Annotated in this window: 218 protein-coding genes, 1 tRNA gene, 1 pseudogene and 3 riboswitches (2 of these 223 cut by a window edge); of the genes and pseudogenes, 111 read left to right on the forward strand and 109 right to left on the reverse strand. The window is 67.7% G+C overall.

Features of this window, described 5'->3' with window-relative positions:
- Positions 1 to 155, reverse strand: the start of a protein-coding gene (gene rsmI, locus QTI45_RS07065; RefSeq protein ID WP_286371024.1) for a 16S rRNA (cytidine(1402)-2'-O)-methyltransferase. 799 nt of this gene lie to the left of the window's left edge; 155 of the gene's 954 nt are visible here — the first part of the coding sequence; its start codon is at positions 153 to 155; its stop codon lies off the left edge, out of view.
- Between rsmI and QTI45_RS07070 the strand changes: the two genes are divergently transcribed.
- Complete coding sequence (locus QTI45_RS07070; RefSeq protein ID WP_286653884.1) at positions 155 to 553, forward strand: YraN family protein; 399 nt, start codon at positions 155 to 157, stop codon at positions 551 to 553. The two genes, rsmI and QTI45_RS07070, sit on opposite strands and share 1 nt — an antisense overlap.
- A 64-nt stretch (positions 554 to 617) precedes the next feature.
- The gene (locus tag QTI45_RS07075) at positions 618 to 1253 is read left to right on the forward strand and encodes an SIS domain-containing protein (RefSeq protein ID WP_286371026.1); all 636 of its coding nucleotides are present in this window, start codon (positions 618 to 620) and stop codon (positions 1251 to 1253) included.
- Positions 1254 to 1266: 13 nt separating this feature from the next.
- On the opposite strand, the gene QTI45_RS07080 is transcribed toward QTI45_RS07075, so the two are convergent.
- Positions 1267 to 2742 carry a patatin-like phospholipase family protein gene (locus QTI45_RS07080; protein WP_286371027.1) on the reverse strand — a complete coding sequence of 492 codons (1476 nt, stop codon included), beginning with the start codon at positions 2740 to 2742 and terminating at the stop codon, positions 1267 to 1269.
- Between the two features lie 197 nt (positions 2743 to 2939).
- On the opposite strand from QTI45_RS07080, the gene QTI45_RS07085 reads away from it, so the two are divergent.
- Positions 2940 to 3737 carry a BON domain-containing protein gene (locus tag QTI45_RS07085; protein WP_444813255.1) on the forward strand — a complete coding sequence of 266 codons (798 nt, stop codon included), beginning with the start codon at positions 2940 to 2942 and terminating at the stop codon, positions 3735 to 3737.
- 9 nt (positions 3738 to 3746) lie between these two features.
- On the opposite strand, the gene QTI45_RS07090 is transcribed toward QTI45_RS07085, so the two are convergent.
- The 3 genes from QTI45_RS07090 to QTI45_RS07100 form a co-directional block, all read right to left on the reverse strand.
- The gene (locus tag QTI45_RS07090; protein ID WP_286371028.1) at positions 3747 to 4667 is read right to left on the reverse strand and encodes an NAD(P)-dependent oxidoreductase; all 921 of its coding nucleotides are present in this window, start codon (positions 4665 to 4667) and stop codon (positions 3747 to 3749) included.
- Between the two features lie 291 nt (positions 4668 to 4958).
- Complete coding sequence (locus QTI45_RS07095) at positions 4959 to 6095, reverse strand: PilT/PilU family type 4a pilus ATPase (RefSeq protein WP_286653885.1); 1137 nt, start codon at positions 6093 to 6095, stop codon at positions 4959 to 4961.
- Between the two features lie 34 nt (positions 6096 to 6129).
- Positions 6130 to 7173 carry a type IV pilus twitching motility protein PilT gene (locus QTI45_RS07100; RefSeq protein ID WP_286371030.1) on the reverse strand — a complete coding sequence of 348 codons (1044 nt, stop codon included), beginning with the start codon at positions 7171 to 7173 and terminating at the stop codon, positions 6130 to 6132.
- 39 nt (positions 7174 to 7212) lie between these two features.
- Between QTI45_RS07100 and QTI45_RS07105 the strand changes: the two genes are divergently transcribed.
- The gene (locus QTI45_RS07105) at positions 7213 to 7899 is read left to right on the forward strand and encodes a YggS family pyridoxal phosphate-dependent enzyme (protein WP_286653886.1); all 687 of its coding nucleotides are present in this window, start codon (positions 7213 to 7215) and stop codon (positions 7897 to 7899) included.
- Positions 7900 to 7967: 68 nt separating this feature from the next.
- Here the strand turns inward: QTI45_RS07105 and QTI45_RS07110 are convergent, their stop codons facing one another.
- The 4 genes from QTI45_RS07110 to QTI45_RS07125 all read right to left on the reverse strand — a co-directional run bounded on the left by QTI45_RS07110 (position 7968) and on the right by QTI45_RS07125 (position 9696).
- Positions 7968 to 8249: a helix-turn-helix domain-containing protein gene (locus QTI45_RS07110; RefSeq protein ID WP_286653887.1), complete on the reverse strand. Its 282-nt coding sequence runs from the start codon at positions 8247 to 8249 to the stop codon at positions 7968 to 7970.
- Positions 8250 to 8307: 58 nt separating this feature from the next.
- The gene (locus QTI45_RS07115; RefSeq protein ID WP_286653888.1) at positions 8308 to 8646 is read right to left on the reverse strand and encodes a type II toxin-antitoxin system RelE/ParE family toxin; all 339 of its coding nucleotides are present in this window, start codon (positions 8644 to 8646) and stop codon (positions 8308 to 8310) included.
- Positions 8647 to 8754: 108 nt separating this feature from the next.
- The gene (locus QTI45_RS07120; protein WP_286653889.1) at positions 8755 to 8973 is read right to left on the reverse strand and encodes a tautomerase family protein; all 219 of its coding nucleotides are present in this window, start codon (positions 8971 to 8973) and stop codon (positions 8755 to 8757) included.
- Positions 8974 to 8979: 6 nt separating this feature from the next.
- Positions 8980 to 9696: an SDR family NAD(P)-dependent oxidoreductase gene (locus QTI45_RS07125; protein ID WP_286653890.1), complete on the reverse strand. Its 717-nt coding sequence runs from the start codon at positions 9694 to 9696 to the stop codon at positions 8980 to 8982.
- Between the two features lie 125 nt (positions 9697 to 9821).
- Between QTI45_RS07125 and QTI45_RS07130 the strand changes: the two genes are divergently transcribed.
- Entirely contained in the window at positions 9822 to 10739 is a 918-nt protein-coding gene (locus tag QTI45_RS07130) for a LysR family transcriptional regulator (protein ID WP_286653891.1), read from the forward strand.
- On the opposite strand, the gene QTI45_RS07135 is transcribed toward QTI45_RS07130, so the two are convergent.
- On the reverse strand, positions 10736 to 11218 hold the full coding sequence (locus QTI45_RS07135) for an Lrp/AsnC ligand binding domain-containing protein (RefSeq protein WP_286371035.1): 483 nt from the start codon (positions 11216 to 11218) through the stop codon (positions 10736 to 10738). The genes QTI45_RS07130 and QTI45_RS07135 overlap by 4 nt on opposite strands.
- A gap of 91 nt (positions 11219 to 11309) precedes the next feature.
- Between QTI45_RS07135 and QTI45_RS07140 the strand changes: the two genes are divergently transcribed.
- The 4 genes from QTI45_RS07140 to QTI45_RS07155 all read left to right on the forward strand — a co-directional run bounded on the left by QTI45_RS07140 (position 11310) and on the right by QTI45_RS07155 (position 17000).
- Positions 11310 to 14264, forward strand: a complete 2955-nt coding sequence (locus QTI45_RS07140) for an L-glutamate gamma-semialdehyde dehydrogenase (protein ID WP_286653892.1) — start codon at positions 11310 to 11312, stop codon at positions 14262 to 14264.
- Positions 14265 to 14348: 84 nt separating this feature from the next.
- A complete protein-coding gene (locus QTI45_RS07145; RefSeq protein ID WP_286371037.1) occupies positions 14349 to 15623 on the forward strand; it encodes a Glu/Leu/Phe/Val family dehydrogenase in 1275 nt (424 codons plus the stop codon).
- Between the two features lie 5 nt (positions 15624 to 15628).
- On the forward strand, positions 15629 to 16246 hold the full coding sequence (locus QTI45_RS07150; protein WP_444813264.1) for a nucleoside/nucleotide kinase family protein: 618 nt from the start codon (positions 15629 to 15631) through the stop codon (positions 16244 to 16246).
- Positions 16247 to 16343: 97 nt separating this feature from the next.
- Positions 16344 to 17000 (forward strand): DUF2242 domain-containing protein, encoded by a 657-nt coding sequence (locus tag QTI45_RS07155; protein ID WP_444813256.1) that lies wholly within the window; start codon positions 16344 to 16346, stop codon positions 16998 to 17000.
- A gap of 6 nt (positions 17001 to 17006) precedes the next feature.
- Here QTI45_RS07155 and QTI45_RS07160 read toward each other — a convergent pair whose 3' ends face one another.
- From QTI45_RS07160 to QTI45_RS07180, 5 genes are all read right to left on the reverse strand, one after another.
- Positions 17007 to 17357, reverse strand: coding sequence for a response regulator (locus tag QTI45_RS07160; RefSeq protein WP_286371040.1), 351 nt, complete (start codon positions 17355 to 17357; stop codon positions 17007 to 17009).
- 154 nt (positions 17358 to 17511) lie between these two features.
- Positions 17512 to 17733: a hypothetical protein gene (locus tag QTI45_RS07165; protein WP_286653895.1), complete on the reverse strand. Its 222-nt coding sequence runs from the start codon at positions 17731 to 17733 to the stop codon at positions 17512 to 17514.
- 113 nt (positions 17734 to 17846) lie between these two features.
- Positions 17847 to 18758 (reverse strand): arginase, encoded by a 912-nt coding sequence (rocF, locus tag QTI45_RS07170; protein ID WP_286371042.1) that lies wholly within the window; start codon positions 18756 to 18758, stop codon positions 17847 to 17849.
- Between the two features lie 84 nt (positions 18759 to 18842).
- The gene (locus QTI45_RS07175; protein WP_286653896.1) at positions 18843 to 20090 is read right to left on the reverse strand and encodes a branched-chain amino acid ABC transporter substrate-binding protein; all 1248 of its coding nucleotides are present in this window, start codon (positions 20088 to 20090) and stop codon (positions 18843 to 18845) included.
- Between the two features lie 40 nt (positions 20091 to 20130).
- On the reverse strand, positions 20131 to 20823 hold the full coding sequence (locus QTI45_RS07180; RefSeq protein WP_286371044.1) for a TetR/AcrR family transcriptional regulator: 693 nt from the start codon (positions 20821 to 20823) through the stop codon (positions 20131 to 20133).
- Between the two features lie 75 nt (positions 20824 to 20898).
- On the opposite strand from QTI45_RS07180, the gene QTI45_RS07185 reads away from it, so the two are divergent.
- The 4 genes from QTI45_RS07185 to QTI45_RS07200 all read left to right on the forward strand — a co-directional run bounded on the left by QTI45_RS07185 (position 20899) and on the right by QTI45_RS07200 (position 27113).
- Positions 20899 to 22539: an AMP-binding protein gene (locus QTI45_RS07185; RefSeq protein ID WP_286653897.1), complete on the forward strand. Its 1641-nt coding sequence runs from the start codon at positions 20899 to 20901 to the stop codon at positions 22537 to 22539.
- 4 nt (positions 22540 to 22543) lie between these two features.
- Complete coding sequence (locus tag QTI45_RS07190) at positions 22544 to 25843, forward strand: carboxyl transferase domain-containing protein (RefSeq protein WP_286653898.1); 3300 nt, start codon at positions 22544 to 22546, stop codon at positions 25841 to 25843.
- A gap of 46 nt (positions 25844 to 25889) precedes the next feature.
- Positions 25890 to 26624 carry an SGNH/GDSL hydrolase family protein gene (locus QTI45_RS07195; RefSeq protein WP_286653899.1) on the forward strand — a complete coding sequence of 245 codons (735 nt, stop codon included), beginning with the start codon at positions 25890 to 25892 and terminating at the stop codon, positions 26622 to 26624.
- A gap of 114 nt (positions 26625 to 26738) precedes the next feature.
- Entirely contained in the window at positions 26739 to 27113 is a 375-nt protein-coding gene (locus tag QTI45_RS07200) for a YXWGXW repeat-containing protein (RefSeq protein WP_286653900.1), read from the forward strand.
- Here QTI45_RS07200 and QTI45_RS07205 read toward each other — a convergent pair.
- The 3 genes from QTI45_RS07205 to purU are packed head-to-tail and all read right to left on the reverse strand — an operon-like array spanning position 27110 to position 29051.
- Positions 27110 to 27835, reverse strand: coding sequence for an LrgB family protein (locus QTI45_RS07205; RefSeq protein ID WP_286371049.1), 726 nt, complete (start codon positions 27833 to 27835; stop codon positions 27110 to 27112). The two genes, QTI45_RS07200 and QTI45_RS07205, sit on opposite strands and share 4 nt — an antisense overlap.
- A gap of 4 nt (positions 27836 to 27839) precedes the next feature.
- The gene (locus tag QTI45_RS07210) at positions 27840 to 28187 is read right to left on the reverse strand and encodes a CidA/LrgA family protein (protein ID WP_286371050.1); all 348 of its coding nucleotides are present in this window, start codon (positions 28185 to 28187) and stop codon (positions 27840 to 27842) included.
- Between the two features lie 18 nt (positions 28188 to 28205).
- Complete coding sequence (purU, locus tag QTI45_RS07215; RefSeq protein ID WP_286371051.1) at positions 28206 to 29051, reverse strand: formyltetrahydrofolate deformylase; 846 nt, start codon at positions 29049 to 29051, stop codon at positions 28206 to 28208.
- A 92-nt stretch (positions 29052 to 29143) separates the two neighbouring features.
- Here purU and aptA point away from each other — a divergent pair, with 92 nt between their 5' ends.
- On the forward strand, positions 29144 to 30478 hold the full coding sequence (gene aptA / locus QTI45_RS07220) for an omega-aminotransferase AptA (protein WP_286371052.1): 1335 nt from the start codon (positions 29144 to 29146) through the stop codon (positions 30476 to 30478).
- On the opposite strand, the gene QTI45_RS07225 is transcribed toward aptA, so the two are convergent.
- Positions 30462 to 31289 (reverse strand): ChaN family lipoprotein, encoded by an 828-nt coding sequence (locus QTI45_RS07225; RefSeq protein ID WP_286371053.1) that lies wholly within the window; start codon positions 31287 to 31289, stop codon positions 30462 to 30464. The genes aptA and QTI45_RS07225 overlap by 17 nt on opposite strands.
- Positions 31290 to 31315: 26 nt before the next feature.
- Entirely contained in the window at positions 31316 to 32227 is a 912-nt protein-coding gene (locus tag QTI45_RS07230; RefSeq protein WP_286371054.1) for a LysR family transcriptional regulator, read from the reverse strand.
- Positions 32228 to 32352: 125 nt separating this feature from the next.
- On the opposite strand from QTI45_RS07230, the gene QTI45_RS07235 reads away from it, so the two are divergent.
- On the forward strand, positions 32353 to 33345 hold the full coding sequence (locus QTI45_RS07235; RefSeq protein ID WP_286371055.1) for a Bug family tripartite tricarboxylate transporter substrate binding protein: 993 nt from the start codon (positions 32353 to 32355) through the stop codon (positions 33343 to 33345).
- Positions 33346 to 34461: a M14 family metallopeptidase gene (locus QTI45_RS07240; protein ID WP_286371056.1), complete on the forward strand. Its 1116-nt coding sequence runs from the start codon at positions 33346 to 33348 to the stop codon at positions 34459 to 34461.
- A 48-nt stretch (positions 34462 to 34509) separates the two neighbouring features.
- On the opposite strand, the gene QTI45_RS07245 is transcribed toward QTI45_RS07240, so the two are convergent.
- Positions 34510 to 34788 carry a BTH_I0359 family protein gene (locus QTI45_RS07245; RefSeq protein ID WP_286371057.1) on the reverse strand — a complete coding sequence of 93 codons (279 nt, stop codon included), beginning with the start codon at positions 34786 to 34788 and terminating at the stop codon, positions 34510 to 34512.
- 116 nt (positions 34789 to 34904) lie between these two features.
- Positions 34905 to 36065: a DUF3108 domain-containing protein gene (locus tag QTI45_RS07250; protein ID WP_286653901.1), complete on the reverse strand. Its 1161-nt coding sequence runs from the start codon at positions 36063 to 36065 to the stop codon at positions 34905 to 34907.
- 98 nt (positions 36066 to 36163) lie between these two features.
- Between QTI45_RS07250 and QTI45_RS07255 the strand changes: the two genes are divergently transcribed.
- Complete coding sequence (locus tag QTI45_RS07255; protein WP_286371059.1) at positions 36164 to 37171, forward strand: fumarylacetoacetate hydrolase family protein; 1008 nt, start codon at positions 36164 to 36166, stop codon at positions 37169 to 37171.
- An 8-nt stretch (positions 37172 to 37179) separates the two neighbouring features.
- Here QTI45_RS07255 and QTI45_RS07260 read toward each other — a convergent pair whose 3' ends face one another.
- Positions 37180 to 37956 (reverse strand): helix-turn-helix domain-containing protein, encoded by a 777-nt coding sequence (locus QTI45_RS07260; protein ID WP_286371060.1) that lies wholly within the window; start codon positions 37954 to 37956, stop codon positions 37180 to 37182.
- Positions 37957 to 38030: 74 nt separating this feature from the next.
- Between QTI45_RS07260 and QTI45_RS07265 the strand changes: the two genes are divergently transcribed.
- From QTI45_RS07265 to QTI45_RS07275, 3 genes are read left to right on the forward strand one after another with little or no spacing between them, the layout of a single operon-like run.
- On the forward strand, positions 38031 to 39779 hold the full coding sequence (locus QTI45_RS07265) for an FAD-dependent monooxygenase (RefSeq protein WP_286371061.1): 1749 nt from the start codon (positions 38031 to 38033) through the stop codon (positions 39777 to 39779).
- The gene (locus QTI45_RS07270; RefSeq protein ID WP_286371062.1) at positions 39776 to 39979 is read left to right on the forward strand and encodes a hypothetical protein; all 204 of its coding nucleotides are present in this window, start codon (positions 39776 to 39778) and stop codon (positions 39977 to 39979) included. Before QTI45_RS07265 ends, QTI45_RS07270 begins: the two co-directional genes overlap by 4 nt.
- A 39-nt stretch (positions 39980 to 40018) precedes the next feature.
- Entirely contained in the window at positions 40019 to 40999 is a 981-nt protein-coding gene (locus tag QTI45_RS07275) for a Bug family tripartite tricarboxylate transporter substrate binding protein (RefSeq protein ID WP_286653902.1), read from the forward strand.
- 98 nt (positions 41000 to 41097) lie between these two features.
- Here QTI45_RS07275 and QTI45_RS07280 read toward each other — a convergent pair whose 3' ends face one another.
- Both QTI45_RS07280 and QTI45_RS07285 read right to left on the reverse strand, forming a co-directional pair.
- Complete coding sequence (locus QTI45_RS07280) at positions 41098 to 42288, reverse strand: toxin-antitoxin system YwqK family antitoxin (protein WP_286371064.1); 1191 nt, start codon at positions 42286 to 42288, stop codon at positions 41098 to 41100.
- Positions 42285 to 42695 carry a VOC family protein gene (locus tag QTI45_RS07285; RefSeq protein WP_286371065.1) on the reverse strand — a complete coding sequence of 137 codons (411 nt, stop codon included), beginning with the start codon at positions 42693 to 42695 and terminating at the stop codon, positions 42285 to 42287. The genes QTI45_RS07280 and QTI45_RS07285 overlap by 4 nt, the downstream gene beginning before the upstream one ends.
- 136 nt (positions 42696 to 42831) lie before the next feature.
- Between QTI45_RS07285 and QTI45_RS07290 the strand changes: the two genes are divergently transcribed.
- Complete coding sequence (locus tag QTI45_RS07290) at positions 42832 to 43539, forward strand: PhaM family polyhydroxyalkanoate granule multifunctional regulatory protein (protein WP_286371066.1); 708 nt, start codon at positions 42832 to 42834, stop codon at positions 43537 to 43539.
- An 11-nt stretch (positions 43540 to 43550) separates the two neighbouring features.
- Positions 43551 to 44819 (forward strand): FIST signal transduction protein, encoded by a 1269-nt coding sequence (locus QTI45_RS07295; protein ID WP_286371067.1) that lies wholly within the window; start codon positions 43551 to 43553, stop codon positions 44817 to 44819.
- A 116-nt stretch (positions 44820 to 44935) separates the two neighbouring features.
- Here the strand turns inward: QTI45_RS07295 and QTI45_RS07300 are convergent, their stop codons facing one another.
- The 3 genes from QTI45_RS07300 to QTI45_RS07310 form a co-directional block, all read right to left on the reverse strand.
- Positions 44936 to 46237, reverse strand: coding sequence for a D-amino acid dehydrogenase (locus QTI45_RS07300; protein WP_286371068.1), 1302 nt, complete (start codon positions 46235 to 46237; stop codon positions 44936 to 44938).
- 89 nt (positions 46238 to 46326) lie between these two features.
- A riboswitch (glycine riboswitch) is annotated at positions 46327 to 46434 on the reverse strand.
- A riboswitch (glycine riboswitch) is annotated at positions 46435 to 46536 on the reverse strand.
- 27 nt (positions 46537 to 46563) lie between these two features.
- On the reverse strand, positions 46564 to 47796 hold the full coding sequence (locus tag QTI45_RS07305; protein ID WP_286371069.1) for an FAD-dependent oxidoreductase: 1233 nt from the start codon (positions 47794 to 47796) through the stop codon (positions 46564 to 46566).
- A gap of 79 nt (positions 47797 to 47875) precedes the next feature.
- A riboswitch (glycine riboswitch) is annotated at positions 47876 to 47983 on the reverse strand.
- A 138-nt stretch (positions 47984 to 48121) separates the two neighbouring features.
- A complete protein-coding gene (locus QTI45_RS07310; RefSeq protein ID WP_286371070.1) occupies positions 48122 to 48856 on the reverse strand; it encodes a helix-turn-helix domain-containing protein in 735 nt (244 codons plus the stop codon).
- 126 nt (positions 48857 to 48982) lie between these two features.
- Between QTI45_RS07310 and QTI45_RS07315 the strand changes: the two genes are divergently transcribed.
- The 6 genes and pseudogenes from QTI45_RS07315 (at position 48983) to QTI45_RS07340 (ending at position 54065) form a co-directional block, all read left to right on the forward strand.
- The gene (locus QTI45_RS07315; RefSeq protein WP_286371071.1) at positions 48983 to 49828 is read left to right on the forward strand and encodes a hypothetical protein; all 846 of its coding nucleotides are present in this window, start codon (positions 48983 to 48985) and stop codon (positions 49826 to 49828) included.
- Between the two features lie 38 nt (positions 49829 to 49866).
- Positions 49867 to 51819, forward strand: coding sequence for an MFS transporter (locus QTI45_RS07320; protein WP_286371072.1), 1953 nt, complete (start codon positions 49867 to 49869; stop codon positions 51817 to 51819).
- Positions 51820 to 51829: 10 nt separating this feature from the next.
- The gene (locus QTI45_RS07325; protein WP_286371073.1) at positions 51830 to 52483 is read left to right on the forward strand and encodes a phosphatase PAP2 family protein; all 654 of its coding nucleotides are present in this window, start codon (positions 51830 to 51832) and stop codon (positions 52481 to 52483) included.
- A 108-nt stretch (positions 52484 to 52591) separates the two neighbouring features.
- A complete protein-coding gene (locus QTI45_RS07330) occupies positions 52592 to 52750 on the forward strand; it encodes a hypothetical protein (protein ID WP_286371074.1) in 159 nt (52 codons plus the stop codon).
- Positions 52747 to 53064, forward strand: coding sequence for a hypothetical protein (locus QTI45_RS07335; RefSeq protein ID WP_286654320.1), 318 nt, complete (start codon positions 52747 to 52749; stop codon positions 53062 to 53064). The genes QTI45_RS07330 and QTI45_RS07335 overlap by 4 nt, the downstream gene beginning before the upstream one ends.
- A pseudogene (locus QTI45_RS07340) lies at positions 52970 to 54065 on the forward strand (serine endopeptidase). The gene QTI45_RS07335 and the pseudogene QTI45_RS07340 overlap by 95 nt, the downstream one beginning before the upstream one ends.
- Here QTI45_RS07340 and QTI45_RS07345 read toward each other — a convergent pair.
- Complete coding sequence (locus tag QTI45_RS07345) at positions 54038 to 54817, reverse strand: SDR family NAD(P)-dependent oxidoreductase (RefSeq protein ID WP_286371076.1); 780 nt, start codon at positions 54815 to 54817, stop codon at positions 54038 to 54040. The pseudogene QTI45_RS07340 and the gene QTI45_RS07345 sit on opposite strands and share 28 nt — an antisense overlap.
- Positions 54818 to 54905: 88 nt before the next feature.
- On the opposite strand from QTI45_RS07345, the gene QTI45_RS07350 reads away from it, so the two are divergent.
- A complete protein-coding gene (locus QTI45_RS07350) occupies positions 54906 to 55841 on the forward strand; it encodes an aldose 1-epimerase (RefSeq protein ID WP_286653903.1) in 936 nt (311 codons plus the stop codon).
- Here QTI45_RS07350 and tgt read toward each other — a convergent pair.
- From tgt to queA, 3 genes are read right to left on the reverse strand one after another with little or no spacing between them, the layout of a single operon-like run.
- Positions 55838 to 57028 carry a tRNA guanosine(34) transglycosylase Tgt gene (tgt, locus tag QTI45_RS07355; RefSeq protein ID WP_286653904.1) on the reverse strand — a complete coding sequence of 397 codons (1191 nt, stop codon included), beginning with the start codon at positions 57026 to 57028 and terminating at the stop codon, positions 55838 to 55840. The two genes, QTI45_RS07350 and tgt, sit on opposite strands and share 4 nt — an antisense overlap.
- Entirely contained in the window at positions 57025 to 58260 is a 1236-nt protein-coding gene (locus QTI45_RS07360; RefSeq protein WP_286653905.1) for a PQQ-dependent sugar dehydrogenase, read from the reverse strand. The genes tgt and QTI45_RS07360 overlap by 4 nt, the downstream gene beginning before the upstream one ends.
- Positions 58257 to 59300: a tRNA preQ1(34) S-adenosylmethionine ribosyltransferase-isomerase QueA gene (queA, locus tag QTI45_RS07365; RefSeq protein WP_286653906.1), complete on the reverse strand. Its 1044-nt coding sequence runs from the start codon at positions 59298 to 59300 to the stop codon at positions 58257 to 58259. Before queA ends, QTI45_RS07360 begins: the two co-directional genes overlap by 4 nt.
- A 79-nt stretch (positions 59301 to 59379) precedes the next feature.
- Between queA and recG the strand changes: the two genes are divergently transcribed.
- The 4 genes from recG to ubiA all read left to right on the forward strand — a co-directional run bounded on the left by recG (position 59380) and on the right by ubiA (position 64159).
- Positions 59380 to 61530, forward strand: coding sequence for an ATP-dependent DNA helicase RecG (gene recG, locus QTI45_RS07370; RefSeq protein ID WP_286653907.1), 2151 nt, complete (start codon positions 59380 to 59382; stop codon positions 61528 to 61530).
- A gap of 46 nt (positions 61531 to 61576) precedes the next feature.
- On the forward strand, positions 61577 to 62542 hold the full coding sequence (locus QTI45_RS07375; RefSeq protein ID WP_286371082.1) for a LysR substrate-binding domain-containing protein: 966 nt from the start codon (positions 61577 to 61579) through the stop codon (positions 62540 to 62542).
- Between the two features lie 122 nt (positions 62543 to 62664).
- Positions 62665 to 63258, forward strand: a complete 594-nt coding sequence (locus QTI45_RS07380; protein WP_286371083.1) for a Dps family protein — start codon at positions 62665 to 62667, stop codon at positions 63256 to 63258.
- A 28-nt stretch (positions 63259 to 63286) separates the two neighbouring features.
- Positions 63287 to 64159 carry a 4-hydroxybenzoate octaprenyltransferase gene (gene ubiA / locus QTI45_RS07385; RefSeq protein WP_286653908.1) on the forward strand — a complete coding sequence of 291 codons (873 nt, stop codon included), beginning with the start codon at positions 63287 to 63289 and terminating at the stop codon, positions 64157 to 64159.
- A gap of 9 nt (positions 64160 to 64168) precedes the next feature.
- Here the strand turns inward: ubiA and proC are convergent, their stop codons facing one another.
- Both proC and QTI45_RS07395 read right to left on the reverse strand, forming a co-directional pair.
- The gene (proC, locus tag QTI45_RS07390; RefSeq protein WP_286371084.1) at positions 64169 to 65026 is read right to left on the reverse strand and encodes a pyrroline-5-carboxylate reductase; all 858 of its coding nucleotides are present in this window, start codon (positions 65024 to 65026) and stop codon (positions 64169 to 64171) included.
- Complete coding sequence (locus QTI45_RS07395) at positions 65023 to 66180, reverse strand: esterase-like activity of phytase family protein (protein ID WP_286653909.1); 1158 nt, start codon at positions 66178 to 66180, stop codon at positions 65023 to 65025. Before QTI45_RS07395 ends, proC begins: the two co-directional genes overlap by 4 nt.
- Before the next feature lie 241 nt (positions 66181 to 66421).
- On the opposite strand from QTI45_RS07395, the gene rplN reads away from it, so the two are divergent.
- The 18 genes from rplN to QTI45_RS07485 all read left to right on the forward strand — a co-directional run bounded on the left by rplN (position 66422) and on the right by QTI45_RS07485 (position 75307).
- A complete protein-coding gene (rplN, locus tag QTI45_RS07400) occupies positions 66422 to 66790 on the forward strand; it encodes a 50S ribosomal protein L14 (protein WP_068674584.1) in 369 nt (122 codons plus the stop codon).
- A 13-nt stretch (positions 66791 to 66803) separates the two neighbouring features.
- On the forward strand, positions 66804 to 67121 hold the full coding sequence (rplX, locus tag QTI45_RS07405; RefSeq protein ID WP_286371086.1) for a 50S ribosomal protein L24: 318 nt from the start codon (positions 66804 to 66806) through the stop codon (positions 67119 to 67121).
- Between the two features lie 11 nt (positions 67122 to 67132).
- Positions 67133 to 67672 carry a 50S ribosomal protein L5 gene (gene rplE / locus QTI45_RS07410; protein WP_286371087.1) on the forward strand — a complete coding sequence of 180 codons (540 nt, stop codon included), beginning with the start codon at positions 67133 to 67135 and terminating at the stop codon, positions 67670 to 67672.
- A gap of 8 nt (positions 67673 to 67680) precedes the next feature.
- On the forward strand, positions 67681 to 67986 hold the full coding sequence (gene rpsN / locus QTI45_RS07415) for a 30S ribosomal protein S14 (RefSeq protein WP_286371088.1): 306 nt from the start codon (positions 67681 to 67683) through the stop codon (positions 67984 to 67986).
- 20 nt (positions 67987 to 68006) lie between these two features.
- Entirely contained in the window at positions 68007 to 68402 is a 396-nt protein-coding gene (rpsH, locus tag QTI45_RS07420) for a 30S ribosomal protein S8 (RefSeq protein WP_286371089.1), read from the forward strand.
- 24 nt (positions 68403 to 68426) lie between these two features.
- Entirely contained in the window at positions 68427 to 68960 is a 534-nt protein-coding gene (gene rplF / locus QTI45_RS07425) for a 50S ribosomal protein L6 (protein ID WP_286371090.1), read from the forward strand.
- Between the two features lie 14 nt (positions 68961 to 68974).
- Positions 68975 to 69340: a 50S ribosomal protein L18 gene (rplR, locus tag QTI45_RS07430; protein ID WP_286371184.1), complete on the forward strand. Its 366-nt coding sequence runs from the start codon at positions 68975 to 68977 to the stop codon at positions 69338 to 69340.
- An 18-nt stretch (positions 69341 to 69358) separates the two neighbouring features.
- Entirely contained in the window at positions 69359 to 69877 is a 519-nt protein-coding gene (gene rpsE, locus QTI45_RS07435; protein ID WP_028250822.1) for a 30S ribosomal protein S5, read from the forward strand.
- Positions 69878 to 69888: 11 nt separating this feature from the next.
- Positions 69889 to 70071: a 50S ribosomal protein L30 gene (gene rpmD / locus QTI45_RS07440; RefSeq protein ID WP_286371091.1), complete on the forward strand. Its 183-nt coding sequence runs from the start codon at positions 69889 to 69891 to the stop codon at positions 70069 to 70071.
- 21 nt (positions 70072 to 70092) lie between these two features.
- Complete coding sequence (rplO, locus tag QTI45_RS07445) at positions 70093 to 70524, forward strand: 50S ribosomal protein L15 (protein ID WP_286371092.1); 432 nt, start codon at positions 70093 to 70095, stop codon at positions 70522 to 70524.
- A 25-nt stretch (positions 70525 to 70549) separates the two neighbouring features.
- Positions 70550 to 71860 (forward strand): preprotein translocase subunit SecY, encoded by a 1311-nt coding sequence (gene secY / locus QTI45_RS07450; protein ID WP_286371093.1) that lies wholly within the window; start codon positions 70550 to 70552, stop codon positions 71858 to 71860.
- A gap of 76 nt (positions 71861 to 71936) precedes the next feature.
- On the forward strand, positions 71937 to 72050 hold the full coding sequence (rpmJ, locus tag QTI45_RS07455; RefSeq protein ID WP_038201958.1) for a 50S ribosomal protein L36: 114 nt from the start codon (positions 71937 to 71939) through the stop codon (positions 72048 to 72050).
- Positions 72051 to 72074: 24 nt separating this feature from the next.
- Positions 72075 to 72440, forward strand: coding sequence for a 30S ribosomal protein S13 (gene rpsM, locus QTI45_RS07460; protein WP_286371094.1), 366 nt, complete (start codon positions 72075 to 72077; stop codon positions 72438 to 72440).
- A 9-nt stretch (positions 72441 to 72449) separates the two neighbouring features.
- Positions 72450 to 72854 (forward strand): 30S ribosomal protein S11, encoded by a 405-nt coding sequence (gene rpsK, locus QTI45_RS07465; RefSeq protein WP_009124825.1) that lies wholly within the window; start codon positions 72450 to 72452, stop codon positions 72852 to 72854.
- A gap of 132 nt (positions 72855 to 72986) precedes the next feature.
- Positions 72987 to 73610: a 30S ribosomal protein S4 gene (gene rpsD / locus QTI45_RS07470; RefSeq protein ID WP_286371095.1), complete on the forward strand. Its 624-nt coding sequence runs from the start codon at positions 72987 to 72989 to the stop codon at positions 73608 to 73610.
- Positions 73611 to 73733: 123 nt separating this feature from the next.
- Positions 73734 to 74723 (forward strand): DNA-directed RNA polymerase subunit alpha, encoded by a 990-nt coding sequence (locus QTI45_RS07475; protein ID WP_093382585.1) that lies wholly within the window; start codon positions 73734 to 73736, stop codon positions 74721 to 74723.
- A gap of 87 nt (positions 74724 to 74810) precedes the next feature.
- Complete coding sequence (gene rplQ, locus QTI45_RS07480) at positions 74811 to 75212, forward strand: 50S ribosomal protein L17 (RefSeq protein WP_286371096.1); 402 nt, start codon at positions 74811 to 74813, stop codon at positions 75210 to 75212.
- Between the two features lie 18 nt (positions 75213 to 75230).
- A tRNA-Met gene (locus QTI45_RS07485) sits at positions 75231 to 75307 on the forward strand.
- Between the two features lie 157 nt (positions 75308 to 75464).
- On the opposite strand, the gene QTI45_RS07490 is transcribed toward QTI45_RS07485, so the two are convergent.
- The 6 genes from QTI45_RS07490 to QTI45_RS07515 are packed head-to-tail and all read right to left on the reverse strand — an operon-like array spanning position 75465 to position 82359.
- A complete protein-coding gene (locus QTI45_RS07490; RefSeq protein ID WP_286653910.1) occupies positions 75465 to 75860 on the reverse strand; it encodes a RidA family protein in 396 nt (131 codons plus the stop codon).
- Complete coding sequence (locus QTI45_RS07495) at positions 75857 to 77476, reverse strand: AMP-binding protein (RefSeq protein ID WP_286653911.1); 1620 nt, start codon at positions 77474 to 77476, stop codon at positions 75857 to 75859. Before QTI45_RS07495 ends, QTI45_RS07490 begins: the two co-directional genes overlap by 4 nt.
- On the reverse strand, positions 77473 to 78666 hold the full coding sequence (locus tag QTI45_RS07500; protein WP_286653912.1) for an acyl-CoA dehydrogenase family protein: 1194 nt from the start codon (positions 78664 to 78666) through the stop codon (positions 77473 to 77475). The genes QTI45_RS07495 and QTI45_RS07500 overlap by 4 nt, the downstream gene beginning before the upstream one ends.
- A gap of 5 nt (positions 78667 to 78671) precedes the next feature.
- Positions 78672 to 79526 carry an enoyl-CoA hydratase family protein gene (locus QTI45_RS07505; protein ID WP_286653913.1) on the reverse strand — a complete coding sequence of 285 codons (855 nt, stop codon included), beginning with the start codon at positions 79524 to 79526 and terminating at the stop codon, positions 78672 to 78674.
- Complete coding sequence (locus QTI45_RS07510; protein ID WP_286653914.1) at positions 79523 to 79999, reverse strand: MarR family winged helix-turn-helix transcriptional regulator; 477 nt, start codon at positions 79997 to 79999, stop codon at positions 79523 to 79525. The genes QTI45_RS07505 and QTI45_RS07510 overlap by 4 nt, the downstream gene beginning before the upstream one ends.
- Positions 80000 to 80001: 2 nt before the next feature.
- Positions 80002 to 82359, reverse strand: coding sequence for a bifunctional salicylyl-CoA 5-hydroxylase/oxidoreductase (locus QTI45_RS07515; protein ID WP_286653915.1), 2358 nt, complete (start codon positions 82357 to 82359; stop codon positions 80002 to 80004).
- 105 nt (positions 82360 to 82464) lie between these two features.
- Here QTI45_RS07515 and QTI45_RS07520 point away from each other — a divergent pair, with 105 nt between their 5' ends.
- Positions 82465 to 83736 carry a class I SAM-dependent methyltransferase gene (locus tag QTI45_RS07520; protein ID WP_286653916.1) on the forward strand — a complete coding sequence of 424 codons (1272 nt, stop codon included), beginning with the start codon at positions 82465 to 82467 and terminating at the stop codon, positions 83734 to 83736.
- A gap of 11 nt (positions 83737 to 83747) precedes the next feature.
- Entirely contained in the window at positions 83748 to 84071 is a 324-nt protein-coding gene (locus QTI45_RS07525; protein ID WP_286371104.1) for a DUF1840 domain-containing protein, read from the forward strand.
- A gap of 137 nt (positions 84072 to 84208) precedes the next feature.
- Here the strand turns inward: QTI45_RS07525 and QTI45_RS07530 are convergent, their stop codons facing one another.
- Positions 84209 to 85225: a Bug family tripartite tricarboxylate transporter substrate binding protein gene (locus tag QTI45_RS07530; protein ID WP_286653917.1), complete on the reverse strand. Its 1017-nt coding sequence runs from the start codon at positions 85223 to 85225 to the stop codon at positions 84209 to 84211.
- A gap of 78 nt (positions 85226 to 85303) precedes the next feature.
- The gene (locus tag QTI45_RS07535) at positions 85304 to 86227 is read right to left on the reverse strand and encodes a LysR family transcriptional regulator (RefSeq protein ID WP_286653918.1); all 924 of its coding nucleotides are present in this window, start codon (positions 86225 to 86227) and stop codon (positions 85304 to 85306) included.
- A gap of 108 nt (positions 86228 to 86335) precedes the next feature.
- Between QTI45_RS07535 and QTI45_RS07540 the strand changes: the two genes are divergently transcribed.
- The gene (locus QTI45_RS07540; RefSeq protein ID WP_286371107.1) at positions 86336 to 87097 is read left to right on the forward strand and encodes an SDR family oxidoreductase; all 762 of its coding nucleotides are present in this window, start codon (positions 86336 to 86338) and stop codon (positions 87095 to 87097) included.
- Here QTI45_RS07540 and QTI45_RS07545 read toward each other — a convergent pair.
- The 3 genes from QTI45_RS07545 to QTI45_RS07555 are packed head-to-tail and all read right to left on the reverse strand — an operon-like array spanning position 87089 to position 89617.
- Positions 87089 to 87556: a MarR family winged helix-turn-helix transcriptional regulator gene (locus QTI45_RS07545; RefSeq protein ID WP_286653919.1), complete on the reverse strand. Its 468-nt coding sequence runs from the start codon at positions 87554 to 87556 to the stop codon at positions 87089 to 87091. The genes QTI45_RS07540 and QTI45_RS07545 overlap by 9 nt on opposite strands.
- 58 nt (positions 87557 to 87614) lie before the next feature.
- Positions 87615 to 88601, reverse strand: coding sequence for an alpha-ketoacid dehydrogenase subunit beta (locus QTI45_RS07550; RefSeq protein ID WP_286653920.1), 987 nt, complete (start codon positions 88599 to 88601; stop codon positions 87615 to 87617).
- On the reverse strand, positions 88598 to 89617 hold the full coding sequence (locus QTI45_RS07555) for a thiamine pyrophosphate-dependent dehydrogenase E1 component subunit alpha (protein WP_286371110.1): 1020 nt from the start codon (positions 89615 to 89617) through the stop codon (positions 88598 to 88600). The genes QTI45_RS07550 and QTI45_RS07555 overlap by 4 nt, the downstream gene beginning before the upstream one ends.
- Positions 89618 to 89798: 181 nt before the next feature.
- Between QTI45_RS07555 and xylF the strand changes: the two genes are divergently transcribed.
- From xylF to QTI45_RS07575, 4 genes are all read left to right on the forward strand, one after another.
- Positions 89799 to 90830, forward strand: coding sequence for a D-xylose ABC transporter substrate-binding protein (gene xylF / locus QTI45_RS07560; protein WP_286371111.1), 1032 nt, complete (start codon positions 89799 to 89801; stop codon positions 90828 to 90830).
- Positions 90831 to 90942: 112 nt separating this feature from the next.
- Positions 90943 to 92130 (forward strand): sugar ABC transporter permease, encoded by a 1188-nt coding sequence (locus tag QTI45_RS07565; RefSeq protein WP_286371112.1) that lies wholly within the window; start codon positions 90943 to 90945, stop codon positions 92128 to 92130.
- Entirely contained in the window at positions 92131 to 92904 is a 774-nt protein-coding gene (locus QTI45_RS07570; protein ID WP_286371113.1) for an ATP-binding cassette domain-containing protein, read from the forward strand.
- Positions 92901 to 94049 carry an ROK family transcriptional regulator gene (locus QTI45_RS07575; RefSeq protein ID WP_286653921.1) on the forward strand — a complete coding sequence of 383 codons (1149 nt, stop codon included), beginning with the start codon at positions 92901 to 92903 and terminating at the stop codon, positions 94047 to 94049. The genes QTI45_RS07570 and QTI45_RS07575 overlap by 4 nt, the downstream gene beginning before the upstream one ends.
- Before the next feature lie 41 nt (positions 94050 to 94090).
- Here the strand turns inward: QTI45_RS07575 and QTI45_RS07580 are convergent, their stop codons facing one another.
- From QTI45_RS07580 to QTI45_RS07590, 3 genes are all read right to left on the reverse strand, one after another.
- Positions 94091 to 94276, reverse strand: a complete 186-nt coding sequence (locus QTI45_RS07580) for a hypothetical protein (protein WP_286371115.1) — start codon at positions 94274 to 94276, stop codon at positions 94091 to 94093.
- A gap of 124 nt (positions 94277 to 94400) precedes the next feature.
- Positions 94401 to 94670: a hypothetical protein gene (locus QTI45_RS07585; RefSeq protein WP_286371116.1), complete on the reverse strand. Its 270-nt coding sequence runs from the start codon at positions 94668 to 94670 to the stop codon at positions 94401 to 94403.
- Between the two features lie 51 nt (positions 94671 to 94721).
- On the reverse strand, positions 94722 to 95966 hold the full coding sequence (locus tag QTI45_RS07590) for a helix-turn-helix domain-containing protein (protein WP_506555404.1): 1245 nt from the start codon (positions 95964 to 95966) through the stop codon (positions 94722 to 94724).
- Between the two features lie 133 nt (positions 95967 to 96099).
- Between QTI45_RS07590 and QTI45_RS07595 the strand changes: the two genes are divergently transcribed.
- Positions 96100 to 98208, forward strand: coding sequence for a PQQ-dependent dehydrogenase, methanol/ethanol family (locus tag QTI45_RS07595; RefSeq protein ID WP_286653922.1), 2109 nt, complete (start codon positions 96100 to 96102; stop codon positions 98206 to 98208).
- Positions 98209 to 98489: 281 nt separating this feature from the next.
- Here QTI45_RS07595 and QTI45_RS07600 read toward each other — a convergent pair whose 3' ends face one another.
- Positions 98490 to 99467, reverse strand: a complete 978-nt coding sequence (locus tag QTI45_RS07600; protein WP_286371118.1) for a tripartite tricarboxylate transporter substrate-binding protein — start codon at positions 99465 to 99467, stop codon at positions 98490 to 98492.
- A 185-nt stretch (positions 99468 to 99652) separates the two neighbouring features.
- Between QTI45_RS07600 and QTI45_RS07605 the strand changes: the two genes are divergently transcribed.
- From QTI45_RS07605 to QTI45_RS07615, 3 genes are all read left to right on the forward strand, one after another.
- Positions 99653 to 101113 carry an NAD-dependent succinate-semialdehyde dehydrogenase gene (locus tag QTI45_RS07605; protein ID WP_286653923.1) on the forward strand — a complete coding sequence of 487 codons (1461 nt, stop codon included), beginning with the start codon at positions 99653 to 99655 and terminating at the stop codon, positions 101111 to 101113.
- A 4-nt stretch (positions 101114 to 101117) separates the two neighbouring features.
- A complete protein-coding gene (locus tag QTI45_RS07610; RefSeq protein ID WP_286653924.1) occupies positions 101118 to 101861 on the forward strand; it encodes an SIR2 family NAD-dependent protein deacylase in 744 nt (247 codons plus the stop codon).
- Positions 101862 to 101942: 81 nt separating this feature from the next.
- Positions 101943 to 102374 (forward strand): CBS domain-containing protein, encoded by a 432-nt coding sequence (locus QTI45_RS07615; protein ID WP_286371121.1) that lies wholly within the window; start codon positions 101943 to 101945, stop codon positions 102372 to 102374.
- Positions 102375 to 102490: 116 nt separating this feature from the next.
- Here QTI45_RS07615 and QTI45_RS07620 read toward each other — a convergent pair whose 3' ends face one another.
- From QTI45_RS07620 to QTI45_RS07660, 9 genes are all read right to left on the reverse strand, one after another.
- Positions 102491 to 103825 (reverse strand): cytosine deaminase, encoded by a 1335-nt coding sequence (locus QTI45_RS07620; RefSeq protein ID WP_286653925.1) that lies wholly within the window; start codon positions 103823 to 103825, stop codon positions 102491 to 102493.
- A 70-nt stretch (positions 103826 to 103895) separates the two neighbouring features.
- Positions 103896 to 105191: an acetyl-CoA hydrolase/transferase family protein gene (locus QTI45_RS07625; RefSeq protein ID WP_286653926.1), complete on the reverse strand. Its 1296-nt coding sequence runs from the start codon at positions 105189 to 105191 to the stop codon at positions 103896 to 103898.
- Positions 105192 to 105345: 154 nt separating this feature from the next.
- Complete coding sequence (locus tag QTI45_RS07630; RefSeq protein WP_286653927.1) at positions 105346 to 106593, reverse strand: phenylacetate--CoA ligase family protein; 1248 nt, start codon at positions 106591 to 106593, stop codon at positions 105346 to 105348.
- Complete coding sequence (locus tag QTI45_RS07635; RefSeq protein WP_286371125.1) at positions 106590 to 107402, reverse strand: ABC transporter ATP-binding protein; 813 nt, start codon at positions 107400 to 107402, stop codon at positions 106590 to 106592. The genes QTI45_RS07630 and QTI45_RS07635 overlap by 4 nt, the downstream gene beginning before the upstream one ends.
- 12 nt (positions 107403 to 107414) lie before the next feature.
- Positions 107415 to 108743: an ABC transporter substrate-binding protein gene (locus QTI45_RS07640; protein WP_286653928.1), complete on the reverse strand. Its 1329-nt coding sequence runs from the start codon at positions 108741 to 108743 to the stop codon at positions 107415 to 107417.
- Between the two features lie 40 nt (positions 108744 to 108783).
- Positions 108784 to 109848, reverse strand: a complete 1065-nt coding sequence (locus tag QTI45_RS07645) for a branched-chain amino acid ABC transporter permease (RefSeq protein ID WP_286653929.1) — start codon at positions 109846 to 109848, stop codon at positions 108784 to 108786.
- A 16-nt stretch (positions 109849 to 109864) separates the two neighbouring features.
- Positions 109865 to 110794: a branched-chain amino acid ABC transporter permease gene (locus tag QTI45_RS07650; protein ID WP_286653930.1), complete on the reverse strand. Its 930-nt coding sequence runs from the start codon at positions 110792 to 110794 to the stop codon at positions 109865 to 109867.
- Position 110795: 1 nt separating this feature from the next.
- Positions 110796 to 111581 carry an ABC transporter ATP-binding protein gene (locus QTI45_RS07655; protein WP_286653931.1) on the reverse strand — a complete coding sequence of 262 codons (786 nt, stop codon included), beginning with the start codon at positions 111579 to 111581 and terminating at the stop codon, positions 110796 to 110798.
- A complete protein-coding gene (locus QTI45_RS07660) occupies positions 111578 to 113533 on the reverse strand; it encodes an AMP-dependent synthetase/ligase (protein WP_286653932.1) in 1956 nt (651 codons plus the stop codon). Before QTI45_RS07660 ends, QTI45_RS07655 begins: the two co-directional genes overlap by 4 nt.
- An 84-nt stretch (positions 113534 to 113617) precedes the next feature.
- Between QTI45_RS07660 and QTI45_RS07665 the strand changes: the two genes are divergently transcribed.
- Both QTI45_RS07665 and QTI45_RS07670 read left to right on the forward strand, forming a co-directional pair.
- Positions 113618 to 114358 carry a Crp/Fnr family transcriptional regulator gene (locus QTI45_RS07665; protein ID WP_286653933.1) on the forward strand — a complete coding sequence of 247 codons (741 nt, stop codon included), beginning with the start codon at positions 113618 to 113620 and terminating at the stop codon, positions 114356 to 114358.
- A 67-nt stretch (positions 114359 to 114425) separates the two neighbouring features.
- Positions 114426 to 115412 (forward strand): helix-turn-helix transcriptional regulator, encoded by a 987-nt coding sequence (locus tag QTI45_RS07670; protein WP_286653934.1) that lies wholly within the window; start codon positions 114426 to 114428, stop codon positions 115410 to 115412.
- On the opposite strand, the gene QTI45_RS07675 is transcribed toward QTI45_RS07670, so the two are convergent.
- Positions 115409 to 116041 carry an SOS response-associated peptidase family protein gene (locus QTI45_RS07675; RefSeq protein ID WP_286653935.1) on the reverse strand — a complete coding sequence of 211 codons (633 nt, stop codon included), beginning with the start codon at positions 116039 to 116041 and terminating at the stop codon, positions 115409 to 115411. The genes QTI45_RS07670 and QTI45_RS07675 overlap by 4 nt on opposite strands.
- A gap of 118 nt (positions 116042 to 116159) precedes the next feature.
- On the opposite strand from QTI45_RS07675, the gene QTI45_RS07680 reads away from it, so the two are divergent.
- Complete coding sequence (locus tag QTI45_RS07680; protein ID WP_286371134.1) at positions 116160 to 116918, forward strand: SDR family NAD(P)-dependent oxidoreductase; 759 nt, start codon at positions 116160 to 116162, stop codon at positions 116916 to 116918.
- A gap of 138 nt (positions 116919 to 117056) precedes the next feature.
- On the opposite strand, the gene QTI45_RS07685 is transcribed toward QTI45_RS07680, so the two are convergent.
- Both QTI45_RS07685 and QTI45_RS07690 read right to left on the reverse strand, forming a co-directional pair.
- The gene (locus QTI45_RS07685; protein WP_286371135.1) at positions 117057 to 118019 is read right to left on the reverse strand and encodes a Bug family tripartite tricarboxylate transporter substrate binding protein; all 963 of its coding nucleotides are present in this window, start codon (positions 118017 to 118019) and stop codon (positions 117057 to 117059) included.
- Between the two features lie 137 nt (positions 118020 to 118156).
- The gene (locus QTI45_RS07690) at positions 118157 to 118369 is read right to left on the reverse strand and encodes a hypothetical protein (protein ID WP_286653936.1); all 213 of its coding nucleotides are present in this window, start codon (positions 118367 to 118369) and stop codon (positions 118157 to 118159) included.
- 170 nt (positions 118370 to 118539) lie between these two features.
- Here QTI45_RS07690 and QTI45_RS07695 point away from each other — a divergent pair, with 170 nt between their 5' ends.
- The 7 genes from QTI45_RS07695 (at position 118540) to QTI45_RS07725 (ending at position 125594) form a co-directional block, all read left to right on the forward strand.
- On the forward strand, positions 118540 to 119307 hold the full coding sequence (locus QTI45_RS07695) for a pseudouridine synthase (RefSeq protein ID WP_286371137.1): 768 nt from the start codon (positions 118540 to 118542) through the stop codon (positions 119305 to 119307).
- Positions 119308 to 119397: 90 nt separating this feature from the next.
- Positions 119398 to 120057 carry a response regulator gene (locus QTI45_RS07700; RefSeq protein WP_286371138.1) on the forward strand — a complete coding sequence of 220 codons (660 nt, stop codon included), beginning with the start codon at positions 119398 to 119400 and terminating at the stop codon, positions 120055 to 120057.
- A complete protein-coding gene (locus tag QTI45_RS07705; RefSeq protein ID WP_286653937.1) occupies positions 120054 to 121406 on the forward strand; it encodes a sensor histidine kinase in 1353 nt (450 codons plus the stop codon). The genes QTI45_RS07700 and QTI45_RS07705 overlap by 4 nt, the downstream gene beginning before the upstream one ends.
- Before the next feature lie 111 nt (positions 121407 to 121517).
- Complete coding sequence (locus QTI45_RS07710; protein WP_286653938.1) at positions 121518 to 121853, forward strand: hypothetical protein; 336 nt, start codon at positions 121518 to 121520, stop codon at positions 121851 to 121853.
- A 58-nt stretch (positions 121854 to 121911) separates the two neighbouring features.
- Positions 121912 to 122946 carry an ABC transporter substrate-binding protein gene (locus QTI45_RS07715; RefSeq protein WP_286653939.1) on the forward strand — a complete coding sequence of 345 codons (1035 nt, stop codon included), beginning with the start codon at positions 121912 to 121914 and terminating at the stop codon, positions 122944 to 122946.
- A 117-nt stretch (positions 122947 to 123063) separates the two neighbouring features.
- Positions 123064 to 125106 (forward strand): molecular chaperone HtpG, encoded by a 2043-nt coding sequence (gene htpG, locus QTI45_RS07720; RefSeq protein ID WP_286371142.1) that lies wholly within the window; start codon positions 123064 to 123066, stop codon positions 125104 to 125106.
- Positions 125107 to 125129: 23 nt separating this feature from the next.
- Positions 125130 to 125594, forward strand: coding sequence for an EVE domain-containing protein (locus QTI45_RS07725; protein ID WP_286653940.1), 465 nt, complete (start codon positions 125130 to 125132; stop codon positions 125592 to 125594).
- Here the strand turns inward: QTI45_RS07725 and dmeF are convergent.
- Positions 125572 to 126567: a CDF family Co(II)/Ni(II) efflux transporter DmeF gene (gene dmeF / locus QTI45_RS07730; RefSeq protein WP_286653941.1), complete on the reverse strand. Its 996-nt coding sequence runs from the start codon at positions 126565 to 126567 to the stop codon at positions 125572 to 125574. The genes QTI45_RS07725 and dmeF overlap by 23 nt on opposite strands.
- Before the next feature lie 41 nt (positions 126568 to 126608).
- On the opposite strand from dmeF, the gene QTI45_RS07735 reads away from it, so the two are divergent.
- Entirely contained in the window at positions 126609 to 126881 is a 273-nt protein-coding gene (locus QTI45_RS07735; protein ID WP_286653942.1) for a metal/formaldehyde-sensitive transcriptional repressor, read from the forward strand.
- 10 nt (positions 126882 to 126891) lie between these two features.
- On the opposite strand, the gene QTI45_RS07740 is transcribed toward QTI45_RS07735, so the two are convergent.
- From QTI45_RS07740 to QTI45_RS07750, 3 genes are read right to left on the reverse strand one after another with little or no spacing between them, the layout of a single operon-like run.
- The gene (locus tag QTI45_RS07740) at positions 126892 to 128013 is read right to left on the reverse strand and encodes a CaiB/BaiF CoA transferase family protein (protein WP_286653943.1); all 1122 of its coding nucleotides are present in this window, start codon (positions 128011 to 128013) and stop codon (positions 126892 to 126894) included.
- Between the two features lie 16 nt (positions 128014 to 128029).
- Complete coding sequence (locus QTI45_RS07745; protein WP_286653944.1) at positions 128030 to 129016, reverse strand: Bug family tripartite tricarboxylate transporter substrate binding protein; 987 nt, start codon at positions 129014 to 129016, stop codon at positions 128030 to 128032.
- Between the two features lie 33 nt (positions 129017 to 129049).
- The gene (locus QTI45_RS07750; RefSeq protein WP_286653945.1) at positions 129050 to 130762 is read right to left on the reverse strand and encodes an acyl-CoA dehydrogenase family protein; all 1713 of its coding nucleotides are present in this window, start codon (positions 130760 to 130762) and stop codon (positions 129050 to 129052) included.
- A gap of 106 nt (positions 130763 to 130868) precedes the next feature.
- On the opposite strand from QTI45_RS07750, the gene QTI45_RS07755 reads away from it, so the two are divergent.
- Positions 130869 to 131768, forward strand: coding sequence for a LysR family transcriptional regulator (locus QTI45_RS07755; RefSeq protein ID WP_286653946.1), 900 nt, complete (start codon positions 130869 to 130871; stop codon positions 131766 to 131768).
- Here QTI45_RS07755 and QTI45_RS07760 read toward each other — a convergent pair.
- On the reverse strand, positions 131759 to 132808 hold the full coding sequence (locus tag QTI45_RS07760; RefSeq protein WP_286653947.1) for a serine/threonine protein kinase: 1050 nt from the start codon (positions 132806 to 132808) through the stop codon (positions 131759 to 131761). The two genes, QTI45_RS07755 and QTI45_RS07760, sit on opposite strands and share 10 nt — an antisense overlap.
- Positions 132809 to 133021: 213 nt before the next feature.
- On the opposite strand from QTI45_RS07760, the gene QTI45_RS07765 reads away from it, so the two are divergent.
- Together QTI45_RS07765 and QTI45_RS07770 are read left to right on the forward strand one after the other, a co-directional pair.
- Positions 133022 to 133744, forward strand: a complete 723-nt coding sequence (locus QTI45_RS07765) for a cytochrome c oxidase assembly protein (RefSeq protein WP_286653948.1) — start codon at positions 133022 to 133024, stop codon at positions 133742 to 133744.
- Complete coding sequence (locus QTI45_RS07770) at positions 133741 to 134253, forward strand: HemJ family protein (RefSeq protein ID WP_286653949.1); 513 nt, start codon at positions 133741 to 133743, stop codon at positions 134251 to 134253. The genes QTI45_RS07765 and QTI45_RS07770 overlap by 4 nt, the downstream gene beginning before the upstream one ends.
- Here QTI45_RS07770 and QTI45_RS07775 read toward each other — a convergent pair.
- Positions 134217 to 134726: a DUF2231 domain-containing protein gene (locus tag QTI45_RS07775; protein ID WP_286371153.1), complete on the reverse strand. Its 510-nt coding sequence runs from the start codon at positions 134724 to 134726 to the stop codon at positions 134217 to 134219. The two genes, QTI45_RS07770 and QTI45_RS07775, sit on opposite strands and share 37 nt — an antisense overlap.
- A 33-nt stretch (positions 134727 to 134759) precedes the next feature.
- On the opposite strand from QTI45_RS07775, the gene coxB reads away from it, so the two are divergent.
- From coxB to QTI45_RS07795, 4 genes are read left to right on the forward strand one after another with little or no spacing between them, the layout of a single operon-like run.
- Complete coding sequence (coxB, locus tag QTI45_RS07780; protein WP_286653950.1) at positions 134760 to 135470, forward strand: cytochrome c oxidase subunit II; 711 nt, start codon at positions 134760 to 134762, stop codon at positions 135468 to 135470.
- Positions 135467 to 138007 (forward strand): cytochrome c oxidase subunit I, encoded by a 2541-nt coding sequence (ctaD, locus tag QTI45_RS07785; protein ID WP_286653951.1) that lies wholly within the window; start codon positions 135467 to 135469, stop codon positions 138005 to 138007. Before coxB ends, ctaD begins: the two co-directional genes overlap by 4 nt.
- Positions 138004 to 138345, forward strand: coding sequence for a hypothetical protein (locus QTI45_RS07790; protein ID WP_286371156.1), 342 nt, complete (start codon positions 138004 to 138006; stop codon positions 138343 to 138345). Before ctaD ends, QTI45_RS07790 begins: the two co-directional genes overlap by 4 nt.
- Positions 138346 to 138380: 35 nt before the next feature.
- The gene (locus QTI45_RS07795) at positions 138381 to 139712 is read left to right on the forward strand and encodes a ferredoxin reductase family protein (protein WP_286653952.1); all 1332 of its coding nucleotides are present in this window, start codon (positions 138381 to 138383) and stop codon (positions 139710 to 139712) included.
- Positions 139713 to 139858: 146 nt separating this feature from the next.
- Here the strand turns inward: QTI45_RS07795 and QTI45_RS07800 are convergent, their stop codons facing one another.
- The 12 genes from QTI45_RS07800 to QTI45_RS07855 all read right to left on the reverse strand — a co-directional run bounded on the left by QTI45_RS07800 (position 139859) and on the right by QTI45_RS07855 (position 150774).
- A complete protein-coding gene (locus tag QTI45_RS07800) occupies positions 139859 to 140791 on the reverse strand; it encodes a 2-hydroxyacid dehydrogenase (RefSeq protein ID WP_286654308.1) in 933 nt (310 codons plus the stop codon).
- Positions 140792 to 140870: 79 nt separating this feature from the next.
- Positions 140871 to 141206, reverse strand: a complete 336-nt coding sequence (locus tag QTI45_RS07805) for an NIPSNAP family protein (protein ID WP_286371158.1) — start codon at positions 141204 to 141206, stop codon at positions 140871 to 140873.
- Positions 141207 to 141214: 8 nt separating this feature from the next.
- Positions 141215 to 142201 carry a tripartite tricarboxylate transporter substrate-binding protein gene (locus QTI45_RS07810; RefSeq protein ID WP_286653953.1) on the reverse strand — a complete coding sequence of 329 codons (987 nt, stop codon included), beginning with the start codon at positions 142199 to 142201 and terminating at the stop codon, positions 141215 to 141217.
- A 79-nt stretch (positions 142202 to 142280) separates the two neighbouring features.
- Entirely contained in the window at positions 142281 to 143066 is a 786-nt protein-coding gene (locus QTI45_RS07815; protein ID WP_286653954.1) for a hydroxypyruvate isomerase family protein, read from the reverse strand.
- Between the two features lie 16 nt (positions 143067 to 143082).
- Positions 143083 to 143979, reverse strand: coding sequence for an NAD(P)-dependent oxidoreductase (locus QTI45_RS07820; protein WP_286653955.1), 897 nt, complete (start codon positions 143977 to 143979; stop codon positions 143083 to 143085).
- A gap of 92 nt (positions 143980 to 144071) precedes the next feature.
- Positions 144072 to 145784 carry a dihydroxy-acid dehydratase gene (gene ilvD, locus QTI45_RS07825; protein WP_286653956.1) on the reverse strand — a complete coding sequence of 571 codons (1713 nt, stop codon included), beginning with the start codon at positions 145782 to 145784 and terminating at the stop codon, positions 144072 to 144074.
- A 55-nt stretch (positions 145785 to 145839) separates the two neighbouring features.
- A complete protein-coding gene (locus tag QTI45_RS07830; RefSeq protein WP_286653957.1) occupies positions 145840 to 146589 on the reverse strand; it encodes a GntR family transcriptional regulator in 750 nt (249 codons plus the stop codon).
- A gap of 184 nt (positions 146590 to 146773) precedes the next feature.
- On the reverse strand, positions 146774 to 147880 hold the full coding sequence (locus QTI45_RS07835; protein ID WP_286653958.1) for a DUF2855 family protein: 1107 nt from the start codon (positions 147878 to 147880) through the stop codon (positions 146774 to 146776).
- 119 nt (positions 147881 to 147999) lie between these two features.
- Positions 148000 to 148425 (reverse strand): organic hydroperoxide resistance protein, encoded by a 426-nt coding sequence (locus tag QTI45_RS07840; protein ID WP_286506612.1) that lies wholly within the window; start codon positions 148423 to 148425, stop codon positions 148000 to 148002.
- Between the two features lie 46 nt (positions 148426 to 148471).
- Positions 148472 to 148927 (reverse strand): MarR family winged helix-turn-helix transcriptional regulator, encoded by a 456-nt coding sequence (locus QTI45_RS07845; protein ID WP_286371166.1) that lies wholly within the window; start codon positions 148925 to 148927, stop codon positions 148472 to 148474.
- A 102-nt stretch (positions 148928 to 149029) separates the two neighbouring features.
- A complete protein-coding gene (locus QTI45_RS07850; protein WP_286371167.1) occupies positions 149030 to 149845 on the reverse strand; it encodes a crotonase/enoyl-CoA hydratase family protein in 816 nt (271 codons plus the stop codon).
- An 80-nt stretch (positions 149846 to 149925) separates the two neighbouring features.
- Positions 149926 to 150774 (reverse strand): 3-hydroxybutyryl-CoA dehydrogenase, encoded by an 849-nt coding sequence (locus QTI45_RS07855; RefSeq protein WP_286653959.1) that lies wholly within the window; start codon positions 150772 to 150774, stop codon positions 149926 to 149928.
- A 176-nt stretch (positions 150775 to 150950) separates the two neighbouring features.
- On the opposite strand from QTI45_RS07855, the gene purT reads away from it, so the two are divergent.
- From purT to QTI45_RS07900, 9 genes are all read left to right on the forward strand, one after another.
- Positions 150951 to 152153 (forward strand): formate-dependent phosphoribosylglycinamide formyltransferase, encoded by a 1203-nt coding sequence (gene purT, locus QTI45_RS07860; protein WP_286653960.1) that lies wholly within the window; start codon positions 150951 to 150953, stop codon positions 152151 to 152153.
- A gap of 25 nt (positions 152154 to 152178) precedes the next feature.
- A complete protein-coding gene (lipP1, locus tag QTI45_RS07865; RefSeq protein ID WP_286653961.1) occupies positions 152179 to 153120 on the forward strand; it encodes a LipP1 family hormone-sensitive lipase in 942 nt (313 codons plus the stop codon).
- Positions 153121 to 153285: 165 nt separating this feature from the next.
- Positions 153286 to 154029: a helix-turn-helix domain-containing protein gene (locus tag QTI45_RS07870; RefSeq protein ID WP_286653962.1), complete on the forward strand. Its 744-nt coding sequence runs from the start codon at positions 153286 to 153288 to the stop codon at positions 154027 to 154029.
- Between the two features lie 102 nt (positions 154030 to 154131).
- Positions 154132 to 155007 carry a branched-chain amino acid ABC transporter permease gene (locus QTI45_RS07875; RefSeq protein WP_286371172.1) on the forward strand — a complete coding sequence of 292 codons (876 nt, stop codon included), beginning with the start codon at positions 154132 to 154134 and terminating at the stop codon, positions 155005 to 155007.
- 16 nt (positions 155008 to 155023) lie between these two features.
- On the forward strand, positions 155024 to 156100 hold the full coding sequence (locus QTI45_RS07880; protein WP_286653963.1) for a branched-chain amino acid ABC transporter permease: 1077 nt from the start codon (positions 155024 to 155026) through the stop codon (positions 156098 to 156100).
- On the forward strand, positions 156097 to 156912 hold the full coding sequence (locus QTI45_RS07885; RefSeq protein WP_286371174.1) for an ABC transporter ATP-binding protein: 816 nt from the start codon (positions 156097 to 156099) through the stop codon (positions 156910 to 156912). The genes QTI45_RS07880 and QTI45_RS07885 overlap by 4 nt, the downstream gene beginning before the upstream one ends.
- Positions 156913 to 157246: 334 nt before the next feature.
- Positions 157247 to 158020 carry an ABC transporter ATP-binding protein gene (locus tag QTI45_RS07890; protein ID WP_286653964.1) on the forward strand — a complete coding sequence of 258 codons (774 nt, stop codon included), beginning with the start codon at positions 157247 to 157249 and terminating at the stop codon, positions 158018 to 158020.
- Complete coding sequence (locus tag QTI45_RS07895; protein ID WP_444813257.1) at positions 158017 to 159900, forward strand: AMP-dependent synthetase/ligase; 1884 nt, start codon at positions 158017 to 158019, stop codon at positions 159898 to 159900. The genes QTI45_RS07890 and QTI45_RS07895 overlap by 4 nt, the downstream gene beginning before the upstream one ends.
- 35 nt (positions 159901 to 159935) lie before the next feature.
- Positions 159936 to 161108 (forward strand): ABC transporter substrate-binding protein, encoded by a 1173-nt coding sequence (locus QTI45_RS07900; protein ID WP_286372773.1) that lies wholly within the window; start codon positions 159936 to 159938, stop codon positions 161106 to 161108.
- Between the two features lie 159 nt (positions 161109 to 161267).
- Here the strand turns inward: QTI45_RS07900 and QTI45_RS07905 are convergent, their stop codons facing one another.
- From QTI45_RS07905 to QTI45_RS07920, 4 genes are all read right to left on the reverse strand, one after another.
- Positions 161268 to 162779, reverse strand: a complete 1512-nt coding sequence (locus QTI45_RS07905) for a tripartite tricarboxylate transporter permease (RefSeq protein ID WP_286372774.1) — start codon at positions 162777 to 162779, stop codon at positions 161268 to 161270.
- Positions 162780 to 162792: 13 nt separating this feature from the next.
- Entirely contained in the window at positions 162793 to 163281 is a 489-nt protein-coding gene (locus QTI45_RS07910) for a tripartite tricarboxylate transporter TctB family protein (protein ID WP_286372775.1), read from the reverse strand.
- 152 nt (positions 163282 to 163433) lie between these two features.
- Positions 163434 to 163841, reverse strand: a complete 408-nt coding sequence (rbp, locus tag QTI45_RS07915) for an RNA-binding regulator (RefSeq protein WP_286372776.1) — start codon at positions 163839 to 163841, stop codon at positions 163434 to 163436.
- Between the two features lie 221 nt (positions 163842 to 164062).
- Positions 164063 to 164284: a DUF3820 family protein gene (locus QTI45_RS07920; RefSeq protein ID WP_286372777.1), complete on the reverse strand. Its 222-nt coding sequence runs from the start codon at positions 164282 to 164284 to the stop codon at positions 164063 to 164065.
- 78 nt (positions 164285 to 164362) lie between these two features.
- Here QTI45_RS07920 and QTI45_RS07925 point away from each other — a divergent pair, with 78 nt between their 5' ends.
- The gene (locus QTI45_RS07925) at positions 164363 to 165628 is read left to right on the forward strand and encodes a DEAD/DEAH box helicase (RefSeq protein WP_286653965.1); all 1266 of its coding nucleotides are present in this window, start codon (positions 164363 to 164365) and stop codon (positions 165626 to 165628) included.
- Positions 165629 to 165646: 18 nt separating this feature from the next.
- Here the strand turns inward: QTI45_RS07925 and QTI45_RS07930 are convergent, their stop codons facing one another.
- From QTI45_RS07930 to QTI45_RS07950, 5 genes are all read right to left on the reverse strand, one after another.
- Entirely contained in the window at positions 165647 to 166807 is a 1161-nt protein-coding gene (locus QTI45_RS07930) for an acyl-CoA dehydrogenase family protein (protein ID WP_286372779.1), read from the reverse strand.
- Positions 166808 to 166938: 131 nt separating this feature from the next.
- Positions 166939 to 168576: a Vgb family protein gene (locus QTI45_RS07935; protein ID WP_286653966.1), complete on the reverse strand. Its 1638-nt coding sequence runs from the start codon at positions 168574 to 168576 to the stop codon at positions 166939 to 166941.
- Between the two features lie 83 nt (positions 168577 to 168659).
- On the reverse strand, positions 168660 to 169502 hold the full coding sequence (locus QTI45_RS07940) for an ABC transporter permease (RefSeq protein ID WP_286653967.1): 843 nt from the start codon (positions 169500 to 169502) through the stop codon (positions 168660 to 168662).
- Positions 169503 to 170429 (reverse strand): ATP-binding cassette domain-containing protein, encoded by a 927-nt coding sequence (locus QTI45_RS07945; RefSeq protein WP_286372782.1) that lies wholly within the window; start codon positions 170427 to 170429, stop codon positions 169503 to 169505.
- A 35-nt stretch (positions 170430 to 170464) separates the two neighbouring features.
- Positions 170465 to 171355, reverse strand: coding sequence for a LysR family transcriptional regulator (locus QTI45_RS07950; protein WP_286653968.1), 891 nt, complete (start codon positions 171353 to 171355; stop codon positions 170465 to 170467).
- Positions 171356 to 171463: 108 nt separating this feature from the next.
- On the opposite strand from QTI45_RS07950, the gene QTI45_RS07955 reads away from it, so the two are divergent.
- Both QTI45_RS07955 and QTI45_RS07960 read left to right on the forward strand, forming a co-directional pair.
- Positions 171464 to 172108 (forward strand): glutathione S-transferase family protein, encoded by a 645-nt coding sequence (locus QTI45_RS07955; protein ID WP_286653969.1) that lies wholly within the window; start codon positions 171464 to 171466, stop codon positions 172106 to 172108.
- Entirely contained in the window at positions 172105 to 173130 is a 1026-nt protein-coding gene (locus QTI45_RS07960; RefSeq protein ID WP_286653970.1) for a pyridoxamine 5'-phosphate oxidase family protein, read from the forward strand. The genes QTI45_RS07955 and QTI45_RS07960 overlap by 4 nt, the downstream gene beginning before the upstream one ends.
- Here QTI45_RS07960 and QTI45_RS07965 read toward each other — a convergent pair.
- Positions 173088 to 174239: a cytochrome P450 gene (locus tag QTI45_RS07965; protein ID WP_286653971.1), complete on the reverse strand. Its 1152-nt coding sequence runs from the start codon at positions 174237 to 174239 to the stop codon at positions 173088 to 173090. The genes QTI45_RS07960 and QTI45_RS07965 overlap by 43 nt on opposite strands.
- A gap of 51 nt (positions 174240 to 174290) precedes the next feature.
- Here QTI45_RS07965 and QTI45_RS07970 point away from each other — a divergent pair, with 51 nt between their 5' ends.
- The gene (locus QTI45_RS07970; protein ID WP_286653972.1) at positions 174291 to 174983 is read left to right on the forward strand and encodes an ArsR/SmtB family transcription factor; all 693 of its coding nucleotides are present in this window, start codon (positions 174291 to 174293) and stop codon (positions 174981 to 174983) included.
- 7 nt (positions 174984 to 174990) lie between these two features.
- Here QTI45_RS07970 and QTI45_RS07975 read toward each other — a convergent pair whose 3' ends face one another.
- From QTI45_RS07975 to QTI45_RS08010, 8 genes are all read right to left on the reverse strand, one after another.
- Complete coding sequence (locus tag QTI45_RS07975; protein WP_286372788.1) at positions 174991 to 176508, reverse strand: AMP nucleosidase; 1518 nt, start codon at positions 176506 to 176508, stop codon at positions 174991 to 174993.
- Positions 176509 to 176522: 14 nt separating this feature from the next.
- On the reverse strand, positions 176523 to 177878 hold the full coding sequence (gorA, locus tag QTI45_RS07980; protein ID WP_286653973.1) for a glutathione-disulfide reductase: 1356 nt from the start codon (positions 177876 to 177878) through the stop codon (positions 176523 to 176525).
- A gap of 55 nt (positions 177879 to 177933) precedes the next feature.
- A complete protein-coding gene (locus QTI45_RS07985; RefSeq protein ID WP_286653974.1) occupies positions 177934 to 179922 on the reverse strand; it encodes a DUF6600 domain-containing protein in 1989 nt (662 codons plus the stop codon).
- A gap of 140 nt (positions 179923 to 180062) precedes the next feature.
- On the reverse strand, positions 180063 to 181190 hold the full coding sequence (locus QTI45_RS07990; protein WP_286653975.1) for an extracellular catalytic domain type 1 short-chain-length polyhydroxyalkanoate depolymerase: 1128 nt from the start codon (positions 181188 to 181190) through the stop codon (positions 180063 to 180065).
- 34 nt (positions 181191 to 181224) lie between these two features.
- Positions 181225 to 181650 carry a ribbon-helix-helix domain-containing protein gene (locus QTI45_RS07995; protein ID WP_286653976.1) on the reverse strand — a complete coding sequence of 142 codons (426 nt, stop codon included), beginning with the start codon at positions 181648 to 181650 and terminating at the stop codon, positions 181225 to 181227.
- Positions 181651 to 181709: 59 nt separating this feature from the next.
- Positions 181710 to 183560, reverse strand: coding sequence for a TRAP transporter large permease (locus QTI45_RS08000; protein WP_286653977.1), 1851 nt, complete (start codon positions 183558 to 183560; stop codon positions 181710 to 181712).
- Positions 183557 to 184213: a TRAP transporter small permease subunit gene (locus tag QTI45_RS08005; protein WP_286372794.1), complete on the reverse strand. Its 657-nt coding sequence runs from the start codon at positions 184211 to 184213 to the stop codon at positions 183557 to 183559. The genes QTI45_RS08000 and QTI45_RS08005 overlap by 4 nt, the downstream gene beginning before the upstream one ends.
- A gap of 91 nt (positions 184214 to 184304) precedes the next feature.
- Entirely contained in the window at positions 184305 to 185420 is a 1116-nt protein-coding gene (locus QTI45_RS08010; RefSeq protein WP_286372795.1) for a TRAP transporter substrate-binding protein, read from the reverse strand.
- Between the two features lie 180 nt (positions 185421 to 185600).
- Here QTI45_RS08010 and QTI45_RS08015 point away from each other — a divergent pair, with 180 nt between their 5' ends.
- Positions 185601 to 186065, forward strand: a complete 465-nt coding sequence (locus QTI45_RS08015; protein WP_286653978.1) for a rhodanese-like domain-containing protein — start codon at positions 185601 to 185603, stop codon at positions 186063 to 186065.
- A 134-nt stretch (positions 186066 to 186199) separates the two neighbouring features.
- On the opposite strand, the gene lysM is transcribed toward QTI45_RS08015, so the two are convergent.
- The gene (gene lysM, locus QTI45_RS08020; protein ID WP_286372797.1) at positions 186200 to 186661 is read right to left on the reverse strand and encodes a peptidoglycan-binding protein LysM; all 462 of its coding nucleotides are present in this window, start codon (positions 186659 to 186661) and stop codon (positions 186200 to 186202) included.
- Positions 186662 to 186781: 120 nt separating this feature from the next.
- Between lysM and QTI45_RS08025 the strand changes: the two genes are divergently transcribed.
- The gene (locus QTI45_RS08025; RefSeq protein ID WP_286372798.1) at positions 186782 to 187555 is read left to right on the forward strand and encodes a type III pantothenate kinase; all 774 of its coding nucleotides are present in this window, start codon (positions 186782 to 186784) and stop codon (positions 187553 to 187555) included.
- Between the two features lie 311 nt (positions 187556 to 187866).
- Here QTI45_RS08025 and QTI45_RS08030 read toward each other — a convergent pair whose 3' ends face one another.
- Together QTI45_RS08030 and argE are read right to left on the reverse strand one after the other, a co-directional pair.
- Positions 187867 to 189090, reverse strand: a complete 1224-nt coding sequence (locus QTI45_RS08030) for a DUF445 domain-containing protein (protein WP_286653979.1) — start codon at positions 189088 to 189090, stop codon at positions 187867 to 187869.
- Positions 189091 to 189262: 172 nt separating this feature from the next.
- On the reverse strand, positions 189263 to 190471 hold the full coding sequence (gene argE / locus QTI45_RS08035) for an acetylornithine deacetylase (RefSeq protein ID WP_286653980.1): 1209 nt from the start codon (positions 190469 to 190471) through the stop codon (positions 189263 to 189265).
- 93 nt (positions 190472 to 190564) lie between these two features.
- On the opposite strand from argE, the gene QTI45_RS08040 reads away from it, so the two are divergent.
- Together QTI45_RS08040 and QTI45_RS08045 are read left to right on the forward strand one after the other, a co-directional pair.
- Positions 190565 to 191779: a M20 aminoacylase family protein gene (locus QTI45_RS08040; protein ID WP_286372801.1), complete on the forward strand. Its 1215-nt coding sequence runs from the start codon at positions 190565 to 190567 to the stop codon at positions 191777 to 191779.
- The gene (locus QTI45_RS08045; RefSeq protein ID WP_286653981.1) at positions 191776 to 192879 is read left to right on the forward strand and encodes a M14 family metallopeptidase; all 1104 of its coding nucleotides are present in this window, start codon (positions 191776 to 191778) and stop codon (positions 192877 to 192879) included. The genes QTI45_RS08040 and QTI45_RS08045 overlap by 4 nt, the downstream gene beginning before the upstream one ends.
- Here the strand turns inward: QTI45_RS08045 and QTI45_RS08050 are convergent.
- Positions 192876 to 194285: a glycosyltransferase family 87 protein gene (locus QTI45_RS08050; RefSeq protein ID WP_286653982.1), complete on the reverse strand. Its 1410-nt coding sequence runs from the start codon at positions 194283 to 194285 to the stop codon at positions 192876 to 192878. The two genes, QTI45_RS08045 and QTI45_RS08050, sit on opposite strands and share 4 nt — an antisense overlap.
- A 177-nt stretch (positions 194286 to 194462) precedes the next feature.
- A complete protein-coding gene (locus QTI45_RS08055) occupies positions 194463 to 195587 on the reverse strand; it encodes an ABC transporter substrate-binding protein (protein WP_286653983.1) in 1125 nt (374 codons plus the stop codon).
- A 73-nt stretch (positions 195588 to 195660) separates the two neighbouring features.
- Between QTI45_RS08055 and QTI45_RS08060 the strand changes: the two genes are divergently transcribed.
- A complete protein-coding gene (locus QTI45_RS08060; RefSeq protein WP_286653984.1) occupies positions 195661 to 197721 on the forward strand; it encodes a molybdopterin-containing oxidoreductase family protein in 2061 nt (686 codons plus the stop codon).
- Positions 197718 to 198824 (forward strand): aminopeptidase, encoded by a 1107-nt coding sequence (locus QTI45_RS08065; protein ID WP_286653985.1) that lies wholly within the window; start codon positions 197718 to 197720, stop codon positions 198822 to 198824. Before QTI45_RS08060 ends, QTI45_RS08065 begins: the two co-directional genes overlap by 4 nt.
- 6 nt (positions 198825 to 198830) lie before the next feature.
- Here QTI45_RS08065 and QTI45_RS08070 read toward each other — a convergent pair whose 3' ends face one another.
- The 3 genes from QTI45_RS08070 to QTI45_RS08080 all read right to left on the reverse strand — a co-directional run bounded on the left by QTI45_RS08070 (position 198831) and on the right by QTI45_RS08080 (position 200667).
- Complete coding sequence (locus tag QTI45_RS08070; RefSeq protein ID WP_286372807.1) at positions 198831 to 199085, reverse strand: acyl-CoA-binding protein; 255 nt, start codon at positions 199083 to 199085, stop codon at positions 198831 to 198833.
- Between the two features lie 62 nt (positions 199086 to 199147).
- Positions 199148 to 199978, reverse strand: coding sequence for a tetratricopeptide repeat protein (locus QTI45_RS08075; protein ID WP_286653986.1), 831 nt, complete (start codon positions 199976 to 199978; stop codon positions 199148 to 199150).
- Positions 199979 to 199992: 14 nt separating this feature from the next.
- Positions 199993 to 200667, reverse strand: coding sequence for a TetR/AcrR family transcriptional regulator (locus QTI45_RS08080; RefSeq protein ID WP_286372809.1), 675 nt, complete (start codon positions 200665 to 200667; stop codon positions 199993 to 199995).
- A 1077-nt stretch (positions 200668 to 201744) separates the two neighbouring features.
- Between QTI45_RS08080 and QTI45_RS08085 the strand changes: the two genes are divergently transcribed.
- Positions 201745 to 202725 (forward strand): site-specific integrase, encoded by a 981-nt coding sequence (locus QTI45_RS08085; RefSeq protein WP_286653987.1) that lies wholly within the window; start codon positions 201745 to 201747, stop codon positions 202723 to 202725.
- Between the two features lie 308 nt (positions 202726 to 203033).
- Here QTI45_RS08085 and QTI45_RS08090 read toward each other — a convergent pair whose 3' ends face one another.
- Positions 203034 to 203507: a phasin family protein gene (locus QTI45_RS08090; protein ID WP_286653988.1), complete on the reverse strand. Its 474-nt coding sequence runs from the start codon at positions 203505 to 203507 to the stop codon at positions 203034 to 203036.
- Positions 203508 to 203670: 163 nt separating this feature from the next.
- Between QTI45_RS08090 and rfbB the strand changes: the two genes are divergently transcribed.
- The 11 genes from rfbB to QTI45_RS08140 all read left to right on the forward strand — a co-directional run bounded on the left by rfbB (position 203671) and on the right by QTI45_RS08140 (position 215084).
- A complete protein-coding gene (gene rfbB, locus QTI45_RS08095; protein ID WP_286653989.1) occupies positions 203671 to 204750 on the forward strand; it encodes a dTDP-glucose 4,6-dehydratase in 1080 nt (359 codons plus the stop codon).
- Positions 204747 to 205637 carry a dTDP-4-dehydrorhamnose reductase gene (gene rfbD, locus QTI45_RS08100; RefSeq protein WP_286653990.1) on the forward strand — a complete coding sequence of 297 codons (891 nt, stop codon included), beginning with the start codon at positions 204747 to 204749 and terminating at the stop codon, positions 205635 to 205637. The genes rfbB and rfbD overlap by 4 nt, the downstream gene beginning before the upstream one ends.
- Positions 205638 to 205652: 15 nt before the next feature.
- On the forward strand, positions 205653 to 206540 hold the full coding sequence (rfbA, locus tag QTI45_RS08105) for a glucose-1-phosphate thymidylyltransferase RfbA (protein WP_286653991.1): 888 nt from the start codon (positions 205653 to 205655) through the stop codon (positions 206538 to 206540).
- Positions 206537 to 207085 (forward strand): dTDP-4-dehydrorhamnose 3,5-epimerase, encoded by a 549-nt coding sequence (gene rfbC, locus QTI45_RS08110; protein ID WP_286653992.1) that lies wholly within the window; start codon positions 206537 to 206539, stop codon positions 207083 to 207085. The genes rfbA and rfbC overlap by 4 nt, the downstream gene beginning before the upstream one ends.
- A 107-nt stretch (positions 207086 to 207192) precedes the next feature.
- Positions 207193 to 208734, forward strand: coding sequence for a glucosyltransferase domain-containing protein (locus QTI45_RS08115; RefSeq protein WP_286653993.1), 1542 nt, complete (start codon positions 207193 to 207195; stop codon positions 208732 to 208734).
- A 123-nt stretch (positions 208735 to 208857) separates the two neighbouring features.
- A complete protein-coding gene (locus QTI45_RS08120; protein ID WP_286653994.1) occupies positions 208858 to 209826 on the forward strand; it encodes a glycosyltransferase in 969 nt (322 codons plus the stop codon).
- On the forward strand, positions 209826 to 210782 hold the full coding sequence (locus QTI45_RS08125) for an NAD-dependent epimerase/dehydratase family protein (RefSeq protein ID WP_286653995.1): 957 nt from the start codon (positions 209826 to 209828) through the stop codon (positions 210780 to 210782). Before QTI45_RS08120 ends, QTI45_RS08125 begins: the two co-directional genes overlap by 1 nt.
- Positions 210783 to 210790: 8 nt before the next feature.
- Positions 210791 to 211189 carry a GtrA family protein gene (locus tag QTI45_RS35325; RefSeq protein WP_353621287.1) on the forward strand — a complete coding sequence of 133 codons (399 nt, stop codon included), beginning with the start codon at positions 210791 to 210793 and terminating at the stop codon, positions 211187 to 211189.
- Positions 211190 to 211330: 141 nt separating this feature from the next.
- Positions 211331 to 213157 (forward strand): glycosyltransferase family 4 protein, encoded by a 1827-nt coding sequence (locus tag QTI45_RS08130; RefSeq protein WP_286653996.1) that lies wholly within the window; start codon positions 211331 to 211333, stop codon positions 213155 to 213157.
- Between the two features lie 5 nt (positions 213158 to 213162).
- The gene (locus QTI45_RS08135; protein WP_286653997.1) at positions 213163 to 213885 is read left to right on the forward strand and encodes a glycosyltransferase family 2 protein; all 723 of its coding nucleotides are present in this window, start codon (positions 213163 to 213165) and stop codon (positions 213883 to 213885) included.
- Between the two features lie 47 nt (positions 213886 to 213932).
- Entirely contained in the window at positions 213933 to 215084 is a 1152-nt protein-coding gene (locus tag QTI45_RS08140) for a class I SAM-dependent methyltransferase (protein WP_286653998.1), read from the forward strand.
- Positions 215085 to 215574: 490 nt separating this feature from the next.
- On the opposite strand, the gene QTI45_RS08145 is transcribed toward QTI45_RS08140, so the two are convergent.
- From QTI45_RS08145 to gmd, 3 genes are all read right to left on the reverse strand, one after another.
- Positions 215575 to 216456 (reverse strand): glycosyltransferase family A protein, encoded by an 882-nt coding sequence (locus QTI45_RS08145; RefSeq protein ID WP_286653999.1) that lies wholly within the window; start codon positions 216454 to 216456, stop codon positions 215575 to 215577.
- Positions 216453 to 220490: a rhamnan synthesis F family protein gene (locus QTI45_RS08150; RefSeq protein WP_286654000.1), complete on the reverse strand. Its 4038-nt coding sequence runs from the start codon at positions 220488 to 220490 to the stop codon at positions 216453 to 216455. The genes QTI45_RS08145 and QTI45_RS08150 overlap by 4 nt, the downstream gene beginning before the upstream one ends.
- A gap of 238 nt (positions 220491 to 220728) precedes the next feature.
- Positions 220729 to 221499: the 3' portion of a GDP-mannose 4,6-dehydratase gene (gmd, locus tag QTI45_RS08155; RefSeq protein WP_286654001.1), read on the reverse strand. 267 nt of this gene lie beyond the right edge of the window; only the last 771 of its 1038 coding nucleotides appear in the window; the start codon falls outside the window, past its right edge — the gene reads right to left on this strand; its stop codon occupies positions 220729 to 220731.

Here is a 221499-nt window from a genome sequence, read left to right on the forward strand (position 1 = left end):
TGCAGGACGTGCAGCGCGCGCAGCGTGATGTCCGCCAGATTGCCGATCGGTGTCGCGACCACGTAGAGCGTGGCCTGCGGATAATGCTGCGAACCCGCGGCATCGCGGGCGGCGAGCAGGGCGGCGCCGAACGAGGCGGGAGCGATGGAAGTCAATGGCTTATCTCCAGAACAAGGCAGCAGGGCGGGCATCGCTGGCGACGACCAAGCAGCGTGGTGACGCGGCCGAGGACGCCGCACTCGAGCACCTGCAGGCGGCCGGCCTCGGGCTGGTCGCGCGCAATTATCGAACCCCGGGGCGCGGCGGCGGCGAGATCGACCTGATCATGCGCGATCCGCGCGACGGCACGCTGGTCTTCGTCGAGGTCCGGGGCCGTTCCAGTGCGACGCACGGCGGCGCCGGCGGCAGCATCACCGGCGTGAAGCAGCGCCGCATCATCTTCGCGGCGCGGCACTACATCAGCCGCCTGCGCGTGCTGCCGCCATGCCGCTTCGATGTCGTGCTGGTCGAGGAGCGCATCGACTGGATCGCGGGCGCTTTCGACGCCGGCTGAGCGGGCGCTCCTCACGTTTTGTTTCAGTCGCTCCGCGTGGACCCGCAGTTATCATCCGGGCCAAATGCTAGAGCAACGGATTCAGCAGCACTTCATCGACAGTGCGGACCTCAAATACCAGGCCGGGCCCTTGCTCGGCAAGCCCATCTCGCAAGCCATGCAGGCCCTGCTGGCCTGCGTCACCAGCGGCGGCAAGATCCTCGCCTGCGGCTCCGGCGTGTCCGGTCTGCTGGCCGCCCAGTTCGCGGCCCAGTTCGTCGGCCGCTTCGAACGCGACCGTCCCGAACTGGCTGCGATCGCGCTGCCCGGCGATCCCGCCGATCCTGCCGCCGACACGGCCGAAGCCCTGGGCGCCGATCGCTTCGCGCGCCAGGTGCGCGCGCTCGGCCAGGCCGGCGACGTACTGCTGGCGCTGAGCGTCAGCGGCCAGTCGGCCGCCGTGCTGGCCGCCGTCGAGGCCGCGCATGCGCGCGACATGACGGTGGTGGCGCTGCTCGGCAATGCCGCTCCCTCGGGCAGCAGCACCGGCGGCGCGGTGGGGCGCGCGCTGCGCGAGACCGACGTCCAGGTCTGCGTGCCGCACGAGCGCGCGGCGCGCATCCACGAGGTCCACCTGCTGGCGCTTCACTGCCTGTGCGACGGCGTCGATGCGCAACTGCTCGGCGACCAGGACAGCGACTCCTCCCTGCTGGCCGCCTGAATCCGGGCGCAGGCTACTGCGCCGCGGCAGCGCCCTTGGCCGGCGCGCCGCCGATGCGCTGGAGCAGTTCGCGATAGGCCGGCGATTCGCGCAGCAGCCGGCCGCCCAATGCGCGCAGCCGGTCGACTTCGTCTTCCGACAGCACGAAGCTGGTCGGCAGGTCCATGAAGTAGCGCCGCTCCTTCGGGTCCTCGATGGCATCGAAGCTGACGTCGATGGCGTCGAAGCGCAGCTTCGGCACCGAGGCCTCGGCCTCGGCGCGCGACTTGCCCGAGAGCCGGAGCTCGGCGACTTCGAGCTCGCGCTTGTCGGCCCAGCGCTGCGCGATGTCCTTCAGCAGTTCGACCGACTCGTAGGAGAAGTGGTCGATCGGCACGCTCGACGATTGCAGCAGCTGCGAGAGGATGCCGGGCGCGCGCGCCCGCCGGTCCCAGTCGGTGGCCGGCGCCGAGCGCGAGTTGACCACCACGACCACGATGCGCTGGATCGACGACAGCCCCACTTCGCGCTGGAAGTTCGGACTGGCTTCGAGCTCCTCGAGCGCCTCGAGCAGGCCGCGCAGGCCCAGGTTGTCGGACACGCCGCCATCGACCACGTGCAGGTACGGCCGGTTCCTGCTGTCCTCGAAGCTCTGGATGTCGCGGTAGCGCAGCAACGCCCGGCCGGCGGGGCGCTCGGGGCCGCCGGGCTTGGTGACGTCCTGCACCCAGGCCGGCATGGTGGCGCCGCAGTTGCCGCCGTAGTTGTAGTAGGTGACCGGCGACAGCACGGCGGGCACGGCCGAGGAGGTGGCTGCGGCCCGGGCCAGGCGCACCGTGCCGAGGTCGGAGCACAGCAGGTCGAAGTGGTCCTGCGAGAACGGGAAGCGGGCCCCGGTCGACAGGTCGGTGCCGGTGACCGCGGTCACGGGGGTCGGCTGCTTGAGCAGGTCGGCGAAGGTGGCGCCGTTGAAGAGGATCTCGTCGTAGTAGTCGGCCGCCAGCTCCGAGCGGCCGTAGAGGCCGCTGCCGAGGTTGAACCAGTTGAGCGGATTGAGCGCGCGCCGGGTCAGCGTGCCCTGGACGTCGCGCTTCAGGAATCGCGGCTCGTACTCGGTGAACAGGCGGTCGCCGTAGAGCGCGTAGGCGAGCGCGGTGAAGCTGCCGCCCGAAACGCCGGCGATCGCATCGACCTCGGCCAGCAGGTTGCGCTGCACGCCCTGCACCACGATGTCGGTGCGCCGCAGCTCCTCGAGCACCCCATAGGAAAACGCCGCCGCGCGCGTGCCGCCGCCCGAGAAGGTGAGCAGAAAGATCGTCTGCGGGTCGTTCTTGACGCCTTCGTGCGTGCGCTTGAGCAGACGGTTGACGCGATAGCCGTTGTCCAGGTCCACCTTCGCGATGGGCGGGTTCACCGGGGCCAGCGCATTGCAGCCGGCCAGCAGCATCGCCATCGCCAGGGAGCCGGCCATCCGGCGCAGGACCGGCGATCGGGCGATCAAGTGATTCACGTTGAGTTCCTTGCTGGATCGGGTGGTCGTCGATGCCGGCCACAACCCATGCAACATGTGCGCCATCGACCGCAGCAAATTGTAGGCAAGGGCCGCGACACGCCGTGGCGGCCGGCATCGATGACAGGCGGTAACGGGAGGGCGAAAACCCTGGGCTAAACTCGCCGCGCACACAACGCACAGGAAGGCCCGCACCCATGAAGACCACATCCACTCAACGCATCGCGATGGCTCTGACTGCAGGCGCCGTACTGGTTGCCGGCCTCACAGCCTGCGTGCCGCTGGTGGTGGGCGGGGCGGCGGCGGCCGGTGTCGGCATGGTGGCGACCGATCGCCGCAGCTCGGGCGCGCAGGTCGACGACCAGGCGATCGAGCTGCGCGCCGGTGCCCGCGTGCGCGAGATCGCCAACGACCAGATGTACGTGAGCGTGACCAGCTTCAACCGCCAGGTGCTGCTGACCGGCACGGTCGGCAGCGAGGCCGACAAGCGCCGCGTCGAAGACGTGGTGAAGCGGGTCGACAACGTGCGCTCCGTGGTCAACGAGCTGGTGGTCGGGCCGCCGACCAGCTTCCAGGAGCGCTCCAACGACACCTTCATCACCGGCAAGGTCAAGGCCTCGCTGCTCGATGCCAAGGACATCTTCGCCAATTCGTTCAAGGTCGTGACCGAGCGCGGCACGGTCTACCTGCTGGGCATCGCGACCCGCCGCGAGACCGATCGCGCAACCGATATCGCGCGTGGCGTCTCGGGCGTCACGAAGGTGGTGCGCGTGGTCGAGATCGTCAGCGAAGCGGAGTTGCAGAACCAGCTGCAGCAGCAACAGCAACAGCAGCAGCCCCAGGGCCAGCCGGGCGGCACCGGCGCACCCGCGGGCAGCAGCGCACCGGCCTCGCGCTCGAACGTGCCGCTGCCGCCGATGGAGCCGCTGCCCCCGCTGCCGTCGTCCTCGACGCCACCGGCCAGCGGCGGCGTCACGACCTCGCCGGTGCGCTGAAGCGAAGCCCTACTTCAATCTAGTGATCAGGCTGGAAGTGTCCCAGCGCTTGCCGCCGGCCTGCTGCACGTCGGCATAGAACTGGTCGACCAGCGCGGTCACCGGCAGCCGGGCGCCGTTGCGCTTGGCCTCGTCGAGCACCAGGCCGAGGTCCTTGCGCATCCAGTCGACCGCGAAGCCGTAGTCGAACTTGCCTTCGATCATGGTCTTGCCGCGGTTGTCCATCTGCCAGCTCTGGGCGGCACCCTTGCCGATCACGGCCAGCACCTCGTTCATGTCGAGCCCGGCGCGCTGGCCGAAGGCGATGGCCTCCGACAGGCCCTGCACCAGCCCGGCGATCGCGATCTGGTTGACCATCTTGGCGAGCTGGCCGGCGCCGCTCTCGCCGAGCAGGGTGACGGCGCGCGCGAAGGCGGCGATCACCGGCTTGACCTTGTCGAAGGTGGCCGAGTCGCCGCCGCACATCACGGTCAGCGCGCCGTTCTGGGCGCCGGCCTGGCCGCCGGAGACCGGGGCGTCGATGAACTGCAGGCCGCGTTCCAGCGCGGCCTTCGACAGTTCGCGCGCCACATCGGCCGAGGCCGTCGTGTGGTCGACGAACACCGCGCCGGGGGCCATGCCCGCGAAGGCGCCGTTCTCGCCGAGCACCACGGAGCGCAGGTCGTCGTCGTTGCCGACGCAGCAGAACACGATGTCGGCATTGGATGCGGCGCCGCGCGGCGTGGCCGAGTGGCTGACCGAGGCCGGGGCCTGCGGCTTGAATTCGGCTTCCCAGTCATTGGACTTGCCGGCGCTGCGGTTGTAGACCGTGACGTGGTGGCCGGCCAGCGCGAGATGGCCGGCCATGGGGTAGCCCATCACGCCAAGGCCGAGGAAGGCGACCTTCTGCGAAGGGATGGAATCGTAGGTTTTGGGGTTGAGGCTGCTCATATGGGGGGGTACTTTAGCTCGCCCCCAGGTTGCCCGGCACTTCGTGTCCGGGCGCCCACCCCCTGCCGGGGGCAACACCAGCGGCCCGGCGAAGCCGGTTCCGCGGTGTTTCACCAACGGGCTTGGCTGCGCCGGCCGGTGAATGCAGGCGCGGTGGTTGTTCTTCGGCGGCGCGCAGCGCTCGCCCGTTGGTGGGCAGTCGCGGAACCGGCTTTGCCGGGCCGCTGACTGCGCCCCCGGCAGGGGGTGGGCGGGCTACACGCAGTGAGCCCAACCTGGGGGCGAGTCAATTCACACGATCGCGAAGTGCTCGGTGCCCGCCGAGAGGTCGGTGGTGCGCGCGCGCTGGCTGTTGAGCTTGATCTGCAGCCGCAGGTCGTTGGCCGAGTCGGCGTTGCGGATCGCGTCGTCGAAGCTGATCGCGTTGCCCTCGAAGAGGTCGAACAGCGCCTGGTCGAAGGTCTGCATGCCCAGGTTGCGGCTCTTCTTCATGATCTCCTTGATCTCGCCGACCTCGCCCTTGAAGATCATGTCGGCGATCAGCGGCGTGTTCAGCAGGATCTCGACCGCGGCGATGCGGCCGTGGCCGTCCTCGGTCGGGATCAGCCGCTGCGAGACCAGCGAGCGCAGGTTCAGCGACAGGTCCATCAGCAGCTGGGCGCGGCGCTCCTCGGGGAAGAAGTTGATGATCCGGTCGAGCGCCTGGTTGGCGCTGTTGGCGTGCAGGGTGGCCATGCACAGGTGGCCGGTCTCGGCGAAGGCCACCGCGTGCTCCATCGTCTCGCGGTCGCGGATCTCGCCCATCAGGATCACGTCGGGCGCCTGGCGCAGCGTGTTCTTGAGCGCCGCCTCCCAGCTGTCGGTGTCGATGCCGACCTCGCGCTGCGTCACCACGCAGTTCTTGTGCGGGTGCACGAACTCGACCGGGTCCTCGACCGTCACGATGTGGCCGTAGGAGTTCTCGTTGCGCCAGTCGATCATCGCCGCCAGCGTGGTCGACTTGCCCGAGCCCGTGGCGCCGACCAGGATGGTCAGGCCGCGCTTGGTCATCGACACGTCCTTGAGCACCTGCGGCATGCCGAGGCCGTCGATGGTCGGCAGCTTGGCCGGGATGGTCCGCAGCACCATGCCGACCTTGCCCTGCTGCACGAAGGCATTGACGCGGAAGCGGCCGATGCCGGTCGGCGAGATCGCGAAGTTGCACTCCTTGGTGCGCTCGAACTCGGCCGTCTGGCGGTCGTTCATGACCGAGCGCGTGAGCGCCAGCGTGTGCTGCGCGCCGAGGGCCTGGGCCGACACCTTGGTGACCTTGCCGTCGACCTTGATCGCCGGCGGGAAGTCGGCCGTGATGAACAGGTCGCTGCCGTTGCGGCTCACCATGAGCTTCAGCAGGTCGTTGATGAACTGGCTGGCTTGATCGCGTTCCATGACGGTACTCCGGTGCGGCTGGGCAAGGGCTGGGTCAGCCGGGGAAATTCTCGGGGATCTTGGCCTTTCCGCGCGCTTCGGCGGCGGAAATGACACTGCGCCGCACCAGGTCGGTGAGGTTCTGGTCGAGCGTCTGCATGCCCTGGCCGCTGCCGGTCTGGATCGACGAATACATCTGCGCCACCTTGCCCTCGCGGATCAGGTTGCGGATGGCGGGCGTGCCCAGCATGATCTCGTGCGCCGCCACGCGGCCCTGGCCGTCCTTGGTCTTGCACAGGGTTTGCGAGATCACGGCCTGCAGCGACTCCGACAGCATGGCGCGGATCATTTCCTTTTCTTCGCCGGGGAAGACGTCGATGATCCGGTCGATGGTCTTGGCCGCCGACGAGGTGTGCAGGGTGCCGAACACCAGGTGGCCGGTCTCGGCCGCGGTCATCGCCAGGCGGATGGTTTCGAGATCGCGCATTTCGCCGACCAGGATCGCGTCCGGGTCCTCGCGCAGCGCCGAGCGCAGCGCATTGGCGAACGACAGCGTCATCGGCCCGACCTCGCGCTGGTTGATCAGGCACTTCTTGGAATCGTGGACGAATTCGATCGGGTCCTCGACCGTGAGGATGTGGCCGTACTCGGTTTCGTTCAGGTAGTTGATCATCGCCGCCAGCGTGGTCGACTTGCCGGAACCGGTCGGGCCGGTGACCAGCACCAGGCCGCGCGGCTTGAGCGCCAGATCGCCGAAAATCTTCGGCGCGTTGAGCTGCTCGAGCGTGAGGATCTTCGACGGAATGGTCCGGAAAACCGCCGCCGCGCCGCGCGACTGGTTGAAGGCGTTGACGCGGAAGCGCGCCAGGCCGTCGATCTCGAACGAGAAGTCGACCTCCAGGAACTCTTCGTAGTGCTTGCGGTGCGTGTCGCTCATGATGTCGTACACCATGGCGTGCACGGCCTTGTGATCGAGCGCGTCGACATTGATGCGGCGCACGTCGCCGTGGACCCGGATCATGGGCGGCAGCCCGGCCGAGAGATGCAGGTCGGACGCCTTGTTCTTGACGCTGAAGGCGAGCAGTTGGGTAATGTCCACGCAGTTCCTCGGTGACGTTTTGATACGACTTTGAAGATTATGACGATGATTGGCGACAAGCTCCAGCAAGTTCGGACCCGGATCGTGACGGCTTGCACGGCCGCCGGACGCGATCCGGCGAGCGTGCGCTTGCTCGCGGTGTCCAAGACTTTCGACGCCGCGGCGGTGCGTGCGGCGCATGCGGCCGGCCAGCGGGCCTTCGGCGAGAACTATGTCCAGGAAGGCGTGGCCAAGATCGAAGCCCTGGCCGATCTGCGCGCAGAGCTCGAATGGCACTGCATCGGCCCCCTGCAGAGCAACAAGACGCGGGTGGTGGCCGAGCATTTCGACTGGGTGCACAGCATCGATCGGCTGAAGATCGCCGAGCGGCTGGCCGAGCAGCGGCCGACCGGCCTGCCGCCGCTCCAGGTCTGCCTGCAGGTCAATGTGGATGGCGGCGCGAACAAGTCCGGCGTGGCGCCGGAAGATGCGCTGGCACTGGCGCAGGCCGTGGCGGCTTTGCCACGTTTGCGGCTGCGCGGGCTGATGGCGATCCCGGAACCAGCGCCGGATTTCGAGTCGCAGCGGGCGCTTTTCCTGCGGGCGGCTGCGGTTTTCGAGCAGATCCGGGCGGCCGGCATCGAACTCGACACCCTGTCGCTGGGCATGTCGGCCGATCTCGAGGCTGCGGTCGCGGCGGGCAGCACGATGGTCCGCGTGGGCACGGCGATCTTCGGCCAGCGCTGACACCCCTTCCAGTCAGGATGCTCACCGTTTCTGTTTGAAGCGGCGCAAAGCAGCAGGTTTCGAGAAACTCAGGCGGCTTCGACCACTCGCATTTCGACGTGAAGCCCGGCAGCCGTGGCCATGTTCACCAGCGCATCGAGGCCGAACAGGTTGATCTTGCCGCGCATCAGGTCGGAGACACGCGGCTGAGTCACACCCAAGAGTTTGGCGGCCTGCGCTTGGCTCATTTCAGTACGGAGCAGGTGGTTTTTCAGCGCGGTCAGCAGGACGGAACGCAGCTTCATGTTTTCCGCTTCTTCCGGGGTGTCCTCGATGGCATCCCAGACGCTGGCGAAACGTTGCTTGCTCATCAGATGACCTCCGTGCTGCGCACAGCAATGCGAGCGCCTTCGGGCGGCCGGGCGGCGCTCATAGGCCCAACTCTTTCACCAGCTCGCGGTACCGCTTGGCGGCCAAGTCCACATCGGCCTTGCTGGTCTTTGCGGTCTTCTTCTGAAAGCAGTGAAGCACGTAAATGGCATCCGCGAACTTGGCAACGTAGATGACCCGAAACGCTCCGGCTGAATCCTGAATCCGGATTTCCTTCACGCCCCGGCCCACGTTGTTCATGGGCTTCCAGTCGTCCGGCTCCTCGCCGTTTTGCACTTGGTCGAGTTGATGGCCCGCTTCGCGCTTGACCGAGAGCGGAAAGGCGCGAAGGTCATCGAGTGAACTGCCCCGGAACTCGACGGGCTTCGGACTGGTCATTTCGGATCATACAAAATTTTGTATGTTCTTGGCAAACCCAGGCCTTGGTCCGGGAGGTAGGGGGCGGGGCAGACGGACCGGGCAGGCATCTCGCTTCGGTTCGCATCTTCACCTGCTCCGAGCCGCGGCTTGCGCGCGGCGCCACTCGGCAACCGGTTGCCCGCCCACCCCCCAGTTGTCCAGATCCACTTCGTCGATCACGACGAAGGTGGTGGCCGGGTCCTTGTCGAGCACGCGCACCATCAGCTCGGTGGCGCCGGCGATCAGCTGCTTCTTCTGTTCCTGGGTCACGCCTTCGCGCGTGATCTCGATCCTGATGTAGGGCATGGCGGATCACCAGTGGCCGGCGGCCTGCCCGCCGTCGACGTGAAGGATCTCGCCGGTCACGAACTTCGCGTTCTCGAGGAACAGCACCGCGTCGACGATCTCTTCCGTTTCGCCCATCCGGCCCAGCGGATGCAGGCCGCTGAGCGCCGCATGGGTCTCCGGCGGATGCATCGGCGTCTTGACGATGCCGGGCGAGACCGCGTTCACGCGGATGCCGCGCGATGCGTACTCGATGGCCAGCGACTTGGTGGCGGCGTTCAGGCCGCCCTTGGTCAGCGACGCGAGAACCGACGGCACGCCGTTGATCGGCTGGTCGGCCAGGCTGGTCGTGATCTGGACGATGTGGCCCGAGCCCTGGGCTTCCATCCGCTGCACGGCCAGCTGGCTGACGTGGAAGAAGCTGGCGAGGTTGGTGCCGATGTTCGCCGCCCAGTCCTCGCTGGTGAACTGGGTGAATGGCTTGGCCGTGAAGATGCCGGCGTTGTTGACCAGCGTGTCGATGCGGCCGAAGCGCTCCACGCCCTGGCTGAAGATCCGCTCTGCCGTCGCGCGCTCGGCGACGTCGCCTGCAACCGCCAGGATGTCCGGATCGCTGCTGGCGCCGATCGAACGGGAGTTGGCAACGACCCTGAAACCAGCCTTGCGGTAGGCCTGGACGAGCGCGGCACCGATGCCGCTGGAGGCGCCTGTGATGACGGCGACCTTGGAAACGTTGGAGGTCATGGAGAAGGTCCTTTTGAAGTGGAGCCTCGACTTTATTGATGTTCTTTTGTTTGATAAATCATGTGTAAAACACATCTATAAATACATGGTGTAATGAATAAGGCAAGTCAACGAAGCGAGAAGCCATGAATCGACAATTCGACGACGTGATGCTGGGCAGCATCGAACTGTTCTGCCTGGCCGCCGAGCAAGGCAGCTTCACGGCCGCGGCCGCGGCCGCTTCGGTGACGCCGGCGGCCGTCAGTCGTTCGGTCTCGCGGCTGGAGGAGCGGCTGGGCGTGCGGCTCTTCACGCGGACGACCCGGCAGATGCGGCTGACCGAGGCTGGGCGCGGCTATTTCGAGCAGTGCCGGCAAGCCCTGAACCAGCTGGTCGAGGCCGAGCGGGAGGCCTCCGGCCACCAGCTCGCGCCGTCCGGCCTGGTGCGCATCAGCGCGCCGACCACCTACGGCCACTACCGTCTGCTGCCGCTGTTGCCGGCCTTTCGCGAGCGCTTTCCGGCCGTGAAGGTCGAGGTCAACGTCAGCAACCGCAACATCGACTTCGCGGAAGAGGGCTACGACCTGGCGATACGGGCCCGGGCGACCGCCGACTCGACCCTGGTTTCGCGCCTGCTGGAAGACACGCCGCTGGTCGTCGTCGCCTCGCCCGACTATCTGCGGCGCCGCGGAACGCCCGTGACCCTCGACGAACTGCAGGCCCACGAGTGCATCCAGTTCGAGCTGCCCAGCAGCGGACGCGCCATTCCGTGGTTGTTCCGGCGCGACGGGCAGGAACTCGAGCTGCAGACCGCCGGCGGTTATGCGTGTTCGGACGATGTGACCGCCGGCGCCACCCTGGCGCGCCACGGCGCCGGCGTGTTCCAGGCCTATCGCTTCGTGGTCGAGGAGGACCTGCGCGCCGGCCGGCTGGTCGAACTGCTGCGGGATTTCGGCGGCCGTTCGCGGCCGCACAGCCTGCTGTATCCGCACCGGCGCTTCGTGCCGCTGCGGGTGCGCGTGTTCGTCGACTACCTGCTCGGCGAACGTCCGGCGGCGGCCTAGCCCGGCAGCGGAATCCGCGCGCTGCTCTTCACCTCCTCCATCACCGCGTAGGTGCGCGTCTCCCGCACCCCGGGCAGCTGCCACAGCACCGTGCCGGCGAAGTCGCGGTAGGCCGTCATGTCGGCCATGCGGGTCTTGAGCAGGTAGTCGAAGCCGCCAGCGACCATGTGGCACTCCATGATCTCGTCGCGCACCTGCACCGCGGCCTTGAAGGCATCGAAGACGTTGGGCGTGGTGCGGTCGAGCAGCACCTCGACGAAGACCGTGAAGCCGCGGCCCAGCTTGTGCGGATCGAGCCGGGCCTCGTAGCCGAGGATGAAGCCGTCGCGCGCGAGGCGCTGCACCCGCGCCAGCACGGCGGTAGGCGACAGCGCCACGGCCTCGGCCAGCTTGAGGTTCGAGATTCGGCCGTCTTCCTGAAGAACCTTCAGGATTTTCATGTCGATGCGGTCGAGATCGGCGGTTGATTCGTTTGTCATTAGCGAATTATCCGGTCGACAGATGAATTTTGGTGAATAACTCAGCAGCGGAAGGCGGAGCATCGCTGCCATCGACCACCGGAGTTTCGCCATGCGCCTGCCCAGCCCCTACCGCCCCGAAGCCGACATCGTCTCGCACCGCCTCGCCTCGCTGAAGGGCGCCCTCGACTGGGCGGCCATCGTGCCCCTGGCCACGCCCTGGGTGCGCGCCGTGCGCCACAGTCCGCCGCCGTTCTGGGCCATGGAGAGCTTGCTGCGCGAATACCCGATCTCGAGCGCCGAGGGCCTGGCGCTGATGCGGCTGGCCGAGGCGCTGCTGCGGGTGCCCGACGCCGAGACCGCGATCGCGCTGACCGCCGACCAGCTGGGCCGCGCCAATTTCGAGAGCAGCGCCGACTCGACCCTGGCGCGGCTGTCGTCCTCGGCGATCGCGCTGTCGAAGAAGTTCCTGCCCGACCAGGAGGCCGAGCCGGGCCTGATGGCCAGGCTGGGCGCCCGCACCGTGGTCGCCGCGACCCTGCGCGCGGTGCAGCTGCTGGGCCGCCAGTTCGTGCTCGGCCAGACCATCGAGGAGGGAATGGCCGAGGCCCGGTCGGCCCACAGGAAACATTCGGCGCTGCGCTTCAGCTACGACATGCTGGGCGAGGGCGCGCGCACCGACGCCGATGCGCTGCGCTACCTCGACAGCTACGTCAACGCGATCCATTCGATCGCCGCCGGCGCCGACCGCGCCGCATCGCCCGAGCAGAACGACGGCATCTCGATCAAGCTCAGCGCGCTGCATCCGCGCTACGAGGACGCGCAGCACGAGCGCGTGATGCGCGAGCTGGTGCCGCGCGTGTGGCAGCTGTGCCTGCTCGCCGCCGACGCCAATCTCAACCTCACGATCGACGCCGAGGAGGTCGATCGGCTCGAACTCTCGCTCGAGGTCTTCGAAGCGCTGGCCGAGAAGGTGGCAGCCGAGAGGCCGCAGTGGCGCGGCTTCGGCCTCGCGATGCAGGCCTACCAGACGCGCGCGCTGGAGCTGATCGAACACGTCGCCGGCATCGGCCGCAGACACGGGCTGCGGCTGATGTGCCGGCTGGTCAAGGGCGCCTACTGGGACGCCGAGATCAAGCGCGCCCAGGAACTCGGCCTGCCGCACTACCCGGTCTTCACGCACAAGCACCACACCGACCTCAGCTACCTGGCCTGCGCGCGGGCGTTGCTGGCGGCGCCGGATGCGATCTACCCGCAGTTCGCGACCCACAACGCGGGCACGATCGCGGCCATCCTGCGGATGGCGGGCAGCGTGCCGTTCGAATTGCAGCGGCTGCACGGAATGGGCGAGGGGATCTACCGCGAGGGCATGAAGAGCACCAGCGTGCCGGTGCGCGTCTACGCCCCGGTCGGCCGCCACAAGGACCTGCTGGCCTACCTGGTGCGCCGATTGCTCGAGAACGGCGCCAACTCGTCTTTCGTGAACCAGCTCGGCGACGAATCCGTCGGCATGGACGAACTGCTGGTGTCGCCGCTGTGGCTCGACCGCCATGCCTCGCTGCCGCTGCCGCCCGAGCTCTACGGGCCGCCACCGGCGCGGCGCAACAGCAGCGGCGTCGACCTGACGGTCGAGGCGATGCGCGCGCCGCTGCTGGCGGCCCACGCGGCCACCGCGGTGCCGGCGGTGCCGGAATTCGACGCCCAGCGCGCCGAAGCGGCGGTCGCCGCCTCGGCCACGGCCTGCCGCACCTGGACCCGCACGCCGGTCGGCCTGCGCGCGGCCACGTTGCGCCATGCGGCCGACGCGCTGCAGGCCGAACTGCCGCGCTTCTGTGCCCTGCTGGTCAAGGAGGCCTTCAAGACCTGGGGCGACGCGGTGGCCGAAGTGCGCGAGGCGGTCGACTTCCTGCGCTACTACGCCGACGAGGCCGAGCGGCTGATGCAGCCGGTGGCGCTGCCCGGGCCGACCGGCGAGAGCAACGAGCTGCGCCTGACCGGCCGCGGCCCCTGGGTCTGCATCAGCCCCTGGAATTTCCCGCTGGCGATCTTCCTGGGCCAGGTGGCGGCGGCACTGGCGACCGGCAACACGGTGCTGGCCAAGCCGGCCGAGCAGACGCCGGCGGTCGCGCTGGAGGCGGTGCGCCTGCTGCATGCCGCCGGCGTGCCGGCGGATGCTCTGCAACTGCTGCACGGGCCGGGCGAGACCGTCGGCGCCGCGCTGGTCGCGGCGCCCGGCGTGGCCGGCGTGGTGTTCACCGGCTCGACCCAGGTGGCGAAGATCATCCATCGCGCGCTGGCGGCCAAGGACGGCGCTATCGTGCCGCTGATCGCCGAGACCGGCGGCATCAACGCGATGCTGGTCGACTCCAGCGCGCTGCCCGAGCAGGTGGTCGACGCGGTGGTGCAAAGCGCCTTCCGCTCGGCCGGCCAGCGCTGCTCGGCGCTGCGCCTGCTGCTGCTGCACGAGGCGATCGCCGAGCCGGTGATCGAGATGATCCGGGGCGCGGCCAGCGAACTGTGCGCCGGCGACCCGGCCCTGCTGGCCACCGATGTCGGCCCGGTGATCGACTGCGAGGCCTTCGAGAACATCCAGCGGCATCTGCGGCGGCTGGATTCGGAGGCCACGGTGCTGTTCGCGCCCGGGGCGGCGGCGCCGGCGGCCGACAACCTGATTCCGCCCCACGCCTACGAGGTGCCGGCCATCGACCGCGTGACGGCCGAGATCTTCGGCCCGGTGCTGCAGGTGGTGCGTTGGTCGGGCGAGCCGCAGGCCGTGATCGAGGCGGTCAACCGGCTGGGCTTCGGGCTTACGCTGGGCATCCAGACCCGCATCGACAGCCGGGCCCTGGCGCTGGCGGCGCGCGCCCACGTGGGCAACGTCTACGTCAACCGCAACATCATCGGCGCCGTCGTCGGCGTCCAGCCTTTCGGTGGCGAGGGCCTCAGCGGCACCGGTCCGAAGGCCGGCGGCCCGCACTACCTGCTTCGCTTCTGCGCGGAGCAGACGCTCACCATCAACACCACCGCCGCCGGCGGCAACGCGGCCCTGCTTGCCGCCATCGCATAACCGCCAAAGCAACGCGCATAGGCATGGCGCGACGGCCGCACCAGGACTATCGTGGCGCCTGTCCGTTCAACACCAAGGATCGCCATGAGCTCCGAACTCTCCTACGTCCACCCGACCGCCAACAGCCCGTGGGGCACCTACCTGTCCCAAGTGGATCGCGTCGTCCCCTACCTCGGTGGACTGGCCCGCTGGGCCGAGACCCTCAAGCGCCCGAAGCGGGCGCTGATCGTCGACGTGCCGATCGAGATGGACGACGGCTCGATCGCCCACTTCGAGGGCTACCGGGTGCAGCACAACATGTCGCGCGGCCCGGGCAAGGGCGGCGTGCGCTTCCACCCCGACGTCACGCTCGAGGAAGTGATGGCGCTGTCGGCCTGGATGACGGTCAAGACGGCCGCGGTCAACCTGCCCTACGGCGGCGCCAAGGGCGGCATCCGGGTCGACCCGAAGAAGCTGTCGCTGAAGGAGCTGGAAAAGGTCACGCGCCGCTACACCAGCGAGATCGGCATCATCATCGGCCCGCACACCGACATCCCGGCCCCCGACGTCAACACCAACGCCCAGATCATGGCCTGGATGATGGACACCTACTCGATGAACGTCGGCGGCACCGCCACCGGCGTCGTCACCGGCAAGCCGCTGCACCTGGGCGGCTCGCTGGGCCGGGTCAAGGCCACCGGCCGCGGCGTCTTCGTGACCGGCCGCGAGGCGGCGCGCCGGCTCGGGCTCGACCTGCGCGGCGCCCGCATCGCGGTGCAGGGCTTCGGCAACGTGGGCTCGGTGGCGGCCGAGCTGTTCGCCGAGGCCGGCGCAAAAATCGTCGCGGTGCAGGACCACACCGGCACCATCCTCAACGAGAACGGGCTCGACCTCGCAGGGCTGGTGCCGGCCTCGCGCACGCCGGGCGGCGCCGTGAGCTTCAAGGGCGGCGACGTGGTGCCCAACGAGCAGTTCTGGGACGTCGCCTGCGACATCCTGATCCCGGCCGCGCTCGAAGGCCAGATCACGGCCGAACGGGCCCAGAAGACCAAGGCCAAGCTGGTGCTAGAGGGCGCCAACGGCCCCACGGTGCCGACCGCCGACGACATCCTGGCCGAACGCGGCGTGCTGGTGGTGCCCGACGTGATCTGCAACGCCGGCGGCGTGACGGTCAGCTACTTCGAGTGGGTGCAGGACTTCTCGTCCTTCTTCTGGGACGAGGACGAGATCAACGTGCGCCTGGACCGCATCATGATGAACGCGCTCAACAACATCTGGGACACCGCCGACAAGCACAAGATCACGCTGCGCACCGCCACCTACGCGGTGGCCTGCGAGCGGATCCTGATGGCTCGCCAGGAGCGCGGCCTGTACCCGTGATCCGGCTGCCCGCCGCCGACCTGGCGCGTGTCGAGTCGCTGCTGGCCCGTGGCGGGCGGCGGCTGCTCGGGCTGGTCGGCGCGCCGGGTTCCGGCAAGTCGACCGTGGCGCAGGCGCTGCTCGAGGCCTTTCCCGATCGCGCCCAGGTGGTGCCGATGGATGGCTTCCACCTGGCCGGCACCGAACTCGAGCGGCTGGGCCGGGCCGATCGCAAGGGCGCGCCCGACACCTTCGACAGCGCCGGCTACGTGGCGCTGCTGCATCGCCTTCGGACCCAGCCGGCCGGCGAGGTCGTCTATGCGCCCGAGTTCCGCCGCGAGATCGAGGAGCCGGTCGCCGGCGCGATCGCGGTGCGGCCCGACACCCCGCTGGTCATCACCGAAGGCAACTACCTGCTGCTGGACGACGGCCACTGGGCCGGTGCGGCACCGCTGCTCGACGAGGTCTGGTACGTGGAGGTCGACGACACGCTGCGCCTGGAGCGCCTGCTGAGCCGGCACCAGCAGTTCGGCCGCAGCCGCGAGGCGGCGCTGGCCTGGGTGGCGCGGACCGACGAGCCCAATGCGCGGCGGATCGCCGCCACGCGCGGCCGGGCGCATCACCTGCTGCGCCTGGACGCCTGAACCGGGGAACGCCGGCGCATCCCTGATGTCAAAGCTGGGCCGCGCCCCCGCGGCTTGCTAGCATTCCGCCTCCGCTTCCGCCACCCAGATGCACTCCATGCGCCTTCCGTCCTGCCGCGCAGTTGCCACCGTGCTGCTGCTCTCGTCCCTGCTCGCCGGCTGCAGCCTGACCGCGCCGCGCCGCGTGTCCTACGAGCCGGAAGAGTTCGATTCCACCACCACCCACACGCGCAGCTATGCCGCCAACGAGGCCCAGACCTGCGAGGCGGCGCGGCGCGCCCTTCTGAGCCAGGGCTACATGGTGACCGCGGCCAATGCCGACCTGGTGACCGGCCGCAAGAGCTTCCAGCCGGCCGCCGAGGTGCACGTGGAGGTGGAGTTCAGGGTCGTCTGCGCGCGCGAGGGCAATGGCCGCGACGGCGCCCGCAGCACCATCGCCTTCGCCAGCGCGCTGCAGGATCGCTACGGCATCAAGAAGGTCAACAACTCGGCCACCGTCGGCGTCGGCGCGATCGGCTCGCTGTCGCTGCCCTTCAGCTCCAGCGACGATGCGCTGGTCAAGGTGGCGAGCGAAACCCTGACCGACGAGCGCTTCTACGACCGCTTCTTCTCGCTGATCGACCGTTTCCTGCCGGCCTCGGCCGAGGGCAAGCCGGCCGAAGCCAAGCCGGCCGAGGCCTCGCCGGTGGTCACGCCCCGGCCGCTGATCGAGGCGCCGCTGACGCCGGTGCCGCTGTCGCCTTCGCGCGGCTGAGCGGCTTCAGGCGGGCAGTCCGGAGCGGGTCCGGGCCAGGGCGGCTTCGAGTTGTTCGACGCTGAAGGGCTTCTGCAGCCACACCGCATTCGGGATCGGCGTCGGCGGTGCCGGCCGCCCGGTGGCGAAGATGACGTCGAGCTTGTCGAGCCGGTGGCGGGTGCGGAGGATGTCGGCCAGGTCCAGGCCGGACAACGCGGGCAGGCCGACGTCGGTCATCAGGACGTCGAAGGCCTTGTCATAGAAGCGGTCCTTGGCGCTCTCGGCGCTGCGCACCCCGGTCGCCCAGTGCCCCAGCAGCTGCAGCATCTCGACCGTGGCCGCCAAGGTGTCGGCATCGTCTTCCACCACGAGCACGCGCAGGCCTCTGGCGTGTTCCTCTGTCGTTGGTCCGTTGATTGGCATCGTCGTGTCTTGGGCTGGGAGCACGACTCTAGCGGCGCCCAGGCCGCGCGTCCTTCCGCGAACTCGCCTTTACGCGTAGGAAAGCGGCTCGAAGCGCGCCCTGCCCTCAGAGTGCGACCGCACGGGCCGCGTAGGCCGGCAGGCCGTTCAGTCCGCAGAGGCGCTGGAGCACGCCGTAGCCCTGTGCCAGGGCCGCCGAGTAGGTCGCGAACGAACGCTCGGCGCGGTGCAGGGGCTCGAAGCGGCCGTCGCGCCGGACGTCTTCGTGGATCACCCAGAAATACGATCCATCCGCCGGTTGCTCCACCAGCAGTCCAATCTTGCGCACGCCCATCTTGCTTCTCGGTATCAAAAAAGAATACTTAAGAATGTAGTTCCAGGGTGCGGATTCGCCGCGGGAGAAAAGTCACGGAGCGCCGCTTTTTGCGGCGGCGCATCGCCTCAGCGCACCAGCGTCGACTTGCCGAACAGGCTTTCGATCAGTTCGACCGCGATTTCCGCGGTCCGGTTGCGCACGTCGAGCGCCGGGTTGAGCTCGACCACGTCGAGCGAGCCCAGTCGCCCGGTATCGGCGATCATTTCCATGCACAGCTGCATCTCGCGCCAGGTCGGGCCGCCGCGCACGCCGGTGCCGACGCCCGGCGCGTAGTCCGGGTCGAGGCAGTCGAGGTCGAAGCTCACGTGCAGGTGGGTGTCGTCGTCGACGTCCTGCAGCGCCTCGGTCATCGTGGTGCGCATGCCGTGCTCGTCGATGTGGCGCATGTCGAAGACGCCGAGGCCGAGCGAGCGGATCGCCGACTTCTCCTCGGCATCGACGCTGCGGATGCCGAGGAAGCGGATCGCGTCGTGCGCCAGCGCGGCCGGCTCGCCGCTCCAGCCGGTGAGTGCCGCCGGCCCATGGCCCAGCAGGCACGAGACCGGCATGCCGTGCATGTTGCCGCTCGGGCTGGTGGTCTCGGTGTTGACGTCGGTATGGGCGTCGAGCCACAGCACCCGCAGCTTCTGCCGCCGCTGACGCACGTGGCGTGCGATCGCGCTGATCGAGCCGACCGCGATGCAGTGGTCGCCGCCCAGCAGCACCGGGAGCTGGCCGGCTTCCAGCGCCTGGTCGACCGCGTCATGGACCAGCCGGTTCCAGGCGATCACTTCGGGCAGGTGGTGCAGCCCTTCGGCCGGCACCTCCCAGGGCGTGCCCGGGCCAGCCAGGTTGCCGCCGTCGACGACCTCGAAGCCCAGCCCGGCCAGCGTGTTGGCGAGCCCCGCCACCCGCAAGGCGTCGGGGCCCATGCCGGCGCCTCGGGTGCTGGCGCCGATGTCGGTCGGCGCGCCGATCAGTCGAAGGGTGCGGGTCATGCGCGGCTCTCCTGTTGCACGGATCAGCCGCTACGGTAGCGCACGCCCATGACAAAGAGCAACCCGAACGAAGTTCCGGCGGGCTCAGGGGCGCTGCATCTTGCAGTCGGTGCCTTGCGCGAGTTCGTTGCCGCTGTAGATCGCATCGGTGCGGAAGCCGTAGTTGGTGCCTTCCCAGCCGACCTTGACCGCCTTGCCGTCGACCGGCGCGATCGTGTTGACCACCTGCGGCAGCAGCAGCTGGTGGTCTTCGGCGCGCATGCGCACCGGGCCGACCACCGACTCGAAGCTCAGGTCTTCCATCGCCAGCGCCACCTTGGCGGTGTCGGTGCTGCCGGCCTTGTTGATCGCTGCGGCCAGCAGCCGTGGCGTCATCTCGATGCGGGGCGCCAGGAAGTCCTTGCCGGTCCTGGCCTTGTAGCTCTTGGCGAGGGCGTCGACCTTGGGCGAATCGGCCTGGCCCGGATGCCACTCGGCGACCCAGGTGAGCTGGCCGAGCCTGGCCTGCGACACGGCCAGCACCGTGCCCGGCACCGAGCCCGCGCTGTGGTTGTAGTAGTGCAGGTCGTATCCGGCATCGCCCGCCGCCTTGAGCAGCAGGGTCATGTCCTGGCCCCAGTTGCCGGTGATCACCGAATCGGCGCCCGACTGCTTGATGTTGGCGAGATAGGGTGCGAAATCCTTGACGCGGCCGATCGGGTGCAGCGTCTCGCCGACGAACTGGACGTCGGGGCGCGCCAGTCCGACCAGCTGGCGGCCGTAGCCGGCCCATTGCTTGCCATGCGCGTAGTCCTGGTTCAACAGGTAGACCTTCTTGACCTCGGGCGTCTTCTTGATGGTGTTGGCGATCGCCTTCATCTTCATCGCGGTGTTGGCGTCGGTCTGGAAGTGCCAGAAGCTGCAGGACTTGCCCGTGAGCTCGGGGTCGATCGAGGAATGGTTGAGCACCAGCAGCTCCTTGCCGGGATTGCGCTGGTTCCAGCGGTTGACCGCCTGCACCAGCGCGCTCACCACCGAGGAGCCCGAGCCGCCCGTGACGATGGCGCGCGCCCCCTGGTCGATGGCCGCCTGCAGCGCGCTCTGGCTCTCCTGCGCCGACAGCTTGCTGTCGAACTGCAGCAGCTGCAGCCTGGTACCCCCGAGCACGCCGCCCTTGGCGTTGATGTCCTCGATCGCGTACTGCGTGTGCGTGAGCATCAGCTCGCCGACATTGGCGAAGGGGCCGGAGAGCGGATCGATGTAGGCGATCTTGTAGGTCTGCTGGGCGTGGGTGGCGCCGGCGGCGAACAGCACCGCGGCCGCGACGGGCGCGAGCAGGCAGGGGAACTTCATGGACGGTCTCCGTGGTTTGGAAGAGGGGAAGGCGCTTCTGTCAGGGCGCGCGCTCGCGCAGCCCGAGCACTCGCCATGCGAGCCGGCTGAGCTCGGCCGCCACCTCGTCGGGCGAGAGCCGGCCGTCGGGCCGGTACCAGCTGTAGAGGAAGCCGGGCAGGCTGAGCGCCGCGAAGGCGGTGATCTTGGTTTCGCCGAAGTCGAGGTCGCCGTCGCTGCGGGCCTGCTCCAGCAGTGGGAAGAGCTGGTCGTAGAAGTGATGGGCCAGCTTCTTCTGCGCCGCGATGTACTCCGGCCGGTAGACCTGCGGCTCCTTGTAGGCGAAGAAGGCGCAGGGGTGGTGCGCCACCGTCGCGCGGATCAAGCGCTCGATGCCTTCCTTGACCTTGTCGACCGCGCGGCGCGGGTCGCCGGCGGCGAAGTCCATGGCGGTGAAGCAGTCGACCGCGGGCCGCCAGGAGAGGGTTTCGAAGATCTCCTGCTTGTCGCGGAAGTAGTAGTAGACGAAGGGCTTCGTGACGTCGAGCGCGCGCACGATCTGCGCCATCGTGGTGTTGGCGTAGCCCTGCGCGGCGAACAGCTGCGCCGCCGCCTGCAGGATGCGCTCGCGCTGCACGTCGGTGCCGGCCGTGGCGGCGCGCTGCCGGCCGGTGCCCTGCGGCAGGTCGATGCGGGGAGAAGACGCATCCTCGCGCCCAGAGGGTTTGTGCGGTGTCGCCGAAGTTATACCCATGGGTAGGATCTTGGTGCACCATGCCGGCATTGGCAAGCGCCCGAGTTCTATCGATAACCCTGAGAGACTGACGCCATGGAGACAAGCACCGTCCGCGATCTTCGCGATCTTCGCGAGCTTCCCGACCGCCCGCAGCAGCCGCTGCACGAGTACCTGCGCCGGCACGCCCGCGAACGCGCGGACAAGCCGGCCTGCCTCTGGTACGGCCACGCCCTGAGCTACGCCGAGCTCGACGCCGCCAGCGACGCCTTCGCGGCCCGGCTGCAGGCCCTCGGCGTGAAGAAGGGCCAGCCCGTCGTGCTGTTCCTCAACAACTGCCCGCAGTACCTGGTGGCGCACTTCGGCATCCAGAAGATCGGCGCCATCGTCTGCCCGAGCGGGCCGCTCAACAAGGAGCACGAGCTGGCCTATCAGCTCGGCGACCTGCAGGCGCGCGTGATCGTCGCTGCCTCGTCGCTGCTGCCGGTGGTCGACAAGGTGCGTGCGCAGAGCGCGCTCGCGCATGTGTTCGTGGTGCACTACGCCGACCTGCTGCCGGCGGCGCCGGCGCTCGAGCTGCCTGCCGAACTGGCCGCGGCACAGCGCGAGCCGCGGGAAGTTCCCGCGGGCTGCGAGGACTTCCTGGCGGCGACGAGGAGCGGCGAGCGTCCGGCACCGGTCGACTTGTCGCTGGACGACGTGGCGCTGATGACGTACACCTCGGGCACCACGGGCCTGCCCAAGGGCGCGATGCTGAGCTACGGCAACGCACTCTTCAAGACCCGCGCGGCGGCCGACTGCAACGGCGTCACCGACAGCGACGTGCTGTTGTCGATCGCGCCGCTCTATCACATCGCGGGCATGCTGATGGGCGTCAACGTGCCGGTGCTCACGGGCGCCACCTCGGTGCTGCTGCATCGCTTCGATCCGCGCGCGGCGCTGCAGGCGATCGACCGCCACGCGGTCAGCTGGTGGTACAGCATCGCGCCGATGAACGTCGCCTGCATGCAGGTGCCGGACATCGCGGGCTTCGATCTCTCTAGCCTTCGCATGAACCCGGTCACCAGTTTCGGCATCGCCTTCACCGAGCCGCTGGCGCAGCAGTGGCGTGGCTTCGCGGCCCATTGCAGTTCCTTCGAGGCCGCCTACGGCCTCAGCGAAACCCACACCTGCGACACCTACACGCCGCACCATGCGCCCCGCTGGGGAACGCAGGGCATCGCGGTGCCGGGCGTCACCATCCGCATCGTCGACAGCGACACCGGCGAGGACAAGGCGGCAGGCGAAGTCGGCGAGATCGTGCTGCGCAGCGCGGGCTCGTTCAAGGGCTACTGGAACAAGCCCGAAGCCACCGCCGCGACCCTGCGCGACGGCTGGGTCCACACCGGCGACATGGGCAAGGTCGATGCCGACGGCTACCTCAGCTTCATCGGCCGCTTCAAGGAGATGATCAAGGTCTCGGGCTACAGCGTGTTTCCCGAGGAAGTCGAGACCATCCTGATCAAGCATCCGGCCGTGGCGCAGGCCGCGGTCATCGCCCGGCCCGACGCCGAGAAGGGCGAGGTGGTGAAGGCCTTCATCGTGCGCAAGCCCGGCGCCGAACTCGACGCCGACGCGCTGATCGCCTGGTCGCGCGACAACATGGCGAGCTACAAGGCGCCGCGCGCCGTGAGCTTCATCGACGCGCTGCCGACCACCGGTGCCGGCAAGGTGCTTCGCCGACTGCTGAAAGACTGATCCGATGCCGAAGAAAGTGTTGATTGCCAACCGCGGCGAGATCGCCGTGCGGCTGGTGCGCGCGCTGCGCGACCTGGGGCTGGCGAGCGTTGCGGTGCATGCGCGGGACGATGCCGCGGCGCTGCACGTGCAACTGGCCGACAGCGCGGTGGCGCTCGATGCGACCGGCCCCTCGGCCTACCTCGACGGTGCCGCGCTGGTCGCGATCGCTCGCGCAGAGGGCTGCGATGCGGTGCACCCGGGCTATGGCTTCCTGAGCGAGCGGGCCGATTTCGCGCAGGCCTGCGCCGACGCCGGCCTGCGCTTCATCGGCCCGACGCCAGAGCAGCTCGCGCTGTTCGGCGACAAGGCGCGCGCGCGGGCATTGGCCGAGCAATGCGGCGTGCCGGTGATGCCGGGCAGCGCCGGCGCGGTGAGCCTGGCCGAGGCGCAGGCCTTCTTCGCCGCGCAGCAGGCCGATGGCGCGGGCGTGATGGTCAAGGCGATCGGCGGCGGCGGCGGCCGCGGCATGCGCGCGGTGCTGAACGCGGCCGACCTGCCCGAAGCGCATGCACGCTGCACCTCCGAGGCCAAGGCGGCCTTCGGTGTCGACGGCGTCTACGTCGAACGCCTGATGCGCAATGCGCGCCACATCGAGGTGCAGGTGCTGGGCGACGGCCACGCGGTGGCCAGCCTCGGCGAGCGCGAGTGCACGCTGCAGCGGCGCTTCCAGAAGCTGGTCGAGATCGCGCCCAGCCCCTCGCTGCCCGAGGCCTTGCGGCTGCAGGTCACGCAGGCGGCGCTGCGCATGGCTCGCGCGGTCGGCTACCAGAGCCTGGGCACCTTCGAATTCCTGGTCGACGAGCGCTCGACGACACTGCCCTTCGTCTTCATCGAGGCCAATCCGCGGCTGCAGGTCGAGCACACGGTGACCGAGGCGGTCACCGACCTCGACCTGGTGCAGCTGCAGATCGCGGTCGCCGACGGCCAGACGCTGGCTGACCTCGCGATCGATGCCGATCGCAGCGCGCCGCAGCGCGGCTTCGCGGTCCAGTGGCGCATCAACGCCGAGACCCTCGATGCCGACGGCCAGGCCCGGCCGTCCGGCGGCACGCTGGCGCGCTTCGACCTGCCGGCCGGGCCCGGCGTGCGCGTCGACACCCATGGCTACGCCGGCCTCGCACCGTCTCCGCACTACGACACGCTGCTGGCCAAGCTGATCGTCCATTCGTCCTCGTCACGCTTCGCCGACGCAGTGCGGCGCTCGCAGCGCGCGCTCGAAGAGTGCCGCGTCGAGGGGATCGCAACCAATCTCCCATTGCTGCGGGCAATCGCCGAGCGGCCCGAGTTCGCGACCCAGGCGGTGCACACGCGTTTCGTCGAGGCGCATCTGGCGGACCTGCTGGCCGCCGCGTCGCGCATCGATGCGGCCGACGCCAGGGCAGCGCGTGGCCTGCCGGTGCCTGCAGGTGCGGCTTCGCCGCAGGACGAAGACGACGCCCAGGTGGTCAAGGCGCCGATGCCGGCGAAGCTGGTGCAGTTCGAGGTCGATGTCGGCGACCTGGTGCCGGCGGGCGCGCAGCTGGGCGTGCTCGAGGCCATGAAGATGGAGCATCTGCTGCATGCGCCTTTTGCCGGCCGGGTCGTGGCGCTGCTGGCGGCGCCGGGCGACTACCTGGTCGAAGGCCAGTCGCTGGTGCGGCTCGAGGCCGTCGATGCCCAGGCGGTCGAAGCCGAGGCCGAGTCCGCGCACGACCTCGACCGGATCCGTCCCGACCTGCAGAAGGTCATCGACCGCCACGCGCCGACGCTCGATGCGAACCGCGCCGCCGCCGTGGCCAAGCGCCAGGCCCAGGGCGGCCGCACCGCGCGCGCCAACATCGCCGACCTTTGCGACCAGGCCGACGATGCGGGCAACTTCACCGAATACGGCGCGCTCGCGATCGCCGCCCAGACCCGCCGCCGCACGCTCGAGGACCTGATCGCCAACACGCCGGCCGACGGCATGGTGACCGGCATCGGCAGCATCAATGCGAAGCAGTTCGGCGCCGAGAAATCGCGCGCCGTGGTCATGTCCTACGACTACACGGTGCTCGCCGGCACGCAGGGCATGCGCAACCACCACAAGACCGACCGCATGCTGGGCATCGCGCACCAGCTGCGCCTGCCGGTGGTGCTGTTCGCCGAGGGCGGCGGCGGCCGGCCGGGCGACACCGACATGCCCATCGTGGCCGGCCTCAACAACCACACCTTCAGCCAGTTCGCGGCGCTGTCGGGCAAGGTGCCGGTGGTCGGCATCGTGCACGGGCGCTGCTTCGCGGGCAATGCGGCGCTGCTCGGCTGCGCCGACGTGATCATCGCGACCGAGGCCAGCAACATCGGCATGAGCGGTCCGGCCATGATCGAGGGCGGGGGCCTGGGCAGCTTCGCGCCCGAGCAGATCGGCCCCAGCAGCGTGCAGTCGCGCAACGGCGTGATCGACATCCTGGTCAAGGACGAAGCCGAAGCCGTGGCCGCGGCCAAGCAGTACCTCTCGTACTTCCAGGGGGCCACCAGCGAGTGGCATTGCGCCGACCCGCGCGCGCTGCGGCATGCGGTGCCCGAGAACCGCCTGCGCGTCTACGACGTGCGCGCCGCGATGCGCGGCGTCGCCGACACCGGTTCGCTGCTCGAGCTGCGCGCCGGCTTCGGTGCCGGCATCGTGACCGCGCTGGCCCGCATCGAGGGCAAGCCGGTCGGCCTGCTGGCCAACAATCCGCACCATCTCGGCGGCGCGATCGACGTCGAGGCGGCCGACAAGGCGGCGCGCTTCATGCAGCTGTGCAATGCGCACGGCCTGCCGCTGGTGGCGCTGTGCGACACGCCCGGCTTCATGGTCGGGCCCGAGATCGAGGCGCAGGCGCAGGTTCGTCATGTGTGCCGCATGTTCATGGTGGCATCGCACCTGCGCGTGCCGTACTTCGCGGTGGTGCTGCGCAAGGGCTACGGCCTGGGCGCGCAGGCCATGACGGCCGGCGGCTTCGACGCGCCGGTGTTCACCGTGGCCTGGCCGACCGGCGAGTTCGGGGCCATGGGCCTCGAAGGCGCGGTGCGGCTCGGCTTCCGCAAGGAGCTCGAGGCCGCCGCCGAGGGCGCCGAGCGCGACGCGCTGTTCAAGAAGCTGGTGGCGCAGCAGTACGCCAACGGCGAGGCGATCCACATGGCGCAGACGCTCGAGATCGATGCCGTCATCGATCCCGCCGACACGCGCGCCTGGCTGGTGCGCGGGCTGGCCTCGGCATCGGCCCCGCGGGAGCCGGCGCTGGCCTACGTCGATACCTGGTGAAGGGCGGGCGCGCGGCCGGCGGCGAGCTCCGTACACTGCGCTTCGCATGATGCTTTCCCGTCGCCGCGCCGCGCTCCTTGTCGGCTCCCTCGTCCTGGGCGCGAACGCGCCGGCCCCGGCGTGGGCGGCCGATGGCGGCGTGGTGGTGACCTTCGGCGATTCGATCACGGAGGGCGCCGGAGCGACCGAGGACAACGGACGACCGGTGCGCTACCCCGACCGGCTGGCGGCACGGCTGCGCGCCCAGCCCGGCCAGGCGCCGGTCACGGTCGTCAATGCCGGCCTTTCGGGCAACCGCCTGCTGGCCGATGGCGTCGGCCTCAAGGGCATCGCCCGCTTCGGGCGCGACGTGCTGGCGCTCCCTGGCGTCACGCACGTGGTGATCATGATCGGCATCAACGACATCGGCTTCAGCATGCCCGAAGGCGCGGCCGGTCCGATCCGCGGACAGCCGGCGGCCGAGGAGATCACCGCCGGCCTTCAGCTGCTGATCCGGCAGGCGCAGGAGCGCGGCATCAAGGTGCTGCTCGGCACGCTGCCGCCGTTCAAGGGCGCGAGCTACTGGAGCAAGGAGAAGGAGTCCCGCCGCGATGCAGTGAACCGCTGGATTCGCAGCCGCCGCAATGTGGCGGCCGTGGTGGACTTCGATGCGGCGATGCGCAATCCCGCCGATCCGCAGGCCTTGAACCCGCTGCACGACAGCGGCGATCACCTTCACCCGGGCAACGCGGGCTACGCCGCGATGGCGGACGCGATCGACCTGCGGACACTGCGCAAATAGCCTTGAAGCCGCAGCCACGCGGGTCACAGCTCTACACAACACTTCGCTTGCCGCTTACAGGAAATTGACATGGCGCAGGGAGGATGAAGGCTCCAACAACTCGAAGGAGTCCTCATGAAGAAACTTGCAGTCAGCCTTGCCGTCGGTGCCGCCTCGCTGTTGTCGCTCGGCGCCGCCGTGGTTCCGGCGAACGCGCAGGCGCAGCCGGGCGTCGTGGTCCGCGTGGCACCGCCGCCTCCGCGTCCAGAACACGTGCCGCCGCCGCGCAAGGGCTACGTGTGGGCACCGGGCCACTACGAGTGGAACGGCCACCGCTATGTGTGGAACAAGGGAACCTACATGCGGGCGCGCAACGGCTATGCCTATCGCGCTCCGCAATGGGACGAGCGCGATGGCCGCTGGGAGTACCAGCGCGGTGGCTGGGACCGTGACCGCGACGGCGTGCCGAACGCGCACGACCGCCGGCCGGACAATCCGAACCGCAGCTAGAACAGCTTGAAGACCAGCGGCATCAGCAGGGCGGCGAGCACGACCTGCATGCCGAGCGCCAGCCCGGCATAGGCGCCGGCGTCGGCGTTCACGTGCAGGGCACGTGCCGCGCCGATGCCGTGGGCGGCCGTACCGAGGCCGAAGCCGCGGGCCGCGAAGCCCGTGGCATCGGTGCCGATGCGCAGCGCGTCGAAGAGGTACTTGCCCGACAGCGCGCCGATCATTCCGGTGAGCACGGCGAACACGGCCGACAGCGCCGGGATGCCGCCGATCTTTTCGGAGATGCCCATCGCCACCGGCGCAGTGACCGACTTGGGTGCCAGCGAGAGCACGACGTCGTGCGGCAGGCCAAAGGCCCAGCCCAGTGCCACCGCGGAGCCGCCTGCAGCCGCGCCGCCGAGCAGCGAGGCCATCAGCAAGCGGCCGAAGCGGGCCCGCAGTTCGGCGCGCCGCTGCCACAGCGGCCAAGCCAGCGCGACCACCGCCGGGCCGAGCAGGAAATGGATGAATTGCGCGCCGGCGAAGTAGGTCGGGTAGTCGACCCGGGTGGCCAGCAGGCCGCCCGCCAGCACCACCACCGACCACAGCACCGGATTGGCCCAGGGCGCGCCGCCGGCGCGGGTGTAGGCGGCGTTCGCCAGCAGGTACACGACCAGGGTCGCGGTCAGCCCGAACAGCGGCGTCGCCGACAGGTAGATCCACAGCTCGACGAAACGCGGCATGCGGCTAGGCCTTCTTGCGGCGGTCGGGCCAGTAGAGCACCAGCGCGGTCACCGCGAGGCCGATCCAGGTCGACAGCGCGATCACCACCAGCATGCGCCCGCCGTACTGGCCGAGCAGCGCGAGGTGCGTCATGACGCCGACGCCGACCGGCACGAACAGCAGCGACAGGTGCGCCAGCAGGAAGCTCGCGCATTCGGCGACCGGTTCGCGCACCACCGCGAAGCGCAGTCCCGCGAGCATCAGCATCATGCCGAGCACCGGACCCGGCAGCGGCAGCGACAGGCCACGCGAGAGCAGTTCGCCGATCGACTGGAACACCAGCAGCCAGGCCATGCCGCGCAGACCGTTCATGGCAGGCTCAGACTCCCGTCACTTGAAGACCACGGTCCGGTGGCCGTTGAGCAGCACCCGGTGCTCGCTGTGCCACTTGACGGCCCGCGCCAGCACCTGGCTCTCGGTGTCGCGGCCGCGCGCGGTCAGCGCCTCGACGGTGTCGGTGTGGTCGGCTCGCTCCACGTCCTGCTCGATGATCGGGCCTTCGTCGAGGTCGGCCGTCACGTAGTGGGCGGTGGCGCCGATCAGCTTCACACCGCGGTCATGGGCTTGGTAGTAGGGCTTGGCGCCCTTGAAGCTCGGCAGGAACGAGTGATGGATGTTGATCGCCCGGCCGGCCAGCTTGCCGCACAGGTCGTTGCTCAGGATCTGCATGTAGCGCGCCAGCACCACCAGCTGGGCGCCTTCGGCCTCGATGATCTCGAGCTGCTTCGCCTCGCCCTGCGCCTTGGTCGCGGCGGTCACCGGGATGTGGTGGAAGGGCACGTTGTAGCTCGCCGCCAGCTGGTAGAAGTCGCGGTGGTTCGAGATGATGGCGCGCACGTCGATCGCCAGCAGGCCGCTCTTCCAGCGGAACAGCAGGTCGTTGAGACAGTGGCCTTCCTTGCTGACCAGGATCACGGTCTTCATCGGTTCGGCCGCGGGGTGCAGCTTCCAGCGCATGCCGAACTCGGTGGCCAGGGCGGCGATCTGCTCGCGCAGGACGCTCTCCCCCTGCTCGCAGGCGAAGCGCACGCGCATGAAGAAAAGCCCGGTGTCGTGGTCGTTGTACTGCGCCGCTTCTTCGATGTTGCCGCCGCGCTCGAGCAGGAAACCGGAGACGGCATGCACGATGCCCGTGCGGTCGGGGCAGGAGAGGGTGAGGATGTACGCGGGGTTCATAAGGGCGCACATTGTCGCAGGGGCCGACGGCAGGCCGCGGCTGGTGCCAAAATGCCCCGTTCCCGACAGTCCGACCTCTCAGGAGTGAATACATGGCCTTCAACGACTTCAACATGGACAACCAGTGGTTGCCCTTCACGCCCAACCGTTCGTTCAAGAAGGACCCGCGGGTCTTCGTGGCGGCCGACGGCATGGAGTTCACCACTCACGACGGCCGCAAGGTGATCGACGGCATCTCGTCGCTGTGGTGCGTGGGTGCGGGCCACAACCGAAAGCCGATCAACGAGGCGATCAAGAAGCAGCTCGACACGCTCGACTACGCCACGGCGTTCCAGGTCAGCAACGACCGCGCCTTCCAGGCCGCCGAGATGATCGCCGCGATGGCGCCCGGCGACCTCAACAAGGTGCTGTTCTGCAATTCGGGCAGCGAAGCCGCCGACACCTCGATGAAGGTCGCGCTGGCCTACCACCGCGCCCGCGGCGAAGGGCACCGCAACCTCTTCATCGGCCGCGAGAAGGGCTACCACGGCGTCGGCTTCGGCGGCATGTCGGTGGGCGGCATCCCGGGCAACCGCAAGGTGTTCGGCTCGGCCTTCCTGCCGCGCGTGGACCACATGCGCTTCATCCACGACCCGGTGAACCACGCCTACGTCCACAACCAGGAGCCGGTCTGGGCCGAAGACCCGCTGGCCGACCTCGAGCAGCGCATCCTGCCGCTGCACGACCCGAGCAACGTGGCGGCGATCATCGTCGAGCCGGTCGCCGGCTCGGCGGGCTGGTACCTGCCGCCCAAGGGCTATCTGCAGAAGCTGCGCGAGATCTGCGACAAGCACGGCATCCTGCTGATCTTCGACGAGGTGATCACCGGCTTCGGCCGCATGGGCACCAATTTCGCGTCCGACTTCTATGGCGTGGTGCCGGACATGCTGAACTTCGCCAAGTGCGTGACCAACGGCGTGATTCCGCTCGGCGGCGTGATCTGCCGCGACAAGCTCTACGACGAGATGATGAAGACCTCGGCGCCCGAGCACGTGGTGGAGTTCTTCCACGGCTACACCTACTCGGGCCACCCGGTGGCCTGCGCGGCGGCGGTCGCCACGCTCGACCTGTTCAAGCAGGAGCAGCTGTTTGCCCGCGCCGGCGAGATGAGCAAGGTGCTTGGCGACGCCTTCCACGGCACCTTCAAGGGCCTGCCGAACGTGATCGGCATCCGCAGCCTGGGCCTGGCCGCCGCGGTCGAGCTGGCGCCGATCGCCGGCTCACCGGGCAAGCGGGCCTACGACATCTTCGTGGACTGCTATCACAAGGGCGCGCTGGTGCGCCCGGCCGGCGACGTGATCGTGATCGCGCCGCCCTACATCGTCGAGAAGTCGCACATCGACACGCTGGTCAACACGCTGGCGGATTCGATCAGGAAGCACGCCTGACGCCGGCGCAATAGTCCTTCTCGGGCAGCGCCGGGGTCGGCCAGACGGCGTCGAAGCTGCCGGGGGCGCTGTCGGCGGCCGAGCCTGCCTGCATCCGCACCGCCTTCGCCGAGACATCGGTCGGCAGGTGCTGGGGCACGCCGAGCAGCTTGTTGCTGTGGCCGGCGCCGCTGACCAGCAGCACGGTCTTGCCAGGCGCCTTCGCCTTGACGACGGCCTGCGCCATCGCCCGGTCGCGCGCGACCTGGATCCGCGTCATCGGGACGATCTGCGATTCGGGCAGCAGGTTGCAGTGGCCGCTGCGCACCGCCTCCTGCTGGGCGGCCCGGGCGGCGTCCGACAGCTGGGCATCGAGCGAGACATCGGCCATCGCATCCCGCATGTGGGCGCGTTTCAGGTTGGCGCCGACCACCGGCACCCCCGCGCGCACCGCGGCCATCACCACCGGCCCGTAGGCGGCCCAGGGCCAACCCTTGTCGTTCCAGCTGAGGGCGGTCTGCACCTGGGCCTCGGTCGCATCGACCGGCAGATGGGCGGTGCTGTTGCCCTCTTCCGCCATCTCGAGCGCCACGGCGGCGAGCTTGCCGCGTTGGGCCAGCGCCTCGACGGTTTCGCGTTCGATCTGCTGGTGTTCGGCGGCGTCGTGCTGTTCGCCCAGCAGCAGGGCGTCGGTCGGCAGCAGCGCAGCCGCCCGGCGCGAGATCGGCGCGTCGGTGGGCGCCGGCGTGGTGCAGGCGGCGAGCATCGCGGCGAGCGCCAGCGCGAGGCAGGAAAGGTGTCGTGCTTGGGCGGGAATCCGTTTCGAGAGCATCCGCGGATGCTAACCCGCGCGTTGCCTCAGGCCTCGGCGCGGCGCATGCCGGCCGGCAGCGGCTGGGCCCGCAGGCAGGAGATCAGGCATTGGGCGGTCGGGGTCAGGCGGGCGTTGCGCAAGGTCACGATGCTGATCCGAGCCGGGGGGATGGGCTCCCGCAGCGAGAGCGCCACCACGCCGCGCGGCGTCAGCTCCTGCTCGATCAATGCCGCGGACAGCAAGGCGAAGGCATCCATGCGCGTCAGCAGGTGCATGGCGATCGCGAAGGACTCGCATTCGAGCATGCGTGCCGGCGCCGGCTGGCCGTGCGAGGCGAACAGCTGCGCGACGAAGTCCTGGTCGGGCGCGTAGCCGGGCGCCACCCACAGGTGTTCGTTGAGCTCGCGGATCGAGCCGGCGGCGGCGAACGGGTGCTGCCGCCTGGCCGCGACCATCAAGGACATGTCGAACAGCGGCTGCTGGTGGAAGGCGGTGCCCAGGCTGCCCGAGAGGGTGTTGACGACCATGAAGTCGAGCGTGCCGTCCTGCAGCTTGCGCAGCGCCAGCGGCACCGGGTCTTCGTTGATGCTGACGCGGGCGCGGGGCATCTGCCGCTGAAAGCTCTCCAGCGCCGGCGGCAGCAGGGTCAGGCCGACGGTGGAGGTCAGCGCCACCGCCACCCGCCCGTTGGCGCCCTCCTTCATGAACTGCAGCTCCTCGCGGGTGCGGCGCATTTCCTCGACCAGCAGGCTGGCGCGCACCTGGAAGGCGAGGCCCGCCTCGGTCAGTTCCACGCCGCTGATGCTGCGCCTCAGCAGGGGCACGTCGAGGTCGCGCTCGAGCTCGCGCATGGTGCGCGTGACCGCCGGCTGCGACACGAACAAGGCGCGTGCGGCGGCATGGATGCTGCGGTGTTCCGCCACCGCCAGGAAAGTGCGCAGTTGCTGGGGCTTCATCGGGCTGGCATCGGCGATGGGATAACGAAAGCTGATCTTTGAGCCAAAGATTTTGTCTTTTCCGAATCGGGTGGCTTTTATAGCATCCATGGGCTGCCGCACCCCGCACTCCCGAAGGACCCCCCGTGAACCTCAAGAAGACGCTCTCGATCTGCCTGGCCTCCCTGTTTCTGGCCGTCGGCGCCAGGGCCGCAGATCCCTACCCCTCGAAGCCGGTGAACCTCATGGTTCCCTATCCCGCCGGCGGTTCGTCGGACGTGATCGCCCGCGTGATCCACACGCCGCTGTCCAGGCTGCTGGGCCAGCCGGTATTGGTGGAGAACCTGGGCGGGGCCGGAGGCGCCATCGGCGCGCAGAAGGTGCTCAATGCGCCGAGCGACGGCTACTACCTGTTCCAGGGTTCTTCCAACGAGACCATCCTGGTGCCGCTGGCGAATGCGGCCATCAAGTACAAGAGCGACGACTTCCGCCTGATCCAGATGATCGGGGTGGCGCCGATGGTGCTGATGGCCCGCAAGGACCTGCCCGCCAACGACATGGACGAGTTCATCGCGCTGGCCCGCAGCGCCTCCCCCACCAAGCCGCTGACCTTCGGCAGCGTGGGCTACGGCTCGCTCTATCACATGCTCGGCGAACATCTGGCCGAGCGGCTGGGCGCCACCATGACGCACGTGCCCTACAAGGGCGGCGCGCCGCTGATGCAGGACTTGGGCGCGGGAACCATCGACTTCATGCTGGCGCCGATCCAGCAGCAACTGATCGGCATGACCGAATCGGGCCGCCTGAAGATCATCGGAACGCTGGCGCCATCCGGCAAGACCGAGGTGCCGATGCTCAAGAACTTCCCCAGCGTGAACGACAGCAAGGGCCTCAAGGATTTCAGCTTCCACCTCTGGCATGGCTATTTCGTTCGCAAGGACACGCCCGAAGAGGTGGTGCAGCGGCTGCACGCGGCGCTTAACACCGTGCTGGCCGATCCGGCGGTGCGCAGCCAGCTCGAAGCGCAGGGCCTCATGATGGCGCCGGCCACGACCCTGGCCGAGGCTTCGCGCGGCTATGCCGCCGAGGCGGGCCGGCTGCGCGCCATCGCGAAGTCGATCAAGCTCGAGGCGAAGTAGATGAGTGCGCCGACCGCCCTGGCCGCGTCCGTGGAGCGCTGCTTTTCTGCCAGCTACGCGCAGGCGCGCGAGCGCTTCCTGGCCGCGGCGACAGCCTGCCGGGCAGAGCTTCGATCCTTCGGGCTGGAAGTCCGCGGCGCCGAGGGCGAGGCACTGGCCACCGACGTCGCCCTGATCGGCGCCGAGGGTGCCAAGGCGGTGCTGATCCTGAGTTCGGCCACCCACGGCGTCGAGGGCTTCTGCGGCTCGGCGTGCCAGCTGGCCTTGATGGTCGATGCCGATCTGCTGGCGCGCGCGGCCCGCTCCGGGGTCGCGCTGCTGTTGATCCATGCAATCAATCCGTACGGCTTCTCCTGGATCAGCCGGACCAACGAGGACAACATCGACCTGAACCGGAACGCCCAGGATTTCGGCGGCGCGCTGCCGGCCAATCCCGGCTACGCGGAACTGCATGCGCTGCTGCTGCCGGCCGCCTGGCCCCCGGACGAAGCCAATCGCCACGCCGTGGCCGACCACATTGCCCGGCACGGCGCCTTGGGCTATCGCGATGCCGTCTCCAAGGGGCAGTACACGCACCCCGACGGCCTGTTCTTCGGCGGCGGCGCGCGCACTGCATCGCTGCGCACCCTGGAACAGGTGCTGCGAACGCAGGCGGCCGCCTTTGCCGAGATCGGGTGGATCGACGTCCATACGGGGCTCGGGCCCTGGGGCCACGGCGAGAAGATCTTCGCCGGCCGGCGCGACGCCGAGGAGGTCGCGCGTGCCAGGCGCTGGTGGGGTGCCGATGTCGCGGTGCCGTTTGCCGGCACGTCAACCTCGGCAGACATCACCGGCCATCTGGCCTCGACCATCTATGCCGCCTGTCCTGATGCACGGCGCACTCTCATGGCGCTCGAGTTCGGCACCGTGCCGTTCGAAGAAATGGTCGACGCCTTGCGCGGCGAGGCCTGGCTGCGCCAGCATCCCGAAGCGCCGCCGGCACTGGCCGGAGCGATCCGGCAAACCATTCGAGATGCCTTCTATTGCGACCAGCCTGCCTGGCAGGGCATGGTTCTGGGGCAGAGCCGGCTGGCGATCCTGCAGGCCCTGCTCGGGCTCGCCGGCCCGGCGGACTGACGCGCCGGGCGCAAGCTTGAATGCGCGTCCTGCTCCCCGGGCGCGCGCTCAGTGGACCAGGACCGGAGTGTGCGCCAACTCGGCGTAGCCTTCCAGCGTGTCCTCGACCTCTTCCTGGGTCGGGGTATTGAGCTGCCAAGCCGCGATCTGCTGCTGGAACAGTTCCGCCCAGGAGCCGTCGAGGTAGACCTCCTTGCCCGAGCGCTTGTCCACGATCTCGAAGCCGTGGCGCGCCAGCACCGGCAGGTGGGGCGCCGCGGGCGCCTCGCCTTCGGTCGGCTGCACGTGCACGACGACGAAGGAGTCGGAGTCGTAGAGCATTTGCATGTCGGGTCCTGTGAGGATGTCGATGGCATTCATGGTGCTTAGATAGCAATCAACGCGCCAGTTTCAATATGCAGCGTTGCCTTGTAGGCACGCGCCTGTTTCAGAGCGTGTCTTTGTCACGGATTGGCGGTCCGCAACGCGTTCTGATTGCGCAACTGGAGGTCGATGAAGTCGCCGTTGGTCTGGGTCTGGCGGATTCGCACCGGCAGCCAGCCCAGCGCGGGCGCCAGCCACAGCTCGATCTTGTCGTCGAAGGGCTTGCGCGGATTGCGCGTGAGCTTGCGGGCCTGGAACTGGCCTGCCGGCACCGCCAGTTCCTCTTCGCCCTCGACGTTGAAGGTCCAGATCTCGGCGTCGCGCGGGCCCACCGTCTGCACCGCGATCACCGCGCCGGTCGGGTAATGCGCCGGATCGCCGGCCAGCAGGGCCCCGAGCTGCAGCACCACGCTGAGCCGGTCCTGTGCACCGGCCAGCAGCATCACGCTCGGCACATTGCTGCTGAACACGACCTGCCCCTTGTCGCGGTCGAAATGGGAGGCGACCTCGGTCCTGCGGGTGTCGGAGAAGCGCAGCGGCTCGATGCCGGTCGGACCGATGCGGCCCGTGCTGTGCTGGCTGCGCAGGGTCTTGAAAAGGAAGGTCCAGGCCAGCTTCAGGTCGTACTGGCTGCCGTCCTGCAGCCAGACCAGCTCGCCGAACACGCCCTGCAGCGGCTGCGCCCCCTGCTGCGCCGTGGCGGCGAAGCCGAGGCGCACCGAGCCTGGCACCTGCAGCGTCGCGGGGCCGGGGATGGCGCCCGCGGTGTCGCTGCCGGCGGCAGCACCCGCGTTCGAGGACGATGCGCCCGAGGCTGCCGAGCCGTCGGAGGCGCTGGCCGCGGGCTCGGGGGTGGTCGCGTCGCCGGCGTCGATGCCGGCCTGGGCGATGAGGTCGTTCGGCGGGCTCTCGGTCGGCATCGCGTGCTCGGTGGCGGGCTCCGGCGTCGGCGCGACCGCGGGGCGAGGGCGCGGCGCGGGGCGCGGCCGGACCGGCCGGGGCGGCGGCGGCGCCTGGGCCACGGGCGCTGCGGCGGGCGGTTCCGGCTGCGGCGCCGGCGCGATGACGATGCTGCGCGTGATGAAGGTCTGGGCCAGCGGCGAAGGCCGCGGGCCCGAGCCCGGCGGCGTCAGCCCGAGCAGGGCCAGATGGGCCAGTGCCACGAGCGCGGTCAGCAGCGCCAGCCCGCGCCAGGGCACGCGCGGAGCGTCGAGGGCATCGGGGAGGGCAGCGGTCGGCATCGAGGATGGAGCGGGCGACGGCCCGGAGGTTCACCTCGGTACACTGCCGCCCGTCCAACCAGTTTAGTAGCGATGCCGCGCCGGCATCCGCCGCCACCATGAAACTTGCCACCCTCAAAGACGGTTCGCGCGACGGCCAGCTCGTCGTCGTCTCGCGCGACCTCGCCAGCGCCCACTACGCCACCGGCATCGCCAGCCGCATGCAGCAGGTGCTCGACGACTGGGGCTTCATGAGCCCGCAGCTGCAGGACCTCTACGCTGCGCTGAATGCCGGACGGGCCCGCCATGCCTTCCCCTTCGATCCGGCGCAGTGCATGGCGCCGTTGCCGCGCGCCTACCAGTGGGCCGACGGCTCGGCCTACCTGAACCATGTCGAGCTGGTGCGCAAGGCGCGCAACGCCGAGGTGCCCGAGAGCTTCTACACCGACCCGCTGATGTACCAGGGCGGCAGCGACGACTTCATCGGCCCCTGCGATCCGGTGGTGGTCGCCAGCGAGGCCTTCGGCATCGACTTCGAGGCCGAGATCGCGGTGGTGACAGGCGATGTGCGGATGGGCGCCACGCCGGCGCAGGCGCTGGACGGCGTCCGGCTCCTGATGCTGGCCAACGACGTCAGCCTGCGCAACCTGATCCCGGCCGAGCTGGCCAAGGGCTTCGGCTTCTTCCAGAGCAAGCCCGCCACCGCCTTCAGCCCGGTGGCCGTGACGCCGGACGAGCTCGGCGGGGCCTGGCAGGGCGGCCGCGTGCACCTGCAGCTGCAAAGCACCTGGAACGGGCGCAAGGTCGGGATGTGCGACGCCGGCGAGGAGATGACCTTCCATTTCGGCGAGCTGATCGCGCACATCGCCAAGACCCGCAACGTGCGCGCCGGCAGCATCGTCGGCAGCGGCACCGTGAGCAACAAGGGGGTCGAGAAGAAGGGCGGCATGGACTGGCCGAAGGGCTACAGCTGCATCGCCGAGAAGCGCTGCATCGAGACGATCCAGGACGGCCAGCCCAGCACCGAGTTCATGAAGTTCGGCGACACCATCCGCATCGAGATGAAGGATCGCGAAGGACATTCGGTGTTCGGCGCGATCGACCAGGAAGTGGTGGCGTCGAGCTGAGGCGCGCCTCAGGCGCGGGCACCGCGCAGCAGGTCCTTCAGGCTGCGGATGCCGAGCCTGCGGAACGCCCGGTACTGGTGCGTGCGCACCGTCGTGAGTTCGACGCCGATCTCGCGCGCAGCCTCCTTGGCGGTCTTGCCTGCCAGCAGGTGGCCGACCACCTCGCGCTCGCGCAGGCTCAGGCCGAGCAGGCGCGAGGCCAGTGCCGGCTCCGCAGCCTCGCGGGCGGCGACCGCGCTGCGGCCATGGGCGGTGGTCGCGTCGGCCAGCAACGCGGCGTGGGCTTCGAGCAGCGTGAAATCCGCGCTGCCGAAATCCGGCTGCGCCAGGCTGCGATAGAAGCTCACCGCGGCCCGCTGGCCGCTCGGCAGCAGCAGCAGCACCGATGCGCGTTCCCGGATCCCCACATCGCCGTAGCAGGCGGCGCGGTAGACCGGGTCTTCGACTTCCTCGGCGCGATGGTGGCCGAGCCAGAGTTGCGGCCGCTTCGGCAGCTTGCGGCCCGCCAGCCAGGCCATGTGCGGATCGAGCCGGTCGAAGCGCTCGGCGACGTAGCGTTCGGCGGTGCGCTCGGCCGTGTTGCCGTAGCTGCTGGCCGCCGAGATGGTCTCGATGCGGCCGTTGGCGCCGGCCGCGAACACGGTGCAGAAAGTCACGGGCAGCACCCGGTGCATGGCCGCCAGGTAGCTCGCGGCCAGGTGCGCCGTGCCGATGCCGGCCAGCACGCTGCCGACCACGGGCGCGGCCAGGGCCCCCTCGTTGGCACGGACGGGCCAGCGCTTCATTTCGATCCTGGGGTTATCACTTCGTACGAAGTTATGACATTGGCGTGGCGGGCGCATCCGGACAATCCCGTTCCATGAACACCGCTGCCGCGAATCCCCCTGCCGCCCGGCCCGGCGACGCCGCCACCGGCCCGCTGCCGCCGGTCACGGCCGAACTGCCGCCCTCGGTCGGCGCCTTCCACTACACGCGCTTCGCGCCCTGGCTGCCGCCGCTGGAGCAGGGCGTCGAGCCGGGCCGCCATCCGGTCGTGATCGCGGGCGGCGGACCGGTGGGCATGTCGCTCGCGCTGGGGCTCGCCAACCATGGCGTGCGCAGCGTGATCCTCGAGGCCGACGACACGGTCTGCGTCGGCAGCCGCGCCGCCTGCATCTCGCGCCGCAGCCTCGAGATCGTGGAGCGCCTCGGCGCGCTGCCGGCCTTCCTGGCCAAGGGCCTGCCCTGGACCGGCGGGCGCAGCTTCTACAAGACCGAGGAGGTGTTCCGCTTCGAGATGGCGCACGACGAGCGGCAGAAGCTGCCGCCGATGATCAACCTCGAGCAGTACTACATCGAGCAGTACCTGCTGGACGAGATCGTCCGCCGCAACGCCGCGGCGCCGGGCCTGATCGACATCCGCTGGGGCAGCACGCTGACCGGCTTCACGCAAGAGGCCGACGGCCTGCTGCTGTCGGCACGCAATGCGCTCGGCGACTATGCGCTGCGCGGCCAGTGGCTGGCGGCCTGCGACGGCGGCCAGAGCTTCGTGCGCAAGGCGCTCGGCCTCGACCTGGTCGGCACCGGCTACGAAGGCCGCTACGTGATCATCGACATCGAGCTGCACAGCGGGCATCCGACCGAGCGCCGGGCCTGGTTCGATCCGCCGTGGAACCCTGGCTCGACGGTGCTGATGCACAAGCAGCCCGACGACATCTGGCGCATTGACTACCAGCTGCGCGCCGGCCAGAGCACCGAGGAGGCGCTGCAGCCCGCGGCGGTGCAGGAATTCGTGCAGCGGCATCTCGATGCGATCGGCGAGGGCCACCTGCCCTGGCACACGGTCTGGACCTCGGTCTACCGCGCCGGCGCGATGACGCTCGAAAGCTATCGCCACGGCCGGGTCGTGTTCGCCGGCAACGCGGCGCATGCGATGCCGATCTTCGGCGTGCGCGGACTCAACTCGGGCTTCGACGACGCCGACAACCTGGCTTGGAAGCTGGCGCTGGTGGCGCGCGGCGTGTCCGATGCGTCGCTGCTCGACAGCTATTCGCAGGAGCGCATCGCGGCCTTCCACGTCAACGCCGAGAACGCGATGCGCAGCACCGAGTTCATGTCGCCGCCCTCGCGCGGCTTCGACCTGCTGCGCGAGGCGGCGCTGTCGCTCGCGGGCGCGCACCGCGGCATTGCCAATCTGATCAACCCGCGCCAGACGCAGGCCGTGGGCTATGCCGGTTCGATGCTGTCGAGCAGCGGCGATGCGCTTGCGGCCGGGCCCCTTCCCGGCGAGGCGATGCCCGAGCAGCAGCTGGCCGACGGCTCGCATCTCACGGGCCGGCTCGGGCCGGTGTTCACCGTGCTGCTGCTGAACCTCCCGCCGGCCGACGACGCGCTGCGGGCCGAACTCTCGCAGGCGCAGGAGGGGCCGTTGCCGGTCGCGCTGTGCGAGCTGTCGCCGGCCGATGCCGAGCCGACGGTGTTCGCTGCGCTCGGCGCCGCACAGGGTGCCGTCTACCTGCTGCGTCCCGACGGCCATGTGGCGGCGCGCTGGCGCCGGCCGCCGCCGGGGGCGCTGCCGCGGGCCCTCGCCCGCGCCGCCGCACTGACGACCACCAAGGAGTCCGCATGAACGCCCTGCAACCCGAGGCCCGCGACCGCGTCTATGCCGAATGCGCCCGCGCCATCAGCGAGGCCGGACCCGAGCGGGAATCGCTGTTCCTGGCCCGGCTCGCCTTGCTGCTTTTCGAGCAGGTGGGCGACGAGACCCGCTGCCGCGACGCGCTCGCGCAAGCCCTGGATGGCTTGCCGGTGCCGTCGCTGTCGGCCTGAGCATTTACATTTGCAGACATACATCACAGGAGACTTTCCATGGATCGCAGAACCCTGCTCACCACCCTCGCTGCCACCGCGGCCGCCGCCGCAGCAGCACCGTGGGCGCGCGCCCAGGGCGCCTTCCCCGACCAGCTGATCAAGTGGGTGGTGCCGTACCCGGCCGGCGGCGGCACCGACGTCATCGCCCGCACCCTGGCCGAGGCCATGCGCCAGACGCTGGGCCAGCAGATCGTGACCGACAACCGGCCCGGCGCCTCGACCAACATCGGCGCCGAACTGGTCGCCAAGTCCAAGCCCGACGGCTACACCATCATGTCGGCCGACAACGCGCTGCTGGCCTTCAACGAGCACCTGTTCAGCAAGCTGCCGTTCAACCCCGAGAAGGACTTCAGCTACATCGGCGCGATCGGCAAGTTCCCGCTGGCGCTGGTCGTGCACCCGGACTTTCCGGCGCAGGACTTCAAGGCCTTCCTGGCCTACGTGAAGGCCAATCCGGGCAAGGTCAACTACGCCTCGCCGGGCAACGGCTCGCCGCACCACCTGGCGATGGAGATGTTCAAGGTCCGCACCGGGACCTTCATCACCCACATCCCCTACCGCGGTGCGGCGCCGGCGATGGCCGACGTCATGGGCGGCCAGGTGCCGGCGATGTTCCTCGACCTGGCCTCGGGCCTGTCGATCATGCAGGGCAAGAAGGTGCGCGTGCTGGCCATCGGCTCGGGCAGCCGCTCGAAGCTGCTGCCGGACGTGCCGACGCTGGCCGAAGTCGGCGTGATGAATTCCGAGGTGTTCGCCTTCCAGGGCATCGTCGGACCGGCCGGCATTCCGGCGCCGATCATCGCGCGGCTCAATGGCGATCTCAACCGCGCCTTCACGACGCCGGCGGTGCAGAAGCGCTTCAGCGACTTCGGCATGGAGGCGATGCCGGGGACTCCGGCTCAGTTCGCGGCGCTGTCGCGGGCGGAGTCGCTGCGGTGGGGGCCGATCATCAAGGCGACGGGGATCAAGCTGGATTGAACTTGCTTCGATCGGTTGCTTCTGATCAAGTTGCCTTCTGATCAGTTGAGGACAGAGCAAAAACTGCTGCGCAGTTTCTTGGTCTGTCCCGCAAGGTATCAAGGTTTCGCAAACGCCTTGCGCGAGCCGTCCTCGAAGACTTCGTCGTCGCGCTCCAGCTTGCCGGCGGGGTCCCAGCTGCGCTCGCGCGTGACGCGGCCCCGGTCGTCGTAGGTCGATTCGGCGATCACCAGGCCGTTGTCGCCGAAGCGCTGGTGGACGCCGGTCGGCATCTGGCTGAGCCGGTCGTTCGCCAGGTAGCGGCCGACCGCGGCCTTCTGGCCGTTGTCGTGGTACTCGGTGACCTCGATCAAGCGCTGGTTGCCGCCGATGCCATAGACCGACTTGCTGCGCGGCTGGCCGTTCTGGTAGAAGCTTTCGTCGCTCAGCGGCACGCCGGCCGGATTCCAGCGCTGCTCGCGCACCAGCGTGCCGCGCTCGGAGAACTCCTGCTCGCGCTGCTTGACCGCGCTGCGCTCGCCGACCAGCGAGACCACCTCGCGGCGCTTGATGCCTTCGGACGAGAAGCGCCGCTCGATGCGCTGGTTGCCGACCACCTCGTCCTGGGCCGCGGGCTTGCCGTTGTCGTAGAGGTCTTCGCTGCGCACCCGCTTGCCCGCCACATACGACAGGCGCGAGCGCAGTGTTCCCTTGGCGTCGAACAGTTCCACGTTCGAGGCGCCGCCGCCGAAGCCGCAGAGACGGGCGTCGTCGACCACCGGCGCCAGCACCGGCTTGTCGCCGCAGCGCAGCGCCGAGAGCTGCCCGCGGTCATTGAACTCGACCGAGGCGCGCTCGCCCGCCGCATCGGCGACGAAAGTGACGCGGCGCACGGATCCGTTCGGATAGAAGGTGCGAATCAGGCCCATCTCGTGGCCGTCCTCGTAGATCGCCTCGCGCAGGACCTGGCCGGAGGGCGAGAACTCGCGCGCCCGGCCCTCCATGTTGCCGCGCGCGTTCACGCTGTGCTCCTTCGCGAGCTTGCCGTTTTCGTAGAACCGGACCAGGCCCATGAAGGTGCCGCTCTGGATCTGCTGCTCGCGCACGAGCAGGCCGCTGTCCCGGTCCTTGCACCGCATCAGGCCGGTCTTGCCGGCGGTGGTGCCTGCGTTGGCCGGATTCACGGCCTGGCCATTGAGCTCGCAGTCCTGCACCGCGTGCGCGGCGGCGCAGGCGAGCAGCAGCGCAGCCGCCGCCCCGACGGCGCGCGGGCGCGTCGGTCTCGGGGTTGGCGCTGCGGCAGGGGTCATGCGTCGTAGACGGTGTCGAGCGACCGGAAGCCCTTGGCCTCGATCGGATTGCCGAAGGGGTCGCAGAAGAACATGGTCCATTGCTCGCCGGGCTGGCCTTCGAAGCGCAGCTGCGGCTTCAGCACGAAGTCCATGCCCGAGGCCTCGAGCCGGGCGGCGAGGGCCTTCCAGGCGGGCAGCTCGAGCACGATGCCGAAGTGCGGCATCGGCACCATGACGTTGCCCACGCGGCCGGTGCGCGACGTGGCGAAGGGCTCGCCGAGGTGCAGCGAGATCTGGTGGCCGAAGAAGTCGAAGTCGACCCAGGTGTCGGTGCTGCGGCCTTCGACGCAACCGAGCACGCCGCCGTAGAAGCGCCGGGCTTCATCGAGATCGCGGACGTGGAAGGCGAGATGGAAGATGGACATGTGTCATTCTGTGTCGAGTGGGTCATTGTCCACAACCCGGACCGCGATGGCGAGTGCTGGATGCGTTCACTGGCCCAAAACCCGGGATCCTTGGAGTAAGCTGGCCGGACAAGAACCACCACATCCGGAGCACTCCATGAGCGACGCCAACAAGCCTTTCGCCTTCAGTCAGTTCGTTCCGGGCTTCGACTTCCTCAAGAACCTGGCTGGCGCCAGCGCCTCGCCCAGCGCCGTGCCGGGCCTGCCGAGCCTGTCGAGCTGGGTGGCGCCGACGCTCAGCGTCGAGGAGGTCGACAAGCGCATCCAGGAGCTCAAGACCGTGCAGTACTGGCTCGAGCAGAACGGCCACGCACTGAAAGCGACGATCCAGGCGCTCGAAGTCCAGAAGATGACGCTGTCGACGCTGCGCGGCATGAACGTCCGCATGGAGGACCTGGCGAGCGCCTTCACGCGGCCGCCGGCGCCGGAGCCCGCATCCCGCGCCGAGCCGCCGGCTCCCGCCGCCGAGCCCGAACCCGAAGCGGAGCCGGAGGCCGAAGCGGCACCGGCGCGCAAGCGCGCCAAGGCGGCGGACGGCTCGGGGGCCGACGGGGCCGGTGTCGTCGATCCCCTGCAGTGGTGGGGGGCGCTCACGCAGCAGTTCCAGCAGATCGCCAGTTCGGCGCTGCAGGACGCCTCCCAGATCAAGGTGCCGACCATGGCGGACGCGGCCGCGATGGGCGCGGGACCGACGTCGGGAAAGAGCGCGGCCAGGCCGGCCGCCGCCGCCCCGAAGAAGGCCGCGCCGGCCCGCGGCGCCGCCGCTGCCAAGCGGCCCGCGTCGGCGCGCAAGCGCGCGAGTTGAAAGCCGGGCCCATGAAACTCTTTCCTTCGGGGCATGCCACCCATCCGCAGTGGCGCATGGCCGCAGGGCTGGTGCTGGCGCAGTTGCGGGCCCAGATGGCGCTGCCCGACTACGCCCACTCGCCGACGCTGGGCCTGCTCTACATCACCGACCACTACGGGGCCGATGCCCAGGAGATCCTCGATCACCTGGGCGCCGAGTTGCCCGAGATCACCGACTGGACCGGCACCGTCGGCGTCGGCGTGGCCGCCAACAACGCCGAGTACTTCGACGAGCCGGCGCTCAGCGTGATGCTGTGCGCGCTGCCCAGCGACCAGTACCGCGTGTTTTCCGGCGTGGCGCCGCTCGCCAGTTCCGAGATGAGCGGCTTCGCCGCCCACACGGCGCTGGTGCATGCCGACCCGCGCACCCCCGAACTTGGCGAACTGATCGCCGAAATGGCGGAGCGCACCGACACCGGCTACCTGTTCGGCGGCCTGTCCTCCGGCCGGGTCGGCTCGCTGCAGTTCGCGATCGGCGGCAACGGCAACATCCGGGGGCATGGCGCCGTGGGCGGCGTGTTCTCGGGCGGCCTGTCGGGCGTGGTGTTCGGCGACGGCGTGCGGCTGGTCTCGCGCGTGACCCAGGGCTGCCAGCCGGTGTCGCGCGAGCGCGAGATCACGCGGGCCGACGGCAATCTGCTGCTGGAACTCGATGGCGAGCCCGCGCTCGACGTGCTGCTGGCCGACCTGCGGGTTTCGCTCGACGCGCCCGAGCAGGCCATCGAAGCGGTGCGTGCCACGCTGGTCGGCCTGGTCGAGGCCGGCAGCGACGGTGTCCGGCGCACCGGCGACCTGGGGGCCGACGTGCGGGTGCGCCACATCATCGGCCTCGACCCGACGCGTCGCGGCGTGGCGATCGCGGATGTGGCCGAAACCGGGATGCGCATGAGCTTCTGCCGCCGCAGCGTGCAGACCGCGCGTGCCGACCTGATGCGCGTCTGCGCCGAGATCCGCGAGGAACTCGAGCCGCAGGAACAGACGCTCGCGACCGCGCGCGAGATCGCCGCCGGCGAGGCCGAGGCAGCGCCGCATCCGGCGCGCCGCATCGCGGGCGCGATCTACGTGAGCTGCTCGGGGCGCGGCGGGCCGCACTTCGGCGCCCCGGGCGCCGAACTGCAGATCGTGCGGCATGCGCTCGGCGACGTCCCGCTGGTCGGCTTCTTCGCCGCCGGCGAGATCGCCCGCAATCACCTCTACGGCTATACAGGCGTGCTGACGGTGTTCACCAGCAACGACTGAAGGCCCCCACGCTCCCCCACTGCGTGTGGGTCGCTGCCCCCCGAGGGGGCCGCAGGCCGCCTTGGGGCGGCCCGGCGCCGGCCTGGGCGCCCACGCTCCCGCGCCGGCCTGAGCGCTCAGGCCGGCTGCAGGGCCGGGGACGGCCCCGAGCGGGTGCCGGTGAAGGCGAAGTCGACTTCCGGCGCCAGCCCGCTGACGATGCGCGCGATCGACTTGCCCGAGCCGCAGGCATGGGTCCAGCCCAGCGTGCCGTGGCCCGTGTTCAGGAACATGTTGGGAAGCCGGGTGCCGCCGATCAGCGGCACGTTGCTCGGCGTCGCCGGGCGCAGGCCGGTCCAGAACTGCGCGCCGGAGGCATCGCCGGCTCCGGGGAACAGTTCCTCGACGCGCCGCACGATCGCCTCGCATCGCACCGCGTTCAGGTCGCGGTCGTAGCCGTTGAGCTCGGCCGTGCCGGCGATGCGCAGGCGATCGCCCGTGGCCGAGGTGTAGCGCGAGAACACCAGCTTGAATTCGTCGTCGGTCAGCGAGACCTGGTGCGCCTTCGAGGCGTCCTTGACCGGCATCGTCACCGAGTAGCCCTTGGCCGGATAGATCGGCAGCCGGATGCCCAGCGGCGCCGCGAGCAGCGGGCTCATCGAGCCCATCGCGAGCACATAGGCGTCGCCCCGAACGCGCTGGAAGCGGCCTTCGCTGTCGGTCGCCTCGACGTGGTCGATGCGGCCGCCGGCTTCGCGCAGGGCGGTCACGGTATGGCCCATGAGGAAGCGGACGCCCGCTGCCTCGGCGAGCCCGGCCAGCCCGCGTGCGAAGCGGTTGGCATCGCCCGACTCGTCCTCGGCCGTGTAGGTCGCGCCGGCCAGCTTGGGGCGGATGTGCGACAGCGCGGGCTCGAGCCTCACCGCCTCGTCGGCCGAGATCACCTGCCGGTCGCAGCCCAGCGCGCGCATCTGCTCGGCCGGCGCCAGCGCGGCGTCGAACTCCTTCTGCGTCGTGTAGAAGTGCAGGATGCCCTGGGTGCGCTGGTCGTAGTCGATCCCGGTGTCGCGCCGCAGCTGCTGCAGCGTGTCGCGGCTGTAGGTGCCCAGGCGCACGATCTGCTCGATGTTGTGGCGGGTGCGCGCCGGCGTGCATTCGCGCAGGAACTGCAGGCCCCAGAGCCACTGGCGCATGTCGGCGCGAATGCGGAACAGCAGGGGTGCATCCTCCCTGCCGAGCCACTGCAGCACCTTGAGCGGCGCCCCCGGATTGGCCCATGGCTCGGCATGGCTGACCGAGATCTGGCCGCCGTTGGCGAAGCTGGTTTCTGCCGCCGGCGTGGCCTGGCGGTCGACCACGGTCACTTCGTGGCCGAGTTGCTGGAGGTAGTAGGCCGAGGTCACGCCGAGCAGGCCGGCGCCAAGAACGATCACGCGCATATCGAGAACCCTTGATGGTTGCAGCGCTCGAACGCGAGGAAAACGGATTGCTGTCGGAAACGAAAGCAACCGGACCGCGCGTCCAAGTTGCCGCTCCCCCTGTCCTCGGTACCTGAGAGATTCACCCGCTGCGCCCGCAACGGGTTTGCTCCTTCGGTGCACCACGCTTGGCGTGGTGGCTCTCCAGACGGCTTTGACAGTGAACTGCAGTACGAGCCCATCGCGTGGGCCGACCTGAGCGTTTATGGGAGTTTGCGCCTTCGGTGGGGCCCGTGGGCCCGCTCTCCTGCAGTGGGCGGATTGTAGTGGGCTTGCGCCTTCCCGCGCTAGGGGCGGCGGAACGCGAAGTCGAGTTCGGGCCGGAGGCCGCTGACGATGCGCGCGATCGACTTGCCCGCGCCGCAGGCGTGGACCCAGGTGCGCGTGCCGGGTGCCGTGTTCAGGAACAGGTTCGGCAGCCGGGTCTTGCCGATCATCGGCAGCCGGTTGGTGCTGGACGCCTGCATCGCGGTGTCGAAGCTGGCGCGCGCGGCGTCGGCGACGCCAGGCAGCAGCATCTCGGTGCGGCGCACGATCGCCCGGAAGCGGTCCGAGTCGGGTTCGGCTTCCTCGTCGAGCCCGGCCTGCACGATGGCCTGGACCCGCAGCTGGTCGCCGGACGGCGATTCGATCCGCGTGATGCGCAGCTTGCCCTGGCGGTCGCGCAACGGGATGCGCGGTGCCAGCGCGGGGTTCAGCAGCGGCATCGTGACGATGTATTCGCGCACGAAGCGCAGCGGCATGTCGATGCCCAGGTCTTCGGCGTGCGGCACGCTCGATGCGCCCAGCGCCAGCACGTAGGCCTGTCCGCGCAGGGTGGTCGGCTGGCCGGCGGCATCGAGCAGTTCGACATGGTCGATGCGGCCGTCCCGCTCCTTGAGTGCGACCACGGTGTGGCGGGTCATGAAGCGCACGCCGGCGGCGCGGCAGAGGAACACCAGGCTGGCGGCGAACTGCGCGGGATCGCGCGCCGGGTCCTCCAGCGCGTAGGTCGCACCGGCCAGCCTGCTGCGCATCGCCTTCAGCGCCGGTTCGACGACGAGCGCTTCATCGGCCGACAGCAGCCGTTCCTCGCAGCCGAGCGAGGACCAGTGCGTGGCGCCGGCGATCCGGACGCGAAAGGCGTCGGCATCGGTGTAGAGGTTCAAGAGGCCGGTCGAACGGCTGCCGTGGGAGACGCCGGCTTCCTCGCGCAGGGCGCGCGCGCTCTTGCGGCTGTAGGCGGCCAGGCGCACCAGATGGTCGAGCGGATCGCGCTTGGGCGGCGTGCCGACGGCCCGGTCCATGAGCCGCGAGAGGCCGCGGCGGATGCCGTCGCACAGACGGGACAGCTTCTTGCCGCGCCGCGGCGCAGCGCCCGCGGCACGCAGCGCATGCGGGCTGGCGGTGGTCGCCATCCCGCGGGCCTTGGCTGCCGGCGTGGCATGCCGGTCGACCACGGTCACCTCGTGGCCGAGCTGCTGAAGATAGTAGGCCGAAGTCACGCCGAGCAAGCCGGCGCCAAGTACAACCACGCGCATGTCCGAATCCTTTTGGGAGGGCATGAACGGCGGGCGTTAGCGCTCACTGTAGGAAGCGGCAAGACCCGGGGTTCAGACTGCCGCTCCCCCTGTCTCTGTTACCTGAGAGTTTCACCACCTGGCCACGGGCCACAGGTTTGCTCCTTCGGTGCACCACTTGGCGTGGTGACTCTCCAGTCGGCGATTGATCGAATTGAGGCAGTATTCGAACCGCGATTGCGGCGGTTCACCTGAGCGTTCATGGGAGATTGCGCCATCGGTGGGACGCTTGCGTCCGCTTTTCTGCGAGGGCGAATTTTATCGAAGAAACCGGTTTCTGTGTGTTTCAGGCCCTGCGCAGGCGGGTGAACAGCTCGAACTCCCAGTTCCGCATGCCCAGCAGCAGGGTGTAGCCCTCGCGCTCCTTGGGGGTCAGCTTCTGGTCCGTCTGGTGCTGCTGGGCGAAATCCTGCGCCACTCGCTGCAGCCGGTCCAGGAAGGCCGGCGCCAGCGATTTGCTGATCGAGCCGTGCACCAGCAGCAGGCCCTCGGCCGGGCCGTCGAAGCCGCCGCGGTAGTAGTCGAGCACCACGTTCTCGCGGAAGAAATCCATCACCGGGCCGTGCGGCCGCCAGCGGAAGGTCTTGGCCAGCTTGAGACGGTAGCGATTCAGCGGCCGCAGCTCGATGATGCCGATCCGGTCCAGCTGTGCCAGGTAGCCGATGCATTCGGCTTCGGTGATGCGGTAGGCGCCGACGATCTGCTCCAGCGTCCACTGGCTCAGCACGCAGATCGCCAGCAGCAGCAGCTTCTTGTCCTTCACCACCGCCTTCTCCTGCTCGAGCGTGAGCTCCTTGAGCAGCGGCTGCGCGTCCGCCACCCGGCGCGCCAGTTCGGCGAAGTCGATCTTCAGCGCCCGGCAGATGGCGTCGACCCGGGTCAGCGGCATGTCTCCCTTGGCCAGCATCCGCTTGACGCTGGACTCGGCCATGTCGAGCGACCTGGCCAGGTCGGCATAGGTCATGTGGGCGGACTTGAGTTCGTTCTTGAGGGCGTTGACCAGGTCGACAGTGGTACTCATGGCGGGAGGGAGTATTGCGGATTGATACCGGAGGTGGTGAAAAAGTGCTCCGTATCGATTCTCGATGCCGTCCGACGGGTTGACAACCTAGATTCCACTTCCTCGAGCCACCCACCGGAGCCTGCCATGTCCTCCCTGCCGCCCCTTTCCCGTCGCGAACGCTCCCTGCTGGCGCTGGCCGCGCTGCTGGTCGGCGCGGCGGTCCTCGGCCCGTCGGTGCCTGCGCCCGCGCTGGGGGGTGCTCCTTTCGCCGATGGTCAGCCGTGGCGGGCGCTGCCGAATGCGATGGACGTGCTCAGCAACCTGCCGTTCGCGGTGCTGGGCATCTGGGGCCTGCGCACCCTGCGCCGGCTGGACCGGGCCCACGAACAGCTGCAGGATGCGGCGCCGCTGCCGCAGGCCGAGGTGCAGCCCCCGGTCAACGCGCTCGACTGCGCCTGGATGTTCTTCGCCGGCCTGGTCCTCACTGCGCTCGGCTCGGCCTTCTACCACCTGCAGCCGGACGACCTGCGGCTCGCGGCGGACCGGGCCGGCATGGCGGTGGCCTTCGCGGGACTGGTCGGCTTCGCGGTCTGCGAACGGGTCAGCGCCCGCGCCGGCTGGCCGGCCGCCTGGTTCACCTTCGGCGGCGGCTTGCTGGCGGCGGCGGTCTGTCATGTCAGCGGCAATGCCTTGCCCTGGGCGTTGCTGCAGCTGGGCGGCATGGCGCTGGTGCTGGCACTGGCGCTGACCCGGCCGGTGGCCGGCGCCATCGGCCTCAAGCTTGGCTGGGTGCTGTTCTTCTACGCGCTGGCCAAGCTGTTCGAGCTGGCCGACCATGCGATCTATGCGGCCACGCACCAGCTGCTGTCGGGCCACAGCCTCAAGCACCTGACCGCCGCGCTGGCGGCGCTCCCGGTGCTGCACGCGCTGCAGGCCATGGGCCGGCAGACGCTGCGGCACAATCCGCACGCTGCTGTGTTGACCGCCTGAGACCTGGCGGGACCAGGCATTCCGGCCCCCCCCTTCGAATGACACCCACCACCGAAGCCGCATCCGCCAGCCCGTCCGAGGGGCCCGCCCACACCAACCAGTTCGCACTGCTCGGGCAGCGTCGCTTCGCGCCCTTCTTCTGGACCCAGTTCGCCGGCGCGGCCAACGACAACCTGTTCAAGTTCGCCTTCACGGTGATGGTCACCTACCAGCTGCAGCTGGTCTGGATGCCGCCGGCGATGGCGGGACTGGCGATCGGCGCGCTGTTCATCCTGCCCTTCCTGCTGTTCTCGGCCACCGCCGGCCAGCTCACCGACAAGCACGACAAGACGAAGATGATCCGCTTCGTCAAGAACCTCGAGATCGCGATCATGGCGATCGCCGCCTGGGGCTTCATACGGGCCGACGCCGTGGTGCTGCTGGCCTGCGTGTTCCTCATGGGGCTGCACTCGACCCTGTTCGGCCCGGTGAAGTTCGCCTACCTGCCGCAGGTGCTGGCGCCGCGCGAGCTCACCGGCGGCAACGGCATGGTCGAGATGGGCACTTTCGTGGCCATCCTGCTCGGCCAGGTCGCCGGCGGCCTGCTGGTCGCCCTGCCGCAGGTCGGCCACGCCAGCGTCGCCGTCGCCTGCCTGCTGCTGGCGCTGGGCGGCCGTGCGATGGCGCAGGCGATCCCGCCGGCCCCGGCCACCGACCCGGGCCTGGCGATGAACTGGAACCCGGTCAGCGAGACCTGGCGCAACCTCAAGCTCGCGCACGGCAATCTGGTGGTGTTCCGCTCGCTGCTGGGCATCTCCTGGATGTGGTTCTTCGGCGCGGTCTTCCTGGCCCAGTTCCCGAGTTTCGCGAAGGATGTGCTGCACGGCGACGAGCAGGTCGCCTCGCTGCTGCTGGTGGTGTTCTCGGTCGGCATCGGCGCCGGCTCGCTGCTGTGCGAGACGCTGAGCCGGCGCCAGGTCGAGATCGGCCTGGTGCCGCTGGGCGCGATCGGCATGAGCGTGTTCGCCGTCGACCTGTACTTCGCCTCGCGCGGGCTGCCGGCCGCAGCGCAGATGGGGCTCGGCGCCTTCACGGCCCAGCCCGCGCACTGGCGCGTGATGGCCGACCTGGGCCTGCTGTCGCTGTTCGCCGGGCTCTACAGCGTGCCGATGTACGCGCTGATCCAGCTGCGCAGCCGGCCCACCCACCGGGCCCGTATCATCGCGGCCAACAACATCCTGAACGCGCTCTTCATGATCGCCAGCTCGGTCATCGCCGGGGCGCTGCTGAAGGCCGGCTTCACGATTCCGCAGATCTTCCTCATCACCGGCATCGCCAACGCGGTGGTCGCCTTCTACATCTTCATGCTGGTTCCCGAATACCTGCTTCGCTTCCTGGCCTGGGTGCTCTCGCACTTCGTCTACCGCTTCGACATCCGGGGTCAGGAGCACATTCCGGCCGAGGGGCCGGCGGTGCTGGTCTGCAACCACGTGAGCTTCGTCGACGCGGTGCTGCTGATGGCCGCCAGCCCGCGACCGATCCGCTTCATCATGGACCACCGGATCTTCCGCGTGCCGGTGCTCGGCGCGCTGTTCCGGCTCGCCAAGGCGATCCCGATCGCGCCGCAGAAGGAAGACCCGGCCGCCTACGAGCAGGCCTTCGCCGACGCGGTGCAAGTGCTGCGCGAAGGCGATCTGCTCGCCATCTTCCCGGAGGGTGCGATCACGCGCGACGGCAGCCTGCAACCGTTCAAGGGCGGCGTCATGAAGATCCTCGAAGGCGCGCGGGCCGAGGGGGTCGAGCCGCCGGTGATCCCGATGGCGCTGACCAATCTCTGGGGCTCGTTCTTCAGCCGGATCGAGGCGCGTGACGGCCAGAACGTCGCCATGGTGCGGCCGTTCCGGCGCGGCTTCTTCAGCCGCGTCGGGCTGCGCGTCGGCAGCGCGATGCCTGGCGCCGAGGTCCGGCCCGAAACCCTGCAGCGGCGCGTGAGCGTGCTTCTCGGCACCTGACGCCCGCCCGATGCCCGGCCCCCACGAATTCCTGCACGCGATCACCTGGCTCGGTGACAGCGGCTTCCTGTTGCCCGCCGCCCTCTGGATCACGGTCTGGCTCGGCATCCGCAGCCCCACCCGCCCGCTGGCGCTGCTGTGGATCCTGCTGTTCGGCTTCGGCGGCGGGCTGATCGCGACCTCGAAGATCGCCTTCCTGGGCTGGGGCATCGGCAGCGCCAGGCTCGACTTCACGGGCTTCAGTGGCCACACGGCGATCGCGGCCAGCGTCTGGCCGGTCGCCTGCTGGCTGGCGGTCTCGCGCTGGGAGCATCCCGTGCGGGTCGCGGCGGCGGTCTTCGGATGGCTGCTCGCCGCCTTCATCGGGCTGACCCGGCTGGCGCTCGACGCCCATTCGGTGTCGGAGGTGGTCGCCGGCTATGCGCTGGGCGTCGCGGTCAGCGGCATCTTCCTCTGGTGGCAGCATCGACTGCCGCACCCCCGCATCAGCTGGACGCTGGTGCTGCTGAGCCTGGCGACCCCGGTGCTGTTCCTCAAGCCCGGCACGCCGGCGCCGACCCAGGGGCTGCTCGAAAGGATCGCGGTGCGGCTGGCCGGGATCGAGCAGCCTTTCACGCGCGCCGATCTGCTGGCGGGGCGTCGGACACCGCTGGGTATCAAGTAACGATACCGGCGGCGCACGGTATCGCCACCGTGCCATTAATGCATCCCGGGCGGCGAGGGCGCGGACCATGATCCGCGCACTTTTTCACACCCTGGCGGAGAGGACCCCATGAAGCAGTACCTGCTCACTTTCCTGGTCGCGGCCTGCGCGGCCTGCACCCACATCGTCGCGCCGGCCAAGGCCCCGGCGCAGGGCGACGCCCTCGCCACCTCGTCGATGCTGCCGGCCATGGGGCGGGTCCTGCCGCAGGGCGGAAATCCGTGGTGAGCCGTCAGTCCACCAATTTCGGTCCCTACGAGCACGAGTACCGCCAGCGGGTGTCGCGTCCGCAGCACCTCGCGAAGCTGGGGCTGCAGGCCGCGGCGATGGCCGCGACCGTGATCGTGGCCGGCGTGTTCGTGTTCCCGATGGACCCGGATGCGCGGCAGGCCATCGTCCAGAATCAGCCCGCAGGGATCGTCCCGTCGTCAACAGAGGAAGAATGCAATGAGCAAGGCACTGCGCCTGTCCGAAAAGTGGTTTCGCCGCGGCCTCTGGGTGGTGGCGATTGTGTTCGCCAGCTTCCTGGTCGGGCTCGGTAGCACGAGTCGGCGACCTGCCCCAGGTCGAGCACCGGCTCGAACTCGACGACTTCATCGACCGCGCGGCGGCCGACCCGCTGCGCGACACGGTGCGCGAGGCCGAGCGCAGCGAGCAGCAGGCCGCGCGCGAGCGCGAGCAGGCGGATCTCAAGCTGGTCACGGCGCAGCAGGCCAGCCGGGCGGCGCGCGAGACCTTCGGCAACTGGCTCGCCACCCGCCGCGCCACCGCCCAGCCCGACCAGGACACCGAGCTGATCGCCCGCACCCGGGCGCTCGACGCGCTGAAGTCGAAGGAGGACGAGGCCGAGCGCAACGTGGTGGCGCAGCGGCAGATCGCGCTCGACGGCCGGCAGTCGCGGCAGCGGGCCCAGCAGCAGCTCGCGGTGCTCGAGGAGGCGGCGCGCAAGAAGCTCGAAGCCGAGAACCGCAAGGTCGAGCTGCGCGTCTTCCTGTACCGGCTGGCGCTCACGCTGCCGCTGCTGGTGATCGCCGGCTGGCTGTTCGCGAAGAAGCGCAAGAGCAGCTGGTGGCCCTTCGTGTGGGGCTTCATCTACTTCGCGCTGTTCGCCTTCTTCGTCGAACTGGTGCCCTACCTGCCGAGCTACGGCGGCTACGTGCGCTACGTGGTGGGCATCGTGGTGACCGTGCTGGTCGGGCGCTACGCGATCCTGGCGCTCAACCGCTACCTGGCGCGGCAGAAGCTCGCGGAGGCGCAACCCGAGACGGTGCGGCGCAACGAGCTGAGCTACGACACGGCCTTGGCGCGGCTGGCCAAGAGCGTGTGTCCGGGCTGCGAGCGTCCGGTGGACCTCAAGAACACCGAGATCGACTTCTGCCCGCACTGCGGCATCGGCCTGTTCGACCATTGCCGGGCCTGCGATGCGCGCAAGAGCGCCTTCGCCAAGTTCTGCCACGCCTGCGGCACGGCGGCGGAAGCGGCGGGCACGCCTCCCGCACCGTTGCCCGGCCCGCTTCAGGTCCAGCCGGCGTCCACCACGTAGTCCTGGGCGGTGCACATCTTCGAATCGTCGGCGGCGAGGAACAGCGCCATGCTGGCGATGTCCTCGGCCATCACACGGCCCGGCAGGCACTGGGCGGCGTCGATCTCGGCGGCCGATTCGGGCTTGACCCACAGGCGCAGCTGGCGCTCGGTCATGACCCAGCCCGGCACGATCGAGTTGACCCGGATGCGGGCCTTGCCGAGGTCGCGCGCCAGCGAGCGCGTGAGTCCGCGCGCGGCCGACTTGCAGGCCTGGTAGACCGGGTAGCCGGCGCCCTTGATCATCCAGCTGATCGAGCCGAAGTTGATGATCGAGCCGCCGCCGAGCCCGCGCATGTCGTCGGCCACCGCCTGGGCAGCGAAGAACTGGTGCTTGAAGTTGACCGCCACCAGGCGATCGAAATCTTCGCTCGTGACGTCGGCCATCTGGTGGCGGCGGTCGTTGGCGGCATTGTTGAGCAGCACCTGGATCGGCCCGAAGTGCGCCCGCACCGCGGCGATCGCGGCGCCCAGCGCGGCCACATCGGTGACATCGCAGACCTGGAACAGCGGCGCGTTGCTGCCGCCCAGCTGCTGCGCCAGCGCGCTGCCGGCGGCGGCGTCGAGGTCGCAGAAGCCGACCCGCGCGCCCTGCGCATGGAAGGCGCGCACCAGGCTCTCGCCGATGCCGGAGGCGCCGCCGGAAATGAAGACGGTGCGCCCGGCCAGCGACGGGTAGATGGCGGAGGGGGCAGGGGAGGTCGATGAGGTCATGCGCAAATTCTGACCGCCACCCGTGCCGCTCGCCACCCGTGTGAACGAGAATGCCCGCGTTCGCAACCGCTGACGGGATGCCCATCGCATGAATCACGACGAGACAGACGCAGCCGGCTCCGGTGGCCTGGTCGAACTCGCAGCCGGCCGGTTGCGGCTGCTGCTGGCGCCGCAGGTGGGTGGCGCCATCGCGGCCCTGCACGAGCAGCGCGGCGGCGAGCGGCTCGACTGGCTGCGGCCGGCCTCCGCGCAGGATGTGGCGCGCGGCGATCCCTTCGCGATGGGCAGCTTTCCTTTGCTGCCCTGGTGCAACCGCATCCGTGACAGCCGTGCGCGCTTCGCGGGCCGCGACATCGCGATCGCCGCCACGCACCCGGCACGGCCGTCGGGCAAGCACGCGCTGCACGGCCTCGGGTGGCTGCGGCCCTGGCAGGTGGCCGAGGCCGGACCGGCCCATGCCCGGCTCACGCTGGCCTTCGAGGCCGACGATCAATGGCCCTGGGCCTTCGAGGCCTCGCAGCGCTTCGAACTCGATCCGGCGGGGCTTCGCTGCACGCTGGCGCTGACCAACCGCGACACGGCGCCGATGCCCGCCGGCATCGGCCATCACCCGTACTTTGCGCACCGTCCCGGCACGCGGCTGCGCAGCGCGACCGCGGCCATGTGGCGTTCCGATGCCGAAGTGATGCCGGTGGCCCTGGAGCCGACCGCCGAAGTGGCGCGGCTGCGCGAGGGCGTGCTGCTGTCGGAACTCGACCTCGACAACAACTTCGCGGGCTGGCAGCGCGAGGCCCGCATCGAGTGGCCCGATGTGGCTCGCACGCTGGTGCTGGCGGCCGAAGCGCCGCTGGATTTCTTCGTCCTCTACTGTCCGCGCGGCGGCGGGCATTTCTGCGCCGAGCCGGTGAGCCAGTGCACCGATGCGATCCATCTCGCGGGCCGCCACGGGACGGAGGAGATCGGCGGCGCGGTGCTGGCGCCGGGCGAGACGCTGGCGGGGTCCTGGACCTTGCGCTCGGCCTAGATGCCGCGCGCCCGGTCCGCCTTGAAGCGGGCGCGGAATTCGGCGAAGGAGCCGGCGTCGAGCGCCTCGCGGATCTCGCGCATCAGGTTCAGGTAGTAGTGCAGGTTGTGGATGGTGGTCAGCATCGGCCCCAGCATCTCGCCGCAGCGGTCGAGGTGGTGCAGGTAGGCGCGGCTGAAGCCGTCGCGCCCGCCCGCCTCCCACGACACGCCCGAGGCGCCGGCGCAGGCATGGCAGGTACAGCTGGCATCGATGGGCTGCGGGTCGCTCTTGTGGCGGGCGTTGCGCATCTTGAGGTCGCCGTAGCGCGAGAACAGGGTGCCGTTGCGCGCATTGCGGGTCGGCATCACGCAGTCGAACATGTCGACGCCCTGCGCCACGCCTTCGACCAGGTCTTCCGGCGTGCCCACACCCATCAGGTAGCGCGGCTTGTGGGCCGGCAGCAGGTGCGGCGTGTGGGCCATGATGCGCAGCATTTCGTCCTTGGGTTCGCCGACGCTGACGCCGCCGATCGCATAGCCCGGGAAATCCATCTCGACCAGTCTGGCGAGCGATTCCTCGCGCAGGTTCTCGAACATGCCCCCCTGCACGATGCCGAACAGCGCGTTCGGGTTCTCGAGCCGGTCGAACTCCGACTGGCAGCGGCGCGCCCAGCGCAGGCTCAGCTCCATCGACTGGCGGGCTTCGGCCTCGGTCGTCACGTGGCCGTCGACGTCGTAGGGCGTGCATTCGTCGAACTGCATCACGATGTCGCTGTTGAGGATGGTCTGGATCTGCATCGAGACCTCGGGCGTGAGGAACAGCTTGTCGCCGTTGACCGGCGACGCGAAGCGGACGCCTTCCTCGCTGATCTTGCGCATCGCGCCGAGCGACCAGACCTGGAAGCCGCCCGAGTCGGTGAGGATCGGCTTGTCCCATTTCTCGAACTGGTGCAGGCCGCCGAAGGCCGACATGACGTCGAGGCCGGGCCGCATCCACAGGTGGAAGGTATTGCCGAGGATGATCTGTGCGCCCATCTCGTGCAGGCTGCGTGGCATCACGCCCTTGACCGTGCCGTAGGTGCCCACGGGCATGAAGATCGGGGTCTGCACCACGCCATGGTTGAGCGTCAGGGTGCCGCGGCGCGCGTGGCTCTGCGGATCGGTGGCGAGGAGTTCGAATTGCAGGCGAGGCAGTGTGGTGGTCATTTCTTGGGTCTTGCAGAAGCGGCGGCGGAGCCGTCGGAGATCAGCATGAGAACGGTGCGGTTGAAGTCTTCGACCACCAGCATCCGGCCCTGGCGGTCGACGGTCAACCCGGTCGGGCGGCCCAGCGGCCGCACGCCGGGCTGGGCGGTCCAGCCGGCGAGCCAGTCGATCGGGCGGCCCGATGGCATTCCCTTGGCGTCCAGCTTGTAGCCGACCACGCGGTGGCCCGCGGGCCGATGGCCGCGCCAGGCGACCAGCAGCTGGCCGGCGAAGCGGCTGCCGGCAGGCCCGAGCTGCATCTGCAGCGGTGCGACGTGCGCGGGCCAGAGCATCCAGGGCGCCTCGGTGCGGCTGCAGTCGAAGCGTGCCTCGTAGCCGCGGGCCGGCTGGCGGCGGCCCACGCAGTAGGGCCATCCGTAGTGGCGGCCGGCCTGGAGTCGATTGAGCTCCTCGGGCGGCTGGTCGGCCGGGTCGTAGTCGATCGAGTTCTCGCCCTGCAGCACCGTGCCCTTGGCCGGCCCGTCGGCCAGCACTGCCAGTGCGGCCGAATTGCGCAGCCCGGTGGCGAAGGGCCTGAAGGCCTGCAGCCCGAATCCGTCGCCGCCGAAGCTGGCCTCGTAGACCGCGGCGCGCGGCATCGGGCCGGCGCCGTCGGGGCAGGGCAGCGGGTAGGGCTTGGCGCCGTCGCGGCAGTCGTCCGATTCCGAGCCCATGTTCACGTACATCCGGCCGTCCGGACCGAAGGCGAGTTCCTTCAGCGGATGCCTGCCGTCCTGGGGCAGGTCGCCGATCAGCCTCTCGCGCTGCGGCAGGCCCCCGGCCGCGGGGACCGGGGTCCGCCAGATGCTGCCGGCTTCGCCGACGTAGATCTTTCCGTCCGGGCCCAGGGCCAGGCCGAGCGGGCGGTCGAGTTGCTCGGCGAGCACCGTGAAGCGCGCGCGGCGCGGCAGCGGGCCGTCCGCAGGGAGCGTCATCTCGAGCAGGCGGCCCTTGCGCGGCTCCCAGGAGCCCATGTCGACGACCCAGTAGCGTCCGGGCGCGACCTCGAGCACGCGCCGCGGTGCGCGCAGGCCTTCGTTCTCGTCGGCGAGCAGCGCGACGCAAGTGCCGGCCGGGCTGCGGATGTCAAGCCGCGCGTAGTCCCCGCATCGGCCTTGCGGGGTGTAGCCGCGCGCCGCCGCGGCGAGCGGCAGCAGCAGCGTCGCCAGCGCCAGCCAGCACAGGTTCTTCATGGCCGCACCCGCTCCAGCAGCATGGCGTCGCCGTAGCTGAAGAAGCGGTAGCGTTCGCGGATCGCGTGGGCGTAGAGCGCCATCACGCGCTCGTAGCCGGCGAAGGCGCTGACCAGCATCATCAGCGTGCTCTTGGGCAGGTGGAAGTTGGTGACCAGCAGGTCGACATGCGCGAACTCGAAGCCCGGCGTGATGAAGATCCGGGTGTCGCCGCTGGCCTCGCCGCTGCGGGCCCAGCTCTCGAGCGTGCGCACGGTGGTGGTGCCGACCGCGACCACCCGGCCGCCGCGGGCCTTGCACTCGGCGATGGCGCGCTGCGTGGCCTGCGGCACGTCGTAGCGCTCCGCGTGCATCGCGTGTTCGGCGATGTTCTCGGTCTTCACGGGCTGGAAGGTGCCGGCGCCCACGTGCAGCGTGACGCTGGCGCGCTGGACCCCGCGGGCGTCGAGCTCGGACAGCAGCGCGGCGTCGAAATGCAGGGCCGCGGTGGGCGCCGCGACCGCGCCGGGCACGCGCGCGAACACCGTCTGGTAGCGGCTCTCGTCGGCGGCCGAATCGGCGTGCGTGATGTAGGGCGGCAGCGGCACGTGGCCGCAGCGCTCCATCAGCGCGTAGGGGTCCTCGCCCGCCGGGCCGTCGAAACGAAAGCGGAACAGGGCGCCGTCCTCCTCGGGCCAGCGGCCCAGCAGCGTGGCCGTGAAGCCGCCCGTCATGGCCAGCGTGGTGCCGACGGGCGGCTTCTTGCTGACTTTCATGTGGGCCACGACCTCGGCGCCCTGGAGCACCCGCTCGACCAGCAGTTCGAGCTTGCCGCCGGTGGGCTTCTCGCCGAAAAGCCGGGCCTTGACCACCCGCGTGTCGTTGAACACCAGCAGGTCGCCGCTGCGCAGCAGCGAAGGCAGCTGGTTGAAGATGCGGTCGACCGGCGCCGGGCCGGTGCCGTCGAGCAGGCGCGAGGCGCTGCGCTCGGCGGCGGGATGCTGGGCCACCAGTTCGGGCGGCAGATTGAAATCGAAATCGGAAAGCGTGAAGGCGCGCATGGTGCTTGAGGGCCGGACGGGCCCGTGCCAAGGAGGCATGGGAAAGAGGGAGCGGCGAAGAGCCGGGCAGAATTGTCCCATGCCCGCCGCGTCCAAGTCCCCACCAGCAGAAAAGCCCGTTGCCGCACCCGCGCCCGGCACCGGCCTCAGCGCGGTGCAGAGGGCGCTGCGCAAGCTCGGCCTGCTGCGCGACATCGACTTCGCGCTCTACCTGCCGATGCGCTACGAGGACGAGACCCGCATCGTGCGGCTGGCGGACGTGCGCGACGGCGAGATGGCGCAGATCGAGGCGGTCGTGACCGAGAGCGAGGTCGTGTTCCGCCCGCGGCGCCAGCTGATCGTGACCGTGGACGACGGCAGCGACACCTGCCAGCTGCGCTTCTTCAATTTCTATCCCTCGCAGCACAAGCAGCTCGCGGTCGGCGCCCGGGTGCGCGTGCGCGGCGAGGTGCGCGGCGGCTTCATCGGGCGGCAGATGATGCATCCGGCCGTCAAGGCCGCGGGCACCCAGCTTCCCGAGGCGCTGACGCCGGTCTATTCGACCATCGCGGGCCTGGCCCAGCCGGTGCTGCGGCGCGAGGTCCGCAGCGGCCTGGCGCGGGCGGTGCTCGACGAGACCCTGCCCGCGGGCGCCGCGCCGCCCGGCGCCTGGGACCTTCGAAGCGCGCTGAGCTTCCTGCACTATCCCGCGCCCGACGTCTCGATGGCGACGCTGGAGGATCACAGCCATCCGGCCTGGCAGCGGCTCAAGGCCGACGAGCTGCTGGCGCAGCAGCTGTCGCAGTTGCAGGCGCGGCGTGCGCGGGCGGCGCAGCAGGCGCCGGTGCTGGGCGCCGCGCCTGCGGGTGCATCGCTGCACAGCGAGCTGCTGGCCGCGCTGCCCTTCGCATTGACCGGTGCGCAGCAGCGCGTGGGCGACGAGATCACGCGTGACCTGGCGCGCGCGCTGCCGATGCATCGGCTGCTGCAGGGCGACGTCGGCTCCGGCAAGACCGTGGTGGCGGCGCTGGCTGCGGCGCGCTGCATCGACGCCGGCCACCAGTGCGCGCTGATGGCGCCGACCGAAATCCTCGCGGCCCAGCACTTCGGCAAGCTGGTCGGCTGGCTTGATCCGCTGCTGGCCGAGCGGGGCTTGCGCGTCGCCTGGCTCACCGGCAGCCAGAAGAAGAAGGAGCGCGACCAGATGTCGGCCGCGGTCGAGAGCGGCGAGGCGGCGCTGGTGATCGGCACCCACGCCGTGATCTCCGAGAAGGTGCATTTCAGGAGGCTCGCGCTGGCGATCATCGACGAGCAGCACCGCTTCGGCGTCGCCCAGCGGCTGGCCTTGCGCGGCAAGGCGGTCGGCCGCAATGGCGACCCTGAGGCCGGCTTGGGGCGGCCCGGCGCCGGACTCGAACCGCATCTGCTGATGATGAGCGCGACGCCGATCCCGCGCACGCTGGCCATGAGCTACTACGCCGACCTCGATGTCTCCACGCTCGACGAGCTGCCGCCGGGCCGCACGCCGATCGTTACCAAGCTGGTGGCCGAGCACCGCCGCGACGAGGTCATCGACCGGATCCAGGCCCAGCTGCAGCAGGGGCGGCAGGTCTACTGGGTCTGCCCGCTGATCGAGGAGAGCGAGGCGGTCGACCTGCGCAACGCCACCGAGACCCGCGATGAACTGGCGGACGCGCTCGGCGAACAGGTCGGCGTCGGCCTGCTGCATTCGCGCATGCCGACCGCGGAGAAGCAGGCGGTCATGGAGAGCTTCACCGCCAACAGGCTGCAGGTGCTGGTCAGCACCACGGTGATCGAGGTCGGGGTCGACGTGCCCAATGCCTCGCTGATGGTGATCGAGCATGCCGAGCGCTTCGGGCTCTCGCAGCTGCACCAGCTGCGAGGCCGGGTCGGCCGCGGCGCCGCGGCCTCGGCCTGCGTGCTGCTGTACGCGCCCAACGAAGGCGGCCGCGTGGGCGAGACCGCGCGCGCGCGGCTCAAGGCCATGGCCGAGACCGCCGACGGCTTCGAGATCGCGCGCCGCGACCTCGAGATCCGCGGTCCGGGCGAATTCCTCGGGGCGCGCCAGTCGGGTGCGCCGCTGCTGCGCTTCGCCGACCTCAGCACCGACCTCGTGCTGCTCGACTGGGCCCGGGAGCTGGCGCCGCGGATGCTCGACCGGCATCCAGGACTCGCCGCCAGGCACGTGGACCGATGGCTAGGAAGCAAGGCCGAGTACCTCAAGGCCTGACCGAAGGGCGGGGCAAGCCGGGGGCGAGCAATAATTGACGAAAGCTATGACCCTGACCGAACTCAAATACATCGTCGCAGTTGCCCGCGAGCGGCATTTCGGCAAGGCTGCCGAGGCCTGCTACGTCTCGCAGCCCACGCTGTCGGTGGCGATCAAGAAGCTCGAGGACGAGCTCGAGGTGAAGCTTTTCGAGCGCAGCGCGGGCGAAGTCACGGTGACGCCGCTGGGCGAACAGATCGTCCAGCAGGCGCAGAGCGTGCTCGACCAGGCCGCGAGCATCAAGGAGATCGCCAAGCGCGGCAAGGACCCGCTGTCGGGCCCGCTGAACCTCGGCGTGATCTACACCATCGGCCCCTACCTGCTGCCCGACCTGGTGCGCCAGATCATCACCCGCACGCCGCAGATGCCGCTGGTGCTGCAGGAGAACTTCACTGCCAAGCTGCTCGAGATGCTGCGCGCCGGAGAGATCGACTGCGCGATCATGGCCGAGCCCTTTCCCGACACCGGCCTCGCGATGGCCGGGCTCTACGACGAGCCCTTCATGGCCGCGCTGCCGGCGCACCATCCGCTGGCCGACCGCGAGTCCGTGACCTCCGACGAACTCAAGAAGGAAACCATGCTGCTGCTCGGCACCGGCCACTGCTTTCGCGACCACGTGCTCGAGGTGTGCCCCGAGTTCGCGCGTTTCTCGAGCAACGCCGAAGGCATCCGCAAGAGCTTCGAGGGCTCCTCGCTCGAGACCATCAAGCACATGGTGGCCTCGGGCATGGGCGTGACGCTGGTGCCGCGGCTGTCGGTGCCGGCCGAGGCGCTCAAGCCGCGCGGCAAGGGCCGCAAGGAGCCCGAGCAGATCGTGCGCTACCTGCCGGTGCGCGACACCCACGGCGGCGAGCCGCCGACGCGCCGCGTGGTGCTGGCCTGGCGCCGCAGCTTCACGCGCTACGAGGCGATCGCCGCGCTGCGCAACGCGATCTACGCCTGCGAATTGCCGGGCGTCAAGAGGCTTTCGTGAAGCTTTGCGGGACAGACCAAAAACTGCGCCAGCAGTTTTTGCTCTGTCCTCAACTGTCTGGAAGCTTGCGCTAGAGTGCGGCTCTGTCCTCGTCAACTCTTCTGTAGAAAGAACCTGTCGCCATGGCCAAAGTCATCAAGAAGCCGAAGTCGCCCGCCACCCCCGCACCGGCATCCTCCGCCGGCAAGGTGCCCAAGAAGGGCGGAGTCAAGGTGGCCGAGGAGTCCGGCAGCCGCAACGCGCCGATCATCAACATCGGCATCGATCGCCAGGATCGGGCCGCCATCGCCGAAGGCCTGAGCCGCGTGCTGGCCGACACCTACACCCTCTACCTGACCACGCACAACTTCCACTGGAACGTGACCGGTCCGCACTTCAACTCGCTGCACGCGATGTTCATGACCCAGTACACCGAGCTGTGGGGCTCGACCGACGTGATCGCCGAGCGCATCCGCGCGCTGGGCCACTACGCCCCGGGTTCCTACTCCGAGTTCAGCAAGATCGCGACCGTGCCCGACGTGCCGCAGACGCCGCCCAAGGCCATGGAGATGGTGCGCATCCTGGTCAAGGGACACGAGACCGTCTCGCGCATCGCGCGCGAGTTCATCCCGGTCGCCGAAGAAGCCGGCGACGACCCCACCGCCGACATGCTCACCGCGCGCTGCACCGTGCACGACCAGACCGCCTGGATGCTGCGCTCGCTGCTCGAGGAGTGATTCGCGCAACCTGGCTCGCAGCGTGTCGATGACGATGACGTCCGGGCGTTCGCGGATCTCGCTGTGGCTCGATCTGATCCGCTGGAACCGGCCAGCCGGCTGGCTGCTGCTGCTGTGGCCGACCCTGGGTGCGCTGTGGTTCGCTGCCGGCGGCTGGCCCGGCTGGCACCTGCTGGCGGTGTTCGTGCTCGGCACCATCCTGATGCGCAGCGCGGGCTGCTGCATCAACGATGTCGCCGACCGCGAGTTCGACCGCCACGTCAAGCGCACCGCGCAGCGGCCGGTCACGAGCGGCGCGATCTCCGTCAAGGAGGCGCTGGCGGTCGGCGCGGTGCTCGCCCTGTGCGCCTTCGCGCTGGTGCTCACCACCAACCGGGTGACCGTGTGGTGGTCGTTCGTCGCGCTGGCCGTCACGCTGGTGTATCCCTACGCGAAGCGCTTCGTGTCGATTCCGCAGGCGGTGCTCGGCATCGCCTTCAGCTTCGGCATTCCGATGGCCTTTGCCGCCGTCCGCGCCGAGGTGCCCGCACTGGCCTGGTGGCTGCTGGCAGGCAACCTGTTCTGGGTGCTGGCCTACGACACCGAATACGCGATGGTCGACCGCGACGACGATCTGCGCATCGGCATGAAGACCTCGGCGATCACCTTCGGGCGTTTCGACGTCGCGATCGTGATGGCGTGCTACGCGATGTTCCTCGTCGTCTGGACCGCGGTCGGCGCGGGCCTGGGGCTGGGCCCGGTGTTCTACCTGGCGATCGCCGCGGCGGCAGCGCAGGCCCTGTGGCACTGGCGCCTGATCCGCGACCGCAGCCGCGAAGGCTGCTTCAAGGCCTTCCGCCTCAACCACTGGCTTGGCTTCACGGTGTTCGCCGGTGTCGCCGCGGGCTACGCCTTCGGCTGAACCGGCGGATCAGCCCTTGCCGAACTCGGCGCCCAGCTCGCCGGCGCGCAGGTGGGCGGCCCGGATCGCGGCCTTGAACTTGGCGGCGACGTCCGCCTTCTGCATCGACGTGATCGCCGCGTAGGTAGTGCCGCCCTTGGACGTCACGCGCTCGCGCAGCACCGACGGCGGCTCGCTGGCGCTGGCGGCCAGGGCCGTGGCGCCCGAGAAGGTGCCGACGGCGAGCTGGTGGGCCTGCTCGGGCGTCAGGCCCAGCTCGATGCCGGCCTCGGTCATGGCCTCGATGAAATAGAAGACATAGGCGGGGCCGGAGCCGGAGACTGCCGTGACCGCGTCGAGCGCTGCCTCGGCATCGACCCAGAGCAGCTCGCCGGTGGCGGCCAGCACCTGCTCCACGCGCTTGCGGCCGGTGGCATCGACGGCATCGCGCGCGAACAGCCCGGTCATGCCCTGGCCGACCAATGCCGGGGTGTTGGGCATGGCGCGCACCACGCGTTCGGTGCCGAGCCAGCGGGCGATGCTGTCGGACGGGATGCCCGCGGCGACGCTCAGGTGCAGGGCGTCGGGCGCCAGTCCGCGCACCGGTTTCGCGGCCTCGGCGAAGCTCTGCGGCTTGACGGCCCAGACCACCACTTCGCAGCGCGCGAGAGCCGGGCCGGCCTCGGCCTGGGCGAGGATGCCGAAGTCGCGCGCCAGCCGTTCGCGGGCCTCGGCGAAAGGTTCGACCACCTCGAAGGTGGCGGCCGGCGTGTCCTGGCGGATGAGGCCGCCGATGACCGCGCTGGCCATGTTGCCGCCGCCGATGAAGGCGATCGGCGGCAGGGGCGCCGGCTCCTGGCGGGGCAGGAAAGTGACTGCGATGTTCATGACTTGTCCGTGAATTCGAAGGCTGCGAACTGGGTGACCTGCAGCGGATTGAAATTGTCGTCGCTCAGCACCACCAGCAGGCGCCGGCCATTGGGCAGATCCGGTCCCCAGCAGAGGCCCTCGCTGTTGTCCAGGCGCGAGAGGCCGAGCAGCGCGAAGTCCGCCACCCGCTTTTTCGGCACCGGACGGTGATTGTCCGGCGCCAGCGCATCGAGGGCCAGGGTGTCGCTGCCTTCGCGGGTATCGATCTCGTAGAGCCGCAGCGAGTTGCCGGTGCCGGCCGCGTAGGCGCGCTCGAGCACCAGCATGCGGTGCGCGTCGATCATCAGCACCTCGCTGACGCCGTTGTCGGCGTAGCTGCCGGGCACCAGCGGGCGCAGGGGGATCGCGTCCGGCACGTAGGCGATCTGGCGCCGGGCCTGGCCGCCCGCGAGCTCGATCCGGGTGAAGCGGCACGGGCCGCCGGGAGCGCCCAGGGTCGGCACCGGGCCGTCTTGCAGCAGCGCGTTTTCCATCGCCACCCAGGCATCGCGGCCGTCCGGCGTCAGCGCCAGGCCCTCGAGGCCGAGGTTGTCCCGGGGGCCGCGCCGTCCGCGGCGGTCGACCTCGAACATCGGCGGCAACCCGATCTGCCGCACCAGCGTGCCGTCGCGCCGGGATTCATGGAGTGCCGGGCCGAAGCCGCGCGCGACATCGCCCTCGCTGGTCCAGAGCACCGTCCCGGTGTCCGGTCGCCAGCGGATCGCTTCGGGGTCCACCACCGGGGTTCCCGGGCTCGCCGCGCCGCGTGCCGGCCACGGCGCACCGTCGGCCTGTCGCAGCAATGCGACACCTGTTGCCTGCGGCGCCGCGCCCTCCACGGCCGGCCAGCGCGCGCTGTAGAAGCGCGCCGGCGCCAGATCCGATCGGTCGTCCGACAAGAGCAAGTACTCACCTGACGAGCGGTCGTAGTCGATCCCCGAAAGACCGCCCACGGGGGTGCCCGCGAAATCCAGCCTGTGAGCCCAGCGCGCCTCGGCGAGCAGTCGCAGGCGCTGTTCCGCCGGCGCGCCCGGTCCTTCGGCCACCCCGCTGCGGCAGGCCGCGAGGCTGGCGGCGATGCCCGCCAGCAGCAGGCGTCGGCGGGAAAAAGGCGTCGGGAGTCGGTTCGGCACGCTGCGAGTCTACGGGCACCGAACATGCGGGCAGGGAGGGTGTTGACGTCCCGCCGGGACTATGCAACAATCGCGGGCTTCGCTTTTAAAGGCGAGCGTTTCTGCAAAGTTTGCAGTTTCAGCCCAAAGGAAGCGCGCCGGAGTGGTTTCGGTGCGTGGACGACGGGCCCAAGACTGACCGCAGTGCTGCACATCGGAATCGTCCGAGCCGGCTAACGGTACAAGTTGGGAATATCACGACATGATCCAAACTGAATCTCGGCTCGACGTAGCCGACAACACAGGCGCGAAATCCGTCCTGTGTATCAAGGTGCTCGGCGGCTCCAAGCGGCGTTATGCCAGCGTGGGCGACGTCATCAAGGTCAGCATCAAGGAAGCCGCTCCGCGTGGTCGCGTCAAGAAGGGCGAGATCTACAGCGCAGTGGTGGTCCGCACCGCCAAGGGCATCCGTCGCGCCGACGGTTCGCTCGTCAAGTTCGACGGCAATGCCGCCGTGCTGCTCAACGCCAAGCTGGAGCCCATCGGCACCCGCATCTTCGGACCGGTCACGCGCGAACTGCGCACCGAGAAGTTCATGAAGATCGTGTCGCTGGCACCCGAAGTTCTGTAAGGACAACAACGCCATGAACAAGATTCGCAAAGGCGACCAGGTCATCGTGTTGGCCGGGCGCGACAAGGGCAAGCGCGGCACTGTGTCGCTGCGCAAGGATGACTCCCATCTGGTCATCGACGGCATCAACCTCGTGAAGAAGCACACCAAGCCGAACCCCCTCAAGGGTACGACCGGTGGCATCGTCGAGAAGTCCATGCCGATTCATCAATCCAACGTGGCGATCTTCAATGCCGCGACCGGCAAGGCCGATCGCGTGGGCATCAAGGTCACGGACGGCAAGCGCGTGCGCGTCTTCAAGTCCAGCGGCGAAGAAATCAAGCTGGCCTAAGGAGCACTCACATGGCACGTCTCCAACAACACTATCGCGAAAAGATCGCGAAGGACCTGACCGAAAAGTTCGGCTACACCTCGCCGATGCAGGTCCCGCGTCTGACCAAGATCACGCTCAACATGGGCGTGGGTGAAGCAGTCGCCGACAAGAAGGTCCTCGACAACGCTGTCGCCGACCTGACCAAGATCGCCGGCCAGAAGCCCGTGGTCACCAAGTCAAAGAAGGCCATCGCTGGTTTCAAGATCCGCGAGAACCAGCCGATCGGCTGCATGGTCACGCTGCGCGGCGTCCAGATGTACGAATTCCTCGATCGTTTCGTCACCGTGGCCCTGCCGCGCGTGCGTGACTTCCGCGGTATTTCGGGTCGTGCCTTCGACGGCCGCGGCAACTACAACATCGGCGTGAAAGAGCAGATCATTTTCCCCGAGATCGAATACGACAAGGTCGATGCCCTGCGCGGTCTCAATATCAGCATCACGACGACGGCCAAGACCGACGAAGAAGCCAAGGCGCTTCTCGCTGGCTTCCGTTTCCCGTTCAAGAACTGAGGCGACCTGTGGCTAAAGCATCTTTGATCCAACGCGAACTCAAGCGCGACAACCTGGTCGCCAAGTACGCCGCCAAGCACGCCGAACTCAAGGCGATCGCCAACGACTTCAAGAAGAGCGACGAAGAGCGCGCTGCTGCCCGCCTGGGCCTGCAGAAGCTCCCGCGCAACGCGAACCCCACGCGCCAGCGCAACCGTTGCGAAATCACCGGTCGTCCGCGTGGCACCTTCCGTCAATTCGGTCTGGGCCGCGCCAAGATCCGCGAACTGGCTTTCAACGGCGACATCCCCGGTGTCACCAAGGCCAGCTGGTAAGCCAGGCAGGAGCAAACAACATGAGCATGAGTGATCCCATTGCCGACCTGCTGACGCGTATCCGTAACGCGCAGATGGTGGCGAAGCCCACTGTGTCGGTCCCGTCTTCCAAGGTGAAGGTCGCGATCTCGCAGGTCCTGAAGGACGAAGGCTACATCGACGGTTTCCAAGTCAAGACCGAGGACGGCAAGTCCGAACTCGTCATCACGCTGAAGTACTACGCTGGCCGTCCGGTCATCGAGCGCATCGAGCGTGTGAGCCGTCCCGGCCTGCGTGTCTACAAGGCAGCGCAAGCCATTCCGCAAGTCCAGAACGGCCTCGGCGTCGCCATCGTCACGACCCCCCAGGGCGTGATGACCGACCGCAAGGCGCGCGCTACCGGTGTCGGTGGCGAAGTCCTGTGCTACGTCGCCTAACCGAGACATCGAGGAGTCACTGAAATGTCCCGAGTAGGAAAAATGCCGGTCACCATCCCCGCAGGCGTGGATGTGTCGATCAAGGAAGACCAGATCAGCGTCAAGGGTTCGGGCGGTTCGCTCAGCCTGGCCCGCAACGCTCTGGTGAACGTCGCCAACAACGACGGCAAGCTGAGCTTCGAGCCCGCCAACGATTCGCGTGAAGCGAATGCGCTGAGCGGCACGATCCGCCAGCTGGTGAACAACATGGTGGTCGGTGTGACCAAGGGCTTCGAGAAGAAGCTGAACCTGGTCGGCGTGGGCTTCAAGGCCGCGGCGCAAGGTTCCAAGCTGAACCTGCAAGTCGGTTACTCGCACCCGGTCAACAAGGACATGCCGCAAGGCATCACGGTGGCAACGCCGACCCCGACCGAAATCATCATCAAGGGTGCCGACCGCCAGCGCGTCGGCCAGGTCGCCGCCGAGATCCGTGCCATCCGTCCGCCAGAGCCCTACAAGGGCAAGGGCATCCGCTATGCGGACGAGAAGATCACGATCAAAGAGACCAAGAAGAAATAAGGGGCAGCAAAATGATGTTGACCAAAAAAGCACAGCGCCTTCGCCGCTCGCGCCAGACCCGCATCCGCATTGCGACGCAAGGCGTGGCGCGCCTGACGGTGAACCGCACCAACCTGCACATCTACGCCACCGTCATCTCCGACGACGGCTCCAAGGTGATCGCCACCGCATCGACCGCCGAAGCCGAAGTGCGCGCATCGCTGGGCGCATCGGGCAAGGGTGCCACCGCAGCCGCGGCCACCGCCATCGGCAAGCGCATCGCTGAAAAGGCGAAGGCAGCCGGCGTCGAGAAGGTCGCCTTCGACCGCGCAGGTTTCGCCTACCACGGCCGCGTCAAGGCGCTGGCTGAAGCGGCCCGCGAAGCCGGCCTGCAGTTCTAACCGGACACGAGATTCAAAATGGCAAAGATTCAGGCAAGAACGCAGAACGAAGGCCCCGAGGACGGTCTGCGCGAGAAGATGATCGCGATCAACCGCGTCACCAAGGTGGTGAAGGGTGGTCGTATCCTCGGTTTCGCAGCACTCACCGTGGTCGGTGACGGCGACGGCCGCGTCGGCATGGGCAAGGGCAAGTCCAAGGAAGTGCCCGCTGCAGTGCAGAAGGCAATGGAAGAAGCCCGCCGCAACCTGGCGAAGATCTCGATCAAGAACGGCACGCTGCATCACCGCGTGACGGGCCACCACGGCGCCGCTTCGGTGGTCATGATCCCGGCTCCCAAGGGTACCGGCATCATCGCCGGCGGCCCGATGCGCGCCGTCTTCGAAGTGATGGGCATCACCGACATCGTGGCCAAGAGCCACGGTTCGTCGAACCCCTACAACATGGTCCGCGCCACCCTGGACGGCCTGAAGAACTCGACGACCGCGTCAGAAGTCGCTGCCAAGCGCGGCCTGACCGTCGAAGAACTCTTCGCCTGAGGAGCAGCAACATGACGCAACAACAAACCGTCAAGGTGCAATTGGTCAAGAGCCCGATCGGCACCAAGGAATCGCATCGCGCCACCGTGCGCGGCCTGGGCCTGCGCAAGCTTAACAGCGTGAGCGAGCTGCAGGACACGCCCGCAGTGCGCGGCATGATCAACAAGATCAGTTATCTGGTCAAAGTGCTCTAACCGGCACCGAGAGAGACGCATATGGAACTCAATGGCATCAAGCCGGCCGACGGCGCCAAGCATGCAAAGCGCCGTGTCGGTCGCGGCATCGGCTCGGGCATCGGCAAGACCGCAGGTCGCGGTCACAAGGGTCAGAAGTCGCGTGCGGGCGGTTTCCACAAGGTGGGCTTCGAAGGCGGTCAAATGCCTCTGCAGCGCCGTCTGCCGAAGCGCGGCTTCAAGTCGCAATCGCTCAAGTACAACGCTGAAGTCACGCTGACCGCTCTCGAGCAGCTCGGCCTGGCCGAAGTGGACCTGCTGGCACTGAAGCAAGCCGGTCTCGTGGGCCAGATCGCCAAGGTCGTCAAGGTCATCAAGACCGGCGAACTGACCAAGGCCGTCAAGCTGACGGGCATCGGCGCGACCGCCGGCGCCAAGGCCGCGATCGAAGCCGCCGGCGGCAGCATCGCCTAAATACACGGACTGAAAGTACTTCTTCGTGGCAACCAACGCGGCAACGCTCGCAAAAACAGGCAAGTTCGGTGACCTGCGTCGCCGGCTCGTCTTTTTGCTGCTCGCGCTCGTGGTCTATCGCATCGGAGCTCACATTCCGGTGCCGGGCATCAACCCGGACCAACTGGCGCAGCTGTTCCAAGGTCAGCAGGGCGGCATCCTGAGCCTGTTCAACATGTTCTCGGGCGGGGCGCTGTCGCGCTTCACCGTGTTCGCGTTGGGCATCATGCCGTACATCTCCGCGTCGATCATCATGCAACTGATGACCTACGTGGTGCCGACCTTCGAGCAACTGAAGAAGGAAGGCGAGGCCGGTCGGCGCAAGATCACGCAGTACACCCGCTACGGTGCCCTGGCGCTGGCCCTGTTCCAGTCCTTCAGCATCGCTGTCGCACTCGAGTCCTCGGCTGGCCTGGTCATCTCGCCCGGCTTCGGCTTCCGCATCACGGCAGTGGTCAGCCTCACGGCCGGCTCGATGTTCCTGATGTGGCTCGGCGAGCAGATCACCGAACGCGGTCTCGGCAACGGCATCTCGATCCTGATCTTCGCCGGCATCGCTGCCGGCCTGCCGGGAGCGATCGGCGGCCTGGCTTCGCTGGTCACCACGGGTGCCATGAATCCGATCGTCGCGCTGTTCATCATCGCCGTGGTCGTGCTGGTGACCTACTTCGTGGTGTTCGTCGAACGCGGCCAGCGCAAGATCCTCGTGAACTATGCGCGGCGCCAGGTCGGCAACAAGGTCTACGGCGGACAGTCGTCGCACCTGCCGCTGAAGCTGAACATGGCCGGCGTGATCCCGCCGATCTTCGCCTCGTCGATCATCCTGCTGCCGTCCACGGTGGTGGGCTGGTTCAGCACCGGCGAGAGCATGCGCTGGATCCGGGACATCGCGAGCGCGTTGCAGCCGGGACAGCCGATCTACGTGCTGCTGTACGCCACCGCGATCGTGTTCTTCTGCTTCTTCTACACGGCGCTGGTGTTCAACAGCCGCGAAACCGCCGACAACCTGAAGAAGAGCGGTGCGTTCATTCCTGGCATTCGCCCGGGTGACCAGACCGCGCGCTACATCGACAAGATCCTGGTTCGCCTGACGTTGGCCGGCGCGGTGTACATCACCTTCGTCTGCCTGCTGCCGGAGTTCCTGATCCTCAAGTACAACGTGCCGTTCTATTTCGGTGGCACGTCCTTGCTGATCATCGTGGTCGTGACGATGGACTTCATGGCCCAGGTGCAGAACTACATGATGTCGCAGCAGTACGAGTCGCTGCTGAAGAAAGCCAACTTCAAGACGTCGTAGCCATGCGGGTCTTTGAGCGCAACGAATTTTCGGGCGAATGGTTCGCCGAGTTGAACAAGAGTTTTAGGAGAATGAAATGAGAGTTTCGGCTTCGGTCAAAACCATCTGCCGTAATTGCAAGATCATCCGCCGCAAGGGTGTGGTGCGTGTGATCTGTACCGACCCGCGCCACAAGCAGCGCCAGGGTTGATTGTTAGAGATTTAGAGGACGCACATGGCACGTATTGCTGGCATCAACATTCCGCCGCACAAGCACGCTGAAATCGGCCTGACCGCCATTTTCGGCATCGGTCGCACTCGCGCACGCAAGATCTGCGAAGCGAGCGGCATCGACTATGCGAAGAAGATCAAGGATCTGACCGACGCCGATCTCGAGAAGATCCGCGACCAGATCGCTCTCTTCACCATCGAAGGTGACCTGCGTCGCGAGACGACGATGAACATCAAGCGCTTGATGGACATCGGCTGCTATCGCGGCTTCCGTCACCGTCGCGGCCTGCCGATGCGCGGCCAGCGCACGCGCACCAATGCCCGCACCCGCAAGGGTCCGCGCAAGGCAGCGCAGTCCCTGAAGAAATAAGGATAGACCATGGCTAAAGCTCCCGCCAACAACGCGGCGCAACGCGTTCGCAAGAAGGTCCGCAAGAACGTTGCGGACGGCATTGCACACGTGCACGCCTCGTTCAACAACACGATCATCACGATCACTGACCGCCAGGGCAACGCCCTGTCGTGGGCATCGTCGGGTGGTCAGGGCTTCAAGGGCTCGCGCAAGTCGACTCCGTTCGCTGCGCAGGTCGCTTCCGAAGTCGCCGGCCGCGCTGCGGTCGAGCAAGGCATCAAGAACCTCGACGTCGAGATCAAGGGCCCCGGCCCCGGTCGCGAATCGTCGGTGCGCGCCCTGGCTGCGCTCGGCATCCGGATCAATTCCATTGCCGACGTGACTCCGGTGCCGCACAACGGCTGCCGTCCTCAGAAGCGCCGTCGCATCTAAGGCGACAGCGCCCGGCGCAGCCCGCTTCACGGCGGCTGCGCATTTTTTGTTTTTGTTGAAGCCCACCGCCGCCGGCACGCCGCCGATGGCTCCCGCAGTTCCGCTGCGGCAGATGACATAGAAGGAAATCACGTGGCACGCTACCTCGGCCCCAAGGCCAAACTCTCCCGCCGTGAAGGCACCGACCTGTTCCTGAAGAGCGCCCGCCGCTCGATCCAGGACAAGTCGAAGTTCGACTCCAAGCCCGGCCAGCACGGTCGCACCTCGGGTCAGCGCACCTCCGACTTCGGCCTGCAACTGCGTGAAAAGCAGAAGGTCAAGCGCATGTACGGCGTGCTCGAGAAGCAGTTCCGCCGCTACTTCGAGGAAGCCGATCGCCGCCGTGGCAACACCGGCGCCAACCTGCTGTTCATCCTCGAATCGCGCCTGGACAACGTGGTCTACCGCATGGGCTTTGGCTCGACGCGCGCCGAAGCACGTCAGCTGGTGTCGCACAAGGCGATCACGGTGAACGGCCAGTCGGTCAACATCCCGTCGTACCTGGTCAAGACCGGCGACGTGATCGCCGTGCGCGACAAGTCGAAGAAGCAGACCCGCGTGGCCGAAGCCCTGCAACTGGCCGCCCAAGTGGGCATGCCGGCGTGGGTCGAAGTCAACGCCGACAAGGCCGAAGGCACCTTCAAGAAGGTTCCGGATCGCGACGAATTCGCCGCCGACATCAACGAATCGCTGATCGTCGAACTCTATTCCCGCTAAGACGGCAACGGGCTGCTGACGCGGCCCGTACTTTTGAATTTTGTTCCCGCCGGGGCTGCGCCCCGCGGGCGCTTCACCAGCCTTACCGGTGTAACGAGCCGGGGGTATTGAGAGGAAGTCTGAATGCAAACAACCCTGCTGAAACCCAAGACCATCCAGGTCGAGCAACTCGCGCCCAACAAGGCGAAGGTCACGCTCGAGCCGTTCGAGCGCGGCTACGGCCACACGCTCGGCAATGCACTGCGTCGCGTCCTGCTGTCGTCGATGGTCGGCTATTCGGCCACCGAAGTCACGATCGCCGGCGTGCTGCACGAGTACTCGTCGATCGATGGCGTGCAGGAAGACGTCGTCAACATCCTGTTGAACCTCAAGGGCGTGGTGTTCAAGCTCCACAACCGCGATGAAGTCACGCTGAGCCTGCGCAAGGACGGCGAAGGCCCGGTCACCGCTTCGGACATCCAGACGCCGCACGACGTCGAGATCATCAACCCGGACCACGTGATCGCCCATCTGTCGCAAGGCGGCAAGCTGGACATGCAGATCAAGGTCGAGAAGGGCCGCGGCTACGTGCCCGGCACGATGCGCCGCTACGCTGACGAGCCGACCAAGTCGATCGGCCGGATCGTGCTGGACGCTTCGTTCTCGCCGGTCAAGCGCGTGAGCTACACGGTCGAAAGCGCCCGTGTCGAACAGCGTACCGACCTCGACAAGCTGCTGGTCGAGATCGAGACCAACGGTGCGATCACCGCCGAAGACGCGGTCCGCGCCTCGGCCAAGATCCTGGTGGAGCAACTGGCTGTGTTCGCTCAGCTCGAAGGTGGCGAACTCGCCGCGTTTGACGCCCCGGCACCGCGCAGCGCCCAGCAGTTCGACCCGATCCTGCTGCGCCCGGTCGACGAGCTCGAACTCACGGTGCGTTCGGCCAACTGCCTGAAGGCCGAGAACATCTACTACATCGGTGACCTGATCCAGCGCACCGAGAACGAGCTGCTCAAGACCCCGAACCTGGGTCGCAAGTCGCTCAACGAAATCAAGGAAGTGCTCGCCTCGCGCGGCCTCACCTTGGGCATGAAGCTCGAGAGCTGGCCGCCGGCCGGCCTGGATAAGCGATAATTCGAAGTTGGCCCTGAAGAAGAGGGCCAGTGCACCGGGCAGTACCTGATACGGCTGCCTGTTTTTATAAAGTAAAGGAAAAGCACCATGCGTCACGGACACGGACTCCGCAAACTCAACCGCACCAGCTCGCACCGCCTCGCGATGCTGCAGAACATGATGAACTCGCTCATCGAGCACGAGGCCATCAAGACCACGCTCCCCAAGGCCAAGGAACTGCGCCGCGTCATCGAGCCGATGATCACCCTGGCCAAGAAGCCGACGGTCGCCAACAAGCGCCTCGCCTTCGACCGCCTGCGCGACCGCGACATGGTCGTCAAGCTGTTCGGCGAACTCGGTCCACGCTATCAGGCACGTCCGGGCGGCTACACGCGCATCCTGAAAATGGGTTTCCGCGTGGGCGACAACGCGCCGATGGCGCTGGTCGAACTGGTTGACCGTCCCGATGTGTCGGAAGTTGTTGCCGACGAGCAAAACGCCGAAGAATAGTATATAATTCCATCTTGCCGCGCGATGGAGCAGCCTGGTAGCTCGTTGGGCTCATAACCCAAAGGTCGCAAGTTCAAATCTTGCTCGCGCAACCAAATTCCCGATAACCCCAAGAAGGTTGTCGACGAAGCAAAAAAGCCCACTTTCGAGTGGGCTTTTTTGTTTTTGAAATTCCGGAATCCTCGTTGTCGAGATTCTTTCGAAAAACACCGCGGAACCGGTTGGGCCGGCCCGCGCGTGTTGTCGCCCGGGTCAGTCCGGGATGACTGCGGTCACCTCGATCTCGACCTTGGCCCGCGCCTCGACCAGCCTGGCCACCTGGACGCAGGTCATCGCCGGGAAATTGCGGCCCATGGCCTCCCGGTACACCGGCCCCAGCTCGCCGAGGCGGCTGTTGTACTCGTCCCGGTCGGTGATGTACCAGGTCATGCGCACCATGTGCTCCGGACCCGCCCCGGCTTCGCGCAGCACCTCGACGATATTGCGCAGCGCCTGGCCAGTCTGCGCGATGAAATCGTCGGTCTCGAATTGCTGCTGCGAATTCCAGCCGATCTGTCCGCCGACGAATATCTGGGTGCCGCGCGCGGCGATGCCGTTGGCATAGCCTTTGGGAGGCAGCCAGCCTGGGGGTTGAAGGTGCTTGATCATGTCATTTGCCTCAATTTGAATCTTTGGAGTTTTCCGGTCTCGGTGCGCGGCAGGTTCGCCACGAAGGTGATTTCACGTGGGTATTTGTAAGGCGCGATGGTGGCCTTGACGTGCTCCTGCAGCGCCTTGGTCAGTGCCGCGTCGCCCGTGTGTCCGGGCTTGAGCACGCAGAAGGCCTTGACGATCATGCCGCGCTCGTCGTCGGGCTTGCCGATGACGCCGCATTCGGCCACTGCCGGATGCTTGAGCAGCGCATCCTCGACTTCCGGGCCGCCGACGTTGTAGCCGGCCGTGACGATCATGTCGTCGGCGCGCGACTGGTAGAAGAAATAGCCGTCCTCATCCTCGACGAAGGCGTCGCCGGGGTAGTTCCAGCCGTTGCGCACGTAGTCGGCCTGCCTCGGATCGTCGAGGTAGCGGCAGCCGACCGGCCCGATGATCGCCAGCTTGCCGACCGTGCCGCGCGGCACCTCGTTGCCCTCTTCGTCGACGATCTTCGCCGTGAAGCCGGGCACCGCCTTGCCGACCGCGCCGCGCCGCACTTCGTCACCGGCGGCCGAGATGTAGATGTGGAAGACCTCGGTGCCGCCGATGCCGTCGACCATCTCGAGTCCGGTCGCCTGCTTCCAGAGCTGCCGTGTGGCGTCGGGCAGTGCTTCGCCGGCGCTCACGCTGATGCGCAGGCTCGGCACGCCGGCGGCCTTCGCGAAAGGCGCCATCTGCCGGTAGAAGGTGGGCGCCGTGTAGCAGAGGGTGGCGCCGATGTCGCGGATCACCTGGACCATGGTCTCGGGCGTGTAGGGCTTGTCGTGGAAGTACACCGAGGCGCCGGCCCACATCGGAAACACCAGCAGGCCGCCGAGCCCGAAGGTGAAGGCCAGTGGCGGCGAGCCGATGACGATGTCTTCGCTGCGCGCCTTGAGCACGTGGCGCGGCCAGGTCTGGCACATCGCGAGCACGTCGCGGTGGGTGGTGACCGGGGCCTTGGGCTTGCCGGTGGTGCCGGAGGTGAAGGCCAGCAGGGCGATGTCGTCGGCGGCCGTGGGGCAGGCCTGGAAGACGCCGCTCTTCGAGGCGGCCCGGGCGGTGAGCGAATCGGGCGCGTCGAGCTGATTGAAGGCGACGATGGTGCGCAGCACCGGATGGGCCTGCTGCGCGGCCTGCAGCTCGTCGAGCAGCTTGCCTTCGCACAGCGCCACCGTGGGTTGCGCCTTGTCGATGATCTCGCCGAGCTCCTTGGCCCGCAGCAGCGGCATCGTGGCGACCGCGATCAGGCCGGCCTTGACCACCGCCAGCCAGGCCAGCGCCATCGCGATCGAGTTGCCGCCGCGCAGCAGGACGCGGTTGCCCGGCACCAGGCGCAGGTCCTCGGTCAGCACCTGGGCGATGCGATTGACCTCGACGGCAGCTTCGGCATAGCTGAGCGTGCGACCGGGGGAGCGCAGCATCGGCTTGTCCGCGAAGCCCTTGGCGGCCGCCTTGTCGAGCAGTTCCTCGACCAGGTTCAGCTGGTCGGGCAGCTGCAGCTCGGGCAGCTCGTAGCGGAAGATCGGCAGCTGGTCCGACGGCGGCAGGCGGTCGTGCACGTAGCGATCGGTTTGTGCACTGGGGCTCATGGATTCCTCAGCACGGCCTTGCCGATGATCAGTTGCTGGACTTCGGTCGCACCCTCGTAGATGCGCAGCGAGCGGATGTCGCGGTAGAGGCTCTCGACCTTGGTTCCGACCTTCACGCCCAGGCCGCCGTGCATCTGCAGCGCCATGTCGATCACGCGGCTGGCGTTTTCGGTGGCGCACATCTTCGCCATCGCGGCGGCGGCGGTCAGGTCGCCGACGGCAGGTGCCCCACGGCGCTCGCTGTCGTCGCGCATCCACGCCGCACGGTAGGTCAGCAGCGCGGCGCTGTCGATCAGCGCCGCCATCTCGCCGAGCTTGGCTTGCGTGAGCTGGAAGTCGGCCAGCGTGTGGCCGAACATCTTGCGTTTCTGGGCATGCTGGATGGCTTCCGACAGCGCGCGCCGCGCCATGCCGAGCGCGGCACCGGCGACCGAGGCGCGAAAGATGTCGAGCGTGCGCATCGCCAGCTTGAAGCCGCCGTTGAGCTCGCCGAGCTGGGCCGTGCGCGGCACCGTGCAGCCGTCGAAGCGCAGGGTGGCGAGCGGGTGCGGCGCCATCACGTCGATGTGGGCCGAGCTGTCGAGGCCGGGCGTCTTCGCATCGACGATGAAGGCCGTGATGCCGCGCGAGCCGGCGTTCGGATCGGTCTTGGCGAAGACGCAGTAGAAGTCGGCGATGCCGCCGTTGCTGATCCAGGTCTTCTCGCCCGTGAGGCGCCAGCCGTCGGCGGTGGCTTCGGCCCGCATCGCCATCGCGCCGACGTCGGAGCCGGCCTCGGGCTCGCTGAGCGCGAAGGCCGCGATCTTGTCGCCGCGTCCGACCGGCGCCAGGTACTCGGCGTGCTGCGCGGCGCTGCCGGCGAGCGTGATCGCGCCGCTGCCCAGCCCCTGCATCGCGAAGGCGAAATCGGCCAGCGGCGAGTGGAAGGCGAGCGTCTCGCGCAGCAGCACCAGGGCCCGCGAGTCGAGCCGCTCGAGGGCGCCGCCGGAAGAGGCCGGCACGCAGTAGCGCAGCCAGCCGCCGTCGCCGAGGCGTCGTACCCAGTCTCGGCAGGCGGCACGGTCGTCGCGCTCGTCCACCGATTGCGCTGCCGCCCAGGGCAGCAGCTCGCGCGCGAGGGCGCGGTGCGGGTCATCGAAGAAGGGCAGCGCGAGATGCGCCGTCGAAGGATCTACAGCGGATGCGGCCATCTCGATCAGTCTCCCTGGAAGGCGGGCTTGCGCTTGGCCGAGAAGGCCTCGTAGGCGCGCTTGAAGTCTTCGGTCTGCATGCAGATCGCCTGGGCCTGGGCTTCGGCCTCGATCGCCTGGTCGATGGTCATCGACCATTCCTGCGACAGCATGGTCTTGGTCATGCCGTGGGCGAAGCTCGGGCCTTCGGCCAGATCGCGGGCGACCGCGGTGGCGGCGGCGAGCAGGGCGTCGCTGTCGTGCAGGGCGTTGAAGAAGCCCCAGGCCTGGCCCTCCTGTGCGGTCATGGCGCGGCCGGTGAACAGCAGCTCGGAGGCGCGGCCCTGGCCGATCACACGCGGCAGCAGGGCGCAGGCGCCCATGTCGGCGCCGGCCAGCCCGACCCGCGTGAACAGGAAGGCGGTCTTGGTCGCCGGCGAACCGTAGCGCAGGTCGCAGGCCAGCGCGATCATGGCGCCGGCGCCGGCGCAGACGCCGTCGATGGCGCCGACGATCGGCTGCGGGCAATGGCGGATCGCTTTCACGAGGTCGCCGGTCATGCGCGTGAACTCGAGCAGTTCGGGCATCGTCATGCGGGTCAGCGGGCCGATGATCTCGTGGACGTCGCCGCCCGAGCAGAAATTGCCGCCCGCGCCCGTGACCACGATCGCCTTGACGTCGGTGGCGTAGTTCAGCGCCCGGAACAGGTCGCGCAGCTCGCCGTAGGAGTCGAAGGTGAGCGGGTTCTTGCGCTCCGGGCGGTTCAGCGTGATGGTGCCGACGCCGGCCTCGAAGGCCCACGAGAAATGCTCGGCCTGGTAGCCGGCCTTGGGTTCGAACTGTGCGCGCATGGGACTTGCCGCGCCGATGTAGTGCTTCATAGGGCCTCCGCCATTTGTTGATGCGAGTGCTGCTTGACCTTGCCGAGCAGCTTGTGGAGCTGGTTGATTTCTTTCGGGCTCAGCGACGCGAAGGCGTCGCAGATCCAGGCTTCGTGCTGTTGCGCCATGTCGTTGAAGAGCTTGCGGCCGCGCGCCGTGAGGCGCACCCGCCAGGCACGGCGGTCGCCGGCCACATCGACGCGCTCGACCAGCCCTTCGGTGACCAGCTGGTCGGTGATGCCGGTGACGTTGCCGCCCGTTACCATCATGCGGCGCGACAGCTCGTTCATCTTGAGCCCCTCGGGCGCGCGCTCGAGCTGCGACATCAGGTCGAAGCGCGGCAGCGTGGTGGCGAACTGCTCGCGCAGCTCGTTGCGCACCTGCTTCTCGATCAGCTGGGTGCAGGTCAGCAGGCGCAGCCAGAGCCGGAGCTCGTCCGGGTGCTCGCTGTGGGCGCGTGCCTCCATGTCCATGGTCATTGCTCCTCTTCGGCGGCGCGCGGCGCGGCCGCCAGCGCCGCTGCGAGTTGCTGCTGCTTGGCGATCTCGCGGTACATCTGGTCGCGGCCGCTCAGGTACTGCTTGGGCCAGTCGACCTCGCGGCTTTGCAGCTTGGCGGCCTCGTGCAAGGTCCAGGCCGGATCGGCCAGGTGCGGCCGGGCGATCGCGCAGAGGTCGGCGCGGCCGGCCGCGATGATGCTGTTGGCCTGGTCGGCGTCGGTGATGGCGCCGACCGCGATGGTCGAGATGCCGACCTCGTTGCGGATCCGGTCGGCGAAAGGCGTCTGGTACATGCGGCCATACACCGGCTTGGCGGCGCGCGTGGTCTGGCCCGAGGAGACGTCGATGAAGTCGGCGCCAGCTTCCTTGAAGGCGCGCGCCATTTCCACCGCGTCGGCGTCGGTGTTGCCGCCCGGCGCCCAGTCGTGGGCCGAGATGCGCACGCTCATCGGGCGCTCGGCCGGCCAGGCGGCGCGCATCGCGCGGAACACCTCGAGCGGGTAGCGCAGGCGGTTTTCGACACTGCCGCCGTAGTCGTCGGTGCGAAGGTTGGTCAGCGGGCTCAGGAAGGCCGACAGCAGGTAGCCGTGGGCGCAGTGCAGCTCGAGCCAGTCGAAGCCGATCTCGGCGGCGCGGCGGGTGGAGGCGACGAACTGGTCGCGCATCAGGTCCATCTGCTCGCGGGTCATGGCCGCCGGCAGCTGGTTCTGCTCGCCATAGGCCAGCGCGCTGGCCGACAGCAGCGGCCAGTTGCCGCTGGCGAGCGGCTCGTCGGTGCCTTCCCAGCCGACCTGGGTCGAGCCCTTGGGGCCGCTGTGGCCGAGCTGCATGCCGATCTTCGCGCTCGACTGCACATGGACGAAGTCGACGATGCGCTGGAAGGCGGCCTGTTGCGTGTCGTTGTAGAGCCCGGTGCAGGCCGGTGTGATGCGGCCCTCGGGCGTCGGGCTGGTCATCTCGACCATCACCATCGCGGCGCCGCCCAGTGCGCGCGCGCCCAGGTGCACCAGCAGGAAGTCCTGCGGCACGCCGTCGACCGCGCTGTAGGTGGCCATCGGCGAGACGAGGATGCGGTTCTTGAGCTCGAGGCCGCGCACCTTGAGCGGCATCAGCATCGGTGCGACCGGCTTGCCGCCCGACAGCCACTGCTCGTAGCCGCCCAGCCACTGCGTGTCGCGCAGCCGCAGGTTCTCGTGGCTGATGCGCTGCGAGCGCGTGAGCAGCGAATAGGCGAACTGCTCGATCTCCATGCCGGTGTAGCGCGGCACGTTCTCGAACCATTCGGTGGAGTTGCGCGCCGCGTTCTGGATCTTCAGCACCTCGACGCTGCGGCGGGCCTCGTAGGCCTCGAGCACGGGGTCGATGTCGCCGCCGCTTTCGAACTCGTTCGCCAGGTCGATCGCGTCTTCGAGCGCCAGCTTGGTGCCGGAGCCGATCGAGAAGTGCGCGGTGTGGGCGGCGTCGCCCATCAGCACCACCGGCACCGTGCGGCCGTCGACCTCGACGCGGTGCGTCCAGTGGTTGCAGACCACGCGCGGGAAGCGGATCCAGTTGGCCGAACCGCGCAGGTGGGTGGCGTTGCTGATCAGCGTGTGGCCGCCCAGGTACTTGGCGAACAGCTTCTCGCAGAAGGCGATGGCCTCGGGCTGTTCCATCTTGTCGAGCCCGTGCGCCTCCCAGACCGCCTCGGGCGTCTCGACGATGAAGGTCGAGGTCTTGTCGTCGAACTGGTAGGCGTGAGCCTGGAACCAGCCGTGCTCGGTCTGTTCGAAGGCGAAGGTGAAGGCGTCGAAGGTCTGGTGGGTGCCGAGCCAGACGAAGCGGCACTTGCGCAGGTCGATGTCGGGCTGGTAGACCTCGGCGTAGCGCTGGCGGATGCGGCTGTTGAGGCCGTCGCTGGCGATCACGAGGTCGGCCTTGTATTGCGCCGCCAGGGCCTGGTCGTCGGTGGCGTCGGTCTCGAACACCAGGTTGACGCCGAGCTCGAGGCAGCGCTCCTGCAGGATGTTGAGCAGCCGCTTGCGGCCGATGCCGCAGAAGCCGTGGCCGCCCGAGCGCACCTGCCGGCCCTTGAAGAACACCTGGATGTCGTCCCAGTGATGGAACTCGTTGCCGATCAGCTTGGCGGTGGGCGCGTCGGCGGCGGCCAGGTTGGCCAGCGTCTGGTCGCTCAGCACCACGCCCCAGCCGAAGGTGTCGAACGGGCGGTTTCGCTCGATCACCGTGATCTCCAGAGAAGGCTGGCGGGCCTTCATCAGCAGCGCGAAGTAGAGCCCGGCAGGGCCACCGCCGATGCACAGCACGCGGCGAAGATTCGGAGTGAAGCTATTCATGGATAAATAGTTTAGACATAAACAATCTCGTGTCAACCATGGGAAGCCCGAAGTTCCATGCCCCTGTGGTTGACGGGGCCGTTTCCGCTGGCAAGAATGTTCTGCATGCAAAGCCTGATACCGAAGATCGAGTCCCAGCTTTCTTCTCTGTCCGTCCCTGTCGCGCTGCAACTCCCCGACGGCCGGGAGGTCTCCCAGGACGGCGCCCGCGTTACCCTGGCCTTCAAGGACTGGGCCGAGCTGGCCAAGCTGGGGCGGCGCCAGATCGGTGCGATCGGCGAGGCCTACGTCGAGGGGAGGGTCCAGATCGAAGGCGCCATGCGCGACCTGATCGACGTCGCCGTCGGCCTGCTGCCCGGCAACCCGGCCGAGACCGACACCGGCTGGTGGAGCCGCCTGCAGCGCCGCGCGAAATCGCGGGGCTCGCATTCGCTGGGCAAGGACGCGGCCCAGATCGAGTTCCACTACGACGTGTCGGACGACTTCTACGCCCTGTGGCTGGATGCGCGGCGGGTCTATTCGTGCGCCTACTTCCGCAGCGCCGACATGACGCTGGCCCAGGCCCAGGAAGCCAAGCTCGACCACATCTGCCGCAAGCTGATGCTCAAGCCGGGCGAGCGCTACCTCGACATCGGTTCGGGCTGGGGCGCGCTCCTGATGTGGGCGGCCGAGCACTACGGCGTCGATGCCACCGGCATCACGCTGTCGAAGAACCAGCACGCCCACGTGCAGCGCCTGATCGAGGAGAAGGGGCTGCAGGGCCGGGTGCGGGTCGAGTTGCGCGACTACCGGCAGCTCGACAATGCCGAGCCCTTCGACAAGATCTCTTCGGTCGGCATGTTCGAGCATGTGGGCAGCGCCAACATGGGCACCTACTTCCGCAAGCTGCATTCGCTGCTGGTGCCCGGCGGGCTGGTGATGAACCACGGCATCACTTCGGGCGGGCTCGACTACCGGCAGCTCGGCGCCGGCATGGGCGACTTCATCGAGAAGTACATCTTCCCGGGCGGCGAACTGCTGCACGTGACCCATGTGCTGCGCGAAACCGCGGCGGCGGGGCTGGAGATGGTCGATACCGAGAACCTGCGGCCCCACTATGCACGCACGCTGTGGGCCTGGTCCGACACGCTCGAGTCGCGGCTCGACGAAGCGCGCGAAGTGCTGCAGCGCAGCGGCGGCCGACAGGGCGAGAACGCCGAGCGCATCCTGCGTGCCTACCGGCTCTATCTGGCCGGTTCGGCGATGAGTTTCGAGCAGGGCTGGATCTCGCTGCACCAGATGCTGTCGACCCGGCCGGACGGCCAGGTCGATGCGCGGACGCTGCGCGGCGCGCAATCGGAGTACCCTTTCGTTCGGGACTACATCTACAGCAAGTAAAGAGAGGCTACATGCTCTATCGATTCCAATCGCGGGCCACACCCCCGTTCGTGATGCTCGAAGTGAACGCGCGCCAGTTGTTCGAGATCATCGGCAGGGCGCCCGCCCCGAAGGGCGTGATCACGGTCGACCAGATGCCGGCGGCCATCGCGGCGCTCGAGGCCGCCATGGCGCGCGAGGGCGAGAACACCCACAACGCGGACGCCTACGCGGTCGAGGGCCACGACAACGAGGCCGAGAAGCAGCACATTGGCCTGCGCCAGCGCGCGGCGCCATTGCTGCACATGCTCAAGGACTCCCGGGCCGACGGCAAGGACGTCATCTGGGAGGTTTAGCTCGCCCCCAGGTTGTCCGGCACTTCGTGTCCGGACGCCCACCCCCTGCCGGGGGCAACACCAGCGGCCCGGCGAAGCCGGTTCCGCGGTGTTTCACCAACGAGGGCCGGCCTTCGGCGGCCCGAGATCTGCGGCTGTTAGTCCACCTTTGCGCCGGACGCCTTCACGACCTTGGCCCACTTGGTGTGCTCGGCGTCGATCAGCTTGGCGAAGTCGGCGGGTGAATTGCCGCTCGGGATGGCGCCCTGGGCGACCAGTTTTTCCTTCACGGCCGGCGAGGCGAGCGCTTTCGCCACCTCCTGCTGGATGCGGTTGACGATCTCGGGCGGCGTGCCGGCCGGGGCCAGCAGGCCGAACCAGGAGCTGGCTTCGTAGCCCTTCAGCGCGGGGCCGCCAGCCTCCTCGACGGTCGGCACGTCGGGCAGTGCCGGCGAGCGCTGCGAACTGGTCACGGCCAGCGCCTTGAGCTTGCCACCCTTGATCTGCTGCATCGACGAGGGCAGGTTGTCGAACATCACGTCGGCATTGCCGCCGACCAGGTCCAGCAGCGCAGGGCCCGATCCGCGGTACGGGATATGGGTCATGTAGCTGCCGGTCATGCTCTTGAAGAGCTCGCCCGCCAGGTGGATCGAGGTGCCGCTGCCGCTCGAGGCCATGTTGAGCTTGCCGGGGTTGGCCTTGGCGTACTTCACGAAGTCGGCGACGTTGTTGATGTTCAGGGCGCGCGCCTTGTCGACGTTCATTTCCATCACGTTGGGCACCGCCGCCACGAGCGTGATGGGCACGAAATCCTTGATCGGGTCGTAGGGCAGCTTGGGGTAGAGCGCGCGGTTGATGCCGTGGGTGCCGACCGTGCCCATCAGCAGCGTGTAGCCGTCGTTCGGGGCCTTGGCCACGATCTCGGCGCCGACGTTGCCGCCCGCGCCGGCCCGGTTGTCGACGATGAACTGCTGGCCGAAGGCCTTCGACAGTTCGGGCGCGACGGCGCGCGCGAGGATGTCGGTGGTGCCGCCGGGCGCGAAGGGCACCACGATGCGGACCGGCTTGGCAGGCCAGCTGCCCTGGGCGGCGGCGGGGCCGGCCAGCAAGCTCAACGCGCTGATCGCGGCCAGCGCCAGGGCGCTGCGGCGGGGAAAGGAGGTGGGGAGGGTCATGGCCTGTGTTTTACCGGCGAAGCTGCGTCGGCGTCGCGAGTGGAAACCCCGTGCGGCCGCGCCGTCCGCGATGCCCTCTCAGTTGCCGAGCATCCGGCGCGCGAAATCCTGCTCGCGCAGCCTCTCCACCAGGAAGTCGACGAAGACCCGGGTCTTGGCCGGCAGCAGCTTCTTGCTCGGGTAGTGGAGCGAGATCGGCCCGTTGTCGGCATACCAGCCCGGCAGCAGCCGGACCAGCGCGCCGCTCTCGAGCGCCGGCAGCGCGAAGGCCATCGGCAGCAGCGCCACTCCCAGCCCCATCACCGCGGCGTCGCGCATCGCCTCCGGGTCGCTGAAGACCAGGCGCGGCCGGGTCTCGACCGCGCCTTCTTCGCCGGCGCGGTTGCGAAGCGTCCAGGAGCGCACGCGGCCGGTCGGCGAAGAACGCCGAACGATGCCGTCGAGCCCGGCCAGGTCCGCCGGATGGCGCGGCTGGCGCTTGCCGGCGAGAAAGGACGGCGCCGCCGTGGCCACGATGTGGATGCGCGCCAGCTCGCGCGCCACCAGCCCCTGCGTCAATTCGATGCCGCCGCCGATGCCGGCGTCGAAGCCCTCGCCGATCAGGTCGACCTGCCGGTTGTCGAAGTGCCAGTCGGGCTGCACGGCCGGATAGCGCGCCAGGAACTCGGCCAGATGCGGAAGCACGTAGGCGCGCCCGAAAGCCAGCCCCATGCTGACCTTGAGGATGCCGGCCGGTGCGCCGCCGTCCTGCGCGAGGCCCGCGACCGCGTCGGCGAGCGTGCCGAGGGCGCCGCCGATCTCGCGGAACAGGCGCTCGCCGCCTTCGGTGAGGGTCAGCTTGCGGGTGCTGCGCTGGAACAGGCGGACGCCGAGGGCGGCCTCCAGGCGGGCCACGTTCTTGCTGACCGCCGCGGGTGTCAGGCCGAGCTGGCGGGCCGCGGCGGAGAAGCTCAGGGCCTCTGCGCTGCGAACGAAGGATTCGAGGTGGCTGAGCGGTTGCATGCTGCGATTTTCAACCATGGGTTGAATTTGATGCGACAGATCGATGGCTACCGGGCATTCAATGAATTCACGACACTGGACCCATTCCAACCCCTCCAGGAGCAAAGCATGTCCACCATCCCCTCCACTCAACCCCTTCAAGCCGGCAAGGTCGCCCTCGTCACCGGCGGCTCGCGCGGCATCGGTGCCGCGATCGTGCGGCGCCTGTCCCGCGACGGCGCAGCGGTCGCCTTCACCTATGCCGGCAACGAGGCGGCGGCACAGGCGCTGGCGGGCGAGATCGAGGCCTCCGGCGGCCGCGTCCTGGCGATCCGGGCCGACAGCGCCGACGCCGAAGCGCTCGGCGCCGCGGTCGCGCTGGCGGCCCGCACCTTCGGCCGCATCGACATCCTGGTCAACAACGCCGGCGTCTTTCTCGGCGGCAGCGTCGACCAGATGCCGCTCGCCGACTTCGATCGCACGCTGGCGATCAACGTGCGGGCGGTGTTCGTCGCCACCCAGGCGGCGGTGCCCCACATGGGCGAGGGCGGCCGCGTGATCACCATCGGCAGCACCAACGCCGAGCGCATGCCGTGGCCCGGCTTCGCCGCCTACGCGATGAGCAAGTCGGCCATCAGCGGCCTGACCCGCGGGCTGGCGCGCGACCTCGGCCCGCGTGGTATCACGGTCAACAACGTGCAGCCCGGTCCGGTCGATACCGAGATGAATCCGGCCGGTGGCCCGAACGCCGAAGCGATGCATGCGCTGATGGCGCTGGCACGCCACGGGCGCGGCGAGGAGATCGCCGGCATGGTCGCCTATCTCGCCAGCCCGGAGGCTGCCTTCGTGACCGGCGCCAGCCTCAGCATCGACGGCGGCTTCTCAGCCTGAGCCGGGCCCGGCCGTGTCGCGGCGGACCGAGGCGATCAGCTTGTCGAGCGTGGCGTCGAGCTGCTGCAGTTCGTCGGCCGCGACGCCGGCGAACAGTTCGGCTTCGCGCTGGCGGGCCTGCACCACGACCTGCGCATGGACCGCCTTGCCGGCGCTGCTCAGGTAGAGCCGGCTGCGGCGCTGGTCGGTCGGGTCCTCGTGGCGATGCAGCCGCTTGGCGCGCTGCAGGCCGGCGAGGGCCCGGCTGACGGCCATCTTGTCGAGCCCCGTGAGGTCGGCGAGCTGCGTCGCCGTGAGGCCCGGCCGACTGCCCAGCAGCGCCATCGTGCGCCACTCGTTGAGCGTCAGCTGGTGCTCGCGGCCGACCCGCTGCTGGAAGGGCCGCGCCGTCAGGTTCACGACCCGCACCAGCTTCAGGAAGACCGTGTCTTCCACTGACGGTGCGGGCGCGCTGGTCATGCGGCGACCCTCGTGCGTCGCGCTGCGCTGCCAGCGCCTGCACGCGGCCGGTCGAGGCTCATCCGTGCAAGGCCCGCGCGGCGCTCACGATCCGGTCGGCGCCGACGCGCGACTGGGCCTCCAGCACCGGCGCGTAGCCGACCGGAATGCGCGGCGCACCGAGCCGGGCGATGCGGCAGCCGGTCGCCTCGGCCGCGGTGGCGGCGATCTCGGCGCCGAAGCCCGCCGCCTGCACCGCCTCGTGGACCACCAGCAGGCGTCCGGTGCGGCCGCAGGACCCCAGCACCGCCTCGCGGTCCCAGGGCCAGAGCGTTCGCAGGTCGATCAGGTCGACCGCGATGCCGTCGGCCGCCAGGGTGTCGCAGGCGGCTTCGCAGATCTGCATCTGCCGGCCCCAGCTGACCAGCGTCAGTGCATCGCCGCGGCGGCGCCGGGCCGCCTTGCCCAGCGGCAGCGCGAGGCTCTCGTCGACCGGCCCGCGCGTGTTCCACAGCGTCTTGTGCTCGATGTAGACCACCGGATCGCCGCATTGCAGCGCGGCGCGCAGCAGCGAATGGTTGTCCTGCGGCGTCGACGGGCACACCACCACCACGCCCGGCAGGTGGGCGAACCAGGCCTCCAGCGACTGGGAATGCTGTGCCGCCGAAGCGTCCCAGATGCCGCCGGGCATGCGCGCCACCAGCGGCACGCGGCCCTGGCCGCCGAACATGAAGCGGTTCTTGGCCGCCTGGTTGACCAGCTCGTCCATGCCGCAGAGCGCGAAGTCGACCACCCGCATCTCGACCACCGGGCGCAGTCCCGCGAGCGCCATGCCGACGCCGGCGCCCATGATGGCGGCCTCGGAGATCGGCGTGTCGATCACGCGCTCGGCGCCGAAGCGCTGCTGCAGGCCCTTGTACTGGCCGAAGATGCCGCCCCGGCCGACGTCCTCGCCGAGCACCACCACGCGCGGATCGGCTTCCATCTCGCGCTGCACCGCCAGCGCGGCGGCCTCGGCGTAGCTCAGTGGCCGGACGGCCGTGGCCAGGGTGCTGTCATGTGTCATGTCCATTGTCCGGCTCCGGTGGTCTGCACGTCGGTGAAGGCGGCGCTGGCCTCGGGCCAGGGCGCGGCGTCGGCGGCGGCCAGGGCGGCCTCGACCTCGGCGTGGGCCTGGTTTTCGATCTGCGCCAGCGCGGCGGCATCGATGCCGCCGGCGACCATCCGGGCCCGTGCCCGCGCGATCGGGTCGGTCTCGAGCGCGGCAGCCAGTTCGGCCGGGTCGCGGTAGGCCGCCGGGTCGACCGAGACATGGCCCTTCACGCGGTAGGTGAGGGCGTGCAGCAGGCGCGGGCCGTGGCCGGCGCGCACCTCGGCGACCAGCCGGCGGGCCGCGGCATGGACCGCGAAGACCTCATTGCCGTCGACCTGGGTGGCCGCGATGTCGAGTGCCTCGGCGCGCGCCGAGGCGCCTTCGCCGGCGGTCATCGGGCCGCTGGCGGTGGTGGCGCTCCAGCGGTTGTCCTCGCAGACGAACAGCACCGGCAGCTGGTAGACACGGGCCCAGTTGAGGGATTCGAGAAAGGGCCCGCGGTTGATCGCACCGTCGCCGAAGAAGCAGACCGTGATGGCGTCTTTCTTGAGCAGCTTCTGCGCATGCGCGGCGCCGACCGCGATCGGCAGGCCGGCCGCCACCACGCCGTTGGCGCCCAGCATGCCGACCGAGAAATCGGCGATGTGCATCGATCCGCCCTTGCCGCCGTTGAAGCCGGTGGCCTTGCCGAACAGCTCACCCATCATGCGGCCGAGATCGGCGCCCTTGGCCAGCGTGTGGCCGTGGCCGCGGTGGGTGGAGGTCAGGTAGTCGGCGGGACTCAAATGGGCACAGACGCCGGCCGGCACGGCCTCCTGGCCGGTCGACAAGTGCAGCGGGCCGCGCACCTTGGCGGCGCCCGCGGCCTCCTGGCCATAGGCGCTGACGCCGCCTTGGCTGGCCGCTTCGGCGGCGTTCTCGAAGGCGCGGATGCGCACCATCGTGCGATAGAGCGCGAGGCGCTCCGGCGCTGGAATCTCAGAATCCATCTTGTCTCCGGCTCATGCACAGCGTGCGTTCAGGCGGAAATCGTATCGCTTGTGACTAATGAAGCGGCCGCGCATTTACCCGCAGGGATTGTCCCAATGCCGCAGGCGGAGGCCCGCTGACATAGTTAGTTCGTTGCTCAAACTAATAGAGCGACTCAACCAAGAACGCTGGAGACACACCATGAAGCTCGTCCGTACCCTGCCTGCCCTGGCCGCCCTGGCCCTGGGCCTCAGCGCCATCGGCGCCGCCGCCCAGACCGTGGTCGGCGTGAGCTGGTCCAACTTCCAGGAAGAGCGCTGGAAGACCGACGAGGCCGCGATCAAGGCCCAGCTCGAGAAGCTCGGCGCCAAGTACATCAGCGCCGACGCCGGCGGTTCGCCCGAGAAGCAGCTCGGCGACATCGAGGGCCTGATGTCCAAGGGCGCCAAGGCACTGATCGTGCTGGCGATGGACAAGGACGCGATCCTGCCGGCAGTCAACAAGGCGCTGAAGCAGAAAGTGCCGGTGGTGGCCTACGACCGCCTGATCGAGACGCCCGGCGTGTTCTACATCACCTTCGACAACACCGAGGTCGGCCGCATGCAGGCGCGCGCGGTCTACAAGGCGCAGCCCAAGGGCAACTACGTGATGATCAAGGGCTCGCCGACCGACCCGAACGCGAACTTCCTGCGCGCCGGCCAGCAGGAGGTGATCGCCGAGGCGGTCAAGAAGGGCGACATCAAGATCGTCGGCGACGAGTTCACCGAGGGCTGGAAGCCCGAGGTGGCGCAGAAGAACATGGAGCAGATCCTGACCAAGGCCGGCAACAAGGTCGACGCGGTGGTGGCCTCCAACGACGGCACCGCCGGCGGCGCGGTGGCGGCCCTCACGGCCAAGGGCATCCGCGGCATTCCGGTTTCGGGCCAGGACGCCGATTTCGCGGCGCTGAACCGGATCGCGCTCGGCACCCAGACCGTCTCGGTCTGGAAGGACTCGCGCGAGCTCGGCCGCGAGGCGGCGTCCGCCGCGGTCGCGCTGGCCGCTGGCAAGCCGGCCGAGAAGGCGGCCGACTGGAGCGGCGGCGAGAAGAAGGTGGCGATCTCCTCGCGCTTCCTGACGCCGGTGCCGATCACGCGCGACAACCTCGACGTGGTGGTCAAGGCGGGCTGGATCAAGAAGGACGAACTCTGCAAGGGAGTGGCCGGCGACAAGGCACCTCCCGCCTGCAAATGAAGTTCACCCCCAGGTTGGCCCACTTCGTGTGGCCGCCCACCCCCTCTCCGGGGGCAACACCAGCGGCCCGGCAAAGCCGGTTCCGCGGTGTTTCTGGAAGGGAGCCCGCATCATGAGTACGTCACCGAATCTGTGGCGTCGCAGCGGCGTCGACCTCCGGCTCACGCTCATGAGCGTGCTGCTGGTGGTGATGGCGATCGTCTTCCACGTGCTGTCGGGCGGCATCTTCCTGTCGCCCGAGAACCTCTACAACATCGCCCAGCAGACCGCGGTGGTCGGCATCGTCTCGACCGTGATGGTGCTGATCATCGTGGCCCGCCACATCGACCTCTCGGTCGGCTCGGTGATGGGCTTCGTCGGCGTGCTGATCGCCTACCTGCAGTACAGCTCGGGCTGGTCCTGGCCCGCCGCCTGCCTGGCAGGGCTGGCGGTGGCGCTGCTGGTGTCGCTCTACCAGGGCGGGCTCACCGCGGTGCTCGGCGTGCCGTCCTTCGTGGTCACCCTGGGCGGGCTGATGTCCTTTCGCGGCGCCGCCTTCCTGGTGGCCGACGGCAAGACGCAGCCGGTCAACGACGAGTTCTTCCAGCGCCTGGGCGGCGGCTACGACGGCGGCATCGGCACCACGGCGACCTGGGTGCTGGCGCTGGGGGTCGCGGCCGTGCTGTTCGCGCGCATGCTGCAGAAGCGGCGCGCGCGCCTGCGCCACGAGATGCCGGTCGAGCCGCTGTGGCTGGACCTGCTCCTCACTGCCGTGCCGGTGGCGGTGGTGTTCGCCTTCGCCGCCACCATGAACAACTACCAGATCTCGTCGAAGACCGAGGGCCAGGGCATGCCGATCCCGGTGCTCATCTGGGCCGTGGTGGCGGTGGTGCTGTCGTTCATCGTGCATCGCACGCGCTTCGGGCGCTACGTGTTCGCGATGGGCGGCAACCCCGACGCGGCGGCGCTGGTCGGCATTCCGGTCAAGCGGGTGACGCTGATGCTGTTCGCGCTGCTGGCGGTGCTGGTGACCATCGCGGCGATCGTCTCGATCGCGCGGCTCAACGCCGGCACCAACTCGCTCGGCTCGGGCATGGAGCTCTACGTGATCGCCGCCGCGGTGATCGGCGGCACGGCACTGGCCGGCGGCAGCGGCTCGATCTTCGGCTCGGTGCTGGGCGCGCTGATCATGCAATCGCTCGACAGCGGCATGCTGCTGCTCGACGTGCCGATCGGCAAGCGGATGGTGATCATCGGCCAGGTGCTGATCGTGGCGGTGGTGTTCGACGTGCTGTACCGCAAGAAGTTCGGAGAGAGCTAGATGAGTGCCAACCCACCCCTGGTCGAGCTGCGCGAGATCCGCAAGGCCTTCGGCGGCGTGAAGGCGGTCGATGGCGTCAGCGTCAACCTCTATCCCGGCGAAGTGGTCGCGCTGCTGGGCCACAACGGCGCCGGCAAGTCGACCCTGATGAAGATGCTCGCGGGCGCCTATCCGATCGACTCCGGCGACACGCTGATCGCAGGCGAAAAGGTGAACATCCGCACGCCCTCCGAGGCCCAGGCGCAGGGCATCGAGACCATCTACCAGACGCTGGCGCTGGCCGACAACCTCGACTCGGTGGCCAACCTGTTCCTCGGCCGCGAGAAGCTCACGCCCTGGCGCACCCTCGACGACCATTTCATGGAAGGCCAGGCGCGCCGCGTGTTCCAGCGCCTCAACAAGAACTTCACCAACATCCGGGTGCCGGTGCGCCGGCTGTCGGGTGGCCAGAGGCAGGTGGTGGCGATCTCTCGGGCGCTGTACTTCAACGCCCGCATCCTGATCATGGACGAGCCCTGCGCCGCGCTCGGGCCGGAAGAGACCGCGATGGTCGGCGCGCTGGTGAAGCAGCTCAAGGCCGACGGCGTCGGCATCTTCCTGATCACGCACGACATGCCCGACGTGTTCGGCCTCAGCGACCGGCTGGCGGTCATGAAGAACGGCCGGCTGGTCGGCACCTACCGCACCGCCGACGTGACCGAGGACGAGGTGCTCGGGATGATCATCGCCGGCAAGCGGCCCGAGGGAAAACCGCAGGCCGAACACGCCGGATGAAGACCACGGGCGACCAGCAGCTGGTCAAGCGCATCAATCGCAGCGTGCTGCTGCGGCTGCTGAGGGCGCGGCCCGGCCTGTCGCGTGCGCGGCTGGCGGCCGTGAGCGGCCTCACCAAGTCGACCGTGAGCCTGCTGGTGCGCGAACTGCTCGACGACGGCTGGCTCGAGGAGGCCGAGGCGCCGGTGGCCGACGGGCTCGGGCGGCCGTCGACGCCGCTGTCGATCAACGTCGGCGTGCGCGCGCTGGTCGGCGTCGAGATCGCGGTCGAGGTGGTGCGCGTGGCCTGCGTGTCGCTGCGCGGCGAACTGCTGCATTCCGATGCGCAGCCGCTGGCCGACCGCGCGCCGGAGGTGGCCAGCGCCCAGGTCGCGCGCATGGTGGCGGCGGTGCATGCGCGGCTGCAGGCCACGGGGCTGCGGCTGGCGGGCATCGGCGTCGGCGTGCCGGGCGCGATGGACGATGCCACCGGCATGGTGCGCTTCGCGCCGAACCTGGGCTGGCGCAACCTGGACCTGCTGCCGCTGCTGGCCGAGGCACTGGCGCGCGAGGGCCTGGCCGGCATCGCGGTGCAGCTGCAGAACGATGCCGATGCCGGGGTGCTCGGCGAGTTCGAGTTCTCGGACGGCGAGGGCGAGGACCCGCTGATCTTCGTCAGCTGCGATGTTGGCGTCGGCGCCGGCGTGGTGCTCAACGACCTGCTGTTCACGGGTGCCCGCGGCATGGCGGGCGAGATCGGCCACACGGTGCTGCAGATCGACGGCCCGCGCTGTTCGTGCGGGCGGCAGGGCTGCGCCGAGGTCTTTCTCGGTTCGCGCGCGCTCGACCGCGACGCCGGAGGGCCTGCGCGCGCGGCCCGCTTTCTCGGCGTGCTGCTGCAGAACCTGTGGGTCACCTTCGAGCCGCGTGCGATCGTGGTCGGCGGGAAATCCGTCGAGGCACATGCGGACTTCCTGCCGGGCGCGATCGCGACGGTGCAGGACTATGCCGAAAGCGCCGGGCTGCCGCCTCCGGTGGTGCGCGCGGCGCGCTATGGCGAGTGGGCGACAGCGGTCGGGGCCGCCGCGCTGGCGCTGCACGAGTACCTGCGCCCGCTGCATCCGAATTCGGAGGCGCGGCGCGAACGGGCGGCGGCGATCGGCTAGCCAATGAAAAAGCCCCCGAAGGGGCTTTGGTCAGGGCGCGCTCAGGTTGCGCTCTTGGCGGTCTTCTTGTGGGCGACCTTGTGGCTGGTCTTGTGGGTCGAGCTCTTGGCCGACTTGGCCTTCGACTTGGTGGCGGCAGGCGCCGCGGTATCGGCAGTCGCGGCGAAGGAGGAGCCGGCGGCCAGAGCGAAGGCGGCGGCAACGAGGGCGAGGAGAGTGCGTTTCATGGAGCGTCGATGTTGGAGTGGGATATGAGGACGGTCGGCCAGCCCCCGAATCAGGACTGGCTCCATGTGCAACGCCCGAGCGGGCTGCCGGATGACACGCTTTTGTGTAACGGCGCGCGGCGGCTCAGCCGGCCTTGGCCGCCGACGCCTTGCGCTCGTCGATCCAGTGCCGGAACTGCCGCTCGGCCTGCAGCTTGAATTCGTTGCGGGCCTGGTTGCAGATCGCATGCGAGAGCCGCCGGTGCTGCTGCTTGCGCACGCCGCCCAGGGTCGAGTCGTTGAGGTGCTCGATGGTCGCCGACTCGGGATCGCTGCGCGGTTCCTCGAACTTCATCGGCAGGCCGCACCAGTGGCAGTTTTGACCGAAGGATGACCGCAGGGCCTTGACGCTCATGGAATGACGGCTCGAAGAGTGGGGTTCCGGCCGAATATATCGCCCGCCTCCTCACTGCCGCGGCGGCAGGTCTTCCTCGCGCCAGCGCTTGAGCCGCCGGTAGAGCGTGCCGCGCGACACCCTCAGCTGCCGCGCCGCATGCGAGATGTTGCCGTGGTGCGCCGCCAGCGCTTCCTCGATCAGCTTGCGGCTTCGGCCCTGCAGCGTGCCGTCGCCGGGCTCGGGCAACGGGCCTTCGGCCGCTGCGGGCGGCTCTGCGTCGGCGGCTGCCGGTGTTGCCGCGCCGGCCGCCGGCGTCGTCATGGAGAGGCTGACCGCATGCCGGAAGTCGATGCCGTCGAGCGCCTGTGCGCGCGCCTGCAGCCAGACGCCCAGCCCGCTCGCGAGACGCACCGGCTGCGCGCCTTCGCGCCGGCCCAGCCGCAGCAGGCCGGCGAGGTCGAGGCCGAACAGCATCTCGACGCCGCAGGGGCCGGCGTCCGGCAGGCCCCCGATCAGCCGCGCGCCGGCGGCGTTGAGCCAAGCCACCGTGCCGTCCTCGGCGATGCCCGCCAGCGCCTCGAGCGGGGTGCCCAGCAGCGTCGGACTGGCCTGGAAGCGCAGCACCAGACGGTCGCGCGACTGCGCCAGCAGCAGGCGGTTCTCGATCGTGGTGGCGTAGAGCGCGACCATCGAGGCCGCATCGAAGCCGAAGCGGCGCGACTCCACCGACAGGTCGAGCACGCCGGCCAGCCGGCCGTGCACGTCGCGGATCGGCGCCGCCGCGCATTGCATCGCGCGCAGGCATTCGAAGTAATGCTCGGCGCCGTCGACCGTGCAGGCCTGTCCGGTGCTTGCCACGATGCCCGGCGCGGTGGTGCCGACCACGCTCTCGGCGATGTTGACGCCCAGGCGCGCGGTGCGGTGCAGGATCGGCTGCTGCGCCGCGGCCGGGTGGTGCGTGACATGGACGATCACGCCCTGCGCGTCGGTAAGCAGCACGCGGCAGTCGGTGCCGGCCAGCGAACTCTCCATGCCCACCAGTTCGCCGCGCGCGGCCTCCAGCAGCTCGCGATTGCGCGCCAGCGTGGCATGCAGCCGGCTCGGCGTCACGGCGTCGAAGCTCACGGCGCGGCGGGTGTCGGCGTGGCTGCGGGCACAGCGCATCCAGGACTGGATCACCGCTTCGCCGACCAGTCCGGAAGGCCGTACGCCCTCCTCGAAGAACTGGGTCCGGGCCATCGCCACGCGATCGGCCGGCGTGGTCGCGAACAGCTGTCGTGGCCCGCCGGCCGGGATGCGCGTCGATAGGGGCACGGGCGCCTCCAGGGCAAGGAACGAGGCTCGAATTTGTTCCGCAATGGAACAGTAGGGGTCTAGGGAAATCCCGAGGATGATCAAAAGGCCGGCTGGGTCGATCCTTCGTCTCACAACGACTGGAGACGACACGATGAAGAAGATTCACGCCGCGCTGGCGCTCGGCGCGTTGCTGTGCCTGGGCGCCGCGAGCGCCATCGCGCAATCCGCCAAGGGCTCGCCGGAGCACATCAAGGCGGCGACGCAGAAGGTCGACGGCGCCTTCATCCGCGCCAACACCGCCAAGACGCCCGACTGGCCCAGCTATGGCCTGGACTACGCCGAGACCCGCTTCAGCAAGCTGGACCAGGTCAACATCGGCAACGTGAAGGAACTGGGGCTGGCCTGGTCCTACGACCTGCAGTCGACGCGCGGGGTCGAGGCCACGCCGCTGGTGGTCGACGGCATCATGTACGTCACCGCCTCCTGGAGCGTGGTGCATGCGATCGATGCGCGCACCGGCAAGAAGATCTGGAGCTACGACCCCAAGGTCGACCGCTCGAAGGGCTTCAGGGGCTGCTGCGACGTGGTCAACCGCGGCGTGGCGCTGTACCAGGGCAAGGTCTACGTGGCCTCCTACGACGGCCGGCTGATCGCGCTCGACGCCGCCACCGGCCAGGTGGCGTGGGAGAAGGACACCATCATCGACCACAACCGCGCCTACACCATCACCGGCGCGCCGCGGGTCTTCAAGGGCAAGGTGGTCATCGGCAACGGCGGCGCGGAATACGGCGTGCGCGGCTACGTCACGGCCTACGACGCCGCCTCGGGCGAGCAGAAGTGGCGCTGGTTCGTGGTGCCGGGCGACCCGTCCAAGCCCTTCGAGGACGCCTCGATGGCCAAGGCCGCGAAAACCTGGGACCCGAGCGGCAAGTACTGGGAGGCCGGCGGCGGCGGCACGGCGTGGGACTCGATCACCTACGACCCCGAGCTGAACCTGATGTACGTGGGCACCGGCAACGGCTCGCCGTGGGCGCACAGCAAGCGCAGCCCGAAGGGCGGCGACAACCTCTACCTGGCCTCGATCGTGGCGCTCGACCCCGACACCGGCAAGTACAAGTGGCACTACCAGGAAACCCCCGGCGACAACTGGGACTACACCTCGACGCAGCCGATGATCCTGGCCGACATCAAGGTCGGCGGCAAGCCGCGCAAGGTGATCCTGCACGCGCCCAAGAACGGCTTCTTCTTCGTCATCGACCGCACCAACGGCAAGTTCATCTCGGCCAAGAACTTCGTCGAGGTCAACTGGGCCACCGGCTATGACAAGAACGGCCGGCCGATCGAGATCGCCGCGGCGCGGCAGAACACCAAGCCCGGCGACAGCATCCCCGGGCCCTTCGGCGCCCACAACTGGCACCCGATGTCCTACAACCCGCAGACCGGGCTGGCCTATCTGCCGGCCCAGCATGTGCCGCTGAACCTGATGGACGATAAGGACTGGAAATTCAACGAGAACATGCCCGGCCGCCCGCATGCGGCGCTGGGCTGGAACACCGCGATGTTCGCCAATGCCGCGCCGCCGACCAGCAAGCCGATGGGGCGCCTGGTGGCCTGGGACCCGGTCGCGCAGAAGGAAGCCTGGGGCGTCGAGTACGCCTCGCCCTGGAATGGCGGCACGCTGACCACCGCCGGCAACCTCGTGTTCCAGGGCACGGCCGATGGTCGCCTGGTGGCCTACAACGCGAAGAGCGGAGAGAAGCTCTGGGAAACGCCGACCGGCACCGGCGTGGTGGCGGCGCCGGCCACCTTCATGGTCGACGGCAAGCAGTACGTGTCGGTGGCGGTCGGCTGGGGCGGCGTCTACGGCCTGGCCCAGCGCGCCACCGAGCGGCAGGGCCCGGGCACGGTCTATACCTTCGCGGTCGGCGGCACTGCGCCCAAGCCCGAATTCGTCCAGTACCGCATGGAGAAGCTGCTGCAGGGCGTGAAGTACGACCCGGCCAAGGTGGAGGCCGGGACCTACCTTTACGTGAGCAACTGCGTGTTCTGCCACGGCGTGCCCGGGGTCGACCGGGGCGGCAACATCCCGAACCTGGGCTACATGAATTCCGCGTTCATCGAGAACCTCGACAAGTCGGTCTTCAAGGGCCCGGCGATGAACCGCGGCATGCCGGACTTCACGGGCAAGCTGACCCCGGAGGATGTCGACAAGATCAAGGCCTTCATTCAAGGCACCGCGGACGCCATCCGGCCGAAGTGAGTGTTGCTCGCCCCCAGGTTGCCCGGCACTTCGTGTCCGGGCGCCCACCCCCTGCCGGGGGCAACACCAGCGGCCCGGCAAAGCCGGTTCCGCGGTGTTTCACCAACGGGCCTGGCTGCGCCGGCCGGGAATACTGGCGCGATGATTTGTTCTTCGGCGGCGCGCAGCGCCCGCCCGTTGGTGGGCAGTCGCGGAACCGGCTTCGCCGGGCCGCTGACTGCGCCCCCGGTAGGGGGTGGGCGGGCTACACGAAGTGAGCCCAACCTGGGGGCGAGCCAATGTCAGTCTGCGTAGACGCCGGCGGCCTTGATGATCGGGCTCCACTTGGCGATCTCCGCCGCCACGAACTTCTTGTGGCCTTCAGGCTCGATGCGGCCGTCGGTCGCCACCACGGCGCCCAGGCCTTCCTGCTTCTTGATGAACTCGGGGTCCTTCAAGGCCACCTTGAGCGCATCGTTGAGCTTCTTGGTGATGGCCGGCGGCGTGCCCTTGGGGGCGTAGAGACCGTGCCAGATCGTGACCTCGAAGCCCTTCAGGCCTTCTTCCTGCAGCGTCGGCAGGTCCTTCAGCAGCGGCGTCGTGAGGCGCTTCGCGGTGGTCACCGCATAGGCCTTGACCTTCTTGGCCTCGATCTGCGGCGAGGTGTTGGTGGTCTGGTCGCACAGGAGGTCGATCTGGCCGCCGATCAGGTCGGTGATCGCGGGCGCCGTGCCCTTGTAGGGCACCGGCGTCATCTCGGTCTTGGTCGCCGTCTGGAACAGCAGGCCGCACAGGTGCGAGGCCGAGCCGACGCCGGCGTTGCCCAGATTGATCTTGCCCTTGTTGGCGGTGATCCAGGCGCTCAGCTCCTTGTAGTTGGTTGCCGCCATCTGGGGCTTGGCGATCAGCGTCATCGGCACGTCGTTGACGATGCCGAGGTACTCGAAGCCGGTCTCGACCTTGAAGGGCACGTTGCGCACCAGCGTCGGGATGGTCGACATGCCGATGTGGTTCAGCAGCAGGGTGTAGCCGTCCGGGTTGGCGCGGGCCACCTTGGCGGCACCGATCGAGCTGCCGGCGCCGGGCACGTTGTCGATCACGATGCTGCCGCCGCCCAGGGGCTTGCGCAGCGCCTCGGCCAGATCGCGCGCCACACGGTCGGTGGGCCCGCCGGCCGCGAACGGCACGACGATGCTGATGGGCTTGCCGCCCGGGAAATCCTGGGCCTGTGCGCCCACCGCGACGGTGGCGAGCGCGGCGATTGCGAGCAGTTTGTTCATGCGGTCTCCGATTGAAAGGCCGCGATCTTATCGGCTGACCTGCGCCTGACGAAAGCTGGCTTTCCCCAAGCCCTTGATCCATGCCAAGGATTGTGCGGAAGGCTCGGTTTTCGGCCTCGGGCGTGTCGGACGGCGCCATCGCGGGTATCGTCCCTGCCTGTATTTTCGAGACACGGAGCGCTGGCATGCTGAATCTGAAAGATCCGACCCTGCTTCGGCAGCAGGTTTTCCTCGCGGGCGAATGGACCGATGCGGACGACCGCGAGACTGTCGCCGTCACCAATCCGGCCAATGGCGGGCTGATCGGCAGCGTGCCGATGTGCGGCAGCGCCGAGACCGCGCGCGCCATCGCCGCCGCAGAGCCGGCCCAGCGCGCCTGGGCCAGGCGCCCGGCCAGGGAGCGCTCGGCGATCCTGCGGAAGCTCAACGACCTGATGCTGGCCAACCAGGACGATCTGGCGCTGATCATGACCACCGAGCAGGGCAAGCCGCTGGCCGAAAGCCGGGGCGAGATCGCCTACGCGGCCTCGTTCATCGAATGGTTCGCCGAGGAGGCGCGCCGCGTCTACGGCGACACCATCCCGGCGCCGCAGGCCGACCGCCGCATCCTGGCGCTCAAGCAGCCGGTCGGCGTCACGGCGGCGATCACGCCCTGGAACTTCCCGACCGCCATGCTGACGCGCAAGGCCGGCCCGGCGCTCGCTGCCGGCTGCGCGATGGTGGTCAAGCCGGCCACGCAGACGCCGTTCTCGGCGCTGGCCTTCGCCGAACTGGCCGACCGCGCCGGCCTGCCCAAGGGGCTGCTGTCGGTGCTCACGGGCTCGGCGTCGAAGATCGGCGGCGAGATGACCCGCAACCCGATCGTGCGCAAGCTCACGTTCACCGGCTCGACCGAGGTCGGCCGCATGCTGATGAGGCAGTCGGCCGACACGATCAAGAAGCTGTCGCTCGAACTCGGCGGCAACGCGCCCTTCATCGTCTTCGACGATGCCGACGTCGATGCCGCGGTCGAGGGCGCGATGCTGTCGAAGTACCGCAACACCGGCCAGACCTGCGTCTGCGCCAACCGCCTCTACGTCCAGCGCGGCGTGCTCGACGCCTTCACGCAGAAGCTGGTCCGGAAGGTGAACGCGCTCAAGGTCGGCGACGGCACCGAGCCCGGCGTCACGCAGGGGCCGCTGATCGACGACAAGGCCGTCGCGAAGATCGAGGAGCATGTGGCCGATGCGCTGGCCAAGGGCGGCCGGGTGCTGGCCGGGGGGCAGCGCCATGCGCTCGGCGGCCGCTTCTTCCAGCCGACCGTGGTCGGCGGCGCCACCGCCGACATGCTGGTGGCGCGCGAGGAAACCTTCGGCCCGCTGGCGCCGATCTTCGCCTTCGACACCGAAGACGAGGCGGTCGCGCTGGCCAACGCCACCGAGTTCGGCCTGGCCTCGTACTTCTACAGCCGCGACATCGGCCGCATCATGCGGGTGGCGGAGGCGCTCGAATGCGGCATCGTCGGCGTCAACACCGGACTGATCTCGACCGCCGAGGCGCCCTTCGGCGGCGTCAAGCAGTCGGGCCTGGGCCGCGAGGGCTCAAAGTACGGGCTTGATGATTTTCTGGAGATCAAGTACCTGTGCCTGGCGGGGCTCGACAGCTAGCGGGATGGCCGAAGGGATCGCACTCGAACTCGCCGCCGAGCTGCTGCGCTCGGCCCGGCGCATCGTCGTCTTCTCGGGGGCCGGGCTGTCGAAGGCCTCGGGCATCCCGACCTACCGCGATGCCGATGGCCTCTGGATGAACAAGGACGCGCTGCGCTTTTCCCATGCGGAGGATCTCGACCGCGATCCCGCCGGCTTCAGCCGCTTCTGGGCCGAGCGCCTGCGGGTGGTCGAGGCGGCGCGGCCCAACCCCGGGCACCTGGCGCTGGCGCAGCTGCAGCGGCTGCGGCCGGCGACCCGGCTCGTGACCCAGAACGTGGACGGCCTGCTGAGCCGCGCGGGCGCCGCGGACGTGCTCGAGCTGCATGGCTCGCTGCGGCGCTGGCGCTGCGACCACTGCGGCAACCGCCGCGGGCCCTGGCTCTTTCAGCGCTGCCTGCGCTGCGGCCGGCGCGCCCGCCCCGACGTCGTGATGTTCGGCGAGATGCTCAACAAGGGCGTGCTGCTCGATGCCCAGAGCGCCGCCCAGGAGTCCGACCTCTTCCTGCTGGTCGGCAGCACCGCGGTGGTCTACCCGGCCGCCGACCTGCCGCAGCAGGCGCTGGCCAACGGTGGCCAGCTGGTCACGCTCAATGCCGAGCCGCTGGCACTCGATCACTCGGCGACCGCGGTGCTGCATGGAAAGGCCGAGGAGCTGCTGCCGCGACTGGTCGAATCGCTGGGCGGGCAGGTCTCCGGGTCGGCCTGAGTATGTGTCGATGAGTTACAGCCGCCGCGCCGCTCGACGCTGCGTCTTGTGGCGGCCGCGCGGCCCGCGCAGAATGCACTCATGAAAACTGTGGCGGAAATCCTCAAGGCCAAGGGCGATTCGAGCGTGTACTCGATCGCGCCCTCGGCATCGGTGTTCGAAGCGGTCGCGCTGATGGCCGAGAAGAATGTCGGCGCGCTGCTCGTGATGGACGGCGACAAGATCGTCGGCATGGTGACCGAGCGCGACTATGCGCGCAAGGTCGTGCTGCTGGCCCGGTCGTCGAAGGACACGGCGCTGCGCGACGTCATGACGCCGGCCGTGATCTACGTGCGGCCCGACCAGACCACCGAGGACTGCATGGCGTTGATGACCCAGAGCCGCATCCGTCACCTGCCGGTGATGGACAACGGCAAGCTGGTCGGCCTGATCTCGATCGGCGACCTGGTCAAGGGCATCATGTCCGAGCAGACCTTCATCATCGAGCAGCTGCAGCACTACATCGCCGGCTGAGTGTGGCCCCCACGCTCCCCCACTGCGTGTGGGTCGCTGCCCCCCCGAGGGGGCCGCAGGCCGCCTTGGGGCGGCCCGGCGCCGGCCTGGGTGGCCTCCGCGGCCTCGTGGGCTTTTCAAGCCGTCATCAGATCGTCGAGCAGGCGGTAGTCCGGCAGCGTGGTGTCGATCGCGCGGCCGGCGCGCAGCACGGTGCGGTCGAACTGCGTGCGCGAGAGCATCTCCGAATAGCTGCGGGCCTTGAGCACCAGCAGGTCGGCGCTCGAGCCGGCCCTGAGCAGGCCGCGGTCGATGCCCATGATCGCGGCCGGCGTCTCGGTCGCGGCGCGGATCCAGTCGCCCAGCGGATGGTCCAGGTGCAGGATCTTCACCGCCTGGGTGAAGGTGTCCAGCATGTCGTGGTCGCCGTAGGCGTGGAACGGGTCGCGGCAGTTGTCGCCCGCCACCGCCACCCGCAGGCCGCGCGCCTTCATCTCGTGCAGCACGGTCACGCCGCGCCAGCGCGGCGTTCGCGCCTCGGCGCTGCGGTCCTGCAGGTACATGTTGACGGTCGGCAGGCTCACGATGTCGATGCCGGCATCGCGGCAGGCGGCGATCGTCTCTTCGATGAACTCGTCGCTCTGCAGCGCCAGCGAGGTCACATGTCCGCACAGGATGCGGCCCTGGAAGCGCAGGGCCTGCGCGGTGCGCGCGACGCGGATCAGCGCGCGCGAGCGCGGGTCGGTCGATTCGTCCACATGCAGGTCGAGATCGAGCCCGCGCTCGGCGGCCAGCGTGAAGACCCGCACCAGCGCTTCGTCGAGATCGGGCGGCATCGGCTCGGCCGGATACCTGGCGGAGCGTGTCACGCAGCCCAGCTTGCCGCCGCTCTCGGCGACGATGTCGGCCAGCCGGCGGCCCTCGTCGCCGAGGAAGACGTCGAGCGGCGCGATCGAGGACACCTGCAGCTCGATGCGCCCGGCCCAGCGTTCGCGCAGCTCGCTCAGCACCGGGAACGAGATCGAGGCCTGCGGCGCCAGCGAGTCCAGGTGCGTGCTGATCGCGACCACGCCCTTGGCGTAGGCGGTGGCAAGGCCGAACTCCATGCGCCGGCGCACGTCCTCGGCGCTCCAGTTCGCCTGCCGGTCGCGCATCGTCGCCATCGAGGCGCCCGCGCCGTCGCCGGTCGGGTTGGCTTGGCGCGGCCAGATGTGGCCCTTGTCGAGGTGCGTGTGGCAGTCGACCATGCCGGGCAGCACCATCGAAGCGTCCAGGTCGGGGCCGAGTTCGGCGGGGAGCACGCCCGCCGCCTCGATGGCCGCGATGCGGCCGTGGTCGACCATCAGGTCGATGGCGCAGAGTTCGTCATCGGCGAACTGCGGCGTTGCGGCCTGCACCAGGCAGCGGGGCGCGCGCAGGTTGCGCAGGGCGTAGCGTTCGCCGGCGGGCGGCTGAAAGAAGGAGTGGGTCATCGCAGGAGAAGAAGGGCGGTCGCCCCATCGCTTGCATGAACCATGCCGCGGCACAGGGGCCGCGACGGCGTCAGAGCAGCCTCGAGCGCTTCGCCTGTTCGGTCAGCTCGCCACGGAAGTCCGGATGCGCGATGGCGATCAGTTCCTGCGCCCGCTGCTTGGCCGACTTGCCGCGCAGCTGGGCGACGCCGTATTCGGTCACCACGTAGTTGATGTCGTTCTTGCTCGTGCTCACATGCGTGCCGGGGGACAGCGACGGAACGATGCGCGACAAGGTGTCGCCCTTGGCGGTCGAGGGCAGCACGATAAAGGCCTTGCCGCCGCGCGAGCGGTTGGCGGCACGCACGAAGTCGGACTGCCCGCCGGTGCCGGAGAAGGGTGCGTGGCCCAGGCTTTCGGAGCCGCATTGGCCGAGCAGGTCGATCTGCAGCGTGGCGTTGATCGCGATCAGGTTGTCGTTCTGGCCGGCCAGCGCCGGCGTGTTGGTGAAGTCGACCGGATGGATCTCCACCGACGGATTGCGGTCCATGAAGCGGTAGAGCTTGTTCGATCCGAGCGCGAAGGTGGCGACGGTCTTGCCCGGCAGGTAGTTCTTGCGCCGATTGGTCACCACGCCGGCCTCGATCAGCGTCAGGATGCCGTCGCCCAGCATCTCGGTGTGGATGCCGAGGTCGCGTTTGTCGGTGAGCTGCATGACCACGGCGTCGGGGATGCCGCCGTAGCCGATCTGCAGGGTCGAGCCGTCCTCGATCAGGTCGGCGACATGCTTGCCGATGGCCTGCTGCACCGGGCCGATCTTCGGCAGGCCGACCTCCAGCACCGGGTCGCTGCTTTCGACCAGGGCCGCGACCTGCGAGATGTGGACATGGCAGTTGCCATTGGCGAACGGCACGTTCGGATTGACTTCGAGCACCACCGCGCGGGCCCGCGCCACGGCCGCCATGGTGTAGTCGGCGCCGAGGCTGAGCGCGAAGTAGCCGTGGGCATCCATCGGCGAGGCCATGCTGAACACCACGTCGGCCGGGATCTGGCCGCGCTCGATCTGCGCCGGGATCTCGGAGAAGTAGTTCGGGATGAAGTCGATCCAGCCCTCCTGGCCGCCGGCGCGGGTCGCGCCGCCGAAGAACAGGGCGACATGGCGCACATGCTGCGTGGTCTCGGGATCGATGTAGGCGTACTTGCGCATCGCCAGGATCTGCGACACCTTCACGTCGCGGAAGTCGCGCCGCTGCTCGGACAGCGCCGTGAGCAGCGAGGGCGGCTCGCCGACCCCGGTCGGCACGATGATCAGGTCGCCGTCGCGCACCTGGCGCACGGCCTCGGCGGCCGGCTGCAGCTTCTGTTGGTAGAGGTCATGGAAGGTCATCTCTAAAGCTCCTGTTCGCGGTCGTCATCTTCCATCTTATCGACGCATGAAGCCGGCACAGCTCAATGCCCAGGGATACCGCGGAACCGGCTTTGCCGGGCCGCTGGTATCGCCCCCCTCGAGGGGGAGGCGCCGCAGGCGCTTCGGGGGGTGTTCACCTGTAGCTTCGTGCATCCTCGATCACCTTGCCATCGTTCGGCAGGCTGCCGGGCGCCACCAGCTCGACCGTGCCGCGCAGCTTGGTGACATCGCGGATCGCCTCGGCGACGCGCTCGGCCAGGCCTTGCGGCGCCGTGCTGCATTCGAGCCTGAGGGTCATGCGGTCGTCGGCCATCTCGCCCTCGACCACCAGCCGCGCGCGCTGCACTTCGGGAAAGCGGCGCGCGATCTCGGCCACCTGGCCGGGATGGACGAACATGCCGCGCACCTTGGTGGTCTGGTCGGCGCGGCCGAGCCAGCCCCGGATGCGTGTGTTGCTGCGCCCGGTCGGGCAACGCCCGGGCAGCACGGCGGAAAGATCGCCGGTGCCGAAGCGCACCAGCGGATAGTCGGGGTTGAGGGTGGTGACGACGATCTCGCCGACCTCGCCCTCGGGCACCGGATCGCCGGTGCCGGGGCGCACGATCTCGACGATCACGCCCTCGTCGAGCACCAGGCCCTCGCGGGCGCTGGTCTCGTAGGCGATCAGGCCGAGGTCGGCGGTCGCGTAGCACTGCATGCCGGTCACGCCGCGCTCGGCGACCCAGTCGCGCAGGCTCGGCGGGAAGGCCTCGCCCGACACCAGCGCCTTGCTCAGGAAGCCGAGGTCGATCTTCTTCTCGGCCGCCTTCTCGATCAGGATCTTGAGGAAGCTCGGCGTGCCGGCGTAGCCCGCCGGCCGCAGCTCGGCGATCGCTTCCACCTGCTGCTCGGTCTGCCCGGTGCCGCCCGCGAACACGGTGCAGCCCAGCGCCCGCGCGCCGTTCTCCATGATCGAGCCGGCCGGCGTCATGTGGTAGCTGAAGCTGTTGTGAACCAGTTCGCCGCGGCGAAAACCCGCCGCGTACAGCGCCCGCGCGGTGCGCCAGTAGTCGGTGGCCTCGCCCTCGGGCTCGTAGATGGTGCCCGGGCTCGCGAACACGCGCGGCATGCGCGTGCCGAAGCGGATCGCCGAGAAGCCGCCGAAGGGGTCGCTCGCGCGGCGTTCCTTCTGCAGCGCGAGCAGGTCTGACTTGCGCGTCACCGGCAGTTTCGCGAGCGCCTCGCGGCTGCCCACTTCGGCCGGCTTGACGCCGTCGAGGATCTTCGAGAAGGCCGCGGTCGCGGACTGGGCCTGCAGGATCTGCCTGGGCAGCGCCGCCAGCAGGTCGCGCTCGCGCTCGGCCGGGTCGCGCACCTCGAGCGCATCGTAGAAATCCGTCATGCCAACCACCGCTTTCTGCGCTTGTAGCTCTTCACGTCGCGGAAGCTCTTGCGGTCCGCGCCGCCGACGCCGAGGTAGAACTCCTTGACGTCCTCGTTCTCGCGCAGGCTCTTCGCCTCGCCGTCCATCACGATGCGGCCGTTCTCGAGGATGTAGCCGTAGTCGGCATAGCGCAGCGCCATGTTGGTGTTCTGCTCGGCGAGCAGGAAGGTCACGCCTTCCTTCTCGTTGAGATCTTTCACGATGCTGAACACTTCCTCGACGATCTGCGGCGCCAGCCCCATCGAGGGCTCGTCGAGCAGCACCATGTTCGGACTGGCCATGAGCGCGCGGCCGATGGCGCACATCTGCTGCTCGCCGCCCGAGGTGTAGGCGGCCTGCGAGCTGCGCCGCTGCTTCAGCCGCGGGAAGTAGGCGTAGACCTTCTCCAGCGTCTGGGCGACCGCGGCCTTGCCGTCGGTGCGCGTGTAGGCGCCGGTCATGAGGTTGTCCTCGATCGACAGGTGGGCGAAGCAGTGGCGGCCTTCCATCACCTGGATCAGGCCGCGCCGCACCAGCTCGGCCGGCGACAGCGCCTCGATGCGTTCGCCGCGCAGCTCGATCGTGCCCTTGGTGACCGCGCCGCGCTCGCCTGCCAGCAGGTTCGACACCGCGCGCAGCGTGGTCGTCTTGCCCGCGCCGTTGCCGCCCAGCAGCGCCACGATGCCGCCTTCGGGCACGGTCAGCGAGACGCCCTTGAGCACCAGGATCACATGGTTGTAGATGACCTCGATGCCCTTGACGTCGAGCAGGATCTTGCGTTCGCTCATGGGCGGAAATCGTCAGGAACTGCAGTCGGCGGCGTCGCGCCGGTTCAGCTTCTTCTCGGCCGCGTACTTCTCGCCCGCGACCTTGACCATCGGCTTGATGATCTGCTCGTCGGCCTCGTACCACTCCGGCGCGATGTTCCACTTGCTGCCGTCCCAGGTCTCGATGCGGGCCCAGGTCGAGCCCATGTGGTCCTGGCAGGAGGTGCTGATCGGCCGCATCACGCCCGAGAAGCCCAGCGCATCGAGCTTCTTCTGGTCGAGCGCGAGGTTCTCGAGGCCCCAGCGCACCTGCTCGCCGGTCATGACCTTGCCCTTGCCGAAGCGCTCCTGCGCCCGCTTGACCGCCTCGATGCCGAGCATCTGGATGATCACGCCGCGCGTGTAGAGCACCGAGCCGATCTCGTCCTTCGGGCCCGTGCCCTGGCCCTTGTCGTGCACGTTCTTGATGATCTCCTGCATCACCTTCGGCTGCGTGCCTGCGCTGTTGAGCGCCAGCGCGTTGTAGCCCTTGGCGTTCGCGCCCACGTCCTTGACGTCGGGTTCGGCACCGGCCCACCAGACGCCGTACATCTTCTCGCGCGGGTAGCCGGTGGCGACCGCTTCCTTGAGCGCGGTCGAGTTCATCACGCCCCAGCCCCACAGCAGCACGTAGTCGGGCCGCTGCTGGCGCACCTGCAGCCAGGCCGACTTCTGCTCGATGCCGGGTGCCGCCACCGGGATCAGCGAGAGCTCGAAGCCGTTCATCTTGGCGCGCTCCTGCAGCAGCGGGATCGGCTCCTTGCCGAACGGCGAGTCGTGGTAGACCAGCGCGATCTTCTTGCCCTTGAGCTTGTCGGCGCCGCCTTCCTTCTTCGCGATGTGCTGGATCAGGATGTCGGCCGCGGTCCAGTAGCTGCCCATCAGCGGGAAGTTCCACTTGAACACGTTGCCGTCCTGCGAGGCCGACAGGCCATAGCCGAGCGTGATCAGCGGGATCTTGTCGGTGGGCGCCTTGTCGGTCAGCGCGAAGGTGATGCCGGTCGCCTGCGGGTCGATCAGGGTGGCGCCCTTGCCCTTCAGGCGCTCGTAGCATTCGACGCCCTTGTCGGTGGCGTAGCCGGTCTCGCATTCCTCGAAGGAGATCTTCACGCCGTTGATGCCGCCGGTGGCGTTGATGTACTTGATGTAGTCCTGCTTGCCGTTGGCCCAGGGGGTGCCGTTCGGCGCATAGGGGCCGGTGCGGTAGACCAGCAGCGGGAAGAACTGCTCCTTGGCCTGCGCCTGCGCGAGCGAGGGCGCGAACAGCGCGCCGAAGGTGGCGGCCGCGAGGGCGGCGGTGGCAGCGATCGATTTCAATGTCATGCCTGTCTCCTTGGGGTTGTTGCGAACGAAATTCGAGGGATCAATGCGGGAAGGGCCAGAGGCGCAGCTTCTCCTTGGCGGTCGACCACAGGCGCGCCAGGCCGTGCGGCTCGACGATCAGGAAGAACACGATCAGCGCGCCGAAGATCATGAATTCGAGGTGCGAGGCGAGCGCGGTCGAGATCGTGATGCCGAACCAGCCCGGCAGCTGGTTCAGCAGGATCGGCAGCAGCACGATGAAGGCGGCGCCGAAGAAGCTGCCCATGATCGAGCCGAGGCCGCCGATGATCACCATGAAGAGCAGCTGGAACGAGCGGTCGATGTTGAAGGCCGCCGGCTCCCAGGTGCCCAGGTGCACGAAGCCCCACAGCGCGCCGGCCACGCCGACGATGAAGGAGCTCACCGCGAAGGCGGTCAGCTTGGCGTACACCGGACGGATGCCGATCACCGCGGCCGCCACGTCCATGTCGCGCATCGCCATCCATTCGCGGCCGATGGAGCTGCGCACCAGGTTCTTCGCCATCAGCGCGAACACGGCCAGCAGGCTCAGGCACAGCAGGTACTTCTGCACCGCGGTCTCGATCGGCAGCCCGAACAGGCTCAGGCTCGACACGCTGACCGAGCCGGACGAGGAGTTGTTGGTGAACCAGTTGATGCGCAGGAAGGCCCAGTCGACGAAGAACTGCGCCGCCAGCGTCGCCACCGCGAGATAGAGCCCCTTGATGCGCAGGCTCGGAATGCCGAACAGCACGCCGACCGCGGTCGAGCACAGCCCGCCCAGCAGCAGCGACAGCAGCAGCGGCATGCCGTCGATGCGGACGTGGAAGTTGTAGGCCGCATAGGCGCCGACTGCCATGAAGGCACCGGTGCCGAGCGAGATCTGGCCGCAATAGCCGACCAGGATGTTGAGGCCCAGCGCCGCCAGCGAAAGGATCAGGAAAGGGATCAGGATCGCGCGGAACCAGTACTCGGGCGCGGTCAGCGGTACCACCGCGAAGGCGAAGGCCAGCAACACCAGCATCAGCACGCGGTCCTGCAGGATCGGGAAGATCTGCTGGTCGGCGCGGTAGCTGGACTTGAACTGGCCGTTTTCTCTGTAGAACATGTCAGTGCCCGTCCGGTCAGACCCGGTCGATGATTTTTTCGCCGAACAGGCCTTGCGGGCGGACCAGCAGGAAGACCAGTGCCAGCACGTAGGCGAACCAGATCTCGATGCCGCCGCCCAGCATCGGGCCGAGGTAGATCTCCGACAGCTTCTCGCCGACGCCGATCAAGAGGCCGCCGATGATGGCGCCCGGGATCGAGGTCAGGCCGCCGAGGATCACCACCGGCAGCGCCTTCAGCGCCACCAGCGAGAGCGAGAACTGGACGCCGAGCTTGGAGCCCCAGATGATGCCGGCGACCAGCGCGGCGAAGCCCGCCACCGACCAGACGATGACCCAGATGCGGTTGAGCGGAATGCCGATCGACTGCGCGGCCTGGTGGTCGTCGGCCACTGCGCGCAAGGCGCGGCCGGTGGAGGTCTTCTGGAAGAACAGCGCCAGCACCACCACCAGCGCGGCCGCCACCAGCGCCGCGATCAGGTCCTCGCTGCTCAGCAGCAGGCCGCCCTGGAACACGTTCTCGAACACCATCATCGGCTCCTTGGGCATGCCGACGTCGATCTTGTAGATGTCGTTGCCGAACAGCGTCTGGCCCAGGCCGTCGAGGAAATAGGCGATGCCGAGCGTCGCCATCAGCAGCGTGATGCCTTCCTGGTTGACCAGCTTGGACAGCACCAGCCTTTCGATCAGCCAGGCCACCGCGATCATCACCGCCATCGCGGCGACAAAGGCCAGCAGGTTGGCCAGCACCAGGCTCTCGAAGCCGAACCAGCGCGGCAGCCATTCGGCAAAGCGCGCCATCGCGAGCGCCGCGAACAGCACCATCGCGCCCTGCGCGAAATTGAAGACGCCCGAGGCCTTGTAGATCAGCACGAAGCCGATCGCGATCAGCGAATACAGCATGCCCACCATCAGGCCGCCGAACAGTGTTTCGAGGAAGAATCCCATGTCAGTGTTCCACGCCCAGGTATGCCCGGATCACGTCTTCGTTGTTGCGAACCTCGTGCGGCGTGCCGTCGCCGATCTTCTTGCCGTAGTCGAGCACCACCACGCGGTCCGAGATGTCCATCACCACGCCCATGTCGTGCTCGATCAACACGATGGTGGTGCCGAACTCGTCGTTGACGTCGAGGATGAAGCGGCTCATGTCCTGCTTCTCCTCGACGTTCATGCCGGCCATCGGCTCGTCGAGCAGCAGCACCTTCGGCTCCATCGCCAGCGCGCGGCCGAGGTCGACCCGCTTCTGCAGGCCGTAGGGCAGGCGCCCGACGGGCGTCTTGCGGTGCAGCTGGATCTCGAGGAAGTCGATGATGCGCTCGACGAACTCGCGCTGCGCGATCTCCTCGCGCGCGGCCGGCCCCCAGTGCAGCGCCTGGGCCAGCAGGCCGCATTTCATCTTGAGGTTGCGCCCGGTCATGATGTTGTCGAGCACGCTCATGCCCTTGAACAGCGCCAGGTTCTGGAAGGTGCGCGCAATGCCCATCTCGGCCACCTGGCGCGAGTTCATGTGCTTGAAATGCTGTCCGCGGAAGGTGATCTCGCCCTGCTGCGGCTGGTAGACGCCATTGATGCAGTTGAGCATCGAGCTCTTGCCGGCGCCGTTGGGCCCGATGATCGCGCGCACCTCGTGCTCGCGGACGTTGAAGCTGATGTCGGTCAGCGCCTTCACGCCGCCGAAGCTCAAGGAGATGTTCTGCACGTCCAGGATGACGTCGCCGATTTTTCTTTCGCTCATGCGGCCGCCTTCATGGGTGCGAAGCGCTGCGTATCGACGATCTGCAGCGTCGCGCTGACGACGCCCGTGCGCCCGTCCTCGAACTTGACCTGCGTCTCGATGAACTGCTCGCCCTTGCCGCCGTACAGCGCATCGATCAGCACCGCGTACTTGCCGGCGATGAAGCCGCGCCGCACCTTGCGCGTGCGCGTGAGTTCGTCGTCGTCGGGGTCGAGTTCCTTGTGCAGCACCATGAAGCGGGCGATCTGCGTGTCGCCCATGCCGTCCTCGCTCGCCAGGTCGGCGTTGACCTTGGCGATGCACTCGGCCACCAGCGTGAGCACCTCGGGCTTGCCCGCCAGGTCGACATAGCCGCCGTAGGCCAGGCCGCGCCGCTCGGCCCAGTTGCCGACCGCCTCGTAGTCGATGTTGACGAAGGCGCAGACCTCGTCGCGCGCATCGCCGAAGCACACGGCTTCCTTGATCTGCGGGAAGAACTTGAGCTTGTTCTCGATGTAGTTGGGCGCGAACATCGCCCCGCCGTGCATGCGGCCGACGTCCTTGGCGCGATCGATGATGCGCAGGTGGCCTTCGGCATCGAGCACGCCGGCGTCGCCGGTGTGGAAGTAGCCGTCGGCGTCGAGCACCTCGGCGGTGGCGTCGGGCCGCTTGTAGTAGCCCTGCAGCACCGAGACGCCACGCACCAGCACCTCGCCGTCGTCGGCGATCTTGAGTTCGATGCCGGGCGCTGCGCTGCCCACGGTCTGCAGCTTGACCTTGCCGTCGCGCTGCAGGCAGACGTAGGCGCAGGTCTCGGTCTGGCCGTAGAACTGCTTGAGGTTGACGCCGATCGAGCGGTAGAAGCGGAACAGGTCGGGCCCGATCGCCGCGCCCGCGGTGTAGGCGACGCGGATGCGGCTCATGCCGAGCACGTTGCGCAGCGGCCCGTAGATGACGAGGTCGCCGAGCGCGTACAGCAGCCGGTCGACGGCGCCGACCGGCGCGCCGTTGAGGATGTCGGCGCCCACGCGGCGCGCCAGCGCCATGAACTTCGCGTAGAGCCAGCGCTTGGGTGCGGCCGCGTCCTCCATGCGGATCGACACGGCGGTGAGCAGGCCCTCGAAGGTGCGCGGCGGGCCGAAGTAGTAGCTCGGGCCGATCTCGCGCATGTCGTTCATCACGGTCTCGGCCGACTCCGGGCAGTTGAGCGTGAAGCCGCCGACCAGCCACTGCGCGACCGAGAACAGGTGGTCGCCGACCCAGGCCATCGGCAGGTAGCTCATGATGTTGTCGCCGGGGCCCAGCCTGTCGGTCTCGACGCCGCCGCGTCCCGCCGCGATGAAGCTCGCGTGGGTCTGGCAGACGCCCTTGGGGCGGCCCGTCGTGCCCGAGGTGTAGAGGATCACGGCGACATCGGAGGCTTCGCCGGCCGCCACGCTGCGGTCGAAGAAGCCGGGGTTCGCGGCGTCCCAGGCGCGGCCGAGTTCGCACAGCTTCTCGTAGCCCAGCAGGCCGGGCTGGTCGTAGTGGCGCAGCCCGCGCGGGTCGTCGTAGACGATGTGGCGGATCGCCGTGCGCTGGTCTTTCTGGAGGTCGCGGCATTCGAGCAGCTTGTCCACCTGCTCCTGGTCCTCGGCGATCACGAACTCCACCGAGGCGTCGTCGAGCATGAAGACCATCTCGCCGGCCACCGCGTCCTGGTAGAGAGGCACCGGCACGCCGCGCAGGCTTTGCGCCGCGATCACCGCCATGTAGAGATGCGGCCGGTTGGCGCCGACGATCGCCAGGTTGTCGCCGGCCTTGAAGCCCAGGCTCGCCAGTCCGCAGGCGAACTCGCGCACCTCGCGCGCGACGTCCGCCCAGCGCCAGCTTTGCCAGATGCCGAGATCCTTCTCGCGCACCGCGGGGGCATCGGGCTGCTGCTGTGCGTGGGCCAGCAACAGGCGGGGAAAGGTGGGGGCTTTGGTCTGCACGATGGGCGGACTGTAGGACCAACTTTGACGCCAACTTGTCGTTTCAACGACAATCCTAGGGACAACACTCCCCGGAGTTTCCCGATGCGCGCCGTCACCGACAACAGCACCTCCTCGATCCGCGACCGCGTGCGGCCGGCCAGCGGCGACGAACTCGCCAGCGTCCCCTGGATGGTGGCGCTCACGCCGTCCGAGCGGCGGCGCGCGGAGGCGGCCGTCGTGGTCGGCGAGGCCGAGCCGGGCGACCTGGTCTGCCGCATCGGCCGGCCGCCGACCTACTGGTTCGGCGTCATCGCGGGCCTGCTGAAGATGAGCAACGACAACGCCGACGGCACCTCGATGACCTACAGCGGCCTGCCGCCGGGCGGCTGGTTCGGCGAGGGCACGGCCCTCAAGCGCGAGCCCTACCGCTACAACATCCAGGCCTTGCGGCGCAGCCTCGTGGCGGGCTTGCCGGTCGATGATTTCCACTGGTTGCTGGATCACTCGATCGGCTTCAACCGCTTCGTGATGAACCAGCTCAACGAGCGGCTCGCCCAGTTCATCGCCGCGCGCGAGACCGACCGCCTCAACGACCCCGACGTGCGCGTGGCCCGCAACCTCGCGGCGCTGTTCAACCCGGTGCTGTTCCCGGGCGTGGGCGAACTGCTGCGCATCACGCAGCAGGAGCTGGCCTACCTGATCGGCCTGTCGCGCCAGCGGGTCAACGAGGCCTTGCGCACCTTGCAGGCGCAGGGCGCCATCCGGGTCGAGTACGGCGGCCTGCGCGTGATCGACCTGGCGGCACTGCGCGCCAGCGTGGCGGCCGGCAAGCCCGCGGCGTAGCGCGGCGGCGCGGGCCGGCCATGCAGAATGGGGTCGCGCGAAGTTTCGGCCACGACAACGAATCCAGATGAATCAGCTCGACGAACTGCAAAGCTACAGCCAACTCCTCCTGCGGCTCTACCGCGCGGCCCAGGACCTCCCGATCACCGACTTCCAGGATGCGGCCCTCGATCTGGTCAAGGGCGTTCTGCCCTTCGACTCCTCGCTGTGGGGAACCGCAGCGCCCGCGCAGGGCGGGCCCGACATCCACACCGTCCACCTGCACAACCAGTCGCGCGAGATGCTGCCGGCCTACGAATCGGTCAAGCACCTCGACAGCGCGGTGGCGACCATGTTCGCGCAGCCGCGGGCAACGCGCGCCTTCCAGCTCGAAAGCTGGTTCTCCGATCCGGCCCAGCGGGAGATCCGCGACATGATGCGGCGCTTCGAGATCGAGAACATGCTGGCCACCACCGTGATCGATCCCTCGACGCGCTTCGCCCACTGGATCCTGCTCTACCGCGCCGACCGCGATGCCAGCTACACGGCCGCCGAGGTCGCCCGGCTCGAACTGCTGGCGCCGCACGTGATGGAGGCGCTGGCGATCAATCGCAAGATGCATCTGGAGCGGCTCGGCCCGGCGGACCAGGACACCTTGCCCCGCGGCAATGCGATCGCCGACCTGCGCGGCATGGTTTACCACGCGGATGCGCGCTTCGCGGCGCTCGCCGGCGAGGAATGGGAGGACTGGCAGGAACGCCGGCTGCCGGCCGTGCTGTCGTCCCACTTCCAGCAGGAGAGCGACCGCTTCCGCGGCCGCGCAGTGGTCGTCGACGCCCGCATCGAGCAACAGCTGCTGTTCCTCAAGGCCAGGCCGCGCTGCCGCGCCGACGGCCTGACGGCGCGCGAATTCACGATCGCCAAGCTGATCGCCAAGGGCGACACCCACAAGGAGATCGCGCAGACGCTGAGCCGTTCGCCGGCGACCGTGCGCAACCAGATCCAGGGCATCTACGAGAAGCTGGAGGTCGGCAACATCGCCGGCCTGATCGAGGAGCTGCGGCTGGCTGACTAGGCGGCGCGCAGCTGCGCGACGTCGACCGGCAGCACCTGCCGCACCAGCTTGTCGTCGGCATAGGGCCGCAGGTAGGCGGCGGTTTCCTCCACCGGGCAGTGGAGCCAGTCGTCGATCCAGGCGTCGCGCAGGATCGCGGTGCGGCGCTGCTCCGGGTTGCCCGGCATGCCGAAGGTCAGCAGGGCGAAGCTCTCCACGCACTCGCCCGCGGGCGAGCGCCAGCCGTTCCACAGGCCGGCCAGCGCCAGCGGATGGCCGTCGGAGCGCGACACGCGCACGGTCTCGCCGGCGCCGGCGCCGGCCTGGAACAGGGCGTCGGCCAGGATCACGCAGCGATGGCCGCGCTTCCATGGCTGATAGAAGTTGCGCTCGGCGAACGCGGTCTCGCCGCGCGCCTCATGGGTATCGAGGTCCTGGCCGTCCTTGCTGAACAGCGGGATCAGGCCCCAGCGACCGGGTGCGATCTGGAAGCGGGACAGCGCATCCCGGGCCGCATCGTCCGCGCGCGGACGCCGCACGAACAGGCCCTGCTGGCCCGGCCGGACGATCGATCCGCCCGGTTCGCAGGCCAGACCGAAGCGCTGGGCGAAATGACTGGGCTCGCTCGCTGCTTGGTAGTGGGTGGGCATGGCCTGAGGGTGTGAAAGCCGGCAGATTCTATTCAGGCGCAGCTACCATTGGGAAGCGTTGGCCGGTGCGCAATGGCTGACGCCGCGATATAGCGCACGAAAACTCTGAAATAGCACAATGAATTCATCCCGTCTTACCGTCATCACCGGCGCTTCCCGCGGCCTGGGTCGCGCCATGGCAGAGCAGCTGCTGCAGCCGGGCCAGCGCCTGCTGTGCATTTCCCGCCAGAGCGATGCGCAGCTCGCCGCCCGTGCCCGCGAGGCCGGCGCCGAACTGGAGCAGTGGCAGCTGGACCTGTCCGAGCCGGTGCCGGCCGCGGCGCGGCTGGCCGCCTGGCTGCAGGGCCTCGACGCCGGCGCCTTCGACAGTGCCACCCTGATCAACAACGCCGGCACGGTCGGCCGCCCGCGCCCGTTGTCGGAAGCGGTGGCGAGTGAACTGGCGCAGGCGCTGCGCGTCGGGCTCGAGGCGCCGATGCTGCTGGCGTCCGCCTTCCTGGGCGCCACCAAGGGCTGGCGCGCCGAGCGCAAGGTGCTGAACATCTCGTCCGGGCTGGGCCGCAATGCCATGGGCAGCCAGGCGCCGTACTGCGCCGCCAAGGCCGGCATGGACCATTTCTCGCGCGCCGTGGCACTCGAGGAGAAGGCCGTCGCCGGCGGCGCGCGCATCGTCTCGCTGGCGCCCGGAGTGATCGACACCGACATGCAGGTGACGCTGCGCACCAGCGAGGCCGACATGTTCCCGGACCGCGTGCGCTTCGAGAAGCTCAAGGCCGACGGCCTGCTCGACAGCCCGGCGTCGGCCGCCGCCAAGATCCTCAAGTACCTGGACCGCCCGGACTTCGGCAGCAACCCCGTCGCCGATGTCCGCGACTGACATGACTGAAATGACTGACACGGCCGGCGCAGCCCGGCCGCGTTGGTGAAACACCGCGGAACTGGCTTCGCCAGGCCGCAGGTGTTGCCCCCGGCAGGGGGGTGGGAGGGCTACACGCAGTGAGCCCGACCTGGGGGGTTACTCAATCGTCGCGCCGGAGGCCTGGACGATGCCCTTCCATTTGAGGTAGTCGGCCTTCAGCAGGGTCTGCAGCTCCTGTGGCGTCATGGCCTGGGGCTCGGCGCCCTGGGCGATGATCGCAGCCTTCATCTCGGGCGTGGCCAGCAGCCTGTTGACCTCGGCGTTCACGGTCGTGACGATCTCCTTGGGCGTCCCGGCGGGCATGAAGAGGCCATACCAGGTGCTGACGTCGAAGCCCTTGTAGCCGAGCTCGGCCACCGTGGGCACGTCCGGCAGCGAGCTGCTGCGGCGGGCCGAGGTCACGGCCAGCGGGCGCAGCTTGCCGCCCTGGATCTGGCTCATCGCCGAGGGCAGCGAGGACACCATGAGGTCGACGTTGCCGGCCAGCACGTCCATCATCGCGGCGTTCGAGCCCTTGTAGGGCACATGGCGCATCTTGATGTTGGCCGCGGACTTGAAGATCTCGCCGGCCAGGTGGATCGTGGTGCCGTTGCCGGGCGAGCCGTAGGTGATCGAGTCGGGCGCCGCGCGCGCGGCAGCCACGACGTCGGCCAGCGTCTTGAACTTCGAGTCGCTGCGCGTGACGATCACCACCGGCGTGTAGGCGACGTGCGCCACCGCCACCAGGTCCTTGGTCGGGTCGTAGCTCAGGTTCTTGTAGAGCCATGGCGCGACGACCATGTTGTCCTTCTGGCCCATCACCATGTCGTAGCCGGTGGGCGCCGCGCGCACCGCTTCGGCGATGCCGATGGTGCCGCCGGCACCGGCGCGGTTGTCGGGCACCACGGTCCACTTGCTGGACTCGGTCAGCTTGTTGGCGACCAGCCGCGACAGGATGTCGGTGCCGCCGCCGGGCGGGAAGGGCACGATCATGCGGATCGGCTTGGTGGGGTAGGGCTGGGCCTGCGCGGCGGTGAATGCCAGCGCCAGGGCGGCGATGGTGAGCAGCTTGCGGATCATGGGGAGTCTCGTCGTTCGGGCGCCGCGGGGGTGCGGCGCGCATGCGCCGAGAGTGTGCCTGATCGGGCGCGCGGCGGTGCTCGTGCTTCGAGATGCCCGGGTTCGCGAACCGCGAACCGCCGGGCCGCGGGGGCGGGTCAGTGGATCGTGGGCGGCCCGTGATCTTCCCGCGCGTCGGTGCGCCGCTGCAGCGCCTCGATGCCGGCCATCATGGCCGCCCCATAGGTCGGCATCGGTCCTTCGGCCGCGGCGATGGGGCGGCAGTCGCCGCCGTCATGCTTTTGCAGCACCCAGTAGAAATGGCCGGCGATCGGCTCGTCGACGATCAGTGCGATGGCATGAATCTCCATGGAGGCTCCTTGGTCAGTCCGTTGATTCGTTTGTACGCAGGCGGCGAGGGCACGCACAGCAACGAAGTCACGCGGCGGCCCGCCTTAGTGCAACAGCCGCCGAAGGCGTGAAAAACGACCGCTCCCGGATCGCGGACAATGCATCGCCACGCCCCACGAATCCGCCCGCGATGCCCGAAACTCCCGCACCCTCCCGCCTCAACAAGCGCATGGCCGAACTGGGCCTGTGCTCGCGCCGCGAGGCCGACGACTGGATCGCGCAGGGCTGGGTCAAGGTCAATGGCCAGGTCGCCGAGATGGGCGTCAAGGTGCTGCCCTCCGACCGCATCGAGGTCGACAGGAAGGCGCAGAACCAGCAGCAGCAGCAGGTCACGATCCTGCTGCACAAGCCGATGGGCTATGTCAGCGGCCAGGCCGAGGACGGCCACGAGCCGGCGGTGGTACTGATCAACCCGCGCACCCACTGGCGCGAGGATCCGAGCCGCAACCGCTTCTCGCCGCCGCAGCTGCGCGGCCTCGCACCCGCGGGCCGGCTCGACATCGACTCGGTCGGCCTGCTGGTGCTGACGCAGGACGGCCGCGTGGCCCGCCAGTTGATCGGCGAGGACTCGGGCATCGAGAAGGAGTACCTGGTGCGCGTCTCCTACGGGCCGGTGGCGCAGAACTCGCAGGCCGCCTTCCCGCGCGAGGAACTGGCCCGGCTGCGCCATGGCCTGAGCCTGGACGGCCAGCCGCTGAAGCCGGCCAAGGTCGACTGGCAGAACCCCGAGCAGCTGCGCTTCGTGCTCACCGAGGGCAAGAAGCGCCAGATCCGCCGCATGTGCGAGCAGGTCGGACTCAAGGTGGTGGGCCTGAAGCGGATCCGCATCGGCAACGTGGTGCTGGGCAACCTGCCGGTCGGGCAGTGGCGCTACCTGGGGCCGCACGAGCGCTTCTAGCCTCCGGGCATTGCGCGCATGCTCATGCAGGGCTAAGAAATCAGGCGTAGCCTCGCCCTGGAAGGCGTGCCGAACGCCAAGGAGACAGCTGTGCGCGCCTTGCTCGTGGAAGACGACGAAATGATCGGCCGCGGCCTCATGCACGCGCTCGACAGTGCCGGCTGGTCGGTCGACTGGGTGCGCGACGGCATGCTGGCGCACAGCGCCCTGGCGGATGGCGGCTACACCTGCGTGCTGCTCGACCTCGGCCTTCCCGGCGACGACGGCACCGAAGTCCTGCGGCGGGCGCGCAAGCGCGGCGATGCCACGCCGGTGCTGGTGCTGACGGCGCGCGACGGACTCGACGACCGCATCCACACCCTCGACCTCGGCGCCGACGACTACCTGCTCAAGCCCTTCGAACTGCGCGAGCTGCTGGCGCGCATGCGCGCCGTGGTGCGGCGGCGCGATGGCGCCGCGCATTCGGTGATCGGCACCGCCGCGCTGCAGCTCGACCTGACGACCCGCGACGTGATCGTCAACGGCGTGCGCGAGGTGCTGACCGCACGCGAGTTCGCGCTGCTGCATGCGCTGCTGGAGCGGCCCGGCGCGATCCTGTCGCGCGAGCAGCTCGAGGACCGCATCTACGGCTGGGGCGAGGAGGTCACCAGCAACGCCATCGACGTCCTGATCCACGGCATGCGGCGCAAGCTCGGCGCCGAGGCGATACGCAACGTGCGCGGGCTCGGCTGGCGGGTCGTGCCGGCGTGAGGCCGCCCCTGCGGCCCCGCTCCCTGCGTGCGCGCCTGCTGCTGTGGCTGGTCGCGCTGCACCTGGTGGCGATCGCGGCCACGGTCTGGTTCTCGTACGTGGCCTACGGCCGCCTGGTCAACAGTTTCATGGACGACCAGATGCGGCTCGTGGCCGATTCGCATGCGACCCATCACCGGCCGCCGGCCCTGGATGCCACCACCCGCGACGATGCGCTGCATCGCGGCAGCTTCGTGGTCCAGGTCTGGAGCGCGGACGGCGCTTCGCTGCTGGCTTCCTCCTGGCCCGGGCTGGTGCTGCCGCTGCAGGAGGGATCGGGCTTCAGCGACGTGCGCCTGGGCAGCGGCAGCGACGACGCGTGGCGTGTCTACACCGCGAAGGCCGGATCGCAGGCCGATGCACCGCGCGTGCAGGTGGTGCAGAACGACGGCTTTCGCCGCCAGCGCATCGTCCGGCGGGCCCTCTTCGAAAGCCTGCCGATCCTGCTGATGCTGCCGGTCTCGCTGCTGATCCTGCTGTTGATCGTCTCGGCGGCCTCGCGTTCGCTGCGCGCCGTGGCGCGGGACGTGGCGGCGCAGGAAGAGGGCGAGATGGTCGAAGTCGCGGTCGCCCGCGTGCCCGAGGAGATCGCGCCGCTGGTGAGCGCCTACAACAGCCTGCTCGGTCGACTGCGCAAGGCGCTCTCGACGCAGCGCCGGTTCATGCAGGATGCGGCCCACGAACTGCGCACGCCGATGGCCGCGATCGGCCTGCAGATCGAGAACCTGCGGGCCCACGTGCCGGCCGGCGACGCCGTCGAGCGCTTCGCCCAGCTTGAGAGCGGAGTCAGGCGCGCGCAGCACCTCATCGAGCAGCTGCTGCGCCTGTCGCGCCAGGACGCGCCCGCGGCGGCCGCGAGCGGACCGGTCGATGTCGCGATGCTGCTGCGCGACAGCGTGGGGCAGTTGATGGTGCTGGCGGACCAGCGCCGCATCGACGTCGGCTTCGAGGGCCCGACCGTGGCCCTCGTCTGCGCGCCGCCGGCCGATCTGCGCAGCGTGTTCGACAACCTGATCGACAACGCGGTGCGCTACGCCCGGGAGGGCGGGGTGGTCGACGTGCGCCTGCACGAGGTCGACGGACAGCCGGTGGTCGACGTGCTGGACGACGGGCCGGGCATTCCGCCCGACCAGCTGCAGCGTGTCTTCGACCGCTTCTTCCGGGCCGCCGGCGCGGCGCCCGGCGGCAGCGGACTGGGACTCGCCATCGCACAGGCGGCCGCGCTGCGCAACGGCCTGCGCATCGAGCTCGCGAACCGGGCGGATGCCCAGGGCCTGCGCGCCCGCGTGATCCTGCCTCGCTCATCCTGAGCTCATTCAGTCCTCATTCCCTGCTCAGTCGCGCTGCCTAGAGTGGCAGCAGGCCGACCGCGCCGCCCTTCGGGGCTGCGGAACGCCCCGTGCAACTCCAGGAGATCCCACATGCATGCTTCCGTCAAGATCCTCGCCCTCGGCCTCTTCGCCACGCTGGGCGCCTTCGCCTCGATGACCGCCAGCGCCCAGTCCGACGGCGCCGACTATCGCCCGATGCAGACCAGCAACACGGCGCCGAACCCCGAGGTGAACGCCGGCGCGATGGCCGCAGCGCGCCCGACCGGCACCGAGTCCATCGGCCAGTCGACCGCGGCGCCGATGGTCTCGCAGCTGACGCGGGAAGAGGTCTACAAGGGTGCGGTCGAGGCCGCGCATCCCCTGAACACCGAGTCGATCGGCCAGTCCACCGGCATGGCCGGCATCACCTCGGGTACGCCGCGCTGATGGGCGGCGGCGCCAGGCGCTATCCTGCGGTTTCCTTCGCGAAACCCGGGATCCCGCCATGCGCCACTTCCGTTCCAGATACGCCGCCGTCCTCAGTGCCCTCATGGGGCTGGCGGCGGCGAGCGGCGCCGGCGCACAGGGGACGGTCAACGCGCTGTGCAGCACGGACGCCGGCTGGTGCGAGGCGGCGGCGGCCGAGTTCAGCCGCGCCACCGGCATCCGCGTGCTGCAGGCGCACAAGGGCACCGGCGAGATCGGTGCGCAACTGCGGGCCGAGGCCGCCAATCCCAAGACCGACATCTGGTGGGGCGGCACCGGCGACCCCTTCCTGCAGGCCGCCGAGGAGGGGCTGCTGGAGCCCTACCGCCCGGCCTACATCAACGACCTGTACGACTGGTCGGTGCGGCAGTACGCGATGTCGGGCAACCGGGTCGGCGGCTTCTACACCAGCGCCATGGGCTTCGGCTTCAACACCGAGGTGCTCAAGAAGAAGAAGCTTGCCGAGCCGCGCTGCTGGGCCGACCTGATCAAGCCCGAGTACAAGGGCGAGATCGAGATGTCGCATCCGGCCACCAGCGGCACCGGCTACACGATCATCGCCGGCCTGGTGCAGCTGATGGGCGAGGAGGCCGCCTTCGACTACCTCAGGAAGCTGCACCGCAACACCAACGCCTACACCCGCAGCGGCCAGGCGCAGGCGCCCAACGTGGCCAAGGGCGAGGTGGCCATCGGCATCAGCTTCATCTTCGGCTTTGACAAGTGGCGCCACGACAAGTACCCCGTCAAGGCGATCGCGCCCTGCGAGGGCACCGGTTACGAGATCGGCGGCATCGCGCTCGTGAAGGGCGCGCGCAACCGCGCCAACGCCCAGCGCTACTACGACTGGCTGATGAGCCCGGCCGGGCAGGCGATCGGCGCCCAGGCGGGCAGCCTGCAGTCGCCGGCCAACCGGACCTTCAAGCCCGACGCGCGGATCCCGTCGATGGACGGAGTCAAGCTGATCAAGTACGACTTCGAGAAGTACGGCCAGGCGGCCGAGCGCAAGCGCCTGATCGACCGCTGGACGCGCGAGGTGGAGTCGCAGCCGCGCTGAGCCTCGTAAGGCTTTGAAACCGCCGGCCCTTGCGATCGGGCCGGCCAGCCCCAGGTCTTGTAAAGTTGAATGTTCGCCGTCGGCGAACCGTTTTTCCCCTTTGATTGTTCTCGCGCCATGACCATTTCCAAGACCAAACTCCCGTTCCAGGCCGAAGTCGCCCAGCTGCTGCACCTGGTCACGCATTCGCTCTACTCGAACAAGGAAATCTTCCTGCGCGAGCTGATCTCGAATGCCTCGGACGCCTGCGACAAGCTTCGCTTCGAAGCCATCGACCAGCCGGCGCTGTTCGAAGACCAGCCGCAGCTCGAGGTGCGCGTCGCCTTCGACGCCGAAGCCAAGACCCTCACGATCACCGATTCCGGCATCGGCCTGAGCCAGCAGGAAGCCATCGACAACCTGGGCACCATCGCCAAGAGCGGCACCAAGGAGTTCATGAGCAAGCTCTCGGGCGACCAGAAGGCCGACGCACAGCTGATCGGCCAGTTCGGCGTCGGCTTCTACTCGGGCTTCATCGTGGCCGACAAGATCACGGTCGAATCGCGCCGCGCCGGGCTGCCGGCCGAGGAAGGCGTGCGCTGGGTCAGCAGCGGCGCCGGCGACTTCGAGGTCGACAGCATCGCGCGGCCGCAGCGCGGCACCAGCGTCACCTTGCACCTGCGCGACGACGCCGAGGAATACCTCAACGCCTGGAAGCTCAAGTCGATCATCGCCAAGTACTCCGACCACATCTCGCTGCCGATCCTCATGGAGAAGGAGGAGTGGAAGGAAGGCGAGGACAACAAGGGCGGCGCGATGGTCAAGACCGGCGAATGGGAGCCGGTGAACAAGGCCAGCGCCCTCTGGAGCCGGCCCAAGAAGGACATCAGCGACGAGCAGTACGTCGACTTCTACAAGAACATCAGCCACGACTTCGAGGCCCCGCTGGCCTGGAGCCACAACCGGGTCGAGGGCAACACCGAGTACACGCAGCTGCTCTACATCCCGGCCAAGGCGCCGATGGACCTGTGGAACCGCGACAAGGGCGCCGGCGTCAAGCTGTACGTCAAGCGCGTCTTCATCATGGACGACGCCGAGGCGCTGCTGCCCAGCTACCTTCGCTTCGTCAAGGGCGTGATCGACTCGGCCGACCTGCCGCTCAACGTCAGCCGCGAACTGCTGCAGGAGAGCCGCGACGTGAAGGCCATCCGCGAAGGCAGCACCAAGCGCGTGCTCGGCATGCTCGAGGACCTGGCGAAGAAGCAGAAGACCGCGTCCGAGAGCGGCGAGGGCAAGATCGACGTCGGCTCCGGGGAGTCGGTGCCGGCGCCGGAGCCGACCGAAGGCGTCACCGACGTGGTCGACAAGAAGGCCGATCACGGCACGCCCGCCGCCGAAGCCGCGGCCGACTACGCCGACGAATCGGGCAAGTACGCGAGGTTCTATGCCGAGTTCGGCGCGGTGCTCAAGGAGGGCCTGGGCGAGGACTTCGGCAACCGCGAGCGCATCGCCAAGCTGCTGCGCTTCGCCTCCAGCACCAGCGATGCGGTCAGCGTCAGCTTCGCCGACTACAAGTCGCGCATGAAGGAAGGCCAGGACGCGATCTACTACATCACGGCCGACACGCTGGCCGCCGCCAGGAACAGCCCGCAGCTCGAGATCTTCAAGAAGAAGGGCATCGAGGTGCTGCTGATGACCGACCGCGTCGACGAGTGGGCGCTCAACTACCTTACCGAGTTCGACGGCACGCCGCTGCAGAGCGTGGCCAAGGGTGCGGTCGACCTCGGCAAGCTGCAGGACGAGGCCGAGAAGAAGGCGGCCGAGGAAGCGGCGGAGTCCTTCAAGCCGCTGCTGGAGCGCCTCAAGGAGGCTCTGAAGGACAAGGCCGAGGACGTCCGCGTGACCACGCGGCTGGTCGACTCGCCGGCCTGCCTGGTGGTGCAGGATGGCGGCATGAGCACCCAGCTGGCGCGCATGCTCAAGCAGGCCGGCCAGCCCGCGCCCGACCTCAAGCCGGTGCTCGAGGTCAATGCCGAGCATCCGCTGGTCCGGAAGCTCGAAGGCTCGGCGCACTTCGACGACCTGGCCAACATCCTGTTCGACCAGGCCCTGCTGGCCGAAGGCGGCCTGCCGGCCGACCCCGCCGCCTACGTGCGCCGGGTCAACGCCCTGCTGGTCTGAGGCACGCGCTGCGCGACGCCGCCATGTCCGGCTACTGGTTGATGAAGTCCGAGCCCGACGAGTGCTCGATCGACGACGCCCTCGCGGCGCCGAAGTCGACCGTGCCCTGGACCGGCGTGCGCAGCTACCAGGCGCGCAACTTCATGCGCGATGCGATGCAGGTCGGCGACGGCGTGCTGTTCTATCACTCGAGCTGCCCCGAGCCCGGCATCGTCGGCATCGCGCGCGTGGCATCGGGCACCCGGCCCGATCCGACCCAGTTCGATCCGGCCTCGCCCTACTTCGATGCCGCGTCCAAGGCCGAGCAGCCGCGCTGGCTGCTGCTGGACGTTGAGGCGTTGCGCAAGACCCGCCTGCTGTCGCTGCCGGAACTGCGCGCCACGCCGGCGCTGGCCGACATGCTGGTGCTGCGCCGCGGCAACCGGCTGTCGATCACGCCGGTCGAGCCGCAGCACTGGCAGCTCATCACGGAGCAGCTGCTGGCCTGAGCCCGGGGGCCGCCGCCACGCGGTTCACCTCGACCGAGATGTGGACCAGCTCCTCGTGGATGCGCAGCTGCTGCTTGAAGTAGTCCGGCCCCACATCGCTGTCGGTGGCCAGCGAGACGATGCAGGCGTACTTGCCCTTGCCCACGCGCCAGACGTGCAGGTCGCAGAGGGTGGCCGGCACCGGGCTGGCGTCGATCACCTCGCGGATCTCGGCCACCACCGGCGCGTTCATCTCGGCGTCCAGCAGCACCCGTCCGGATTCGCGCATCAGGCCCCAGGCCCAAGTCGCGACCAGCGCGGCGCCGACGATGCCCATCATCGGGTCGAGCCAGCTCGCGCCCCACAGCTTGCCGCCGAACAGCGCGAGGATGGCGAGCACCGAGGTGGCGGCATCGGCCACCACGTGCATGTAGGCCGAGCGCAGGTTCAGGTCGTCGTGCGCTGCGTGTCCATGGTGGCCGTGGTGGCCGTGGTCGTGCGGACCCTGCGCGGGGTGGTGGTGGCCGTGGTGCCCGCCGCGCAGCAGCCAGGCACAGAGCAGGTTCACCAGCAGACCCAGCACGGCGATCGCGATCGCCTGGTCGTAGCGGATGGCGGCCGGGGCCAGCAGCCGCTCGACCGACTGCCAGAGCATCGACGCGGCGACCAGCGCCAGCAGGATCGCGCTGGTGTAGCCGCCCAGGATCTCGATCTTCCAGGTGCCGAAGGAAAAGCGCCGGTCGGCGGCGAAGCGGCGCGCCGCCGCATAGGCGGCCACCGACAGGCCCAGGGCCACGGTGTGCGAGCTCATGTGCCAGCCATCGGCCAGCAGCGCCATGGAATTGAAGATCCAGCCGCCCGCGATCTCCAGCACCATCATCAGCGCCGTCAGGCCCGCGGCCCACAGCGTGGCCCGCTCGGCCAGCGGATTGCCTTCGTCGAAGACGTGGGAGTGCTGCCAGCCCCGGGCGGCGTGAGAAGTCTGGAGGGTCATATACTGCCCCCCAGTATATTCGGCAGAACAGGAAGAGGCCCATGAGCCATACGACCAACGCCAGCGCCAAGCTGCTGGCACGGGTGCGCCGCATCAAGGGCCAGGCGGCGGCGCTGGAGGGCGCACTCGGCGAGGGTGCCGAATGCATGGCGGTGCTGCAGCAGATCGCGGCGATCCGCGGCGCCGTCAACGGCCTGATGCGCGAGGTGCTCGAAGGCCATATCCGCGAGCACCTGGGTCCCGGCGCAAGCGCGGCGCAGCGGGGGGCCGAGACCGAGGCGGTGGTGGCGGCGCTGCGCTCCTATCTGAAGTAGCGCCGCCGGCCTATTCGAACTTGTCGCCGGGCGAAAGCGGCGCATGCCGGTAGCTGGCCGGCGTGCGGCTCAGCTTCACCGGCGAGCCGATGCCGCGGTAGCCACCTTCCATCTCGACCACCATCTCGCGATGCCGCGTGTGCGGATGCTCGAGCGCCGCGTCGACCTCCAGCACCGGCGCTGCCGGCACGCCGGCGGCCATCAGCTGGTCGACCAGTTTGCGGCCGTCGAAGGCCGCGAGCTGCGCCTCGAGCCGCTGCTTCAGGCCGTCGCGGTTCACCGAGCGCGAGCCGGCGTCGCGGTAGAGCGGGTCGTCGCTGAGCTCGGGCAAGCCGATCGTGCGGCAGAAGCTCGCGAACTGGCGGTCGTTGCCGACTGCCAGGAAGATCGGGTCGGTGCCGGTCTTGAGCGCGTCGTAGGGGTAGATGTTCGGGTGTGCGTTGCCGGTGCGGCGCGGCGCGCGGCCGTCGAGGAACCAGTTGGCGGCATGCGGGTGCAGCAGCGACAGCCCGCTGTCGTAGAGCGCCGCCTCGACGAACTGGCCGCGCCCGCTGCGGTTGCGCTCCTGCAGCGCGAGCAGCACGCCGATCACCGCGTTGAGTCCGGTCACCATGTCGACCACCGGAAGGCCGACCCGCAGCGGTCCGCCATCGGACTCGCCGTTGATGCTCATGATGCCGGTCATGGCCTGCACCGCGGCGTCGTAGCCCGGCAGCGCGCCGAGCGGCCCGTCGGCGCCGAAGCCCGACACGCGGCACCAGACCAGGCGCGGGAAGCGCTTCGACAGTTCGTCGTAGCCGATGCCCCAGCGCTCCATGGTGCCGGTCTTGAAGTTCTCGATCAGCACGTCGGCTTCGGCCACCAGCGCCAGCAGCGCCTCGCGCCCGTCGGCACTGCCGAGGTCGAGCGCCATGGTGCGTTTGTTGCGGTTCAGGCCGTGGTAATAGGACGCCACGCCATCCTTGAAGGGCGGGCCCCAGGTGCGCGTGTCGTCGCCCTGCGGCGGTTCGACCTTGAGCACGTCGGCGCCGTGGTCGCCGAGGATCTGGCCGCAGTACGGCCCGCCGAGGATGCGCGAGATATCGAGCACGCGGATGCCGGCCAGTGCGCCGGTGTTGACAGTCGAGGTCATGGCTGGCTCCCTGGCTTCAGTCCAGCTGCGCGCCGGACTTCTTGACCACGTCTTTCCACTTGGCGGTCTCCGACACGATGAAGCGTCCGAGCTGCTGCGGCGAGCCGTCCGTGGCCGGCTCCAGGCCCTGGGAGGCGAACAGCTGCCTGACCTTCGGCGTCGCCAGCGCGTCGGCGAAGGCCTTGTTGAGCTTGGCGACCGTGGCCGGCGGCGTGCCGGCCGGCGCCACGATGCCGAAGAAGACGCTGACGTCGTAGCCCGTGACGCCTTGCTCGGCCAGCGTCGGCAACTCCGGCAGGGCTTGCGAGCGCTGCGCCGTGGCGATGCCGAGCGCGCGCAGCTTGCCGGCCTTGACGTAGGGCAGCGCGGTCAGCACGTCGGTGAAGCTCATCGACACCTGGCCGCCCAGCAGGTCGTTGAGCGCCGGGCCGGTGCCCTTGTAGGGCACGTGCTGCAGGTCGGTGCCGGCGATGCCGTTGAACAGCACGCCCGCTAGGTGCGAGGAGGCGCCGTTGCCCGACGAGGCGTAGCTGAGCTTGCCCGGGTTGGCCTTGGCGTAGGCGATCAGCTCGCGCACATCCTTCGCGGGCACCGAGGGGTTCACCACCAGGATGTTGGGCAGATAGCCGATCTGGATCACCGGCGCGAAGCTCGTGGTCGGGTCGTAGTTGATCTTGCGGTAGAGGCTCGAATTGATGGCCAGCGGGCCCGAGGTGCCGAACAGCAGCGTGTGGCCGTCGGCCGGGGCGCGGGCCACGTACTCGGCGCCGATGTTGCCGCCGGCGCCGGCCCGGTTCTCGACGATCACGGGCTGGCCCAGCGTGTCCTTGATCTCGGCCGCCAGGGTGCGCGCCATCGCGTCGGTGGGGCCGCCCGGCGGGAACGGGATGATCAGGGAAACCGGCTTGGTCGGGAAGGCCTGGGCATGGGCCGTCGACAGTGCGGGCAGCAGGGGCAGGGCACCGAAGGCGCTGGCGAGGATCAGGGTCTTGAGCAGTTTCATGGTTGTCTCGATGTGTTCTTGTGCGGGTCTGGATCAGGCGGTGGCGGCCTGCTTCGTGGCCGTGGCGTTCCATGGCGCCGGCACCGCGTCGGGTGCGAGCGGGTCGCGCGGCAGCACGCGGTGCAGCAGCACGCCCTGCGCCCACTGGATGCGTTGCGTGGAGCCGCTGCGCGCGCCTTCCCAGGCCATCGCGATCGCGCTGCAGCTGTGATAGAGCGCAGAGGCGACCTGGCGTGCCAGCACGTCGCCGCCTTCTTGCGCCGCGGTCGCGGCCAGGGCCGCAGCGCGCGCCAGCGCGTCGCGCAGCGCCTGGGCGAAAGCCGGCGCCAGGGCGCAGTCGTCGAGCAGTCCGCCGAAGTGCGCCTGCAGCGCGGGCAGCGACTCCTCGCGCTTGATGGCGCGGATGACGTCGAGCGCGACGATGTTGCTGGTGCCTTCCCAGATCGAGCCCAGGTGGGCGTCGCGCAGCAGCCGCGGGTCGCTCCATTCCTCGATGTAGCCGCAGCCGCCGCGGACTTCCATCGCGTCGCCCGTCACCTTGCGGGCGTCGCGGCAGGCGCGGAACTTGATGAGCGGCGTCAGGATGCGCAGCAGCGCGTAGGCGCCTGCCTCCCCGCCGTCCGAGCGCGCCAGCGCCTGCGCGGTCTGGAACACCATGGTGCGGGCCTGCTCCGCCGGCAGCCTGAGCTTTTGCAGCTGCCGCTGCATCAGCGGCATGTCGGCCAGCCGGCGGCCGAAGGCGCGGCGTTCGCTGGCGATGTACTCGGCCTCGGCGACCGCCCGGCGCATCAGGCCGGCGGCGCGCACGCCGTTCGACAGGCGCGAGTTGTTGACCATGTCGGCCATCTGCTGGAAGCCGCGGCCCTGCTCGCCGACCAGGTAGGCGACCGCGCCCTCGAGCCGGATCTCGCCGCTGGCCATCGAGCGGGTGCCGAGCTTGTCCTTGAGGCGCAGGATGCGGTAGTGGTTGGCGCTGCCGTCCGCCAGCTGCTTCGGCAGCAGGAACAGCGACACGCCCTTCATGCCGGCCGGCGCGTCGGCGGCGCGCGCCAGCACCATCGCGAAGTCGGCATCGGGGTTGGAGCAGAACCACTTGTCGCCCTCGAGGCGCCACTGGCCGGCCTCGTCCCTGCGGGCCAGCGTGAGCGTGGCGGCGATGTCGGAGCCCGCCGCCTGCTCGGTCATGAACATCGCGCCCTGGGCCAGGGTGTCGAAGTCCAGCGACTGGAAGCGCGGCAGGAAGCGCTCGACCAGCTCCGGGCTGCCGAACTTCTTCAGCGTGCGGGCCAGCGAATCGGTCATCGAGACCGGGCAGCACAGGCCGAACTCGGCCTGCACGAAGAGATAGGTCAGCACGTACTTGACCAGCGGCGGCATCTTGCCCTTCCAGCCCAGGGTCTCGTCGCGGTGCGACATCGCGGCCAGGCCGAACTCGCTGAGCGCCAGGCGCTCCATCTCGACATAGGCCGGGTGCTTGATCACCTTCTGCTGGTCGATGCCGGTGCGGGTGCGCAGCGACAGCGTCGGCGGGTTCTTGTCGGCGGTCTGGGCCAGCTCGTCGAGCCGGCCGCCGGCCAGGGCGCCCAGGCGCTCGAAGTGCGGGCGCATGTGCAAGGCCAGCTCGGGCGGCAGGTAGAGCGCGAGCAGATGCTCGAGCTCGGTGTCGGTGGTGAAGAGGTTCTGCCCATGGCGGTCGGGCACCGGATGGGCGGGGGAATCAACGCGGGTTGCGGGGCTGCTGGGCATGTCTCGTCTCCTTTGTGGCTCGCATCTTTTCGCGCTTGACGATGCTTGTCCAATATCAGATACGTCTTGGTTGATCTGATCTGCCTATCGTGGAAAACTGCAAGCCATGGAACTGCGTCATCTGCGTTATTTCGTCGTGCTGGCCGAGGAGCTTCACTTCGGCCGGGCAGCGCGCCGGCTGGCGATTTCGCAACCGCCGCTGAGCGTCGCCATCCGGCAGCTCGAGGAATCGGTCGGCGCGCGGCTGTTCGATCGCAACAGCAAGGAGGTGCGGATGACGCCGGCCGGCCAGGCGCTGCAGGTCTCGGCCCGCCTGCTGCTGCGCCAGGCGGAAGAGGCCGCGCTGGAGGCGCACGACGTCTCGCGCGGGTCGGCCGGCCGGCTGCGGATCGGCTTCGTCGGCGCCATGCTCTACCGTGGCCTGCCGCAGGCGCTGGCCAAGTACCAGGCCCTGCATCCGGCGGTGCGCGTGACGCTGGCGGAGCTCAACTCGGGCGAGCAGATCACCGAGCTGCTGCATGACCGGCTGGATGTCGGTTTCGTCCACACCAGCCGCATGCCGGCCGAGCTGCGCCATGCGCTGCTGTTGTCGGAGCCCTTCCTCGCCTGCCTGCCGGTCGGGCATCGGCTGGCGCGCCGGCGCACGGTGGCCGTGGCGAGCCTGCGCGACGAAGCCTTCGTGCTGTTTTCACGCAGCGCATCGCCCGACTACCACGAGCGCATCCTCGCGATCTGCGCCGATGCCGGCTTCCGGCCCGAGGTGCGGCACGAGGTGCGGCACTGGCTGTCGGTGGTCTCGCTGGTCTCCCAGGGCATGGGCGTGGCGCTGGTGCCGAGCGCGCTGCAACGCACCGCGCTGCGGGGCGCGGTGTTTCGTCCGCTCGAAGAAGAAGCGGCCGGCTCCGACGCCTACTGCGTGTGGCGCGACGGGCCCGAGAACGCGGTGGTGCAGGGCTTTCTTCGCGTGGCGCGCGCCGTCACGCTGGCGCCCGTCGATCAGGCGTAGAGCGGTTCCTCGGCCATCGCCTCGCACTGGTCCTGCAGCATCTGGATCTGGCCTTTCCAGTAGTCGCTCGAACCGAACCACGGGAAGTTGATCGGGAAGATCGGGTCTTCCCAGCGCCGCGCGAGCCAGGCGCTGTAGTGGATCAGGCGCAAGGTGCGCAGCGGCTCGACCAGCGCCAGCTCGCGGCGATCGAAGTCGCGGAACTGCTCGTAGCCGTCGAGCAGGCCGCTCAGCTGCCCGGTCTGCTGCGCGCGGTCGCCCGACAGCAGCATCCAGAGATCCTGCACCGCGAAGCCGGTGCGGGCGTCGTCCAGGTCGACGAAGTGCGGGCCCCCGTCGGGGCGGTCGGTCGGCGTCCAGAGGATGTTGCCCGGATGCACGTCGCCATGCAGCCGCAGCCGCTTGAGGGCAGGGTCGCTGTCGCCGTCATGGCCGGTGCCGAGCGCGGTGGCGGCGATCATCTCGAAGGCGGCGTTGCAGGCGGTCTCCCATTCGCGCTGGACGTCGAGCGGCACCATCTCGTGGCCGAGCAGCCAATCGCGCGATGCGAGGCCGAAGGTCTGGAGGTCGAGTGCAGGGCGCGCCGCGAACGGCGTGCGGGAGCCGACCGCATGGATGCGCGCGAGAAAGCGGCCGACCCATTCGAGCACCTCGAAGTCGTCGAGCTCGGGCGCGCGGCCGCCGCGGTAGGGGCTGACGCTGAAGGCGAAGCCGCCGTGCTGGTGCAGCGTGCGGCCATCGACCGCGATCGGCGCCACGGCAGGCACTTCGGCCGCCGCGAGTTCGAGGGCGAAGGCGTGTTCCTCGAGGATCTCGTCTTCGCTCCAGCGGCCCGGCCGGTAGAACTTGACCACCACGGCGCTGCGGTCTTCCAGGTGGACCTGGTAGACGCGGTTCTCGTAGGAGTTGAGCGCAGTGAGGCGGCCGTCGCCGTGCAGGCCGAGCGCCGACAGCGCATCGAGCACCACGTCGGGCGTCAGGCTTTCGTAGGGGTGTGCGGCGGGAGCGGCACCGGGGGGAGGGGAGTTGGAAAGGGGCACGTCGCCATTGTCGGGCTTCGGCGCCTCGCGCTGGTCAGGATTGCGACGGATGCCGTGGCCCGGGAGGCCCCGAAGCGGCGGACCATTGCACAGCGAGGGCGGTTTGTCATTCCAGTCGAACCCTTGGACGAACCTCTGCCGCCCTGCTAGCATTTTCCAAAACCGACAGCCTGCGCCGAGCCGGGGTTGCAGAACGGGGGTAGGAGAGCCATGGTGAATTCACTGATCGCCTACTGCGGCGCCGCCGCGGTTCCCGACGATGCATGGATGCGCTGGAACGTCGATCCGATTCTGATCGCAGCGCTGGCCATCCTGGCCTTCGGCGTGGCGCGGGGCCGCGCATCCGATGCGCGTGCCGGCTGGGGTGCCATCGCGTTGATGGCGGTGGTCTTCATCTCGCCTCTTTGCGCCTTGTCGTCGGCGCTCTTCTCGGTTCGCGTGCTGCACCACGTGATCCTCATCGCCGCCGTGGCGCCGCTGCTCGCGCTGGCGTTCCCGCAGCGTCGCGCGGGCCGGGTGCCGCTGGCGATGCTGGTCGCGGTCCACGCGGTCGTCCTCTGGCTCTGGCATGCACCCGGACCCTATGCCTGGGGGCTGGCCAGCGTGCCGGCCTACTGGCTGATGCAGCTCACGCTGCTCGGCAGCGCCTGGCTGCTGTGGCGGGCCGTCCTGTCGCCGGCCACGCCTTCGGGCCTGGCGCTGGTCGCGCTCGCCGTGACGATCGGGCAGATGGGTCTGCTGGGCGCCCTGATCGTCTTCGCGGCGCAGCCCCTCTATCCGGTGCACTTCGCGAGCACCCTGGCCTGGGGCTTCACGCCGCTGGCCGACCAGCAGCTCGCCGGCCTGCTGATGTGGGTGCCGGCGATGCTGCCCTACCTGGGCGCCGGACTCTGGCGCGCCTGGACCAGCCTGCGGCCCGCGGAGGTGGCCCTGTGACGACCTTTCTCAAGTTCGTCCATCTGGCGACGATCGCGGTCTGGTCGGGCGGCTTGCTGGTGCTGCCCCTTCTGTTCTGGCAGCGGCGCGGGCTCGAGGCCGGGGCCGAGCTCGACCGGCTGCACCGGATCGTCCGGCTGGTGTATGTGGAGCTGACCTCGCCCGCCGCCTTCGTCGCGGTCGGCAGCGGCACCGCGCTGATCTTCCTGCAGGCCACCTACGAGGAGTGGTTCTCGATCAAGATGGTGCTGGTCGGCATCATGGCGATGCTGCACGTGGTGGCGGGGCTGGTGGTGCACCAGCTGTTCTCGCCCACCGGCCGCTTCGGGCGCTTCTCGTTCATCAGCTTGTCGGTCACCTACGCGGTGCTGATCCTCGCCATCCTGTGGGTGGTGCTGGCCAAGCCGCAGATCGACTCGAACCAGTTCGCCACCCACCTGTTCGAGCCCGGCGGCCTGTCACGCCTGTGGCATCAGTCCTTCGGCGACACCAGGATGCCGATGCCATGATCGAACACCAGCTTGCCCCCATGCCAGCCGGCGAAGCCGACCATGACGGACGCCAGCACCGACAGCATCAGGCCGTGCGGCAGCACCGAGGCCGGGTCGGTCAGGCGCAGGCCCCAGCTGGCGCCCGAGATGGCGACCAGCGTCATGGCCGCGATGGCATGCGACCAGCTGGCCTCGTGCAGCCGGATGCCGCGAACCAGCAGCAGCTCGCCGGTGCCGACCAGGCTGGCCGCGACGCCGCTCCAGAAGGCCATGCCGGCGGCCCACAGTCCCGCCCGCAGCCAGAACACATCGCCCGACCACCAGTAGAAGACATCGACGCCGAGCGTGGCGACCACGAACGCGACCGGGAAGTGCACCAGCATCACGTGCAGCGGATGGCCGACCAGCGCGACCGCCGAACCGACTTCGAGCCGCTGCAGCTCGAGCATGACCTCGCTGCGGGGTGGGGTGGTGTCGCCTTTGTTCGCCATGGTGCGTCTCCTTCTTCGCAGCGGGTGCTTCCGATGAGCGGCCATCGTAGCGGCTTGCGCGCGGCGCTCCAAGCCGCATCGCTGGCGATGCTGTGCGGCTGCAGCGGGCCGCTCTCGACGCTCGATCCCTCCGGGCCCGCCGCGGCCTCGATCGCGACCATGTGGTGGGTCATGCTGATCGGCTCGGCCTTGCTGTTCCTGCTCGTCGTCGGCATCTTCATCCTGGTGATCCGGCGGCCGGGCTGGGGCTCGAGCGTCTCGCCGACGCGCTGGATCGTGCTCGGCGGCCTGGTGCTGCCGGCCCTCGTGCTGCTGCCCTTGCTGGCCTACGGCCTGGTCACCGGCGAGCGCCTGCTGCCGCTGCCAGGCAGCGCGCCGCCGCAGCGCATCGAGGCGATCGCCTCGCAGTGGACCTGGACCTTCCGATATCCCGCACACGGCGGCGCCGAGACCCGCAACGTGCTGCTGCTGCCGGTCGGCCAGCCGGTCGACATGGTGGTGACGAGCAAGGACGTGATCCATGCCTTCTGGGTGCCGCGGCTCGCGGGCAAGGTCGATGCGGTGCCCGGGCGGGTCAACCGGCTGCGCATCCAGGCCGACCAGCCCGGCCGCTTCGAAGGCACCTGCGACGAGTTCTGCGGCACCGGCCACACGGGCATGCGCTTCGCGGTCATCGTGCATCGGCCGGAGGATTTTTCAGCCGCGTTGACGCAGGCGCTCTCAGCACCGGAGGCGAAGAAATGAGTGGACCCGTCGTCGATCCGCAGCCAGGAGGCGCCCGCGCACTGCGGCTGCACCGGGAGCTGAACAAGATCTGGGCCACCGGGCCGGGATGGCAGCGGCTGGCCGCGGTCAACCATTCGGTCATCGGCATGCGGATGTTCATCACGTCCTTCGTCTTCTTCCTCATCGCCGGGCTGCTGGGCATGCTGACCCGCGTGCAGCTGGCCACGCCGCATTCGCTGTTCCTCGACCCCGAGACCTACAACCAGGTGTTCTCGGTGCACGGCTCGATGATGCTGTTCCTGTTCGCGATCCCGATGGTCGAGAGCTTCGCGGTCTACCTGACGCCGAAGATCCTCGGAACCCGCGACTTCGCCTTCCCGCGGCTCACGGCCTACGGCTACTGGTGCTATCTGTTCGGCGCCTCGATCGTGACCGTCTCGCTGATCTTCGGCGTCGCGCCCAACAGTGGCTGGTTCATGTACACGCCGCTGAGCTCCAACGCCTTCACGCCGGGCGTGAATGCCGACGTCTGGCTGCTCGGCATCACCTTCGTCGAGATCTCGGCGCTGTCGCTGGCGATGGAGATCGTGGTGTCGGTCCTCAAGATGCGCGCGCCGGGGATGTCGCTCGACCGCATGCCGATCTTCGGCTGGTACATCCTGGTCACCGCGATGATGATGATCGTCGCCTTCCCGCCGCTGATCCTGGCCTCGATCCTGCTCGAGCTCGAGCGCGCCTTCGGCATGCCTTTCTTCGATCCGACGCGCGGCGGCGATTCGCTGCTGTGGCAGCACCTGTTCTGGCTCTTCGGCCATCCGGACGTCTACATCATCTTCCTGCCGATGGCCGGCGTGCTGTCGACCATGATCCCGGTCTTCGCCAACCGGCAGCTGGTGGGCTACCGCGCGATCGTGGTGGCGATCGTCGCGCTGGCCTTCCTGAGCTTCGGCATCTGGGTGCACCACATGTTCACGGTGGGCATCCCGCACCTGGCGCTGGCCTTCTTCTCGGCCGGCTCGGCGATCGTCGCGGTGCCGACCGCGGTGCAGGTCTTCGCCTGGCTGGCGACGCTGTCGCACGGCAGGCCGCGCTGGGACGTGCCGATGCTCTACGTCTTCGGCTTCTTCTTCGTCTTCGCGATGGGCGGGCTCACCGGCGTCATGCTCGCGATGGTGCCTTTCGACTGGCAGGCGCACGACACCTACTTCGTGGTCGCCCACATGCACTACGTGGTGGCCGGCGCGCTGGCCTTCCCGATGGTGGCGGCGCTCTACTACTGGCTGCCGCTCCTGACCGGGCGCGCCGCGGTGCAGCGCCTGTCGGTGCCGGCGTTCTGGCTGATCTTCGTCGGCTTCAACATGACCTTCTTCATGATGCACCTGACCGGCCTGCTGGGCATGCCGCGGCGCGTCTACACCTACCGCGGCGACGAAGGCTGGAACTGGCTCAACCTGCTGTCCTCGGTCGGCAGCTTCGTGATGACCATCGGCTTCGGGCTGCTGATCATCGACCTCGTGGTGCAGCTGCGCCATGGGCGCCGCGCGCGGCGCGACCCCTGGCGGGCCCAGACTTTCGAATGGGCGATGCCGATGCCGCCGGCGCCCTATGCCTTCGCATCGATCCCGCATGTCGGGCCGCAGACCGAGGGCGTGACGAAGTCCGAGCTGGCGGCTTCGCTGGCGCGCGGCGAGGGCTACCTGGGCGCCACGCGCAACGGCTGGCAGGAGGCGATGGGCGTGCACATCACGAGCGGCAAGCCCGAGCAGCTGATCGTGCTGCCGAACCCGACCTACCTGCCGCTGGTCACGGCGCTGTTCACGGGCGGCGCCGTGCTGGGCTTCCTGTTCAAGGCCTACTGGGTGTCGCTGGCGCTGGCGCTCGTCACCTTCGGCCTGTTCGTCTTCGCGGGGCGGCGCGCGGGCCTGCCGCGCGACTACGGTCCCTTGCCCGTCGGCCTCGGCGTCTCGGTGCCGCCGCACACCGAGGCCGCGAGTTCGCCGTCCTGGCTGGCGCTGATCTGCGCCCTGGTCGCCAACGGCACGCTGTTCACCTCGCTGGTGTTCGGCACCTTCTACCTCTGGCTGTCCGGCGGCGACTGGCAGAAGATGCCGCCGCCCGAACCGAGCCGGCTGCTGGCCTTCGGCGTGATCGCCTGCCTGGTGGTCGCGGCGGTGGCGGCGCGCGGCTCGCTCAGGGTCGTGGTCGCCAGCGGCAAGACCTCGGGCTGGATGGCGATCACCGCGCTCGCGCTGATGCTGGCGGCGGGGATGATCGTCGACTTGATCATCGGCGTCACGCCGCACCCGCGCGCGCATGCGCTCGGCGCCACCGCGTCGGTGCTGCTGGGCTATGTGGGCTTCCATGCCGCTGCCGGCCTGCTGTTCCTGATCAGCAACTTCCAGCGCGTGCGCAGCGGCTACATCTCGCGCTTGCGCTGCACCGACCTGCGCCTGACCCGGCTGTGGATCGACTACACGCTGGTGACCGGCGTCATCGCGCTGGGCCTGGTGCTGGCGCTGCCGTCGCTGGTCACGGTGCTGGGAGCCCGGCCATGAACGCGGTGACGACGGTTCCACCTCGGCGTGTCTGGTGGCTCGCGGCCGGCTTCATCGTCTGGTGCGTCGCGCTGTCGGCGCTCTATGCGATCCATGCCATCGGCTGCGCCTTCGGCTGGTCGGCCGGCGCGCTGCGCTGGACCCTGGTCCTCGTGTTCATCGCGCATCTGGTCGTGATCGGATGGATGTGGGGCCGGTTCGCCAAGGGCGCGCCCGACCCCGGATCGGGAGAGACCGGCAGCTTCCTGCACACCGCGATCGTCTGGACCACGATCACCGCGTTCGCCAGCGGCGTGCTCGCGCTCGGTCCGCCGCTGTTCCTCAGCGTCTGCATCTGATCGCCAGCCCCAGCCCGTTCCAGCACCGAACCCCCATGCAGTTCCGTGACCGAGATTTCCAGCGCCGGGTCATCTGGTCCGTGATCTACCTGTTGTTCATCCTGGCGCCGCTGCTGGCGCTGCTGACCGGCGCGATGCCGCCGGCGCGCGATTTCTGGACCGAGTTCTCGGTCGCGCTCGGCTACACCGGCCTCGCGATGATGGGGCTGCAGTTCGGGCTCACGGCGCGCTTCAGGCATGTCACTGACCCGTGGGGCGAGGACGTCATCTACCACTTCCATCGCCGGGTCTCGCTGCTCGCGGTCGGGCTGGTGGTGGTGCATCCGCTGATCCTGCTCGCCAACGGCTCCGAGAAGATGGCCATGCCCGACTCCCTGGCCGAGGTGCCGCTGGGTGCCGTGTTCGCGGTGCTGTCGCTCGGCGCGCTGGTCTTGCTGGTCGTGATGGCGCTGTGGCGCACCCGGCTGAAGATCAGCTACGAGTTCTGGCACTTCACGCACATCGGGCTCGCGCTGGTCGCGGTCGGCGGCGGGCTGCTCCACATGGTGGGCTGGGGCTTCTACCTGGCCGATCCGGTGAAGCGCGCGCTGTGGATCGGCATGACGATATTCTGGATCGCGCTGCTGCTGTACGTGCGCATCGTCAAGCCGCTGTTCATGCTGCGGCGGCCCTACCGCGTGGCCGAGGTGCGGGCCGAGCGCGGCGACACGACCACGCTGGTGATGCGGCCCGAGGGCCACGCCGGCTTCCGCTTCCGGCCCGGCCAGTTCGGCTGGCTCACGCTGTGGGGCAGCCCGTTCCGGATCACCGGCCACCCCTTTTCTTTCTCGTCGAGCGCGGAGGCCGCCGACGGGCGGGTCGAGATGACGATCCGCAACCTCGGCGATTTCACCAGCGGCATCGCCAAGGTGCCGGTGGGCCGGCGCGTCTACCTCGACGGGCCGTATGGCGCCTTCACCATCGGCAACCCGGCGGACATGCACGTGCTGATCGCGGGCGGCATCGGCATCACGCCGATGATGAGCATGATCCGCACGCTGGTCGACCGCGGCGACAAGCGGCCGCTGATCCTGCTCTACGGCGGCAAGGACCTCGAATCCCTGACCTTCAGGGATGAACTGGATGCGCTGGTGAAGCGGGTCGACCTCACGGTGGTCTATGTGCTGTCGCAGCCGCCGGAAGGCTGGCTCGGTGAAAGCGGCTACATCGATGCCGCCATGTTCAAGCGGCATCTGCCCCCGGGCTATGCCGACCACGAGTACTTCATCTGCGGCCCGGACGTGATGATGGATTCGATCGAGGCGGCGCTGGGCGAGATGAAGGTGCCGCTCTCGAAGTACCACTCCGAGCGCTACAGCTTCGTCTAGGAGACAGATCCCATGCGCCGCTTGTTCGCCGATCGACTGGTTCTCGCCACCGCGGCGATCGTGGCGCTGGTGGCGCTAGGTTTTGCGGTCTGGCGGGTGAGCGCCTGAATCCTCCGACGGGGCGGGCGGACTTGCCCCTCAGCCCCTCAGCCCCGCACCTCGGTCTCCAGCCGGCCCGATTCGACGTAGCGCCGCACATTGCGCAGCACCAGATCGGCCATCGCGCGCCGGGTCTCGGCCGTGCCGCTGGCGATGTGCGGCAGCAGCACCACGTTGTCCATCGCGAGCAGCGCCGGTGGTACCTGCGGTTCCTGCTCGAAGACGTCCAGCGCCGCGCCGCCGAGCTGGCGCGTCTGCAGCGCATGCACCAGCGCTTCTTCGTCGACCACCGATCCGCGGGCGATGTTGATCAGGAAGGACTGCGGCCCCAGGGCCTGCAGGACCTCGGTCGAGACCAGGTGGTGGGTCGCCGGCCCGCCGGAACAGGCCACCACGAGGAAGTCGGCCCAGTCGGCCAGCGCGACCAGGGAGGCTTCGTGCGTCCATCGGCTTTCGGCCATGGGCGCGGGCGTGTGGTAGCGGATCTCCATGTCGAAGCCGGTGCAGCGCCGGGCCACGGTCTGCCCGATGCGGCCCATGCCCAGGAAGCCCAGGCGCTTGCCGCTGACGCGGGTGCCCAGCGGCGGCGGCCCCTTCGAGATCCAGTCGCCGCGCCGCACATGGCGATCCGCCGCCGTCAGGCCGCGCGCGACGTCGATCATCAGGCCCACGGCCAGGTCGGCGACGCAGTCGTTGAGCACGTCGGGCGTGTTGCTGACCACGATGCCGCGGCTGCGCGCCGCCGCCAGGTCGAGGGCGTCGCAGCCCACGCCCAGGCTGCAGATGGCCCGCAACTGCGGCAGGCGGTCCATCAGGGCGGCGTCCGCGCCGGCCGTGGCATGGGTCAGCAGCAGGCCGAATTCGCTGCCGTGCGCAGCCAGGAAGTCCTGCGGCGCGGCTTCGCGCCAGAGCGGATGCACATCGAACTCGCGTTGCAGTTGCGTCTCGAGGGCCGGCGGCAGCGGCGCGAGCTGGAGCATGCGCGGGCGGGGGCTCACGATGCGACCTCCATGCTTCGCATTGCGGTGCGAGCCCCCTTCGGAGCGGCCGGGCGGGGGCTCATCGATCGGCCTCCGCGCCGAGGGCCGCCAGGTTCACCGCATTGAGGATGGTGTTCTCCTGCCGGATCACATGGCCGTCGGCCAGGCTCCTGGCCTTGTAGGCGCGCCACTGCGCATCGTCCTCCAGGGCGCGGCGCCGCTGCTCGCGATCGGCCATGTTCTCGTACTGCCAGAGATGCACCACCTGGCTCAGCGTGCCGACTTCGGTCGTGTAGTAGCCCAGCGGCGGGCCCAGGTGGCGCTTCTGCGCCGGCAGGCCTTCGCGGGCATAGCGCTGCAGGAAGGCCGGAACCGCGCCGATGCCGAGGGTGTAGGTTCTGAGATCCACGATCATCGTCGTCCTCACTGCGGCGTGTAGCCGACGTTGCTGACCATCGTGGTCCAGGCCTTGTTGGTCTCCTTCACCCGCGCGGTCAGTTCGGCCGGCGTGCTCGATGCCGCCGTGACGCCCATGTTGGCCAGCGTCTCGGTGAATTCGGGCGAGCGCACCAGCTTGGCGAGCGCGGTGCTGTAGGACTGCAGCAAGGCCGGCGGCGTGTTGGCCGGTGCGAAGAGACTGGTGAAGATCACCTCTTCGTAGCCCTGGATGCCGAGCTCGGCATAGGTCGGGACGTCGGGCAGCAGCGGCAGGCGCTTGGTGCCGTTGACCGCCACGATGCGGGTCTTGCCCGCCTTGGCGGGCGGCAGCATCGCCCCCACCGAACCGATGCCGGCGGGGATCTGGCCGGCGATCAGGTCCTGCAGCATCGGGGCGTCGCCGCGATAGGGCACCGACTTGAGATCGGAGCCCAGCACGCGCGAGACGATGTCCACCGCGAACACGGGCGCGCTCGCGGGCGCCGGCACGCCGACGTTGCCGCGGCCCGGGTTGGCCTTGGCCCAGGTCGCGAAGTCGCGCAGGCCGGCATTGGGATTGCCGAGGGTGGTCGGGTTGACGACGAACACGTCGGGATGGATCGCCACCAGTCCCACCGGGGCGAAGTCCTTCAGCGCATCGAAGCCGGGGTTCAGCGTGGTCAGCGGGATCATCGACACCGTGTGGCTGTTCGACAGGAACAGCGTGAGCCCGTCCGGCCGTGCGGCCTTGAGCGCCTGTGCCGCGATCTGGCCACCGGCGCCCGAGCGGTTCTCGACCACGAAGGGGCGCTTGAGTTCCTGCTGGAGTCCGAGCGCCAGGTGGCGCGCGATGACGTCGGTGCCGCTGCCTGCGTTCGAGCCGACCATGATCTTCACGGCGGCGTCGTCGGCGTAGGCACAGGCGGCGGAAGCCGCCAGGGCCGATGCAGTGGCCAGGCGCAGGAGTGTCTTGAAGGCGGAAGGGAGCTTCATGGTGCGGGGCTTTCGAAGGGTTGCAGGGAAGGTGGGGAAAGCGGGGGAAGGGACGAGCAGGAGCCGATGGCGCCGGGCGTCATGCGACCAGGCCCTGGGCGCGCAGCGGCGCGCACCAGCGCAGCCCTTCGGCGGGGTCGGCGCGCGGCTGGTATTCGCAGCCCAGCCAGCCCTCGTAGCCCAGAGAGGCGAGCAGGGAGACCGCCGCGGCCAGCCCGTCCCGGTCCAGTTCGGGCTCGTGCCGGCCGGGCGTTCCGGCGATCTGCGCGTGGCCGATCCAGGGCGCGGCCTCGCGCACCGCCGAGGCCAGGTCGAGGTTTTCACGCAGGCAGTGGTAGTAGTCGAACTGCAGGCGCAGGTGCGGCGTGTCGAAGTGCCGGAGGATGTCGATCGCCTGGCTCGGCAGGTGATAGAAGTAGCCGGCCATGTCGCCGCGGTTGAGCGCCTCGAGCGTCAGCACCAGGCCGAGCCGCCGGGCATGGCCCAGCGCATGCTCGAGGTTCTGCAGCAGGGCGTCGCGGCAGGCCCGGGCGTCGAGGCCGCGCACGTCGCCCGCCATCACGTGGATGCGGGTGCAGCCGGTGGCCTGCGCGACCGCCAGTGCGCGCGCGAAGCAACGCCGGAACTCGGCCTGCGCGCCGGGCAGCGCGGCCCATCCGAGGTGGCCCGGCGCGGCGTCGATGGGCGTGTTGAAAAGCACCAGCGCAAGTCCGTGCCGGCGCAAGGCATCGGCGTACCACTCGGGCGGCTGCTCGTAGGGCAGCAGGATCTCCACGCCCTCGAAGCCGTCCCGCGCGGCGGCGGCGAATCGGTCCTGCTCGGGCAGGTGGCCGTACATCCAGCTCAGGTTGGCAGCCAGTCGCATGGCAGTCTCGCGCGGCTCAGCCGGCAATGGTCCGGGCGAAGGCGGCGCGCCGCTCCGGCAGCATGATGCTGATCACCGAGGACAGCTCCGCGGCGCCCAGGCCCATGGCAGCGGCTGCCCGCAGCACCTGCTGCACCGAACTGGTCACCGGCATCGGCGCGCCGCTCTGCTGGGCCACGGCGGCCACCGTGTCGACGTCCTTCAGCATGGTCGACAGCGCGCCGATCGATTCGGGCTGGACGTCGATCATGCGCGGCACGAAGACCTGCAGCGGCTTCGAATCCGCCCAGCCGCCGGCCAGCGCCTGCGCCAGCTTGCCGACCTCGATCCCGTTGCGCTCGGCCAGGCCGATGGCCTCGGCGATGGCAACCACGGTGGTCGCCACGATGGCCTGGTTGCACAGCTTGGTGGCTTGTCCGGCGCCGCTGGATCCCATGTGCGTGACCCGCCCGGCGTAGGCCCGCATGGCTTCGGCCGCATCCGCCACGCTCTGCGCCGCGCCGCCCGCCATGATCGCCAGCGTGCCGGCCTCGACGCCTGAGACGCCGCCCGAGACCGGCGCGTCGACCCAGGCGGCGCCGCAGGCCTGCTGCAGGCGCTGCGCCAGCCGGCGGGTGGTCTCGGGCGGAATGCTCGAATGGTCGGCCAGCCATTTCAAGCCCTGCGCGTGGACCACGCCATCGGCACCGAAGACCACGGCCTCGACCGCGTCGGCGTCATAGAGGCACATCAGCACGGCATCGACATCGCTGGCGGCGAGGGCCGGCGTGGCCGCGGCGACCGCGCCCAGCGCCTCGAGCGGCGCAATCTTTGCAGGCGAGCGGTTCCATACCTTGACGGCATGGCCGGCCGCCAGCAGCTTGCGGACCATCGGAGCGCCCATCAGGCCCAGACCACAGAAACCGATCTTCATGTCAACTGACTTTCTTCATTGCGTGGATGGCAGGGATTGGCCCGCGGCCGATGCGCGTTGCGGCGCCCGGTCGCGGCAAAACGGCGGGCGATTCAGGCCTGCTCGGGTTCCTCGTAGGCCCAGATGACCTTGCCCGCATGGGTGACGGCGCCTTCGTGGGTCGGACCGACCAGGCGCGCGTACTTCTCGAGGGCGCCGGCCAGGCGCTCGGGTGCTGCGGGCTGCCAGGCGGCCCGGCGTGCCGCCAGTTCGGCTTCGTCGACCTGGAGATGGATCGAGCCGGCCGTGGCGTCGATGCGGATGCGGTCGCCGTCGCGCACCAGCCCGATGGCGCCGCCCGCGGCCGCCTCCGGACTCGCATAGCCGATGCACATGCCGCGCGTTGCGCCCGAGAAACGGCCGTCGGTCAGGAGGGCCACCTTCTCGCCCATGCCCTGGCCGTAGATGGCGGCCGTGACGCTGAGCATCTCGCGCATGCCGGGGCCGCCCTTCGGGCCTTCGTTGCGGATGATGAGCACGTCGCCCGCCTCGTAGGCGCGCGCGGACACCACGCGCATGCAGGCCTCCTCGTTCTCGAAGACCCGGGCCCGGCCCTCGAAGGCCAGCGACTTGAGTCCGGCGATCTTGAGCAGTGCGCCGTTCGGGCACAGGTTGCCCTTGAGGACCACGAGGCCGCCGGTCGGGTGCAGCGGTGCGTCGCAGTCGCGCACGATCTTGCCGTCGGCGCCGGGGAAACGGGCCAGCGCCTCGGCCAGCGTGAGGCCGTCGATGGTCAGCGTGTCGCCGTGCAGGTGACCGCTGCGCAGCAGTGCGTTCAGCACCGCGGGCACGCCGCCGATGACATCGAGGTCGCGCGCCAGGTAGCGGCCGCCAGGCTGCAGGTCGGCGATCAGCGGCGTGCGCTGGAAGACTTCGGCCACGTCGTCGAGCGTGAAGCGGATGCCGGCTTCGTGGGCGATCGCCGGAATGTGCAGCGCGGCATTGGTCGAGCCGCCGGTGGCGGCGACGGCCGCGCAGGCGTTCTCGATGCTCTTGCGGGTGACCAGGTCGCGCGGCAGCGGGCTGCCGGTGCGCAGCATCTCCATCACGCGGCGGCCGGCCCGGCGCGCCAGCGCATGGCGCTCGCTGTACACCGCCGGCATGGTGGCCGAACCGAGCATCGACAGGCCCAGCGTCTCGCCGACCATGCCCATGGTGTTGGCGGTGAACTGGCCCGGGCAGGCGCCCACGGTCATGGCGCAGCTGCGCTCGACGCGGTCGAGCTGCTCGCGGCTGATCTCGCCCGTCTGGTAGCGGCCGACGCCCTCGATAGCGGTCAGGACCGTGTTCTCGCCGCCTTCGGCCGTGCGCCCCGGCAGCATCGAGCCGCCGTAGACGAAGACCGAGGGCACGTTGAGCCGCACCATCGCCATCATGGTGCCCGGCAGGGTCTTGTCGCAGCCCGCGAAGCCCACCAGGGCGTCGTAGGCGTGGCCGCGCACCGCGACCTCGATGCTGTCGGCGATCAGTTCGCGCGACAGCAGGCTCATGCGCATGCCGTCGTGGTTCATCGAGGTGCCGTCGGACACCGAGATGGTCGAGAAGGAGACCGGGAAGCCGCCGCCCTCGGCGACGCCGAGCCGGGCGCTGTCGGCCTGCGGGCCGAGCGACTTCGAGCAGGGCGTGTTGTCGCCGGCGGTGCTGACGATGCCGACCAGGGACTTGTCCATGTCCTCGTCGCCCATGCCGGTGGCGCGCAGGAAGGCGCGGTGGGCGGCCCGGCTCGGGCCCTGGGTCACCATCTTCGAACGGTGCTTGTGCAGCATTTTTTTCCTCGTGGGTTGCAGGGACGCCGGCCGCGCGCGGTGCGCGGCCGGGGTCTTATTTCTTGAAGGGGATGGCGCCGGCGGCGGCACCGTTGCCGGCCGTGCCCGGGCTCAGGCGGTCGAAGACCCAGGCGACATCGGTCTCGATGCACTTGCGGGCGCGGGCGTAGTCGCCTTGCTGGATCGCCTCGATGGTCGATTCATGCAACTGGTCGGCGGGCAGCTCGTCGGTGTGCAGGAACTCGCGCGTGGCCCGCAAGTAGGAGCCCGATTGCAGCCACAGGCTCTCGATCATGGCCATCATCACGGGGGACTCGGCGGCCTGGTAGATCGTGAAGTGGAAGACGCGGTTCTGCTCCAGGCTGGTCGCGATGCCTTCGCGGGTGCGGCGCGCCTGCGTGATCTCGCGCGCCAGCTGGGCCAGCGAATCCAGCACGGCGGGCGAGAGGCGGGGCGCGGCCCATTCGGTGACCGTGCCTTCGATCATGGTCCGCGCGCGGCGGATGTCGTCGAGCCGGGCCTGGGTGATCAGCGGCACGCGCGTGGTGCCGTTGCGCATCGGTTCCAGCCCCTGCTGGGCGACCAGCCGGCGCAAGGCCTCGCGCACCGGCATCGTGCTGGTGCCCAGGGCATCGGCCAGGTACTGGATTCCCAACACCTGGCCGGCCCGGTATTCGCCGTGCATCAGCTTGTTGCGCAAGGCCTGGTAGACGGATTCGTTGACCGATGAGCGGACGATCGGCTCCAGCGCTTCCAGCGGGTCCGAAGAAAGGGGCGCCTCATCGTTGAAAGGGTCGGGCAGCATGTTGATGAGTGATTACTGATGTTTGATCAAAACTGGTACGGACCACAGCTTAACCAGTGCACATTCAGGTGCGGCTAGGGGTTTCTCCGGGCAAAACCGCACCAACTGCGTTCAAAAACCCGTATCTGTTTTCTGTATGAAACGAAACCAGGGTTCTTGAAGGCGCTCAGCGTTGTATGAGCAACTAGCGTGCCATTGAAATCACGTGCCCGGTGCGAGGATCGCCACGCCCTGCAAGGACCTCCGCATAGGCGGCTTGGGCGGCGGCCGTGCCCCGGTGGTGCGCGACGGCCAGCCACGGCCGGGGGCCTTCGTTCACCCGCGCAACGAAGGCCTGCCAGGCCCGCACCATGCGCTGCCCGAACTCCTGCGGGCCCCAATCGCCGCTGCGCTTCTTGACTTGCGCCGGCGCGAAGAACAGCGTCGCCCGCGGGCCGGGCAGGTTCTTGCCGGCGCCGCTCGCGGCCAGCTGGTCGACGTGCGTGCCGCCGATCGAGGCGCTGTGCTTCAGGTTCGCGAAGCGGGTGTGGATCTCGCGCCGGAGCGCGCCGTTGCCGGCGAAGTCCACGTAGACGCAGGGCGCGTCGGCCGCGACCTGGTCCAGTTCTTCATATGCGAGCACGCGGTGGTAGCAGCCCAGGCTCTCGCAGAAGGCCTTGTTGGCGGCCGAGGTCAGGCCGACCACCTCGATGCCCTCGCGCTGCGCCAGCTGGAAGGCGGTGCCGTAGGCCGTCTTGCTCGATGCGCTGGACAGCAGCGCGACGCCGGGGCGGGCGCCGAAGAAGTCGTTGTCGTCGAGGAAGTCGTCGATCAGCCACGAGGTCAGGAAGAGCGGCCGCAGCAGCGACTGCAGCGGCTCGGTGTCGGCCGTGTAGAGCGGGTCGGAGCGGGTTCGCAGGTACTGGTTGTAGACCGAGGGCAGGGCGCTGCGGTGCGCCGCGCCGTCGGTGAAGCGCTCGGGCGACAGCCGCTCGGGCGTCAGCTCGGCGGCCGAGGCCATCGGGAAATAGCCGTAGAGCCGTTCGCCCACCGCGACCCCCGGATGCAGCGAGTGCGACACGGTCGCGAAGCCCCAGACCGGAATGATCCCCCAGCCTTCTTCGCCGCTCGGGAAGAACTGCCAGTAGCTCATCGCCTCGCCGAAGGCCGCATAGGTGATGTTGTTCGAGGTCAGCGCGAACTGCTCGATGCGCACGCGCACCTGGCCATCGGCGAGGCGCTCGTCGTCGCCGCTGCGCAGGCGGGTGGCGGAAAGGTCGTCCTTGCGGACCAGGAGGCTGTCTGTGCTCATCCGGCCACCTTAGCCGAGCGGCACCGGGAGCGCACGAGAAAAAGCCCGGCCAACGGTCGCTCAGGCGACCCGTTGCCGGGCTTCGGGGGCGGCTCGCACCGCCGTGCCGGATCGGCCGATCAGACGATCGAGAGTTCGACGTCGATGTTGCCGCGGGTGGCGTTCGAGTACGGGCAGACCTGGTGCGCGGTCTCGACCAGCAGCTTCTTCTGGGCGTCGTCGAGGCCGGGCAGCGTGATCGCGAGCTTGACCGCGATGCCGTAGGCCTTGCCTTCGTTGATCGGGCCGAGAGAGACGCTGGAATCGATCGCGACGTCGTCCGGCACCTTGACGCTGATCTTCGGGCCGACGGCCTTCATGGCGCCGATGAAGCAGGCGGCATAGCCGACCGCGAACAGCTGCTCGGGGTTGGTGCCGGGCTTGCCCGAGCCGGGCGAGCTGAGCTTGACGTCGATCGCGCCGTCGCTGGACTTGCCGGCGCCGTCGCGGCCGCCGACGGTGTGGGCTTCGGCGGTGTAGAGAACCTTGTCGAGCTTGGTGGTCATGGTGATTCCTTTGCAGTGGTTGAGGGAGGGGGAAAACGGAGTGGGTTCACGCGGCTTTTCTGATGCGGTCGCGCAGCGATTGCATCTGCTGCGTGAGCGCGACCAGTTCGGGCACCGAGCATTCGGAGGCCGCCAGCAGGCAGCCGGGAACCTGGGCCGCGCGGGCCTTGAGCTTGCGGCCCGCCGCCGTGAGGCTGACATGGACGCGGCGCTCGTCGGCGACGTCGCGGATGCGGGCCACCAGGCCGTTGGCCTCGAGGCGCTTGAGCAGCGGGGTCAGCGTGCCCGAGTCGAGCGACAGCCGCTCGCCGAGCTCGGACACGGTGAGCCCGTCGCGCTCCCAGAGCACCAGCAGCACGAGGTATTGCGGGTAGGTGAGGCCGAGCTTCTCCAGCAGCGGCTTGTAGAGCCGCGTCATCGCCAGCGAGGCCGAATAGACTGCGAAGCAGAGCTGGTTGTCCAGCTTCAGCAGGTCGTCGGAGGAGAGCGTTGCGGAGGGCATGGGCTGAATTCTAGCGAGCAATTAAATTGTGCGCAATATAAATGCTGGCAGCAGGGCCTTTGCCTGCCGCGGCCACCGCCATGGTGGCCGAAACCCGATGCGTCAACGGCCGCTGAAGCGCGCCGGCCGTCGCTCGACGAAGGAGCGCACGCCTTCTGCCGCATCCTCGCTGTTCGCGAGGCCCTGCTGCACCGGGATGAATTCCTCGACCGCCGCCAGCGGCCCCTGCTCGATCGCCTTGATCACGTTGAGACGGGTCGCGACCACCGCCAGCGGCGCCTGGGCCGCGATCCGCTGCGCGATGCGCAGCGCCTCGTCGAGCTCCTGCCCGGCCGGCACCACGCGCTGCACGAAGTTGAGGCGGAAGGCCTCGGCACTGTCGAACTCGTCGGCAGTGAGCAGGTGCAGCATCGCATTGCCGAGCCCCGCGCGCTCGGCCATGCGCAAGGTGGCGCCGCCGGTGGCCATGATGCCGCGCTGCACCTCCATCTGCGAGAAGCGGCAGTTGTCGGCCGCCACCACGATGTCGGCGCCCAGCATCAGCTCGATGCCGACCGTGAAGCAGATGCCCTTGACCGCCACCACCATCGGCTTGGTGCGCCGGCGGTAGCCGGCCAGGCCGAAGTCGTGCGGCTCGACCAGTCCTTGCGGAATCGCCTTCTCGCCGCGCCGCATGTACTCGGCCACGGCGGGCAGGTCGAGGCCGGCCGTGAAGTGATCGCCGAAGGCGTGCAGCACGCCCACGCGCAGCGCCGGGTCGTCGTCCAGCCGCGTGTAGGCCTCGGCCAGCTGCTTGAACATCGGCGGCGTCCAGCCGTTGCGCTTGGCGGGCCGGTTGATGCCGATCAGCAGCACGTGGTCGAGCACCTGGGTGTCGATGCAGCCTTCGGGGGGCGGGGTGGTGGGGGTGGCGGACATCTGTGCTTGTCTCCTTTTCCAGTCAGTTGGGGACAGAGCAAAAACTGCTGCGCAGTTTCTTGGTCTGTCCCGCAAGGTCATCAGTAGGTATACACGCCGCGCCCGGTCTTGCGCCCGAGCTGGCCGGCGGCCACCATCTCCTTCAGCAGCGGGCAGGGGCGGTACTTGGAGTCGCCGAACTGCTCCAGGTACACCTCCATCACCGCCAGGCAGACGTCGAGCCCGATCATGTCGGCCAGCGCCAGCGGGCCGATCGGCTGGTTGCAGCCGAGCTTCATGCCGGCGTCGATGTCCTCGGCGGTGGCCAGCCCCTCGGCCAGCACGAAGAAGGCCTCGTTGATCATGGGCACCAGGATGCGGTTGACCACGAAGCCCGGCGCGTTCTTCACGGTGATCGGCGACTTGCCGAGCTTCACGGCCAGTTCCTTGACCGCGTCGTGCGTCGCGTCGCTGGTCAGGTAGCCGCGGATGATCTCCACCAGCGCCATCATCGGCACCGGGTTGAAGAAGTGCATGCCGATGAAGCGGTCGGCGCGCGAGGTCGCCGCGGCCAGCTGGGTGATCGAGATCGACGAGGTGTTCGAGGCGATGATCACCTCGGGCGCCAGCAGCTCGTCGACCTGCTTGAGGATCTTGAGCTTGAGCGCGTGGCTCTCGGTCGCCGCCTCGATCACGAGCTGGGCCGCCTTCAGGTCGTCGTAGTTGGTCGAGCCCTTGATCAAGGCCAGCGCGGCGTCCTTCTGGGCTGCCGTGAGCTTGTCCTTCTTGATCAGGCGGTCGAGGCTGCCCGCCACCGTGGCGACGCCCTTGTCGACCGCGGCCTGCGCGATGTCGACCATGACCACGTTGACGCCCGCGACCGCGCAGGCCTGGGCGATGCCGTTGCCCATCGTGCCCGCGCCAATGATGCCGACCGTCTGGATTGCCATGAGAAATACTCCTTGAACTGAAGAATGAAAAAGGGGGAGGTCGCCGCCCGCGGACGGCGTCCCGTGGCGGAGATTGTGGAACAGAGCGCGGCGCCCCGCGTTGCCGTCGGTGACAGCGCCGCCGACGGCGCATTGATTTAAAGTGCCGCGTTCATCCTTCCTGCCACGAACCGACCATGACCACCCTCGGCACGCCCCTTTCCCCTTCCGCCACCCGCGTGATGCTGCTCGGCTCCGGCGAGCTCGGCAAGGAGGTGCTGATCGCCCTCCAGCGCCTGGGCGTCGAGACCATCGCGGTCGACCGCTACGAGAACGCGCCCGGCCAGCAGGTGGCGCACCACGCGCGCACCATCACGATGAGCGACCCGGCCCAGCTCCGGGCGTTGATCGAGGCCGAGAAGCCGCAGCTCGTGGTGCCCGAGATCGAAGCCATCGCCACGCCGATGCTCCAGCAGCTGGAGGACGCCGGCGTGGTGCGCGTGATCCCGACCGCGCGCGCGGCCCGGCTCACGATGGACCGCGAGGGCATCCGGCGCCTGGCCGCCGAGACGCTCGGCGTGCCGACCAGCCCCTACAAGTTCTGCGATTCGCTGGCCGAGCTGCAGGCGGCGATCGACGACGGCATCGGCTACCCCTGCATCGTCAAGCCCGTGATGAGCAGCTCGGGCAAGGGCCAGAGCAAGATCGACGGTGCGGCCGACGTGCAGAAGGCCTGGGACTACGCGATGGCCGGCGGCCGCGTCAGCCACGGCCGGGTGATCGTCGAGGGCTTCATCGACTTCGACTACGAGATCACCCTGCTGACCGTGCGCGCGCTCGATGGCACCGGCGCGGTGCAGACGCAGTTCTGCGAGCCGATCGGCCACGTGCAGGTGAGCGGCGACTATGTCGAGAGCTGGCAGCCGCATCCGATGGCGCCCGCCGCCCTGCAGAAGGCGCAGCAGATCGCGCAGGCCGTGACCGCCGATCTCGGTGGCCAGGGCCTGTTCGGCGTCGAGCTGTTCGTCAAGGGCGACCAGGTCTGGTTCAGCGAGGTCAGCCCGCGGCCGCACGACACCGGCATGGTGACCATGGCGACCCAGTGGCAGAACGAGTTCGAGCTGCACGCCCGCGCGATCCTCGGGCTGCCGGTCGACACCACCCTCAAGAGCCCGGGCGCCAGTGCCGTGGTCTATGGCGGCGTCGACGCCACCGGCATCGTCTTCGACGGCGTGGCCGACGCGCTGGCGCTGCCGGGCGTCGACCTGCGGCTGTTCGGCAAGCCCGAGAGCTTCTCGAAGCGGCGCATGGGCGTGGCGCTCGCGCATGCGGCCGACATCGACACCGCGCGGCGCAACGCCAAGGAAGCCGCCTCGCGCGTGAAGCCCAGACAAGCCTGATCGTCTCAACTCCGGAGCCACACTGATGCTGCATCCCCAAGCCCAGGCCTTCATCGATCTCCTCGTGCAGCGCGGCATTCCGCCGACGCACACGCTGACGCCGGCCGACGCGCGCAAGTTCTACCGCGAGCGGCGCGCCGTGACGCAGCCCGATCCCGGCGAGGTGGCCGAGGTGCGGGAGCTGCAGGCCGACGGCGCGCCGGGGCCGATTCCGCTGCGCCTCTACCGGCCGCTCGGTGCGGCCGCCTCCGCCGTGCTGCCGGTGCTGGTGTACTACCACGGCGGCGGCTGGACCATCGGCGACCTCGACACCCACGACACGCTGTGCCGCGAGCTCTGCAACGGCTCGGGCTGCGCGGTGGTGGCGGTCGACTACCGCATGGGGCCCGAGCACCGCTTTCCGGCGGCGGTCGACGATGCGCTCGCGGCCACGCGCTGGGTCCGCCGCGAGGCCGCGGCGCTCGGCGTCGATCCGGGCCGGCTCGCGGTCGGCGGCGACAGCGCCGGCGGCAACCTGGCGGCGGTGGTCGCGATCGCGGCACGCGATGCCGGCGACCTGCCCATCGCCTACCAGCTGCTGATCTATCCGGCCACCGACATGCGCCGGGTCCATCCCTCGCATGTCAGCAACGGCCAGGGCTACGTGCTGACCGCCGACACCATCCGCTACTTCCACGACCAGTACATCACCGACCCGGCGCACGACAACGACTGGCGCGCCTCGCCGCTGCTGCGCGAAGACCTCGCGGGCCTGCCGCCGGCGCTGGTGCTCACCGCCGGCTACGACCCGCTGCGCGACGAGGGCCTGGACTATGCACGGGCGCTGACCGCCGCCGGCAACCGCGCGAGCTACGTCTGCTTCGAGCGCCAGATCCACGGCTTCATCACCATGGGCCGGCTGCTCGACGAGGCCGGCAGCGCGGTCTCCCTGTGCGCGGCCGAACTGCGCCGCGCCCTCCGGCCCTAAGGGAAAGTCCCCGCGCCGCCGTTCACGCGATCGGCGGCGTCCCCCGCTACGATCGGCCGATGGCGACGCCGGCCTCGGGCCGTCCGTCGCCGAGCGGAGGAGACGGCATTGATCAGCAGGCAATCAAGGCATGCGCCGCGCGGCGATCACCGCGACGAGCGCCTCATGTGGATCACCTCGCAGCGCGTGTTCTACGCCGGCCTGCTCGGCGCAGCCACGGAGCGCAGCATGGGCGGGCACGGCGTCTATCTCTCCCCTTCCGGTTCGGCGCTGCGGATCCGCATCGGCGGCGGTGCCTGGCAGAGCGGCGAACTGATGGTGGTGCCGCCGCTGGTGCCGCACCAGATCGAGACCGAGCACCGCAGCATCCTGAACCTGCTGATCGAGCCCGAGTTCGTCGATCCGGCCGGCCTGCCCGACTTCCTGCGGCAATGCGGGCCGGTCGATGCGCCGGCCTTCGCGCAGCGGGTGCGCGGTCTGCACGCGGAGCTGGCCGAGGCCTCGGGGCGCGAGAGCTTCGACCGCTTCGACTTCGACACGCTCTTCTTCGGCCGGGCGCTGCCCGAGCGCCCGCTCGACGCCCGCGTGCGCGAGGTGATCGAGCGCATCAATGCCGATCCCGCGGCACCCACCTCGGCCGAGCAATGCGCCGCCTCGGTCGGGCTCTCGTTCTCGCGCTTCCTGCACCTGTTCAAGCAGGAGACCGGCCTGACCTTCCGCGCCTTCCGGGCCTGGAAGCGCGCCCGCAGCCTGCTGCGCCATGTGCGGCAGCGCGCCACGCTGACCGACATCGCACTGGACACCGGCTACCCCGACTCGACCCATTTCAGCCACTCGATCCGCCAGGTCTACGGGCTGCGGCCCAGCGACATCCTGGCCGGCTCGCGCCGTCTTGCCGTGCACCAATGACGCGCATGCGGGCCGCGGCTTGAACCCGATGCGGGACAACCCTCTGCGCCGCGGACGCTACTCGCCGCTATAAACCGCGAAACCCGAACGAGATACTTCTTCTTGCAAATCCTCCAGCTCCTGCTCTCAGGCATCGCACAAGGCTGCATCTACGGCCTGATCGCACTGGGCTTCGTGCTGATCTACAAGGCCACCGAGACCGTGAGCTTCGCGCAGGGCGAGCTCATGATGCTCGGCGCCTTCGCCGCCTTCGCCGGCATGTCGCTGTTCGGCCTGCCGTTCTGGTTCGCCGCGCTGCTGGCGGTCGCGGCGATGGTCGCCTTCGGCGTGCTGCTCGAGCTGGTCGTGATCCGGCCCATCCTGGGCCAGCCGCAGTTCTCGATCGTCATGCTGACCATCGGCATCGGCTACGTGGCGCGCGGGCTGGTCACGATGATCCCCGGCATCGGCACCGAGACCCACACGCTGCCGGTGCCCTACAAGGACCAGATCTGGAAGTTCGGCGAACTGGTGGTCAACCTCGAGCAGCTGGCGATCATCGCCGCCACCGCGGTGCTCTGCGGCCTGCTGTTCGCGATGTTCCGCTACAGCAAGCTCGGCATCGCGATGCAGGCCTCGTCGCAGAACCAGCTTGCGGCCTACTACATGGGCATTCCGGTGAAGCGGCTCAACGGCTTGGTGTGGGGGCTGGCCGCGGCGGTGGCGGCGATCGCCGGCATGCTGCTGGCGCCGATCACCTTCGTGCACGCCAACATGGGCTTCATCGGACTCAAGGCCTTCCCGGCCGCGGTGGTGGGCGGCTTCGGCAGCCTGCCGGGCGCGATCGTCGGCGGGCTGGTGATCGGCATCGTCGAGTCCTTCGCGGGCTTCTACCTGCCGGACGGCTTCAAGGACACGGCGCCGTACATCGTGGTGCTGGTGATGCTGATGGTGAAGCCCAACGGCCTGTTCGGCGAGAAGCTGCGCAAAAAAGTCTGAGGGCCGATCACTTTCCATGCGCTACATCTTCAAGACCAGCTACGTCCAGGACATCGACCTCGCCAAGCATGGCGGCCATGTCTTCTGGTACAGCCTCCTGGGCGTCGCGCTGATCGCCGCGCCCTGGGTGGTGCCCGAGTACTGGCTGGCGCAGCTGACCTTCGTGCTGATCTACGGCATCGTCGGCCTCGGCCTGATGCTGCTGGCGGGCTTCACCGGCCAGTTCTCGATCGGCCATGCGGCCTTCCTCGGCACCGGGGCCTACACGCAGGCGGTGCTGGGCAACATGGGGGTGCCGTTCCCGATCGCGCTGGCCGCGGCGGCGGCGCTGTCGGCCGCGGTCGGCGTGGTGGTGGCGCTGCCGGCGCTGCGCGTCAAGGGCATCTACCTCGGCATCGCGACGCTGGCCTTCGGCTTCATCGTCGAGGAGGTGTTCGCGCGCTGGGAGAGCGTCACGGGCGGCAACTCGGGGCTGCACGTGAAGTCGGCCCGCCTGTTCGGCTGGGAGCTCAACTCGAGCGAGAGCTTCTACCTGGTGTGCCTGGTGATCGCGGTGCTGTGCACCCTGGCCATCCTGAACCTGCTGCGCTCGCCCACCGGCCGCGCCTTCGTCGCCATCCGCGATTCCGAGATCTCGGCCCAGAGCATGGGCATCCACCTGGCGCGCTACAAGACGATGTCCTTCGCGATCTCGGCCGCGCTGGCCGGGCTCGGCGGCGCGCTGTATGCCCACAAGCTGAGCTTCATCTCGCCCGACCAGTTCAACATCCTGCAGTCGATCGACCTGCTGCTGCTGGTGGTGATCGGCGGGCTGGGCTCGGTGCATGGCGCCTTCCTCGGCGCCATCTTCCTGATCGCGATGCCGCAGCTGATCGCGCTCGGCAAGGACTGGCTGCCCGCGGCCATCGGCCAGGCGCCGGGCCTGCAGGGCCTGGTCTACGGGCTGGTGCTGATCGCCTTCGTGCTGTTCGAGCCGCTTGGCCTCTATGGACGCTGGCTCAAGATCCGCACCTGGCTGCAGCTGTTCCCGTTCTACCGGCGCGGGCTGTTCAAGCGGCAGAAATCCTTCACCAAGTCGGACCGGCTCAGATGACGACTCCGGACATCCTTCTTTCCGCCAGGGACCTGAGCGTGCGCTTCGGCGGCGTGCTCGCGGTCAACAAGGTCAGCTTCGAGGTTCGACGCGGCGAGGTCTTCACGCTGATCGGGCCGAATGGCGCCGGCAAGACCACGGTGTTCAACCTGATCAGCCGCATCTACACGCCGACCACCGGCGAGATCGTCTGGCATGGCGGCGCGGCGCCGCTGGCGCTGACCGAGCAGGCGCCGCACGAGATCGCGGCCCTGGGCATCGCGCGCACCTTCCAGAACATCGAGCTGTTCGAGCACGCCACCGTGCTGCACAACCTGCTGATCGGGCGCCACACGCACCGCCAGACCGGCTTCTGGAGCGAGGTGTTCTTCACGCCCGCCACCCGCCGCGCCGAGATCGAGGCGCGCGAGAAGGCCGAGCAGGTGATCGACCTGCTCGACCTGCAGCACCACCGCGATTCGATGGTCGCCGGCCTGCCCTACGGCGTGCGCAAGGTGGTCGAGCTGGCGCGGGCGCTGTGCACCGAGCCCAAGCTGCTGCTGCTCGACGAGCCTTCGTCGGGCCTCAACGTCGAGGAAACCGCCGACATGGCCTTCTGGATCCAGGACATCCAGCAAGAACTCGGGATCTCGGTGCTGATGGTGGAGCACGACATGTCGCTGGTGTCGAAGGTCTCGGACCGGGTGCTGGCGATGAACATGGGCGAGGCGCTGGCTTCGGGGACGCCTTCGGAAGTGCAGTCGGATGCGAAGGTGATCGAGGCGTATCTCGGCACTGTGGATGACGTGAGCAGCTTGCGGAGGGCTGCTTGATGTCGTCATCGTGGTCTTCGGGACGGGCGCCCGGCACGCGGTGCAGGGGTGTGCGAACAATCCAAGCTTCTCCAACGCCGATGCAACCCCAACCTGTCAGCGGTGGCGGGTGGTATGCCCTGGGCCGGCCGTTGAGGCACCGCCGAGCAGCGCAGCGGTGCGCGGAAAAAGGGCCGCGCGTGTTTGAGTGGAGCGAAGCGGAGCGAGTTTGCGCGGACCCCGCGTGCCGCGAGCAGCGCAGGGCAGCCGCGAAGCGGCCGGTGACGTCGGCCGGTCCAGGGCATACCGCCCGCCATCGCCGCCCCGAACAAGCCGCGTCGGAGTCTCTTGTCTCATGACAGACGTCGTCCTCCAGCTCCTCAACGTCGAAAGCGCCTACGGCCCCATCAAGGCCATCCGCGGCGTCAGTCTCAAGGTGCGCGCCGGCGAGATCGCCACGGTGCTGGGCTCCAACGGCGCCGGCAAGACCACCATCCTCAAGACCATCTCCGGCATCATCGACCCGCGCAAGGGCAGCATCGAGTTCAAGGGCAGCAACATCACGGCGCAGGATCCGGCCCACATCGTCCAGCAGGGCCTGAGCCACGTGCCCGAGGGCCGCGAGGTGTTCCCGCTGCTGTCGGTCAGGGACAACCTGCTGATGGGCGCCTACACCCGCCGCGACCGCGACGGCGTCGCGCGCGACATCGAGACCGTGTTCGGCTACTTCCCGATCCTCAAGGAGCGCGCCACGCAGGACGCCGGCCTGCTCTCGGGCGGCCAGCAGCAGATGCTCGCGATCTCGCGGGCCATCATGGCCGCGCCGCACCTGATCCTGCTCGACGAGCCCAGCCTCGGCCTCTCGCCCAAGCTCACCAAGGAGATCTTCGAGATCGTGGTTCGCATCAACCGCGAGCGCGGCACCACCATCCTGCTGGTCGAGCAGAACGCCAACATGGCGCTCAATGCCTCCGACTACGGCTACGTGCTGGAGAACGGCCGCATCGTGATGGAAGACACCTGCGAACGGCTGCGCGAGAAGGAGGACATCAAGGAGTTCTACCTCGGCCTCAAGGACGACGGCGTGCGCGGCGAGCGGCGCTGGAAGAAAAAGAAGACCTGGAGATGACCAACGCCATGCACGCCAAGGCACCCGCCGGCCTCTGGGACCTCGGCCGCATCCAGTCGCGCTCCGACATCGTGGTGCCCGGCGAGACCATGGCCGCGATGTTCTGGAACGCCGCCCGCCAGCGTGGCGACAAGGTCTGGATGCGGCAGAAGAAGCTCGGCATCTGGCGCAGCTGGAGCTGGAAGCAGACCGCCGACGCGGTGTCCGAGATCGCCGGCGGCCTGATGGCGATCGGCTTCGCACCGCACGAGTGCGCATCGATCCTTTCGAACACCGTGATCGAATGGGTGCTGTGCGACCTCGCGGTGCTGAGCTGCGGCGGCGTCGCCAATGGCATCTATCCGACCGACGCCGCCTCGCAGGTGCAGTATCTCTGCGAGGACTCGCGCACCACCGTGCTCTTCGTCGAGGACGACGAGCAGCTCGACAAGGCGCTCGAAGTGCGCGCCGCGCTGCCGCTGCTGCGCAAGATCGTGGTCTTCGACATGGAAGGCCTGCGCGACCTGCAGGACGCCGACGTCATCAGTCTCGATGCGCTGCGCGCGCTCGGCCGCGAGTACCTGCTGGCCCATCCGCAGGACCTCGAGCAGCGCGTCGCCGCCTGCCGGCCCGACGACCTGGCGATCCTGGTCTACACCTCGGGCACCACGGGCAAGCCCAAGGGCGCGATGCACAGCCACCGCGGCCTGGTCTACACCACGCGCGGCTACAACACGCTGGTGGCGCAGGACGAGCAGGACGAGCGCATGTGCTTCCTGCCGCTGTGCCACATCGCCGAGCGCATGGGCGGCGAGTACTTTGCGATGTACACCGGCTCGATCCTCAACTTCGTCGAGAACCCCGAGACCGTGCCCGAGAACGTGCGCGAGATCGCGCCCACGGTGTTCACGGCGGTCCCGCGGGTGTGGGAGAAGTTCTATTCGGGCGTGATGATCGCGCTCAAGGAGGCCAGCCGCGTGCAGCAGGCCGCCTACGCCTGGAGCATCGGCGTCGGCACCGAGATCGCCGACCGCGTGCTGGCCGGCCAGCCGGTGGGCACCGCACTGCGATTCAAGTTCCGGATCGCGCGCTGGCTGGCGCTGGACAACGTGCGCAAGCTGATCGGCATCCACCGCGCGCGCTTCCTGGTCACCGGCGCGGCGCCGATTTCGCCCGAGCTGGTCAAGTGGTATCTCGCGCTCGGCGTGCCGATGCTCGAGGTCTGGGGCATGACCGAGTCCTGCGGCGCCGCGACCGGCGTGCCGGCGGCGCGCATCAAGCCTGGCGCGATCGGGCCCGCCGCGGGCTACAACGAGGTCCGCATCGACCCCGATACGGGCGAGATCCTGGTGCGCGGAACCAACGTCTTCATGGGCTACCTGAACCTGCCCGAGAAGACCGCCGAGACCATCGACGCCCATGGCTGGCTGCACACCGGCGACGTCGGCACGGTCGACGGGGACGGGTATTTCCGCATCACCGACCGCATGAAGGACATCATCATCACGGCAGGCGGCAAGAACATCACGCCGAGCGAACTCGAGAACGAACTCAAGTTCAGCCCCTACATCACCGACGCCGTGGTGATCGGCGACGCCCGGCCCTACCTCACCGTGATCGTCATGATCGACCAGGAGAACGTCGAGAAATTCGCCCAGGACCACGATGTGCCTTTCAGCAACTACCAGAGCCTGACGCGCGCCCAGGAGGTCCAGGACCTGATCCAGGCCGAGCTTGACCGCGTCAATGCCAAGTTCGCGCGGGTCGAGCAGATCAAGAAGTTCTTCCTGCTCGAGACGCAGCTGAGCGCCGAGGACGAGGAGCTGACCCCGACCATGAAGCTCAAGCGCAAGCTGGTGCAGGCCAAGTACGCCGATCGCATCGATGCCATGTACGCGTAGCCCCTTCCTTTCGACCACCTAGAGGAGACATCCGTATGAAGACCCAGACTTTGATCCCCCTGGCCGCCGCGGCAGGTCTCCTGCTGGGCTCCAGCCTGGCCGGCGCGCAGCAGCAGGGGGTCAGCAAGGACGAGATCCGCATCGGCACGATCCAGGATCTTTCGGGCCCGCTGGCCGGCTTCGGCAAGCAGTCGCGCAACGGCATGCAGCTGGCCGTGGACGAGCTCAACGAGCAGGGCAGCGTGCACGGCCGCAAGCTCAAGCTGTTCGTCGAGGACTCGGGCTACGATCCCAAGAAGGCGGTGCTGGCGGCGCAGAAGCTGGTCAACCAGGACAAGATCTTCATCATGGCCGGCCACATCGGGACGGCGCAGAACATGGCGGCGATGCCGGTGCAGTTCGAGAAGAACATCGTCAATTTCTTCCCGATCACCGCGGCGCGCGAGATGTACGAGCCCTTCAACCGGCTCAAGTACTCGTTCGCCGCCACCTATTACGACCAGATCCGCATCGCGCTGCCCAAGCTGGTCAAGGAGAAGGGCGCCAAGGTCGTCTGCACCATCTACCAGGACGACGAGTTCGGGCTCGAGGTGCAGCGCGGCGCCGAGGCGGGCCTGACCTCCATCGGCATGCGGCTGGCTGAGAAGACCTCCTTCAAGCGCGGCGCCACCGACTTCTCGTCGCAGGTCGCGAAAATGAAGGCGACGGGCTGCGACCTGGTGGTGCTCGGCACCATCATCCGCGAGACCATCGGCACCGTGGGCGAGTCTCGCAAGACCGGCTTCAACCCGACCTTCCTCGGGTCGAGCGCGGCCTACACCGACCTGATCCACAAGCTCGGCGGCAAGCCGATGGACGGCATCTACGCCACCATGACGGTGCAGAACCCCTACACCGACGAGCAGTCGCAGCCGCTGCGCTTCTGGGCCAACAAGTACAAGACGAAGTTCAACGAGGACCCGACCGTGTTCTCGGTCTACGGCTATTCGATCATCCAGGACTTCATCCAGGCGGCGAACAAGGCCGGGCCGAACCTGACCACCGACAGCTTCATCAAGGCGATGGACAGCAGCACCTTCGAGCCCGACATGTTCGGCAGCCCGAAGATGACCTTCAGCGCCACCAAGCGCCTCGGCAACGACCAGTCGCGGCTGTCGCAGATCGTCGACGGCAAGTGGAAGGTCGTCACGGATTACCTCGCGCCGTAATTGTTGCTCGCCCCCAGGTTGCCCGCACTTCGTGTCGGGCGCCCACCCCCTACCGGGGGCGCCGTCCACGGCCCGGCGAAGCCGGTTCCGTGACGGCCCACCAACAGGCGCGCTGCGCGCAGCCGAAGGACAGGCGGACCACCGTTCCCCGGCAGGCGATTACTCCTCTACAAAGGCTTCTTCCCGCTTCGCCTTGATCGACGGCAGCAGCACGATCCCCAGCAGCAGGCAGGCCGCGACCAGCAGCCCGGCGGACAGCGGCCGCGTGACGAAGACGCTCCAGGTGCCGCGCGACAGCAGCAGCGCGCGGCGCAGGTTCTCTTCCATCATCGGGCCCAGGATGAAGCCCAGCAGCAGCGGTGCCGGCTCGGTCCGCAGCTTGATGAAGAGATAGCCGATGAAACCGAAGGCCGCCACCATCCAGATGTCGAAGGTGTTGTTGTTGGTCGAGTACACGCCGATGGCGCAGAACAGCACGATCGCCGGGAACAGGAACTTGTAGGGCACCGTCAAGAGCTTGATCCACATGCCGATCAGCGGCAGGTTCAGGATGATCAGCATCGCGTTGCCGATCCACATCGAGGCGATCAGGCCCCAGAACAGCTCGGGGTTGCTGGTCATCACCTGCGGGCCGGGCTGGATGTTGTGGATCGTCATCGCACCGACCATCAGCGCCATCACGGCGTTGGGCGGGATGCCCAGGGTCAGCAGCGGGATGAAGGAGGTCTGCGCGCCGGCGTTATTGGCCGACTCGGGCGATGCCACGCCGCGGATGTTGCCCCGGCCGAAGGGCACTTCGCCGGCTTGCATCTTGATCTTCTTCTCGAGCGCATAGGCTGCGAACGAAGCGAGCAGCGCACCGCCGCCGGGCAGGATGCCGAGCGCGGAGCCCAGCGTCGTGCCGCGCAGCACCGCGGGCGCCATGCGCTTGAAGTCGTCCTTGGTCGGCCACAGGCCCTTGACCTCGGAGGTGAACACCTCGCGCTCCTCGTCGGGCTGCGACAGGTTGCCGATGATTTCGCCGTAGCCGAACACGCCCATGGCGATCACCACGAAGCCGATGCCGTCGGTGAGTTCCGGGATGTCGAAGCTGAAGCGCGCCACGCCCGAATTCACGTCGGTGCCGACGATGCCGAGCAAGAGGCCCAGCACGATCATCGCCACCGCCTTGAGCAGCGAGCCCGAGGCCAGCACCACGGCGCCGATCAGACCCAGCACCATCAGCGAGAAATACTCGGCCGGGCCGAACTTGAAAGCCAACTCGGTCAGCGGCGGCGCGAAGGCGGCCAGGATCAGCGTGCCCACGCAGCCGGCGAAGAAGGAGCCCAGGCCGGCGGCAGCCAGCGCCGGACCGGCCCGGCCCTGCCTTGCCATCTGGTAGCCGTCGATGCAGGTCACGACCGAGGACGACTCGCCGGGCAGGTTGACCAGGATGGCGGTGGTGGAGCCGCCGTACTGGGCGCCGTAGTAGATGCCGGCCAACATGATCAGGGCCGACACCGGCGGCAGCGCGTAGGTCGCCGGCAGCAGCATCGCGATGGTGGCGACCGGGCCGATGCCTGGCAGCACGCCGATCAGCGTGCCGAGAATGCAGCCGACCAGGCAGTACAGCAGGTTGGTGAAAGTGAAGGCGACGCCGAAGCCGATCGCGAGGTTGTGGAACAGTTCCATGGCGAAGGTCTCCTCAGCCCGAAATGAAAGTGGGCCAGACCTGGATCTGCAACTTGAGCGCCCAGATGAACGCCACGTAGCTGCCTGCCGCCAGGATGGTCGAGAGAATCAGCACGTCGCGCAGCTTGAAGTGCTCGCCCGCGAGGCTGGAGATGATGACCAGGGCGTAGATCGCGATGATCATGCCCATGGCCGGCACGCCGACGCTGGGCAGTCCGCCGAGCAGCACGCCGAAGGCCAGGTTGGCCGCGATGACGAAGAACAGCGGCTTCCAGGCCCATTTGCCGATCGGATCGCCATCGACCGTCTCGACCACCAGCGACTGGAACATCACCAGCGCCCCCAGGATGGCCAGCAGGATGCCCAGCATGAGCGGGAAGTAGCCGGGCCCCATGCGGGCCCCGTCGCCGATGTTGTAGGTGGTGGCGCCGATGGCGAACGCCGCCCCCACCGTGGTGAACATGACTCCCGAAAAGAAGTCAGCCTGACTCTTGATACGCATTGTCTCGACCCTCGTTGAAGTGCCTTCGAGGGTCGTCGCCAGCGCCTGACGGTGGGCTGACCGGGACTGTACGGACTTCCACGTACCGGGTTTTGGAGCGCCAACGAAAAAGGCTCCCGAAGGAGCCTTTTTTGCTTGGAGCAGGGGAGGGCTTAGTAGCCGCCGCGGCCACCGCCGCCGCCGCCGTAGCCGCCACCGCCGCTGCGGTTGCCGCCGCCGCCACCACCGTAGCCGCCACCACCGCCGCCGCCGCCGTAGCCGCCGCCACCGCTGCGGCCACCGCCGCCGCCGAAGCCGCCGGGCGAACGGGGCTCCATCGGACGGGCTTCATTGACGGTCAGGCTGCGGCCGTCGAGTGCTTGGCCGTTCAGGCCTTCGATGGCTGCCAGCGCTTCAGCGTCGGTGCCCATTTCGACGAAGCCGAAGCCCTTGGAGCGACCGCTGTCGCGTTCCATCATGACCTTGGCGCTGGCAACCGAGCCGTACTGGCTGAAAGCCTGTTCGAGGTCGTTGTCGCGGATGGAGTAGGCGAGGTTGCCTACGTAGAGTTTCTTGCCCATGGAGGGACTCCTAATCAAACCAAAAAAACAAAGCGATGGAGTCCCAGAATCACAACAAACAAATGGCGCTGTGGCGCGAAACTGACCGATCACCGGTTCACGGTTCCGGCATGGAACTGCCAGAAACGCTTCGGCATTGTCATGCACAAAAGATCTTTTGGGTAAATTTCTTCTTGAATTTCCTGCCTATTTGATGCTGCACTGCAGAAAATGAGACGAAATCAGCCTGGTGGCCTGCGGCGAAGCGGGTTCAGCAGCGTTTTGAGGCCGTTGTGGTCGATTTCATGCATCAGGCCCAGCAGGCGGCCGATCTCCCCGGGCGGAAATCCCTCCCGGGCGAACCAGGTGAGGTAGTTTCCGGGCAGGTCGGCGATCAGCCGGCCCTTGTACTTGCCGAAGGGCATCTCGCGGGTCACGAGCTTTTCCAGGTCTTCCGGGTTCATGGTGGCTATGCTCCTCGATCTCCGCGGCGCTTGCCGCCCTCTCTGTTCGTCCATCGGCCCTTCGCCGGCCCTCTGCCCATGCCATTCCATTCGCTCGGACTCGACCCTTCCCTGGTGCGCGCCGCCACTGAAAAGGGCTATCTCGCGCCGACCGCGATCCAGGTCGAGGCCATTCCGGCGATTCTCCAGGGGCGCGACCTGCTGGGAGCGGCCCGCACCGGCTCCGGCAAGACCGCCGCATTCTCGCTGCCCCTGCTGCAGCGGCTCGCCGCTGCGGGCCGTCAGGCGCCGCGCCGGCTGCAGGTGCTGGTCCTGGTGCCGACGCGCGAACTGGCGGCGCAGGTGGGCGAGTCGATGCGCAGCCTGGCGCAGCACCTGCCGGTGCCGGTGCGCATCGCGGTGGCCTTCGGCGGCGTGTCGATCAATCCGCAGATGATGGCGCTGCGCGGCGGCGCCGACATCATGGTGGCCACGCCAGGGCGCCTGCTCGACCTGCTGGACCATCGCGCCCTGCGGCTGTCGTCGGTGTCCACGCTGGTGCTCGACGAGGCCGACCGCCTGTTCGACCTCGGCTTCGCGGAGGAACTGGGGCGCATCCTGGCGCTCTTGCCCGAGCGGCGCCAGAACCTGCTGTTCTCGGCCACTTTCCCGCCGGCGATCCAGTCGCTGGCCGAGCGCCTGCTGCGGGACCCGGTGCGCGTCGAAGTGGAAGGCGAGCCGGCCGGGGAGCCCCCGGCCATCCAGCAGCGGGCGATCGAGGTCGATGCCGGCCGGCGCACCCAGCTGCTGCGCCAGCTGGTCAAGGGCAGCGGCTGGACCCGGGTGCTGGTCTTCGTCGCCACCAAGCACGGCGCCGAGGTGGTGGCCGACAAGCTGCGCCGCGCCGGGGTCGAGGCCGAGCCCTTCCATGGCGTGCTCAGCCAGGGCAAGCGAACCCAGGTGCTGGCCGACTTCAAGGCCTCGCGGGTGCAGGTGGTGGTGGCCACCGACCTGGCGGCCCGCGGCATCGACGTCGCGCAGTTGCCGGTGGTGGTGAACTACGATCTGCCGCGCTCGGCGGTCGACTACGTGCACCGCATCGGACGCACCGGCCGGGCCGGCGAAACCGGTGTCGCGGTGAGCTTCGTGAGCGCCGACTCGGAAGCCCACTTCAGGCTGATCGAGAAGCGCCAGGGCCTCAACGTGCCGCGCGAGCGCGTGGCCGGCTTCGAACCGGTCGAGGCGCCGCCGCCGGCGCCAGCGGGCGAGCCGGGCACCGGTGGCATCAAGGGCAAGCGGCCCAGCAAGAAGGACAAGCTGCGCGCGCTTCAGGCCGGCGCCGGTACTCCGAAGCCAGAGCGGTAGTCAGGCAGCGCGGCGCCCTCACTCGCGCGGCGGCCGCTTGGCGATGCCCATGGTTTTCGCGAGGATGCCGAGCATGACCTCGTCGGCGCCGCCGCCGATCGAGGCCAGCCGGCCGTCGCGGTACAGGCGCGAGACCCGGTTCTCCCAGGTGAAGCCCATGCCGCCCCAGAACTGCAGGCAGGTGTCGGAGACCTCGCGTGTGAGCCTGCCGGTCTTGAGCTTGGCCATCGAGGCCAGCTCGGTCACGTCCTGGCCCTGCACGTGCAGGTCGCAGGCGCGGTAGGTGAGGGCGCGCAGGGCCTCGACCTCGGTCTTGAGCTCGGCCAGCTTGAACTGCACCCATTGCTGGTCGGCCAGCGTGCCGCCGAAGAGCTTGCGCTGCTGCGCCCATTCGATGGTGTCGGCGATGCAGTCGTCGAGCGGCGCCAGCGAACTGGCGGCGCACCACAGGCGCTCTTCCTGGAACTGCTGCATCTGGTAGACGAAGCCCTGGCCCTCCTCGCCGATGCGATAGCGCTGCGGCACGCGGACGTTGTCGAAGTAGATCAGGCCGGTGTCGCTCGAATGCATGCCGATCTTGCGGATCTTCTGGGCCTTTTCGATGCCGGGGCTGTCCATCGGCACCATCACGAGCGACTTGTTGCGGTGCACCGGGCCATCGCTGGTGTTGACCAGCATGCACATCCAGTCGGCCTGCAGGCTGTTGGTGATCCACATCTTCTGGCCGCTGATGAGGTAGTCGTCGCCATCCTTGCGCGCATGGCTCTTGAGGCCGGCGACGTCGCTGCCGGCGCCGGGCTCGCTGACGCCGATGCAGCCGACGGTCTGGCCGGCGATGGCCGGGGCCAGGAACTCGCGCCGCAGTTCGTCGCTGCCGAAGCGCGCCAGCGCCGGGGTGCACATGTCGGTCTGGACACCGATGGCCATCGGCACGCCGCCGCAGCGCACGTGGCCGAGCGCCTCGGCCAGCGCCATCGCGTAGGAATAGTCGAGCCCGGCGCCGCCGTATTCCTCGGGCTTGTTCAGGCCCAGCAGGCCGAGCGCGCCGAGGCGGGCGAACACCTCGTGGGCCGGGAAGGCCTCGGCGGCCTCCCATTCGTCGACGTGCGGGTTGATCTCCTCGTCGATGAAGCGGCGCATCGTCTTCTGGATCTCGAGGTGTTCGTGGGTGTAGTTCATGCGGGCCGGGTCCTTCCTGGGATAGCCCGGCTACTCTAGGCCGGCCCGGCAGGCGGCGCTTGCGGGAAGTGGCTACCTGCCGCCGGCCAGGGCCGCCGCGCCGGATAGCGGTCTACTGCGCCGCCTGAGGCTCAGCGCTGCGGCCGGATCCGATAGAGCGCGTTGTTGCGGTCCGCCGTCATGTAGATCGTGCCGTCGCTGCCGACCGCCACGCCGGTCTGCACGTAGGGCGGCGGCAGGCCGGGTCCGGGCTCCAGGCCGATCGGCAGGTTCTCGGCCACCGTGCGCCGGCTGCCGCTCGCGGGGTCGATCTCGACCAGCCGCCGGGCCGCGGTCTCCGCCACGATGAAGCTGCCCCACGGCGTCTGCGCCACGCCCTCGGGCATCGCCAGCCCTTCGGCCACGGCGCGCAGCGGCGCGCTGGCATCGAGCGGGATGCGCGTGAGCTTGCCCGCGGCCTCGGTGACGTAGAGCGCGCCGTCCTTGCCCACGATCATCTGCACCGGACCGGCCAGCCCGCTGGCCAGCAGCTGCCGGTCCTCGAACTTCGGGCCGCTCGCGCGCGTCACGCTGCCGGTCGCGATCTCGGCCACGATCACGCTGCCGTCGGCCATCGGGATGGCATCGACCGGAGCCTTGAGCCCGTGGATCACGCCCGTGGTCTTGAGCGTCTTGCGGTCCACCAGCTGCACGGTGCCGGTGAACCAGGAGGCCAGCGCGAAGTGAGTCGCCGACAGTCCGACCGCGAAGGGGTACTCGAGCTCCGGGTCGCGCTGCATGCGGAAGATGTCGCGCACCGCGCCGCTGCTCGCATCGACCTGCCGGAAGCCGAAGATGTCGGCCACGAAGAGGTCGTTGCCGTCGATCTTGAGGCCGGCCGGCACCGCCAGCTTGCCGCTGGTGAGGAGCCGCAGCTCGCCGGTGGCCGGGTTGAAGGCCTCGATCGAGTTGTCGGCCATGTTCGACACGTAGATCGTGCCTTCGGGTGCGATCGCCAGGTTGTCGAGCGAAGGCTTGAGTCGCTTCGCCACGGTCTTGCGGCCGCTGGCCAGCTCGACCCTCACCAGTTCGCCGCTGCGCGCATCGACCACCCACAGGTTGCCCTTGCCATCGAGGTTGGCGGCAGCGGGGATCTGGAAGCCGTCGGCGATCACGGTCATGGCGCCGTCGGACGGAGCTATCTTCACCACCTGGCCCTTGAACCACAGCGGGCCGTAGAGCATGCCGTCGGGCCCGACCTCGAAGCCGTTGAAGCCGCCCATGTCCTTCTTGATCAGGCGCGGCGGCTTCTGGCCGGCGGGGTCGATCTCCCACAGGGCGTCGCCGAGGAACACCTGCGATGCATAGAGCTTGCCGTTGCGGCGGTCGAAATCGAGCGAGTTCAGGCCGGGCAGGTCCTTGGCGACCACCCGCATCGGCGCCGCGTCGCTGTCGCGCATGCGCAGGGCGCCCATCAGGTAGTTGGTCCAGGCGAGTTCGCCCTTGGGACCCACCGCGATATCGTCGGCCTGGCCCTCGGGACCCTTGACCAGCACGCGTGCCGCGCCGCTCTGGCGGTCGACCTCCCACAGTGTGTTGCCGACCACCGAACCGGCCAGCAGCCGGCCCTGGCGGTCGATCGCGAGGCCGTGCACGCCGGCGAACGAAGAGGGTGCGACGATCGCTTCGGGCGCGGCCCAGGCGGCGGGACGGGTCGGTGGAGCGGTGGTGGTGCAGGCGCCGAATGCGAGTGTGGCCGCCAGCAGGGCGCCGCTCAGGATGCGGTTCATGTCTTGTCTCCTCGTTGTGGACTGGACCCTAACAGCGCAGGGCGGCTTTGCAGTCGCGAACGAGACATCTGTCCCGCAAGGAATCAGGCTCTGAAGCGCCTTCGGGTCAATCCCAGGGCGACCCAGTAGGCCGCCACCGTGTAGATCACCAGCACCAGCGCGTGCAGCCACCAATCGGCCGGCCACTGATCCATGAACAGCGGCCGCACCAGCGCCACCGCATTCGACAGCGGCAGCCAGGCTGCGACCGTGCGCACCACGCCCGGCAGCTGTTCGAGCGGGAAGAACACGCCCGACAGGAACATCATCGGCGTCATGAACAAGGTGAAGTAGTAGGTGAAGAAGTCGTAGCCCTTGGCCAGTGCATTGAAGATCAGCGCGATGCACGAGAAGGTGATGCCCACGCCGACCAGCACGAACCAGGCGACGACCAGCTTCGGGCTGTGGCTGATGCCCAGGGCCAGCATCACCAGCAGGATCGCGGTGGTGGTGAAGATCGCCTTGAAGCCGGCCCACAGCATCTCGGCCAGCACCACGTCGTCGAGGCCGACCGGGGCGTTCATGATGCCGTCCCAGGTCTTCTGCACGTGCATGCGCGAGAAGGCCGAATAGAGCGCCTCGAATGAGGCCGCGTTCATCGCGCTCATGCAGACCGAGCCGCTGGCGAGGAACAGGATGTAGGGCACGGCGGTGCCGTCGACCTTGACCTCGCCCACCAGCGCGCCCATGCCGTAGCCGAAGGCCACCAGCCAGATCAGCGGCTCGGCGATGTTGCCGATCAGGCTCGGGATCGCGAGCTTGCGCCACACCAGAAGGTTGCGCAGGAACACCGGCCACCAGCGCATCGAGAGTTCGGGCGGGCGCCAGACCGAAGGGGAGTCGAGGATCGCCGCGGACATCGGCGCGAGGCTGGGGGGCGTGCTCATTCAGCCGTCCTCTCTGATCTGGCGGCCGGTCAGCTTGAGGAACAGGTCCTCGAGATTGGCCGGCCGATGGAAGGTGCGCAGGCCGCTGCGGTCGCCCAGCGCCGCCATCAGGCCGCGCGCGTCCTGGGTGTAGAAGAACACGGTCTCGCCGCTGACCTCGACGCGCGCCGCATAGTCCTTGAGAGGCGACTGCGCGAGTTCGAGGGCGCCGTCCCCGTAGAGCTCGACCACGTCGGGTTCGAGGTGCTGGGCGATCAGGTCGCGCGGCCGGCCTTCGGCGATCTTGCGGCCATGGTCCAGCACCAGCAGCCGCGAGCAGAGGCGCTCCGCCTCGTCCATGAAGTGGGTCGTGAGCAGGATCGACTTGCCCTGCGCCAGCAGCACCTGCAGGCGTTCCCACATCAGGTGCCGCGCTTGCGGGTCCAGCCCGGTGGTGGGCTCGTCGAGCATCAGCAGCTTGGGGTCGTTGACCAGCGCGCGCGCCAGCGAGAGCCGCCGCCGCATGCCGCCCGAGAGCTCCCCGGGCTTGGCATCGGCCTTGTGGGAGAGGGCTGCGAACTCGAGCAACTGCGGGATGCGCGGCGCGATCTCTCGTCGGCGCATGCCGAAGTAGCGCGCGTAGACCATCAGGTTCTCGGCGCAGCTGAAGTCGGGGTCGAGGGTGTCGAACTGGCTCACCACGCCGAGCTGGGACTTGATCGCGCGGGCGTCGCGCGGCATCGCGAGGCCGCCGAGCGCCTCGATCGTTCCGGCGTCGGGCACCGTGAGTCCGAGGCACATGCGGATCGTGGTGGTCTTGCCGGCGCCGTTGGGGCCGATGACGCCGAGGCACTCGCCGGGCGCGATCTCGAAGGACAGGTCGTCGACCACCGTGGTGTCGCCGTAGCTTTTTCGCAGGTGGCTGGCGTGGAAGAGGGGGTTCGGCACCGGCGCATTGTGGCGCAAGCGCGGCGCGGCCCTGGTCAGAGCCGCAGGCCGCTGAACTCCTGCTTCATCCAGTCGATGAAGGCGCGCGTGCGCGCCGGCAGCAGCCGCGCATGCGGGTAGATCACGCTCACGGGCCGCGGTGGCGGCTCGAAATCCTCGAGCACGATCTCCAGGCGCTGCTGCGCCACCATCGGCAGCACCTGGTAGGAGAAGAAGTTGCCGAAGCCCAGGCCCGCCGCGCAGGCCTCGACCGCGGGCGCGATGTGGTTGAACTCCAGGTTGCCCTGCGTCGGGACCGCGATCGCGCGACCTTCGTCGCGGAACCGCCAGGGACCGATGGTGGTGGGATAGATGCGCACGCAGTTCGCCGCCAGCAACTCGCGCGGGTGCCGGGGCCTGCCATGCCGGCGCAGATAGTCGGGGCTCGCGACCACCACGCGGCGGACGCTGCCGAGCTGCTGCGCCACCAGCGAGGAGTCGTCGAGTGCGCTGATCCGGATGCCGACGTCGATGCCTTCTTCCAGCAGGTTCACCGACCGGTCGTGCAGCAGCACGGTGCAACGCATCTTGTCGTAGCGCTGCAGGAAGCGGACGATCGCGGGCGACACGTACATGTGGCCGAAAAGCACCGGCGCGGTGACGGTGAGTTGTCCGGTTGGCTCGGCCGCGTCGAGGCTGAGCGCGCGGTCCGCCGCATCCGCCGCGGCCAGCACCTCGCGGGCGCTCTGCAGGTAGGAGCGGCCTTCGGAGGTGAGCGAGATGCGGCGCGTGGTGCGGTGGAACAGCCGCACGCCCAGATGCGCTTCGAGCGCGGCGAGCGAGCGCACCACCGCAGGCAGGGAACTGCCTTGCACGTCGGCGGCCTTGGTCAGGCTGCCCTGCTCGGCGATCTGCACGAAGGTCTGCATGGCTTTGAGGCGGTCCATCGCGCAATTAGACCGGAAAACGCAGCAGTCATATGCAGACGACGCCATTACTCCTTGATCGGCAACAAACAACAATCGATGCATTCATCAGCAACCAGGAGAAAGCCCATGTCAGCACCCCGTCCCGCCGCGCCGATCCAGGTCTACAGCTCGGCGATCTCCGGCCACTCGCACCGCGTTCGATTGTTCTTGTCGCTGCTCGGCCTGCCCTTCGAGACCCGCGAGGTCGACCTGCGTGCCGGCGAACAGAAGCGCCCCGACTTCCTGCGCCGCAACGCCTTCGGCCAGGTCCCGGTGATCGAGGATGGCGATGTCACGGTCTGCGATTCCAACGCCATCCTGGTGTACCTCAACGAGCGCTACGCCGTCGATCCCGCGCGCTGGCTTCCGCGCGAGGGCCTGGCCGCGGCCCAGGTCCAGCGCTGGCTGTCGGTGGCGGCCGGGCAACTGGCGGCCGGCCCTTCGGTGGCACGCGTGATCGTGCTCTTCGGGCTCGCCCGGGATCCGGCCGATGCCATCGCACGCTCGCACGATCTGCTGCGCGTGATGGAAGGCGAGCTGGCGACACGCCCTTTCCTGGCCGGGACGTCGGCGACCCTGGCCGATATCTCCAACTACAGCTACGTGGCGCACGCGCCGGAAGGCAACGTGTCGCTCGACCCCTATCCCGAGGTGCGCGCATGGCTGGCGCGCATCGAGGCGCTGCCGGGCTTCGTGCCGATGGTGGCTTCGCGCATCGGGCTGCGGGCATGAGCGCCGCATCTGTGGCGTCGGCGTGGCACGAGGGCGAGCGCGCGATGCAGGCGCGCGCCGGCGTACGCGAGCGGATGGAACTGATCGGGACGCGCGTCGTTCGCGATCACATGCCGGACCAGCATCGGGATTTCTTCGCCCAGTTGCCCTTCCTGATCGTGGGCAGCGTCGACCAGGCCTCGCAGCCCTGGGCTAGCGTGCTGGCCGCGCCGCCGGGGTTCGCGCATTCGCCCGATCCGCGGCGCCTTCGCGTCGACGTGCTGCCGGCGGACGGCGATCCGCTCGCGCAGGCGCTGCTGCCGGGCGCATCGATCGGCCTGCTCGGCATCGAGCCGCACACGCGGCGGCGCAACCGCATGAACGGCGTGGTGGAGGGCGTCGACGGCGGCGGCTTCGCGGTTGGCGTGCGGCAGAGCTTCGGCAATTGCCCGAAGTACATCCAGGCGCGCGAACCGGTGTTCGTGAAGGGCGAACGACCCGCCGCGACGCCGCGGCGGGTCGAGCAGATCGACGCCGCGGCGCGGCGCGTGATCGAGGCGGCCGACACCTTCTTCATCGCCACCTCGCATCCCGCGGCAGGGTCCGCCGGCGTGGCGCAAGGGGTCGATGTCTCGCACCGCGGCGGTCGCCCGGGCTTCGTGCGGGTGGCCGACGACGGCAGCTTGACCGTGCCCGACTTCGCCGGCAACAGCTTCTTCAACACGCTCGGCAACATCGTCGTGAACCCGCGCGCCGGACTGCTGTTCGTCGACTTCGACAGCGGCGACCTGCTGCAAGTCGCGGTCACGGCGGAAGTGATCTGGGACGGTCCGGAGCTGGCCGCCTTCGAGGGCGCCGAGCGCTTGCTGCGCATGCGCGTGGTCTCGGTGCTGCACCGGCCCGCCGCGCTGCCGCTGCGCTGGGTCGGCGCGGAACTCTCGCCCTACCTCGATGCGACCGGGCAATGGCCGGTGCCCGCCTCGGAGCGTGCTTCGGTGTTTCAGTGGAAGACCGGGATGCGCACGTTGACCGACGGGCGGTAGTGCCAGCCGCGCTGCAGCAGCGCTTCGGTGTCGAGCCCGCTCGCCAGCAGCGCCTGCAGCCCGGCCGCCGCGAGGCTCAGGGCCAGTGCCTGGCCGGGGCAGCCGTGGCTGCCGTGTCCGAAGCCCAGGCAGCGGCGCTCGGCGCGCATCAGCTCGAAGGTGGCCGGCGCCGGATTCAGGGCCGGATCGCGGTTCGCGGCCGCCAGCACCAGCAGCAGCGCGTCGCCCGGCGCCAGCGCCTGGCCGGCGACGCGGGTCGCTTCGACCACGAAGCGGCGCGTGTTGTGCACCGCCGGATCGTGGCGCGCGACCTCGGCCACCAGGGCCGGCAGCAGCTCCATGCGGTCGCCGATCCTGCGGCGCAGGCCCGGCTCGCGCGCCAGTGCCGCGAGACTGTTGCCCAGCAGGCCGGCCGTGGCCTCGCAAGTCTGTGACAGCAGGCCGACCAGGTTCGCACGCAGCGCGCGCGACAGCGGCGCCGACGCCTCGGCTTGCACGGCCGCGACCAGGCTGCCACCCGGCGCCGGCCGGGCGTCCACCAGCGCTTCGAAGCGGTCCATGAGTTCGGCTGCAGCCAGGCTCGCGGACGCCAGCTGGGCAGCATCCGACAGCGGCGACAGGCAGGCGACGAAATCGCGCGTCCATCGCACGACCTGCGGCAGATCCCGCTCGGCGAAGCCGAGCAGCCGAGCCACCGCACCGACCGGCAGCGAGAAGACGGTGTCGCACAGGCTCATGCCCCTCGTGCCTTCGGCGGCGTGCCGCATCGCGGCCTGCGCCGCACCCCCATAGAGGCTGGCCAGCGCGCGCTGCAGGACCGGCTTGTGGGCATCGTGCGGCGCACCGTCGTTCATGCGCACCAGCTGGCCGAACAGCTCGCCGGCCGGTGTTCCTGCGACCGCGCGCGGCACCGCTTCGGCGGCCGGCCGCACGCGAAGCGCAGCGTTGGCGAAGAGCTCGCGCACCACATCGGCACGGCTCGCGATCCACAGGCGCAGTGCGGGATCGAAGACCAGCGCAGGCCCGCGGCGCAGGCCGGCGTACCAGGAATAGGGTTGGGCATGGGTGACGGCGGCAATGGCGTCGGCGGGCGGGGCAATGGAATTCATGCCGCGAAGTCTGAGCTTCTCGTGCCGGCATGCTTCGTCTACGATCGAAATATGGAAACCACTTCGGCCGACTCCCATCTCGCGCGACTGGCCGGCGCGATCGCCGAACCGGCGCGTGCGCGCATGCTGTGCTGCCTAATGGACGGCCACGCCCGCACCGCGACCGAACTCGCCGCCGTGGCGGAGGTCGCCGCCTCCACCGCCAGCGCGCATCTGGCCCGGCTCAGGGAGCAGCGGCTGGTCGAGCTGCTGCCCCAGGGCAAGCACCGCTACTTCCGGCTCGCGGGCTCCGAGGTGGCCGCAGCGCTCGAGGGCCTGCTGGTGGTGGCGGGCGCGCCGCGCGGCGAGTTCCGCCCCAGCACGCCACCCCGCCTTCGCGCCGCGCGCACCTGCTACGACCACATGGCGGGCGGGGCCGGCGTGGCGCTGCACGACAGTCTCTTCGGCCAGGGCTGGCTGCGGGCCGGCGCGCCGGGCAACGACTACGAGCTCACGCCCGCAGGTGCGCTGGCGCTCGAGAGCCTGGGCCTCGATGTGGCGCAGGCGCGCGACGCCCGGCGCCGCTTCGCCTGCGCGTGTCTGGACTGGAGCGAGCGGCGCCCCCACCTCGGCGGCGCGCTGGGAGCGGCCTGCCTGCAGCTGTCGCTGCGCCGCGGATGGGTGCGTCAGGCCCTCGACGGCCGCGAACTGTCGATCACGCCCAAGGCCGAGCGCGAGATGCCCGAGCTGTTCGGGCTGGCCTGAACCCGGGCTACTGGAACGCCACTTCGGCGAAGCTGCGCAGCTTGCGGCTGTGCAGCCGGCTGGAGCCTTCCTGGCGCAGGATGTCGATCGCCGCCATGCCGATGCGCAGGTGCTGCTCGACGCGCTCGCGGTAGAACTGGTTGGCCATGCCGGGCAGCTTGATCTCGCCGTGCAGCGGCTTGTCGCTCACGCACAGCAAGGTGCCGTAGGGGACGCGGAAGCGGAAGCCGTTGGCCGCGATGGTGGCGCTCTCCATGTCGAGCGCGACGGCGCGGCTCTGGCTGAAGCGGCGCTGCGGCTGGTTGCCCGGCAGCAGCTCCCAGTTGCGGTTGTCGGTGCTGGCCACGGTGCCGGTGCGCATGATCTTCTTGAGCTCGGTGCCCTGGGTGCCGGTGACTTCGGCCACCGCCTTTTCGAGCGCCAGCTGGATCTCGGACAGCGCCGGGATCGGCACCCACAGCGGTAGCTCTTCGTCCAGCACGTGGTCCTCGCGCACATAGGCGTGCGCCAGCACGTAGTCGCCGAGCTGCTGGCCCTGGCGCAGGCCGGCGCAGTGGCCGAGCATGACCCAGGCGTGCGGTCGCAGCACCGCCACGTGGTCGGTGATGGTCTTGGCATTGGCCGGGCCGACGCCGATGTTGACCATGCTGATGCCGGTGCAGTCCTCGCGCACCAGGTGGTAGCCGGGCATCTGCGGCAGGCGCGGCGGCGGCGTGCCCTGGCTGCCGTCGAGCAGCCCGCCGTACATCGAGCTCGAGCCCGCCGCCAGCCCGCGCCGCCGCGTGACCACGTTGCCCGGCTCGATGAAGGCGATGTACTCGCTGTTCTCGTCGGTCATGGCCTCGTGGCCGAGCCGCACGAACTCGTCGATGTAGAACTGGTAGTTGGTGAACAGCACGAAGTTCTGGAACCACTCGGGCGCCGTGCCGCTGTAGTGGCGCAGCCGGTGCAGTGAGTAGTCGACCCGCGCCGCGGTGAACAGCGACAGCGGCTGTGCCTCGCCGGGCTTGGCCTCGTAGGTGCCGTTGGCGATGCCGTCGTCCATCGCGCCGAGGTCGGGCAGGTCGAAGACGTCGCGCATCAGCGACCGGCGCTCGGCGGTCATCGTTCCCTCGATGTGGTCGTTCTCGGCGAAGGAGAAATGGATCGGGATCGGCTGCGTGCTGGTGCCGACCTCGAGTTCGACCTGGTGGTTCTCGAGCAGGAGCCGGAACTGGTCGCGGTAGTAGCGTGAGAACAGGTCGGGCCGGGTCAGCGTGGTCTCGAAGCGGCCGGGCCCGGAGACGAAGCCGTAGCTGAGCCCGGCGTTGGCCGCCGGCGTCCGGCGCGACACCGTGTGCGTGTGCACCCGCACGAAGGGGTAGCAGGCGCGCACCCGGCCCGGCAGGCTTTCGCCGGCGACGAAACGCAGCATCGCCTCGCGCAGATGCTGCAGGCCGCCGTCGTAGATCAGGCGGACTTGCTCGAGGGCGGCGTCGGGATCGGTGAAGCGGGCGGGCGCAATGAAGGCGGGCATGTACGGCATGAAGCCATTGTGGCTCAGCCCGGCATCGGTTCGCGCATCGTCACGAACTCCTCGGCCACCGTCGGATGGATGCCGATGGTGCTGTCGAACATCGCCTTGGTGGCGCCGGCGCGCATCGCGACCGCGAAGCCCTGCACGATCTCGCCGGCGTCGGGGCCGACCATGTGCAGGCCGACCACGCGGTCGCTGGCCTTGTCGACGATCAGCTTCATGAAGGTGCGCTCGGGGCTGCCCGACAGCGTGTGGCGCAGCGCGCGGAACTCGCTCGAGAAGAGCGTGATCTCGCCGAACTTCATGCGCGCGGCGGCTTCGGTGTAGCCGCAGGTGCCGATGTTCGGATGGGTGAAGACGGCGGTGGGCGTGTAGTCGTAGTCGAGGCGTCGCTTGCCCTTGCCGAACAGCGCGTCGACCACGGCCATCGCCTCGGCCAGCGCCACCGGCGTGAGCTGCTGGCGGGTCGAGACGTCGCCGACCGCGTAGACCGACGGCACCGAGCTTCGGTAGTGGGCATCGATCACCACGCGGCCCTGCTCGTCGAGCGCGATGCCGGCCGCCTCGAGGCCCATGCCCTGGGTGTTCGGCACCCGGCCGGTCGCGAACAGGATGGCGTCGGCCTCCACCCGCTGGCCGCGCGACAGGATGGCGCAGAGGCCGCTGTCGAGACGGCGGATCGAGGCGATCTCGGTGTTGAAGCGGATGTCGACGCCGGCGCGGCGCATCTCCTTGGCCAGGAACTCGCGGATGTCCTCGTCGAACTCGCTCAGCAGGTGCGCATTGCGCTGCAGCTGGATGACCTCGGCGCCGAGGCCGTTGAAGATCGAGGCGAACTCGCAGGCGATGTAGCCACCGCCCACCACCAGCAGCCGCTTCGGAAAGGGGTTGAGATCGAACATGGCGTCGGACACGAGGACGTGCTCGCGTCCCGGCAGCTCGGGCACATAGGGCATGCCGCCGGTCGCCAGCAGCACGTGCTGCGCGGTGTAGCGGCGGTCGCCGACCTGCACCGTGTGGCCGTCCACCAGCTGCGCCCAGCCGTGGATCAGGGTGGCGCCCGCGCCCTCGAGCAGGCTGCGGTAGATCTCGTTGAGCCGCGCGATCTCGCGCGCGCGGTTGGCCTTCAGGCGGTTCCAGTCGAAGCGCCGCTCGCCGAGGTCCCAGCCGTAGCCGGCCGCCTCTTCGAAGGCTTCGGCATAGCCGGCAGCGTAGCTGTAGAGCTTCTTGGGGATGCAGCCGACATTGACGCAGGTGCCGCCCAGTTCGGCGCATTCGGCCAGCGCCACCCGGGCGCCGCGCTGGGCCGCCATGCGTGCGGCGCGCACGCCGCCGCTGCCGCCGCCGATGACGAAAAAGTCGAAGTCGTAGGTGCGCATGGGAACTCCTTCGCGCCGACTGTAGCCGGCGCGAGGAGTCGCCGCTGCGCGCGGCCTACGGACGGTCCGGCTGTTGCTGCTGGCCGGGCGCCGGAATGCCGCTTCGTTGCGGCATCCGCTGCTGCTGCGGGGCCTGCGCGGCGCGCTGCTGAATCTCCTGCGCTTGGCGGATCGCGTGGGCCTGGGCCTGCTGGGCCTGCAGCATCTGCTGTTGCGCCTGCACTTGCTGCTGGGCGCGCTGGGCCTGCAACTGCTGCATCGCCTGAAGTTGCTGGGCCTGAGCCTGGGCCGCGCGTTGCTGCGCCTCCTGCTGCTGGCGCATCGCCTGCTGCTGCATCTGCTGGTGTGCCTGTGCCTGTGCCTGTGCCTGTGCCTGTGCCTGTGCAGCGCGTTGCTGGGCTTCGATCTGTTGTCGCTGGATCTGCTGGGCTTGCTGCATCTGCTGCATCTGCTGCATCTGCTGCGCCTGCTGCAGTTGCTGGGCCTGCTGCATCTGTTGGGCCTGTTGCAGCCGCTGCGCCTGCTGCATCTGCTGGGCTTGCTGCGCCTGCTGGAGCATTTGCATCTGTTGCGCCTGTATCGCCTGCGCTTGCGCCGCCTGTGCCTGCACCGCACGCTGCTGGATCTGCTGCTGCTGGATCTGCCGCGCCTGCTGTACCTGCTGCACCTGCTCGAACTGTCTCGCCTGCATCGCCGCCTGCGGCGGGGGTGGCATGCCCGGGCGTCCGAAGCCGCCGCGGCCGTGATCGCCCAGCGGGATCGGCGCGCCCATGCCGACCGGCACGCCGCTCAGCTGGTTGGCCGGCAGCCGCACCACGTCGCGCCGGCCGGCAGGGCCGCGGCCGAACTGGTCGCTGGGCACCACCGTGACGGCGCCGGGCACCTGCTGGTGCGCGAAGCCGCCCTGGCGCGCCGCGATCTGCCGCTGGAAGGCGGCGCGGTTGGCCTCGTCGACGTAGCGCTGGCTGGCACGGTAGCCGGGCCGCCACGCTTCGCCGGGCGCGAGCGGGAACCAGCCGACGCCGTGGCGCCCGCCGCCGATCGCGAGGTTGGCGCTGGCACCCGCCGCACCGCCCACGAAGCCGACCAGCGCGGGCGAATACACCGGGCGCACGTGGCGCTGGCCAGGCACCCAGCCCCAGCGCGGCCCGATGCGCGCCCAGCGCCCGTAGTGCGCGGGCGCGAAACCCCACGGCGCGGCGTCGACCCAGGTCCAGCCCCAGGGCGCCACGTCGACCCACTGGCCATCGCGGTAGGGCGCCCATTCGGCGTCGACACCGCGCGGATACCAGACGTTGCCGTAGGTCGGATCGCTCTGCCAGTCGCCATAGGCATCGAGCTGCTGGTAGCCCACCACTTCGCGCGACACATAGCGCGCCGAGATCGACTGCTCCTCGCTCCGGTCCCGCTCGGCGACCCATCGATCGAAGCCGTTGTCGTCGCCGGTCGGCGCGCCGCTGGCGGCCGCGAGATTGCGGCCCGCAGCGACGAGTTGCTGGTGGGCGCCCAGGGCGACCGATTCGCCGCCCTCGCCGAACAGCGTCAACCGGCCCGAGGCCACCGCGACCCGCGTGATGCCGGCGGCGGGGTCGCTCTCGATCCGGTAGTCGCCGGGGCCGTCGACCACCGCCGCGAGGTTCGGGGTGCCGATCTCGAGCCGCCGGCCGCCGAGTTCCTCGCGCACCCGCAGCTGCAGCCGGCCCTGCGATGCCGTGATGCGGGCCGTGTCGTCGTCGAGCTCGGAGACGGTGATGCCGGTCTGCTCGTCGAGGCGCAGCGTGTCGGCGCCCAGGTGCAGTTCGGCCCGCGCGTCGCGGTCGGTCCAGAGCCGGTCGCCGGTGGTGATCGGGCGATTGGCATTGGCCTCGAACCAGTCGTTGCCGCCGGCCGGCGAGAAGCTGACCGCGCCTTGCTGGATGTCGATGCGGCCGACGCGGCCCGGAGGGTCCTGCTGGGCGGCCGCGGCCCCGGCGGCCAGCAGCAGCGCCAGGGCGATCAGCCAGCCGGCCGCGCGGCCGGAAAGGAAGGAGTTGCGGTGTGTCATGGAAGGGCTCTTTCGTCTCTTCGCATACAACGCGCAAGGACGGGCCGACGCTGGCGTCCGCTTTGCAAAGCAGCGCAATATTTCCGCCACGCGCGCAACCGCATGTAAGCCGGGCGGCGGTGCGTCCGGCCCGGCGCGCCTCAGGGCATGGCGGGCGCGGCCGCTTTCCGGTGGCTCAGGAAGAAGCGCAGCATCTCTGCGCTGGCGTCCGGGCCCGAGGGGTCGGTGTAGGTGCCGCTCGAACTGCCTCCCGACCAGGCATGGCCGGCACCGTGCAGCAGCCAGTGCTCCACCGCGGGACGGCCCTGGGCGTCCGCATGGACGCGCCGCGTGAAGTCGCGGCCCCGGGGCGACCGGCCTCCCGAGGCCTGCACCGGCGCCGTGGGGCCGTCCTGGCCCGCGAGCGCCGATGCGACCAGTGCCTCGCCGTTGCGGGCGTTCACGGTGCTGTCGGCATCGCCGTGGAAGACGATCGTGGGCACGGCCGGTCCGCTCCCTCTGCTCGCCGCGGGCCCGCTCTTCATGGCGGCCAGGGCCGTCATCAGATCGCTGGCGGCGCCGCTCGGCAAGCCGGAGTGCACGCCGACCGCGGCGAACAGGTCGGGGTAGCTGCGCCCGAGGATGTCGGCCATCGCGCCGCCGGCCGACAGGCCCGCGACATAGACGCGCTCGGGGTCGATGCCCTGCGAATCCATGACCGAGCGGGTCAGCGCGGCCAGCAGCGCCGGCTCCCCGCGCCCGCGCTGCTGGTGCTGCGTCGTGAACCAGTTCCAGCACTTCGACGAGTTGGCATGCTGGGTCTGGGCCGGGTAGAGCACCAGGAAGCCGTGTTCGCGCGCCAGCTGGTTCATCTGCGTGCCGGCGGCGAAGTCCTCCGGGTTCTGCGTGCAGCCGTGCAGCATCAGCACCAGCGGGCGAGGGCTGCCGGCGCCCTTCGCGGGCACGAAGAGCTTGTAGGCGAGCGGGCGGTGCTGGTGGGCGAAGAGGCCGTCGCTCCACTGCTCGACGCCGCCCTCGGACGCGGGAGCCGGCGTCGGCGTCGGAGCGGGAGCAGGAGCGGGCGCTGGCGCCGGCTCGACCACGCGGGCCTCGACATCGACGACCAGCGTGTCGTCGTTGGCCGCAGGCGCGGGGGCCGGACGGTCGGCCGCAGGAGGAGCCGCCCCGCCCGACAGGGCGCGCTGGATCGCACGGGTCGCCTCCTGGAGGCTGCCCCCCTGCGTGAGGAGGGTGGCCTTGCGCATCAAGCGTTCGAACAGCGGATTCATCGGGAAGCCTTGGAAGAAGAAGACATGGAGGCGCTCAACGCAGCCGGTCGGCCAGGGCGGCCTTGACGGCGGCGCTGGCGTGCAGGGCGCCGAGAACGGTGACCGAGGCGATGGTCTCGAGCGCCAGCTCGGGCGTCACATCGGCCGAGATGGTGGCCAGGCCGAGCACCCGGATCTCGAGCCTTTCGCCGGCGCGGCGCACGGCTTCGAGGTCGGCGGCACTGAACTGCTGCAGCCCTAGAACAAGCATCTTGCGGGCCACCACCTGCTTCAGCGCGTCGCCGTGGACCGAGAGCTGGTTGCGGATCGCGGTGCGGATGAAGTCGGTGCGGTTCGAATAGAAGCCTTCGGCCACCAGCAGGTCGATCTGGCCGAGGTCGACATAGCCGAGGTTGATGGTGATCTTCTCGGCGTCGGGAAGCTTGGTGCGCTGGACGACCGGTGTGGGGGCTGTTTGCATGTCGCCATCCTAACACCATCCGGTTGGATGGTGATGGGATGGTTTTTAGGGTCGAAGCTCTAGCCGCCGTACAGGTATTTGGGCAGCCACAGCGTCAGGCCGGGCCAGATGTACATGAACACCATGCACAGGATCACGATGAACATGTACGGCATCATCCCCGCGAAGATCTGGTTGAGGGTCACGTGCGATGGCGACACCCCTTTCAGATAGAAGGCCGACATCGCCACCGGCGGCGACAGGAAGGCCGCCTGCAGGTTCACGAACACCAGCACGCCGAAGAGCAGCGGATCGATCTGGAAGTGCGCCAGCAGCGGCAGGAAGATGGGGATGAAGATCACGATGATCTCGGTCCACTCGAGCGGCCAGCCGAGCACGAAGATGATGGCCTGCGACAGCAGCAGGAACTGCAGCGGCGTCAGGTTCATGCTCATCACCCACTCTTCGATGATCCGCTGGCCGCCGAGCAGCGCGAACACCGCCGAGAACAGTGCCGAGCCGACGAACAGCCAGCACACCATCGCGGTGGTCTTGGCGGTCAGGAACACCGCTTCCTTGATGCGCTGGAAGTTGAGCGTCTTCGCCTGCCAGGCCATCAGGAAGGCGCCCGCCGCGCCGACCGCGGCCGACTCGGTGGCGGTCGTGATGCCGAACAGGATCACGCCCAGCACCACCAGCGTCAGGATGCCCAGCGGCATGACGGAAGACACCAGCATGCGCAGGATCTCGAACTGCTCGGCGTCCATCTTCCAGTAGTACCAGGCGAGCATCGCGAGGGTGAAGGCGCAGGTCAGCCAGAAGCCGATGTAGAAGGACTCGGGCACCGCCTCGGCGTGAGGCGCGGCGACCGGCTCGCCGAGGGCCTGGAGGCCCTGTTCTTCCTTGGGCGCCGCGCTTTCGGCGCCGGGCGGCTCCTGCAGTCCCTCGGCACCGGGCGGCTCGGCCAGCGCCGTGCCCTCCTGGGGCGCCGGCTGCGACTGCGTCACCTCGGGCGGCGGCGGCGTGTTGTCCTTTTGCGAATAGATCGTCACGTACCACCAGATCGAGCCCAGCGTCACGGCGGCGAGCAGCACCGGCACCAGCGCGAGCGTCAGGTAGCGCACCAGCATCAGCCAGCTGACGCGCACGCCCGCCGCCGCCGCGCCGAAGGCCCGCGCCGGCGCCACCACCGCCGCGGCCAGGGCCGGCAGCAGCCGCTGCGAATAGCTGGCGGCAATGTGGGCCACCGGCGGCGAGATCGGCGCGCGCTGCGCCTCGGGCGGCAGCTTGGGCGCCACCTTCGGCTGGATCAGCGCCCACCCGATCACGTACAGCAGGTACAGGAAGGCCAGGAAGAAGCCCGGGAACATGGCCGCCGCATAGAGCTTGACCACCGACTGCCCGGCCACCGCGGCGTACACGATGATCATCACCGAGGGCGGGATCAGGATGCCCAGCGTGCCACCGGCCGTGATGACGCCGGCAGCCAGCCGCGTGTCGTAGCCGGCGTTGAGCATCGGCCGCATCGCGATCACGCCCATCAGCACCACCACCGCGCCGACCAGGCCGCTGGCGATGCCCCAGAAGGTGCAGATGATCAGCGTGGCGACCGCCAGCGACCCCGGCACGCGCCGGAACGCGAGCTGCACGCTGTGGAACATCTTGTCGACCAGCGCGCCGCGTTCCATCACGTAGCCCATCAGCACGAACAGCGGGATCGACAGCAGCGTCTCGTTGGTCATCGCGCCGAAGGTGCGCTGCACCATCAGGTCGAAGACGCGGTTGTCGAACCAGGGCACGGCCGGGTCGTAGAAGGCGGCGAAGCCGAACAGCATGCCCAGGCCCATCAGCGTGAACGCCGTCGGGAAGCCCAGCATGATCACGACGACGATGAGCCCGAGCATCGTCAGCCCCATGGCGGCCTGGCTCATGGGGTCTCCCTTCCGCGCTGGCGCGCCGCTTCGTCCAGGTCCTTGGCCCGTTCCATGACATCGCGCCGCGCTTCCTCGTCCACGAAGGTGCTGCTGGCGAGCTGCTGTTCGACCACGTCCATTTCCTCGGCGTCCTTCAGGCGCGGCGTCCATGCGCCGGTGCGGATGCACACCACGCAGCGCAGGATCTCCGCCAGACCCTGCAGCATCACGATGGCGCCGGCGAGCGGTATGACGAACTTGAAGGGGTACACCGGCAGCGGCGTGGCATTGAAGGTCTGCTCGTGCATGGCCAGCGAGTCCTGGTAGTAGCCCCAGCCGGCCCAGGTCAGGGCGCCGATGCCGGGGAGGAAGAAGGCGATGTAGAGCACCAGGTCCAGCGTGGCCTGAGTGCGCGGCTTCATGCTGCCGTAGAGGAAGTCGCCCCGCACGTGCCCGTCCTGCGAGAGCGTGTAGGCGCCGCACATCATGAAGAGCGTGCCGTACATCATGTTGTTGACGTCATAGATCCAGGCGGTCGGCGCATTGAGCGCGTAGCGCTTGAAGACTTCGGCGCACACCACCAGCATCAGCGCGACGATGAGCCAGGCGAAGGTCTTGCCGGTCCACGTGCTCAGGCGGTCGGCGGCGTGCAGTATCTGTTGGGTTGTCATCGGTGCCCCGGGATCGGACAGACAGGAAGACGCCTTCCGGCCGGGACCGGAAGGCGGGTGCCGCATCGGCTGCGGCTGGGCTGCATGGCGTTCAGGCCTTCTTCGCCTGGCCGGAGAAGTAGTGGTTGTAGGCCATCTTGAAGTCGATCATGTAGTCGTTCTGCCACTGGCCGGCGGGCTGCGCGAAGGCCTTCTGCGAGTCGAGCACCTTCTTGAACAGCGGGTTCTCGCCCGACTTCTTGGCGATGGTCTTGTCCCAGGCCGCGAGCTGGGCCCGCAGGATGGCGTCGGGCGTCTTGTAGAACTTGACGCCGGCTTTCTTCATCTCGACGTAGTCCTGCGTGTTGCGGGCCACGGCCTTCCAGCTCATGTCGGCGCTGGCCGCCTGCACGGCATAGTCGATGACGGAGCGCAGCTCCTGCGGCAGCGCGTTGTACTTGCCCTTGTTGAACAGGATCTCGAACTGCTCCCCGCTCTGGTGGAAGCTCTGCAGCATGCAGTTCTTCGCCACGTCGGGAAAGCCGAGCACGCGGTCGCTCGATGCGTTGTTGAACTCGGCCGCATCGATCAGGCCGCGATCCAGCGCCGGCACGATCTCGCCCCCGGGCAGCGGGTTCACCGCGGCGCCCAGCTCGGTGAAGATGTCGACCGCGAGGCCCACGGTGCGGTACTTCAGGCCCTTCAGGTCCTCGACCTTGGCGATCGGCTTCTTGAACCAGCCCAGCGGCTGCGTCGGCATCGGACCGTAGAGGTACGACACCACGTCCATGTTGATCGACTTGTAGATTTCCTCCAGCAGCGGCTTGCCGCCGCCGTAGTAGTGCCATGCGAGCACCATGTTCGGGTCCATGCCGAAGGCCGGGCCCGAGCCCCACAGCGCCAGCGCGGAATTCTTGCCGTAGTGGTAGGCCACCACGCCGTGGCCGCCGTCGAGCGTGCCCTTGTTCACGGCCTCGAGCAGCTGGAATGCGGGCACGACCGCGCCGGAGGGCAGCACCTCGATCTTCAGGCGGCCGCCGGCCATGTCGTTGACCTTCTTGGCGAAGTCGTTGGCGTACTCGTGGAAGATGTCCTTCGCCGGCCAGGTGCTCTGGAAGCGCAGCGAGGTGGTCTGCGCCATGCTGACCATCGGCGCGGACATCGCGCCGGCCGCAACGGCCGCTCCTTTCAGCAGACTGCGTCGACGGGTTGGTAGTTTGTCTGTCATTGCGTGTCTCCGTTGGTGGGTCTGGACAATCCAGACTTCCCATCTTTGATACGTAAACAATCGTGACAAAGAGGGTTTTCACGAACTGGAGAAAAATTGGCCCCATCGGCGAGCCTCTCCAGAGTGGAAGCCGGGGCCGCCACCCGCAGTAACCCTTAAAAGCGCAAGGACGAAAGCACCATGACCCAGCCGGACACGAGTTCGCCAACCCAGGCGAATGCACTCACCGGAGACAGACTCGGCGTCAAGCCGGCCGAAGGCTATGCCGGCGACGTGACGCCTGAACAGGCGGCGCAGTGGATGACCAGCGGCGACGCCGTGCTGGTCGACGTGCGCAGCGATGCTGAACGCGAGTGGGTGGGCTATGTGCCCGGCGCGGTCGGCCTGGCCTGGAAGCAATGGCCCGGAATGGCCTTCAACCCGGCTTTCGACGAGGGCCTGCGCAGCGCGGTGCCGGCAGGAAAGAAAGCGGTTCTGCTGTGCCGCAGCGGCGTCCGCTCGATCGCCGCCGCCCGGCGCGGCACCGAACTCGGCATCGAGGCCTACAACATTCTCGAAGGCTTCGAAGGCGACGCCGACGCAGACGGACACCGCGGCCAAAAAGGCGGCTGGCGTTTCCGCGGCCTGCCCTGGAAGCAAAACTAAGAGGCCGATCGGCCGGCGAAGCCAGGCCCCTTCGTGGGACACCGCGGAACCGGCTCCGCCGGGCCGCTGGTGTCGCCCCCCGGTCAGGGGGGTGGGCGCCCGGACACGCAGTGCCGGGCAACCTGGGGGGCGAGCTACAGCTTCGGAATGCGCAGCTTCTGGCCGGGATAGATCTTGTCCGGATGGCTCAGCATCGGCTTGTTGGCCTCGAAGATCGCGTTGTACTTGTTGGCGTCGCCGTAGTATTTCTTGGAGATCGCCGACAAGGTGTCGCCGCGGACCACGTCGTGGTACTGGGCCGGGTCTGCCGCCGGCGCGACCAGGTTGTTGTCGACCTGCGTCACGTTGGACACGTTGCCCGCCGCCAGCGAGGCCTTCTCGCTGGCTTCCTGTGACGGCGCATTGCCCGACAGCGTCACGATGCCGCTGGTGGCGACGTAAGTGACCTCCAGCGCGGTCAGGCCCAGGTTCTGGGTCTCGATGTAGGTCTTGATGGCCGCCGCGGCCGCCTTGTCCTTGTCCGGCTCCGCCGCATGGGCCGCCGACCCGCCGAAAAGCTTCTCTCCGGCCTCCTTGATGAAACTCAGCAATCCCATGGTTTCTCCTTCTGCCTTGGTGGATGGACGGGCCACTTTAACGGCGGAAGAAGGCGCTTTTGCGTAGGCCGCCGTCGCATATGCAAGCGCCCGTAAGCGCAAGTCGCAATAATGCCGCGCATGGCATTCCTAGCGATCGACATCGGCAACACCCGCATCAAGTGGTCTCTCTACGACGCGGCGCGTCCCGGCGCCGTGCCTGTCGCGCACGGCGCCGAGTTCCTGGACCACATCGAGCGCCTGGCCGAAGGCCCGTGGGCCGATCTGCCACCGCCCGACTCGATGCTCGGCTGCGTGGTGGCCGGCGATGCCGTGCGGCGCCGCGCCGAGGAGCAGGTGGTCGAGCGATTCGAGTGCTCGCCGCGCTGGGTGGTGTCCAGCGTGGCCGAGGCCGGCATCGTCAACGGCTACGACCATCCCACGCGCCTCGGCGCCGACCGCTGGGTGGCGATGATCGGCGCCCGCCATCGCATGATGTCGCAGGGCAAGCCGCGGCCGATGGTGGTGGTGATGATCGGCACCGCGGTCACGGTCGAGGGGGTCGACGTGCACGGCAAGTTCCTGGGCGGCCTGATCCTGCCGGGCCACGGCATCATGCTGCGCGCGCTCGAGTCCGGCACCGCCGGCCTGCACGTGCCGACCGGGGAGGTGCGCGAATTCCCCACCAACACCAGCGACGCCCTGACCAGCGGCGGCACCTACGCCATCGCCGGCGCGGTCGAGCGCATGGTCCAGCACGTGCGGGCGCACTGCGGTGCCGAGCCGGCCTGCTTCATGACCGGCGGTGCCGGCTGGAAGATGGCGCCCAGCATGAACGGCGACTTCGAACTGGTCGACAGCCTGATCATGGACGGACTGCTGGTCATCGCGCAGGAGCGGATGCTGCCGGGGTGAATGTGGCCCCCACGCTCCCCCACTGCGTGTGGGTCGCTGCCCCCCAAGGGGGTCGCAGGCCGCCTTGGGGCGGCCCGGCGCCGGCCTGAGCCCCCACGCTCCCCCACTTCGTGTGGGTCGCTGCCCCCGAGGGGGCCGCAGGCCGCCTTGGGGCGGCCCGGCGCCGGCCTGAGCCCCCACGTTCCCTCACTTCGTGTGGTCGCTGCCCCCCGAGGGGGTCGCAGGCCGCCTTGGGGCGGCCCGGCGCCGGCCTGGGCCCCCACGCTCCCGTCGCTGCCGCCTTGGGGCGGCCCGGCGTCGGCCTGAACCGCTCAGCCCTTCCATAGCTGCGTCGCGGTGTGGATCAAGAGCCCGACGAGCCCGCCGACCAGCGTGCCGTTGACGCGGATGAACTGCAGGTCGCGGCCGATGTTGCGTTCGAGTTCCACGGTCATCTCGTCCGTGTTCCAGTCGGCCACGCGCTCGACGATGTAGCGCCGGATGTCCTCGCGATAGCGCTCGATCGCACGCGGCGCGGCATCGACGATCTGCTCGTTGATCCAGTGCCGCATCGCCTCGTCGGCCGACAGCCGGGCACCGAGCGCGCCGGCCATCGCGACCAGCCGCTGGCGGATGCTCGAATCGCTTTTCGCCAGGTCGTCGTGCAGCCACGCGAGCAGTTCGCTCCACAGGCCGTGCAGGTAGTCGCCCAGCGCCGGGTGCGCCTGCAACTCGGCGCGGATCGCCTCGCCGCGGCGAAGGAACTCGGGGTCGGTCTTGAGCCGCTCGACGAAGCCGGCCATGTGGGCATCGAAGCGCAGCCGCAGCGGGTGCTCGGGCTCGGCCGCCATTTCGCCCAGGGTGTGCACCACCGCGGCCACGATCTTGCGCGTGGCCAGCCGGGCCGCCACCTGGTCCAGGCCGACATAGCGCAGCGACTTGATCTCGCGCGCGATCGCCTCGGTGATGCGTTCCTGGACCTCGTCGCCCTCGACCACCGCCGTGACCTGCCGCAGCACGTCGTCGAGCAGTGCGTGATGGCGGCCGCCGGCGGTCAGGGCATCGAGCGCCTGACCGGCCAGCCGCGACAGGTCCACCTGCGCCAGGCCGGCCGCCGTGATGCGGCCCAGGAAGTCGCGCACCCGGGCGTCGTCGAAGGCCGTGAGCCCGTAGCGCACCGCCGCCACGAGATGGCCGCCGAGCTTCTCGGCGCTCTCGGGCCGCGACAGCCATTGCGCGAGCCGGGCCGCGGGATCGAACTGCGCCAGCTTGGCCAGCACCTGCGGCGTGCTCAGGAAGTTGTTGCAGATGAAGCCGGCCAGCTTGGCGCCGATGCGGTCCTTGTTGGCCGGGATGATTGCGGTGTGCGGAATCGGCAGGCCCAGCGGATGGCGGAACAGCGCCACCACCGCGAACCAGTCGGCGATGGCGCCGACCATCGCGGCCTCGGCGAAGGCCGCCACGTAGCCCCAGGCCGGATGACGGGGCTCCAGCGCGGTCGCCAGCGCGTAGAGCAGCGCGGCGGCGCCGAGCAGGGCCAGCGCGATGCGCTTCATGGCGCGCGACGGATCAGGCCGGCGCCGGGCCGCCCCAAGGCGGCCTGCGGCCCCCTCGGGGGGCAGCGACCCACACGAAGTGGGGGAGCGTGGGCGCCACTCAGGCCGGCGCCGGGCCGCCCCCTCGGGGGGCAGCGACCCACACGCAGTGGGGGAGCGTGGGGGCCTGGCCTCAGCGGATCTCCTTCGTCGCGGCCAGCCCCTGCAGGAACTGCTCGCAGCGCGCCAGTTGCTCCAGCGTCACGTACTCGTCCGGCTGATGCGCCTGGGTGATGCTGCCGGGGCCGCAGACCACGGTCGGGATGCCGGCGTTCTTGAACAGGCCGGCCTCGGTGCCGAAGGCCACCAGCGTGGTGCGCGACTCCTTCGCCAGCCGCTGTGCGAGCCGGGTCACGGGCTCGTCGGCGGAGCTCAGGAAGCTCGGGATCTCGCAGATGGTCTCGAAGCTGAAGCCGGCCTCGGGCGCGACCTTCTTCATCGCCACCTCCGTGCGGCTGGCGTAGTCGGCGACTTCCTTCTGCATCCGCGCCGCGTCGGCGGTCGGCAGGTTGCGGAATTCGTAGCGGAACTCGGCGTCGCGCGGCACCACGTTGTCGGCGATGCCGCCGTGGAACTGGCCCACGCTGGCGGTGCTGAAAGGGACGTCGAAGCCTTCGTAGCGCCGCTCGTCGCGTTCGAAGCCCTCGGCCATGTCGCGCAGCTTGCCGACCACCCGCGCCGCCATCTCGATCGCGTTGACCGACTGCGGCGTCAGCGACGAATGCGCCTCCTTGCCGCGCACGCAGCACTTGTAGCGGTAGACGCCCTTGTGCGCGATGGCGGGCACCATCAGCGTCGGCTCGCCGATGATGCAGGCCAGCGGCTTGATGCCCTGGTCCTTCATGTCGGCGATCAGTTCGCGCACGCCGAAGCAGCCGACCTCCTCGTCGTAGCTGAAGGCGAAGTGCACCGCGAACGGCGAGTCGCTCTCGATGAAGCGCTCGGCGTTGGCCAGCGCGATCGCGATGAAGCTCTTCATGTCGGCGGCGCCGCGGCCGTAGAGGCGCGGCTCGATGCGGGCCGAGTCGGCATCGGCGTCGTCGGCCGGCCAGTCCTGCACGATCGCCGACAGCGGGTCGACGCTCCACGCCTGGCCGTCCCAGGGCACCGTATCGGTGTGGCCCGAAACGATCACGCCGGCCTTCTTGCCGGCGCCCAGCGTGGCGAACAGGTTCGCCTTGGTCTTGTCGGCGTTGTAGGTCAGGCGGCTGCGCACGCCGAGCCCGGCCAGGTGGTCGCGCGCGAAGTCGATCAGTTCGAGGTTGCTGTTGGCACTGACGGTGTTCATGCGCAGCAGCGTCTGCGCGAGTTCGAGGCTGCGGGAGGAGAGCACTTGGGGCATGCGGGGCATTGTCGGGGAAGTGGGCGAGGGCGTGGCGTCGGGCATGCGGCACGATCTTTGCGGGCTGCCACCGCAAAGTCTAGACTCGCGCCCATGAAACTCATCGATTCACTCGTCACGCAGGCGGCCGGCATCGCCGCGGTCCGGCGTGACCTCCATGCCCATCCCGAACTCTGTTTCGAAGAGGTCCGCACCGCCGACGTGGTGGCGGCCAAGCTGACCGAATGGGGGATCCCGATCCATCGCGGCCTCGGCACCACCGGCGTGGTGGGCATCGTCAAGAACGGCAGCAGCGACCGCGCGGTCGGCCTGCGCGCCGACATGGACGCCCTGCCGGTCACCGAGCTCAACACCTTCGAGCATGCCAGCAAGCACCACGGCAAGATGCACGCCTGCGGGCACGACGGCCACACCGCGATGCTGCTGGCGGCCGCGCAGCACCTGGCCAAGAATCGCAACTTCGACGGCACGGTCTACCTGATCTTCCAGCCGGCCGAAGAAGGCGGCGGCGGCGCCCGCGAGATGATCTCGGACGGGCTGTTCGAGCAGTTCCCGATGGAGGCCGTGTTCGGCATGCACAACTGGCCCGGCATGAAGGCCGGCCAGTTCGCGGTCAGCCCCGGCCCGGCGATGGCCTCGAGCAACGAGTTCACGGTCAGGATCACGGGCAAGGGCGGCCATGCGGCACTGCCGCATACCGGCGTCGACCCGGTGCCGGTGGCCTGCGAGATGGTGCTGGCCTTCCAGACCATCCTCACGCGCAACAAGAAGCCGACCGATGCCGGCGTGATCTCGGTCACGATGATCCATGGCGGCGAGGCCAGCAACGTGATCCCCGATTCCTGCGAGCTCAAGGGCACGGTGCGCACCTTCTCGCTCGAGGTGCTCGACCTGATCGAGGCCCGCATGAAGACCATCGCCGAGCACATCTGCGCGGCGCACGAGGCCGAGTGCGACTTCCACTTCCACCGCAACTACCCGCCGACCATCAACTCGGCGCCCGAAGCCAATTTCGCGCGCGGCGTGATGGCGGGCATCGTCGGCGCCGAGAACGTTCTGGTCCAGGAGCCGGCCATGACGGCCGAGGATTTTGCCTTCATGCTGCTGGCCAAGCCCGGCGCCTACGCCTTCATCGGCAACGGCGACGGCAGCCACCGCGCCATGCACCACGGCGGCGGTCCCTGCATGCTGCACAACGCGAGCTACGATTTCAACGACGACCTGATTCCGCTCGGCGCCACCTGCTGGGTGCAGCTGGCCGAGCAGTTCCTCAACGGCCCGAAGCTGGCCGAAGGAGCCGCGGCATGATCGGCGTCGGCGAAGCCTTCTCGGCCCGCTATGCCCAGGCGCGCCAGAAGTTCCTGCAGGGATGTGCCGGCGCCGGGATCGAAGTGCACTCGCACCTGCATCCGCTCAAAGGCCGCGACGGCGAGGAACTCGCGATGGATGTCGCGCTCGACGGCGACCCGCAGGCCGAACGCATGCTGATCGTCTCGAGTGCCTGCCACGGCGTCGAGGGCCATTGCGGCAGCGGCGTGCAGGTGTTCGCGCTGCACGATGCCGAATGGCGCGGGAAGGCGCGCGCGCAGGGCGTGGCCGTGCTGTATGTGCATGCGCTCAATCCGCACGGCTTCTCGCATGGCCGCCGCGTGACGAACGAGAACTGTGACCTGAACCGCAACTTCTTCGACTTCACCGAACCGCTGCCGGTCAACGAAGCCTACGCCGAGCTGCACGCCCTGCTGCTGCCCGAACAGTGGCCACCGACAGCGGCCAACGAAGCGGCCATGGGTGCCTGGATCGAGAAGAACGGCCCCGCCGCCTACCAGGCTGCCGTGACGCGCGGCCAGTACCAGTTCGAGGATGGCCTGTTCTTCGGCGGCAGGGCGCCGACCTGGAGCAACCTGACCCTGCGCGAGGTGCTGCGCACGCAGGTGCAGTCTGCCCGCCGACTGGCGTGGATCGACCTGCACACGGGCCTGGGGCCGAATGGACTCGGCGAGCGGATCTTCTCGTGCCGCGACGACAAGGCCGCCTATGCACGCGCCAATGCGTGGTGGGGTACGCCGGCCGCGCCGGTGACTTCGATCTACGACGGCTCGTCGACTTCGGCCTTTCTCACCGGACTGATGTGGGGCTCGGTCTACGAGGAGTGCCCGCAGGCCGAGTACACCGGCATCGCGCTCGAATACGGCACCGTGCCCGTGATGGAAGTGGTGGGCGCGCTCAGGGCCGACCACTGGCTGCACAAGCACCCCGAAGCGCCGCCCGAACTCGCGGCATCGATCCGGGCCGGGATGCTCGCGGCGTTCTATACCGACACCGATGCCTGGCGCGGCCAGATCATTAGCCAGGCCCGCCAGGCGATGTTCCAGGCGGTGGATGGCCTGGCTGCCCAGGCGCTCTAGGCGCGCGCGTCGCGCATGGCGTCCAGGTGCGAGTCACGTGCCTCGGCGTGACGCTGGCCGGCGCGCCACTCGATCCATGAGACGCGGTACAGCAGTGCCAGAACGATGAGGGCGCCGAAGAAAAGATAGGACTGAGCGAAGTTCCATCGGGTGTCGGCCAAGGCGTTGGTCAGGGCCACGAACGATTGGCTCGTGAGGATGAAGGCCACCCAAGTCAGCGGCAGGGCCCATGCGCCCCATGGCCGTTCGTGCACGACGGCGGGCAGCAGCACGGCGAAGGTCGCAAGCAGCAGGCCGTAGTGATGTTCCCAGGCGATCGGCGATGCGATGGTCAAGGTGAGCATGACGAGTGCGAGGTCGATCACGCTCGGCGACTTGTTGCGCTTCCACAGCAGGACCCCGCCCAGCAGCAGGATCGACGAGGCGAGGGTGGCGGCATGGACCAGGGTATGGAAGGGCGCGAATTCATGCGACAGCCACTCCAGGTTGTTGCCGTTGAAGAGCATCCGGTTCACCAGGCCGTTCACCGACTGGTTGGCGTAGTAGCCCTCGCCGTGCTTTCCAATGAAGGAAACGACCGGGATGTAGTCGAGCATGTTGGCCAAGCCGTACTTCCACAGCGCGATCAGCCCGAAGAGCGTTGCGGTGGCAAGGGCCGGTAGCGCGAGGCTCCACTGCCGGCGGAACGCCGCCCAGACGATGACGATGCCCCAGTGCGGCTTGATGATGCAGCACAGGCCGATCATCACCCCCGCCAGCCGGGGGCTGCCGCGCTGCCAGGCCAGCAGCGCCAGGCCGGCGGCGAGCGTCATGAAGGTCTGGATCTGGCCGAGGAACTCGGAACGAGTGATCGGATAGAACAGCAGCACGCTGGCCAGGCCGGTGGCCGCGAGCGCGACTTGTTGGCCCGGCGGGAGGCGGAATGCCGCGGCGCTGCCTGCTTGCTGCCGCACGGCGCCGACGAAAAGCAGGGTGAAGACGATCGCGATCAGCGGGAGGCACAGTCGGGCAAGCAACTGCAAGACCTTGACCATGAAGGCCTCGCTGATGCCCGGCAGCATCGCCGGAAGGTCCGTGATCAGCAACGAGGTGAGCGGGTACTGGAACTTCGTTCGCAGATCGAAGAAGACATCCTGATAGATGGGAGCTTCTGGGTGATCGCGCAAATACTGGGACGCTACATGCATGGCGTGCCAGGAATCGTCGCCCTCGGGCCCGCTGAACATCCGGGCCGCGTATCCCAGCGTGCTTTCCATGAAGGGGCCCGCGAAACACGCAGCCAACGCCGACAGCGCCACACCGCTCAGCAGGAAGCACACCCAGAGACGCCAGCAGGACTCGAGGCTCCGCGCGGCGGCGGAGTGCGGCAAGCCGGGGATGCCGGGCCGCGGGCGCCAGGGCGCCATCAGAAAGAGCGCGCACTCGTACTCAACTGCGCCCCCCAAGAAAAGATAGACAAAAGAAAACCTGCTTCATGAATGCAGTTTGACCGGCTGCAAGGGGTGCTATGCCTGCTTAGAGAACCAAAGGACTAACTATTGTGGTGTATGCCGCAATTACCCTCAGACTTGCTCGCGTATGAATCAGGTCCTGATCCGGCCGTCGCCGGTGATCATCGACAGCTCGACGAACTTCGACGCTACGTGGTTGCGCGGCGAGAACGACACCTCGAAGCCGCCGAACTGCTGGCGGTCGATGCTCTCGAGCCCGGCGATCAGGCCCTCGCGCGTCGCCTTGCCCGGGGCCCTGCGCAGACCTTCGACCAGCACCTTGGCGGCCAGGTAGCCCTCCAGGCTCGAGAAGTTGGCCTTGGTGCTGCCGCCACCCTTGCGCAGCGCGTCGTTGAACTCGCGCGTGATGCCGTTGGCCGCGTTGTAGGGCGACGGGACGACCTGGGTCACGACCACGCCGGCACCGTCCTTGCCGAGTTCGTCCGACAGCGCCTGCGTGCCGACGAAGGAGACGTTGAAGAAGGTGCCGCCGTAGCCCGCCTTGCGCGCCTCGCGGATGAAGGCCGCGCACGACTTGTACGCGCTCACCTGCACCACCGCATCGGGCTTGGCGGCGGCGATGGTCTTGACCGCGGCGGCCACGTCCACCGAGTTGCGCTCGACCGTGGCCAGCGCCGCCGGCTTCAGGTCGAGCTGGCCCAGCGCCAGCGTCACGCCGTCGAGCCCGGCCTTGCCGTAGGCGTCGTTCTGATAGAAGACCGCGATCCTCTTGAGGCCCAGGTGGGTGAGCTGCTTCACGATCAGCGCGGTCTCGTCGTTGTACGAGGCGCGCAGATGGAAGACGTTCTTCTGGAAGGGTTCGCGCAGCGCCATCGCGCCGGTGAAGGGCGCGATGAACGGCACCTTGGCGCCGACCGCCAGCGGCAGCGCCGCGAGGCTGGTCGGCGTGCCGATGTAGCCGAACAGCGCGAAGGCATCGTCGTCGATCAGCTTCTTCGTGTTGGCCGCGCAGCGATCGGGTTCGTAGCCGTCGTCCAGGAACCTGATCTGGACCGGGCGGTGGCCCGGCTGGGCGTTGTGCTGGTCGAGAAAGAGCTTGGCACCCTCGTAGAACTGGATGCCCAGCTGGGCCGCCGGACCCGTGAAGGGCGCCGATTGCCCCAGCACGATCGGCGAGTCGCTCTGGGCCCGCGCGAACTGGAAGCCGCCGAGCGCCGCGGCGCCGGTGGCAATGGAAAAGTGCCTGCGATTGATCATCGTGAAAACCCCTTCGCGCGCATTCGCGGCGTACAAACTAGACTCGCCGGTTGGTCTTCGCCCCGGTCGATTCATGACTTTCCCCACGCCTCCAAACTCCCAGATCCAGGTGCTCGGTGCCTGCCCGCACGACTGTCCGGACACCTGCGCCCTCGTCACCACCGTGCAGGACGGCATCGCCGTCAAGCTGCAGGGCAACCCCGACCACCGCCACACTGCCGGCGTGCTCTGCACCAAGGTCTCGCGCTACATCGAACGCAATGACCATGCCGAGCGCCTCGTGCAGCCGCTGAAGCGCTCCGGTCCCAAGGGCAGCGGCCGTTTCGAGCCGGTGAGCTGGGAGGCAGCGCTCGACGACATCGCTGCAAGGCTAATTGTGCTTAAACGTAACAATCCCGAGGGAATTGTGCCCTATAGCTATGCGGGAACCATGGGTCTCGTGCAGGGCGAATCGATGGACCGTCGTTTTTTCCACAAGCTCGGTGCCTCGCTGCTGGACCGCACGATCTGCTCGACCGCCGGTGGCGAGGCCTTGAGCCTGACCCTGGGCGGCAAGGTGGGGATGCGGGTCGAGTTCTTCGCCGAAGCGAAGCTGATCCTGATCTGGGGCAGCAACTCGATCGCCAGCAACCTGCATTTCTGGCGCCACGCCCAGGCCGCCCGGCGCGCCGGCGCGAGGCTGGTGTGCATCGACCCGCGCAAGACCGAGACCGCCGACAAGTGCGACGAGCACGTGGCGCTGCTGCCCGGCACCGACGCCGCGCTGGCGCTGGCGCTGATGCACGAGCTGATCGTCCATGACTGGCTCGATGCCGACTACATCGAGCGCCACACCGTCGGCTGGGCCGCGCTGCGCGAGCGCGCGCTGCAATGGCCTCCGGCCCGTGCGGCCGCCGTGTGCGGCGTGCCCGAAGCGCAGATCGTCGCGCTGGCGCGTGCCTACGGCACCACCCGGCCGGCCGCGATCCGGCTCAACTACGGCATGCAGCGCGTGCGCGGCGGCGGCAATGCGGCGCGCGCCATCGCCTGCCTGCCGGCGCTGGTCGGCGCCTGGCGCGAACGGGCGGGCGGCCTGCTGCTGAGCAGCTCGGGCCTGTACCCGATCGACCGCGCCGCCTTGCAGCGGCCCGACCTGCTGGCGGGACGCAGCCCGCGCACGATCAACATGAGCGCGATCGGCGATGCGCTGACCGACACCGCCCATCCGATCCAGGCCCTGGTCGTCTACAACAGCAATCCGGTGGCGGTGGCGCCCGACTCCGGCAAGGTGGTCGCGGGCTTCGCGCGCGAAGATCTCTTCACGGTGGTGCTGGAGCAGTTCCAGACCGACACCGCGGACTATGCCGACTACCTGCTGCCGGCGACCACGCAGCTCGAGCACTGGGACATCCACACCAGCTACGGCCATACCGACGTGCTGCTCAACCGGCCGGCCGTCGCGCCGCGCGGGCAGGCCCGCAGCAATACCTGGGTGTTCCGCGAGCTGGCCCGCCGCATGGGCTTCGACGAGCCCTGCTTCAGCGACGACGACGAGACCCTCTGCCGCAGCGCCTTTGCCCCCCATGTGGTCGACTTCGGCGAATTGGAGGCGCAGGGCTTCGCGACGCTGAAGCTGCCCGACGCGCCCTATGCCGATGGCAATTTCCCCACGCCTTCCGGGCGCTGCGAGTTCTACAGCGAGCGGCTGGCGGCGACCGGCCAGGACGGCTTGCCCGACCACGTGCCCAATTACGAGCCGGCCGGCAGCTCGACCGACTTTCCGCTGGCGATGATCTCGCCGCCGGCGCGCAACTTCCTCAACTCCAGCTTCGTCAACGTGCGCAGCCTGCGCGCAATCGAGGGCGAGCCGCTGCTCGAGATCCACGAGGCCGACGCGGCCGCGCGCGGCATTGCCGACGGCGCCACGGTGCGCATCTACAACCAGCGCGGCGAGCACCGCTGCCGTGCCGAGATCTCGCGCCGCGCCCGTCCCGGCGTGGTGCATGGCCTGGGCATCTGGTGGCGCAAGCTCGGCATGGACGGCACCAACGTCAACCAGCTCACCAGCCAGCGGCTGACGGACATCGGGCGCGGCCCCACCTTCTACGACTGCCTGGTCGAGGTCGAAGCCGTCTCCGACCCGGTCGTGTCATGAGCGCCGCTCGGCGCGGGGCGGCGCTGGCGGCGCTCGGGGCCGTGGCGCTGCTCGCCGGCTGCGCCGATCTGGGCTACTACTGGCAATCGGCCAGCGGCCACCTGGGGCTGATGCGGGCCGCGCGTCCGGTGCCGCAGTGGCTCGAAGATCCCGCAACGTCCGACGCCCTCAAGGCCAAGCTGGCGCTCGCCCAGCGCATCCGCGCGTTCGCGGTGGCCGAGCTCGGCCTGCCCGACAACGCCAGCTACAAGTCCTACGCCGACCTGCATCGCAACGCCGTGCTCTGGAACGTGGTGGCCGCACCGCCGCATTCGCTCACCCTCAAGACGTGGTGCTTCCCGGTGGCGGGCTGCGTCGGCTACCGGGGCTATTACGACGAGGCGGCCGCGAAGGCGGAGGCGGCGACGCAGCAGGCCCAGGGCCTGGAAAGCGCGGTCTATCCGGTGCCGGCCTACTCGACCCTGGGCTGGATGAACTGGGCCGGTGGCGATCCGCTGCTGTCGACCTTCATCGGCTACCCGGAGGGCGAACTGGCGCGCCTGGTGTTCCATGAACTCGCGCATCAGGTGCTCTATGTGCCCGACGACACCATGTTCAACGAGTCCTTCGCCACCGCGGTGGAGCGGATCGGCGGCGCGCGCTGGCTGAAGACCCAGGCGAGCGAGGCGGCCCGGCTCGACTATGCGCAGTTCGACGACCGGCGCCAGCAGTTCCGGGCCCTGACCGCCGACACGCGGCGTGCGCTCGATGCGGTCTACCACTCGCCGGAAGCCAAGGCGCAGGACTGGCCGGCGGTCGACGCGAAGAAGGCCGCCGCCATGGCGGAATTCCGCCAGCGATTTGCGCTGCTGCGCGCCGGCTGGACCGGCCCGCGGCAAGGCGCCTACGACGGCTGGGTGGCACGGGCAAACAACGCGATGTTCGGCGCCCAGGCTGCCTATGACGAACTGGTGCCCGGCTTCGAAGCCCTGTTCGAACGCGAGGGCGAGGACTGGCCGCGCTTCTATGCGGCGGTCAAGCGGCTGGCGGAAATGCCGAAACTCGAACGGCGCCAGGCGCTCGGGGCGCCGGCCCGCAGCCAGCCCCTGGCAGCCCTCCGGTGAGACAGATCAGCGCAGGGATTCGATCAGCTCGACGTACTGCTGCTTCGCCTCGTCGGCGGCCAGGCCCTTGCGCGCGGTCCAGGCATCCCACTTGGCGCGGGCGACGATGTCGCTGAAGCTGGGCTTCTTTTCGGTGTTGTCGCCCGCCGTGGCCTGCTTGAACAGGCCGTAGATCTTGAGCAGCGTGGGGTTGTCGGGACGCTCGGCGAGCAGCTTGGAGTTGGCTTGGGCGGATTCGAACAGGGCGTTCAGGTCGGACATGAAAGACGAGGGCGTGAAAAAGAATGAAGCGCGATCTTAAGTGACGGCGTCGTTTAGATAAGTCAGTCGGTCATCCCGGCCCGCGCCAGCTCGACATCGAGCCTCTCGCGCGCATCGGCGGGGTCGAGGTGGGCCGCCTTCTCGTAGAGCCGGGTGGCCTCGGCCATGCGGGTATCGCCGTGCAGCATCAGCAGGCCGCGGGCGTATTCGATCGCCGCGCTGGCCGACAGGGGGTTGAGCTGCATCCCGCGCTCGAACAGTTCCACCGCGGTGTCGGCGCGCACCCCGTAAGTCATGCGCCCGACCAGCGAGCCGACCTTGTCGATCACCTCGGCGTGGAAGGCGGCCAGCGCGACATGGGCATCGGCGTGCTGCGGCCGGAGTTCGATCACGCGTTCGAGCGCGCCCTTGACCTTGGTCCCCAGCCCTTGCGCAAGAGCCCGGGCGACGCTGATACCCTGGCTGTAGCGCCCGAGCGCATAGGCCTGCCAGTAGAGCGCCTGGCAATTGTCGGGTTCGTTCGCGAGCTGTGCCGTGGCGCGTTCGGCCACCTGCTTGAACAGCGCCAGGCGCACGGACTCCCGCGGTTCGAGGTAGTTGGCATAGATGGCGGTCGCCTGGTTGGCCAGGGCAAGGCCTTCGGGGGCGTGTGCCAGACCGATCGCTGCCGCGACTTCGAATTCGCCGCTGTGATAGTGCGCCCAGCCCTCGGCGAGCGGACCCTGTGCCGGGGCCGGGAGACCCTGGCCGACGTGCAGCCGGTCCCAGTGCAGCGGGAGGTCGGAGGCGCTGAAGCGCGGTCCGTCACGGTAAGGCAACCGGGTCCATTGCCCTGCCGCTTCGGGGGCCCCGGGCGACAGCAGGGAGAGCGGTTCGGGTGGCGGTGGGTTCATTCGGAAGTCGGGAATCAGACCGTCGCGGATTGATCTTCGCCAGCATACGCGCTGCTCAGGGTCAGCAAATGCCGGCGTTGCTCGGTGGCCAGATAGGGGGCCAGCAGGTGCAGCGTGTGGTGGGCGCCGCGCATCAGGGCGCCCTGGGCGTGGGCCGGTTCCAGCGCCTCGCGCGGATTGCGCACGTACTCGTAGCTGAGCCAGTAGGTCAGCACCACCACCATGCTCTGCGCCAGGGTGTCGACTTCCCGCGCATCGATGTCCAGGTGGCCGGCATGGCCCAGGCCGGCGATCAGAGCGCGGATCGCGCGCGCCTTGTTCTTGAGCACCAGCTGGAACTGGGTCTCGAGGTGGCGGTTCTTGCTCAGCAGGTCGTTCAGGTCGCGGTAGAGGAAGCGGTAGCGCCAGATCAGCTCGAACAGGCTGTGCATGAAGAACCAGGCGTCTTCCACATCGTGCACGCCTTCGCTGGCGTGCAGCAGTTCGAGCAGCTCGGTCTCGTAGCCCTCGTAGAGCCGGTTGATCAGCTCGTCCTTGGCGGGGTAGTGGTAGTAGAGGTTGCCGGGACTGATGTTGAGCTCGCCGGCGACCAGGGTGGTGGAGACGTTCGGCTCCCCGAACCGGTTGAACAGGTCAAGTGCGGCTTCGAGGATGCGTTGTGCAGTGCGGCGTGGCGCTTTCTTGGCCATGTCGGAGCCCCGGTTTTTGTCTCTGGGGACACTCTAGCGCAAGTTCAGAGAGACGGGGGGAAGGTGCGACTATAGCTCCATCGATGCGTGCTCAGTCCCTCGGTGAATTTCGATCAAACGTGCCCATTTTTGGGGTCAATTCGATGTGGCCCTCCAGCACGCATATCGATGGCGTGCATTTTGAAGATGGTCGCAACGATTCGAAAATGGAGCCCCGTTCGTATTGGGAGACCCAAGTCCATTACAGTATGGGGAACTACGGAAGCGACAACTAGCAATTCGCGCAACTGTCACAGAAAAGTAGAACAAAAAAGCGATTAGTCGGCTCCTGTTTCAGCCCACGAGGGTCGCACCAAAAGCTGGTGAAAAATCGTCATGCCAACGCCTTTCGCGGCAGTTGCTCGGCAAGTCGGAGTGTCACTCTTTACACTGAGCTGGACTTCGCTAAGTGGGCATTGGGGTGATGAAGATGATATTTTTCTCGACGATTTGGCGTCGGCCGCTATAGGAGCGATGGGAATTTTTGGTCGAGTCATTTAAGCAAATCCGCGTGACTTCGATTCCAAAAATTGAGCCAAAGCCGGAATAGTTAATGCGGTCCAAAGAGATGCAGCTCGCCTAAAAGATGCGATCGCGCGTTATTGCCTTATCTATTCGATAGGCAAGATGGCGTGACATGGACCAGGCGCCCTGTACGAAGAAAAGCTGTTGATAACAATTGATTCTAGAGCGCGATTCTTTTTCGAGAAATATAGACGCGATTGGAATTTCCGCTGCCACCCCTCGAGCAAACAAGCTCAACCATTATTTCGAAGTTTTGAAATTCGATTTCTCAATCAACGCCATTCATTTTGAGCGAAGCAGTGGGCTTGTATGCAAGCCATCAGCGGACACATAAAATGTAAACTAAAGTTTCGTTGCGAGGGTCTTCTCAAAATGGGCGTCGAGATCTGATTCGTCGTTTGTAGACCGCGCTTCGCCTCGAAGAACCACAGATCGGCTGCCTGCGACCTGAGCAAAAAAAACGCAAAATGAGGAATGTCGGGATAGCCTCTGACCTTTCAAAAAGGAGTGACTATGAGTCCGTATGCAGGGTCTACGCCCTACCTCTCATTGAAGGACGTTCGAGAAGAACACCTGAATGAAGAGCAGAAGGCCCTTCTTGGAGACCTGCGCATGTTGAGTTCCAGGACTCAGAGATCCTATGCTTCGGCGTTCAAGGGCTACTTGGCGCGACGACCCTACGTGCCCGCGAACATTCATGCGGCGCGCGCGTGGGTTGCCGGTGTTCGATGGGGTTGTAGGCTGAACACGCTACACCCCGACCCGGATATCTCAGATGGCTGGAAGTCGCTTCTGCCCAATATATGGGTGCCTGAGGTTGAGTTCCACGATGAAGTAGGAGCTAGATATATTCATTGCGTCGATAGAAATGCAAGGCAGGGACGTCGCCGGCATCGACTGGCTCATATCCCAGAGAATTTTGTTGAACTCATGCTGGCGGAGAGTTCGCTGAACTCACGGAGCGATCTCCATTTCGCGTTGCTGCTGTTGTTTCTTACAGGATGTCGACCAAGCGAGATTGCTTCCGCAAGCTTCGAGTTTTCGAATGAAGATGTTCGCGTGACCATTGCTTGCGCAAAAGAGAAGTTCAATGAGAATAATTCTAGAAGTAGAATGTTGACACTGGAGCGACAGTATGGTGTCTTTGCCAGGTACTTGAATAATTTGAAGGACTGGGTGGGTCTGGTGGACAGGTCCCTTCCATTCTCACATTTGAACGCTGCAGCAATGAACAATCTTTGTGCGCGGCTTTCCAAGAAGCTATGGCCTAAAAAAAAGATAGCCAATCCAAGTTGCTTTAGATGCCTGTTCATTGCGGATTTGAAGAAAGAGGGGGTTCCCCGAGAACAGATTGCAGCGCAAGTAGGGCATCTGGCTGAAAAATCAGCGTCGCGCTACGGAACTGCAAGACAAGGCCGCGATGGGCGTCGCGCTTATCTTTGCATCGAGCAGAGCGAAGCAACAGATGACAATTCAATGCGACCAAGGGGTTAAGTCGTCCTCTCAGAATCCAGTCTCGCGCCTTCCGAGACACCGCCGTTCTTAGTCGAAGCAGGGGTCGACTTTGGGGCAATGCGAAAGTTGCGTTTTTTGGCCCCTAGTAGGCGGGGCAGGCGGAAAACGTCGGTTCTTTGCAGGCGCTGACGCCGGGTAGCAGGGTGTGTGGGCGCTCGCACCGTTAATTCGTCAAACTAGGCCCGGCATGGGGAAGCGAACACGCAAGTTCGCCTTGCAAGAGAGGCGGGCTGTATGTCAATTTAACTCGCTTGCACCCACTGTTACGGGGGACGGGTGAAGTTCGATCAATCGTCGCTGCTGGAGCGCTGCGACGGCGGTCGCCGGGGCGTCTTGATGCCTGTGGCCTTTCGCGCAGCAGTCGACGACTTGCGGACTTTGTCTTTGCGATTCAACTGGGATTCCAGTGCAGCCACGCGGGTGTGCAAGGATTCGACTTCCTCTGCCGAGGGCACTCCGAGCTTCGCCAGAGCGCGAGCCACGCGCTCTTCGAAGATGTTCTCGAGCTTGCCCCACCCGCCCGCGGCCTTGGTACCGAACTCGCTGGCGAAGCCGGCCATCCGTGCCTGCGCCTGGGCCAGCGTCTCTTCGGCTGCCTGCTGGGTCTTCTTCTGCACACCGGCGCCGTCTTTCACCAGCGCTTCGAAGGCCTTGCTGCCCTCCTGTTGCATCTTGGCGAAGGCACCGAGGCCGGCCAGCCAGATCTGCTGGGCGGAGTCCTTGATGCGGTCGGCGGGTTTGTCTTCGTCTTCAGTCGGCATGAGGGAATCCTTGAGGGTTGCACCGTTACTCTAGCCGGGGTTGGAGGGGGGCGTGTAGAGCGTAGGTTCTAGCTGCGAATTGAAACATCGCTGGATGGGATAATCCCCGGTTCGGGCGCCCGAAGGGCGACATCTGACATTCGACAATAACGAGGGACCCCCCATGATCCTGGTAACCGGGGGCGCCGGCTTCATCGGCGCCAATTTCGTTCTCGACTGGCTTGCGCAAGGCGACGAGGCCGTCGTCAACCTGGACAAGCTGACCTATGCCGGCAACCTCGAGACGCTGGCGTCGTTGAAGGGCAATCCGCGCCACGTCTTCGTGCAGGGCGACATCGGCGACAGCGCGCTGCTCGACCGGCTGCTGGCCGAGCACAAGCCGCGCGCCATCGTGAACTTCGCGGCCGAGTCGCATGTCGACCGCTCGATCCACGGGCCCGAGGATTTCGTCCAGACCAACGTGCTCGGCACCTTCAGGCTGCTCGAGTCGGTGCGGGGCTACTGGGGCGCTCTGCCGGCCGACCAGAAGGCGGCGTTCCGCTTCCTGCACGTGTCGACCGACGAGGTCTACGGTTCGCTGTCGGCCACCGATCCGGCCTTCACCGAGGAGAACAGGTACGAGCCCAACAGCCCGTACTCGGCCAGCAAGGCGGCCAGCGACCATCTGGTGCGGGCCTGGCACCACACCTACGGCCTGCCGGTCCTCACCACCAACTGCTCGAACAACTACGGCCCCTTCCATTTCCCCGAGAAGCTGATCCCGCTGATGATCGTCAACGCGCTCGCCGGCAAGCCGCTGCCGGTGTATGGCGACGGCATGCAGGTGCGCGACTGGCTCTACGTCAAGGACCACTGCAGCGCGATCCGCCGCGTGCTCGAGGGCGGCCGCCTCGGCGAGACCTACAACGTCGGCGGCTGGAACGAGAAGCCGAACATCGAGATCGTCAATACCGTCTGCGCGCTGCTCGACGAATTGCGCCCGCGTGCCGATGGCAAGAGCTACCGCGATCAGATCACCTACGTCACCGACCGCCCCGGCCACGACCGGCGCTACGCGATCGATGCCCGCAAGCTCGAGCGCGAACTCGGCTGGAAGCCCGCCGAGACCTTCGATACCGGCATCCGCAAGACCGTCGAGTGGTACCTGGCCAACGGCGAATGGGTGGCCAACGTGCAGAGCGGTGCCTACCGCGAATGGGTGCAGAAGCAGTACGAGGCTGCACCCGACAAGGCGGCGGCATGAAGCTGCTGCTGCTCGGCAAGGGCGGGCAGGTGGGCTGGGAGCTTCAGCGCAGCCTGGCGCCGCTGGGTGAGCTGGTGGCGCTGGATTTCGACAGCACCGACTTCCACGCCGATTTCAGTCGCCCCGAACAGCTGGCCGAGACCGTGCTCAAGGTGCGGCCCGACGTGATCGTGAACTCGGCTGCCCACACGGCGGTCGACAAGGCCGAGAGCGAGCCCGAGTTCGCGCGCAAGCTCAACGCGACGTCGCCCGGCGTGGTGGCGCAGGCAGCGCAGCAGATTGGTGCGCTGATGGTGCACTACTCGACCGACTACGTGTTCGACGGCAGCGGCAACAAGCCCTGGCTCGAGGACGACCTCACGGCGCCGCTCAGCGTCTATGGCAGCACCAAGCTCGAGGGCGAGCTGCTGGTCGCGCGCCATTGCGCGCGGCACCTGATCTTCCGCACCAGCTGGGTCTATGCGGCGCGCGGCGGCAACTTCGCGAAGACCATGCTGCGGCTGGCGAAGGAGCGCGACCGGCTCACGGTGATCGACGACCAGTTCGGCGCGCCAACCGGGGCCGAACTGCTGGCCGACGTCACGGCGCATGCCATCCGGGCCACGCTGAGCGATCCGGGCAAGGTGGGGCTGTACCACCTGGTGGCCGGCGGCGAGACGACCTGGCATGGCTACGCACGCTTCGTGCTGGCGCAGGCGCAGGCCGCCGGCGTCGCGCTCAAGGCTGCGCCCGATGCGGTCGATGCGGTGCCGACCAGCGCCTTTCCGACACCTGCCGAGCGCCCACACAATTCCCGCCTGAATACTGACAAGCTGCAGGCGACTTTTGGGCTAAAGCTGCCGCATTGGCAGGCAGGCGTGGCGCGAATGCTCGCCGAAACCCTCTAATTCGAGACGATAAGAATGACCCAACGCAAAGGCATCATCCTTGCAGGCGGCTCCGGCACGCGGCTGCACCCGGCGACGCTGGCCATGAGCAAGCAGCTCCTGCCTGTTTACGACAAGCCGATGATCTACTACCCCCTGAGCACGCTGATGCTCGGCGGCATGCGCAACATCCTGATCATCAGCACGCCGCAGGACACGCCGCGCTTCCAGCAGCTGCTGGGGGACGGGAGCCAATGGGGAATTGACCTGCAGTACGCGGTGCAGCCGAGTCCGGACGGGCTGGCGCAGGCCTTCATCATCGGCGACAAGTTCGTCGGGAATTCGCCGAGCGCGCTGGTGCTGGGGGACAACATCTTCTATGGGCACGACCTCGTGCATCTGCTGTCGGATGCTGACAAGAAGGACGCGGGCGCGACTGTGTTTGCCTATCACGTGCATGACCCGGAACGGTATGGGGTCGTGGCCTTCGATGCCGATGGAAAGGCCAGCAGCATCGAGGAGAAGCCGGTCAAGCCCAAGAGCAGCTATGCGGTGACCGGACTGTACTTCTACGACAACCAGGTGGTGGACATTGCCAAGGCGGTGAAGCCGAGCGCGCGGGGGGAACTGGAGATCACGGCCGTGAACCAGGCGTACTTGGATCTGGGCAAGCTCAATGTGCAGATCATGCAGCGGGGGTATGCGTGGCTGGACACGGGGACGCACGAGAGCCTGCTTGAGGCGGGGCAGTTCATTGCGACGCTGGAGCATCGGCAGGGGCTGAAGATTGCTTGTCCCGAAGAGGTCGCATGGCGTCACGGCTTCATTGATCGCGAGCAACTGGCACGCCTTGCCGCGCCGCTGGAAAAGAGCGGCTACGGCAAGTACCTCAATCATCTGCTGGCCGAGGAGATCCGCTCGTGAAGGTGACGCCCACCGAAATTCCGGATGTGCTGGTCATTGAGCCGAAGGTCTTCGGTGATGACAGAGGGTTTTTCTATGAAAGTTTCAACCAGAAGGCTTTCGACGATGCAATCGGAAGTCATGTTGAATTCGTGCAGGATAACCATTCGCGTTCCGCCCGAGGGGTACTGAGAGGTCTCCACTACCAGATCCTCCAGTCGCAGGGAAAGCTCGTGCGGGTTGTTCGCGGAAGTGTCTATGACGTGGCGGTGGACATTCGCCGCGCCTCACCCACGTTTGGACATTGGGTGGGCTTAGAGCTCTCGGAAATCAATCGCAAGCAATTGTGGATTCCGGCCGGCTTTGCACACGGTTTTTTGGTGCTCAGCGATGGCACGGAGTTTCTGTACAAGACCACGGACTACTACGCTCCGGCGCACGAAAAATGTATAGCTTGGAACGATGAGCAACTGGGAATCACGTGGCCGGACATCGGCATCGCGCCCCTGCTGTCCCAGAAAGACTGTTTGGGCATGCCATTTCAGAGTGCAATTGTGTTCGATTGAGAGATGCGCGGCGGTTAAAAAATTCGCTGATTACCCCGTCTATGTGGTAACAAATTTGTTTGGTGCGCGGAGATTTCGTCAGTCGCATCCTGAAAATTGAGAAGGCTATGCAAAACTTCAAATGTGGCGCTTTGGGCGAGTGGGCGCCGCGCCATGTTCGGCTACTATTGATAATATTCGCGGCTGCTTTGATCGCAAAGGGAGGAGTGATCCTTCGGGGATTTGCTGTTGATGATTATTTGTTTGGACAAGGATTTTCGACGGAAGAGTTGAGAGTTTTTTTGACTCAGGGGAGATTTCTCCATGGAGGCATTGATTGGTTTATCAATGCCCTCGGAGTGAATATTAGCGACCTCTATATTTCCTTGGGCATCTGCGCACTTTTTCTTCAAGCGGCGCTGGTCACTTCGATATTGCGATTTGTCGGCGCCGCCGATTTTTCGTTGTCAGCGCTGATTGGTGCAGCGATTGTTTCTCACCCCTACCTGGCTGAAATTCTCACCTTTCGAATGGTATTGCCGGGATATTGCGTGGCGACCATTCTGTCGATTGTTGCCCTGGAGATGACTGCAAAAAAGTCGATGACTCTAGGGGATTGCATCGTTGCGCTCGCCGCGACCGTCGCAATGCTCTTTGTATATCAAGGATTTCTAAACCTATTTGCAGTTGCGGTCGTTTTTGCTTTTCTATTTGACCAGTTGTCTAAGGTTCGGAGTGCTCCAACCCTTTCGCGTCACGTTGTGCATCCGAAGAGAGTTATTGTATTGAGCCTTGTTTGCCTGATGTCCGCGGTCCTTTTTTTGACTACTATTGCAGCCTCGAAGGCATTGGGATTGGTTGCCCTAACGGGCAGAGCAAATTTTATTGAATTGAGTTCTGTTTCTGAGCGAGCAACTCAGATTGCAGCGTTGCTTCAAAGAATTTATTGGATGAGCGAACCGATTGTTCCTCACTGGATAAAGGTCTTGATCGCGGCAATGATATTATTTGTTGTTGCTTTGGTTTGTGCTGAAATGCGCAGCGAGCAATTGACGAGAAAAAGTGTAATTTGGAAATTGGTTGCTGGCGTTTGCGCTGTGGTTTTGTTGATTCCAATCACTGTTGGGGTGATTTTGCCTTTTAAAGATTGGTGGCCGGTTCCGCGCGTTCTCGCGCAGGTCCCATTTATCATTGGCTTATTCTTGTTGCTGGCAGCGCCCGCGGTTCAGCGAAAACAGGCGACCATACTAAAAAGGATGTTGACGGTGTCGATATCAATTCTCGTGGTTTGCTTTGTTTTCATCAGCAATCAGGTCTTTGCTGACCAGCAACGGCTGAACTCATGGGACAAGGAGCGGGCGAATCGAATAGTTTCGCGCCTTGAACAGAGTCCGAATTTTTCGGAAATTAAAAGCATCTACTTGAGCGATGGGGCGTGGGGATATCCCGCGAGACTGAACACCCTACAGGGAGATATGAATATATCTGCATTTGCACCTGAATATTCAAGGGTCTCTCTAATGTTGGAGGCTTCCGGATATTCTTTCAAGAAAGCAACCGGGGATTTGGTTTCAATTGGGATGGCTTATTGCAAAAATCATCGCCCTTGGCCGCATGTGGACTCAGTTTCAGTTGTAGGAGAACTGGCTGTTGTCTGCCTATCAAACTGACATTGCAATTCAGATTGATCCCTGTTCAGATATCGAATAAATGATGGCCCACTCGCTCGTAGAGTGTGATGGTTTGACTAAATATCGGTCAATGGATTTTTAGAATTATATCTAATTGCTGCAATGAAAAAGCCACAGCGAGTGTCTATAGTGATTCCCGTCTACGCTGGAGAACGGACGCTTCCGATGCTTATCGAGGAGATCAAGGAGTTGACCAAGCCGCAGGTTTCAACGGCGGGAATCGACTATGTGGTCTCCGAGGTACTGTTGGTTCATGACTGCGGAAGCGACCGGTCAGACCTAACGCTTGAAACGCTCGCGTCCCAATATGCTTTCGTCCAACCGATCTGGTTATCCCGAAACTACGGACAACATGCAGCGACGATGGCGGGCATGGCAAGCGCGACGGGTGATTGGGTCGTCACCATCGACGAAGATGGGCAGCAGGATCCTGTAGACATTGGAGCTATGCTCGACTGCGCCATAAAGGAATCACTTCAACTTGTTTATGCTCAGCCCACTAATCCTCCGCCGCACGGCTGGGTGCGAAACCTGTTGAGCCGCACTGCGAAGGAAATCAGCACCCGCGTTCTGGGAAACAAGACAATTGGCAGGTTCAATAGCTTCAGGCTAATCGACGGGGAAATTGCTAGGACCCTCTCCGCCTATTGTGGGAATGGTGTATACCTGGACGTCGGACTGTTTTGGATTACTAGTCGCGTAGGTCACTGTAGCCTACGACTTAGAAGTGAATTCGGCCGCCCGTCAGGTTATTCCTTTCTATCGTTGGTGAAGCATTTCTGGAGCCTTGTCCTAACCACAGGTACGCGTCCGCTACGCCTTATCACCATCGTTGGATTTTGTTCGATGTTTATTGCCGTCATGTTCGCTGGCTATGCGCTTTACGAAAAATACACCGGACAAGTGCCCGTTGAGGGTTGGGCTTCTCTCGCAGTGGTCGTCGCGTTCTTTTCGGGTGTCATTTTGACGGCGTTGGGCGTGATCGCCGAGTACCTTGCAGTCACGATGGGCATCGTTATGGGGAAGCCGCTATACGTCGTCAGTTCAAAGCCGACGAGACCGAGGCACTGATGACGGCCGTTTGGGTGCTTGGTAGTCGCGGACTGCTCGGCTCCGCTCTTTCGACAACGCTGCTGCACGACGGTGTCGACGTGTTCGCACCGCAGGAACCATTTTCCTGGCGCGACGAATCGCATTTGCAATCACAAGTTCAGGCGGCGGTGCGTGCGTTTTCTTCGGAAGCCCAAGAGGCGGGCGGATGGGAGATCTATTGGGCGGCTGGTGTTGGGACAATGGGCAGCCCAGAGGAGGTTCTGACAGCGGAAACCCGGGCAATGACTCTATTCCTCGAATTTTTCAAATCGGATGCGAGTCTCATGGCCGTTCCGGGGGCAATAGTTTTTTCGAGTTCGGCTGGCGCGATATATGCGGCTTCGCCAGAAGAAATAATCACAGAAAAAACAGCAGTGGCTCCGAACAACCCGTATGCATATACCAAGCTGAAACAAGAGGAATTGCTCCGAGTTTTTGCGATGGAATGTAAAAATGTGAGCGTTCTTGTTGCACGCATATCAACGCTATATGGCGTTGGCCAGGCGACTGGCAAGTCGCAAGGTCTTCTCACAAACATTGCTCGCAACATCGTGCGAAACCGGCCAACGCAGATATACGTTCCATTGGACACAATTCGCGATTACATATCTGCGCCCGATGCGGCGGCGACAATAGTTGGGACGCTTAGAATGCCCGAGCGAAGAGAAAAATACTTGATCAAAATAATTGCCTCGGAGCGTCCAACATCAATTGCAGAAATTGTTTCAATATTCAAACAAATTTCCCGGCGTCATCCTCGTATCACTACCAGTGCGAGTCGGCTTTCCAAGCTTTATTCTCGCAGGGTCCAGTTCCGTTCCGTAGTACCTCGTGGAAGTGCAACTCCAACGCCCGAAAGTCTGATTGTTGGCATCGCTCACTTACTCAGCGCAGAACGACTGGCGCACTCAAGTCCGCCGTCTGTAAGTGTGTGAGGTCCATTGTGCAACGAATAGTTTCGCTTCAATTTTTTCGGTTTCTTGCGGTCGGAGTTGTCAATTCGTTGACCGGGTTAGCTATTATCTGCGGTGCCAAATATTTCTTCGAAATGGGGGATATCTCAGCGAACGCACTGGGATACGCGGTTGGCATATGCGTAAGCTTTATGTTGAACAGCCGATGGACATTTGACTATGAAGGGCCTTTGATTTCTGCCTCGGCAAAGTTTTTGCTGGTAACTGCTTTCGCCTATGGCATGAATCTTCTAGTGGTCATTTTTGCGATCAGATTGCTGAATTCCAATACTTATTTGGCCCAGGCATTAGGAGCTCCAGCTTACACGTTGACTGCCTACCTTGCAAGCAAACATCTCGTATTCCGGAGTCCATCTAGCCTTGAGTAGCTGTTGTTATATATCGCGAAGCATTCTGGCTATTTTTGGGATTCTTCAGGAAAGAATGGCGCCCCGAACTCGTTGGGTGAATCACTATGCGAGAATCCGTCGGATCGCTGGATGCTCAAAGTTTGAGATCAATTCTTACTTATGGTTGCTGCCGTGAATGATATTGATTTAATCAAAAACTCGACATATTTTGATGCCGATTTCTATCGCGATCGGTATCCAGAAATCGCGCAAGTCGACCCGTACACGCACTACATCGAATGCGGTGGCTCGCAAGGTCTGTGGCCAAGTGCTTTTTTTGATCCCCTGGCCTATTGGGCGGCATATCCGGACGTGCGGAGCGCACGAGTCAATCCGCTAGTGCATTTTTTGCGCATTGGACTCAGGGAACAGCGTTGGGCGGGCGTTATCCCAGTTATTCACGCGAGTGCCTGCGCCTACCAGCCGTCAAAATCTGACAGTGAAGCATTGGAGGCTATTGCAGCGTCCGAGTTATTTGATGCGTCCTGGTATCGCAAGACATATGGAGATCTGCGTGGCCTAGACCCGGCAGAGCACTACGTCAGCGTAGGGGCTGCGCTTGGCTGGTCGCCTAGCCCTGAGTTCAATGGCATAGCCTATTCTCGCGTGCACAAGGACATCGGCACGATGAACCCGCTGCTTCACTACTTGCGCTACGGTCGAGTCGAAGGTCGACGGCTTTGTATTTCGCGTTCTATCAAAGACGTAATTCAGCGGGAACTTCCGGCGTTGGCGCAGATTGAGCCAGATTTGATGGCGGATAACCAGCTGTTCGAGGACTTGGACACATTGACTTCGGTCTTCAGCATGCCGCGGGGTGCGGCCGCGGCGTGTTGGCGACGACTTTGGGCGCAGGTCGGACCAAAGGTGGAGCATTTGGTTTTTGTCCCTTGGCTAATACGCGGCGGCGCTGATCTAGCGGCCGTCAATGTTGTCAGGGTCTTGCAGCAGCGTGTTGGAGTTCACTCTGTTGCCCTGATCGTCACAGATTATTCTGACATGTCGGCTGCCGATTGGTTGCCCGAAGGTACTCGGTTCGTCCGCCTATCTGACACGAATTCGGCCCTGTCCGCTGGGGATCGGAAGACATTGGTCGAAAAATTGATTTGGACACTACGACCAAAATCGGTCTTTAATGTTAATAGCCGTGCTTGTTGGGAAGCCACGGTTCATGCCGGACGGGCGCTAGCGCGAATGACGACACTGAACGCGTTGCTATTTTGCCGTGACTACAATGCGGACGGGCGAGCAGTTGGCTACAGCGATACGCATTTCCGTGGTGCCATATCTCATCTGCATCGCGTTTATTTTGATACGCGCTATTTTATTGCAGAGCTGGTGACCCAGTATGGCCTGCCGCCAGTTTTGGAAGCCAAACTCCATTATCTGCCACAACCTTCCCCCGGCCTATCGACCCTACAGCCGACGAGCGCCACGACCGGACGTCCCCGCATATTGTGGGCAGGACGCTTCTCAGCACAGAAGAACACCGAACTGCTCGTCAAAATCGTGAAAGAAGGTGCCGAATTCGATTTCGATATCTGGGGCAGCGGCCAAGCAGACATAGAGTGTCAGCTTCATGAGCTCGCGGCGAGCCGATCCAATATGCACCTGTGTGGCACCTTTTCCTCGTTGGATGAACTGCATCCAGAGCAGTACACGGCCTTCCTTTTCACTTCGCGTTACGAGGGTATGCCGACGATCATCTTAAGCATCGCTGCCGCTGGACTGCCGATCGTTGCGACTGCCGTTGGAGGTGTTAGCGAGATGATTGACGATCAGACCGGCTGGCCGATTTCCGATCTCGACGACCCACATCCGTATCTTGAGGCCTTGAGACAGATTGCGCAAGATTCTGCATTGGTCGATCAGAAGCTGGAAGCGATGAATCGACGTATGCTCACGGAGCGTTCCGCAATGGCCTTTGAAAAAAAACTATCGGATTGAATCTTATGGAATCCTGCGATATATCGGTGATCGTGAATGGCCACCGCGAAGGTCTGCTGTTGCTGCCTTCACTGCGCAGCGCGGCGGAGTCCATTTCACAAGCACGGAAATGGGGTTTGCGCTGCGAGATGATCGTTGCCCTCGACAGGCCCGATGAATTGACATCCCAGATGTCGGTCAATGCGGGTCGGCTCGAAGCTTCGGCGCGCCAGATCGACGTCGATCTGGGCGATCTTGGAGAAAGCCGCAACGCGGCTGTGCAAAAGGCAAGGGGTAAATATGTCGCATTTTTGGATGGGGACGATCTTTGGTGTAAAGGATGGCTGCAAGATGCATTTGCTATGGCCGCCGCCGACGACCGAATGCTAGTGCTTCATCCGGATTTCAACGTTTTTTTCGGCTACAACACACATGTTTTCAAACACGTTGATATGGACGATCCCGCGTTCAATGTGTCAGTGCTTGCGTTCACCAATGTTTGGACGTCGCTGTGCTTCGCGCCGCGCCAGCTTCTGCTGGATTGCCCTTACCCGAAGACTGATTTGGCCAACCAACTTGGCTATGAGGATTGGGGCTGGAACATGCGCGCAATCGCCGCAGGCGCGGTTCACAAGACGGTACTGCATACCTTCCATGCCATCCGGAACAAGGCAATCTCTTTGGTGCGACAGACATCTGCAGCGAACTGCTTTCCAGCCTATCCGACCGGTCTATTCAAGGCGGACTAACACCGCGACTTCGTCGAGTTTTCCAATCTAATCTAACCTAGGACTCCATGTCTGAACGACTGACTTTTGTTGCCGAGGCGATGCCCTACGCTTCCATGCTGGCCGCCGAGCATTTGTCGCGCTATGCACTCGTCAAACACCTGTGCGCCGATCGTCGCGTATTGGATATTGCCTGTGGCGAAGGCTATGGGAGCGCACTGATGAGCCAGTGGGGCGCCAAAGAGGTATGTGGCGTAGACGTGTCAGAAGAAGCGATTGCGAATGCAACGGGATTCTTTGGAGGTGCTGGCATCAATTTTGTAACGTTCGACGCGAGCAATTGTGCTAGCCTGCGTGAATCGCTGGGGACGTTCGATCTCATCGTGAGTTTTGAAACGATTGAACACGTGCATGACGTGGACAAGATGCTGCGCGGCTTCAAGGCGCTCTTGGCCGACGACGGTGCGATCGTCATCAGTTGTCCCAACGACGACGCGGTCATTCCTGGTGCGCCAAATGAGTTCCATCTCAAGGCCTACAGCTTTGACGATTTCCGAAAGACCGTGACCCCCGTCCTTGGCGAACCGAGCAGTTGGGCTTTCGGCACCTCGGTATTGGGGTTTGGTTCGTTTTCCTCCGACAGTGAGTTGCTCGCAAACCCACCTGGCACTATTCTGGGAATGATGTCGTGTCAGGACACTGGCGCCTCTTCCGTCATTCCTGCACAAATTGGCCACGAAGTAGACAGCAGCAACGCCGCCTATTATGTGGCGGGCTGGGGTTGTCTTCTGCCCACCTCCAGCGTGGTGGCACCCATTTCTTTCCGGGCGTACGAGTCGCCTTGGAACAACTGGCTGGCCACAAAGTCGGAGGTCGAACGCCTTACACTCGAGATTGATGGAGCGCGGCAGCGGCGTATCGCATCCGACATCACGATGGCTCGACTGCGTGAAGAAGGTGCGCAGGCGGCGCATTTTGCGGCCGCGACGGCAGACGAGTTACAAAGAAATCTCTCCGCCATGCGGCGAATCAATGACGAAACGGTTCAGCGCTGGCAGCAGACTGAGGCCCGCCTACAGCAGATTGAAGCTACGCGCTGGCACCGCGTTGGCGCCGCGTACTACAGGCTGTATAAGCTTCCAGCCGTTGGGCCGTTACTTCGAACGGTCCGGCGATCCGCTGGTGCTATGCTCCGATTGGTGCGCCAAAACGATCGATAGCGTTGGCGCAGCTTCGCTTTTGGCTAAACTTTATATCGGTGGTTCAGCCGCGCTCGGCTCATGGTTCGAACACCTCGGCCAACTTGAGTACTGGCTGTGTCTCCCTCTCACGGACCCGGCTAGCCGCTATAAGTCGGCGAGGTTTCCAATCGTCAGGTTGGCTCGTCTTAGCCGGTCTGAGTGAAAAGTAGACCCGACGACAGCGTTAGCCTGGACAGATGGCCACCAGCATCTATGCCTGATCCTTCGATCGGATAGAACGCCCAAGCGACCGACCTCAAGGCACACGGTGAAACTGTGGAAAGTATCATCGCTGGCTGCACCTTCGACCTTCGACCAACCGGCCGTGTCCTAAGGTCAGATTGGGGCACGAAAGCTACAGATCACCAGGAGCGCATGAGCCGGCGGCGCCACGCGGCTGAACTGAAGCGGCAAGTGCTGGCGGAGTGCGCAGAGCCTGGGGCGTCGGTGCCTCAAGCGCCAGGGCCACTCACCAACCAGCAACATCTGCCACGGTGACGGGCACGCCAGCGGTGAGGGGCGCAGGTGCAAGATGCTTCAATTGCTTGAGCGTTTCAGGCGACAGCGCAATCCCTGCTTTCCGTCGCGCAATTTCCGCCCGCACGCGCGCGTAGGCCTCGCTCCGCTCACGAGCGGCCTGCGGCGTTGTCGGCACGCTGTTGCTCCCATCGGTTTTGAAATTGTAGTAGCCGACGAAGGTGCCCACCTTGGCGAAATCCGCCTTCGCGCGCGCGCAGAGCCGGAGCAAGAATTCATAGTCTTCCTCCCAAGCCAGAGTCTCGTCGAAATGCAGTTCCTCTAGCGGCGCCCGGCTCCGATCGATCAGGTAGGAGTGAATTGGCGCCAAGTTTTCACGCATCAGATCGAAAAGCGTGGATCCCTTGAACGGAGCGATTTCGCGGCCAACCGTCTTCACGAAGGTCTCGTGCACTGTGACTCTCATGGTCTGTACGCTGGCGAAGGCGATAGCTGCGCCAGTGATATTGAGGCGTTCTCGCAGGATCTCGTGTGCCTCCGGAAAGAGAACGTCGTCGTAGTCTAGGAAAGACAAATACCTGCCGCTTGCGTGTCGGATTCCCTCATTGATCAGACAGCTGCGAGCGTCTAATGGCGTTGCAGCACGCCAATTGTGAATCTCCAAACGCGAATTGGGCTGTGTCTCGAACAGAGGCTGCAGTCGTCCGCGCGTCGCTGCGATGGCATCTTCACCAAAGCGCTGCGTGACCACATGGACTACTGTCGGTTGCGCATTCTGGGCGACAACCGAAAAAACCGCGCGCTCAAGCTCGATCAATCGTGCGGGCGCATGAAAACGGATGACGACATCGGTCGTCTCGGTGTGAGCGCTCATGACCAGCGAGTCCCTGAAAAACTGAAACCATGATCGAAATCGGCGACATCACGCCAATCCACGGGGACCTTTTGTCCAATGTATGCAAGTGCCCGTGCGCCCTTGCCTTGCGTAAGGGCCCATCGCGCGAAGGATCGCGACCCCCATTTTTGACCCAGCCGCGCTCCGGACTCGGCGATCATGCGCAGGGTCACATCGCTCGAGGGCCGATTGGTGACCTCATGCACGAACAAAGCTGTCGGGCAGATCACCACATCGAACCCTTGGGCCCGGACACGCCACGAGAAGTCCACGTCCTCGCAGTACATGAAGAAACCATCGTCGAAGCCACCAACGATATCGTAGATGCGTCGTGGAATCGCCAATGCAGCGCCCGAAGTCCAGTCCGTCCGCAAGGAGGCATCATCGAAAAGCTTCGGATGGTCGACGGGGAATTGGATGCACTCCACCAAGGCGGCTCCGTCATGCGCCTCGATCATGCGTGCGAGCCGGTCGATTGCGGCGGGATGGAAGAACCCATCCGGATTGGCGCACACATAGATGTCTGCGCCCTCATCAAAGGCCCGTGCCATTAAACGATTGTGAGCAGCTCCGAAACCGAGATTGCCGTGCCCTCCCTCATGGACCAGCCGCCCGGCGACTTCCGGCGAGGGCGTGCTCGGCTCGCCGTTGTCCCATAGCATGAGCATGGCAGCACCGCCCGCTGACCGTAGACAGCGGTCGAGCTGGACTGCGTCATTGTTATAGGACACGACGCCCACCGCGACTCTCAGTCGAGGAGCTGGGCGATCAAGCCCGAGTGCGCGTCGCTGGGCAGCCTCGATCAGTGGGGCCGGCGTTGCCTCAATTGGCAACAGCGTTTCCTGGCCGGGGCGCGCAATTGCGTCGGACACTCGCCAAGTACGACGGCCAAGATAGTCGTGCAACTCCGATGCGTCGTTTACGGTCTCGATCCTCGACTCGGTGCCGAAAAACTCTGCCCGGGCGACCTTGGCCCAGGTCATACCCGCAGCCTCGGTCGAGACGAAATAGAGGCGCTCGATTGCATGGGCCAGCGTTCCGTCGATCTGCCCGGCTTCAGGCTCGAAATCCTGTGCTGCGAGTTCGAGTTCGAGCAACGGCTTGAGCGCTGAAGTGCGGGCCCAAAACATCGAACCCGATGGAAAATCGAGCGCCGCGTGATCGTCGAGTGTCAACCCCATGCGGCGCGCAAGATCGGCGGCCTTTCGAAAATTGCCGCCCCAACTTCCCCACTGCCGCATCGGCTCGTAATGCTGCGGTGCAATCATGCCCAACTCCGGCGCAGCGGCGAAGGCGCCGAAGATGGATCGCACGACCTCGGGCGAGCCGGCAAGCGTCAGCAGGAGATATTCGCGCCAGTGCTGCAGCAACGGATGGTGCGAGGATTCCTTTGAATGCAAATGCAGGCAGAGATCGTAGTGCGGATAGACGTCACGGAAGCTCACTAGCTTGGGCGCGATGTCGCGCCCGCGATTGGCCACAAGCCGAACTTCGAACTTGCCTTCAGTCCACGTCGCAAAGACAGTTTCAATTCGTCGCTTTTTCTCGGAATCGTCGGTCGAGATGAAGACGTCGAATGGGAAAGGAATGTTGCGAAGAACGGAAGCGATTTCCACCGCCAGATCTGCATGGAATAGGTGGCACACCACCGCGATGCGCCCCGGTTGGCTCGAGACACTTCGTGCCAAGCCGCTAGGCACGGCAAATGCGAAATCGTCGACGGTATCGCGCAATGCACGCGGCGCAGCGGGAGGCTTGGGAGCGCTGCGCTCGCCCGCCTCGATGATGGCCACGCTTAGCTCTGCTACTTGAGGGTCAAAGCCCTGGGCCGACAAGACCTCTCGCCAATCGGAGTTCTCAACCGCGCGCAGCACCGCCGTCTTTACGAAGGGAAATCCGTCTGCAATCAATTCCCGCCATCGCGTGATGGTCGTATTGCTTGTGATCGGAGCAGGAAAAAGCGCCTCTCTGGCGTAACCGCGCTCCTTGAAGTATGGCATCAACTTGACTTCGTAGGCATCGATGACCTCTTCCTTACTGTCGCATGTCGTGACCTTGAAAAGGAAGTCTTCGAGTTCCGGAACCGCGCGCCCCTTGGCTACCAAGAAATAACTCTGGAAATGGTGGCCTCGCTCCATGTTGTCAGTCAGGCAAAGAAGTTCGGCGTGACTTGAGCGAATACGCTTCATCGTCTCTGCAAATGAGCTTTCATTCAATGGACCAATGAGACTGTCATTGACGAGATAGAGAGTGTGCGCCTGCGATAGATCGACATCGCGAATTACATGTGCCCAAGCGGCAAAGTCAAAACCTTGGTTCTGTCGAATGTATAGCCCGTCCACCCGGTCTTCGATCCCATCAAGCAGGAATTCGCCCATTCTTTCGCTGGCGACAATGAGGGTCACGGCTACGCCCTGTCGACGCAGAGCGTCAACATAGACAGGAACATGGGGCTTGATGGTGCCATGCGGTGCGTGCGTGACAAACAGCGCCATTTCTTCTCGGGCAAGCGGCATTTTAATCCGCTTCAACGCGGCCCGAGTCACTGGCCGATGTACTCGTGGTGCTCGAGGATTTCTGCCTTCAGCTTCGCCAAAATTAAGGAAGTGAGCCAGCGGTTCGACGCCCTCGGAAGCCACATCAGGATAGGTTTCCAGATACCAGCTTGGGTCAAACCTCGTCGAGGGACGCGCGCGTTCACGCCACCCAATTCGAATATAGTGAATTAGCGGGTTGATAGACTGCTCGGCGGCGTCGGCGTGAGAAGTGAGATACCAATCCACGTCGAAGAATGGGTTAGGATTGCAACTATTCCTCGCGCCCACTTCCATGAAATGCGCGAGCGGCCCTCCGGGAAATGCCCTGGCTTCGGGGTAGGTTTCTACGTACCATTTCTTATTGAACAGGCCCGATGCGCTGACGACTTGCATATCCTTGTCGAAGGAGCTTATACGTTCGCGCAACCGACTAAGCAATTGGCCCGAGGCCGTCCACTTAATAATTTTGGCGCTGCGACGGATCATTTTGTGCAGGAATGGAATCTGATTCAAAGCTCGTCTTATGGGTTGAGTTGCACGCCACGAAGTTGAATTTTCGATGGCACTTAGTCTGTCTTGGAGAGAGCTCGCGTGCGCAACAGCCTCGGCGCATGCACGCTCGAGATCGCGTCCAGCCCGACGAAGGGCATCGCGCTCTTCGACAATCTCCAATGCTTGCTTTCGTTCGACGGAGAGTTCCCGCTCCAACTGGGCGATTTGTGCCTGAACGATCACGCGCTCGTGAGCGATTCCAGTGGCCTGACTATAGAGTCGTTCCTGTAGATCTTGTCGCTCTCGCTCCACCGCCGCGCACTCGACCCTTGAATCGGCCGCCGCCATTCGGTCGTTGATAATTTGCGCGAATGCAAGAAGTTCATATTCTGTGGGCGCGGTATCACGACGTTCCAACAACATTGCCCAAGGACAGAGAAAACTCGCGTCATAGTCCGCACGCGGCCCGAAACCATGGCGCGCAAAGAGGCGCAGCCAATGGAGCGGCGCTTGAACGTTGATATGGGTGGGTTCGATTAAATCTGTTGGACTTGACGACACCAATACGAGTGGAGCGGCCGCGCACATGCGTTCAATCGCCACCTCGCCTGCTCGTGGCAACATATGCTCCAGCACCTCGATACAGGTGACCAGATCAAAGACTCCTTCGATCGGCTCTTCGATGGAGCCCTCAGCGCAATAGGGCCTCAGTTCTATAGGTATTTGATTGATGGCGTAGTGCGAGAAGTCTCGCCCAAAAGCTGCCACACCGCGTTCGCGAAGCGCTTCGACCAAAAAGCCGATAGCACATCCAGCGTCAAAAACAGATTTGACATGCAATGTGGATTCGATATTGAGCGCAACTTCACTGAAAAAGATCGCCCAATGTGGCTCGCTTCGAGAATATGGGATCGAGCCGCAATGGCAACTATAGTATTTGCTGTCATATTGGCTTTGGTCGACGACGGGTCGCGGATCGGTCATGTCGAACAAATCTTGATAGCTTTTTATTTGAAAGGGGCATTATTGGTCATGACTGGCAACTGTCTGCCTTGCATTACAAAAAATGTTTGCCAATGCGTGGACACGTGTCGGACCCAATGCCCGTCGACTTGAGTATATCTGGTGGGATCAGACCGTTCTGATTGTCTGATCCCATGACTATCGAGTCATCATCTTGCTAGCCGCTCATTCGAAATCGAGCCTGAGCGGAGAGACGCAATCAGAAAGAGAATCCCCGTTCGTTGCGTCGCAGATCGGCCTCGACCATCATCTGACACAACTGCTCCAACTTTGTGGTTGGCTCCCAGCCAAGTTTCTCCTTGGCCTTGGCGGGATTTCCGATCAGGAGTTCGACCTCGGCGGGGCGGTAATACTTGGGGTTGATGGTGAGCACGGTCTTGCCGGTTGCCGTGTCGACTGCCGACTCATTCTCTCCGGTGCCCCTGAAGTCCACAGTAACGCCTGCGCCCTTGAATGCCATGCGGACGAATTCGCGGACCGTTTCGGTCCGGTTGGTGGCCAGCACGAATGTGTCGGGCTCATCGATCTGGAGCATTTTCCACATCCCTTCGACATACTCCTTGGCAAAGCCCCAGTCGCGCTTGGCATCCAGGTTGCCAAGTTGAAGCACCTCCAGCTTTCCTAGCTTGATCTTGGCGACCCCATCCGTGATCTTGCGGGTAACGAATTCGCGGCCTCGCAGCGGACTCTCGTGATTGAACAAAATGCCGCTGCTGCCGAAGATGCCGTAGCTCTCGCGGTAGTTCACGGTCATCCAGTGGGCATAGAGCTTGGCCACGCCGTAGGGGCTACGAGGATAGAAGGGTGTGCTTTCAACCTGTGGAACGGCCTGGACCTTGCCGAACATCTCGGAAGTGCTGGCTTGGTAGAACTTGATCTTCGGGTTCTCGAGCCGGATCGCCTCGAGGAGGTTGAGCGCCCCCATCGCAGTGATCTGGGCTGTGGTCGTCGGCTGATCGAAGCTCACTCC

The organism is Variovorax saccharolyticus (genome assembly GCF_030316765.1).
Lineage (GTDB): Bacteria > Pseudomonadota > Gammaproteobacteria > Burkholderiales > Burkholderiaceae_C > Variovorax > Variovorax saccharolyticus.

Bases quoted from the DNA above. Each gene is read 5' to 3' on its own strand.
- QTI45_RS07070 (WP_286653884.1), top strand. From the start codon at position 155: ATGGCTTATCTCCAGAACAAGGCAGCAGGGCGGGCATCGCTGGCGACG.
- QTI45_RS07075 (WP_286371026.1), top strand. From the start codon at position 618: ATGCTAGAGCAACGGATTCAGCAGCACTTCATCGACAGTGCGGACCTC.
- QTI45_RS07085 (WP_444813255.1), top strand. From the start codon at position 2,940: ATGAAGACCACATCCACTCAACGCATCGCGATGGCTCTGACTGCAGGC.
- QTI45_RS07090 (WP_286371028.1), bottom strand. From the start codon at position 4,667: ATGAGCAGCCTCAACCCCAAAACCTACGATTCCATCCCTTCGCAGAAG.
- QTI45_RS07095 (WP_286653885.1), bottom strand. From the start codon at position 6,095: ATGGAACGCGATCAAGCCAGCCAGTTCATCAACGACCTGCTGAAGCTC.
- QTI45_RS07105 (WP_286653886.1), top strand. From the start codon at position 7,213: ATGACGATGATTGGCGACAAGCTCCAGCAAGTTCGGACCCGGATCGTG.
- QTI45_RS07110 (WP_286653887.1), bottom strand. From the start codon at position 8,249: ATGAGCAAGCAACGTTTCGCCAGCGTCTGGGATGCCATCGAGGACACC.
- QTI45_RS07115 (WP_286653888.1), bottom strand. From the start codon at position 8,646: ATGACCAGTCCGAAGCCCGTCGAGTTCCGGGGCAGTTCACTCGATGAC.
- QTI45_RS07120 (WP_286653889.1), bottom strand. From the start codon at position 8,973: ATGCCCTACATCAGGATCGAGATCACGCGCGAAGGCGTGACCCAGGAA.
- QTI45_RS07125 (WP_286653890.1), bottom strand. From the start codon at position 9,696: ATGACCTCCAACGTTTCCAAGGTCGCCGTCATCACAGGCGCCTCCAGC.
- QTI45_RS07130 (WP_286653891.1), top strand. From the start codon at position 9,822: ATGAATCGACAATTCGACGACGTGATGCTGGGCAGCATCGAACTGTTC.
- QTI45_RS07135 (WP_286371035.1), bottom strand. From the start codon at position 11,218: ATGACAAACGAATCAACCGCCGATCTCGACCGCATCGACATGAAAATC.
- QTI45_RS07140 (WP_286653892.1), top strand. From the start codon at position 11,310: ATGCGCCTGCCCAGCCCCTACCGCCCCGAAGCCGACATCGTCTCGCAC.
- QTI45_RS07145 (WP_286371037.1), top strand. From the start codon at position 14,349: ATGAGCTCCGAACTCTCCTACGTCCACCCGACCGCCAACAGCCCGTGG.
- QTI45_RS07155 (WP_444813256.1), top strand. From the start codon at position 16,344: ATGCGCCTTCCGTCCTGCCGCGCAGTTGCCACCGTGCTGCTGCTCTCG.
- rocF (WP_286371042.1), bottom strand. From the start codon at position 18,758: ATGACCCGCACCCTTCGACTGATCGGCGCGCCGACCGACATCGGCGCC.
- QTI45_RS07175 (WP_286653896.1), bottom strand. From the start codon at position 20,090: ATGAAGTTCCCCTGCCTGCTCGCGCCCGTCGCGGCCGCGGTGCTGTTC.
- QTI45_RS07180 (WP_286371044.1), bottom strand. From the start codon at position 20,823: ATGGGTATAACTTCGGCGACACCGCACAAACCCTCTGGGCGCGAGGAT.
- QTI45_RS07185 (WP_286653897.1), top strand. From the start codon at position 20,899: ATGGAGACAAGCACCGTCCGCGATCTTCGCGATCTTCGCGAGCTTCCC.
- QTI45_RS07190 (WP_286653898.1), top strand. From the start codon at position 22,544: ATGCCGAAGAAAGTGTTGATTGCCAACCGCGGCGAGATCGCCGTGCGG.
- QTI45_RS07195 (WP_286653899.1), top strand. From the start codon at position 25,890: ATGATGCTTTCCCGTCGCCGCGCCGCGCTCCTTGTCGGCTCCCTCGTC.
- QTI45_RS07200 (WP_286653900.1), top strand. From the start codon at position 26,739: ATGAAGAAACTTGCAGTCAGCCTTGCCGTCGGTGCCGCCTCGCTGTTG.
- QTI45_RS07205 (WP_286371049.1), bottom strand. From the start codon at position 27,835: ATGCCGCGTTTCGTCGAGCTGTGGATCTACCTGTCGGCGACGCCGCTG.
- QTI45_RS07210 (WP_286371050.1), bottom strand. From the start codon at position 28,187: ATGAACGGTCTGCGCGGCATGGCCTGGCTGCTGGTGTTCCAGTCGATC.
- purU (WP_286371051.1), bottom strand. From the start codon at position 29,051: ATGAACCCCGCGTACATCCTCACCCTCTCCTGCCCCGACCGCACGGGC.
- aptA (WP_286371052.1), top strand. From the start codon at position 29,144: ATGGCCTTCAACGACTTCAACATGGACAACCAGTGGTTGCCCTTCACG.
- QTI45_RS07225 (WP_286371053.1), bottom strand. From the start codon at position 31,289: ATGCTCTCGAAACGGATTCCCGCCCAAGCACGACACCTTTCCTGCCTC.
- QTI45_RS07230 (WP_286371054.1), bottom strand. From the start codon at position 32,227: ATGAAGCCCCAGCAACTGCGCACTTTCCTGGCGGTGGCGGAACACCGC.
- QTI45_RS07240 (WP_286371056.1), top strand. From the start codon at position 33,346: ATGAGTGCGCCGACCGCCCTGGCCGCGTCCGTGGAGCGCTGCTTTTCT.
- QTI45_RS07245 (WP_286371057.1), bottom strand. From the start codon at position 34,788: ATGCAAATGCTCTACGACTCCGACTCCTTCGTCGTCGTGCACGTGCAG.
- QTI45_RS07250 (WP_286653901.1), bottom strand. From the start codon at position 36,065: ATGCCGACCGCTGCCCTCCCCGATGCCCTCGACGCTCCGCGCGTGCCC.
- QTI45_RS07255 (WP_286371059.1), top strand. From the start codon at position 36,164: ATGAAACTTGCCACCCTCAAAGACGGTTCGCGCGACGGCCAGCTCGTC.
- QTI45_RS07260 (WP_286371060.1), bottom strand. From the start codon at position 37,956: ATGAAGCGCTGGCCCGTCCGTGCCAACGAGGGGGCCCTGGCCGCGCCC.
- QTI45_RS07265 (WP_286371061.1), top strand. From the start codon at position 38,031: ATGAACACCGCTGCCGCGAATCCCCCTGCCGCCCGGCCCGGCGACGCC.
- QTI45_RS07270 (WP_286371062.1), top strand. From the start codon at position 39,776: ATGAACGCCCTGCAACCCGAGGCCCGCGACCGCGTCTATGCCGAATGC.
- QTI45_RS07275 (WP_286653902.1), top strand. From the start codon at position 40,019: ATGGATCGCAGAACCCTGCTCACCACCCTCGCTGCCACCGCGGCCGCC.
- QTI45_RS07280 (WP_286371064.1), bottom strand. From the start codon at position 42,288: ATGACCCCTGCCGCAGCGCCAACCCCGAGACCGACGCGCCCGCGCGCC.
- QTI45_RS07285 (WP_286371065.1), bottom strand. From the start codon at position 42,695: ATGTCCATCTTCCATCTCGCCTTCCACGTCCGCGATCTCGATGAAGCC.
- QTI45_RS07290 (WP_286371066.1), top strand. From the start codon at position 42,832: ATGAGCGACGCCAACAAGCCTTTCGCCTTCAGTCAGTTCGTTCCGGGC.
- QTI45_RS07295 (WP_286371067.1), top strand. From the start codon at position 43,551: ATGAAACTCTTTCCTTCGGGGCATGCCACCCATCCGCAGTGGCGCATG.
- QTI45_RS07300 (WP_286371068.1), bottom strand. From the start codon at position 46,237: ATGCGCGTGATCGTTCTTGGCGCCGGCCTGCTCGGCGTGACCTCGGCC.
- QTI45_RS07305 (WP_286371069.1), bottom strand. From the start codon at position 47,796: ATGCGCGTGGTTGTACTTGGCGCCGGCTTGCTCGGCGTGACTTCGGCC.
- QTI45_RS07310 (WP_286371070.1), bottom strand. From the start codon at position 48,856: ATGAGTACCACTGTCGACCTGGTCAACGCCCTCAAGAACGAACTCAAG.
- QTI45_RS07315 (WP_286371071.1), top strand. From the start codon at position 48,983: ATGTCCTCCCTGCCGCCCCTTTCCCGTCGCGAACGCTCCCTGCTGGCG.
- QTI45_RS07320 (WP_286371072.1), top strand. From the start codon at position 49,867: ATGACACCCACCACCGAAGCCGCATCCGCCAGCCCGTCCGAGGGGCCC.
- QTI45_RS07325 (WP_286371073.1), top strand. From the start codon at position 51,830: ATGCCCGGCCCCCACGAATTCCTGCACGCGATCACCTGGCTCGGTGAC.
- QTI45_RS07330 (WP_286371074.1), top strand. From the start codon at position 52,592: ATGAAGCAGTACCTGCTCACTTTCCTGGTCGCGGCCTGCGCGGCCTGC.
- QTI45_RS07345 (WP_286371076.1), bottom strand. From the start codon at position 54,817: ATGACCTCATCGACCTCCCCTGCCCCCTCCGCCATCTACCCGTCGCTG.
- QTI45_RS07350 (WP_286653903.1), top strand. From the start codon at position 54,906: ATGAATCACGACGAGACAGACGCAGCCGGCTCCGGTGGCCTGGTCGAA.
- tgt (WP_286653904.1), bottom strand. From the start codon at position 57,028: ATGACCACCACACTGCCTCGCCTGCAATTCGAACTCCTCGCCACCGAT.
- QTI45_RS07360 (WP_286653905.1), bottom strand. From the start codon at position 58,260: ATGAAGAACCTGTGCTGGCTGGCGCTGGCGACGCTGCTGCTGCCGCTC.
- queA (WP_286653906.1), bottom strand. From the start codon at position 59,300: ATGCGCGCCTTCACGCTTTCCGATTTCGATTTCAATCTGCCGCCCGAA.
- recG (WP_286653907.1), top strand. From the start codon at position 59,380: ATGCCCGCCGCGTCCAAGTCCCCACCAGCAGAAAAGCCCGTTGCCGCA.
- QTI45_RS07375 (WP_286371082.1), top strand. From the start codon at position 61,577: ATGACCCTGACCGAACTCAAATACATCGTCGCAGTTGCCCGCGAGCGG.
- QTI45_RS07380 (WP_286371083.1), top strand. From the start codon at position 62,665: ATGGCCAAAGTCATCAAGAAGCCGAAGTCGCCCGCCACCCCCGCACCG.
- ubiA (WP_286653908.1), top strand. From the start codon at position 63,287: ATGACGATGACGTCCGGGCGTTCGCGGATCTCGCTGTGGCTCGATCTG.
- proC (WP_286371084.1), bottom strand. From the start codon at position 65,026: ATGAACATCGCAGTCACTTTCCTGCCCCGCCAGGAGCCGGCGCCCCTG.
- rplN (WP_068674584.1), top strand. From the start codon at position 66,422: ATGATCCAAACTGAATCTCGGCTCGACGTAGCCGACAACACAGGCGCG.
- rplX (WP_286371086.1), top strand. From the start codon at position 66,804: ATGAACAAGATTCGCAAAGGCGACCAGGTCATCGTGTTGGCCGGGCGC.
- rplE (WP_286371087.1), top strand. From the start codon at position 67,133: ATGGCACGTCTCCAACAACACTATCGCGAAAAGATCGCGAAGGACCTG.
- rpsH (WP_286371089.1), top strand. From the start codon at position 68,007: ATGAGCATGAGTGATCCCATTGCCGACCTGCTGACGCGTATCCGTAAC.
- rplF (WP_286371090.1), top strand. From the start codon at position 68,427: ATGTCCCGAGTAGGAAAAATGCCGGTCACCATCCCCGCAGGCGTGGAT.
- rplR (WP_286371184.1), top strand. From the start codon at position 68,975: ATGTTGACCAAAAAAGCACAGCGCCTTCGCCGCTCGCGCCAGACCCGC.
- rpsE (WP_028250822.1), top strand. From the start codon at position 69,359: ATGGCAAAGATTCAGGCAAGAACGCAGAACGAAGGCCCCGAGGACGGT.
- rpmD (WP_286371091.1), top strand. From the start codon at position 69,889: ATGACGCAACAACAAACCGTCAAGGTGCAATTGGTCAAGAGCCCGATC.
- rplO (WP_286371092.1), top strand. From the start codon at position 70,093: ATGGAACTCAATGGCATCAAGCCGGCCGACGGCGCCAAGCATGCAAAG.
- rpmJ (WP_038201958.1), top strand. From the start codon at position 71,937: ATGAGAGTTTCGGCTTCGGTCAAAACCATCTGCCGTAATTGCAAGATC.
- rpsM (WP_286371094.1), top strand. From the start codon at position 72,075: ATGGCACGTATTGCTGGCATCAACATTCCGCCGCACAAGCACGCTGAA.
- rpsK (WP_009124825.1), top strand. From the start codon at position 72,450: ATGGCTAAAGCTCCCGCCAACAACGCGGCGCAACGCGTTCGCAAGAAG.
- QTI45_RS07475 (WP_093382585.1), top strand. From the start codon at position 73,734: ATGCAAACAACCCTGCTGAAACCCAAGACCATCCAGGTCGAGCAACTC.
- rplQ (WP_286371096.1), top strand. From the start codon at position 74,811: ATGCGTCACGGACACGGACTCCGCAAACTCAACCGCACCAGCTCGCAC.
- QTI45_RS07490 (WP_286653910.1), bottom strand. From the start codon at position 75,860: ATGATCAAGCACCTTCAACCCCCAGGCTGGCTGCCTCCCAAAGGCTAT.
- QTI45_RS07495 (WP_286653911.1), bottom strand. From the start codon at position 77,476: ATGAGCCCCAGTGCACAAACCGATCGCTACGTGCACGACCGCCTGCCG.
- QTI45_RS07500 (WP_286653912.1), bottom strand. From the start codon at position 78,666: ATGGCCGCATCCGCTGTAGATCCTTCGACGGCGCATCTCGCGCTGCCC.
- QTI45_RS07505 (WP_286653913.1), bottom strand. From the start codon at position 79,526: ATGAAGCACTACATCGGCGCGGCAAGTCCCATGCGCGCACAGTTCGAA.
- QTI45_RS07510 (WP_286653914.1), bottom strand. From the start codon at position 79,999: ATGGACATGGAGGCACGCGCCCACAGCGAGCACCCGGACGAGCTCCGG.
- QTI45_RS07515 (WP_286653915.1), bottom strand. From the start codon at position 82,359: ATGAATAGCTTCACTCCGAATCTTCGCCGCGTGCTGTGCATCGGCGGT.
- QTI45_RS07520 (WP_286653916.1), top strand. From the start codon at position 82,465: ATGCAAAGCCTGATACCGAAGATCGAGTCCCAGCTTTCTTCTCTGTCC.
- QTI45_RS07525 (WP_286371104.1), top strand. From the start codon at position 83,748: ATGCTCTATCGATTCCAATCGCGGGCCACACCCCCGTTCGTGATGCTC.
- QTI45_RS07530 (WP_286653917.1), bottom strand. From the start codon at position 85,225: ATGACCCTCCCCACCTCCTTTCCCCGCCGCAGCGCCCTGGCGCTGGCC.
- QTI45_RS07535 (WP_286653918.1), bottom strand. From the start codon at position 86,227: ATGCAACCGCTCAGCCACCTCGAATCCTTCGTTCGCAGCGCAGAGGCC.
- QTI45_RS07540 (WP_286371107.1), top strand. From the start codon at position 86,336: ATGTCCACCATCCCCTCCACTCAACCCCTTCAAGCCGGCAAGGTCGCC.
- QTI45_RS07545 (WP_286653919.1), bottom strand. From the start codon at position 87,556: ATGACCAGCGCGCCCGCACCGTCAGTGGAAGACACGGTCTTCCTGAAG.
- QTI45_RS07550 (WP_286653920.1), bottom strand. From the start codon at position 88,601: ATGACACATGACAGCACCCTGGCCACGGCCGTCCGGCCACTGAGCTAC.
- QTI45_RS07555 (WP_286371110.1), bottom strand. From the start codon at position 89,617: ATGGATTCTGAGATTCCAGCGCCGGAGCGCCTCGCGCTCTATCGCACG.
- xylF (WP_286371111.1), top strand. From the start codon at position 89,799: ATGAAGCTCGTCCGTACCCTGCCTGCCCTGGCCGCCCTGGCCCTGGGC.
- QTI45_RS07565 (WP_286371112.1), top strand. From the start codon at position 90,943: ATGAGTACGTCACCGAATCTGTGGCGTCGCAGCGGCGTCGACCTCCGG.
- QTI45_RS07570 (WP_286371113.1), top strand. From the start codon at position 92,131: ATGAGTGCCAACCCACCCCTGGTCGAGCTGCGCGAGATCCGCAAGGCC.
- QTI45_RS07575 (WP_286653921.1), top strand. From the start codon at position 92,901: ATGAAGACCACGGGCGACCAGCAGCTGGTCAAGCGCATCAATCGCAGC.
- QTI45_RS07580 (WP_286371115.1), bottom strand. From the start codon at position 94,276: ATGAAACGCACTCTCCTCGCCCTCGTTGCCGCCGCCTTCGCTCTGGCC.
- QTI45_RS07585 (WP_286371116.1), bottom strand. From the start codon at position 94,670: ATGAGCGTCAAGGCCCTGCGGTCATCCTTCGGTCAAAACTGCCACTGG.
- QTI45_RS07595 (WP_286653922.1), top strand. From the start codon at position 96,100: ATGAAGAAGATTCACGCCGCGCTGGCGCTCGGCGCGTTGCTGTGCCTG.
- QTI45_RS07600 (WP_286371118.1), bottom strand. From the start codon at position 99,467: ATGAACAAACTGCTCGCAATCGCCGCGCTCGCCACCGTCGCGGTGGGC.
- QTI45_RS07605 (WP_286653923.1), top strand. From the start codon at position 99,653: ATGCTGAATCTGAAAGATCCGACCCTGCTTCGGCAGCAGGTTTTCCTC.
- QTI45_RS07610 (WP_286653924.1), top strand. From the start codon at position 101,118: ATGGCCGAAGGGATCGCACTCGAACTCGCCGCCGAGCTGCTGCGCTCG.
- QTI45_RS07615 (WP_286371121.1), top strand. From the start codon at position 101,943: ATGAAAACTGTGGCGGAAATCCTCAAGGCCAAGGGCGATTCGAGCGTG.
- QTI45_RS07620 (WP_286653925.1), bottom strand. From the start codon at position 103,825: ATGACCCACTCCTTCTTTCAGCCGCCCGCCGGCGAACGCTACGCCCTG.
- QTI45_RS07625 (WP_286653926.1), bottom strand. From the start codon at position 105,191: ATGACCTTCCATGACCTCTACCAACAGAAGCTGCAGCCGGCCGCCGAG.
- QTI45_RS07630 (WP_286653927.1), bottom strand. From the start codon at position 106,593: ATGACGGATTTCTACGATGCGCTCGAGGTGCGCGACCCGGCCGAGCGC.
- QTI45_RS07635 (WP_286371125.1), bottom strand. From the start codon at position 107,402: ATGAGCGAACGCAAGATCCTGCTCGACGTCAAGGGCATCGAGGTCATC.
- QTI45_RS07640 (WP_286653928.1), bottom strand. From the start codon at position 108,743: ATGACATTGAAATCGATCGCTGCCACCGCCGCCCTCGCGGCCGCCACC.
- QTI45_RS07645 (WP_286653929.1), bottom strand. From the start codon at position 109,848: ATGTTCTACAGAGAAAACGGCCAGTTCAAGTCCAGCTACCGCGCCGAC.
- QTI45_RS07650 (WP_286653930.1), bottom strand. From the start codon at position 110,794: ATGGGATTCTTCCTCGAAACACTGTTCGGCGGCCTGATGGTGGGCATG.
- QTI45_RS07655 (WP_286653931.1), bottom strand. From the start codon at position 111,581: ATGAGCGAAAGAAAAATCGGCGACGTCATCCTGGACGTGCAGAACATC.
- QTI45_RS07665 (WP_286653933.1), top strand. From the start codon at position 113,618: ATGCGCGCCGTCACCGACAACAGCACCTCCTCGATCCGCGACCGCGTG.
- QTI45_RS07670 (WP_286653934.1), top strand. From the start codon at position 114,426: ATGAATCAGCTCGACGAACTGCAAAGCTACAGCCAACTCCTCCTGCGG.
- QTI45_RS07675 (WP_286653935.1), bottom strand. From the start codon at position 116,041: ATGCCCACCCACTACCAAGCAGCGAGCGAGCCCAGTCATTTCGCCCAG.
- QTI45_RS07680 (WP_286371134.1), top strand. From the start codon at position 116,160: ATGAATTCATCCCGTCTTACCGTCATCACCGGCGCTTCCCGCGGCCTG.
- QTI45_RS07685 (WP_286371135.1), bottom strand. From the start codon at position 118,019: ATGATCCGCAAGCTGCTCACCATCGCCGCCCTGGCGCTGGCATTCACC.
- QTI45_RS07690 (WP_286653936.1), bottom strand. From the start codon at position 118,369: ATGGAGATTCATGCCATCGCACTGATCGTCGACGAGCCGATCGCCGGC.
- QTI45_RS07695 (WP_286371137.1), top strand. From the start codon at position 118,540: ATGCCCGAAACTCCCGCACCCTCCCGCCTCAACAAGCGCATGGCCGAA.
- QTI45_RS07710 (WP_286653938.1), top strand. From the start codon at position 121,518: ATGCATGCTTCCGTCAAGATCCTCGCCCTCGGCCTCTTCGCCACGCTG.
- QTI45_RS07715 (WP_286653939.1), top strand. From the start codon at position 121,912: ATGCGCCACTTCCGTTCCAGATACGCCGCCGTCCTCAGTGCCCTCATG.
- htpG (WP_286371142.1), top strand. From the start codon at position 123,064: ATGACCATTTCCAAGACCAAACTCCCGTTCCAGGCCGAAGTCGCCCAG.
- QTI45_RS07725 (WP_286653940.1), top strand. From the start codon at position 125,130: ATGTCCGGCTACTGGTTGATGAAGTCCGAGCCCGACGAGTGCTCGATC.
- dmeF (WP_286653941.1), bottom strand. From the start codon at position 126,567: ATGACCCTCCAGACTTCTCACGCCGCCCGGGGCTGGCAGCACTCCCAC.
- QTI45_RS07735 (WP_286653942.1), top strand. From the start codon at position 126,609: ATGAGCCATACGACCAACGCCAGCGCCAAGCTGCTGGCACGGGTGCGC.
- QTI45_RS07740 (WP_286653943.1), bottom strand. From the start codon at position 128,013: ATGACCTCGACTGTCAACACCGGCGCACTGGCCGGCATCCGCGTGCTC.
- QTI45_RS07745 (WP_286653944.1), bottom strand. From the start codon at position 129,016: ATGAAACTGCTCAAGACCCTGATCCTCGCCAGCGCCTTCGGTGCCCTG.
- QTI45_RS07750 (WP_286653945.1), bottom strand. From the start codon at position 130,762: ATGCCCAGCAGCCCCGCAACCCGCGTTGATTCCCCCGCCCATCCGGTG.
- QTI45_RS07755 (WP_286653946.1), top strand. From the start codon at position 130,869: ATGGAACTGCGTCATCTGCGTTATTTCGTCGTGCTGGCCGAGGAGCTT.
- QTI45_RS07775 (WP_286371153.1), bottom strand. From the start codon at position 134,726: ATGGCGAACAAAGGCGACACCACCCCACCCCGCAGCGAGGTCATGCTC.
- coxB (WP_286653950.1), top strand. From the start codon at position 134,760: ATGAGCGGCCATCGTAGCGGCTTGCGCGCGGCGCTCCAAGCCGCATCG.
- ctaD (WP_286653951.1), top strand. From the start codon at position 135,467: ATGAGTGGACCCGTCGTCGATCCGCAGCCAGGAGGCGCCCGCGCACTG.
- QTI45_RS07790 (WP_286371156.1), top strand. From the start codon at position 138,004: ATGAACGCGGTGACGACGGTTCCACCTCGGCGTGTCTGGTGGCTCGCG.
- QTI45_RS07795 (WP_286653952.1), top strand. From the start codon at position 138,381: ATGCAGTTCCGTGACCGAGATTTCCAGCGCCGGGTCATCTGGTCCGTG.
- QTI45_RS07800 (WP_286654308.1), bottom strand. From the start codon at position 140,791: ATGCTCCAGCTCGCGCCGCTGCCGCCGGCCCTCGAGACGCAACTGCAA.
- QTI45_RS07805 (WP_286371158.1), bottom strand. From the start codon at position 141,206: ATGATCGTGGATCTCAGAACCTACACCCTCGGCATCGGCGCGGTTCCG.
- QTI45_RS07810 (WP_286653953.1), bottom strand. From the start codon at position 142,201: ATGAAGCTCCCTTCCGCCTTCAAGACACTCCTGCGCCTGGCCACTGCA.
- QTI45_RS07815 (WP_286653954.1), bottom strand. From the start codon at position 143,066: ATGCGACTGGCTGCCAACCTGAGCTGGATGTACGGCCACCTGCCCGAG.
- QTI45_RS07820 (WP_286653955.1), bottom strand. From the start codon at position 143,979: ATGAAGATCGGTTTCTGTGGTCTGGGCCTGATGGGCGCTCCGATGGTC.
- ilvD (WP_286653956.1), bottom strand. From the start codon at position 145,784: ATGCTGCACAAGCACCGTTCGAAGATGGTGACCCAGGGCCCGAGCCGG.
- QTI45_RS07830 (WP_286653957.1), bottom strand. From the start codon at position 146,589: ATGCTGCCCGACCCTTTCAACGATGAGGCGCCCCTTTCTTCGGACCCG.
- QTI45_RS07835 (WP_286653958.1), bottom strand. From the start codon at position 147,880: ATGAGCACAGACAGCCTCCTGGTCCGCAAGGACGACCTTTCCGCCACC.
- QTI45_RS07840 (WP_286506612.1), bottom strand. From the start codon at position 148,425: ATGACCACCAAGCTCGACAAGGTTCTCTACACCGCCGAAGCCCACACC.
- QTI45_RS07845 (WP_286371166.1), bottom strand. From the start codon at position 148,927: ATGCCCTCCGCAACGCTCTCCTCCGACGACCTGCTGAAGCTGGACAAC.
- QTI45_RS07850 (WP_286371167.1), bottom strand. From the start codon at position 149,845: ATGTCCGCCACCCCCACCACCCCGCCCCCCGAAGGCTGCATCGACACC.
- QTI45_RS07855 (WP_286653959.1), bottom strand. From the start codon at position 150,774: ATGGCAATCCAGACGGTCGGCATCATTGGCGCGGGCACGATGGGCAAC.
- purT (WP_286653960.1), top strand. From the start codon at position 150,951: ATGACCACCCTCGGCACGCCCCTTTCCCCTTCCGCCACCCGCGTGATG.
- lipP1 (WP_286653961.1), top strand. From the start codon at position 152,179: ATGCTGCATCCCCAAGCCCAGGCCTTCATCGATCTCCTCGTGCAGCGC.
- QTI45_RS07870 (WP_286653962.1), top strand. From the start codon at position 153,286: ATGTGGATCACCTCGCAGCGCGTGTTCTACGCCGGCCTGCTCGGCGCA.
- QTI45_RS07880 (WP_286653963.1), top strand. From the start codon at position 155,024: ATGCGCTACATCTTCAAGACCAGCTACGTCCAGGACATCGACCTCGCC.
- QTI45_RS07885 (WP_286371174.1), top strand. From the start codon at position 156,097: ATGACGACTCCGGACATCCTTCTTTCCGCCAGGGACCTGAGCGTGCGC.
- QTI45_RS07890 (WP_286653964.1), top strand. From the start codon at position 157,247: ATGACAGACGTCGTCCTCCAGCTCCTCAACGTCGAAAGCGCCTACGGC.
- QTI45_RS07895 (WP_444813257.1), top strand. From the start codon at position 158,017: ATGACCAACGCCATGCACGCCAAGGCACCCGCCGGCCTCTGGGACCTC.
- QTI45_RS07900 (WP_286372773.1), top strand. From the start codon at position 159,936: ATGAAGACCCAGACTTTGATCCCCCTGGCCGCCGCGGCAGGTCTCCTG.
- QTI45_RS07905 (WP_286372774.1), bottom strand. From the start codon at position 162,779: ATGGAACTGTTCCACAACCTCGCGATCGGCTTCGGCGTCGCCTTCACT.
- QTI45_RS07910 (WP_286372775.1), bottom strand. From the start codon at position 163,281: ATGCGTATCAAGAGTCAGGCTGACTTCTTTTCGGGAGTCATGTTCACC.
- rbp (WP_286372776.1), bottom strand. From the start codon at position 163,841: ATGGGCAAGAAACTCTACGTAGGCAACCTCGCCTACTCCATCCGCGAC.
- QTI45_RS07920 (WP_286372777.1), bottom strand. From the start codon at position 164,284: ATGAACCCGGAAGACCTGGAAAAGCTCGTGACCCGCGAGATGCCCTTC.
- QTI45_RS07925 (WP_286653965.1), top strand. From the start codon at position 164,363: ATGCCATTCCATTCGCTCGGACTCGACCCTTCCCTGGTGCGCGCCGCC.
- QTI45_RS07930 (WP_286372779.1), bottom strand. From the start codon at position 166,807: ATGAACTACACCCACGAACACCTCGAGATCCAGAAGACGATGCGCCGC.
- QTI45_RS07935 (WP_286653966.1), bottom strand. From the start codon at position 168,576: ATGAACCGCATCCTGAGCGGCGCCCTGCTGGCGGCCACACTCGCATTC.
- QTI45_RS07940 (WP_286653967.1), bottom strand. From the start codon at position 169,502: ATGAGCACGCCCCCCAGCCTCGCGCCGATGTCCGCGGCGATCCTCGAC.
- QTI45_RS07950 (WP_286653968.1), bottom strand. From the start codon at position 171,355: ATGGACCGCCTCAAAGCCATGCAGACCTTCGTGCAGATCGCCGAGCAG.
- QTI45_RS07955 (WP_286653969.1), top strand. From the start codon at position 171,464: ATGTCAGCACCCCGTCCCGCCGCGCCGATCCAGGTCTACAGCTCGGCG.
- QTI45_RS07960 (WP_286653970.1), top strand. From the start codon at position 172,105: ATGAGCGCCGCATCTGTGGCGTCGGCGTGGCACGAGGGCGAGCGCGCG.
- QTI45_RS07965 (WP_286653971.1), bottom strand. From the start codon at position 174,239: ATGAATTCCATTGCCCCGCCCGCCGACGCCATTGCCGCCGTCACCCAT.
- QTI45_RS07970 (WP_286653972.1), top strand. From the start codon at position 174,291: ATGGAAACCACTTCGGCCGACTCCCATCTCGCGCGACTGGCCGGCGCG.
- QTI45_RS07975 (WP_286372788.1), bottom strand. From the start codon at position 176,508: ATGCCGTACATGCCCGCCTTCATTGCGCCCGCCCGCTTCACCGATCCC.
- gorA (WP_286653973.1), bottom strand. From the start codon at position 177,878: ATGCGCACCTACGACTTCGACTTTTTCGTCATCGGCGGCGGCAGCGGC.
- QTI45_RS07985 (WP_286653974.1), bottom strand. From the start codon at position 179,922: ATGACACACCGCAACTCCTTCCTTTCCGGCCGCGCGGCCGGCTGGCTG.
- QTI45_RS07990 (WP_286653975.1), bottom strand. From the start codon at position 181,190: ATGAATCCGCTGTTCGAACGCTTGATGCGCAAGGCCACCCTCCTCACG.
- QTI45_RS07995 (WP_286653976.1), bottom strand. From the start codon at position 181,650: ATGCAAACAGCCCCCACACCGGTCGTCCAGCGCACCAAGCTTCCCGAC.
- QTI45_RS08000 (WP_286653977.1), bottom strand. From the start codon at position 183,560: ATGAGCCAGGCCGCCATGGGGCTGACGATGCTCGGGCTCATCGTCGTC.
- QTI45_RS08005 (WP_286372794.1), bottom strand. From the start codon at position 184,213: ATGACAACCCAACAGATACTGCACGCCGCCGACCGCCTGAGCACGTGG.
- QTI45_RS08010 (WP_286372795.1), bottom strand. From the start codon at position 185,420: ATGACAGACAAACTACCAACCCGTCGACGCAGTCTGCTGAAAGGAGCG.
- QTI45_RS08015 (WP_286653978.1), top strand. From the start codon at position 185,601: ATGACCCAGCCGGACACGAGTTCGCCAACCCAGGCGAATGCACTCACC.
- lysM (WP_286372797.1), bottom strand. From the start codon at position 186,661: ATGGGATTGCTGAGTTTCATCAAGGAGGCCGGAGAGAAGCTTTTCGGC.
- QTI45_RS08025 (WP_286372798.1), top strand. From the start codon at position 186,782: ATGGCATTCCTAGCGATCGACATCGGCAACACCCGCATCAAGTGGTCT.
- QTI45_RS08030 (WP_286653979.1), bottom strand. From the start codon at position 189,090: ATGAAGCGCATCGCGCTGGCCCTGCTCGGCGCCGCCGCGCTGCTCTAC.
- argE (WP_286653980.1), bottom strand. From the start codon at position 190,471: ATGCCCCAAGTGCTCTCCTCCCGCAGCCTCGAACTCGCGCAGACGCTG.
- QTI45_RS08040 (WP_286372801.1), top strand. From the start codon at position 190,565: ATGAAACTCATCGATTCACTCGTCACGCAGGCGGCCGGCATCGCCGCG.
- QTI45_RS08045 (WP_286653981.1), top strand. From the start codon at position 191,776: ATGATCGGCGTCGGCGAAGCCTTCTCGGCCCGCTATGCCCAGGCGCGC.
- QTI45_RS08050 (WP_286653982.1), bottom strand. From the start codon at position 194,285: ATGGCGCCCTGGCGCCCGCGGCCCGGCATCCCCGGCTTGCCGCACTCC.
- QTI45_RS08055 (WP_286653983.1), bottom strand. From the start codon at position 195,587: ATGATCAATCGCAGGCACTTTTCCATTGCCACCGGCGCCGCGGCGCTC.
- QTI45_RS08060 (WP_286653984.1), top strand. From the start codon at position 195,661: ATGACTTTCCCCACGCCTCCAAACTCCCAGATCCAGGTGCTCGGTGCC.
- QTI45_RS08065 (WP_286653985.1), top strand. From the start codon at position 197,718: ATGAGCGCCGCTCGGCGCGGGGCGGCGCTGGCGGCGCTCGGGGCCGTG.
- QTI45_RS08070 (WP_286372807.1), bottom strand. From the start codon at position 199,085: ATGTCCGACCTGAACGCCCTGTTCGAATCCGCCCAAGCCAACTCCAAG.
- QTI45_RS08075 (WP_286653986.1), bottom strand. From the start codon at position 199,978: ATGAACCCACCGCCACCCGAACCGCTCTCCCTGCTGTCGCCCGGGGCC.
- QTI45_RS08080 (WP_286372809.1), bottom strand. From the start codon at position 200,667: ATGGCCAAGAAAGCGCCACGCCGCACTGCACAACGCATCCTCGAAGCC.
- QTI45_RS08085 (WP_286653987.1), top strand. From the start codon at position 201,745: ATGAGTCCGTATGCAGGGTCTACGCCCTACCTCTCATTGAAGGACGTT.
- QTI45_RS08090 (WP_286653988.1), bottom strand. From the start codon at position 203,507: ATGCCGACTGAAGACGAAGACAAACCCGCCGACCGCATCAAGGACTCC.
- rfbB (WP_286653989.1), top strand. From the start codon at position 203,671: ATGATCCTGGTAACCGGGGGCGCCGGCTTCATCGGCGCCAATTTCGTT.
- rfbD (WP_286653990.1), top strand. From the start codon at position 204,747: ATGAAGCTGCTGCTGCTCGGCAAGGGCGGGCAGGTGGGCTGGGAGCTT.
- rfbA (WP_286653991.1), top strand. From the start codon at position 205,653: ATGACCCAACGCAAAGGCATCATCCTTGCAGGCGGCTCCGGCACGCGG.
- QTI45_RS08115 (WP_286653993.1), top strand. From the start codon at position 207,193: ATGCAAAACTTCAAATGTGGCGCTTTGGGCGAGTGGGCGCCGCGCCAT.
- QTI45_RS08120 (WP_286653994.1), top strand. From the start codon at position 208,858: ATGAAAAAGCCACAGCGAGTGTCTATAGTGATTCCCGTCTACGCTGGA.
- QTI45_RS08125 (WP_286653995.1), top strand. From the start codon at position 209,826: ATGACGGCCGTTTGGGTGCTTGGTAGTCGCGGACTGCTCGGCTCCGCT.
- QTI45_RS08130 (WP_286653996.1), top strand. From the start codon at position 211,331: ATGGTTGCTGCCGTGAATGATATTGATTTAATCAAAAACTCGACATAT.
- QTI45_RS08135 (WP_286653997.1), top strand. From the start codon at position 213,163: ATGGAATCCTGCGATATATCGGTGATCGTGAATGGCCACCGCGAAGGT.
- QTI45_RS08140 (WP_286653998.1), top strand. From the start codon at position 213,933: ATGTCTGAACGACTGACTTTTGTTGCCGAGGCGATGCCCTACGCTTCC.
- QTI45_RS08145 (WP_286653999.1), bottom strand. From the start codon at position 216,456: ATGAGCGCTCACACCGAGACGACCGATGTCGTCATCCGTTTTCATGCG.
- QTI45_RS08150 (WP_286654000.1), bottom strand. From the start codon at position 220,490: ATGACCGATCCGCGACCCGTCGTCGACCAAAGCCAATATGACAGCAAA.